We start from the raw sequence: 230,686 nt of genomic DNA on the forward strand, positions 1-230,686 counted from the left end.
ACATTCAATATAGTGAAATATCAAGTTTGTATGTAGTTCCACATTTAGACTAATGGATTTAGCTTTAGAAGGAATTTTACATGACGAGACTAGAAGAATTAATTTATTCTCTGACTGCAGTGATAGTGCGCTATCATGACAGTCAACCGAAAGTAAAAAAATTAGTCACCGATACTGACGAAGAATTACTCAGAGAAAAATCACTCATTCGTGCCAAAGAAATCATCCAAAATAAGGATGTTCATTTTAAAATCCGCTTGAATGAGCTTATCAAGCAATGCAGTGATAGCGGCCGAAGACCTTTCTTATATTATATTTTGAATGAAATTACTTCGCTAAATACATTACTTAACCAAAAAAATTCCCTTGAGCCTACCAAATTAGAAGAATACAAAAATCAAATTTTTCAAGTACTTGTTGATCTTAAAGTACTTTTGGAAACTCCAAAACACAAAACCTATAGAATGACTTATAGCCAAGATGAAGAGAGCAAAGAAATGACCATTGCTTTGTCGGGGTTAAAAAATGACGGGTATCTCGGCGGTGAACTATGCAATTCAGGGGATATTTTAAACGATAGTGTTTTAAAACGTTTTAACATCACTACCCAAACATCCAACGCTCGAATTAGTGACATTGCAGAACAAATATGCACCGAACATCAGCATACCCTTTTAGTAGCTGAGCTATCGGAAAAAAATGCCGCTCTCAACAAACTAAATTCAGAGCAGGAACAAGAGCTTGAATTATTATCAACCGAAAATAAAGAAGCTGAAAAAAAATTGTTAAGTTTCACAGCAAAAGAACGTACCGCCATTTATGTGTCCTATATTTTATTTAAACAAATGCAAGCAAAAGAAGAAAAACAACAAAAAGTGATTGAGCAACAACAAAATACCATTGGTGAGTTAAGACAACAAATTAGTGAATTGACCCATTCGGGCTCAAAATCCTCTAATCATAGGTTTTATACCCCTGCTATTTAAAAAGCCCGAAGATTGAAGAAGTTATATTTATTTGCTTAATCTGGGCTCGAAAAAATAGTGCAACCTGGACACTCGGCCCGGTATGACCTATCGCCGCTCAGTTCACTATTATCTTCAGTGCGCATTAGCCAGTAGTTTCCGGTAACAAACTTTAGCCTTTTTGTTTTTAACTGAGCACTATTTAGATCACAATAACAGAATAATTAATTAACCCACTTGACATAAACAGTCGCGTAGCCAATCAAGAAATGGCCGTAACAATAGGCCACAAGCTGAAACCTAATAAAAAAGCTATAAATCCAGTCCCAAAATCTACAACAGATCCTACATCGGCCAAAACAACCAAAGGCTTTATGATGAGCCAGAACATCTCTAAAAGACTAATAGCTTTAAAAATTGCACAATAAAGGTGCATTTTTTGCATTTTTATGGTAAATTAGTTGTCAATTTATTTCTTTATTGGATAATTGATATGTTTTTTATGCGTTTAGATATAATATTAGTCGGATGTTTTTTGATGCTATTTCAACAGCCTGCTCATAGTCATGAACTCGTAGAAAAAACGGTGTCACGAGAATATTTTTGTAACAAGGTGATGCAGCCACTTGCCTCGAATATTGATTTGCTTATTAATAGCCATTACCAATAAGCTAAAATATACGTGTTTTTTTACAATCAACCGCGCCTAATCCTCTCGATTGGCCAGTTTACAACGCACGCATAAACCTTTGATTTCTGTTGTGCAATTAATAATTGAAAATTGCAGTGAGTTTGCTAATTCTGTAATGCATGTGAAATCAATAATGCATTCTAATTCTTTGACAAAATCACATTGATTGCAAATTAAAAATTGAGCTTGTCCTACATGATGCCCGTGCAAACAAGCAACATATGATTTGAGGCTATCAATACAATGGATGAATCCCTCTTGATGCCAGAACTGAATCGCTCGATAAACTGTAGGTGGTTTGGGATTTTCAATTTGTGTGGAGAGTCTTTGTAAGATTTCGTAAGCCCCTAGAGGCTTTCTTTCTTCTATTAAAATCTTGAGGACACGCTCTCTCGGGTCTGTGAACCGATAGCCATGCTGCACGCAATGCTTATAAGCCTTGTCCAACAAATTGTATTTCATCAATCATATTATAATTTAATCACTTAATTCATTATACCACAGTCCTTGTTTTACAGAAAAATTATCAAACACCGGCACCGAATATTAGCTAAATTCCTCTGGTTTAAAAATTATTTAATATGACTTGTTCTTTGGCAAGACGATGTTACAATATAACACTTTCTGAGGGCTGGGATGCCTCGTAATAAAATACCAGACGCTGTTTTATCGGTTTGACGAAATAAATTACTTGATTGTCCCGTTTCAAAATTACGTAATCTCCGTAACAGGTCTGAAGTGAATATTGATATACAACTGAAGTGGGCGTTGCTCCTCTTTAACATTTATGTTGTCCTTTAAATGGAGGAAACCAATGTATTGTAATTATAGATTCCGCCTTTCTAATAACGTGTCATCTTTGAATCTGGAGAACACTTCCACAAAAATCGAACAGATTTTGCACTCAGCACTAAGCTTAAAGTTCGTACGTATTGCTATCGATTTAACCAGTGAAGATAAAGGCATCAGTTTGTTATGTGAAGTGAACGATTCTATTACGATACAGACCGTCGTGACTCAGCTTTTATCAAAGGAGGGAATTATTTTAAGTGACATCATGGAAATGGAGACTATTGACTATCAAGAAGATATGCATATGGACCCATTAATTTCCAAACCCACTCCCTCTTCTCCTATTAAAAAAAGCAGAAAAAAAACAAAACGTTTCAATTCCGATGATCATTTTGATGATCATACTCACGGTCATTCTGATGACCATTTTGATGATCATACTCACGGTCATTCTGATGATCATTATGGTGATCATGCTCACGGTCATTCTGATGATCATTTTGGTGATCATAGCCATGGTCATTCTCATAATCTTTCTCATGATCATTCCCAGGGTCATTCTCATTCGCACGGCCATGGCCATCTTCATACTCACTCCCACCATCACCACGGCTCTGAGGAGGATGAAAATCATTGGTTAAAAGCTGGATTAGGGTTGCTTTGGGGATTAGGTATGCTCGTTCTAGCAATTGGGAGTTTTAATATCCCTATGCTTGCCTATTATGCCATCACCGGTCTTACTACCTTAATGACCTTATATTTAGGAAATACTGTTTACAAATCGGCATGGCATGCATTGCTTGCAAAGGAATGGGATACGACCACTTTGTATGCAATAAGCACCTTGACTATCGTTGCGGTATCTATCGCTAGCTTATTTATTCCTGGATTACCTATGATGTTCGAAGCAGCACCGCTGGTTTTAGGTTTCTGGCATTTAGGTGAAGGGATAGAACATACTTTAATTGATGAAATCAACAAAAAATTAGATGTCCGCGATTGTTTGTCTCAAATGACTCTATTAAAAGGTAATCCAGATAAAGAAATTTCCGTCAAAAATTTAATCCCTAATGATCTTATTATCCTTAAAAAGGGTGAGGTTATTCCTGTCGATGGAGTATTAACATCAAAAGCACTGCTTTATACTACACGCATCGATGGTTCACCGCACCTACAAGAATTTAATCCAGGCGATAAAGTGAAAGCAGGGATGCGCTTGGCGGATCATATTCCTTCATTGGAAATGCGGGTTACCAAAACATATCAAAATTCTTACTTATCTCTAATTGCAAAAAATATTGAACAAGCAAATGCTGAAAAAGCCCCTCTCGAACAATTTGCGAATAAATTATTAAAATATTTTATTCCTGGTCTGCTTACAATTGCACTTATCTCCGGCATCATCATCGGTTCGGTTTTTAATCCTGTTTTGGCTATTCAATGTGTTATCTCAGTTCTTGTGAGTGCATGCCCATGCGCTTTGAGCTTGATTACGCCAATGGCAGTTAAAATCGGTATGAAAAAAGCATCTGAAAACGGAATCCATTTTAACAATGGTAAAGCATTACAAGCAGCTGCTGATATTGATACTGTTGTTTTTGATTTAAATGGCACCCTGACTCAAGGAAACATTGAAGTAGAGCGTCTGCGAATTTCTAATAGAAAATTATTAGCTCATGTTGCATTATTGGAAAGTAAATCCGATCACCCTACAGCACAAATAATTAGGTCTTATATAGAAAATCAAGACATCGCTACAGAGTCGTTAGAAATCACATCCATTGATAAAAGTCACCACTCAGGAATAAAAGCTACTATTGAGGGTGAAACCTTCATGATTGGTAACGAGGATATGCTCAAAGCAAATGGAATTACTCTTATTAATAAGCCTTATGATAATCCTGAAAATGGTAGCATTTATATTGTGCAGGGCACATCCGTAATTGGACAAGTTGCTTTAACTGACCCTTTGCGTAAAGATGCTATTGCCACTGTAAAGCAACTTCAACGCTTAGGTAAAACAGTGCATATTTGCACGGGTGCAGATAAAGTCACTGCCTTGAAATACGCAGCATTATTAGGTATTTCTGAAAAAAATGTATGCGCCAATACTGTTGGTGCGATCTCTAATCCAACGGAAATCTCAAAAATAAGTTATATACAACTGCTGAAACGCAAAGGCTGTAAAGTAGCCATGGTCGGTGATGCGGCCAATGATGTGAGTGCGATTGCGTATTCCGATCTTGGAATCGCGGTAAAATCCAGTATCGGAGATAGCATTACCCAACAACATGCAGGGGTTGTAATTCAGCAAGGTATATTATTTCCTATAGCGACTGCCTTCGACGTCGCAGAAAAAACCAAACAAAACATTGTCCAGAACTTATCCGTAAGTTTAAGTTATAACTCAATTATTACACTTGTAGCAGCCGGATTGTTTGTGGCAATAGGTTTTGCTCTTAATCCCGCAGTGGGTGTTGCCTTGATGGTACTCGAATCTGCGATTGTTTTAACCAATTTATATCGTTTTAAACACCAGGATGTGATGTCAGCAGCAAATGATACAAATGCAGGAAAGACGGTAGAAACTGCGGGGAATACAACGGTTACCCTATTAAATACCTTTGGTTATGCCGAGCCCAGCCCCACTCCCATCAATTCCAATCCTCCGTCAACGAAGTCTAGGGCTCTAAGTTTCTTTGAAGCTAAAGAGGAACATGGGGCTCATACGGGAACACAAATCGCTAAAGGATGTCTGATCTCTTGATAAGACGTCCACACCGATCGACGTACCGCGCTTTAAGCGCGGTATCTAAAATAATGTCCTTTTAAAATAAGAAATTCTCCTTCCTTAAGGAATCGTGGACATCGGCGAGATCGAATAAGACTCCTTTCCGATACTGAGCTTATCTGGCTTTATATTAGCCTGCCAAAATAGTGCTCTATTACCTATGGGCTCCATCTCGGATGTATGATTTCGATTCTCAGTAAACTCTTCCCAAGTCAGATAACATGGATCCTCAAACCCATAATCCGCTAAATGGGTCTTTGGAAGTAACTTATTTTTGAATCGATCCCCATATAAAAGACACTGATATACTGAAATGAATTTTTGATAGTCTTTAAAAGAAAAATGATCATAAATCTTACTTCTGTAAGTATAAAGAATAAGTAACAGCTCTTTAACGGTTGTTGTGGGTTCCAAGGTCAGAACGATAGTTTCTCCACTATTTTTTTTATTGATTATAAATTTCATTGATGACCATTAATTAGTTAGGCATTCTTTTAATATATTTTGAAATAACGAGAAAGCAAATAACATTCGAACTTTAAATAAAATTGATTTGGCAAATTCACTCTATGAATCGCAAGTTATAACTCAAATCCGAGCTCATTTATTCTAATTTTTGTAAGATAATTAACGAATGCACCAATAATTAGTTTATTTGTACTAAAATTATACTACGCAACCATGTTGTATGGGTTCCAATGAGTGAGACAATTTACAGGCTTATCCTTAGAGGCAAAACAACCTATGATGGTCAAAAAATCGAAGAAGCGATTAATGAAATCTTATCATTAGAGGATGAATATATTGGCCTAATCTGCTATGAGGCTTTTGAAGAATTAAAAAAAGCTCGAATCAGCGAAAATCATAATCTATATGTTTCCATTTTAGAAGCACTTACCGAGGAGGACTTATTTGATATTATTCTTGAATTTAAACATTCACTTCCCAAAATCGATAAAGAACTTAATCATTTGCAGAAGGATGTAGACCAACTGAAAAAGATTAACTTAGAAATCGAACGATTACAAAAACAATGTCAAAGTAATGCTGAACAGATTAGTCTACATGACGAAACAATAGGCAAGCTTCTCTCAGCAGAACCAGGGACATTGGACCGTTTTTTAGCAGATGCAAAACCTGGTAAAATAAAAGGTTTTTTCTTGCGTTTTGTACGCAAAGAATTAATTGAGGAAGCAAAAAGTAAATGTACTCAGTATGACTTGCGCAATTCTTTAAATACAGAAGTTAGGCGTTTAAAAGCAGACAAAGAAAGACTAGAAAAAGAATCTGATTTTTATACAAAACAAAGGGACCAACTACAGAGCTCGGAAACGGAGCATACACAATTATTAGCGAATAAAATGACTTTACAAGTACAAATCGAACAATTAGAAAATACTATTGGATCCATCCCAAAAGCTAAAAAATCTAAACATGTAGTACAAGCTGCACAAAAGGTTGATGAAGATGATGAGCTGCAGTTTTCTATAGATCTGTAGAGGATAATGGATATAAGCACTTCTTTTCGCCCAAATTTCACTATTACTTTAAAGAGTGAAGGCCAGTCGCTTAAAATTTTAAATCCTATATAATGTTTCCATTAGAAAATACGTCTTGTGCTCTACTCCAAGAATTTCAATTTACAAACGATCATCAAACTGAATTAAACCGGATATCAAAATGAAAAAACTGTTTTACGGTCTGATTTTAATTTTAGTGGGTATGGAGTTATTGTACTTATTTCAACCATTTATTGGATTTAATATCGAGGTTTCGGAGCTAGTAGGGCAATCTCTACCCTTTTTAAAATCACACCCTCCGACGCATATTAATCTGAAGAATGATTTTATATTGAAGCCTTATATTCAAGGGCTCGACAAACCAAGATTTATGTATGTTACCGGCTCAGGGGATTTACTCGTAACCGAGCCCTCAAAAGGAACACTTATCCTAATACCTTATAAAAAGCCGGAACAAAAACTCGTGCTTCTCTCCGGTTTGCGAAAGCCTCACAGCATGGATTTATTGGATCACTACTTATACATTGCAGAAGAAAATGCGATTGGCCGAGTTAGATATGATGTACAAAAGGGACGTATTCTGGGGTCTTATGAGCGAATAATAACAAATATTCCCGATGATGGAGGACATTGGACAAGAACTATTAAATTTGGTCCGGATGGATACGGCTATGTATCGATTGGTTCTTCGTGCAATGTGTGCATTGAAAAAAATCCTTTAAGAGCTTCTATCGCGCGTTTTAAACCCGGTGAGAATCATTTGACTGTTTATGCCAAGGGGCTGCGAAATGCGGTTGGGTTTGATTGGTCACCCATCGATGGAAGACTTTATGCAACTGAAAATGGACGTGATTATTTAGGGGATCACTTCCCTCCTGATGAGTTAAATCTTATTAAAGAAAATCAATTTTATGGATGGCCTTATGCAAACGGAGATCGAGTACCCGACCCCAAATTTGGTATTGGAAAAGAACAAATTATTAATGGATCTCAACCGCCGGCATTCAAATTCGACGCGCACCAAGCACCTTTAGGCATTACATTTATAAAAAATCCTAAATCTCCACTTTATAAAAAAGCATTAGTTGCCCTTCACGGTTCGTGGAATAGTTCAATTAAAGTCGGTTATAAGGTGGTGAGTCTTAGTTTTGAAAATGGAATAATAACTCAAAATGACTTTATTACCGGATTTCTTAAAGAAGGCAAAGTGATAGGTAGGCCGGTTCATATAGTCGAAGGCAAAGATAGCGAATTGTATCTCTCTGATGATTTTAATGGAGTTATTTATTTAATTGAGAAACAATAATCGGGCAATCGCAGCCCGAGTTTAACTACTCAGGCTAAGCGCTATTCAAGTTTTTAAACTAATTTTGTATTAGTGTTGCCAGCCTGAAATCTGTTGTAAATAATGAACGGCCCCAGAGGAGTCAAACTTTCCTGCCTCCATTGACTCTTGTAAAGTGTAATCATCATACAATTTAGAATGCTTTTCCAATATTTCCCGTTCCGGTGTCGCACTTCCAGCGGGGGGCCTACCAGGAAGTGGCTTGGGTATCTCGTTAAAAAATCTGTATCTACGATTGTAGTTGATTTGATCGGTATAGACTGAATTATGGGGATCCGCAGAGTATCCGTAAGTAAGCGACTCATAATTTTTTATTGAACCATCAGGTCGAGTACTGATATCAATGATCCGGGGATCCCAAGCATCCACCTCCCATGTGGAAGGATTGTTCTCACCTTTTAACTGCACTAATATTTCTAAATAGACATGATCACATTTAAGTGAGCTAAGAATACGAATTTTTGCAACTGCGCCTCTACGGGCAATTTCTTTACCAATCTCTACCAGAAGATAATCTGCAAGCTCATGGCAATTTCCTAAACTAACATACTCAATTAGATCATGTCGGTACATGTATTCATCTTCTTGGGTAGAGGTTAGAGGTTCGCGAACATTTTTAGTAAAATAGTTATTTTCTTTAATCTCGCGATGGTATTTTATATACCCACTTTTTTGATTACAGATTGTTATTTTTCTTCTAGTCTCCAAAATAGCTTCTGTACATATATTTACAAACTCTTCTCGTGATAAAAAAGGCATAATACTTTCCCAAAACTTTTCAATTAGGGACAATATTATACCTTTTTAGTGTGTTTAAATTAAGCATAAAGTGGGTTGTGTGGACTACTTTTCCCTCATTTACATGGCGCGAACCTGTTTGCTTCTAACATCCAACTTAAGGTTTCTTCTAAATTAAAACGGGGAAAAAAACCTATAATTTGCTCAAGTTTTTGTTTGCATCCTACTAAATGCTTGACCTCATTGCTGCGAACAAACCTAGGATTAACGCCAATTTCCGGAGTATGCCCTGTTAATTTGCTCAGCATGGAAAGTAACTGCTGCAACGAGTATCCCTGACCAGTACAAATATTAACAACTTCATTTGCAGTTCCGCCTACTTCTATAAGTCGTCGGTATGCGTGGACAACATCACGAACGTCAGAAAAGTCCCGCACGATGTCTAAATTACCTAATTCCAAAAAATCGGCACGCTGGGAAAAATGAGTAACTACTTTGGGTACCAAAAATAGAGATGATTGCGCTACTCCCGTATAATTAAATGGACGCAGGATCGTAATGGGAAGCTCGTTCATCCAAAGTTTTGCCATCTGCTCCATAGATAACTTACTAACTGAATAATCATTGATCGGAGCGGCGGGCGCCGTTTCATCAATAAATTCGCGCTCTGTATTGCCATAAATATTTCCACTGCTGGCCAAAAAAATCTGTTCTGGAGGTTTTGATAATTGGGTTAAAGCCTTTAATAGATTCCGAGTACCGATAATATTCGTTCGATACATTGTTTCCGCATTATCCTGTCCTATAAAAGAAATCGCTGCCAAATGAACCACCACTGTAGGCTCTATTTCTTTAATAATATTGCTCAGCTCAGCTTGATTTAAAAGATCGCATGAAAAATAATTCATTCCTGGAATCGGATGAAGCGGTAACCGTTGGCAAAGACCGATGACATTCATTCCAGCACGCAACAGTTCCAAAGAAAGATAGTGCCCGGTAAACCCAGAAGAACCGGTAATCATAACCTTCTTCATTATGAAGTTACCCCACGCTTATTTCGTTCCAGATCTGCTTCTAACATCATTTGACATAAATGTTCTAAAGATATTTTAGACTCCCACCCTAAATTTTTTTTTGCTTTGGAAGCATCCCCAATGAGCAAATCCACTTCAGCGGGCCGATAAAATTGAGGGTTAACTTGAACTATGGTCTTGCCGGTTCGTTGATCAATAGCTATTTCATGGGCACCACTTCCTTCCCATGCAAGATCAAAATTTGCCGCTTGTGCCGCTAAGTTTACAAAATATCGCACGCTTTCAGTTCGCTGAGTTGCTAATACATAAGTATCAGGCTCATCTGCTTGCAACATACGCCACATCCCATCTACATACTCTCTTGCAAATCCCCAATCCCGCTTTGCATCTAAGTTCCCTATTTCTAAGACATCGAGCATTCCTAATCTGATTTTTGCAATACCGTTGGTAATTTTTCGTGTAATAAATTCACAGCCTCGCAGAGGCGATTCGTGATTAAACAAAATGCCACTACAGGCAAACAAATTGTAGCTTTCACGATAATTAACCGTCATCCAATGAGCATATAATTTAGCAACTCCATAAGGGCTACGAGGATAAAACGGAGTTAATTCAGTTTGCGGTACGGTTTGTACTTTCCCAAACATCTCCGAAGTACTTGCTTGGTAAAAGCGAATCATCGGATTCACTATCCGAATTGCTTCTAAAATATTTAAAGCACCAAGCGCGGTAATTGATGAAGTCATAATAGGTTGTTCAAAAGAAGAAGTGACGAAACTCTGTGCTGCTAAGTTATAAACTTCTGTCGCTTGGCTCTTCCTAAGCAAGCCTATAATTGAACTCAGATCAGTTAAATCGAATTCAACTAAATGTAAATTTGGATGTTTATCGATACCTAATTCTTTAATTCGCCAAAAATTAGTTGCACTAGCACGTCGATAAGCTCCATAGACGATGTATTTTTTTTCCAATAGTAACTCAGCCAGATAAGCGCCATCTTGGCCGGTTATCCCAGTAATCATTGCGATTTTAGGAGAATTATTTAGTTGCATAGCTCCTCCTGTTCTGGTACTTCTTCCTTCTTAATCGAAAACTGATTCCAATCTGGTTCACACTGTTCTGGTGTTAATTGGGTATACCACTGCCCATTGAACAGTACCTCCAAAAGTTGTTGGGTACTTTGTTCCCAAGTTAGCCATGGCATGTGTTCCGATGAAATATGGGTCTTTTCTTTGAAATTACCCACCCAAAATAGAATTGCCTCAGCCAGATCAGAGGGAGCATTGGAATTAAAATAGGTAGCATGATTTCCTGCCACTTCCCGAAATACTTTAAGATCACGGGCTATGATAGGAAGTTTATATTTTGCTGCCTCAATTAAAGGCAAACCAAATCCTTCCCCTTCGCTTGCAGCCAACATACACGAAGAAACGGCGTATAGCTTTTCTAAATATTCATCACTCACCTGTTCCAGCCAGAATAAATGTTTAAACAATTCCGGGTTTGTCCGCAATTTTCGGACAAGATTATCGACTTCCCATCCCTTCTTTCCCACAATGACTAAATTAAATCGATGCCCTTGCGACCAGAGTAATTCAAATGCCTTGAGTACTTGTTGATGCCCTTTTCGTGGTTCAACCGTTCCAACCATAATAAAGGTTGGATCTTGTTTTAACTGTTGAAGTAGGTTTTCTTCATGACTATTGATCCCATGGGTTGGCAATGAATTTTCAATATCCGCTCCCAGGTGAAAATAGCCTATCTTGAAAGGACGGGCGTGTTCTGATTTAAAACTCTTTAAGTAGTCACACACATTATCAGCCACTGCTTTAGAGATACATAATACACCATCGAACATGGAAATCGTGTTCATCCAGGCTTGGTGCATTTTCTCCGTTTTAGGAGTAAACATTTCCGGCATTAGAATGGGGAGTAAGTCATAAATAACAAAATGAATAGAAACGCCCTTTCGATGCAAATTCAGCAGATATTCTTTGTGTTTAGGAACAATACTGGGGCTTAAATCCAAACCTAAGAAAATATCTCCGGCATTTGCATCAATAGGTGTGTCTTCAAAATTTTCAGCAGAACACGCTAATAAATTAAGTGTGAAGTTACGGGCGTATCGATAAGTATGGCTCTCAGAAGCATAAACAGGCTCCACTCTATAACCGGCTGGAGGAGACTCCAATAATCTTTTTAAAATACTTCGTGTCACTCGTTGAATCCCTGATTTTACATCTTTAACAATGAGTACCGACACATCAATAAAGAATTGTCGTGTTTGGATTGATTTGGAAATAGACTGAGCCACATCTCTGGCTAATTGCATTAAATCGCGTGTATTCGGAGAATAAGATTTTAGTTGGGCTACTGACTTACCTAATGAGAAAATATCCGCTGAAGCGAGATCATACATCTTTTCAATGGAATAATAATATTTCTGTGCACAATCATAGGGCGCATGCTGAGTTCTTATATGTTTTTGAGCCAAGTCGCCCAGAGCCAATCGTCGATGTTTATCGTTCCAGAGGAGTTCTAGGGACTCTGTTAATTGGCGATCAGTAAATTCTTCGGGTATCTTCCACACGCAGTGGTCAGGTATTTCGCTAAGACTACCATGTGCATTGATAATTGTAGGAACACCATAATTCATACAATCTAATACGGTTCCAGATGTTTCTCCCCGTGAGTTTTTTCGCAGTTGAACCGCTAGATCCGCCGCTGCTAAATACAACTCGTATGTAGGATTATCACACCATCCAGTAATAGTTATATTTGTCCCTGGACCCGCATTAATAGTGGTTAATAATTGGTTCTCATAAGAACTGGTAGACTGGTTTTCTCCTACAAAGATCAGCTTGCACTGTTTACTGTGCACAAGCTCTGAATCCATCCAAGCCTTTATTAATCTATGATTTTCTTTATTAGGCCCCAATATTCCAAAACTACATACTAAAAATGCATCGGGGTTGAGACCTAATTGTTCGCGGGCGGCAAATTTATCAACGAGGTCGACAGGTTTTCTTAAATGGGGAATAACCGTCCATTCTCTTGCCGTATTGAGGCCATAAAAATGGTTTGCTAGATAACGAGAATATTCTGAATGAACAATAACGCCTGTTGCCTGTTGTAGGATGCGAAGGTTACATGGATATTTAGAGAGGGCCTTATCATGATCATTCACTCTATCAAGACATCCTTTATACCCATGGGAATAATATAATTCTAAATTTAGTAAATTCTTGGTTTCATTCTGATAAGCGGCATAATCGATAATACCGGATAGGAAAAAATCATGCAGTACAACAATACCAGGTATTTGTTGAATCAACCCAAACATATGTTGATGGAACATCGAGTTACCAAAATGATAAATCACTCGATCGTAATAACCAAGACCATTCTCCTTAAACCATTGAACAGATCGAATGGGATGATTGGTCGTAATCCAGGAGTCATTAACCTCCTTTTGAGCGACAACAACTTCAATTTCATAAAATCGACTCAAAAAGGGCAAAAGTTCTGCACTATAATAGCTTATCCCACTACGTTCTGGGGGCAGAGGAGAAACATAGGCTAACTTGGGTCGTTGGTGCGAATTAAACCCAATGCCTTTTTGTTTCTTTTGTTTAACTAAGGCTTCTAATGCGTTAATCGCTTTGCGAGCGCTAATATCCCAGGAAAATAATTTAGATTGCTCCAGTGCCGCATGTTTCAATTCACAGCGAAAATCATCATTATCTAATACCTTTAAAAGCATATTTGCTATCGATTCATCGTCGCAAGGATCAAATAGATTGTCCTCTCTACCAATCACTTCTGGGATACTGCTGGTATTCGACCCAATTACCGCTTGACCACAAGACATCGCCTCAAGAACAGGTAAGCCAAATCCTTCATGCAGTGAAGGAAACACAAAAATTTTGCATAAATTATACAAGCTCAATAAATCAGTGTTGGATACAAATCCGGTAAATATTAATTCCTCAATAGCTAAACCCTGGGAGGCAGCCAATGAAAAAAGTTTTTTCTTTTCCGAATTATTAATTGAGCATACCACCACCAATTGATGTTCATCACGAACGTCTTGAGGTAACTTCGCATAAGCCCGAATTAATCCTTCAACATTTTTACGAAAATCAATTCCGCCTGTATATAAAATAAAGGAGCGAGTTAAACCAAATCGAGCTCGTATCTCATCTTCTTTGGTAACCTTAATGGGTTTAAAATAATCATCTACTGCAGAAGAAATATTGATAATTTTATCTTCCGAAAAACTTATGTATTTTAAAGCTTCATGTCTTGAATATTCTGAAATAGATAACAATAGGTCTGCTTGTCCAAAAGACTCTAGCTTTTTTAAATACCACTTTTTTGTTTTTGCATCTTTTAGATAATGATCCGAATATACAAGGGGGATTAAATCATAAAGAATAACGGCTACAGGTATCTTACTCAATCTGCCAATGCTCGTAATTACACCCCCTTCATTAGTTCCTTCAAAGAAACTCCCAATAAGAACAATGTCGGGTTTTAGATGCGCAATGAACGCTTCTTGTACCAGTTCTGCAGTTTGATGAGACCAATCATATTCTTTTTTAGATGCGATACGAGACCACACCCGAATATTATCCTGAGGCAATATTCCCTCAAATGCAGTTCGTATAGAATTGATGCTTTCAGGAAATTGCCCATTAAGAGCAATAAAAAGCTCATGCTCTCCACGATTTCTAGCAATCGCTAAAGCGAGGGAAAGTAAATAACGACCGATACCCCGAAAACGAGTATTTGGTGTTTGAGCGCCTTGCAGATCCAAGACAATACGCATAACAACTCCATCAATGCTATCCAAAAGGATTTAAATTAGAAAACTCGAATACAGATTGTTTCGCTCAATTTAATATGCCATCACTATGTTCATATAAATTGGCATTGAACCAGACCTGAATCCCATCCAAGGTTGTCATGCCCGTTAGATTATAAAGCTTCGGATTGAAATCAAATTTACATGGTTTTTCATGAAGTAAGCTCCATTTATTTTGAATGAACAGCTCTAACAATTCACCTTCAATTCTTCGACTATGAGTTGCGATAAGCATAAAACGAACTTTTTTATTTATTGAAGCTATAGAGTGTTCTAATGATTTAAATTCGCCACCTTGAATATCTATGTGAACGTAATCAACATGGTTAAAATCATTTAATATATCTTCTATCGTATAGGATGGAACCTGCTGCTTAGGAAGCTCATATCCACGATAATCCTCTGCAGATGAATTATTTGATACAGCCCCACCCCAGTCGCCAATTCCATTTGCGCCATAAAATAATGGCTCTTTACTCTCACTAATACCACCATAAATACAACGTGTTATAATCTGATTTTCAGGTTTAATTACATTCTCTTCCCATGTAGGAAGACCATTTTTAATAAAATGAGCCTTCATCAGCGCAATTCGTTCTTTATCGGCTTCCACGCCCACAAGAGTAATATCAGCTATTCCGTTTTGTCGAGCAATTTTGGCAGCGAAGACTAACCAGGGCCCATAACCTGCACCCAATTCAATACATACGAATTGATTTTTAGCAGTTTCTACTGCTTTGACTGTAGCAATGTATTCGAGCGCCTCAGCATGAAGCGTGTCGCATGGAAAAGGAAGCCTACCAAGGGTTTGTTCATGGTGAGTATTAGTAATAGAAAAAAAAGATAAATCGGTTTTAATACCAAAATAGTCTGTATAAAATCCTTTTTCCAGTTCTGAGTTTGCCTGATATTTTTCGAGTCGTTTTAAATCTTCAAAGGTATACCCTAGATAAATTTGATTGTCTGTCAAATCCCTTTTCCAACAGTTGGTTGTTTCTAACATTATGGCAATCCTTTACTCACATCTAATTAAAATTGTTTTGGGAAGTGTTTTTTAATGCTTATTTTACTGTGCACCAAGGTCTATACATTGTTTAAGTTGATAGAAAATATGACGCTCATGTTCCGATAATTGCTTTAATTCCAATTCCACTTTATTTGTATCTGAGGCTAATATCTGTTGCCTTATTTTATTATTTTGCTTTTCATAAAGTCTTCTAAAGTATGAGCCAATCACCGGCCAATTTTGTCTTTTATAGCAACGTAAAGCCTTATTAAGTCCCTTTATGCGAATTTTTTTACTTTTTCCTTCAGGGGAGTTTATTAAATCTTTTAATATTAATGCCTTATCTACACCCGCCGACAGACGGGACATAAAATACTTCATACCCTCCGGATCAGGTGCTCTATTTAATGTAGCAAGATAGGCATGGTAAATGAAATCTTCTCCTTGTCGACGCAAAAGCAACTGGATAGAAGTGGAGTTTTTTGTTGAAGTGTGAGCATTATGCTGCTGCAATTGTATCGATTCTTGCTCTACTCTACGCAGCTCTTTCTGCTCAATCAGTTCTTCGTTTAAGGCGTTCATTTTTTCATGGGCACTATTTAATTCATTTTGTAAATTTTGAATATGTATTTGCTCTTTTCGGCGATATTCTTGTTCTGCAATGAGCCCATCGCTAAGAACACCTATTTTTTGGTTGGCACTATTTAATTCAAGCTGTAAATTCTGAGCATGTACTTGTTCCTGCCTACGATATTCTTTGATTGTAATTAGTTCTTCGCTTAGGGAACCTAATTTTTGATTCACACTATTTAATTCAGTTTGTAAATTTTGAACAAAGCCTTGCTGATGAGTCAGGTATTCTTTTTGTAAGCCAACCTCTTGAAGCAAAGCATCTTTTTCTTGTTGTAAACGTTGCATTACCTCTTGCTGTTGTACTTGATTTTCCTTTGCTAAATTAAGTTCGTTTGCTGTTTGCTCCAGTAAAGTATTAATTTTTACTTTATAATTCGCGAGCAATTCTTGACAAAGATATGAATTCTCAGTGATTTGCCATCGATCAAATATATTAGGGGGGCTCATAAAAGCATTGAGAAGTTCAGGATGTTCTTTGGCAACATAAAAACGATTGAGTCCATCGGAATAAACAAATAGATAATCGGCTGCAATAAGCAATGATTCCCATTGGGCATGATTTGGTTCAGGTGAATGAGGAACTGTCGCTTCAATTAATATTATCCAGGGGCGTAAACTCCTGGAATCCCAACCGCTGAGAACTTGTTGCTCAAACCCTTCCACATCAATTTTCATCCAATGAATATCGTGCACAGTTAATGTATTCATAGCTGCTTGCAAGGTGAGCGTTGGCACTTGTACTTTATGGAAGGGTAAGCCTAATTCCTGGAGATGAGTTTCTGCAATGTGGTGGATGGCTGTACTTAATCCGGTTCCAGGAATAACATTAAAATCAAGTAATCCATTAGAGTCAGATAGCGCGATTTGTAACACGGTTTCATCAGGTCGTTCGTTTCGCAATAGTTCAACAAACTCAGGAACAGGCTCAATATGAATTCCACGCCATCCCTTGTCATAAAATGCCTTACTGACCGAGTCGATTATCGGATGTTGAGCACCAATATCAATATAAAATCCTTTCTGCACATGCTTTAATGCGCGCCACAACATGATGTCTTCAAAATTTTGTGCGAAAGACATGAAGCTCATAAAATCCCTTAATTTGATGCTACGCTGTTAAATTGACTTCTTCGACGGATACAAAAGTCCCTTCCGGAGAGGGCTAAAAAGTATAAGTCTTGTCCTATTTTTGTGAATCCATTATACTTTTTCAATTAAAAATAACAATCGTTTTAGCTCAAAGTTGAAGACTCTATCCCTTTAGATTTTCTCTATCTATCGTATAGAAATTGCCATTAAATAGGATTTTTATGTCGTTGCAAAAGGACTCATTACTCAAAATACAAGCTCGGGTAATTGGCGCGCTGCTCATGCGGGAAATCTTAATTCGCTATGGTAGACACAATATCGGTTTTTTATGGATCATCGTGGAGCCCATGTTATTTACCTTGGGAGTGACTACATTATGGACATTGACCAAACTCACTCATGGTTCGAGTTTACCTATTACGGCTTTCGCACTTACTGGGTACTCATCAGTTCTTGTGTGGCGAAATACAGTGAGTCGTTGCACCATGGCAGTACGTGCAAATCGCAGCTTGTTGCATCATCGTTACATTAAAGTACTGCACTTGTTTTTAGCACGCATTACACTTGAGATTAGTAGCGTGACAATGTCGTTTTTGATTTTATCCATTGCTTTTATCAGTATGGGATTAATGGATTTTCCGGATAATGTTTTAACGATTCTATGCGGTTGGTTATTGCTTATGTGGTTTGCTGTGGCGCTAGCCTTGCTGATTGGTGCGATTAGTGAGCACTTTGAAACAGTTGAGCGATTATGGCATACCGTAGCGTACTTACTTTTTCCCATGTCGGGTGCAGCATTCATGGTCGACTGGCTACCTGAAAAAGTGCAATCAATTGTTTTATGGTTACCAATGATACATGGTGTGGAATTAGTACGAGAAGGATTTTTTGGCTCCACGGTTCATACTCATTATTCAATTCAATATCTGTCTTCTTTTTGCTTGATCTTAAGTCTATTCAGTCTTGCGATGGTAAAAGAAGCGAGTAGACGCGTAGGTTCAGAATGATTCATATCGATAATATCAGCAAGGTTTATCCCATTCGTAAAGGGGTACGTACCGTGCTCGATAAAATTAATTTAACCCTTGAACGTGGTCAAAAAATAGGGATTTTAGGACGTAACGGCTCTGGGAAGTCAACCTTAATCCGTCTAATTAGTGGTGCCGAAAAACCGAGTTCAGGAAAAATACATCGGGAGATGAGCGTTTCATGGCCACTCGCATTAGGGGATGCATTTCAAGATAATCAAACAGGACTCGATTGTCTTCGTTTTATATGCAGAATTTATGGGATTACAAAAAAGCTCATGAACGAAAAAATCGAATTTGTTAATGATTTTGCCGAACTGGGTATTTATTTCCATGAACCTATTAAATCTTATTCCTCTGGAATGCGAGCGCGGTTGAGTTTCGCAATTTCCATGGCCGTTGAATTTGATTGTTTCTTAATTGACGAGGTGGTTGCAGTGGGCGATGACCGGTTTCACAAAAAGTGTTATGAAGAATTATTTGAAAAAAGAAACGATCGAGCGCTTGTTATTGTTTCTCATGATCCAGCTTATATAAAAACCCATTGTGAATCAGCAGCGGTGTTAAGCAATGGCCGGCTCTATTCCTTCGATAAAATAAATGAGGCATACGATTTCTATCAATCAACACGAATCAATGCACCCACTAAAGAACATGTCATTGCGGGTTATCGTTTTATACTCGGACGCGAACCTGAAAATGAATTTACGATTCAATTTCAACAATCGGCCTGCGAAACCGTAGAAAAACTAAGAAGATGCTTATTTTCTTCTGAGGAATTTAAAAAGCAATTATTCCACGATAAGTTTGAGGTGTTTTCAGATACACTTCACTCCAGCCCCCCCCAAGAAGAGGACATTATGCTGGCATTTAATCTCCTTCTTGCTCGTGATCCAGAACCAGATGAACTGAAAAAAATCAAAAAATCAAATAGTTCATTTGAACGATTACGAACTCGCCTCCTGGAATCTAAAGAATTTCAGTTAAAGCTCAAAAGACTGTCTTTTTAAGAACGAGGCCTGGTAAGTGGCTCAAAGAGTTTATTCCAAATAACATCCATCTTGAGCTAAAAATGCAGTTAATTTTAGACTGACTTTAAGAAGCCGCTATCGTTGCTGCATATAAAAATGGATTTAATGGTGCTGTAGCCGTAGCCAACACCCCCAGGAATTTTTGCAGTTCAGCCATCGGAGCATTCGATACATACAGAATATCATGATCCTGAATCGAGAAACTTTGAGCCACAAAAAAACTCCTCGGGTTTTTTAAATCCAGTCTATAAATCACCGGTACTCTACCCTCTGCGGTGATGAATCTAGGAGGTCTTGGCCAATGAATCGCCGTAGCCTGTTCGAAACGGAAAACGAACACGCCACTGATGTTTGCTCGGTGATCCTGTAGACCGCCTGAACGTCCCAGGGCTTGAGCTAAATTAATTCCTTGGGCCTCAAAATTGATTTCCTCACTTTTTCCAGTTGCACCTAGTACAGTAAAACTTTTAGATTGAAATAAGGCCGTAATCACATCCCCTGCTTGCAATACAATATTTTGATGGGGATCACGAATGATAATATCCAGAGGTAAGGAATATACTTTTTGTCCTCGGGTTACTTGGATCATCGTCTTATTCACAGGAGTTTTTACCCCTTTCGCGGCGGCTAATGCATCCAACAATCGCTCTTTACTGGGCGTTAATGGCAAGCGCCTACTCGAAACAACCTCACCGACTATGGTCACCGCGGAGGTAGTATTTTTAGCAAGACGTACTAACACCTGAGGTTTATTAGCTTTACCTTTTAATGCACGTCGTATTTTATCTTGGATTTGTTGTACAGTCAGCCCTGCAACATGAATCGTACCGGCAAAAGGAAAACTTATCGTACCCTCTTGGCTAATCACTTGGGAGGGTAAGGTATTCATTGGACTGGAGTTCTTTCCAGAACTTCCAACAAGGGTTGGTGTAGTGAACAATGTTGCAGGGGGTATCTCCCAAATGGAAAAATCAAGCACATCTCCAGGACCCACACTATAGCGATTGGAGTGATTTTGTTTTAATGCATCAGAAAATAAATAATTTTTATGGTTTCGTGCTAATTGATGGGTAATATCGGGAGTGATATCAATCAATTGAACATCACTATTTACGGGTTCAGCAGCCTGCTTTACTACTCGTGCACTGGGTCCACTCGACATCATGGTACAGCCTGAAGAAAGTATCGAGAGGACCACCAACGCTAAGTGAGACGGTTTAATCTTATATTTATTAATACGGCAATGCATAAACTCATAATCCTAACAATTAATTTATTCCAGATGCTCTTTAACATTTGCAATCAAAAGGGATAGAACTCCCCAAGTAATAAGTCCCAAGATGAATATTGAAAAAATATTCCTGCTACGATACGGTTCAAATGAATTATCAGGTTCATTAGGATGAGCAATCAGCTCTAAATATAATTGTTTGCGCTGTGCTTCGATTTGGGCTTTTTTTAATGAAGATAAAGCAAATACCAGTTGTTTATAGGCAAATTTTTTATTTAAAACCAATCGTTCATAACGGCGTACTTTGTTCGTGAGCGAGGACAGATTTCCAGTGATCTTGTTTTTTTCGGTATTGATTGATAATCGTAGCGTTTCAATATTTTTTCGTAGTGAAGAAAGGTAAGGGTTATGCGGAGCCAAACTTTTAATTTGAGCTAATTGACCTTTTGCAGCAACCAATTCAGCTTCCATTTTGGATACATTTTGAAGCCTCATCGCCGATTCACGATTAGGATCAAAAACACCTTGAAATCCCCGATAATCCGACAAAGCAAGACTAGCTTCTTTTGCTTTTTGAATTGCGGCATCTACTTCTGCTTTTGCAAAATCAACATAATCTTTTCTTGATTGGATATTAAAACGATTAATAAATTGCTCAGCCAATTCCAACAAATGTTGATTCATTTGATACGCATCTTTGGCGGTAAAAGCGCGCACTTGTAAGGTTGAAATGGAAGATGGGGATTCAATGACAATATTGATTCGATTTTTATAATAACGATAAAGTGATTCAAAGCTAGAATCACCAAATAATGCAAAACGGTGAAACCAATCAATGTTGTGGTCGCTATAAAGCTTTTTTAAATTAAGTCGGTCGTTCAGTTCCAACAATGCATCACGAGACAAGATATAATCATGAATACTATAATCTGCCTCCTCTGCCTTTGATAAAGGCGTCGAAGACAGTAAAGCAGATAAACCTAGGTTAACTGGAGGTTGCCCTGCTCTGCGCACAATAAATCGCGACTCAGACACATATACATCGGAAGCAAGGAAGCCAAAATAAAAAATAGATAATAATGTAGGAATAATAACCGTACATACGAATAACTTATTTATTTTGTTTAAAAAAAGGGAAGCGCTTTGAAAAGATGATTTCCAGGGTAATGCAGTCACGGATGATAATCGATTAAATTGCTTCAAACTAACTCCTTTAGTTTTGGATCGATCTGGGATATTTCCTTTTTTTCCCCGCCTAGGTTCGCAAAATATAGGGCTTAAGGGTATCAGCTTAACTTTGTGCCACTGAGGTATGCCGCGTTTTGCAAAAACAGTTCAAAATAAAGCTACAATCCAATCCCTTCGAATATACACTGGGAATGGAAAATCTGAACTATGCCTTTAAAAGGGTAATTGGGGACATTCTACTGTCCTTAACTCAAAATAACAATGCAGGTAAATCAAGCACAGACTAGTTCTGCTTATTACTAACTTTTAAAAAGAATTTATTATATTTTTGAACAATCAATCCTGCAAAAGAATTCTCTAGTTTAACTTTTTTATAAAAACTACCATTTAGTTGGGTTCTGGTGATTAGAAAATTAAGAAGTTTTTTATACAAATCGTGATCGACAACCGTATTCAATGCTGAGGTCCAAAAATCATCTAGCAATCCTTGATAAGTCAGTCCGGGAAGATTGTAAAAACACTCACCACAAACAAAGGTAGGCACTTTATGGTGTAATGCAGAAAGCCCAACTGAACTATTAATTACCACGACCCCAAGGGCATGCTCAAGTAATGAAGGTAAATGCTGATCATGGATGTATGCCACGCGTTCGTTTATTTGCGCTTGAATGGCCAACCGTTTAATTACATCTGCATAATCCACATATCCTCTATCCATAGGATGATGTTTAAATATGAGAAAGGTCTCGTTCTTCGATGATCGTGCAAAAGAATTTATAATGCACTCAATAAATTGTTTCACTTCTTTGAACTCGGAATGAGCTGTTACTTGATAATCAGAACAAACTTGCAAGGGAACTAAAAAATAGCGCTTACTTAATGCACCTAGGAGTTGTTGCTCAATGCCCGCTTCTCGCCATTTATACCAATGTTTCCTCCTTGCAGAACGCATCCATGCCAGTCCCTCTAAAATTTTAAGTGGCCTATGGTGAACATTTTTGCTAAAAAGAAACCTGCCTAAAGCACCTATCGTAAAATAGCAGAATCCATACCAGATCATTTGCCAATAAGCGCGCTCTATTTGTTGTTCCTGATAATATTCACAGTACTGCATGTCAGTTGGCTGAAAATGGGTAATCGCATATGAATTTGCATTGACCCCCATATACTCCAGAGTCACATAATTAGGTCTAATATAACCTTCTTCGAACACTCCAACGTCTATTTCATGTCGCGTTGCAATTTCGATAGCAACCCGATGTATCGGACGACAATCCCCATATACAAAAATAATGTCTATTTCAAAACGCTCTAAAAAATGTTCCAACCATAAAGGCCACTCTGCCAGACTTTTTCTATAGATCACTGCGCCAAACAAGAAAAAAAAGCAATCGCCTGCATTGAAGTTAATTTTATATACCTGCGCTCCTTGGGTTTTTAAGTCTGTCGCCAAACGAGCAAAGAAAGGTCCGACCGGTCCTTGAAGCAATAAAACGTTTTTACCTTGAAAAATAGAGGTAGAATTATTTTTATACATAAGCTCCATAAGTTCCTTTCCTGAAAGTAAGTACATAATATACAGAAAAAAATCTTGGGATAAGAAAAAAATCGAGAAATTTAGTTTCACCTCTACAAAAAAAAATTTAATCTTTGCATCTCGCGTCTCGAATCTTTCTCTTAATTTTGGTTCATGGTATAAATGTTCTCGTATATGTATTGCAGTATACAGGCAGCATCAATGGATCATATTGTTCAATTGGCATGGATGTCTTTGCAATGAAAGTCCCCCAATTTTCATAAGCAATCTCAAGCTTAAGTTGATTCATTCGGTGTGATTATCATATGTAGTCGGAATCCTCTAACATGATTAAAACACATGTCTTGTTTGCTTTATATTGATGTCACTCGTTTAATTCGAAGGCAATTGCAACAACTAAAACCAACCGGGATTGATCGGGTGATGCGAGCCTATTTGAAGCATTATCAAGACTCCGCAGGGGGTGTTATTTATTATTTTGGACGACTTTGGATTTTATCTGAAAAAGAATCAAAATATCTCTTTCATTCATTGTTGTCTGACCGTTTAAAGCGTAGCAGACTCTACGCTTTCATCATCCAAGTTGTATTAAGGAGTTTTTTCGAAAAAAAACGGGATGGTATTTTATTATTATTAGGACATAGCAATTTAGAGCGCCCTCGATACGCCAAAGCCATTGAACGAATAGGACTGACCCCTATCTTCTTTATTCATGATTTAATTCCGATAACTCATCCTGAGTATTGCCGTGCAGGAGAAAAAGAAAAACATATTAAACGAATGATTCATGCCCTGAGCCTAGGAAAAGGCATTATTGTGAACTCTCAAGACACCTATAATGCGTTATTTAAGTTTGCACTTTCATTAGAAAAAAAACTACCCGCACTATGCATTGCAGCACTAGGAGTTGATTTACCTCCACCGCCGTTGTGTTCACGAACACTCGAGTCCCCTTATTTTGTTATGCTTGGTACGATAGAACCGCGAAAAAACCACCTAATGATACTTTATGTGTGGCAAAATTTAATTGATCGACTAGGTAGTAATGCACCTAAACTGATTATTATTGGCCGGCGTGGATGGGAGTGTGAGCATATTACTCGCATGATCGATAGTTGTACCAAATTACGTGGCTTTGTGTTTGAATGGAATCAATGTTCCGATCAAAAATTATCCTCATGCTTGCAACATGCTCAAGCACTCTTATTCCCTTCCTTTGTTGAAGGATATGGCTTACCCTTGATCGAAGCTTTAAATGCCGGTGTACCTGTTATTGCCAGCACCACACCTGCCCTTATAGAAATTGGTAAAAATATCCCAGAATATCTTGACCCCCTAGATACAGTGCAATGGATGAATACCATTTTGAATTATGCGCATTCAAACAGTACGTTAAGACAAAAACAAAAATCACGATTAATTGGCTATAAAGCACCGAGTTGGAGGAAGCATTTTTTGAGTGTGGAACATTTTATAAAATCTATTACACAGCAAAACATCGCAGGCTCTAAAGTTAGTCCTGCGAGGTCTACAGATCATGACATCACTAGCAGTAAGCCCACACTGAGTGATTCAATGATTTATGCTTGGCGCATGCCTTATTGGAAGAGACCAATTATCCAACGATTTCTTACAGATCATGCTATCCGCTTTGTGCGTAGGGTACGCGCAATTAAACCTGAGAGCGTCCTTTTACTTTGGGGGTCGAGTCGGGCCCCATCTAAGCTGGATAGTACGGTTTCAATAGTTCGATTAGAAGATGGCTTTCTACGCTCGGTAGGTCTAGGTGCCGATCTGACACGCCCATTATCTTGGGTTATTGATACGCAAGGAATTTATTACAATGCAACAAGCCCCTCAGATTTAGAATATATCTTACAATACTCTACTTTCGCTGAGCCATTATTGGAACGTGCAGCCTCTTTTCATCAACGGATCGTCGAGTTTGGGGTTACCAAATATAATCTGCAAGGACAAACTTGGAAACCAACTACTCATGGCAAACGGATCATCTTAGTTCCCGGACAAGTTGAAACCGATGCTTCCATTGCTTTTGGAACTGGGATTATTAAAACAAACATAGATCTACTTCAAGAGGTCCGCAAAAAAAATCCTGACGCGTGGTTAATATATAAGCCTCATCCAGACGTGGTTGCAGGTTTGCGAGCAAAAGGAGTCAATGAACAAAACTCGCATCAATATTGTGACGAATATCTTGAGACAGTTTCTATCGATCATCTCTTAAAATACGTGGATGAAGTACACGTTATGACCTCTTTGGCTGGTTTTGAGGCGCTACTTAGGGGCAAAGAAGTTACATGTTATGGATTACCTTTTTATGCGGGTTGGGGATTAACAACAGATATGATGAATACCCCCCGACGCACTCGACGGCTAAAATTAGCTGAATTAATTGCAGGAACTTTATTACTTTATCCGATGTACATTAGCTGGAGTAAAGGAACACGAGTTTCCCCCGAAGAAGCTTTAGAGGAATTAATCTTGGGAAAAGAACTCAAACCAAGGATGAGCGCTACATTTTTTAGAATCTGTTATCGAATAATACGCAGGTGGACAAAGCTCTATAAGTAATTCCGTCCTTGCTCCTTACAGCTCAATCTAGATCTTAGAGACAAAGCGTGATAATTAATAAAAAGACTATATTAATTCAGCTTAATAATCATGAATTTGAAATTTTTTTTCCGACAATTTTTTATTATGCTCAATTTTTTTACCCTATTTTCAAACAAAAAAACGTTTACGGGTCCTCTAGGCAATGTTATTGCTAATTACTGCGGCTTACATGTTGTTCGGATTATTCTGAGTGATGTAATACAATTTATAAAAAAGTTACCGTTTTACTTATTAGCACCTAAATCAGCTTTTGAGTTTAATAAAAATGGTCTATTGATCCTTGAAAATTTTCTAGATCCTCAAAAGTTTCTGTTAGTCCAAAAAGAAATTGAAAAACATATAAATCAATTGCCTAAAGCGCTACCTAATCTCGAACAACAAATGTATGGAGATAAGTTAAAACGAGCTACAGGGTATGATCGTTACGATGGTGACACTTTAAATCGTTTTGATCATGTTCCCAGAAATTCTATGGTGCAATTTGTTTTTAAAAACGCACGCATGCATCGCTTAACTCTAGCCTTATTTGGTATGTTGAATACACCGATGCGTTACTTCATGTATACGTTGTGCCATGGGGATGAAGCCTCATTACCTGACTCCCAGAAATTGACTCATCGTGATACATTTCACCACACTTATAAGATTTGGTATTTTACTCATGATGTAGAATTAGCTTCCGGTCCTTTCGAATATTCTACTGGAAGTCATGCTTTAACTTGGAAGCGTTTACGTTGGGAATATCGACGCAGCATACAAATTTGCTCTGACCAAACCATGTCGCGTGGAGGGGCATTGCGTATATCGGATGAAGAATTAGCAAATATGGATCTTAAGCCACCACAATCTTTATGTGTGAAAGCAAACACGATGATAATCGCAAACACCCGAGGATTTCATCGTCGCGGTTTTGCTGAACAAGGAACAATACGTACGAGTGTTTTTGGTTATTTCAGACCTTTAGCTTTTTTCCCGCTGGTACATCCGTGAATAGTTTCGACGTACTATTTTAAGATTTTCTTATTATTTAGATGCTCGAGGCAGCGACGATCCTAAGGGAATCGAGGCCGAAATTGAGAATACTCACCACCTTAGTAGCAAATACGTAGCTAGAGTTCACAATTTACTTTAAGATGCTCGAGATTCCTCTAGAACATCTTCTTACGAGATCTGTGAGAAACAAAATTAGTGTTTTGGACTCATCCCTTTCGCTTGAAGCTCTTGAAGGGCAGCTTTATTTTTATGTACATTTATATTCATCCCGGCCAACACTTCGGGGGTCTTGGTAAATTGGATATCAGCATATTCGATTACCTGAATATAATTACCCCAAGGGTCAAGAAAATCCAAAAATTTTCCGTCTATTAATTCCGCTCCAGCTTTTTTTGCCAATTCCTTGACCGTGGCACGATCATCGACCACGAGACCAAAATGACGTAAGTTGTCTTTATGTGGATTAGAGCTTTTCATTAACGCTATAAATTGATCTCCTAAATCAATAAAAGCGTGATGTTCATCTTTACCGCGCAAAGTAAAATTAAAAATTTTGCTATAAAACTCTAATGCTTTTTCCACATTACCTACTTCAAGGGCGATATGGTTAATTCCTATTAGATTTGCTTTTTCCATAGCGAGTTCTCCAGTGATTTTATAATAACAAATAATAGTCTAAGAAAATAAATTTTTTAAAAACTCGCTATAGATTTTTAATTCATTCATCAATTAGTGCACTATAAAAGACTGGTCTGCCAAAATTAAGAGGTCATTTTTTATATGCAGTTAACAAGTGCTCGGTATCGTTTTCCATAATATCATTCAATCCAATAAAGCATCCGAAAAAAATATAATGAGGTTATTTATAACCCATCGTCGTTTTGTCCTCTTCGGGATTGATATTTTTAAGCTGCGTAAATAAAAGATCTACCTTCTCATACAATTGCTTGTCAGTCGCTGAGGGAGCTTGTAAAGAAGCGGTTTTTTTCTGAACTGCTGAAAGAACCGATGTAAGCTTATCAACAACAACCGGGTTATTGCGAACACCAATAGAAAAATGATCCTGTAAGGGATGCTCTTCCAAAACATCGATAATGCGACTGATTGACTTGGCATCAAAATGAGGTCGTTCTAATAACGCCTCAATAGCGAAGCTTAATGCTGTCGTTGAGTAAGAATAGCAATTGGATTGATACATGTTGCACATTTGCTTTTGGTTAATGAGTTGATCTGCAGAATCAAGAAACTTATTAATTTCTGGCTGAGTGAACGAAACTCCTGTTGGATAGCCAACAAAGTTGTAACCCTTACTTAGGTACCTTTTCTCATTGTCTTTTTGAGTATGGAACGTTACTCCATTTCGCAACCACTGTGAGAAATCCCAGGGGCTTTGACGTCCATATACAGAAAAAGTACCATTCTTACTGTTTTTTAAAGCAATAGCAGAATGTCTAATAGGCATGCCAGGAAGCGGCAGACCAGGTTTGGTCGCAAACATTAATTCAAAGGTGTCCTCTGTGGACGCATCCTTCAAGGAACACATTTTTTCGGGTTCTATAGGTTCTGGGCTCAATGAAATTGGCTGTTCTTCCTTAGCCTCATCGTCCTTAGTCAGTAATTTTTGAGATTTATTTCTCATCTGAAACAGAGCATAGCGACTAAATGCAGTTGCCTTATTCGAATATGCTATAGGACCTACTAACTTGGTTAACTTTGTAAGCATGCCAACTCCCTTTAATGCCAATTCAACACAGAGTGTACTTTATTTAGTTATCTTTAACACAGTATCCAGCTATCGTCAACGGCAAGCGATGGGAAAATAAAATTCACTATAGTCTATAATAATACAAAAATGGCATTAGAAATAGATTCTTGGAGGTAACAATGTTTACTCTAATAAGTCGACATGCTGGCAAACTAATAGGTACATCAGGAGCCGGGACTCTTTACCTTGCTTATGATACCTACAAATATAAACAACTGCAGGAAAAAATGACCGAACTGCAAATGTCCTCTCCAGAAGATCAGACTATTATTGACGCAGATCAAAAAAATTGGCTCCTATTAGGCCGGCAAAGTCCCGGTTATGTCCGAGATACTGACAAAACACCCAAGCAACATTTACATCACAAAATAAATTCGAGTACTCTTTGGTTTAAGACCTTGGGGACCCAATTAGATAATGAAAAACACTTTGATTTATTTGTAGGCAGTGATTTCGTGGTTGAAATGTTTGCAAAAAAAGGAAAAACGCCAAAAGTACGGGTTCAACCGGAAAAGATGCTCAGCGATGACTTAGATACGATTAAAGATGATGATTTATTTGAAGTGGGTTTTGCACGGAAACAGGGCTTTGCAGATATCACCCAAAAATCTCCTTTTTTTCACTCATCTATCGCATTAAGAAAAATTAGTAAAGATGATGTTGCTAATTCAGAATTTGTGGTGGTTCGGGGAAGCGAAATAAAAGAGGTCATAAACAGAACAAATAAAGCGATTTGTGATGAACAATCGTGTAATCTTTTTAGCTCCAATTGTTATTCAGCATCAACCTATGCCAGTGCAGAACTTATTAAGGTAATCGATGAGCGCGTTATAAAAGCAGAAGACAAAAAAGAAGACTTGAAGGCAATTTCTGATGTACTTTCAAGACGAGCACTTGACAATTTTGCGCGTGGGGTTAGTAATAATTCGGTAGTTTCCGAACAATTGATTACTCAAATACCCAAAGTATTACAAAAATATGGGCTAGTAAATACCGAACAACCCAAAACTCCAGATGGACCCCCGTTATAAAATAATTACCATAAATCACAAGTATGCCTTTATAGGAGGTAGAAGATGAAATCCAGTAATATGTTTACAGTAGATGAAAATATTTTGAAAAGCCTTGGAGCAGATACTTTGAAAACGATTAGAACCAAAGGAATCCAAATGGAAGCAGAGATTGCTGCGAAATTGGAGGAATTAGAGTCATTGGTTGTGGAAGGAGTTTCTAGTGATGGGCTTGCTAAAGCCAAGGTGGATGGAACACATCAAATTATAGAACTTTCTTTGGATCCCTCCTATTCAGAATTAAACAATAAAACAAAAACATGTGCGCTGATGACTGAGGCAATAAATGATGCAATCTATAAAGTTAATCTAACCATCGAAAATGAAATATCTAATATAAAATATAGATATAGCGGAGAAGTTATCAAAAAAATATCTTAATCGTGTAATGTATTTATTTGCGGTAATTATTTCGGTTCTAATGTATTTTTGGAGCGTTGATCATTTGCTTGGTCTTTATCCGTGTCTTCCTTGGTCGTGTTCCAAATAGATAAACCATGTAAAGGTGAGGATTTTTTCTCCAGAGATGAATCCTGCATCGTAAGGCTGGATTGGATCGCATGTTGATAGAGTTTATAACTTTTTAGGGCGTTATATAAATTCGCCACATGCCGATTAAAGCCGGCCCCACATGCTCCAGATAATAAATGATCGATATCTTCTACGAAATTACATCGACGTCCCGTTACGGCTGAATAGCTGCTGATGGGACCGTTTTTGGAGGTCAGAAAAATAAGTGGGTTCTTTTCTACTTTTTTTAATTGATCAAGATGCGTTTTAAATGCGGCGAGAGGTTCATGCAATTCAGCAGTAAGTTTATTCTGATCAGCACTCAAGAGCGTGTTTTCGAGAATTTGTGAAGCTAGAACCAACTTACCCATCAGATTTAAAGTAATCTCATTTACCCCATCAGCATATTCTTGTAACCCAGCAAAGATAGGGCTATTTTCAAATGCACTGCGGACGACTTGATGGGTTAAAAGCTGGGTAATATCTTTTTCGCTGAATAAGTTCAATGCCAACCCTTGCTCTAAATCTTTTGCATTAGATGCTTCCAGGGGTTCTTTATTTTTAAAATCTCGAAATACACCCGCTAGTTCAGAGGGGTTTTGGAAATCCGCAAATACCCAGTCTCCAGAAATGAATTCGGCGATTTGATTAATATCGTACGCATATCCACTTTCAGAAATAAAAATGTTCTCTTCAGGAATATCCATCAAATCTGCTTTATTTTTAACCGCAACAGTCTTTCCCATTTTCTCATTACCTTAGCTCGTCAAGGACAGAGTCAATTCAACTGAGTAATAATTAATTATACAACAATTTACATCAACTAATTTAGCTGGTATTTTTCAAATGACTTTGGAGTATAGGGGTAATCGTTTTTTTCTCGAGTAAGGAACAATCCCCTTAATTGTGATAGTGTAATTAAAGGATAAAAAATGAAATGGAATTTTTCTTTCCTCTAGGAATTTTTTCGCAAAAGACCTATTTTCAGGTGAACTATAAATTCTTGAATGCACTAAGGTTCTAATTGAGTCTAAGGGTTTACGTAGGATACTTAAACGTTCGGGAATTTAATATGCTCCATCAATTTTTCAAAGAACCTCTTCTATCTTTTTATTTAAAACGTATCGGCGGTGTGTTTCTTACTTTACTGGGTATCTTCGGATTCATAGTAACACTTCCTTTTTCATTTTTAGGAGGGACTCTGGGCTTGTTAAAGGCAATCCTTAATAAAACTGATCCATTACCCTTAGGATTTCAAGGAATAAGAATTGGTTCTTTAGGTTCCATAGATGCAATTATTTTCGGAATAAAATTAACCCGTTCAACAACACCCGTTATGGAGGTTAACAAATTCAAAGAGCCGTTGCTAAAAAGAAGCGTCATTGAATCAGACGTTGATGAGCACGCTCCAATTGTTGTCCCCGCTGACATGGAAGAAAGGGTAGAGACGACACCAACGCTAAAACCCAGTGCTCTTTCCGATACCTTTTTTTCCAAAACCGAGGTGAAAATAACATCAGAGATACCAACGGTTCTCTCTGAAACCAAGGAGGCAAGAGAAACTCCCGTATTTTTAGTTAAAGTAAACCAAGTTATAGCTCAAGAAGAAGCACAAGGTATAATTAAAATAGACGATGAAGTCTCAAGTGTCACAGAACCTTATATCGACGAATTAATTCTACTTATCAAAGCTCCGACCTCGAAAAATGAGTTTTGGCCCCGCTTGGAGCAAATGGGGAACAAGGACATTAAACTTCTTGTCAGTAAATTAAGCACTTATAAAGAAAAAGGCAGATTTAGTTCTACCGAACTGGATTATTTATGGCGTCAATTTATGGGTTTTGAATTTGAAATCTCAAAAAGAGAAAATAAAGCAAGCAAATTTGCAGTAATGCTCGAAGCTCTATCTGAAGAACAATTAAAAGCATCCTTTGACTCACCCGACTTCTTAAACGTGTTAAATAAAGACGCATTTGCAGATAGTGCAGTCAACACGTTTACTCGTAAGCAATTGGAATTGTTTGCCTCCGATAGCAAACGGCATGAACTATTAAACTCTCTCATCAAGAAACTCAAACCAAGTCCTTACTTATTAGGTAAACTGGTCTCTATTATGCCTTATGCCACTTGGAAATTGAGGATAGCGATCCTTGATCAAATAAGCCATATGGCGCATCCTGTCTCTTTTAAGGTTGAACTTACCAAATTAGTTGACCATTACATTCAAGCAAATTTTCAAAAATATAAAAAGCAACTTGAAGCCTCACAAGCAAATACTCAACACACCACATCCCCATCTCTGTTTACAAAAAAATGGGTACCAGTAACACCGGTTTCAAAGCCCATTTATATAAACAGTTCGTTACAAAAAAAAGAGTGGAGCGATGAGGCTTTTGATGCATTCATTAACGAGTTAAATAGGTCCACCTTTATTGCAAATGAGGGAAAAATAAGTGTAGATTTAGATAGCCTACCAGATTATCGAATTAAAATGCTTGTAGAACGAGCCGCATCGGCAGTAGGCCCAAGAAATTTACTAAGCCACATTTGGATACTCGATTCCAAAACAATAAACCATAAATCGTCCCTAGAGTGTAGAGAACATAGATTAAAAATTATTTTGGAGCATATGACTCAGTCGCAGCTTGAGTGCTCGCTTAACGATAACAAATTTTGGGAAATTTTTAGAAATCCTCAAGAACCGTTTTGTGAAATGGCAGCCCGCGTATTAACACCCGAACAATTTACAACAATTAGTACCAAGGCACCGCTTGAACGCCATGCAGATTTTGCAATAATCATTGCGCACATCAAGAAAGATAGCCCCAACGAAAAACAAAGACTGCAAAACATCTTGGAAGCAATTACCCCTCATACTACTCCTTGGATTGCTTTGGCCTTGGAGCGCCAGATAAAAAATTTATTAACACACGATAAACATCTATATGAACATTTGCACAATGAATTAAAAAGGTCACTTACACACTCATTAGAAAGACCTGATGTTAATTATAAATATAAGCGAGATCGCAGTTTAAATAAGCAAGCAATTTCCTATCTTATTGAGTCCCCTTCACACACCTCTAATACGGCACCGTAACCTTTTAAAAAAACCATGTAGAGAAAAAGGCCGCAAAACCATTGGTCTCTAAAGACAATTGTTCTGCCGTTAGTTGGATTTATTTAACATAAGTTATGAAGTAAGAAAATATTTATCTTTTTATTAATTAAATATAATCTAGATATTCATGCCCTAGTGCTTCCAATAGGTATGTATCACTATGGAATGGTGAATGATAAAAAGGAATTTGCAATAATGCGCATTAAAACACTATTAATATCCCTGAGCCTTCTTCTCTCTTCAATTGGCTATGCCAGTATTAATATTGGTACGCTTATATTTAAACCCCCTTATATTTTCTCTCCCAAAAATGGATTTGATATCGATTTAGCACAATTACTATGTCAGCGCCTAAAAGAGCAATGTGACTTTATTCCCATGGGAATGGATGAATTGTACAAAAAACTACAGCAGGGAAAAGTTGACCTAGCAATGGGGGGTATTCCGATTTCTCATGACCTTAAAACTAATTTCATTTACAGTCTCCCCTATATGTTAAGTAAGGGACAGTTCCTCATTTTAAAAAATAGTGAAATTAATTCAATTAATGAATTACAAGGAAAAAAAGTCGGTGTCCTGCGGAATCCGCTCAATGGTGGATTGTTTTATGAATATTTATCGACACATTATGCAAAATTATTTCAAATGAAACTCTATGAAGACGTTGAAGATTTATTAGCAGATTTACATAATAAAACCATAGCAGCGGCCTTTCTCAATCGCTCATCTGTAAATTATTGGACTCAGGAAGGTGGCGATCAATTTCAGCCATTAGACGAGGTACATATCGTTGGAGACGGTGTAGTAATCTTGGCTCCCCCCAAGAATCAAGCACTCATCGGTCGGGTTAATAATGTATTAAAAGCAATAGAAAAAGAAAATACTTACATAAAATTATATAATACCTATTTTGCTGATGAATAATACATTTTGAAATCGCTAAAGAAAAACATTTGCTTGGATGTTTGCAATCCACTCAAACTGTTCTTTGGGGGCTATGTTTTTTCATTTTTAAATTTGCTTTCTAATTAAAGTAGTATTAAACAGCTGTGTAATCCGATAATAATGGAGTTCTGATTAATTAACAAAGGAGCATGTTATGAAAAAGAGCTGTTTACTGATTGCCTTATTTTTATCACCCCTTCTGGTTTTTGCACAATCAAAGAGTTCAGAGCATCTTATTTTTTCTCCATTGCCCAACAGTAAAAATACCATATCCAGACACCATACAAATGAACAAGAACCACCTAATCTGAGTCAAATGATGCAACGGACCATTGATTTTCCAACTCAAATCGTTCGTGTTCATGGTGATGTAAGCGGATTGAAACTCAGTTGTGAGGAAGTAGAACAGGAAATAGATCGGATATTTTCAAAAAAAATCTCTGCGAATCTGTTTATCTACAACACATATATTAACTGCAGTTATGATCCGGAAAGTCCAGAAGAATACGCCCGCAGTTTTTCAATCCAGAGTTATTTTGATCCATTAACAGATAAAGCCATCGATTATCTAAAATCCTATCTTGATCAATATAATGGATACAATTTATTTAATACCACCACCTTGCAAATTGAACCTGCTAGAGGCGTTATTACATCGATGAATTTCAATGCCGGTTTAAAAAGCAATCCCAACAAAACGCCCTTCATGCTCTATCATCAAGACCGAAGTAATTTCTATTTTAAAAGTAATTTCGAAATGAGAAAGAAGCTAATTGCCGATATCTATCAACGGTTTTATTCTAACGATCCCGAAATCATTCTCCCTTTTTTAAAACAATGGGTTTCCTCTTCTGCAGAAACCATCTATTACTCCATTTTAAAGGCTTCCAATTATCTTGAATTACAGCCTGAACGAATATTTGTTATGGAACAAGAAGGCGATATCTTTGTATCCAATTTAAAATATTATTTTGCCAATCTTTGTATGCAAAGAAATCCCAATAAGCATTGCCTGTGATTACGATACCCCAAACCAAAGCCTTGAGCTGAAAGCTCATAGTTTCGATTTGGGGTTAAATTTAAACAGCCGTGGTACCGAAAACTGGGTGATTAATGATTAATGGCTGTTTATTATAGGGCCATGCATTTGTTCAATTAGATTGTCCGTTTTACTATGGCTTTCTTTTTGTTTTTTAAAGAAGTTATTAAGTCCTCCAACAAGGGTATTCCCGGCAGAAAATAATTTATCGATAAGACTCGAATCCATCTCCATTTCAAAACATCCAACTGTATTGATGTCATTAAAGTCACGAACAATCATTTGCGAGAAACACATTAGCATGTAATTTTGAACCGTTTCATCCTGTTCTTTCTGCTCCATCTTCTTAAAGTCCACATCACTCTCTAATTTTTTCCAGGTATAAAAATTAATACTCCGCCCATGGTTAGGATCAAAAAAATAAGCCGTTTTTTTCTTTGGATCATAACGAAGATAGATAGCATGCCCCCAAGATGCTTTATTTTCGATTAGGTTCCCATCCTTTTTCATTGCATGATGGCCAATCGATATTTTTACTATTCCATAATTTTTTAATTTCGAGTTCTGTTGTTGAACCACGGCTTTGGAAAGTATTTGATAGAGAGCATCCGCACTAAACGCAGGATCCTCTGCATAATTAAATTCACTATGCAATGCTTGAATTTTCTTAAGATGAAGACGCTTTAACACTGCTCGCGATAAACCATTGTTCGCCACTTCTCCCATATTTATTTGATATAAAGCTTGATTGTAACGATCTTGCGGGGAAATTTTCACTTCCGCTCGCCATTGAGAGTCGGAGAGTACTTGATTTCTAGCTAAGCTGGTCATTTCTCGAGTAATGACCCTGTAGGTATTTGCCTGACATACCCCTTCACCTAATATCTCGCCAGCACCCCCTATAAATCCCTGAATATTTTCATACAGAATTGGATCACCCCATTGATCAAAAAAGACAAGGTCCTTTTTAACATCGTCTAACATTCGAGTTCTTATTTGACTGGACGCGTTATCCATTAGGGGAGAAAGAATTGCTTTTATCTGATCATATTGGTCAGTTAATCCAGCCAGGCTATCTTTATTTTCTTTAATTTTTTTATCTATATAGCGATAAAACGATTGCAGCCATTTATTTTGCGATCTTTTCAAAGAGCTATCAACATGTTGAGAAATACTTGGATTAGAGTCACACAATTCCTTTTTACATTGCTCATATTCTTGTTCTAACAAATGAGTTGCTTCAGCGATGATTTCTTGTCTTGCTTTAGTGAGTATGTGGATCAAGAGGGTTAAAGAAGACTCACCTCCAGCAGCGATAATTTTTTCTTTCAAAGCCAAAAGCTCAATTTGATGTTGCAGCTCCTTCAAGGTAGGGATCTCATGTTCTGCTTGGCCATTAAGAACTAGATTTTGCAATACATGCTTTATTTTTTGTTGGACTAATTCTTTATTAACCTTTATTTTGCTGGGATCTAAAGCAAGATCGGTGAAGACTGCTGACTCATGGGGATTTTGGAGGAATTTTTCAGGATGAGTGATCTGCTGCTGTACAAATGCTCGCTTTAACACAAGCGAAAAGTCGGCGAAATATTCTTTAGGTAATCGGGTCAGTGCCTTTTTAAGCTTTGGAAACATTTTTATCACCACTTCTTCTTGGGGAGTAACCTCACCTCGTTCAAGCTTTACATTTAATTTAGACATTTCCTCTTCGTATTCTTGTTTTGTTTTTTTCCCTTGAGCATAAGCGATAATTCGAAGTTTATCGGATTCTGTCATCATCCGCTCACTATCACGAATATCCGTTCCGATTACATCCCAGTTGCTAATCATCTTTTCAGCTATTTGTTTGTTTGTGCACTGTTCTAAACGATCATAAAGATCTATCAACGCGGCACGATTACACGCTGAACGCACATTCACCACAAACTGATCCAATGCTTGAACATTTTTGGAATGATCAACCAATGTAGGCTTATCAGACATGTGTTCGATCACATGCTGAATATCACGAACCACTATAGGAGCTAACATGGCTACATTATCAACACGTTCCTGATCCATTATTTTGGTTACTACCTGGAGAGGATTCGAATTCACTAATGAAAGCGATTCGAGGAGTTCATCTTCAGCTGCAATTTTTTTTAACTGCTCCGAGAGTATTTGTATAAATCCTTCATTAGTTGTTTCCTTAACCTCTGATATGGATTGGGTTCGTTCGATTGCAATCGCAAACCCGGCAGGAGACCCCATCCACTCTTTCTTTTTTTCTTCAATCATCCTAAGTAACTGTTGCTCCGCAATAACTATTTTTTCCATGAACTCATTTACTTCGGATAGTGAGCGTAATGGAGGAGTATTGTCTTTTAGGAGTTTGGAGGTAGGCCAGTTTGTTTTATATAATTGTTCAAAGGGTATTTTAGAGTTTAGTCCCGCACATTTTTTTTTCAACTCATCAAGAATAGACTCATTGATTAGCACGATGAGTTCGTGAGTTAATCGGTGCTGTATTTGCTGCCAATATTCAAAATCATTTACATGGATGGTTCGTTGCGTGGTATCGAGAAGTAACTCTTTTTCATGAATAAATTCTATAATTGCAGAAGGATTAAAAACGTTGAATTTATTGGGGATACCGGTTGGATTTAAGCTATCCCAAAGACTAATTAAATAACTATCAGGATCTGGCCTTATTAAATTGAGTGCATCCAAAGCCATTAATTCATTCTTAAATTGCTCCAAACTGCTGCTCAGTCGAATTCTGTATTCATTTTGAGTTGGAAGCGTCTCTTGATTCTCAGTATAAAAATAGTGCGCTGTTGTTTGAAAAAGCCAATTTTTTACAACCTCAATGTTAAATGCTCTTAATTTCTCCTCATCTAATTGTTGAGGCCAATCTCCATCCTTTTTCCAATAATCAGCCGTATTCAAATATTCACATAATTGTTGCAGAGAAATCCTTTCTTCTAAGGAATCCAGTACAGAAGGAACTGCACTCATCATCCATGCCATTTTATCGTCGCATTGAACTTTTATTTTACTTAAATACTCTGAGTAACGAATACTTTCAATTGAATATTCATCATCTTCTGAGGTAATTGTAGGCAATATCTTTTCTGGTGGGAGTGGGATAAAATTTACATCCACTTGGTTCGGAAAATCATCGTAATAAAAAACATATTGTCCACTATATATAGGATTAGGCATAACAATCTCATCAAAATATAAACACTTTGCGCATTATATACAACATCATCCTTTATACCATGAGTAATGCCCTGATTTTTAAAAAATGTTAATAAAAAAGAGCAGTCCATAAAAATGGTTTTATTGCAGCTAAATCCTGATTGAGGAGCATCCATTCTTTTTACAACTTCAAAGCCTCGGAGTTTTACTTTCCTTAATTAAGTTTTTGAGAATAACTTCTTTAGCTGGCCATTGTTGAATTAATGATTTATTTAATTGCGAACAATTTTCAGCAAACCAAGGGCCAAATTGAAGTAAGAGCATAGGTATTCTAGGCTGGATACATGCTTTGATCTCTTTTTGAGTATCCTTTGTACATGGGACTTTGCTTCCAAGGCAATTTTTTATAATGTCATCTGTTACAAACTGCCAATTTTCAGGTGGAGTAACCCCTAGAAAGGAAGCAGTGATAATTTTAGACAAGATATTTTGACTTATCGAAACAAGTTTTTGGGGATCAACGTGTTCTTCGCAAAATTCATGGCGAAAGATATCGTTAATTTGCTTTCCTATACGTTGCGCTTCATCCTTATTAAAACAGGGAATTATATTAGCATCTGATGCCTCCACTGGATTAGCACTGAGTAAATGACTAGTTAATAAAAGACTTAATCCAAATAGAATTCTTCTCATTCTTTAACCTTTAATAATTCGTAATAAATTAAATATAGAAGAAAACATCAGCGGTTTCCTTTATCAGTATCATAACGATTTAAAAAATAGACCCCGAATTACATTTTAGGAATTTGGAATAATTCTTTATAGTGTTCTTCGCTAAAACCTATAGCGAGTGTTTTGTTATGTCCTACCAAAATAGGCCTCTTGATGAGGGACGTATTGGCGATAATGAACTCTACCTTTTCAGGGGCACTCAATGCTTCATAATGGTCTTTATATTTTCGGTATGTCGATCCCTTTTTGTTGACGGGAAGCTCGCCTAAGTAATCACCCCAAGCTTTTATTTGTGCAGGAGTTGGTGGAGTTTTTTTGAAGTCGATAAACTCATACTCAATTTGATTATTCTCTAAGAAAGTACGTGCTTTTTTTACAGTATCACAATTAGGTATGGCAAACATTGAAATCATTTTTGTGCAGAATCCGACGATTAACAGGGTTTCATTTTATAATGTTGCGTTAATTTCTTCTAGGATATGGTATTTCGAAATAGTACCTTCGAACTAAGGAAATCCATAACCTAAATTCGTTTTCTTTTCCTATATAGTAATCACTCCTGAATTGCAGGTTTCCTAAAGTGCACGCCAAAAGTTGTGAATGCATACAAGTTCTTAGAACACCATTTGGAAAACCACCCGCTGAGAGATGATTATGCCCAAATTAAGTATAATTCGTAATTATTATGAACCCCTTAAATTTATTAAATCTCACGCTCAAGAGAGACCAATTGATGAACAGAACTTAATTGAATATTTAAATCAAACGTATCGTCATGCTTTAAGAAAAATATTACTCGCCTATCCCGCATCTTTTGCAGAAGATTCACCCATATTCGATTTGTGTATTGATGTGATCTTAAACAGCGACGATCTAACTCAAGTCACTGTGAAATGGATTGAAGCACAAATAAATAAAAATAAGGCTCTCAATAAACTAAAAAATTTACAATCAGACGACTCCGATATAAAAAAACTTCAATTAATCAAAACGGTCACCAAGGCGCATCAAGACAACTTGGTTATAGATAAATCCATTCTTTCTTTTATAAATAGTGCACTCATTTTTGAAGATCTTTTAAGTAAAGACTATACATACCGTATCTTTGCTTTTTCTGAACAAAACGCTTCCGAAAAGGCAGCTATTAACGCCCTGAAAGAAGCCTTACAAGAAAATCCAGTGGATCTTTTAGCGCATTTATCCACCTTGCGTAGCGGTAAATTAGGTGACGCGATTAGGCTCTTTGTAAAGCAAGGACTGGCAGATAATTTATTGGAAGGCCAAATTGTCCGCACGGTAAGTGAGTTCATCACAGCACTACATCAGCAAGTTAACTCTAATTCATCTCTCATCGCCGGTATGTGTTAATACCCAGATCACAAAGATTAATTAAGGAGAGTAAATAGATTTTGAACAACCAGGGTTCTCTTTAGGTTTACATACATTCAACAGAGGCTTTTTACTTAGATATTCGTCGGTCTTAAAAAAGGCAATGGCAGAATTTGGTGTTGCTAATTGGTTTTGTTCATATTGATGCAGTAAATTGCATAGTTCCGTATATCCTAATGCGGCTGCAAGTTCATGCAGTGATACAACAACTAAGGAGGATGCATCAATGGATTGATTTGGGTGATTTTTTTTACGAACTAATTCGTCCACTAAGCCTTCATCTATTTGTGCAGCACGTGCAAATTGATACAGGGAATCGACCTGGATGTTTAAGCTCATGGTTTGGGTTAGTGGGCAAGCAAGTAATTCTTTTACAACATCGATATGGTTGCAGCAAATGGCAATTAACATGGGAGTAATCCCTTTAGCATCCGATACAAGATTGGGATCAATGCCCTCTTTTATAAGACTTTTAGCCATGACGGGATCATTATCTAATGCGGTAAGAAGCAGTAAATGGGAACCTGATTGTTTCATTTTTGTTGCATTAATTTGATGTATTGATCGGAGTTCGGGGTGATTTTCCCATGCTGCCATGCGTTTTTTGAATTCTTCCTCATTTGATTTATTACAATAAATATTAGTTACAAACGCACATTGATTACCCGACGAGAATGCGTTAAATACGCTCTGGGCTATCTCTGGTACCTGCGCTCCCGGGATGCGTTCAGGTTCATGACTCCCGTTAATGAATAGCCATTGATCCAGTGCCGGATCATATCCCACCGTAAGAGCATGATCGCCACTGCCAAGAATTAAAGCAATTGGTTTTTTTATTCCATTTAATTCATTTTTGAGGGTTAGAAAATATTGAAATAATTCCTCAGGGCTATACCCCCCTATAAAACAGCTTATCCTGCTAATTCCACCATTTTGTTCCAGCTTTTTGGAAAGTACTCGCGGAGCACTGAGCAATGTATCTTGTTTTAACTGCGCGCCCTTTTCAAATAAAGGACCATGGAATCCAGGTCTCTGATATATTTCTACACCCTCAAAAAAAGCCATATACTCACGTTCTGGATTAGAAAACGCTGTTTCCAATGAGTCTAGCTTTTTTTTGCAGTCTTCTAATTGCTGCTTTATAAAAATAGCGTATAAAAATTCATTCTCTTTCCTGTTGAGTTCCCTTTTCAACTGACCGAAATCAATCTGCTCTACCTGTAACAAATCCAGGGACCATATTTTTCTCATCTCGCGAAGTTTATCGTCAAGATTTAACGTGTTTATTAAAGATTTTTTGGCTTCTTCTTGTAATTGCTGGCTAGGATTTACAACCTCTTTCTCCAACATATCGATAATTCTACGAATATCATCCCGTTCGTTATAAATATTGATAAGCTCTAAGAAACGTTTCTCCAATGGATTGAATTCTTCGGCGAGAATTGCTTGCATTCCCATGTTGGCAACACCAAAGCACATTCCGCCAGGATCAGGGTGATATCCTGATTCGTTCATCAACTCAACGAGCCAATCTTTATTCTCTTTATCTCTCACTTGTGGCACATTTGCCTACTTTTTCATCACATTATAAGAGATGCAAGCATAAAGCGTAGCTTGATGACTTGCAACCACCAACAATTGCAACCAAAACCCAGGGGCATCACGGTTACTTCTTTACAGGAACATTTTTTAACATGTCGCTAGATTCTTCCAGCGCATTATTAATTTTTGATACTACATCGTATTTAGAATGAAAAAATCTATTACGCCCGCTCTTTCCAACGGGTTGGGCTAAAATCTTCGCATCTTCTTTGGTAATTTCGGCTGCTTTAATATAAGTCTTAATCGATTGCCGCAAAGTTTTATCTAATTGAGAGATGATCTCGTAATAATTCTTTGATTCATCAATAGGCCTTGCAAAATTTCTCGTGAGTTGTTCCGTAGCACTCTGGATTTGTTTTATCTTGTTTTCAATAACCTGGTATTTTTCATTATCTACCCCATATTTTTTTTCTAATTTATTGCGTATTTTTATCAGGGCTCGTTCTAAATTTACTGCTGCACCAACAACCATTTGCTGTTTTTTCTGAAAAAGATCATAAACCTCAATAAGGTGTTCTTGAGTATTATATTTTCTGATGTAGTCGGTATTATAATTTCTAATCAAGCCAAAAGTGTGTTTGGAAGGATTAAAATTCTCTACCTGATTCGTATATGTGTCGGAAACTTCGTCATATTCCTGGTAGTAATTTTTAGTTCGAGAACGATATTCTGAAGCTGGATATACATCGTTCGACCAAGGATCGCAAATATAAGCTTCTTTACCCCAGGTTTCCGGTTTTCGAGGGTCACTGTCTTTTTGTCTTCCAACAACAAGTACCACATGATTTCCGCCTTGTAATTGAAAAACTTCTGCATTTACATGAGGGACATAATGAGCAATATAATCTAAAGCCAATTCGGAAAGCTCATTACAATTTCCAATCGAATATTTTTTACTGCACTGAATAGATTGATAAAACTCATAAACATAATAGTCAAACTCTAGCCAGGAACTTACAGTTTTTTGAGATTGTTCTCTTACATCTTTTACTGCGTCGCTAAGACTTTTTTTCTTATCAAGAGGATAAGAATTATTAATAAGTTGAGTTCCACCTTCTATAATAAATTCTCTTGCGTATTTATTAGCGAGAAGAGCAGCATCCTTATTTGAGTAAGGAACAATCGCCTTGGGCAACTTCATAACAATCAAAATTAAGCAGATTTAATTCAAATTATAGTTCAGTATGTTCCGTTTCTGGGATTATTTGATCAATTTGACGCCTAAATGTTCCTATCAAAATAAATTACGTATGCTTTGTTTTTCCATGAAGAAACGCCGTAATGCGAGTACTTAGGGCATCAGGAACTAACTTAGCAGAATACGCAAGCATCTTATTTATGATCCCAGGAATAATAAATAGTTTATTTTGTTTAAGGCCTCGATAGGCCGCTTTTGCAACGTATTCCGTAGATTTGACCCCAATAAGACCTCGAGCTAAAAAACTATTTTCCATCCCAGCTTTTTTAAAAAAATCTGACTGGGTAGGACCAGGACAAAGTATGGAAATTGTAACTCCTGTGCCTTTTAATTCATAAGCCAGTGCTCGTGAAAAGAATACTACATAACTTTTTGAGGCATAATACATGGCCATAAAAGGACCGGGTTGAAAGGCTGCAGTAGAGGCGACTTGAAGTATCTTACCTCGACCTTTTTGGATAAATTTTTTGACAAAATAATAAGTTAATTTAGTTAATGCCGCCATATTGAGTTGTATCATTTCATTTAAATACTTCTCATCCATAGAGGAAAAATCGCCCAGGTAACCAATACCTGCGTTAATAACCAAACAATCTACTTCTATATTAAGAGTCTCAATTTTCTTCACTAAAGCAGCAGGAGATTTAAGTGCGCTGAGATCCAGTGGAATGATAGTTACCTCGACCGGATACTTTTCTTTGATTTGAAGAGCAAGCTCTTCCAACAGACGCTGATTTCTCGCAGTTAAAATTAAATCATGACCTTGACTTACAAATTCAAACGCTAACGATCGGCCAATTCCTCTTGAGGCACCCGTGATGAGAGTCATCATTTTTAAAAACGTCGATTAATCACCTTTCCCTATATTATAGATGATTACTGCATCAGATCGTGGCCCCCCCAACAGTATGCTTCACCTAAATTTAAAAGACTTGAGATCGTTCTCTTCCAAATCACCCAAATAGATAGCGGGTTGTATTCCAATAGTGGAATCGGAAGTGTTAATTATCGTACCTATCTCCGTGTGAGCAGCTTTTTTTTCAACCTTAATAAAAAGGGTCCCCGGGCGAGCTACTAAATTAGGTTTTTCTGCGCCATCAGCGATAATCAGCTGTACATCCAAAGATATATTGTTGTCATTAACAAAATTAGATAAAGAGCTTTGTACACTATCGTAACAAATTTCCACGCCCAACTTCAGTCCAGAAAACTCCTTAACTAAGGTGTCCTCCATCCCTGATTTGAAAAAAATTCGACGTAAATCCAGGTAATTTAAAAAACCTTCATCAGTATAATCAAAATCATAATTTGTATGGGGATATCTTTTTTTGTATTTTTCTACCTGGCCACGATGGAAAAAATATGCCGTGTTGCGATAATAATTTTGTGAATCGTGCTTTGATTTTTTATACCAACAAAATGTTCCTGGAGCAATTAACATGTCTGTGTCTTTGGACAGTTCTTGTATTCTTTTTTTAAATAAATTTTTTTGCGTTTGAGAATAATATTTGTGATAACAGGTTTCGGATTGATCTTTAAAAAGATACTCCGGTGCTACAAATATTGCTCGCGGTGTTGCCATTGTAGGCGGCTTTAATTGTGTTTCTTCCTTTTTTAGCACTTTAAACATTATAGACCAGGGTAAGCTTGTTTTTTTACTTTTAGTAGAAGGATGATTCATTTCATTGCTAGCTGTTTCTTGCAGCGTTTTTTTAGCAAGAAGAATGCGTTTTTCTAAAATGTTTAACCGTTCCTCAAAAGAAGAAGAAAAAAACTCCTCATCGGGTTGAAATACAAAAACTTTAAAATTCGCAATTTCGCTTGAGAGGGAGTTGCTTTGCTTAGCTGTATTTTTAGGCGTGTCAATCACTTCTTTTTTATGACGCATACAGGAACCTTTAATGATAAAATGATAATTACCGTTTTGAGTTAAAAATTTACTAACTACATCAAATCATATCAACTGAACACATTTTAATCAATTATTCAAAGCAAATCAGCTACACCCGTGGACGGTATAATGCGTGTAAAATTCCTCTCTTTGATGACTGACCAATAGTCCTATATAATCCTACTTACATCATCATGGTTGGGTAAAGGATACCAATGTTTCAATCCATTTTAATATTTGCACTTATGACATTTAGCCTCATCGCTCAAGCAGCCCTCCCTGATGATCCAATTCAGCGCTGCTTAGATGTTAGAAGGTTCGCCGACTTCACCACACGACAGAAAATGGCCGCCAAAGAGCCCGGAGTGTTCCGCTTTAAATTTCATAAAATTTCAGCATCTGAGCTACCGTTAGATAATCCATCCGGCAATATGGGCGAAGTGATTAAAGCATTGAATAACCAGATTGAAAACTGCAAGAAACATCGAGGTGAATTTCAAGCAATGACCATCGCGGGTCATACATATAAACGACAAGAATGGTGTCATAATATCAACGAGAAAATGCTCGCTCTTGCAAAATCCGCCCGTGGCGATTTTCAAAAATATTTATCGAGCATCAAAACCGAATTTGACTGGTATAAAAGCGATGGCTGGCCCGAAAATCATGCAGGATTTAAAAAGGGTGAGTTTCAATTTACTGCTTATTATGCACCAGCTCCTGTTGAGGCACGCACCAAACGTGGCGGTGCATTTTTATATCCTATGTATAGTAATCCTGGTGTGGTGCATGTAGCTTCGGAATGCAAAAAATATAATTTGAAAGCGCCTCTTTGTGGGGTTGACCCACTCACTAAAATGGCACGTGGATTTTGTCTGAAGAATGCAGATGGCACATACTCAGTAGTGCCCGACCGAGAAGAGATTGAACACGGAGCTTTAAATCCCAAATATATACTTGGCTACGTTAAAGACCCAAATGATCCCGCTTTTTTAATGCTTGAAGGCTCTGGTTCATTAATTCTTGATGGCAAATTATTCCACATCAATTACGATGGGGCCAACGGCAGACCACGCACTATGCTGGGGCGCATAGTCCAATGCGCGCAAGATCCGACCTGCGGCGGGAACCTAGACACAATGGAACGGTGTGCTAAAGATCCTAAATGTCATGATGAAGCAAAATTACGCTGTAATGTGTCTAAAAAAATTAGACAAAGTGCAGCATCGGAACAGTTGATTCGCCAATATTTAGATAACCCGCTTAACCGTGATAAAGCTGCCGACTTGCGCAATCGAGATCAAAGCTATGTATTTTTTACTAAAGAAGATGGCGGCCCTTATGGTTCAGAAAATATTTCTCTAACCCCCCATGCTTCATGTGCAACAGACCACAAGGTAATCCCTGTGGGTATGAGTTTTATCTACAATTGCAAAAAATCGACATCTTGGTGCGTAGCCCAAGACACTGGGGGCGCTATTATGGGGGCTCATGTGGATGTTTATACGGGAGAGGGAGACCAGGCGGGTGTGGAAGCAAATCAGCTAAATCATCCAGGCTCATTGTATATAGCCCTTCCAAAACGTGGATAAAACTCAGAAAACTTTTCTTTAAACTCCAACGTAGCCTGGTTGTTCGCAACCAGGTTCAATCCAAGTTGCGCAATAATTCAAGCTTTGAAGGTATCTTTGAAATACCCATTTCTTAAATCCTCTTCAAAATCAGTTGGCCATATGGTTGCATAACCCGTATTGTACGTTTTGGTTATATCTGTGGCTTTGCACCTGATACTTACTTTCCCAAGTATAAGATAAGGATTTTGGGTGTAATCCGTTTCATCTTGCTCAATTAAGTCGAAATCATTCTCATCATACCCATAACGGGAGAGAATATCTTGATAATTATCAAATAAATCAGCTTCCATAATCTTAACTCCTCAAATTAAAATTATAGTACGTAAAACCTGCTTGGTTGCAACCAGACACATCCATACCGGCTAAGCACTCCTCCACTATTACCATATGAAGGGTATAAGCCGAGTTGTGACTTTTTTCTGATAGTCCGTATATCCGGGTAAATCATGTACGAGTATTTTTTCCTCATTTAAGATACGAGCAACTAAAAGGAATATGAAAATGGGAAGCAAAAGCAAAGTCCACAATGAACCGAGTGCAAGCGGCGTACCAATAAAAAGAAACAGGGCTCCAAAGTACATCGGATGACGAACCAATCCGTATAGGCCTGTAGTAATTACTTTCTGTCCTTTTTCCACACGAATATTGGCCGCAGCATAGGTGTTCACTTTTGAAACCAGATAGAACATGTAGAATGAGAACATCACGAACAGGTCACCGAGAATGGAAACATACCACGGCACTAATGACCATCCATTACGTACATCGAGCGGCGGTAGAAGGATCAGTCCTAGGCACGCAATATAGAGACAAAAGATAATTATTTTCTGAATAGGTTCCTTTTCATAGGCTATCCCGACTTCAGTACGCCGCTTAAGGAGAGCAGGATCATGTATTGCAAGATATATACTGTAGGCAGCAGATGCACTAATAATTACCACCAGATAAACCCAACCTTGCCAATAGTTTAGGGTACCTGCAGGAATAAAAAGAAGCGCCAGAAACACAAGGATTCCTAAAACTGAAGACCGAATCAGCTGTTTATAGAGAGCGTTCATATCTACTTCTTTTCGGAAGTTATCATTAAATTATAGAACTTAAGTTCTTCTAATACATAGCGCGCTTATGCAAATACAGCTATCAACATAGTCCTGGCTAGTTTCAAAAAATCTGGAATAAGAGAAACGCAGGTATGGTTTTGATCCAATCTTTGTTAAAGAAATATGGCAAATAAGACGCCATATTGATCGAAATAAATCAAATCATTATAATCAAAGTTTAGTTTGTAGAGGCTTTTGTGGATAACAAATTTGAACTAAATTCTAAACCATCTTCACGTAAGTTATTTTTAAGAACGGATAATTCACCCTGCATACTTCCTAAGACAGTGGAGAAATATAATGCAACTCCGGCTATGCATTTAAATCTGCTCCCTAGCAATATAACTGGATATGTCGATTCAGGTTATTTGAGTACTTTTGAATACAAAAAAGGGCTAGGATTGGACTCGACCCTGGAATATAGTACCAATTACAAATATATTCACTTTCTTTTTTTAGACTCGGAAATTGCAGAAGTTATTCAATTAACTGGGGGAACGAGTGGATTGACCCATGATGGAGAACAGACCCATTTAATCGCGACGGAGGGAACCGTTTGGGAACTTCCTTTTTATCAATCGGAAATTCCACAAATTTTTTATACCGACGGGGTAGAGGTAGAATTAGGATCCTTAAAAGTTCGCTCTGCTTTTGAAGTTCTTCTTGGTGGGAATTGGGCTGATTTTGCGGAAATCATTAGCATTGAAAGCATTCTTGCCCATACATTATTCAAACAAGCACGGGGTAAAAGTGAAGAGGAGTTCTACACGCTTTTATTACAACTTGCACACCCGTATGTCATTGGAAAAACAGAAGTCCAGCCAGAAGCTTATCAACTACGCTATGATACGGCCTCAGAAAAAGCCATTTTAATTAATTGGTGGAACCGTTTATCCAGTTCAAATAAAAATCAATTAATCATTTTTTATTCTAATCTTCACAATAAATCGCAGAGCTACCCTCAACCTAATGATTTCAAGTTTTTAAAAGAACTACATCAGTTATATACAACTAAAAATAAATTAGAACAAAATCATCCTGAAATGCGGAGTTATTTCCATCTCGTAGAATCGGCGATCGATAAATTCGACGCGCTTTGTCGAATTTATAAAATGTATGAAAATCCAAAACAAAGTTTTATTCGCATAGGGTTAATGGATATTCTCTCTGGTAATTTTCCTCAACAAATAACGCCAAATACTTTTCATGATTTATGCAATACTCTAGAGTCTTACATAGATTATTTAACATTGGAGACTCAATTTTGTCTGCTTGTTAGCGAGATCCATTCTTTAAAGTTAACCGTAGAAGAACAAGAAAAGTTATTCCCAACATTAGGTAAGTTTGTATCCATTATTGAATTGAACTGTAAAAAAGATATGGATAATTTGCATGCAAGGCTAGATCATTACCGCCACAATATGGCGGATATTAAAATAAATTTACCCAAAATTAGAGACGGTCTCAAAGCATATAAATATCAAAAACATTATGCACAGGCATCAAAAGTCTGCAATTTTTGTAATGAGCTACAAATAATAGAGCTTCCTACTGGCACCTTAGCGGAGTGGTTAAAAAAATTTTATATGACTCAAGCCAGTACCGTTTTTCAATCATGTGATGAATTCGAAGAAGTCATTACATATGGTAAATTAATGGATAGTTTGCTGAATCATGCAAAAAGATTGCATGATTCAATCATAAAGTTCAATAAAGCAGGTGAACTCGATCCCCCCTTCAAAAAATATTTTCTTATTGAATTACAAAATAATATCGTTTTTTCTATAGCATGTTTTAAAAAAATAAATGAACGAGATCCCTATCGCGCTGCTCAAGACATGGATTATAAAATTCAAAAGTTATCCAGTTGGACTACCATTCTTGCAAGGGGAAATTATAAAACAATTTATCCAGAATCAGCTCGAATGTTCTATGAGCCCTTTTTTAATCCTCAGAAAAGAGATAGAAATCAAAATGTATCCCAATACGAATTAGGAGGTTATTCCAAGAAAGGCCGGACTTAGTTTTTATAATGGGCTCTTTATTCGGGTGACTAATGAACCTTTTTTCGATTTATCTCAGCTATAAATAAAAATTCTTTACTAATTTGCGTTTTCTTGAATTAATAAATAATTAATAAAATATTCCTGATAAATTCTAGTGGTTTGAAATCAGAATAGAACCGATTCTCTCTTTGCAATTTTGGAGTCTTTATGTTCACTCGGCGGATGATGATAATTTTAGGATTCTTGTTTTGCACCCTAGCTTTCGGAGATAAAGTGCCTCCTATTGCTGCGAAAATAAATCAGGTTATTTATATCACTTTGGACGGTGTTCGCTGGCAAGATATTTATAATAATCAGCAATATTTGCCAAAATTTTGGCAAAAACATGCGAACAAAATTATGTTTTATGGAAACCCTAGGGATAATAAACCTATGTACACCGCTTCAGTACCGATAAGTCTTCCTTCATATCAAAGTCAAATGGCAGGGGCGGTTCAAGTCTGCGCAGATAATAAGTGCGGTAGAATTAAAGTTGAAACTTTGCCAGAAGCTATTATTCAGCAATTGCATCTACCTAAAAAGGATGTGGCAACTTTTTCTTCTTGGCCTGAGATTAAATATGCCGTGGAGCACATTCCCGGGACAACATACAATAATAATGGAAATGAATCAGTCTATGATCCTAACCATTTAAAACCCGATCAAGTAATGAAGGAATTGAACCAAAAACAACTTGAGGATCACCCTAAAGGCAATGATCGTTATGATCGCTACACGTTTGCCCAAGCATGGCATTATTTTATTACCTATCAACCTCGCTTTTTATGGATATCATTAAATGATGCCGATGAGGCGGCCCACGTCAATGATAGAACAGCCTATTACAAGGTATTGTCCTTTTATGATGGAGTACTCGATGAAATTTTGAGCTATTTAAAAAGTAAGGGGATAGACAAACAAACCCTGGTCATAATAACTACGGATCATGGTCGCGGGGATGGGAGCAATTGGGTACATCATGGCCCGGAATATCCCGAATCTAAGAAAATATGGGCCTTTGTGATGAACGGACAATTGGCCCGTGCTGCTGAAGATAAACAGAATAATCGCTATAGTTTATTGTCTATCCGTCCAACTATCGAAAAGGCATTAGGTTTAGAAACCCATAATGAAACAGTAAGCCACTGATTTATATTAATTTGAATAATCAGCTATATTTAAAGTACATCATCAAAAGGAACTGATATGGAACCTACGAATATTGATACGCTTCATCCCGATACAAAAATCATCCAACGCCATAGGGGATGGTTTCTAGGTTTTGGAATTTTACTCTTGATTTTTGGGATTATTGGCTTGGGAATGGACATCTTTTTAACCATAGTCAGCATGTATTTTTTTGCCGCCTTACTTTTAATTTCAGGATTATCGCACTTTGCTGATGCATTTAAACATAAAGAATGGAAAGGTACGGTTTGGCAAATTCTCGTAGCAATACTCTACATAATTGGTGCCGTTATTGTTTTATATGATCCTTTATTAGCATCAACTATCATTACAGCATTACTGGCATGGACGCTTATTGTTATTGGTATTGTTCGCATTAGCATGGCCATATCCTTACGAAATACGCATGGCTGGGGTTGGATCTTATTTGCTGGAATATGCTCCTTAATACTCGGTATTATGATTCTATCGCACTGGCCAATGAGTGGCTTATGGGTCATTGGGTTGTTGATTGCGATTGATATGATCATCAGTGGTTGGACTTACATCCTGATAGCAATCTCCCTACGTAAGGCATAGCCAGGATCTATCTCGCAGACATCGTAAGGAATTAATTCCCGCATCCGCGGGAAGAACCTTATAAGCAAGGACACGGTGCCTAAAAGAAAGTAACGAGCCCCCAGATTGTGATCCAACCTTTTTACCCGCAACGCTCAAAGCATCCTAAAATAGAAATACTCTTTCTTTAATTTCTGCTATTCTTCTTTTAGTTATATAAATATTAAATTTTCAAGGAATGAATAATTATGAAAACTCTACCTATAGTTGCTGCTCTTTTGACAACTTCCTCACTAAGTTTTGCTGCATCTATTTCCTCTATGAGTAAAGCGGAAGTGACGGAAGCCATTACTGATAAAACGATCACCACAATATCAGCTGCTACCCTAAATGATAAATTACTCGCCAATAGTTTTACCGGCTACTATGGTAAAGACGGTAAGATGATGGGGGCATTTGCGAAACCAACCGAGGGAGCTCCCCAAAACGATAAAGGAACCTGGCTTGTAAAAGAGGACGGCAGCGTTTGCATGACTTGGGAACACTGGTTTAATGGAAAGGAAGATTGCGTTTATTTTTATAAGCTTAATAATGGATTACTGGTTGTAGGAGCGAACCAAAATTTTGAGAGTGTGATCTTAAATTCTGATATTAAATCAGGTAATCAAACTGCAACCCCTCCTCAAACCAATCAATAATTATATTCTCTGATTGCGCTCTTTAGCAGCAATCAGAGAGTCGATACTCATTTCCAATATTTCAATGCCAAAATTGTGTGGATATATTTACTAATTGCTGCAATTTATTTAGCCCCGCTAAATCTGGGTTCTGCCATCAAAATTTCTTGATAAGAGCTAAAAAATAATGTAAAAGGCCACCATATTGAATAATTAGGAAAGAACGTGTTAAAAAAAATTTCTATAGGTTATTTGACTGGTTCACAAAAAGCTACCGAGAATCATCTATTATCAGATACGCTGGTACCAAAGACTCCCTTTACATGGGGACAAATGTTTTTTAAGCCTTACGAGTCGACCACAGAATATATTTATTGCGCTCGTCATACATTCATTTCTGCTGCTTTCCTTGGTTTGATTATTTTTGATCCTATGCGAGCAGTAGAAATTCCTTTGATAGTGTTGGGTGGGGTTGCGATATTATTTGGGGTAGAGACTGCTGGTAAAGCGATGGGTTCGAAGCAAATATCCTCATGGGCTTTTGAAGCAACAAATAATATAGTTCAACTTTTTTGCCAGGCCTTAATCGATCTTATTTTACTACCCGTATCTGCTATGGCTATGTTGACCCGGGTAGCTTCTACCGCTTTAAAAGAAAGAGGGATTTATGACTATGATGCCTCCTCATCGCAACCAGTAGAACATGCGATGGACCCGTTAACCCCCTAAATTTATGCTTTATAGAGTAGATAAGCAACGGTCTTAAATTGTTCATTCAATGCCGTTGCTTCAGCATAATAGACTGACTCAAATTATAGAAATAAACTATATACAATCAGAAATAAAACTTGTGCTGCAGTAACGGTTAATCCATTTTGTATCATTGCTTTGACATTTTCGCTTCCAGCAAAACCCATCGCAGCAAACATATTCGCCCCCGGATAAGCATAATTTGTAACACGGGTAGCAAAGATCATGCATAAAGCGAATGCGATCATGGGCAATTGCATTTGCAGCACACTTGGATAAAAGAGCTGATGCAACATTTTAATCGTTGCTTCCGCGGCCCCAGGCATGCCAAATGCACCGGTAAAGCCAATTAACATCGATAATATCGGCTTACCCCCTACATTAATTAAAGGAGTTAATAGTTCGGTTAAAGCACTAAATCCTCCTGCTTGATGAATTAAAACCATAAAAGGATCGAATAAAATAAATAAAAAGAAAAGATGTAAACTTTTACGCATTCCCTCAACGAATAACCTAAAAATTTGATTTAAGCTTAATTTGCTCACCAATCCTGTACTAAGCCCTAGAAATAACATAACAAAAATAACATAAGAAGTTTTCGCATGCGAAAATAGGCCATAACTCAAGCAAGCCATAAACGAAATCAAAAACAGTAGGGTAGTGCGCTTTTGTTGTTTACTGGGCACAAATGGCTCTGAAGTGTCCTCATCTTCGCAAGATTCATGCGCATACTTTTGTTGTAATCGATTCGCCATAACCCAGGTCGTAATTAAAGTAACCAGGGCCACCGGAAGAGATGCATAAAGCAGGACCGTCTGGTAATTTAGTCCTGTAACGCCCAATAAAGCCACGACTGGGGGGGCAAAAGGGCCAAGAATTAAAGCTTCCTCCGCTGAAGCCTGCATTAATACCGCCAAACTCGGTCGCGATAGTCCTACAGACCCAGCAATCGGACGTAAGCTGGGTGCTAAAATTGCCAATCCGCCCGCTAAAGTGCCCAGCAAACCTACAATAATAAAAGAAGAAAGCACAATGCCAATTTTAGCGCGTCGTTGGGTATTAATTCCAATCCCATACACAATTTGATGCACCAAAGTATGACTGACCTGGGTATGCGTTAAGAGCTCGCCCAATCCATGACCTAACATGATAATAAAACCCACTAAGGCCATGAAGGAGCCTAAAGCATTCGCCATAGAATTTCCAATGTCGATGGGGCTACTTAGATTCCACAAATAACCCAGTCCGACACAAATTGCAGTCGCTATTAAAGCATCGACATTGCGAAATAATAGTACCGCATAAAGAACAATAATGCTTAAACTGGCCAGCTGAATGTAAAATAACATTATTGGATCATCCCAATCTGATTTAATCCTTGGGTAATTCCTTCAATCCCCAAACCCGGCTTGTCTGACAAAATAATCTTACTGCCAATGCGTTGCGCTCCGCCAAGTACATAGTTGTCACGAATTAAATAAATAGGATCTAGGTCCGCATAGAGGATATCCGGCTTACTTAGAGCAAAACTCGCTATTGCAGCGATGCCAATGGGTGATTCCAGCATACAACCGACCATGATGTTCATGTGTGCTGTTTTAGCAATATTATAAATTGATTGCGCATTCTTAAGGCCACCTGATTTCATCAGCTTAATATTAACCCCATCACAGGCATTAATTTTTGCAAGATTCAGCGTATCTTCAGGAGAAAAACATGCCTCGTCGGCAATGATAAGACAATCAACCTGTTCACTAATCGCCTTTAAGTGCGCGAGATCTTGAGCATGAATAGGTTGTTCGACCAAGGGGATATTCAAATGTTGTTGTTTTAAAGAATTAATAACCATTAACGCATCTTCATAAGACCAGCCCTGATTGGCATCGACAAGTAACGTGATTGAATGACCTACCGCTTGGCGAATTGTACGGACGCGTTCAATGTCTTCAATTGGATTTACTCCTAATTTAATTTTTATAGTTTGATGCCCTTGCTGAACGAGCACAAGCGCATCCTGCACCATAGCGTCAATCTCTTTAAGGCTTATTGTAATACACGAGCTAATGCTATTCGTAGTACCACCCAATAATTTATAAAGGGGTAAACCTCTATGTTGGGCAAATAAATCATGCAATGCAATATCCATGGCAGCTTTCGCAGAAGTATTGCCGGCTATGGATTGATTATTCAATTGGAGTAATAAATTTAATTCAGCAATATTTCGCCCAATTAACTGGGGGCCGAGGATGGTTTTAATAGCAATGATAATCGATTCGGTACTGTCGCCAGTAATTGCTGGAGTTGACGCGGCGGAACCATAGCCCCAATGACCACTGTCTGTTTTTATCATTACCACTACATCTTCAACACATTCGGTACGTCTTACGGCAGTTATAAAGGGGCGAATTAAGGGAATGGTTAATTGCGCAATATGAATCTCCGTAATCTTCATCGAAGCACCTTTTTTGTGTGGGTCCATTTATAAGACATAGGGAATACCTTGTTTAATAACCTAGAATGAGTAATAAGTGTATATCGTCACATCATAACTTAATTATGGGTTTTGGAGACAAATAATTTGTAAGGTAAATCGCTATTGCTTTTTATGCATCAGATAGGTACCTTACTGTTTTTCATCTTTAATTCAGGAGCCCATATGAAATTCACCACTGCATTTAAGATGAGCTTTCTTTTTTTACTGATAAGCCTCTGCCTTTTTGAAGCACATGCTGTTCCTGTCGCACAATCTCCTAAAGAAGTTCGCATTCCTGAGTGCAAAGACATTCGCGTTCCTAACGCTGCAAACATACACATTAGTAATGAAGGAACTCTTTATCGTTTCCATTTTGCGCTTCCTGCTTGTGGGCATGCTTCCTATCAAAATTACTATCCCACAGCCTACATCGTTCAAGAACTTGTGGAAGATTTTTATAAAAGCGGAACGGTTAAACTCACAGTAACCCAAGACCCGCCCTCTCAGCCTCTCGCAAAGGACACCTTCCTGCTTGAAGTAGAACAATCACTGTTTGGCGATCGTTTTGCTTTTCGAGAAGAAGTTCAGCTCGTTTATGAGCGTAACTACATCCATATGGTAAATCAATCTCACATCATCCCTGGCAGTGTTCGTAAAGCGTTAGAGCCCTATCAATTTTTACGTGATATTCAGTGGAAGAATGATTGCCAACAAGAATCAGCAGGCTGGTGCTATACATGGAATGGATATTTTTCAATCACTTGGGAATGGGATGGCCATCAAAATATTGAGAAGATGAAAAAGGAGGTAATCCAGAACATTTTACCCCTAGCTTTTAGAGAAACTTATCTTCGGTACGAACGATACATCTATGAAGTAGCTAATCCTTAAAGTAATTGAAATAAAATATATAAACGAGAGGTGCAATAAGCAAAGCATGTACGGGGCAAGCAAGCACCTTTGTATCCTCCAAAAATTTGATTTCAAACCTTAATATTTGCATATTTATTTAACATTTTAATTGATTAATATCTGACCTCAAAATAAAATAAGTCTTCGATAGATATGGGTAGTTACCTGTACTTTCTATACTAAAAATACCAGAGGACTCTATGCAAAGTCATATTGAAATTACAGCTTTAAATCGTGGTGAGTTATTAAATCTGGCGTTGAGTAAGCTTATTAAGTATAAAAATGAACATCTTGATGAAGTGAATAAAGAATATAACTTTCAGCACCTGCCTTATGAAATAGAAGACCTAGCGGATCTTGTTTTTTTAAGAAGACATAAACCGCTCAATGGCTTATTCCCTTCCTCCCATTATATTTGTCACGTCAACAAGATGATCAAAGGAGTAGAACAAAGACTTGCTCAGTTTGAAAAGAGTAAAGTGATGATTGATCCAGTTATTGAGCAGTTGCAAGAAAAGTTAAATTTATCAATGAACGATGTGAATACCTTGAAAAAGCTCGTGTATATACCTCTTGATGACATGCCCTATGCTGAAGGTTTATCCTATGCAGCCTTGAATATCATTGAAGAACAAAACGTGCTTGAATGTGATTTGATTAAATCTAAGGTGGCTATCAAATTACTCGAACATGCGTTAACCCTTTCTATTAGAGATGAATCCGCCGGACTTTCAAAACGCCCTGCATTTCTGCTGGCAGAAATTTATGCAAATGCAAGAAAAGAGGTAATAGGCCTCGTTGAATTTAATCCGGAAAAAGCTTTGTTCTATTTAAAGGAAGCATCGAAACATGGCTCCGAAACTGCGAAAAAATTACTGTCAGAAAAAAACCCAGTGATTGCTCTCTTAAAACAAAATGGGATGGATATTAATGAATCAAACGCTTTATGCCCACTTAGGATGTTTACCCACCCAGATAGTCCAATAACAAGTCCCCCTCTCGAATCAGCGAATACCACTTACCCTCAATAAGATTAATGACATATGTTAAGAACGTAACCTCGTTGCAGCAACCAGGTTACACCCTAAACATCTGCGTATGCTTGGGTATTTTCAGATTTTTTTTAGGGATTTAACAAGAGATTTAATAATTATGAACTAAAAGACACCCATCAAAATCAAAAAAGTATCTTCGGTTATGCCCCGTTTTTTATCAAAACATATCAATCAACTTATTGCAAAAATAATTGAGTTAGCAGGTAGGGTCCTGACTCAATCTCATTCTTCTCCCCATAGTCTGTTCAAACTTAGCCTTTAAATGCTAAGACCAAAAATGCTTGAGGATCGTGTTTAAAATAATTTAATATCATCGAGGTCCTCAGCAATGCCTGTTGTGAGCTACTAAGTTAAGGAGCGTTATGATCGTTATTTTCGTCCATGGTTGGAGTGCCACGAATACCGATAGTTATGGGGAACTCCCTCAATGGCTTGAAAGTCAGAGCAAGAATCAAACACTGAATATTCGAGTGGGCAATATTTATCTCGGCCGTTATATCAGTTTTGACGATTCAATAACGGTTGACGATATAGCACGTGCATTTGATCAAGCCTTACGTGATGAAATTGCGGATAAGCTTGGCGATGGAGAACGTTTTGCGTGTATCACCCATTCAACTGGTGGGCCCATTGTTCGGAAATGGATGGATTTGTATTTTAAGAATAATCTTGAAAAATGCCCATTAAGCCATCTTATCATGCTCGCCCCCTCCAACCACGGATCTGCCCTTGCCCAACTTGGTAAATCCCGTTTAGGCCGCATTAAAAGTTTTTTTGAAGGTGTTGAACCAGGACAGCAAGTCCTTGACTGGCTTGAGCTCGGAAGCGATATGAGCTGGCAACTCAATGAAAGTTGGCTTGATTATGAATGCACTGCTCATGGAATCTATTCCTTTGTACTTACGGGCCAGAAAATTGATCGGCAACTTTATGATGCACTAAACTCCTACACGGGAGAAGCTGGCTCTGATGGGATAGTACGCGTAGCGGCTACAAATATGAATTATAGCTTGTTGAAATTACATCAGGAGGGAAATAATGGGGAAAATCTTGTTGTCTCCAAAATGATACGCTCAAAACCAATGGCATTTGGGGTTCTGCCTCGGCTTGCGCATTCCGGAAAAAATATGGGAATCATTCGAAGTGTTACTCTGGCTAATGCAGCAACCCACCCTACAGCAATATGGGTCCTGCGTTGTCTGCAAGTAAAAAATACCGCTGCCTATAATGCAATAGCAATAGAGCTCGATAAACTTACTAAAGAAACTCAGAATAATGAGCACATCGAAATGGTGAGCACACTTATCTTTAAGCGTGAGTACATCACCAATCGCTACTCTATGATTGTTTTTCGACTTATTGATGACCGAGGCAATCACCTTGCCGATTATGATCTTTTTTTAACTGCTGGACCAAAATATAGCGAACAGGCGCTTCCTCAAGGGTTCTTCGTAGATCGCCAGAGAAACCTAAATAATCGAGGAAAACTGACCTATTTTCTTGACTACGATATTATGGAAGCCGGGATTAATACACCCCAAATGCAAGGTCATCTTGGATTCCGGATTAGGGCTTACCCAGAGTCAAGTGCCCAAGCCCTTGCCTATTATAAAGTACTTGATTTTCATTCCTCGCTTGCGGATATGAACCAAATCATCCATCCCAACGAAACCGTAATGGTTGAGATCATGCTTCAGCGACGCGTAGATAAAGCAGTTTTTCGTATTACTAATAATCTAACTCCAGCAAAAATTAGTGGGAAACCTACTGGTGAAAAAGTAGATTAGGTTTTTCTGCATTTGCAAACGCACCTATGAACTTGAAAACCCTGGTTGCTCTGCACCAGGCTACGCTTTAATTAATTGAAGAAACTCAAATACTCTTCTTCAGTAAACGTTTTAATAGGCTCATTGGAATTAGAATCATGGAACATGGATTGAGCACGTGGAGCAGCCAGTTTCGTGACCTCCTGAGTCGTACCCGACTTTTGCTGAGTAGACATAAAAGGAAGAGGTAGAGCATCAGGTTTAGGAACAATAGTCTTACCCTCTATACAAATATTAGGATAAGTTAGCGGATCAGTCATTGGAACCACGGTGTTTTTACTATTAAATGGAGATACATATATAGGCTTTAGATGGGTTCCCGTTGGAGCAAATTGGGGTGGGAAAAACCTTTGAGTGGTCCTTCCTTGTAACTTTAAAAGATTAGGCTGATTCCTTAATTTTACTTTTTCATCCCATGCAAGATACATTTTGTCTACAACAAGGGTTCGTTGTTTAGACTGTTTATCAGCAAGACCTTGCTTGGTTAAATCATTGACTAATGACACCTGTATTGGCGTACCATAAATTTGTTCTAAATAGTCTCTGGAAGCAATTAAAATAGGTCCCTCACACACTAGAGTAATATGTTCACTATTAGTCACCAGCGGAGTTTCCTTTTGTTTCTTTTTTTCATCCTCTTTAATTTTTGTTTCCAGCATTTTCGCAATTTTATGACTTGAACATCCATAGGCTGTAAACATTGAGCGTCCATGATGAGACTTGGCAGGTAGCCAAAGTACACTAAAATTATCACTCGGTGAAAAGAGTCCATTAAAATTATATGCTTCTTTTACTTGAGCACTCGTCTTATTCCTTTTAGTATATGAAGTAGCGCCTAAATATTCCTCCGAAAAATCAATGAGATCCTCTGTCATTGATTCAGCTAAAATAGGTTTAATTGTTAGTGAGTTTTGGTTGTTATTTACGATAATCATACGGATATGTGAGTTATCATCATCACCCATATTTGACGTGTATATAAAGAATGATTTATTTTCACATTGGTTCTCTTTGGGTACTTCTTCAACTTTCCCGTCAAAATACCTTTCTAAAAAATTCGTTGAAGCAATGACATAATTTCTATGAGTTTCTAGATAGTAATCGAGAAATGCAGGGGGGTGTACCCCTACTAGATCCACATCCATAGAATAATCAGTCGTGAATGCTAATTTAATATTTTCCATCATCTTCTGAGCTTCTTCTGACGAACTGCATTCAAAAACGCACAGATTATCCTCCTCATCTAAGGGAGATTTGGATTCACTAACTATCCATTTAGTTAATGTAAGGTTTATCCCTGTAACAGATATAACTTTCATATATGACTCTCTTATTTATTTGGATTTTATTCGTTAAACAACACATATATTGGAATTAAAAATGAATTAGTTAGAACATAAAATTGACAAAAGCTTTACATTTGCACACAAAAAGCGCAAATATAGCAGACAAATTAATTTATGAACAATAAAATTAAAGCCTGGCGCGAGTCGTGTGTTTCTAGAAAACCGTTTACTTGCTGAAAATTCAAGAATTTATAAAATAGATGATACTGCTTGACCTTGCCGCAACGTTAACCCTTATTGTGTCTCTTGTGGCTTAAGAGGAATACGATATGAGGTATACAATTAAACAATTAGCTAAGCTTTCAGGTATCAGCACCCGAACTTTACGCTTTTATGATGAAATTGGTTTATTGAAGCCTGCATTTTATGGCGATAATCAATATCGTTATTATAAGGAAGAGCAGGTACTTTTACTCCAGCAAATTCTGTTTTTTCGTGAACTTGAGTTTCCTCTTAATCACATTAAGAAAATTTTGAGCTGTAATGATTTCGACAAAATAAAATCATTACAACAACAAAAATCTTCTTTGCAATCTCATGTTGAGCGAACACAAACACTCATACAGACGATTGATAAAACCATTTCCCATTTAAGAGGACAATATAAAATGAATATTGAAGAAATGTTTGAAGGTTTTGATCCCATCCAGCAACAAGAACATGAAAAATATCTAGTTGAATCTGGGGTACTTTCAGAGCAACAAATTGATGACAGTTGGAAAAAAGTTTCTCATTGGAAAAAGCCCGATTGGGAGGCATTTAAAGCTTCCGGGGAGCAATTAAATCGTGCACTTGCTGATGCAATAAGACAAGGCCTTAAAATAGACTCAAAAAAGGTTCAGGACCTTATACAACAGCATTATGATTGGGTGAATAATTGTTGGACCCCAACAAAAGAATCTTACATAGGGCTTGGACAAATTTATTTGGACCACCCGGATTTTCGTGACTTCTTTAATAAGTATCATCCTGATTTAGTTGAGTTTTTGACTGCAGCAATGGAAGTATATGCAAATCGTCATTTATCTTAATTTGCTTGCCTACCGCAAAAGTAGGCAAGTTTTATATTAGAGGAGCAAACAAAAGCCAAAAAATGAACAGTCTTAATTGTGCAGAGCGTAGGTACTTTCTTTTTCGTGACGTTGATCGTTCCCAAAGCACTTCTGCAAAAATGAAAAGAACCATTCAAGAAAAATAAAATTGAGAAAAGAAGGTTTTTTAACAATATTGAAAGAGCGTGTATAATCCTCATTCGTGTTTTCTCCGAAGACTATAAGTATGTTGTGCAAATCACCCTTTTCATAAATTGACCGCCCATGAAGAATCGTCTGTAAATCTTGGATCACACTGGACATACTTTTTCTATCAGGAGTTGAACGAGTACTTTTAGAATTAATACTGGGCACAAAAATACTTCTTGATTCCCCAAAATAAAAATCAGCGACCTCTTTACCGTACGAAGTAAATGATTGTCGTGCGTAACGCTTTAACAAATAATCAGCATTCGTATAATCTTCTAGAAATCCTGCATCTTTCCAAGCTTGTCGCCAATAATGCAAACCTTTGCCGCTCATATTAACAAATTGCCCAAATAATGATATTTGTTGCATTGTATTGAAATAATAAATTGATTGTCAAACTTGATTTAGGATCTGGAAAATTTTATAGCCATTCTCATCAGCAAGAATGGCTTCAATGTAGGTTGTTTTGCTATTTCAGTTGTTCTAATTTCTGTAGATCAGTTTGTTTGTTATGGATGGATTTCAGAATTTCTCTCATCTGAGGATTATGGCTACATTTGAGTAAGAACGACGTCATTTGCATTCCTCCTTTAAAATGATCGCTCATTTCACTGATATACATATCATCGAACTCCTTACCCGAAAGGTTATCAAACGACTTCATTTCCATAGGCTTCATTCCAGGAATTTGATAATTGGCTTCAGAAGTCGCAGGTAATTTACTAAGTAATCCTTTCATCTTAGTAACCTCATTATTTTGACGTTCGAGCATTTTCTTTGTAATAGCCACAATTTTTGGATTTTGAGATTTTTTTATTGCCAGTTCCATTATTTGTATCCCTTGTTGATGATGGGTAACCATCATTTGCAAGTATTCTTTTTCGAGTGCTGCAGTTTGTTTCTTACCTTTAGGACATTGATTTTCACTCATATTCATCTGTCCCATATTTGATTGATCCATTGCAAAAACACATGAACTTATTAGTGTCAGCCCTAAAAGTATTGAACACTTCTTCATTTCCCTATCTCCTAATTATTTAAAGGACATTAAAATTATAGGTCATTACTACCAAATTGGTACTTTTCGCAACAGAATCTATCATAAAGTAAATTTCAAGCCTAAATACAGGTTGTGGCTTGTTGCTGCAACAAGAGTTGCATGTTAATCATCTAATTATATTGACTTTTATTTGACCAAAAACTCCAGTGAGCAAGCAACCTACTAACTCAGGATATCCTGGGAGTGTTGGTTTTAATTTGGGGAAAACCGTCTTACATCAAAAGTCAGTAATTTAAAATAATCATAGGACATATAAAACTCCCCCTTATTGCCCAGGTTACTCCCCCAGGAATTGCGTAAAGTTAATAATCCCTTGTGTTTCTGGCCGTAATTATCAACAGCAACTGCATCATCATCGTACCCTGTAATGATCATCCCATGTGCCGCTTGTACGCTTGGCAAGCCAATCATTACATCTGAGGTGATTAACCAGGTGTCATTGTTGCTTTTATAATTTCCAACAGCACCCACAACTCCTATATCAAGGCGCGGTATCATAACCGCAAAAACCGATCGGTCACCGGAGATAAGCGCCTTTTTTACTTCATTTAAGGTCCAGGTAGAACTAATTCTCCAATATATATTGGACCAGTTAACCTGTTTACCGATGATCAATTCACTCATTGTGCTATATTCTTCGGGTTCTATAAAAGAATCCGGTTTCTTATTAGAATGAAGAGGATATTCAGTCAATCCACCACACCCTATTGTTGTTTGTTTGTCTTTATTTACAACTCCATACTGTTCAATCTGATTTATTACCGAGATAGGATAATTTCCATCCCAACCACTAAGAGCATAACCATGATCTTCCAGATAATTTCCGAGCTGTAAATGACAAAGTTGGCTAATATAATCTCCATGACCTATAACCGCATCAAGAGCACCCGTTATGGCAAATGTGATGCATGTTCCATGAGGTCCCTGGTCTAAAACAGGAACCTCGTTCATAGCCAATTGAACCCTTTTAGGAGTTTCATTATTTTGCAATGAAGGTGAGACCTGAGAAGGATTTTTGACAATATTTTTAATTCGTCCCTCCAGTAGCGTTTGAGCATCCTGAGACAGCTCGACTTTAAGCAATTGGATGACTTTTGGCTGATTTAACCCGCGGTGCGCGGACGAAGATTCGGTAGGCAGCTGTATGGAATGTTTTATGGAGCCAATAACATGAACATCGCCTGCAATGGCCCCTTTAATTATCAATAAGGATAAAACAGCCACTTGCAGTAAGGAGGTTAAAGTTTTTGCTGGTTTCATAATAATCGACAATAATAAGTAATAAGGAACTGATTATTTTCTTTTATGAATCAATTTGCAACCTATGTTTACGTCCTTAAAATCAATAAAAATGATTAATCCAGGGTTCGGAAAAGATAATTTTTTAGTTATATGACACCCGAAAATTATTTACACGAATAAAACCCTGCATGATTAATCAATAATAATTCCATTCTGTGTTAAGCTTTGACTCATAGGTGAAAAAACGAGTTGATGATGATAAAAGTTGGGCAATTTAATCGATTGAAAATGGTACGAGAAGCCCCATTTGGAGTATATCTTCAGGGTGGGGAGTTGGGAGAAATTTTATTACCCAATAAATCGGTCCCTAAAGGCGCGTTAGTTGGTGATGTAGTTGATGTTTTTGTCTATTTTGATTCCGAGGACAAAATTATTGCGACAACAATGCGTCCTCTTGCCACTCTAGGTAGCTTTGCTTTTTTAAAAGTGATCGATGTAAATCCTGTGGGAGCTTTTCTTGATTGGGGATTAGAGAAAGATTTATTGGTGCCCCACTCCGAGCAACACCGCCCTATGGAAAAGGGGAAATTTTATCTGGTTTATTTAAAGCAAGATAATCAGGGACGCATCATTGCAAGCTCAAAAATCGACTATTTTTTGGATAAAACTCCAGCTCACTTTAACCCAGGTGATGAAGTGAGCCTGCTTATTGCAGAAAGTACCCCGTTAGGCCGAAAAGTAATCATTAACAACAGCCATTGGGGATTAATTCATACAGGCGATATTTTTCAAACTTTAACATATGGAAAAAAAATAAAAGGGTATATCAAAAAGATGCGCGAAGATGGCAAAATTGATATTACTTTACGACAAATAGGTCAAAGTAGCATCAATGACTTGGCGCAACGTATTTTATCTAAGCTCGAACAGTCCCAGGGTTTTTTAGCATTACATGACAAAAGCTCGCCTGCAGAAATTCAACAGATGTTTTCGGAAAGTAAAAAAAATTTTAAAAGTGCCATAGGCCAACTTTATAAACGAGGTTTGATTAATATTGAGGCCAATGGCATTCGATTACAAAAAGTAGAATAGATTAGAAGTTGAATCTATATTCCACCATAATTGTCAGTTTAACAATAATCTCTATGCAACGGTGTAATATAAAAGGAGGGTTTTAAAAGAAGCTCTCTGCTGACCATCCTTGGTACAGGAGAGTGATCCTAGGAACAGAAATAAGCATAATAATCATCGTCTTTAGCTTTTGTATCTACTTTTGGAGCGTCAGTAAGATAGTGTTTTTTCACTTGAGATGAAAAAAAGCCCAGTTCCCCTTTTGCTGCTTGTAGATCTCGAGGTTTTGCACGAGTTACTTCTCTTAATCTTTTCTCATGTTGGCGTAGCACATGGTAGCCCACTTCTGGATCCGAAAAGTGATTTACACCAATTTGTTCATCATAGTATTTTGTGTTTAGCTCGCTAATTTTTTGTTCCCTTGCTTCCGCACATGAACTTAGGACTGCTTCAGGATGATGTTGGAAGCCGATGGTATAAAATCTTCCAGTCCTTTTCTCAACACTTTCCACCATTCGGTCAAATTTACCTCGTCCAGTTACTTGAAGTGAGGTATTTTGGGGATCCTCTTGAACATGCTGATGATGCAAGCAGGTAACATTGTATTCGATATCACCCTCTTTTTGGTTTAGTTTATAACGTAATGCATTATAAAGTTGACTTCCTTCATGAACCACTACCTTACTATTGTAAGTAGGATCCTGTGTTTCTTTATAAACCGCATCAAAATGCTCGTAATGAAGTTCATGTTGATTGGAATCTTCCGGAATGTCCGTTACTTCATAGCGATGAAAATGTGCGACTGTTTGTTGTCCACGACATATACCTAAAAGAGGAATATCCTTACTCTGGGCCAATTCTGTAAGGTCACCTTCCAGCTTCTTACGTGGGTCGCTGTTATCATGGACCGGGACATTAGGACCTCCGGGCAAATAGATACCATTGACCTTACCGGTGAATGCTGGATGAGTCAATCCTTCCTGGGGTGTTACTGGAATGACATCAAATCCTTTCGCTTGTAAATAATTCATTGTAAGGTCACAGTAGGCTGTCCCACCTTCTTTATCATAAAGCGCGACAATTTTAGGCTTTTCTTCCGACTGCTTCAATTGTTCTTTTTCGTCTTTATTTAAAGCGTATTCAAATTTTGGTCTCGCTTCGTTAGTATTTTGAACGGGACTTCCGTAAACAAATTCTCTCAATCTCTGAAACATAATAACTACCTCACTAACTTAGACCACAAACCATATATGGCCATCTAATATACAAATTGTACTCTTAAATTATTAAGTAATTATTATTAGGGCAGGTATTTTGATGCAATATTTGTAGGCTTCGAATTTATTGCTTTACGCAGGAATCCAAACAATCAACCTTGTTCTTGGCTAAGTTCTTGAAAAGAAAAAAATTTGAACAAAAGTCGACGAGGAGTAACCGAGTTAGTGTATTAGGTGTGAATTCTTTTTAATTAAACCGAATAAATTATGGGGTTTTTTATCCAGAGTTTCTTACCTCTTTACCTTCCTTGGCTATAAGAGGTCTGTAGTAGCAATGTAATTAGATCACGAAACTATAAAGTAAGCCTGAGTCGTCTCTGGGCTGTTTTTCTTTTGGTTTAGGCGCTTGTTCTAGAAAGTGCTTTTTAGCTTGATTGGTAAAAAAGCCCATTTCAGCTCTAGCAGCTCTTTCTTCTACTGATTTTGTTTTAGCTTCTCTTCGTTTCTGAAAATATTTCATTTCGGTATCAAAGGAAACCTCAGGATCAAAGAAAAGCGATTTTAAGCGATCTTCATTCTCTTCTTTTTCCAACTCAAGAAGGCGTTCTTTTCTTTTATTCTCATAAGAATTTATAAGTACTTCGGGGTGATGTTGTACCCCAAATGAATAATACTTTCCAGTTTTTATTTCAACGCTTTCGACCGTACCATCAAATTTATTGCGGCCTGTAATATCCACATCATGATTATTTGCATTCTCGCGTATATGTTGATGATGAATGCATTTGACTGGGTACTCCATGGGCTCATTATCTCTCTTTTCTTTAAATTCATTCTGTAATGCAGCAAATAATTGACTTCCTTGTTCAACCACAACTGTATTATTCGAATCAGGATAATTCGAATTATCGGCACCTGAATAATGCTGTTCATAGTCTGGCAAATCATCCACCTCCAAACCATTATGATGACCAAGAGCTTGTTGGCCTCGACAGACTCCAATAAGAGGAATATCTTTAGTGCGTGCAAGTTGCGTTAGCTGACCTTCAAACTGCTTACGTGGATCATCATCGCTATGAACGGGAATATCTGAACCACCAGGTAAATAAATACCATTAATAGATCCGTCTGTAAAAGCCGGATGGTTTAATCCATCATTTGAAGAAACTCGAATAACGTCTAAGCCATCATTTTCAAAATGTTGAATGGCTAAGTCAGCATTCGCTGCCCCATCATGCTCCTCGTAAAGAGCAACAACTTTGGGTTTGCTCTCTAAACGTGCTAGTTGTCTCTTTTCGTCCTTATTTAATTCATATTGGAAGTTAGGTTTTTTTTCTTCCTTTGAGGTTTCAGGACGGGTTTCTGAAAATAAACCACCCAATGGTGACCAGGGTGATGAAAAAAGACGTGAAAACATATGCTCTCCATAAAATACAAGTGATTTGCGAAGGAGATATTAACATATATATGAAAAACTCAAAGGGGATTTACTCAAATTTTGAACTTAAAGATGCAATTTTTTACAATTTCAACGAGTAAGCTGGGTACTTTAAATCAATGCATCAGCCAATTTTACGTTAAAGAAGGACGCACCTTAGTAGGTATTGGGGAATGCCAACCCTGTTTATAAGAATTCATTATGGAAGATAAGGATTACAGAAATTCATTAACCAAGGCAGAGACTGAATAGTTTATAATCCATTATGAGAAATTATTATCTCCAGAATTGGTTGTAAAAATCCATGAAAAATTAGCCAATAAAAAAGATTTTCCCTTCGAAGAAATATTATTAGATGAAGAAGAGGAGGATATACCCCGCCCTGCTTCCTTGCGATAGAGATATTAAGACTTAGTTCTATCCTCTTAGGCAGGTATTGTATCAATCCGTATCCGTTCTTCTCGGTATTGTATTAGAGGTCAATATTGTGATTCAAATTTAGCGAACTGTTCTTCTAATTTCCATTGAAGTTGAGCTTTTTGATTCATTTTTAGAAAATTCTCACACGCTGGGATTGGCTCTTCTGTTTCGGATTTCATGGGGGGGCAGAGGGGGTTCATAATCTTATATTGTGAATTTTCCCAAAGATTATCGCCGGGTAAAAAAGAATAATACAGGCTATTACGGGCTAATTGTTTTAGGGTGAGATAAGACAGTTTTTGTTCTTCAACGGCACGCTCATATTGACGAGTTAAAGGCTCAAGGCTTATTCCTTCATCATCGGTTGATAATGCAACCGGTACACCATATTTTAAATATAAAGCTAAGGGATGATTGTCTCCTTTGATGCCTAAAATATAATCGTTACTACTTAGATTGACTTCAACCAATACTTCTTTTTGAGCCATTTTATTTATTAATTCAGAGGCATTGTATTCGTATTGGATGTCAACACCATGTCCAATTCGTTCTGCAGAAGCAGTCTCTACGGCTTCATGAATATGAAATGTCAATCCGTCTGGTGTGACTAATTGAGGATTAAGTTCACCCGCATGGAGGGTAATATGAACATTAGGGTAGAGTTGATGTAAAAAAGCCACCATTTGCATATGTAATCGATAATCGCGCATAGATATTGGACCATCCTCAGTCTGAACCATATTAATGCCTACTATACGTGGATCGTGTGAAGCAGATTCAAATCCTGCCAGTAATTGTGCAAAAACCATCTCGGGTGGTTGTTCTCTACGAACCTGATACAAATAGCGAACCGTGATCTCACAACCTGCTTGTTCATTTTGGGTACCGCATTGTTGTAATGCATTCTTCTTAGCTTCGTCTTTGTTCAAATTAAGAGAAATATTAGTCACTATTTGGTCAAAGTTAGCACTTAATAATTGATTGCGCAGGTATTCTAAATTAGGATTCCATCCCATACTTTTTCCGAGTTGACTGGCCTCGTTCCCATCTGGGGTCGTCATGATTTCTAAATAAAGTTCGTTTTGGGCTGCCGCACGCTCAGTCATTTCAGCTAAAATTTCTCCTCCATGCATTTTGGTAATCAGGCTAAATTTTCCAAAAGCATTAAAAAAATGATCATGACCTGATTCATTTCCCATTTTATCGAAATGGCGCATCGACCATGCGTCAATCAATGAGTTGTATAACTTATTATTGAGTACCGCGTTAGCTAAATAATCTTCTGTGTTGCATGAAGGATTGATAAAAACCGACAAATTTTTATTCTCAATACATAAATCATCCATTTGCGCATAGTGAATTAAATTTTCAGGGAATGATGAGCCGCTCACGTGCATATGCAAATCACCCCCTTTAGGCATCTGAGTTAAAAATTTTTTTAATAGCCTAGGAGTGCTTTTAATGGAATCAAAGTAAGCTTGCGTATTTTCTTCAGGACTAGCGTAGGCTTGTATTTGAACTATTAAGAAACAAAACACATAAAAAAACTTATTCATATCGCGAGCAATTTGCATAAAATATCGACTATTTTTGCATGATAAAATTATTCGGTCAAATAAATTTGCTTTAATAAACATGCAATGACACGAATAATGACACTACAAGCAATGATATTGATATAGAACTGTCCCTCTAAGGGCTCTAAAAAAATGTAAAATTATTCATAAGATTTGATTTTGTTGATAATTAAAAACCAATATCAGCTACTATTATCCTATAATTGATTTTGATCCACATCGAACCTAATTCCTTTCGTGGCCTTAGGTCGCCTGGGTCCACACGAAATTATTGATCATTAAGAGAGGTATTACTTTGGAAAAGCGTATTTTCATAGTAGGTCATATGGGTGCTGGCAAGTTTGTATTTACAGAAGCCTTGGCTAACAAATTAGGATGGCAGATTGTGGATGCAAATCCCAGTATTGAACGTTATATTGGACGACATACTCGAGAAATTCTTGGTGAGCAAGGCGAAGCAGCGTTTAATCGTTGCCAGGCCGAAATTATTTCTCATAGCTTAGAAAAAGAAAATGTTGTTGTCTTATTGGAAGAATGCGTAATTTCGAGTGAGGAGTGTCGAAAATTGTTATCCTCTGAATTTGTAGTTTATTTGAAAGTTTCTATACCCACGCAGCTAGCTCGTATGAAAAATGGACGAACTTCCTCACTTCCAATTGATGATATGAAAAAATTTTTGGAAGAACAACATCGCGAACGAGACTCTTTTTATGAAGAGGTTGCTACTTTAGTCGTTGAATCCGTTGGTTATTCTGATCAAGTCTCGGAAATCAATAAAATTATCGATGAAGATGTTAGCAAAGTTATGAAAGCCTTGGAAAGTTAATCCATTCAGACTCATCCTTATGAAGGTTATTTTGACCCAGCCTCTTGTGAATTGGGGGGTACTGGGTCAAAAATGCCCCATCAATGCTCATAGAATAAAAATTTTCAATTTTGATGTTATAAAAAGTTACCTAGTCAATAATTAAATCTCCCAATAGCTTTATCGCATTAAACCTTTATTCTATAAATGCCTCCTCTATGATTAGAATAATCAAAAAAAGGTTATGAACAATGAATGTAAAAATATTTGTAAAGAAATTAATGGATTCTTGGAGTACAGATAACGTCGCGGGGTTAGCAGCAAGTTTATCTTACTACACTATATTTTCCATTACTCCATTATTAATTATTGCGATTGCCATTGCCGGCCTTGTTTTTAATGCCCAAGTGATTCAACACAACATACTCGAACAAATAGGGAACACATTTGGGAACGATCCTGCAGAGCAAATTGAGACCATGATTACCCAAGTTAAGCCCTCCACTCATATTATTTCGAATATTATTTCTGCTCTCATTTTATTATTTGGTGCTTCAGGTTTTTTTGGCGCACTGCAAACGGGCTTAAATGCCGTGTGGGGTGTCACAGCAAAACCTAGTGGTATTTTAGGGATCATTAAAAACCGGTTTTTATCCTTTACTATGGTTCTAGGTGTTGGCTTCCTGCTTTTGGTTTCGTTAATCATTTCCGTGGTGCTCTCCTTCGTGAGTTCGCATTTGTTAACCTATTTACCACAATTCGCTTTTATAGCTTATGTAATGAATTTTCTTATCTCAATTTTAGGCATTACCTTCCTATTTGCCTTAATTTTTAAAATTATTCCGGATGTGATACTTCAATGGAAAGATGTATGGTTGGGCGCTTTCATTACTGCACTTTTATTTTCAATAGGTAAATTTTTACTGGGTATTTATCTATCTCACTCCAATTTATCCCAAGGATTTGGTGCGGCTGGCGCTCTTATTCTAATTCTCGTGTGGATTTATTATTCCGCGCAGATTTTATTTACGGGAGCAGAATTCATAAAAGTCCATCTTCTTCAAAAAGGAAAAAAGATTATCCCCAGCAAAGAGGCACGGTTGGTAAGCAAATAATATAGGAATGAGAAAGGCGGATCCTATCCGCCTTCATCAATTAATGGATGGGTGCGTTCCAATCCTTTTCTAAGTCAGAGTAATCTCTATTCGGACGTCGTTTTACACTCATCACGATTCCTCCAGATTGTATTCCTCGCTCATATTCTTTTGCGCGTTCTTCTGGAATACCCCAACCAATTAATGCCCCAACTATTCCGCCTGAGATACTTCCGGCTCCCGCTCCGGCCAAAGCAGCAGCAATAGGTCCTGCAATTACGATACCTAATCCCGGGATCGCCAAACTAGTACCCACAGCAGCAAGCCCACCTAAGAGAGCGCCAAGCCCAGCTCCAATCGCGCCACCCACGCCTAGTCCTTCCGCAGCATGAGTTTCTTCATTTTGGACTAAGTCAGAATCATAATACTTTTTCTTGGAATCTTCTGACATAATGATATTAATATCATCTGGGCTGTATCCTCTATCTAAATAAGATTGATACGCTGCCTCTGCAGAATCTCGATCTGGAAAATATGCGGTAAGCATCTCATTATTTTGAGTTTCAGCCATTGTCCCTTTTTGGACGTTATGGGTTCCTGTTCTAGGTCGTGTATAATTTGTCATGATAACCTCCTGTTCATTTTATAATCCCTAATTGTGAAGTATAGTCCATTAACGGGATGATTGATTAATTATTGACCACTTATTCGATTATAGTCTGGAATCAGATATCTAGCTTTAAAGAGCAACTAACCCAAAAACCTGGTTGCCAGCAACCAGGTTACGTTTTAATTTCTACCTATTGGAGTATAACAACAGGTAAATTCAAATGGCTGAAAGTCGACTTGCTTGTTTAAATGTAAATAATATCCTTCATTCTTAAGTAATGAATTAACATTAAGTAAATGATCTACTTCATATAAATAATCACGATGCGGGGACTGCCAGTCAGAAATTTGAATAAGTGCTTTTTGTTTCGCTTCAAGCTCATTACCGGCCACTACAAAAATATTTTTATGTAATTCTGTAAATTGGGTTTTATCGTACCCCCCCAAATTTACGAAAAATAATTTATTACTATGATCTTCTGATTGTTCCTGTGAAACTTGAATCGTATATCCATCTGCATACTTTAAAATGCCCCAAGCATCTATATGTAAAGTTTTTGGTATACCCCACCAGCTTTTTCTGAGTCCCTCATAGGTATCTTCAATGGAATTGGCGACTAAAAAGCGTAGATCATGGAGTTCGATTAAAGAATTAGAGTGGCTTCCACCAATATAAATCACAAATAAGTTCATCTAGTTATCCTTCAGTATTAAGAATTACATCACCACGGGTGGTAATTTTATACTTTTCTTATTATTAATAATTATTTTTCAAATAATAGTTTATATGGCTTTTAGGCATGCAAGCAGCAAAATCTGCTCACCCCTTTTTTAGAGTATTAGCTGATTCTGTACCAGCAGATTCAGAATCGGGCGAAGTAGACTTTTGTGCCCCAGCGGCCGCTTCAGCTCCTGTATCATACTTCTTTACTTGGCGCCAATGGGTTGGCTCTCCTTGCTGAAAAGTTCTACTGAAAAAACTTCCCTGGTATTGATTTAAAGCGTTTGCATCGAGATGGAGCTTTAAAATTGATTTATATTTCCCTAAAGATGCATATTTATCCGCGCATTGTTCAATCTCTTGCACTATAGCTGTTTTTATTTGTTTCCATAACTCCTTGTTTCCTCCTTCACGCGCTCTTAACATCATATCGCTCAATTGGGCTGGGTTATTGAGGGGAATATCCTCATTTGCCAAAGTAAAAGACATTTCTTTTACTGGGGAAAAATCTTTGTCGAAATGAATTTCTTCCAGACGTTGTACGTCCTTTAATAATTCATCCCATCGCTGCCTATCCCCACGTAAACGGGCCCAATTAAGTAAATAAGCCAGTTGAGATAGATTTGTGGGAGTATCACTATAATCTACACAAGCCTCTTTTGAATTTAAATTTCCGCGTGCCACCAGACCATGGCAATTTATAAATTCGCCATATTTACCATTAAAATTTATACCGAAACTGAAACCTGACTCGTCTAAATTTCGACCATTACCGGCACAAAGTTGTAGACTGGTGAGTTGGAAGCCTAACTCATTAAGTTGATTATCAAGGACTTCTAAAATTTCTTCATCATCAAACAAACCGTTTGGGTAGTGTGAACTGCTAAATCCAATTACTGCTTCAATTTCAGCACCTTCAGGCGCCTTAGCCACCATCGCAGCGATAACCTCTTTTCCCAAGGGTGAATCTAGAGTATAACTCGTGATACCTCCTGGAAAATGGATCAGAGATAACCGCTTCACTTCATTGTTTTTCTTGACGAAAAAGGCAAAGGATACACATTCAGTCATGCCAGAAGTGAAAATTCCATGAGCGTCCTCTGAACCTATATTAACCACGTTTTTTGGATCGCACTCAGCATAAAACGGCGCGTATTTATAAGAAATAACATCGTCATCGATCGGATCTATGTACATAATTAACCTCACACAGGATAATTATAGTACTGTGTGGATCATTTTTACCAATTTGGTCAGACTCGATTGATTGGCATCACGACGCAACCTTTGGGACGATTTAGCCCAGTTTTAGCAGTTAAATCAGGTTCTTAAACTAGGAAGCCCGAGCTTTTGCAATTTCAAACTACTTCAATTTCAACAGGAGCAGTACCGGTTATACCGAGTTTTTTAGCAGCACCAAAGGATAAGTCAATTATCCTATTCGATAAAAAAGGACCTCGATCAGTAATCCGAACCACAATCGACCGGCCATTATTCAGGTTTTTAACCCGAACTCGGGTAGCAATTGGAAGTGTGGGATGAGCTGCTGTCATCGCATACATGTTATAGCGCGCTCCGGTCGATGTTTTTTGATGTCTACCGTGTGACCCATACCAGGAAGCAACTCCTTTTGCTTTGTAATTTTTGGCAGATTTCATCACATGATATGTTTTCCCTCTGACCACATAGTGATCTGGGCCATTAGGTGGCTGATGCACACAAGCAACCAGTAGCATCGGGAGTAAGCCTGTAATGAGTCGTTTAATGGTCAACAAAATCGTATCATAGTTCATAAAATTTTCTTCTACTTCCGCAACAGATATTTTACATTTAAAGTTTCAATGTTATCGAGATGATCCTTTTTAAAAAATATCACGAGAACAAAAAACTTCCTTGCAAAAAAAATCATCAATGAGCAAAAAATTTTTTATCATTGCCCTTCAGTTGATTTGGATTATATATTTTTTTGATGAGTATATACCAATAAATTTTGTTGTATCACCTCTTTCCTAAATCAATGATGTTTATAAATAGTGGTTTTATGTTCCTGGAGGCTTGGTAAGATTTTAGATATTTAATTAAAAATGAAAAAAACAAAAACTCTAAAAAAATTACGGGTATTTAAGCCCCTTTTGTAGTTTAATAAGTATTTTCAATCTTAAAAAACATTAAGTAATGAGTGGATTATATAAATTAAACAGGTTCAGTTTATTCCTAACTATTATCTTTTCATGCCAACAAATTTTGGCCAAAGATATCATTTCGCCACAAGCCGAAAATGAACCTCCAAATATAGGAAATTTTGCACTTCCCCCATCCCAACAGCCTGGTCCTTTTCTCTCATTTGGCCAAAGTTTAATTGAAAAGGATCAAATGCAATTTTATGTTGCACCAAATTATTTGAAAAGTAGAAGTGAGCATTTTTCAAGCACACCCATTTCATTTGTTTATGGCTTATCCGATAAAGCGTCCCTTTTACTATCACTCCCAATTGCTGCAAGTTATGTGAGCGATAATCATTCCTCGGGAATTGGAGATATTTACATTCAAGGAGAATACTCTCCTTATGACAATAGTACTTCAAAATATGCCGACCAGTTGACTGTTGTAGGTGGGTTGTCCGCGCCATCCGGTTCGTTTCGTAAAGACCCACCTACAGGTTTTGGGGCACCAAGTTATTTTTTGGGAAGTACCTATAATCGCATGTCTGTAGATTGGCTATGGTTTGCTGCTTCTGGGTTAACATGGATAGAAAAAAATGGCGAGGTTAAATTAGGAACCCAATATTTATATCAATCTGGCTTAGGTCGAAACATTAAAAGCGTAACGGGGAAATACATTTTTTTTAGTTTAGTTGAAGTTCATGGAGTCCATATGGACAAAGATAAGGTCTCAGGGGAAGCAGATCCCGACACCGGAGGAGACTTATTATTAATTACCCCTTCTTTATGGTTTTCTACCCAGAAATTCTTTTTTCAGTTAGGATGGTCAACCCCAATTTACCAAGCCTTGAATGGGGAGCAAAGCAAATTTAACTATCATATCAATGGGGTTCTCGGTGTCACTTTTAACTAGGTAGTGATTGATTATGAAGCATTTATACTATCCCTCTATAGGTGCCACTTATATTGCTTAATGTGATAAGTATTAATTATATGATTTGGTTTGTTCAAAATTAAAGAATTAAATAAGCTTTATAGATACTTTGTTTGGGTCTGTCCAAATATCATTTAACTCCTCATAACATTCTTTACTTGGATGCAATTGTCCCTTGTTTCTATAAAAATTAGAAAAAACAGTTTGTTCTGCTAATTTCAATCGAGCATCTACTTCTGTATTAGCCCAAGTATCCTGGCCATTTTCAAGAAGATTTTCATAACCTCCTATATCTCTAATTATTTTTATTGTTTCCTTATCTATTATTCGTAATCTGTAATGATTCATTTTAGCTCCAGAAACTTAATATTCTCCTTTTGTTTTATATTAGCTTATTTTTAAATAGACCAAGGATTAATGAACACTAGATTCAAAAAAAATTTACAAAATTGAGCCTATAAAATCTGCACAATTACTTGTATAGAACCCATCACTAATGAGGAGAACGACAATCCACTTCATTTGAGGAATCTATTTGGAGATGCGACATAAGTAACCAAGAAATTAGGTTATAAAAAATTTATTCAGCATAATTCAAACATGTATTGGACAAGATAATTCAATATTAGCCACATTAACTCCCAAGCGGACTTCCCAGGCATTGGGAAATAACTTGAGTTTAAGTAAATACAGCAATTAATAATTCTTTATGTCGTTAAGTATAAGTAGAGTTTTAATACTATAGTTATAAGTACATGGCGTTTAAGGAGAATAATCATGCTGGGGACAATATTGTTAATTGTCTTGATACTCATTTTAATTGGTGCCTTACCAAGATGGGGGCATAGTAGAGGATGGGGCTATGGGCCCTCTGGTATTATTGGGCTTATTTTAGTAATTTATTTAATATTACTTTTGATAGGGCGGGTGCCTTTTTAGAATCTTAACTCTAAAAATAAACTCTACCTAGCGAAGCCATTGAATGAAATTATTGTTGGGGGCTTTTGAAGATGGGAAGCTCCCTAGACCAATTTACTTTTCTAATTATAGTAAATATTCCATCGGGTCCCAGGACTCTTGGGAAGGAATCTGCTTTCGAATAGGAGGCACTCCTGGAACAATTGAAAAGAGCACATTGGGGTTCAATAAGCAGATATCCATTAATATGCAGACTATACTTAAAATAAGATTAATAATTGGATTAAATTATGAAAAAACATCCTTTCCAAAAAGGACTAGAAAAAGCAAACGAGAAATTAAAAGAAACTGATTTAGGGGTTTATAATCAAGAAAAGAAAGAAATTGGGCATCATCGAGATAATCATAAAAAAGGCAAAAAAAGATAACTCCTTCTCCACCCCAGTTTGTTCCTGAATATAATTAAAACTCTTTATAATCGGTTAAGCAAAGAAGGTTCGAGCACTTTTTAAACACCCTTATTTAATCGCATGCCACTCTTCATCGTGTTGCTCAAAGTTATAGCTTTTTATACTCATGCAAATAATCAAACAACTCTTTATCAGATAAATGCATCAGGTTTTTTTGTATCTTTAATTTTATTAAATCAGTCGCATTTTTATTAAGATGCTTGGAAAATAAACCCTCTATTTGAGCTGGCATTACAATTACCAATTCCTTATAAAGATTCTTATTTCTTGCTTCATTAAGTTCCAGGGCTATTTCTCTAGAAAAATTATTGTCTTGTACGTCTTCTATTTCTGTATGTGGGTCGTAGACTCCTCCTCCCCCCTTAGAATAACTTGAATTGTACCTTCCAGGTTTATCTGTAAAAAGCTCACTATCCTTTAATTTATTTTCAGGACGACTAATTTCTTTAAGTAGATTCAAAGCATCCTCTTGATATTCATAAATTCGGCAATTATTCGTATTTGCAGTAACTATCCATTTCATTTCAATCTCCTTTTTTAAAATCAGTGGATGCCTGGGATTTTATTAGTGTAGTACAAGATCTTGAAGAACAAAAAAAATAAAAAATATGCTATTCCCTGCAATTTGCAGAAAGATGAGGTTAAATATATTAAACCTGCGCATATGTGAATGTAATACTATAGAACAATTTCGACATAAAATAACGGGAGAGAGATTTACATGAAAGGTACTATAACCGGTAAATTAGTAAATTTGATCAAAAAATCATTGATCTACAACGGTCGACCATGTTCACATTAACCTCAAAATTAAGTAATATTGCACTCTTTTTTTTCTAGAATAATAGTATGAAGCTAAGTAATTTAACAGCAATGGTTCACGCCTCAGAAATAATGTATCAGCAAGTTGATAAATCTTCGTTTAAAGAATTAACCGAATTTATGGGAACTTTCAGTAAAATTTATTCCCTATTTCAAACTAGGGAACTCTATAAACTTGGTAATGCTGATATTCCATCTGAGCTCAAGATTTTTTTTGATGAAAATGACTCTGCACTTGATCCATTAAGCCGAAAGACTTTAGCTTTGGCTGATTCTATTGACAATGAGTTTAAAAAATTTCGTGCCTCGAAAAACTCTTCTCTCATGGGACAATTTTTTTCATTCTTTGTGCAATCTGATTCTGATCGCAAAGTATCGTCAAGCAGTATATACAATACTGGAATGAGCCAAACAACGAGTGGCAGTTCGGTTACCCTGGATAGCATTCTAAAGATATATAACACCAAGGATAAAAATGTCGCCCTCCGAAAAGCAGCCCACCAAGGCAGTGTTACCCATGTTGAGTTACTAATTAATAACTTTGGCGCCGATATTAACAGCAAAAGTAGTAATGGCTTTACGGCTTTGGACTGGGCTTTCTATAATAATAAGATGGAGCCACAAGGCGTCTTCAATACACTATGCTGGCTAGGAGCAGATCAATCAACTCTTAAACCTCTTCTTGGAAAATATGTAACCGATGATGAGTCTGAATTTCCTACAAAGGATCTGGCTTTAGCAAGAGCCATGAAACAAGAAAATCAAAAAGATATCGGCATATTAGTCACTAAGTACAAGGCAGACACGGAAAAAGCTCAAGAAATTCTGAATGCTGAAACAAAATCTCTAAGCTTTTAATGGATAAAGCGGCGTAGGCTGGGCTGTAAAAGCCCAGCGTCCTGAGCATTCCTATTCTTGTTAACTCGAAAACAAAACATTAATTCATGGATCAATTCATTCGTAAGATCACGTCAAAACCTATGTTTTTGGGACATAAACAATAAAGTGCCCCCTGTAAATTGCACTATAATTATAGAAATAGACCCATTTGAGGTGATTCATGTGCAACTTACGAGATGTTGTTATCTTTTTAGCTGGTGCTGCGTTTTTGCATACCATAAGCCATATTGTTTTGCCATATTTTATTACTATGCCTCTGGATATGGGATTCATGGTGCTGACAACCCAATTTAATTTTTGGGTCATAGGAATCAGCGCTATAATTACAATTGCTTTGTTATGGTGGGCATGTAAGCTTAATAAAAAATAACTTTGTGGCCAGCAAGCTCATTAGTTCCATTGTCCCTATGCTTTGTGGTTTTTGGACATGGAGCCCAAAATTTTCCTGCGTTCACAATCCCCATCTTTTCAAGATATAAAGGGGACTAAAATCTTAGCTCATTTTATTTGGCGCACTGGAATTTGCAATTAAACGTGTAGTTATATTCAATAATATGAGATCCATTCTTGGTCGTTAAATAAATAACCTTGACTATATGAAAAAATACTCTTACAAATTGAAAGATATTCCCATTCCTATTTGAGGTTCATGGCAAGCTTAATTGATTTCAGGATCCACTTGAGCATAGGGCTTTTGTTATTATACTCGCCATTACATGCCTCTTTTATTGAGCAAACAATGGGAACTGCTGTAGTGAAGGATGCCACCGCTGTTTACTTTAACCCTGCGGCATTAACTATTTCACCCCATCAACAACTTATCCTCCTGAACACCCTGGCAAAAGCGCAATTTGAGTTTAGCGGGAGAGCGCAAAAAATACCTTTTGGTAATTTCGAGTCAGGATCAACAACCTCTAAATCCAATTTTTTCTTACCTTCCATGTATCTTAGCATTCCTATAAGTGAAAGATTCGTGGCGGGTTTTGCTGTCGTTGCAAATGATTTCAATCGCGAATTGGATAATCACTCAATTCTGCGCTATATCCTGGCACGCAATCAAACGAATAATATTGACTTCATTCCCGCGCTTGGCATTAAAATTAATCAATTCCTTTCCATAGGGGGAAACCTTAATTTTACCTATGCTCATCTCATCCAGGAGCCTATTTCTGCAGGCATACCCCGTTTGAATATTCCTGAAAGCCGTAGCTTGAATGACACTCAAGCAAACAGTTTGGGCGGTGATTTTGGGATACTAATTAAACCTGGTAAAAAGACAGCCTTGGGTTTTAATTACCGCAGTGCAGTGACTTATAATTTACAGGGGAGTAGTACGATAACTGGTACGCCGAGTATTTCTTCGGATGATTACCATTTTGAGTACTGGACACCAGCAAGAAGTGTCGTGACACTAAGCCATTTTCTTAATGAAAAATTAGGCTTTATAGGAACTGTTCAATACCTGCAATGGAATATCTTTAAAGAGGTTTCTGTGTATAATTTTGCTACGCAAGCCGCCTCCCAAGTATTTATAGTCCCCCGGGCTCGCATTAATTATCACTTTCACAACAGTTGGCTTTTAACCCTCGGGACAATTTATCAAGTTTCACCAAAGTGGGTAGTCCGAGTAGCAGGAACATATAATCAGTCCCCCTCGAATGGGAGATTTCAAATAGGCCCTGGAGACAGTTGGATTACTGGTTTTTCCATGGGCTATCAATTGATGAACCATCTCACTGTTGATTTCGGTTATGGCCATGCTTTTTTTAAAAAGGAACAGATTGATATTAAAACTTCCCAGAATATTATAACGGGCACCAATGAAGGCGCCCATGACGCCGCCTCTCTCAAATTTACACTCACCGCTTAATGGTTACTTGAATGTGACATATATAATAGTCTAGATAGCAAAGTATATTTTGATGGAAAGAGATGGATATAGGCAGGGGAGCGGATATCAGAGTGAACGTCTAAGGATGAAAAATCTTATCTATAACAAACTTTTGATTTCCTTTTTTTTGGCGATCCCGTAAAAATCGTGATAAACCTTCTGAGATATTTTTTTGTTCAAGTAATTTTTATAATGTAGGTTCTGATTAAGCCAACATGTTCCAATTGGAAATGGCTAAGTCATAGTATCCATTTTTAGTAATATAAACCACTTTTGATTATGACTTTAAATACTGAAGAAAATAATTTTAAAACGTAAACTAATAGGAGTACAAATGGTATTTTTTACAACTGCTGGAAGAGAACACACCCTTAATTTTAAGAAATTATCCGAATACGAAAACAATAAAGAAGAATATCTAAAACTTGCAGCTTCTTGGGCGAAAAAAGCATGGGGATATTTGCAAAATAATGATAAACAATTTTATCTCAAGGATGTACGGGCAAAGCAGGATCAAATTTACGTTGGCACTTTTAATGATCAACCAGTGGGTATGTTTGGTTTATTTGAAAAAAATTTTCATCGATTTCAAAATGATGATGAAGATAGTGCTATCCGCGGTGAATTAAAAGTGGTTTATTTTGATTATATTTATGTAGAAGAAAACGCCCGGGGATTAGGTTTTGCCAGACAGCTTCTGGAGAAAGCAAAATCTCTAGCTGTTGAATTAGGTGCGGATTTTATTTACCTCGATACATTGAATCCGAAACTTAATAAAATGTATATAAAACTTGGAGCAAAAGTAATTTGTGAAGGGCAATACCTTGAAAATCCCACAGATGTTTTAAGTATTCATCTTTAGTAGGTATTCTTTTCTTTTAAAAATAGTCGGGCACTGCCCGACTACTCCATTCAAAAAAAGAACTTCTGAAAGATTACTTGCACCATAAAAATTTAAATCTCTGAATACTCCAGAAAATGCATAAATGGTAATAACCCTTTTACAAGCGGGTTCTGTATACTCTGAACTTAATCAATTAAGGAGCCATATTTTGAGTAGAGCTTGGGCCTTCGTCAGAATGTTCTTGACGATGTCTCTTCAAATTAACCGTAGGTCTGCTGCCCCTTTGCATCCATGATAAAATAGGATAGTGTGACTTATCTTGTTCACTCCGCTGTCTAATTCTTGATAAAGTACTGGGTTTGAAATGAGCTAATTTAGAATAATCCACACACTCTGAGCGAATTAATTGGCGTTGTTGTTCGAGCGGCAAAGCGGCTAAACTTCTAACTTGCCCTAACTCAAATGTTAGAAAATTGGTTTTATAACGATGACTCACCTCTAATAGCGCAGGAAACTCGCTAAAGCCTTGTTTCTCAACATTCTGTTTTGGATTAAAAGGATCAAATCCTTCGGTAATTTGCGGATCAATGAGTGAGTGTTCATGAATATAAGGCTTTTTGTGATAATTGACCCAACGACAATGAGGATAGGACGCCTGAAAACTCCCATTTGTTTTGGTGAAAATAGTTTTTCCATATTTTTGGGCCGCGGCAAGAACACATCCATTTCCATAAGTTCCTCCTAATAATAAGGTCTTGGATCCCGCTCTTTTACACTCCTGATTAAAAGAACGCATGGTAGCTCCAGAAGCTATTTGTTCTTCAATTTTTTTCTGAATTAAATTATCGCTGCCCAAATATTGACTAATATTCAAAAATAACTCTTTTACATCCGTTGTCTTGTAATGAATAAAGGCAGGATAAGAGGAATCTTTACACATTATGAGTCGTTCTTGAATATTATTTAAAATAGAAAATATATAGTTTTTATGCGAAATATCGTTAAAAATATTATGAAACGATTCAATGTATAAACTATCCCAGGCGGGTAAATGAGTGGCTTGACGATAAAAATAACGGTCGTTTATCCAACACTCTTTATGTGTTCTAAGACAGCTAAAAAATATGTCTAACTTTGCAACATCATTATCAAATGCACTCCGATATAGAGGATCGATTCGTAGTGGAGAAAGCATTGGGGTAAGAAATTTTAAAGCCCTTTTGGCATTACTTAAAACACAGAAAGGAAGAATCTCATTTTCGATATTTTTGTCTTCTTTACTTCCAGTCATTATGAGTTCATTTTGGTGTTTTACTACTTCATTCATTAATGCAAAAAAGTAAACAACTTGTTGGGTTTTTAAAACAGACGGGTGGGTTTCTTTCTGTATATACTCAAGAAAAGCTTCCTCGTTTGGAAAATGTACTATTTGAGCAGCAAATTGATTCAAAGCAATTAAGGCATTTTGAAACTCTTGAATCGATGCAAAGAATACCAGTTCCTTCATAATAATGTCTATTTCTTCATTTAATGGAACTTCCTCTCTTTGAGAACCTTCTATGGCCTTGATTAAGTTAATCACACTATCTCGTGTGAGGTCTTTTTTAGGATTTATCTTAAATCCTTCAATCCTACTCGCCTCTTTTTTATCTTGCATTAATGACAACCCTTAAATTTAACTGAACAAAAAGTGGGTATTATAAAAATAAAATGGTAGAACTCCAGACAATTATCGAATTGTTCAATGATCATATTTGGATAACGACCACTATAAGCATGCGTTCAGGGACCTAAGGGGAATGTCTATGTACTTTTTCAATCTAGACAAAAACTCCCTAAGTCTGATATATGTATGGATACCCCAAAATCAAGGAAGAACATGAACAAGATCATTCGTAAAGTTTTAATTTCTATCTCAGCAGGTACAATATTATTACTTGGTTTATCCACTTCAGGGTTTGCTCAGTGCAAAGGTAATGCCGAATCATTTGAATCGGGCACGGCGAAACATGAGAAATGGCAATCAATAGGCAATAGTTACAGCAAATCCACCCGACAAGCTGTCTTGTTTAAAGAAATGAAAGGAGGAATTGCCAAACTTCCTGCAGGCCACAACCATCCACCACATTTTTACAAACATAAATTGCTTGTTGTCATTATGGAAGGAACCCTTCACCTTCATATTAATGGTAAAACAACAACCTATAGCAAAGGAGAATATTTCATTCTACCTGCTTACACTTGCGTTAGCAGTCATTCTAAAAATGGCGCAACAATAGTTATGGTTGGAGCAAAACCCGGAGATAGTTATCCAGTTAATTCAAAAAACTAGCCTCGTGATTTGAGTCATTTGCCCTGATATATCAGCAATGGGGGCAGACGCGATTAATTGAGATTCCCCCTTGATCAGGGGGAACAATTCAGCAATCGTAGGTTGGTCCTGAACCTACCTAAGATTGCTAAGCTGAAAATTGAATTTAATTCCTTATCTAAATGTCTTGGTGATATAATCATCAATATGGCTAAGTTATATAAATTTATAGATTGGAATAAGTCTTATGTTTTTAATTAGTTATAAAAATTTAAAAAATATCAAGATAAGAGAAAATTTTGAGTCAGATACCACCCTTGATAAGGAACTAATAGAAGAATTACTTAAAATAAGATCTACAAATTTAGAACGATTTAATATGTTGGTCAAATCAAAAAGGACAGCTGTATTCAGTGATATAAACGATTTAAAAAAAGATGCAGAATATTTTGCAATTTTTAAGTCTTATGAGGCTAATTTAATAAATACCACCTATCTAAACCAACAATTTTGTCTTAATCTTGCAAAAGCCTGGCCTACTGTTAAAGACATATTCACGCAACTCGAAATAAGAAAAATTGCATTATCATGCATGAGCCAAGACCCTCTCCAACGTGAAATAATTATCAAATTAGTTAGTAGTGATCGACGATTTAAATCACTAGAACATTTTAATTATGAAGTTGCATTTAGGTTAAATGCAGTCAAACTCATGAACAATCAGAAATTTCATTCGCTTGATGGTAATTATCAATATCCTACAGCTGAAGCTAATTATCTACAACTCAATAAAAACTATTGGATCCAAGCAAATAACAAATTAGGACTTTTTAAAGTAAAAGAAGAAGTATTACCCTCTGAAGCAATAGATTCCATTTTTGATGATACAACAAAAATAGTTCTTGAATGCCATAGCATGATGATGTGTATCCAGTATAAAGCATTATTAGATACTATCGGCGCAAAAAATTTTAATCTCCTTTTTAAAAGCCACCCGCTTATAATCGCGGATGGTCTTTTAATTGGGGATCATAAACAGGAGATGTTAGAAATCTTTCCTCACTCTCCTGTCTTAAAAAAAGAAGATTATATCCCTGGCGATTGGTTGTATCTTTCCAATTTTCAAGAATACAGTCATGCAAGCCTGTATGATTATTCGAAAGATGGTAATGGCCTCCACACAATGTTTATGGGAAATGAGAAATATCGGGGTTTTGGCTCTCCGTTAATGACAGAAAAGGAAGCTGAGTTTCATTTTTTGGAAATTTATAACGAGGATTTTTGTGCATTTCCTATTGAATTAACACCTGAAAATATCGATATGAGGACCATGGGGCTGGAATCTTGCGAAGAAGAACTTCAAATAGGTAAAAAAGTAATAATATATGGACATATAAATTGTCCTCTACAAGAATGGCAACATGTTGAGTGTATTTATAACGGAAATGGAAGATTCGAGTGTAGTAAATTAGAAATGAAAAGCGCAACGGAAGAAGAGATTATATTAGCTTTATTAAAAAAATATAATTCATTACTTCCTAAAAAGAAAACCGAGGAGGATTTAAAAGATCTAAACATGTTTAGGGGAGCGCACTATGTTAAAAGCATTAACTTTGCCGGCGAACGATTCAACTTCCTCTTTGAACCCGCTCTAAGCTTTAAATTTTTCGATAAAAATAAATCTTTCGAGACCGGTCTGAGCCAGAATATGAGTGATCTTTCTTTTAATTAGAATCTGTGTCCCCTTTTATTTTACCTAGCGCCCCGCACTTTGGCTATGCAGCCTGAGGCGGTTGTAAGCTGCATTCAAATTGCTCTATTCGCTTGATACATTCTTGTTTTGCATTATTGCATAGGGGATTAAAATTAGGTCCTGACTTCTCATTAAAAAAAAGTGGCGTTTTACTGTTTTGTGCTGAGTTACACATACCAATGACTCGATTAAATATATTCTCAATTGCGAAGGTAATTCCGTCTTTGTCAAACTCACAATGTTGGAGATCAGAAATAAAATCCGATAACTCAAATTGTAACCCATCGATTACATCGATATAAGTATAAGAAGATAGAAGCAACATATAATCAATCAGTTCATGATCCTTATATATTTTATTGTGGAGTCTGATATCGATACTTTTTACCTTATCAGCATCTAAAGCGTTTTTATCGATGACGAAATGCACTACATTATTTTCTATTCTACGATATACAATCCACTCATTATCCTTATTTATTAGCGCAACAGTATTTTTATCGAGCTCAGCCTCAGTAGGCGGTTTATCGAGTATTACGAGTTTTGTATATCCATTATGATACATAACTAATGATTCTATAATTTGGTGAATGCACTGGATTAATGGTTGGGCTTGGTAATAATTTTTCCAATAACCATTTAAGTCATTGGATTGAGTATCCAATTGTGTAAAAACATTCTCGTGACTCAGTAGGGCTTGTACGTATTTATCATATCTAAATGAATTTTGATCCGCATATTCCATCGCATAACATACAGGAAGTAAGCCATTAGAGGTACGTTGGTTTACATTTATTTGCGGGTGTTTTATTAATAATTTTAAAATATCATAGTGCCCTTCCCTAATTGCAATTTCCAACGGATTTCCTTGATTCACATCAATTGCTTTATGCTTTAGTAATGCCTCAACAGCGTCAAAATTGCCACATTGGACTGCAGTACATAAGGGACTCTTTGAAGTACTATCGGCCAAATTCATGTCAATTTTTGAGTGATCTAATAGAAGTTCCAGGGTTTTTATTGACTCGGGTGTCTTTAAGCGAACAATTTGATTTAATAAAATTGGCTTAGATAATCCGCGTTGGTAATTTACATCGATATCTGGGTGCTGAAGTAATTCGCGCACGATATTTAAATGTCCATTTTGGGCTGCAAGGTTAATGGCTTTATCGCGTTGCGGGCCTTCAAGATTCACATCGATAAATGAAATGATACTACCCGCGTGAACTAATGCAGAGAGTAGACGCCGTTGTATATCTGGGTTTTCAAAAACTGAGTTAATTTCGGTGTGGCCTTCTTGTGTGAGGGCAAAGAGTATTCGAGATTGAAAATTGGGTTTCACTATTTCAATATCGAGTTCTTCCAAGTTTAAAATAGAAATAAAATCATTTGGAATAATCCCTGAATGTAGGGTTCCATTATGATTACATACTAAATAGGTGCCCTCTTGGGATAAATAGATATGACCAGGAAGTGCTTTTTCAGGATCATTTTCTAAACTCGAAAGCAATCCAAAGTTATAGGGACGCAATCCGGACAAATCAAAAGTACTCGTATCCACAGTTCCTGTACGTACTTCACCATGAATATTAAAAACCTTGTATTCGCCGGTATGGGAAAGATAAATAGTATTAGCGTGATAAGTAGGTGCAATAATTTGCTCAAAAGGCATCCAACGCCATAAGGTTTCGTCATTCATAGGGGTAACCTGTTTGCCTGTCGCCAATAAGGCTTTTGTCAGCGCAATATCCCCTCTTTCTGCAGCTAAATGCAATGCCCCGAATGACATGTGAGTTGAATTGAGTCCTATATCTGGGGAAGCTAACAATATATCAATTGTTTTACTGTCGCTTTTTTTATATAAGGCATACGGTAAAATACTGCTTTTTTTAATAGAAGGCTCTCTAAGCAATCGATGTATGACGTCATATTTATTATTGATCACTGCACCGCTCAAGGGATTAAGAGCATCTAAATAAATATTTGGAATACCAAACTTCTTTAACACTGCTTCTACAATTTCAACGTTACTGTTAGCTGAAGCAAAAAATAGGGCTGATTCTAGTTCATACATCGTAGCAGCTTTATTCAGCGGATATTTTAATAGCTCGTTTACCACCTCCACATGGCTGAACATTATTGCTAACATTAATGCGGAAAGATGACTGTCATTTATTCCATTTAAATCAATATCGTTTCTTTGGGCTAATTGTGAGACTTTATCGCTAAACCCATACATTGCAGCGACATGTAACAAAGTAGTTCCATATACATCTGTTCGATTAATATCGGATGTATTCTGCAGCATTTTTTCAAATGCTTGGTTGGTAATCTTAGTCAGATCCTGCGAAAGAGATTGAGCTCTTTCCATTTTTTTATCAGTATAAACACCAATAGAAATATTAACGATATCGTCTGTTAAGCGTCTTTTTTTAAATGCATAGATAATTTCTGCTGTAATCTCATCTATTGATTCACGTTCTAAAATATCATCATGATTAGTTAATACCCATTTATTGTTTTCTTTATCAAAAATAACGTGGATGTCATGATTTGCAGAGGAAATGACGCAACCGGGTGATACATCACCATACTGTTTTATGGTTTCAAAAAAAGTTTTCAATCCATCACAATTATCATTGGATGCGGTAAATAGAAAACGATCGGGCTTGGGTAATGGAGAAATTGTTTTATCCACAGAATCCTTATCATACATTACTTCTTCAATTTTAAGTGTTTCAAGTTGATTGAACAATTGGCCATGATTAAGGTCTAAAAATTTCTGGGTTTCACTCGGGTTGAAGTGAGCCCAGATCTGAAAGAAAAAAGCATCTACGGTTAATAATATTTGTTCATTCTGGGATAAAGGGGCAATCGTTCTGTGTTCTCGCAAATCTTTATCGTGTTGCTTCGCGCTCAGTAATAAATCTTCTAATTGGTTTGGTTTAAGCCCGCGCAGGTAGGCCATCCTTGCTTTAAATTGATCAGATTGTCCTGCCCAATGCGCTCTTTGGGCCATAAGTGCTAATCCTTTACATACGCCTCCTTCACTAGTGGGATAGTGAAGTTCCTTCATTAGATCGATTATATTCATTATGCGCTCCCGGTTGATGTGCGATAGGCATGGCCTTCCTGATCTCATTTCTTTAATGACTCAAGAATTCAACTACATTTCAGACAATGATTTATCGACTTTAAGTTCAACTTTTATTTTAACTTTGGGAACTTAGGGAAAACTTACGCCTTATACGCAATAACTGCCTATAAGAAGGAAATACGTAGGTGTAATGCTTTAAAAAATTGCGTACGCGGTATTTAAATGGGGGGATAATCGCTGAATAAATGGATAAATTAGGAAATCGCTCAATAGTTTACAAAAATTTGGAAAGCCATGTATCCCTCATCCTCTAACATGGCTAACCTAAAATTCTATTAAAAATTTTGGAGCGATGTACTAGCGCCTAAATCATTTGTATTATCACTCAAAGTGGGCTCTTCAGGCTTTCTGTTTTTCTTCAGAACATTTGCGTTAATGTATTTTATGCAAGCGGACATCTTAGATAACTGACCTTGGGAATCATTATCACAAATCCTAAGAATATTGAAAAGATGGTCTTTTTCAAAAGTATCCGGCGGAATTTTTTGCCAAATATTGAGTCTTAACCATTTTTGATGGTGAATAATACGATCAAAAGATTCTTGGTTTAATAGATTACTTTGATTTAATAGTTTGAACAAAGGCGCCAGAGATTCGTCACATTGCGCAATTTTTTCATAATTTTCCTGTCCTTGTTCCTCCCTCAATAGATCAGCTGAATGAAGGCTGGAAACCATGGAGTGAAATGCTTCAAAATGTACTTTTCCAACAGCAAGATCAAAATTTCTTTGGGCAAGAGGTGCATTTAAAAGGTTGTTTTCTTGAAGGCAATTTAGGAGTTCGATAAACTTTTTGGGAGCATTGCATGCAATAAGCAGCTTACGATTATTTTCTATGGAGGATAGTGAGAGGCCGTGTAAAGCGTTCAGAGCTAAAGGAATTTCTTTTGGAGAGTACATAAGGGCATTCCCGGCACAAATTTCCTTACCCATCCGTTCATCTAATAAACCTTCGAGTTGGAGGGTATGAACAACTGAAATAGCAACGAGAGGATTGTGACTTGTTTTTATCAGATCACGAATATCCTGAGCTAACGGTCCTTCTAATAAACCCGCTTGTCGGGCAAAACAAAGAGCCTGTACACTATCTCTAGAAGGTTTTTCTGCGATCAAAGTACGATCAGCTTGGTCTATTTTCTTTTGCGAACAATAGAGTAGATGAAGCGCTTTCCCAACTTCTCGCGGCTCATATTCACTGCTTGCAATTGCATCAAGATCGGATTGAAGGGTTTCTTTTGAATTTTGACTTGAAGCATAAATCGTTGAAATATCATCATAAGAAAGAAACGCTACAAAGGAATCCAGAAGTTCATTCGGATTTTTATGATTTGCTATTCGTTCAAAATTAGCCTGTGCTCTGTTGCCAGTAAGAAAGACTCCATTATGGGTATATTGGTCATCCAATTTTTCTTTATACGAAATTCCAATGGTCGATAGGGCATCCCAAAGATCATAGGGATTTTCATGTGCTGCGATCACATTAAAATTGTTTTCATTAAATAAATCAAAATTCCCTATAATTTGGTTGGATCGATGCAAATCACTTTTAGCAAAAGTGTCCAAAAAAGGGAATACGGAGCGCCAAAAAGATGAAAACCAGCTACTTAATAAAAAATTACAAATAATAAAGGCATTCTTTTCATTGGTTGGCTCTGTAAATTTGATTGGGAATATCCATCGTCGCCAACCCGAAAGTTCGTTATAATTTTTAAAAAAATTCGAAATGATGGTTTTATTAGTTTTAGATATTGCCAATTTATTTACTCATAATGCTCGTTGGTGGTTGATTATACCAAATGATCCTGTGGTGTAAAGTTTAAATTTTCATCATCTTGACCTATAAATACTCGTTTAATTTGAGTGGCTCAAGACTTTCTATTGCTCAAACTAAGGGTTCGATCTGGTCTAGTAATTCTTCCTGTTCGATAAGGTTCACCAACAGATTTTGCCAATATACAGGCGTGTTAAACCATGGGAAACTTACCGGAAAAGCTGGGTCGTTCCAGCGTTTTGCAAGCCATCCTGAATAATGCAACATACGCAGCGTACGTAAAGGTTCGATTAAATGACGTTCATGCGGCTTAAAATCATGAAATTCACAATAACCTTGTAAAATCTTGTCCAATTGTAAATTCATTTGATCCGTTTCACCAGAAAGCAACATCCAAATATCCTGTATCGCCGGTCCCATCAGGCAATCATCTAAATCAACGATATGAGGACCTGATTCACTCCATAACACATTTCCCGCATGGCAATCACCGTGTAAGCGTAGTGAAGAAACATTTCCAATGGCTTCAAAAACCTGTTTAATTTTGTGGATTACCCTTTCTACAGTGTTGCAAAAATTGGTGACTAAATAATCTGGGATAAAATTTTGGTCAATAAGAAAGTTGTAAGGATCATGCCCATAATTTTGCACATCTAATTGAATGCGGTGTTTGAATGTTTGGCAGGCACCTACCCGGTGTAAGCGACCTAAAAAACGGCCCATCCATTCCAGCTGCTCACTATTATCTAGCTCAAGTGCGTGACCTCCGCGTCTAGGAAAGAGTGCGAATCGAAATTCATGATGATGGTGCAGGGTTTGATCCTTTATCATAAGGGGGGCAATAATGGGAATTTCATGTTGTGCTAATTCAAGAGAAAACTGATGTTCTTCTAAAATAGCTGCAGAACTCCAACGATTAGGCCTATAAAACTTAGCAATGAGGGGCTCAGCATTTTCTAATCCGATTTGGTAAACTCGGTTTTCATAGCTATTCAGTGCAATCAGGCTGCCTGTGCAAATAAAACCTGTGCTTTCAATTGCATCCAAAATGGCATTTGGATCCAGCTGCGCGTATGGTGTTTGATTCTCGTGATCCAAATGTGAATTCTCTGGTGGTAAACATAGGGATGCATTATACACAAAGGCGATCAAGAAAGATAAAGTTCACCCAGTTAGGATTTTGAGCTTGCATTTGGCTATTCATTGTAAATTAATTAAACAAAGTGATTTGACAAACAGACTTTCCTTATTAAGCTTTAATAGAAGAATTTAAAAAAGAGTATTGATTACTCAGGAATCTTACTAACTATTTGATATCGAATAAAAGTAATAACAGCTAGATGGGTAGCGTTACAATGGATTATATCCCTTAGTAATGAGAGTAAATGGAGAGCAGAACTAAAGATACGGTAGCTGCTTAATCTTTAAATTATCAAACAAGGATGAAATAAAATGGCTAATTCAAATGTTCGTTCTGGAGAGGTTGTAGGTGTTGCAGTTAAAAACAACGCACTGGAAGATTTAGGAGAAGTCGCTGAAATGGTAATTGATAAGCTTTCTGGAAAAGTTACTTATCTAGTTCTTGATTTTGGAGGCTTCATGAATTTTGGTAATAAATATTTCGCAATTCCATGGAATGCTTTTACTTATAATCCTGATGAAGATTGTTTTATTTTAAATATAGATAAAGAACGATTGGAAAATTCCCCAGGTTTTGATAAAGATCATTGGCCTGATTTTTCCCCAGAAATGAATAGAACAATTTCAGATTATTATGGTTTGTAAAATAAAGAGGGCTGGGATTTTACCCAGCCCTTATTGAAGGCCGACTCAAACTCATGTATCTGCCTTTTTATTACGATACATATGGAAACAGCCAATTCCAGCACAAGTTTTTCACAGTAAACAGACTTAAAAATGAATTCGGTCTGATCAAAGCCTCAAACTTCGCATATTACGAACATTACTTAATATTCAGTTAATTTCCTCTTTGTAAACTGTTTTTCATACCCGTTTCTTAAAGGCCTCAACCATGAAAAATCCCTTACACTTCATTTTTGAATCTAAAATTTATCCAAATGCACGAACTCTACGTACCTCGCTTGGTACCAAATTTTTAGACTCTTTTATGGTTATTAACGGCGATATGTCGGTAACGGACGAAGATCCTTCCTTTGGTTTATTTGATGTCCTTACCTTAGGTATACCTGGTGCCCTTGCAAGACTTGACGTATTTATGACTGAGCGATATAACGAATTATCAAGAAAAAATAAAACTAATAGTTTCGAATCAACATTATTTGCCGTAAGCGGAGTGATTAATTTTATTTTTAATCAAGTTCCGCGATTTCTTTTTTCTGGGATAGTAGCAATAGTCGCATTTTTACCAATAACTTTGCCGACTTATCTAATTGCAAATGTAATTGATAATTTCAGGGACGATAGTATGTCCAAAGCCTTCAACGTCAAAGGCACAGGAAAGGGCGGAGAAGAAAAAACACTGAAAGAAGCATTAGCTTGGCATAATTCTAACAATACAGCTAGCATTCTCTATGACATTGAAGAACTTCAAAGTGAAAAACTGGATGAAGAAAGTGTAGTTTTATACATTCCTGATAGCGGAAAATTCTGTAGGAGAGATTTATTTACCGTTAAATATCATTCGAATGACTTAGGCGTTAAGGCGTTGTTTACTCACAACATTGGTGGTGTTGCCAAACAATGCCCTGAGCAAGCGAGACAAATAGCTGAACAAAAATCTGACGAACAAACAGGATTGAAAATTTAAGCTAAACCGCAACCGTTAAATTACTCCTAAGAAAATTTTTTATCTTACTTTTCCACTTCCGTTGAGGAAAAGAAACGCACCAAATCTTTTAACTCCTCCTGTTGTACCTGAGCATTTATCCAATTCAGTTGCACCTGGGTGGTTAGCTGTTCTCGCTGATTCACTAGGAACAAAGTACTGTCCCCTTCATAGAATTTTTGTGACTCTCCTTGTTGAACCTTTAGTGCCAAATGATACTCTTTTTTTAAATAATCTACTTGTTTATGGATTCTTCTTATCCCAATGTAAAGATTGGTCAGTTGATTTTTAAGCTGCTCATACGTAAACCTTCTCTCGGCTCTTATTTGCTCCAATTCACTTTGGGTGCGAATTAATCTGCCTTTGGCTTCTCGTTGTAATACAGGAAATTTGAAAGAAACTCCCATAAAAGCTGCCTGTGGAATTAATTCAGGATATCCTCCACTGCCGTTTTGCTTAAATGTATATGCAGTAGCATCCAAATTGGGAAGTAGCTCATTTTGCGCTAAGTCACGCTTAAGCTTAATTATTCTTGAGTAATTTTGTAGCCTTTTTAATGAAGGATGGCGGGCTAACTGAGATAACCCTTGTGCTAATTGACCTGGCTGCATCAAAATATGCGAAGGAAGACTCTTTTCCAAAGGAATTTTAGGATTTCCTTTTTCATCTCTATAATACAAAGATAAATTAATTCCGGCCTGTTCAAATATCATCATTCCCTGGTTAAGTAATTGCTCTCTCTGGATTATTTGTTGCATATTTTCAATGATTGCCAGTTTAGGCAGATCACCTTGATTTGCTTGTTGTTCGATTGCGACCTGTCGCTTTCGAGCTAATTTCAATAACTGTCTAAAGGTTTTTAATTGCAATCCTGCTTCTACCCATTGCCAATACGCTTTAATTGTTTCTTGGTATATTTGAATTTTAATCGCCTCCGAGTCGTGCTTTTTCATTTCAATTGACTCAGCGGTAGTTAATAAATTGGTTCGTTCCTTATCAATTGCTCGGTCACGGAGTAAAGGAAATGAAAGTCCAGCTCGATACTCCCCTCCTGAATTCGTTAAGTAGTTTTGATAATAAATGGGCCAGTTCCCATTCCCATTTCTATAACCTGCAAATAATTTGACTCCGTTATAGAAGGTAGGAACAGTAAGCTGGCTATCTCCGTAATTGTTAATATAGCCACCAAGGGGTTGTGATCGAGTGGTTGCATCGAGAGAGGGATCAAACCTTCCCAACGCACTCAAATGCTCGCCTTGAGCCTTGGTAATTTCCAGCCGTGCTATTTTAATTTTTGGATAATAATAAGAAACACTCTGGAGCACTTTATCCAGGGTTAATTTATTTTGTTCGCTTGCCGCACTGACAGCCGAAAGGGCTAAACAAATAAAACCTACAATGAGCTGATATTTAAATCCGGTAGGAGTAAACAATCGATTCATGGCTGACTCTTCTCTCGAGTACTTTCAGGAGGGAAACCATTATATTGCCGCCACAGTTCGTACCATAAAGGCACCTCCCCCAATTGAACCCAACCATGAACGCGGACACCCTGCCGTAAAAATCGTGTTTGTGGCCAAGGTTCATCAGGGACAATAACTGCACGAAATAATCCTATACCATTGTCAGTGGGATCTATAAAAGAAACAGTCCCTCCAAAGGTACCTACGGCAATCCCAGGCCAACCTCTAAATTGAATTGCAGGCCATCCTTCAAACTGTAGGCGAGCTTTTTGATGAAGTCGAACAAATGGAATATCATTGCCATCAATCCATAACTCCACCGCGCGTGATTCAGTCTCGGGAATGATTTGTGCCAGAACATCTCCCAATTTGACGACGACACTCTCTTGCCCTGTTAATCGTTTAAAAATAACACCGGCCACTTGGGCTTTTATGAGTTGTGTTTGTTGACGTGCAATACGTACATCAACATCGACCATGTCAATATTTGCTTGTGCTAACTCACTTTGGTACTTTGAATATTCAATTTGTGCCAATTCAAACTGACGTTTTGAATTAATTCCCTGCTCGTACAATCTTTTTTGGCGTACTAAATTGGCTTTTCCCGCTAATATTGATTGTTCTGCGGCTTCTCTCCGCAGGGCTATGGCTTTCTTTTCCAACTCCAATCGCTTTAATAGCTCCGGATCATTATCACTGATTTCAACTAGAAGATCGCCCGGTTTTACCCTCATCCCCTCATCGACATACCATTTTTTAATACGCCCATTGATTGGGGAGTTCAATGTATGAAGTCTTTCGGTTGGGGAGTAAGCGATCACCTTACCATCGCCAAGAGCAAACTGTTGCCAAGGAGTAAAACTTAAAAATAAAACGATAACTAGAGCGATAATAAAAATTATTTTGGCAATTTTTTGGGGCTTTGGGAGTTTTGCAATCATGGTATAAGCATGTAATTTCATGGAAGCACCACGCAATTTGTCATTTCTTTAAGCTCAGGAGTTTGAGTGATTACAACCAAGATGGTATTTTTTAAATTCAGTAATCGCGTCATAAGTAAGTCAATTTTTTCTCTCTCTAATCCATCAAAAGTTCGGTCAATAATGAGTAATTGTGGCTGCAGTAGGACAGCACGAATAACCATCAGGGCAATGAGTTCAAATTCTGTAAATTCATTTTGCCAATCATAAATAACTGTTTTTAAGCCATAAGGTTGATGCATTAGTTTTTTTGAGAGACCCAATTCATTAAATTGCTCAATAATAATTTTTTGTGATGTATTTTTATGATTTAACACGAGATTGTCATAAATGCTGCCGGCAAACAATTCTGGTTTTCGCAACAATAAACTGTATTGACGAAGTGCTGTTCGATGCTCTTCATTACAAATACTTTGATTGACTAAAACCTCCATGTTAGATTTTTTTCCAAAACCCAAAAGTGATTCGGCAAATGATTTGCAGGATTCTGCATTTTGAGAATAAACTACTAGTGGCATTTCCAATGAAGCATTTACTTTGGTCTCATCAAAGATACCTATTTCGATTGTCTTCATAGGTAGAAATAAAGCATGAAGCTCATTTTTGATTTCCTCAAGAGGTAAGTTAAGAACTGCATCCATCTTGCTTTCTGAGGACACTAAATCGTAATAATTTTCTAAAAGCACACCAAATCTTTTAAATGCATAAATCAATGCACCAAGTACAATTTCAGCAGCTACAAGTTGTCCTAAGCTCAATTGATTTTTGATAACCAGATATCCTCCTAATCCCAAAAGGAGGCTACTTGAAAACGCAGAAAGGAGATAAAAACCAATTTGGTGCTTAATAAGTTGTCGAAAATGAGTGTTTCTTGCATTCAAAAAAGACACCAAATGCCTGTCGGACTGTAAAGTAGCATAGTGATTGTAGTTACTAAAGCGGAATAAAAATCGATTAATTAAAAGTTCTTCTAGCCAGGCACCTACTTGGTGTTTTTGCGCACACTCCTTTTTTGCACTATCTAATCCCTTACGATATGGGATGAAGATAATTAACACGATACTGAGAAGGATAAAAGTGTCAAAAATAATAAATAGCGGATGATAAACCAGTAGTAGTAATAACCCCAGGAAAAGTTGCAGACCTAAATTCACTCCATATAGCAAAAGGCTCGAAAGTGATTTTTTGATGGTAACCACTTCAAAAAAGCGATTCACCAATTCAGGACCATGATGCGTTGAAAAACTATCTAAGGACAAGCGAGTAAAATGATTGGTAAGGTTTAGACTTATTTTTACCATTAATTTTTGCTGAATGACCTCGAGAATTACTATTTGCCAAACATTTAAGGCACCAAGAGCCATCATCAAGATGAAAACAATGAGGCTCAAAGTGACTACAGGCTGCATTAATTTTCCAAAGGCAATTAGATTAATTAATGTCTGTGCTGCGATCGGGATGCTCAACGTTAATAGGCTTGCTACAAGGCTGATGAGAGCAATTGATATCACTGTTGGTCTGTCTAAAACATCTTTAATAGAATTCATTTCTTTTCTAATTATCCTTTTTATCTTAAGACATTAATGTTTTAATTTCTTTAGTATAAAAAACTCAAGTGATTCAATCGCTTTATTGTTTTCTTTCTTTTTTAACAAAGATACATGAATATCACTTAACTTAGGTAAAAAATCCTCATCAAGACGGTCAAGATCGCTGGGAATCATACTGCGTTGTATCGCAGTAATGCCTAAACCTGCCCGCACCGCAGCCATTTTCCCAGCAAAACTTGGACTACTAAACACAAGACGCCAGTTTAAGTGATGTTTCTCTAGAGAACCAATTACGTTCCCACGGTAGACACAAGGTGTTGGTGAAAGCACCAGCGGAATTGGTGTGGTTTTGTTAAATTGAGTCAAAAGCTCTCTTTTCGCTACCCAATCGACTGGCTCATTCCACACATCTACGCCTTCAGCAATTTGATTTCTTTGATTGGTTTTAATTAAGATCAAATCAAAATCGCCATGATTAAATCGCTCGATTAAATTAAGAGTCAGATCACACTCAACATTGAGCATCACTCGGGGATGCAGTCGGGAAAACTCAACTAGTACCTCCGATAAAATCATCGAAGCAAAATCCTCAGGTAAACCAAAACGAAGCTCGCCACGAAGATCTGGCGCTTTAAATCGGTCAAGTGATTCACGATGAAGTTCATAAATCCTCTTTGCATAGCCGAGAAAAAGCTCTCCATCAGGGGTCAGAGACAACTCACGCCCACGAAGAATTAATGGTTTTTCAATCAGTTGTTCGAGTTTTGCAATCTGCTGACTGATTGCAGATTGAGTGCGTCCGACCCGAAGGGCTGCTTTTGTAAAACTTTGTGTTTCTGCAACCGCCAAAAAGCATTGCAAGGTCACTGTATCAAGACTCATTAGAACTCCTAATGAAATATATAAAAATTATTAATTTTACTTATATAAGTTTATCTAATATATTTTCATTCTAGCAGAACAATTTCTAATGGTGAATACTGTGAATACAATAATACTTTTTTTATATAGTGCACTTCTGGTATGTCCAGCCTACGCACTGCTCATTAACTGTTTTAGTGACAGGAAAAGAGCTGGCTCTGCGGCTCGCTTGGCAAGTCTCTTTATCGGCCTTGGATTTATAATCGGTGTTTTTCTATTAAGCCATCTGAGCTTTTCAGAAATGCCGGTGACTTATTTGCTCATCAGCTTTAATACCTTAAGTCTATTATTATGTAGTTTAATTTTAGTAGTAAGCTTTATCGTTCATCGGTTTTCTCTAAGGTACATGGATGGCGACCGACTTTATTCGCGTTATTTTTGTACCTTAGCAGCCATTACCTTAAGTGCTGTAGTTATGGTTCTTGCTGACAACCTCTTTCTGTTTTGGCTTTCCTGGTCGCTAAGCAACCTGTTATTAGTTGTCTTAATGGTTCATAAAAGCGAATGGACTGCAGCCAGAAATTCGGGGCGGCTCACCCTAAATTGCTTATTAGCAGGGAGCATCAGTTTGTTAACCTCCTTCATGTTAATAACCTTAAGCACTGACACTACTTCCATTCAGGCTTTAAACCAGAAAGATATTATAAGTTCTTCTGTTTTTGTGCCTGCAATGACGCTAATTATGCTCACCGCATTAACCCAATCCGCGATTTGGCCATTTCATCGCTGGCTGATTAGCTCTTTAAATTCGCCAACCCCTGTTTCTGCGCTGATGCATGCAGGTCTTGTAAATGGCGGTGGAATACTGATTGTAAAATTTGCCCCACTCTTTGCGGCATCGAGTCACTTACTCATGATTGTATTCATTCTAGGATCCATCTCAGCATTCTTAGGAACTTTTTGGAAGCTTATGCAGCATGATATTAAGAAAATGCTGGCGTGCTCTACCCTGGCGCAAATGGGATTTATGATGATGCAATGCGGTCTAGGATTATTTGCCGCCGCTGTAGCTCACTTGTGTTGGCATGGTTTGTTTAAAGCCTATTTGTTCCTAAGCTCGGGCTCTGTCATTGCGCAAAAAAGTAACGAGCCTAAAGAGTCTGCATACAAACCGATTATCTTTTTAATTGCAAGTATTGGTGGGTTTTTAGGCATGCTTGGTTTTGCGTTTATGACGAATAAGCCCATCCTATCTCTACAAGCAACCTCATTCTTACTGGTTTTTGCATTCATTGCAGGAACGCAATTGATGCTCGCATTATTGAGCAATCGCTTGTCGATCATCAACATGGCGATTGGACTCTTGATGTCTTCCTTAGCCGGTTTAGTTTATGGCGCAAGTATTCATGCGATTGAATTACTTCTTCCTTACTTAACTCAGTATTACTTGCCCAAGCTATCAATGCTGCATCTAGGTACTTTAGCTCTACTCGTATTGCCCTGGTTACTGATTAACCTTGGCTTTATGAAAAAAATTAAAGAATCCAATTTCTGGTGCAGGCTCTACGTGAACTTGTTCAACCAAAGCCAGCCTTCACCAAGCACTATCACAGCAGTACGGTCTGATTATAAATACTAATTACCCTAAGGAGTAATCATGAGCACAGCAAGAGTAATAACGAACGAAGAAAAAACAAATGAGCACCCTATAAAAACAAATACTTCAGTCAAAACCCAAAATAAGAGACTTGAAGTGCGGGCCTTAGTCGAAAATGCAGCCCAACGTATTGCTCCGGTTTGGCCATTAGAAACATTTATCGCGTGCAACCCCTTGCATGGATTTGAAGCTCAAAGTTTTGAAGAAGCCTTAGCAAAAGGTGGTTTTAGACGAAATGAAGCTCCACGCAATCGTCCTTTGGAAAACGTCAACCTGCAGATGATTAAATGGTGTGGTGGTTTTTTTGATGCTGGACAAGGTGCTATCGAAATGCCGCATCGAGACAAAGGGTTCTATTTTGGATTTTTAAAATTAGCGTGTTTTGACAAAAAGTTGCATCAGAATAAAAAAGAGGCAAAACAATGGTTAATGACTTTGCCTTGTTGCCCAGAAGAGGCAATTATGCTTTGTCTGGAAAAACTGCAGGTACCCGCAGACAAAGCCGAAGAATTCATCACCCAAACCTTTCTTTATTTACCGGGATGGGCGGGTTTTGTGAAATGGAAAACCCACTGGCAAAATCCCACAACAGCAGACAAACAACCGGTGACACTCACTGACTTTCTTGCGGTACGTCTGGTCATTACCTGTTTGCTTTGGCCTGACGCAACTTGTGAAAAAAAAAGCGAAGAAAATGGCTCTTTGGTTCAGGAGGCTCTTAAAGAAATAAAAAACAATGAAAAAAACTACGAGCAGGCATTGCTAAAAACACTGCTGCCTGAAGCTAATCAGGAGTTCACCAAGAACCAACGAGCAGATGCGCAACTGGTGTTTTGTATTGATGTCCGCTCAGAACCCATACGACGCGGTATCGAAAAGCTGGGAAATTATGAAACTCTAGGATTTGCTGGCTTTTTTGGCCTCCCCATTCGAGTACAGGAGTTTGGGAGTAGTAAAACAAAAGACTGCTGTCCTGTATTATTAAAACCACGTTTTCATGTTGATGAAAAACCAATTGCAGCAAATAGCTTTTTAATGGAGCAACACCTACAGAGAAAGACGATTAAGACTACCCTTGGCAAAATCTATCAAGAATTAAAATATAATTTTGCAACGCCTTTTGCTTTGGTTGAAACACTTGGTGCTTGGTGTGGCCTGAAGATGCTTTTGCAATCGCTTGCCCCAAGTTATACCAAAAAAACAAGCCAAGCATTAAATCATTTGATTGCACCTCAACTTCAAACAGAGCCCTCATTTGAATTAAATGAGGATAATGTGGAATGTGGCATCGCTTTAAGTGAGCAGATTGATTATGCCGAAACCGTATTACGACTTATGGGGCTCACTTCAGATTTTGCAAAACTGATTGTTCTTTGCGGTCATGGAAGCACCACCGAAAACAATCCCTACGCATCTGCTCTAGATTGTGGTGCTTGTGGCGGGAATCATGGTGGAACCAATGCCAAGCTTTTAGCCAGAATCCTCAATAAAAATGACGTTCGAAGAGCTTTGGAAGATAAAGGAATTCACATTCCAATCGACACGCTTTTTTATGCCGCACTACACAATACTACCACCGACTCTATTGAGCTTTATAACCTGGATACAAGTAAAGTAATTTATCCAGAATTAGTCAATCAGTTACTTATTGATTTGGAGAAGGCAAAATCGAGTAATAATTCAGAACGTGGTAGAAAATTAAATTCAAAGCATGCAGAAAAAGACATTACGCGAAGAAGTCAGGATTGGTCTGAAACAAGACCTGAATGGGGGCTTGCGCGCAATGCTGCTTTTATTGTGGCGCCACGGTCATTAACAAAAAACATCAATCTTGATGGCCGATGCTTTTTACATTCTTATGACTGGGAACAAGACACCGAAGGGAGTTTCCTAGAAGCAATTCTGACTGCACCCATGGTGGTTGCGCAATGGATTAATACGCAATATTTGTTTTCAACTCTCGATAATGTTGCTTATGGAAGTGGCAGCAAAATCACCCACAATGTCACCGGTAAAATGGGAATCCTGCAAGGCAATGGCAGTGATTTAATGCATGGGTTGCCTTTGCAATCAGTGATGAGTCGCGATGAAACCCCATACCATCAACCGCAACGTTTACTGACCGTAGTCTATGCACCACAGGCACGTGTAGCAAACATCATTGCGCGTCAAGCGATTTTAAAAACATTGTTCTTCAATGAATGGGTTCACCTCATCATCATTGAACCAAGTGATGGTCAAGCCTATAAGCTCAATCAAGATGGCAATTGGATTCTAGCACACTAAAATGAGGAGAAAAAAATGAATGTTATCAAAGTTCAAGAACGCAAGGATATTGGTATTAACCTCCATCCTATGAAAAAAATAGAAATCATAGTCTCTGGAGAGCATGAGCAACTCATCAGCTCGATGATGGAAGAGGCAAAAGTCACCGGATTTACGATATTCAGAAATATATCAGGTAAAGGCCATAACGGATTTCATGAAGGAAAAATATTATTCAATGATAGGGCTTCATTGATTATGTTTCTTGCCGTAGCCCCGGAGGAAGTGATTGCAACCCTTGCTCTAGGAATGAAAACTTTATTTCAACAAAATTCGGGCGTAATGTTTGTTTCAGATGTTGATGTAGCCCGAATGGATTATTTCCACTCAATCACTGGAGCATAATGATGGACTATCGAAATAAGTCGGTTTTGCTTGCCTCAAAACATGAGAAAGAAAAAGCAATTGCTGAAGTATTTTTTGCTAAACTCTCGTGCACACTGGATGTGCACGATTTCGATACCGACCAATTTGGGACCTTTACTGGTGAGATAGCAAGGACATTAACTCCCTATGATACCTGCGTTTTAAAAGCAAGGCGTGGTGCGGAGCACTACGGGTATGATTTGGCGATTGCGAGTGAAGGAAGTTTTGGTCCGCATCCTGCATTTCCATTTATTCCCAGTGACCATGAAATCATGGTGTTTTTAGATTGCAAAAACAATTGGGTGATTGCAGAGCAACATATTACACCCAAAACAAATTATCGCACGATAACGATAACCCCCCAAACAGAGCTTGATGGTTTTTTAGAAAAAGTAGGCTTCCCTGAGCATGCCCTAACCCTTCAAACCAACAGAGATAAACAAGTTATTGCAAAAGGGATTAGAGACATTGAAGCACTCAAGACTGCATTATCTCTTGGCTTTCAACAAGAAAAAGAACTTTTGCTCGCAACGGATATGAGAGCGATGATGAATCCCTTGAGGATGCAGGCGATTTCTGTACTCGCCGAAAAGCTAGCTCACCGAATTCAATGTTGTTGCCCCAAATGCTCTATTCCCGGTTTTGGGTTTAAACAAACCGCAGGCAAGCTACCTTGTAATGCATGCGCATCCCCCACTTCTTTATACCTTCAAGAAGTTTGGGGATGTATACAATGTGATTATCAGGAGACACACCCAAGAAAAGATGGTTTAGAAGGAGCTGAACCGCAATATTGTGATTATTGTAACCCATAGTTAAGAGCAAATCGGGATGCAAGAACAACCTTTGGTTTAGCACCCTGTTTTTTGCTAACAATTAGCATCTGCTCTACTGCACCCTATACTAGTAATCTATGTAAAATGATAATTTATCCCAACTCTAACGCTCCCAATAGAAGGAGTAAGTGCAGTACTCACAGCTGCACTTCCCCAAAGAACAGTGGGTGTTTCAGCACCATTGCGTTGAGCAAGTACAGCAGGCGTGTTCAAATTATTTAAACGATAGTATGTGTAATCAATTTTTGCACTCCAATTGGGTTTAAATAACCACTCCACTCCTGCACCAGCAGTCCAGCCGGGGAGAGTTTTACTTAAGTTATTTTGAATGGAGATCGCTGGAAAAACTGTTGGCCCTAATGATTCATGAGCTGTCCAAGAGGCATCCAATGCAACATTACCATAAGCAAAACCTCCTGTGCCGAAGATTAAAAAGGTTGGATGATACAGGTAGCCTAAACGAGCACTCACCGTTCCCAAATAATTAATCTTTTGTTTAACAGCCAGAGCCCCTACATAGTACTCCTCAAAGTCCATTAAATTGACCACTTTTTGCAAGGCATAGGAATGATCTGAATCAGTTAAACCATCGAAACTGATATCGAGCCCCAGTAGAACCTGTTTGCTCTGTTGATAATTGTAGCCAACTTGGCCTCCGCCTAAAAATCCATTGGAATGAAGCGAAAAATTGTTAGTAGCCACTTGAGCTAATGCACTTGCAATATTGCTAGCACCTAATGGAAATGTTTGGTTGATATAACTTGTCGAACCCGTGGTGACAACTTTATTGTCTTGAGAACTCCAGTATCCCGCATTAGCACCAAGATAAAATCCAGTCCAATTGGGCTCTGGGTTAATTGGCCCCATGCTGCCAGAAAATGTAAAACTACTGACAACAGTCATCATTAAAGAAAGAACTATTTTTTTCATGTCTGTTTTTTGAAACTCCATTTTCGATTAGCCCAAATAGGGTTCAAGATACTATTAAAATTGTGCCAAAAACTGTGGGATACTCATATGGGTACCAGGTAGGTTATTATAAAAAACATCACCCGGTTTAACCGGTATCATATAAGACCAGTGAATTAAACCACTGACACCGTTTTGTCCACTATTCATTTGCATAATGAAAGAACATTGACCACTGCTTTTTACGTGCAAATCACCTATCCCAGTGACGAGATCCGTTCTTGATGAGGTCCCGGAATAAAAAGTAATGTAGACTTTACCTTCGGAAGTCACAGAGCCTATTAAATATCTTTGCGATAAGACACTGTTACTTAAACTGGTATAAGATTGTCCAGTAAAATATCCATGATTATAACTGGAAATGACCCAAACCGTTTGGTCACTAACTGGAGTAAAATTAGCATTATCATAGAGATAGGCTAGCAATGTTTGGGGAGGAACTATCCATGTTGAATTTTTAAAACAGTATTGGTAGGGATCAGCTGAACTCAATGGTTCATTTGATTCAGGTGGCATAGAAGGAGGTAGTACTGGATTATCAATTGCATAGGATACTGATAATAAATTTGCTAGTACGATGGCAATTAAAATTTTGTAACTCATTAATTATCCTTAACAATTTGAGGAGTCTAATGAGATTCTACCTTACTTAAATTATGCCAATCAAACAAATTTTTCTTTCACTTAAGCTCTCTATCCTAAGTATAAATTTAGTTTTTAAAATACACTTTAAGTTTTTATCGAGGCGATAAATGGTGACTTAGTTGCCCTCCTCTTTAACTCGCACTAATACAACCTCATGATGCCTATTGATTTCATTGAATGCAGAAAATGTCTCACTTAATTAATTGCCAAATTAAAACAAAGATTTGTCATATATTGTTTTGTAGCTAGTTAAATTTTCATCTTAGGACGAACACGGCTTAAACCCCCGTCAACTGCAAGAACCTGCCCTGTTATCCAGCTATTCTCAGGACTAAGTAAAAAAATAATTGCCTGGGCAATATCTTCTGGCGTCCCTATACGTCCAAGAGCATGCATCATTTTTGAGGCATTAGAGGCCAAAGGGTTATTTAATAAGGAAGCGGTAAGTGGGCTATTCACCATTCCTGGCGCTACGACATTAACTCTTAAGTTATTGGGTGCATAAGTAGCAGCTGCTGCTTGAGCAAGTCCGATAATCCCTGCTTTGGCTGCAGCAATTGCTTCATGATTTGCAATTCCAACCAATGCAGCTGCTGATGAAATCAATACAACCGAGCCGCCTTGTTTCATCATTAAACCAGCTGCACGAACTGTTGCAAATGCGGTTGTTAAAGAGGAATTAATGCTGGCTTGAAACTCTTCAAATGTTGTCGTGTGGGCACTCTTCAAAAGTAATGAGCCTGAGCAATTGACAACCCCATCAATTGAGCCGACTTTATGAAAAACTTCGGTAACTGCATCAAAATTACTGGCATCGAGTATAAAATCTGGATGAATCTTATGGTTATCCCTTGCAGTGGTGAATACTTTATCGCCACGCTTGGTCAAAAAAGTAGTAACCGATTGCCCTATTGCACTGCTTGCCGCAATAACCAAATAATGACCCATCGTGAAATTTCGCAAAAAAGGAAAATTGAATTCACTATGCTTGATGAAGTTTAAAAGTTCAATATTTTTCATAGAAAATCATTAAATTTCATAGCAGATAAATCCGTTCTGCTATGAATTAAAGGGACTCAGAAAAACACAGAACTTATGTGAACAAAGATTTTTTGTTACATTGAAACAAACTATCTAGTCATTGGAATTCAATCAAGATTATTGAATTAAAATATTCCTACTAGTCAATAGCCGGATGAGGGAAATGCAATGGTACAAAAAAACGGTCTTGTTATATATTTAACTTATTTAGGAGCCCTCCCTTTTCTTATTGCTGCATTTTGCTCTCTTATAGGAATCACCGAGCTCCCATACCTCGGTTCCACACAACCATTGTTTTACTCTTATGCAACACTTATTGCTAGTTTTATGGCCGGAACTCTTTGGGGATATGTGATGCGTTCGAATTCTTCTAACCGCACAATCCTTTTTGCAAGTGTCATAATAGTTCTAATCCTATGGGTTCTATGGGGCAGTAGTAAAACATTGCCTTATTCGGCATTTTTAGTCCCCCTATACTTACTTCTTTGGTGCTTAGATTATTGGTTGTTAAAATACGAATATGAGGACCTTTCTTATTTTAAGATGCGCACAGGAGTAACCACCATTGTAATAGCAAGCTTATTGATAATTTATTTGAAAGAATAGAAGATATGTATTTGATTATTTATTGTGCATATACGATAATCTTATATTAATCCCGTAATGCAGTCATACTGCATTTTAAATGCAGTAGGTCATGTTCCTAATTTGATCAAAGACTACATTACAAAACTCAAGTAGTACGAGCGGAGTAATGAAATGCTTGTGGAAATTCTTTCACGTGCCCAGTTTGGTTTTAGCATAGGGTTTCATATTTTATTTCCAACATTGAATTTAGGCTTGGCTGTTTTTTTGGTCATCATGGAGTTTCTTTGGCTAAAATCAAAAAAAACAGTTTATCTCGAGATATGTAAATTTTGGACTAAGATTTTTGCTCTTACCTTTGGAATGGGGGTTGTTTCAGGCATTGTCCTTGCCTATCAAATTGGAACAAATTTTGGACCATTTATCACTCAATTCGGTAACGTTTTGGGTGCACTATTTGCCTATGAAACACTGACCGCTTTTTTCCTTGAAGCTGGTTTTCTGGGAGTGATGCTTTTTGGTTGGAAAAGAGTACCACCGGTATTCCATTTTATTGCAACCTTGCTGGTAGCTCTGGGGACAACCATATCTGCATTTTGGATTATGTCTGCAAATTCATGGATGCAAACGCCTAGCGGGTATGAGTTAATTGGAGGAAAGTACGTAGTTGCTAGCTGGTGGTCTGTAGTGATGAACCCTTCATTCGTACCTCGGTTTATCCATATGATTTTGGCCTCTTATGTGACCACTTGCTTTGTCATCATGGGTGTTGCTTCATACTATTTGCTTCGCAAAAAAACAATGGAAGCAGCAAAGAAAACGATGTCCTTTGCACTTTGGGCAGCTTTGATTCTTGTTCCTGTGCAAATTGGTGTTGGTGATGTTGTAGGTCTCATGGTTAAAGAGCATCAACCGCTTAAAACAGCGGCCATGGAGGGATTGTGGCATACTCAAAGTGGCGCTCCATTAGTATTATTTGCTTGGCCTTCTCAGACGCAACAACAAAATAACTATGCTATTGAAATTCCCAAACTTGCAAGCTTCATTAATACTCATGATTGGGATGGCAAAATGGTGGGTTTAGACTCTGTTGCACCTGACCAACAACCAAGAGTTGCTCCCGTATTTTTCTCATTTAGAATTATGGTAGGCATCGGTCTTTTGATGTTCGCCACGGCCATTGCTGGACTGTTTCTTCGTTACAAAAACAAAGTTTATGAGACTAAATGGTTTCATTATTGGTGTTTTGCACTAACACCGCTCGGTTTTATTGCCAGCATTTCCGGATGGCTCACTGCTGAAATTGGAAGACAACCTTGGGTGGTCTACGGGTTATTAAAAACTCATGATGCCATCTCTGCGATTAGTGCTGAGGATGTGATTATCTCTTTTATACTGCTTGTGATTGCTTATGGAATTGTTTTTGGGTTTTATCTGTATTATTTATTGAAACTCATTCGTTTAGGTCCTGAAGTCATTGATCAAGAACAAGTCGAACATCATGCATTTCAGTATATGACTGATCTAAATGTGGAGAAAAAATAATGCTTCCACTTATATTTGCGGTATTACTAGCTTTTATTGTCATGATGTATGTCATTTTAGATGGTTTTGATTTAGGGATTGGAATTTTATTTCCCTTTACCAGCAGTGAAAGCGAAAGAGATAAGATGATGAATTCAATTGCCCCCGTATGGGATGGTAATGAAACCTGGCTGGTTTTTGGTGGTGCCATATTATATGGAGGATTTCCTCAAGTTTATGGGGCTCTTTTGCCCGTTCTTTATATCCCTATCATGTTCATGTTGATAGCATTGATTTTCCGCGGCGTTAGTTTTGAGTTTCGTTTTAAAGCGGATAAGTCGAAACCTGTATGGAATTGGCTATTTGCAACCGGTTCGATTGCAGCAGCATTTTTTCAAGGAGTCATCTTAGGATGTTTTGTTCAGGGGTTCTCAATGAACCCTCAGACAATGGCGATTAGTCAGTCCAGTTGGTTAACTCCTTTTAGCTTATTTACCGGGATTGCCCTAATAAGTGGTTATGGGCTTCTTGGGGCTACATGGATGATTATCAAAAGCAGAAGCAAACTTCAGCGTAAAATGGTGCATTATGCCCGAGGGTTACTGGTTAGTGTGAGTTTCTTTTTGATTTTTGTTAGCATTTGGACTCCATTGCACAGCGCCGAAGTCTTCAATCGCTGGTATCAATTTCCTAATTTTTTATTATTAAGTCCACTTCCTTTAATTACGGCCTTTGCAATTTATCTTACCTGGAGAAACTTATCTTTAAATTCTAACAACGAACGCAAGCCTTTTATTTACAGTATTATCATTTTTTTGTGTTCTTATATTGGCATAGCTATTAGTGTTTATCCTTATTTGATTCCACATCAGATTACGATTTGGGAAGCTGCAGCCCCATCTTCGACCCTCACATTTATTTTGGTCGGCGTGGCTATTATGTTACCCATATTGCTTGCATATACATTGTATGCCTATTCACTTTTTAGAGGTAAAACAGAGGAGCATTACCATTAGTCAATTGTCAATTCATCAGCAAAGTGACAATTATAATTTAGCAAATACCTTTATAAGGAATATAAATCATGGCAAATCAAACTCGCGAAGGATTAATCAAACAGGCTAAGAGTGAATCTAGAGCAATCGCTTTAATTTACTCACCCATCGAGCTTCATGAATACATCGTTGAAATTATCGCTAAAGATTCTGATGAGTTCATTCATAAAGGAAAAGAACTATGGCATTTCAACTCTATTGACGAGGCTATGTCTCGGGCAGCAGAATATGGGGCAGAGGAATTTTTTCTGTGTGCTGATAATACTTACGATGAATGTGGCTCGGAAAGTGGTTCACCCAGTTTTGACTATATACCTCTTTACTCAAAGGCAAAGCACCCCAAAAATAATTAATTATTCAATAGGTGAGCGTTTTAATTTAGAGAAGAGTTAGGGATTAAATTCCATAATGGTTCAGATACTCCAGACTTAAGGGCCTCAATGGAGCACTGGTATTGGTGAAATGTGGTCTTGGCATAATATCCCCCTCATTATCCCGCGTCAGCACATCAAGGCTTTCGGTGGTGGGAAATTGATACTACCTATTACCTAATCAGAGCTCATGAGAAGGGTTTGGATGTTAAACCGATGCCCAAATCTTTATTAGAGCAGAATTTAGTGAAAAAGTAGTTATTCATTTCAAGGAGATGATAATGAAACTTATAGGACTTTTTTTCTTAACAATGTTTTGTATCTTTGTGTTGGATATGATTTGGTTGGGGATCATTGCGAAATCGGTTTATGCTCAAAACATCGGTATGTTGTTACGTAAGTCGGAAACTGGCATGGCACCTATTTGGTGGGCAGCAGCAGTCGTTTATGTTTGCATCACCTTAGGGATTGTTTATTTTGTCCTGCCCAGCGCACAAGGTAATTATATGCAAGCATTTGCTGGTGGAGTAATCCTTGGATTGGTAACCTATGGAATTTATGATTTCACCAATTATTCAATCCTTGCAAGCTGGCCTTGGAAGATAACATTAATCGATTTTATTTGGGGAATGGTCTTATGTGGACTGAGTAGTATATTTGCTGTCTTCATCCAGAATCGATTTTTTTCTTAAACCAAGGTTTCTCCAATTACTCCTAGTGTAATAATGCAAACTGAAAGGACATCTATCATGTTCATATAAGTTAGTCCTGATTTGCTAATTAGGAAAAATACACTTGAAATGATCAGAATGAGCAACCCTTAGAGTTGAAAAGTTGATAAAAAGACCAAGAAATATATTTTTTATCCCTTTAAATTCGTCATTGAATCATATAAGAAATTTTCCTCATGAATGCCTGGAAAAACGCAGCGAAATCCGTGGTTTAAATTTTAGACTCCAAGCCTCCAACACATTAATAATAAATAGAACCAAAATTAATAAATAGAAATCAATTCTTAAAACCTGAACCATAATCTTCACTCATACCATACCAATGCGTCTGAGAAAAAGAAGGTGATATAATCCAATTTTTTAAATAGTCTGAGTAAAATTTAAGATACGTCAGTCGCAAAACTAAATACATCACTCACAGGATGCGCTTAGAATAAATTGCTAAAAACCCATCCTAAAAATAAAATGAACCCCGGATAACCAAGCTGTGGATGATTTTTTGGTTAAAATAAGTCACTTTGGTAAGAGCAATTTGGATTGATTAGAACCGATTTAGTAGTAGAAGATTAGCCCAATTTATGACGAGATTAAAAAAGGTTTTATATCTCCAATACTTTTTTGATGTAAGAAGCCTTTTTAAACATAAAACTCTAACTTTTGAGCAAATGCTACGAAGATAAAGCTCTAAAAGAGACCTTAAAGTTATTACTACAAAATCTTTAACTTCTTTAAGAGAGCGGTTTATTCTGAAAGGAACAAGTGAATGAATAAAGAAAAAATACAGGAACTCATATTTTCTGATAAAGATGAAAAAGAAATAGCGGCAGAGTTAATAAAATGGTTTACCAAAGATCCAGAGCTCATTAAAGAAAGGTATATCTTCGATAGGACAGTTTTTCATCTTTTGGTTTTAAAAAATAAACCTAAAGTATTGGAAGCCTTATTGAGTGATACCACATGGCGTTTAATGCAGGATAGGCCCTGGCGAGAAATTGCTGTTCTGGGCGATCGGAATAATGCTACTCTTTGGCATTATGCCGTACGAAGTGAAGAAGGCACTGAAACCTTGGAGGTGCTTTTGGAATATATTCCCGAACTGATTAATAATTCCAATAACTTGGGCAATACCCCCTTACATGAGGCTGTTTTACACGATAATGTTTTGGCCATACAATCTCTAGTGAATACAGGAAAATGTGATCGTGCTGTTAAAAACGAACAGGAAAAAACCCCACTTGATATGGCGGGAAGTAAACTTGAATTGAGGAAGGCTTTATTATCGATTAATTTAAGCCACATAAAATCACTGGATTTAAGATATCGGAAATCTACTCCTGGTTCTGCAGAAAAATTGGGAGACTTCTTTCCACTACTCTCCTCCAGGAATGGGTCAGATTACTCCTCATCTCCGTCCTCCAGTTTTGATTCCTTTCATTCCTCTCTAAGACTTCAAGGAGAAAGCTCTCCAGAACGAGATCTTTCAAACTTAAAAATTGTATCGGATCAGGAGAATACTGCAGTCACAACCAGTAAACAGATAAATTTATTTTTGCAAGAAATGGTGGGCGAATACCGATTAGACAAGCATTCCGCGGAATATTTAACCGCCCAAAAAAAATTTCATGAGCTGTGCAAAACAAACTTTTTTCCTGAAGATTTCACCTTTGACCCCAAGCTGATTACGCATCCTGAGTTTCAAAAAGTGGTCTCAGACGCAATAGGCATTTTTTATCCAAGCGTCGATGGCATTTACACTCACTCTCAAGAAAAAATTAATATTTTAATGAATCAGTTTATAGCATTGCTGATACCTCATATTTCACTTGAAGATTCCAAACCTCGTGAAGTCCCTTTATTTTCTGAAGGCACGCCACAAAAAAATCAACCGTTGAGTTTGTTATGGTTCCTAACTGCTTGCCAGGAAACGCCTGAATCCAAAAGGGAGTTTAATCTGGAGAAAATTACTAACCAGGCCTTGGGTGTATTGGGATCTACATCGCTAATTGAAGTTTTGATTAGCCTAAGAACCTTATATGTTCACTTTGATGCAGATCAGAAATTAATTGCGAATCTTATTGTAATGCAACTGCTATGTTACAGTGCGGTTAACAGGATCGCAGAGCTTCCGACACTCTCTATGCAGTTACGTTTTTTTTGTAATATCAACAGTGACAAGGATAAAGGGTTAGGTGAGCTTGGAAGTGAACTTAACCAGCATTTAAAGGAAGGGCTTGAATCGAGCTCTGTTTACACCAATTGTCCATTATTACATAATTTCCTCAGCTTAAACCGTCAGTTGCGTTGCCCTACTTTAATCGATGCTAATAGATCCTTTGATCAGTTAGTTAACCAAGCACTAGCTAAAACCCGAGGAGAGAGAGTAGATGAGGTTTTGTTAATAGCCCACGAATTAAGACAGCTGACAATTACATTTTATCAAAAAGTTTCAATTACAGAATTTAATGATGGAAATTGGCTAAAAGCGGATAAAGACATACTTTCCCCCAATATAAAGGAATTGACAGGCAGCTTTAACCGATTGAGCAGTTACTTCTGTTTTAAAATTTTGAGTCAGCCACCGGAAAATTTAAAAACTGCCCTTCAGTTTATTATTGATTTAGCACAGGCATTATGTCCACTTAAAGGAGAGAACTATCCTGATCTCAACCATATGATGCTTATCGCAGGTATTCTTAATAACAAAAATATCTCTCGTTTGTATGACAAGAATGCTTCTCGGATACCGACTGCTTTTAAGGGATTGTCAACTAAAGATCTCCGTTATATCGAGGAAATCAATAAATTAATTTCCTCCGAAAAAAACTCAAAATACTTGCGTGAAGTATACGGTGCATTTAGAAGTGCGCTTCCCTTCTTAGGACTTCTTTTAACGGAAGCTACCTTTGCAACTGATGGAAATCCCAATCCATTACTCAGAGCAGAAACCTTGGGTATGGTTTTAAAAAAAATATTGGAGGTTAAGTTATTGGTTAACTTTGAAATAACTACCTATCAAACCAATATGACCGCATTTATCCAGGAGTTCAGGGCCGTTGATGAAGAAAGTCAATATTGGGCTTCTGTCAGATTACAACCTAGAAAAGCGGATTTATTAGATTTGGAAAATAATATACCCGCAATAGAATCAGCCCTCGATACACTCCATAATGATTTTTTACCCAACCACATACTTCCATGCATAGTGATAAATAAAAAGATGTATAAGCCCACTCAGACCGCGGAGGTGCTGATTGATTTATATAGTTTACATCTCAAGAGATTTAAAACAGATAAACAACAAAGCAAGAAAAGAGATGAAATCCAAAAAGAATCAATTCTTTTCAAACGTTGTTTTAAAAAATTAAAATGTGCTGTTCTGAAAATTTTAGAAATAAATAATCGATATTATTATGAATTAAAATTAGCCGACAAAAAAAATCCGATCTTATTCATCCATTTATTGGATAACCTACGAAAACAACTTGTCACATCAGAAGAACTTGAAGAGTTAAATACGTCCAGTTCTCCAAAAACATTAAAAGAGAAACCTTCAAAAGATGCAGGTAAAAGAAAAACCGCAATTTTTTTAGAAAAAAACGGCTTTTTTAAGCCAGAATCCAAAGATTCTGATGAAAAGGTAACTCCTTTGGAAAATATGTTCTCTTAAAAATTAAGAGGTGGTTTGAATCAATCACCTCTGTTTTAAATAGGGAACAAGTTTATTTCTCTCAGGGTTTATCATTCAATGGCTCAGTAATTACATACTAAATCAGCTTAGTAAGATAATCCCCTCTTATTTATTGATTATTGAAATAATTCATGCAATAAGGTATCCCTCGTAAGCTGCTTGTCCGTGAATTATTTTAGGTGAGGCAATACAACTGCGTTTGTACGGTGGATCGCTAAATTGCCAAAAGCCGAGATGGCACCAATTTAATGGCATCGATATCCTCTACATTGGGATTATGTGGTTTTGCTTCAAATATGCCAGAGGAAACTCCTTGGATTCTAGGAGATTGAGAGTTAAATAAATCTTTTTGCTGAGGATTGTAAATTCTTCTACGATTAGATCTTGTTGTAGGCATAGCAAGATTGCCCGCAATATTATGATAAGATTCTTGTGAATGTAAAAGGGTATTCGGATGTAGTAATTTAAAATCACTTTTAGATGACACATTTTTATTAAAAGACGGCCGAAAATTATAAGGTTTTTTGGATTCTTTCTCATCTCTGGAAAAAAACATGGTTATAAAGCTATTTATTTTCTCTTTTATTTTTTTGCCTACTAAAACGATATAATTCCCATACAGCCTATTAAGTTTATAACGTATGCCCGCTGACAAAAAAGAGTGAGGTAACGTTGCATGAGGAGTACCTTCTAAAGAATAAGAATTGATCATATAGGACCAATAGGGATGATTATAATTTAATTCTTTAAAGTAATAGGGTAGAAATTTTTCAAATGTTGTACTGCTTTGAAACATAAACCATCCCAGATTGGGATCGAGGAAGTGATATTTCTTTTTATCATCTTTATAAAATCCCAAAGAGTGACCAGAATTACCTACTAAAGAAATGTGGAATACTTCTCTGGTATTTTGTTTCGTTAAGTAAATTAATTTAGATGCTATTTCTTCAGTATTTTTATGAAAATGTAAAGAATAGATATTTTGCTTACAAACAGGCCTAAGAGAAAATTGATCTGCGATTTTTCCATTCCATAAGCGTGAACCATATAAATCTTGTAGGCGACAAATTCTTTCTGTTAAAGGGGCAAGGTGATTAGCATTTGGAAAAAAACGCCGTACGTCTGCATTAGCTGCTTTAAAAGGAGAGTTGTGTGGATCAATAACACCAAAAGGTCTTTTACCATTAATCAAACAAAGCGCCCATTCAGTGATATAGCCCGCGCATTCACCTTGTGAATTACCACATAAACTATCTTTACTTTGTTGGATGGGTAGAATTAACTTCCCACCCTTATTGTTAATTTCCTGTAATACTTCATCTACATGGGTAGCATTTTTATAATTAAATTTTCTATTGGCCGATAAAATTCTCTGTCTTTTAATAACTTCGAATACAGCATTTTTGGCTTTGAGCAATTTTAGTTGATAAAATCCTTGAGGAAGGTTTTTTATTTTAAAATCTAATTGCTCATAAATTTTATAAATATAAGCTGGGGATGGTGATTTGAAACACTTCTTCAATTGTCTTAATTTATTTTCTATAAATAATTTTTGATCTGAATAAAGGTGTTGTTTATGCAGCTGTTCTAATTCGATAATAGCTCTATAAATACTCATAATTTTTATATTTAGTGTTTCAATGCATACTCTTTATTGCAAAAAGAGCTTCGTGTCGTGTGATATTTAATCAGTTTTGTTAACAGAGGTTATTCAAATAAATGTAATTTTTGAATGGATAATTTTAGAATTTAATTTATTCCAAAATGGAAATAACTGCTTAAAAACTGGACATCTATCTCTTAGCAACATCCTCTTCATCTAAAGACAATGCCGCAGCCTATAAGGATTTTGTAGTTCATAGAGAGTTTTTCATAGCCTTTGAGCTCGGAAATAGTTAATCATTTTAAAGACTTATGTAGTAACTACTAAAGACCAACGAAAGAGTTGTCATAAAGCTTCGAAATTCAATTTGCTTGATACAAATCGGAATGATTCTCCTCGTTTAATCCAAGAATAAAGAATCTCACTTAATATTAAATTAATAACCATATTGTAGAATGTTTGTACAGAACACTTATTATCTGAGTTTACCATGCAATCAAAAACTGAAAATCAAAGCTTATATGGGATTACCCCTCCTGATATGTACCTGTTAATGCAACTTAAAAAACAGTCGTCTTTGGAAAAAGGAAAAAAATTTCAATGTTATGTGACTTCCTTACGACGCCTTCCATCTTTTTTTGAAACGTTGAATGCTTCAATGAGCGAATTACCCGAAAACTATCGATTTCAAATTGCAATTGGCGTAAAAAATGATTTACTCGAACATTGGTTTATCGTGGATTTTTATTTTAAAGAGGGTGTTTTTAACACTTTAACTCTTGATGCTTTTAATATGCACGGCCCTCTAAAAAGTTTTTTTGATCAACTTAGAGCTGCACTCCCCGATGGGAAGCATTATTATTTTGATGGTCGAGAGGGAAACATTCAATATTCCGGGAAGCATTGTCAAACATTCGTACGAGAGCATGCAGCATTACTGTTAAATATTTGTCCTGCGGATTTATATGAGTTGCTTGAAAGAGTTACTACATTGGAAGGCACCAAACATGAGAATATAAAAATGTTCACGCTAGCTGATTTCTCTCAAGAAGGTATGGAGCTATTGACCCCTCTTATACGTAGTATTCAGTCTATGAAAGTCTATAATAAGCTTCCTGAAGTTATTAAACAATCCAGAGCCTCTACTAATGGAGATTCTTTAGAAAAATGGATACAAAAAAAGAGAGTTTTTTGTCCGGTTAAGGGGAGCTTTTTGAATTTCAGTATTCATGCCAAAGATATCAATTACACAAGAAAACTGGAAAAACATAAAGAAACGGTTCAAATATCCGTTGAAGAATATTTAAATGACTCACAAAAACTAGTGTATTGAACATTTAGGATGAATTACAAAATTAAATACTGTATTGGTAGCGAATATAGGAAAATTATACTTAATATAGTGCATCGCTGGGGCATGAAGCCATTTAGTCTGCGCCCTTGCCCTTAATGATTTTCTACCTTATTTTGAGCCATGACGCACTTCATCTTCATATAAATTTTTTCCTGCATCCTCAGGAAAAATGGGTTCAAGAAGGGTTGCTATTTCCTTGATTGTTTCAGTACAGGCTTTTGTCAAATTCTCTCTTTTTAAAGTTAAAATAAATCCATTGATAATTGGATCCCATGACTTTTCATCCACTTTATTAGCAACCCTGTGATTGGGTAAAATATGAACATAATGTTCGGCTATGGAAATAAACAGTAAAACAACAGGAATCTCATGAGATACCGCCTTAGTAAGGGCCAATATCTCCTCTGCACCTAAGTGAGATGCGCGATGGAACAGTAATTTCCTGGGTAATAAATAGAGCAAAACCCGGTTTAAACCTGGAATAAAAGGCACCAGAAACATACACAACAGTTGAATTAAAAAAAATAAAGGAAATTTATTTAATCCTGTAATTTCCCACAATACAAAATTGATTAAACTTCCAAAAACAAAACCATACAGCATCATTTCGGCAATGTAATGATCACTTCTGGGGACAACAACCGCCGTAATTTCGGCACAAGTACGTTGCTCCGCCAAACCAATTGCCTTGGTGATTTGCTCTGACTCTAAAGTTGAAAAAATCTTTACCATGATCCTGATGAACCTCCGCCGCCAAAACTACCACCCCCGCCGCTAAACCCTCCACCGCCCCCTCCACCTCTTCCTCCGAATCGATTTCCGGAACCCGCAAATATTAAAAAGGCAAGACTAGGGTTGCGAATGAAAAAAATAATGATTAAAAGAAAGAAAAGCCATTCCAGCCAGCCGTATTTGGACGATGTTTGAGTTTTGGCTTTGGTTTTAGTAATTTTACCCCCACCTAATACATCGAGAATACTCTGGGTTCCCTCGATAATCCCTTTTTGATATTCCCCTTTCTTAAAAGAAGGAAGGATAACCGTTTGAATTATTTGATTGGCTAACAAATCGGTTATAACAGGTTCTAATCCATATCCTACTTCTATCCGTACTTTTCGTTCTTTTGGCGCAACAATAAGGATCACCCCGTTATTCTTGCCTTTTTGTCCAATTTGCCAATGACGTCCGAGTTGATAGCCATAATCCTCTATATCATAACCGTTTAACGTAGGGAGGGTTAATACCACTACTTGGTTCGTTGTAGTTCGTTCATATTTAGCTAATTGAGTTTCGAGGTCCTGCTGGGCCTTAGGGGTTAGGAGTTGCGCATTGTCGATGACTCTGCCCGTTAGGGTCGGAAAATTGGGTGCAGCAACTGCTAAGCTGCTGCCTAAATAAAAGAAAAGGATTAGTATAAATGCAATTAACGGACGCGCATTAATACGCATAGGTTAAAAGCTCACCTGGGGTGCCTTTTCCGCACCTGTAGTTGCTGTAAATGAAGGTTTAATTTGGGCACCATAAATTTTCGCCCAAATAATCCCAGGGAACGTCCTAATCGTTGTATTATACTCTTGAACGGTGTCGATATAATCTTTTCGCGCAATAGCGATTCGATTTTCTGTTCCTTCAAGCTGAGATTGCAGTGCCAAGAAATTTTGATTAGCTTTTAACTCAGGATATCGTTCTGCAACCACCATAAGTCTTGATAGGGTTGAAGACAGAGCGCCCTGTGCTTCTTCATATTTTTTCACAGCCACAGGATCGTTTAACATTTCCGGGGTAAGGGTGACTTTTGTTGCATTGGCGCGAGCATTAATCACATCGGTTAAAGTAGACTTTTCAAAATTAGCGTACCCCTTAACTGTATTCACAAGATTAGGAATTAAATCCAATCGTCTTTGATATTGATTTTGTACTTGCATCCAGGATGCTTTAACTTTCTCATCCAATCTTGGAATTTTATTGATACCACTGATAATAAAAAATCCTAGAATAACGAGAATCCCTATAATAAATAAACCTGCTCGCCTCATATTAACCCCATTGATATTTATAAATTTTATAGTACGAATTTTACAGCATAAGTACAAGAGAGCATCCCGACGCACACTGTAAAGAGGCGATGCTGGATACACCTTAACTGTCTTTGTAGCGCTGAAATTGTCTGCGAATGGTGCCGTTTTGGTGGCACCAATAAAATATTTAATTCTTGATTTAGGCGTCATATCGCTGAGTGGTAGTAAACCCGCAATAACCCTTTGATATTCTAACTTAGTGCTAAGATTCTTATCCCTATTGCCTAAAGGTGGATGCAACTCGTTCGTGCACCTACTTTTTAGGCCCTTCTCCAAATTTAAATTCTTGTATTGGGTTAGTGCTTATTGGCTCTTTTGAATGATCAAAAAAGCCTTGTTGACTTTGAGATACTGTAGGTAAAAAAACAGCTGATGTATCTTTAGACTTTTCTGATTCGGAAATTTCAGTTTTCTGTTCTTGAAATTTAATGAGCATTTCAGCAATTGATAGAAATCCTTTGGAGTTGGCATACTCGACTGGAGATTTCTTATTATTGTCAATAACATCTATTTTAGCCCCTCCACCTACCAGCAATTCTGCGACCTCTTTTTTTCCCTGGGATGCAGCTACATGCAAGGGGGTTCTATTATCTTTACCCCGTATATTGGGATCTGCCCCTACGTCTAATAGGGATTCTACCGAAGTAGCAGTACCGAAAAAAACCGCATAATGTAATGGAGATATTCCTTTTCCTGGTATGTTTGGATCTGCCCCGAACTCAACGAATGTTTTGAGAAACTCAGGATGATTTGTTTTTATTGAATGATGAAAAATGGTTAAGTTACTTTTATCTTCAAAATTTGGATTTGCACCCTTTTTTAAAAGGACTTCTATCATTTCAGGATTACCTTTTCTTAATGCGTATACCAAGGGGGGCAACCCATTTTGATCGGGAGCGTTAAGCCCTCGACCTTCTTTAATTAACGCATCGATTATTAGGTTAAAGAGTGGCATATCACCTGAATTTATCGCGTGATGTAAGGCAGTAAGCCCTTGTTTGTCTTGCATATCAGGATTTGCATGTCGCCGTAAAAGAAAACCAACCATTTCCTGTTGCTTCAATTGAATAGCGTAATGTAATGGGGGCAACCCATCCCCATCAAGCACATTAGGGTTAGCACCATTTATTTTAGGCAAGAGTGCTCTGACAAGATCATGATTGCCGCTTTGGACTGCGAGATGCAGTGGACTTTTCCCAGCATAATCCAATGTGTTGGGCTCCGCTTTCTTTTGCAAAAGCGCTTTAATCGTCGCGGGCTTTTCAGATAAAACAGCCAAGTGGAATAAAGACATTCCATTCTCATCAAGATGATTTAGGTCTCTTTTACTGGATAAATCTTCATGAGCCTTAGCCAAAAGGATATTGTCTAATTGTTTTTTAACCTCTGGGGAGACCTTATCTATATTTTCCCTAAACTTATCCATAATCATTTGTGGATTTTCATCGGAAATTTGGGGTTTTTCTTGCAACCAATTTTTTAATTGATGATATGCTTTGTCCACATGAGCACTAATTTCGCTATTGTCCTTGGGTAACTGTTCAAAACACCTGTCTAGTTCTTTTAATGCTTCGAAAACTTGATGTAATTTAGCATTTAATATAACCATCTTGCGGTAGTCATCAGCATCAGTATTTCTAAGTTTATGGAGTTCTTTTTCTAAGTGAGAAATGAGTTCATTTCGATTGTCTTGATCCTCACTCGGTTGTTTAAGATACTCAGTGATCCTTTTCAATATGATTTCTCTAACTTCAAGATGAGGTTTATGGCTGTTACGGTACATTTTTACAAGAGGAAAACCATTTACTTTTGCTAAACTTGTATTGGTTTTATCAAATTGAAATCTCCATTTATTCAAATTATTGCTGGGTATTGAATGTAATGCTTTGGTAATGGAATCAATGATTAAGGATGCATTATTTTGATGAAACTTAGAAATTCTATGAATATCATCCACATTTTCGCGTATTATCTGCTGAACAGAATCCCATCTTGATAAATAGCTATCCAATGCAACTCTGGGTTGATCTAATTTAGTAGGGGATGCATATAACATCCATGATTCGTACTCTTGACCCACAGGTGCTTTAAAATTATCTTCAAGTGGAAAAGTAAAGTGAGTTGTATTATCGGCAAATCGGACGCTTGCATCTAACGCATATCCACCTTCAGTTGCTAGTAAGAATAAAGAGAAAGCATCTTTAAAGGCCACTCTATCTACAATTCGATTGCGAGGTTCCGCCAAAAGCTCTCTTCTAACCTCCGACATTTTATTCGCTTGTTCCCGGATATAAGGATCCTCATTTTTTTGCATGGCTGCGATGTATTGATCTATTGATTTAACCGCTACAGTGCAATCATGCTTTTTGAATAAATCATGATAATGTGGAACATGTTCATCAAGGCAATAATAGCAAATCTTATTCGAGCATCTTCGTGAGACCTCAATAACATCCTCAACATCAGACCCTAACTTATTTTCTCCGGAAGAATCAATTTTAGGAGGACCAATCCATAAATAGTTAACATTGGGTAAATTCTTACTGTCCTCTTTCACAAAGGTATCTTCATGCTTTTTTAACACAATACGCTACCTCTAATTTCAATCACTCCTAAGATTAATTAAAAAAATCCTGATGATTTATTATAGTTTAAAATGTACACGATATTACCAAGTCAATGGGAAAAATAAAAAAGAATGAAGGAGGCATAATGAACTATAGTTGAGGCTGCTCATTAAAAATGCTTTGCAGACCCTCACTTCTTGAATGATGAGATTAACGAAATGGCTAAGCCTATAGGCAAAAATTCTTGATATATCTTCTTTAATTCTGATTCGCTAATTTCCCCCCCTTATAGCGCAAATGTTCTCTATTTTTCCTACTATACTTTTTATAACTGCTCATCAAATCCTGGGCTAATCATGTATTCTAAAGAACTCAATCCAGATACGTTATACTCATGTGATCATTGCTGGGGAAAGGACATTTCATTTCCTAAAGGAACTCAAGTGGGCAAAGACAGCTGGTTTGAAACGGCAATAAAACATGTCATTGGCTTAAGTGGTAATGATACCGGGGAGGGTCCGGGATTGGTTATCGAAGATATCGAACATTCTGATGTAGATATGTTATGGACTTCAGGCCTCAATGGATGTATGGGATTAGCCATCCTCGGCCTCAATCCAGTAACACAAAAAACAGACGTTTTTTTTACTCATGCCAGACACTATGAGAAGAACGATGCCACTACAGATAAAGATAACCCTATGTCTTTAGCACATCAATTCGTACAGTCGCATGAAGGTATTCGTGTTTTTTGGGGTACCGACTTCACGAAATATGGGAGTCAAACAGATGCCCAACGTCAAGAGGCCCAAAAAAAGCTCAGCAATACTCTAGGGTGCTGGGTCCGGAACGATGATTGCTTTAACACTGCCGAAATGACCTTTTTCCCTAAACATAGTCTCCTTATACCCAAGTTACCTCCATCTGCATACAAGGATTACAAGGAAGACAACAATCGAGAGCGGAAAAAAGAATTCTCTGATAGCAAACAATTAGGCGAGTATAAACCTGATCCAAGTATAGAAGGTGAGATCCGCTTACATATTGCTGCCTTACGTAAAGACCGGACATCTGCTGCCCGCTTATATCATCAGGATAAAAAAAGAGATTTGAAAATCCATGCGCTGACCGAAATATTGGAAGCTTATCATGTAGGCAATTATGATGTGTTAAGGCAATACCAGAGAGCAGCGAAAGAAAATAAATCTCCTTATATGGATCCTGATGCGAAAAAGATATGGGATTCCACCAAAGGCAAAACAGTAGAACTAGCGCAGAAAGCAGCGCAAGATGCGTTTAATAAGATTAGAGATATGGGGAAAGATGGGTGTGGATTACAAGAGAATGGGGAACCCATCCCGACTTATCGGCAATACCAACCTAAGACAAACGCTGAAGTATCATCTTCATTTCTGTGATTACCATGCTAATGGAACTTAGTTACCTTCCCCACTTTCATTCTAGGAATATTTTTTAAATTTTAATAATAACAGTTCATCGTATTGGTGCTATTAATTATCAGACTTATATTTAAGCGCATATTCTTCTTAACACTCAGAGATTATTTTTACAATTGCCCTACGTCATTTTTAGTCTTTGTACAAAGATGTAAAATTTTTCTGCATACGTATTTAGCGTAAATAGAGTCTTTGGAAAAACATTTGGTACATCCTTTTATATAAAGAACTCGCATTTGTAAACGGACAATATCGTTAGTGTAATGGGGAATAAAGAGTGGCCCTTGATTAATACTACTCCCCTCGATATTGGCCTTCGCTATCAAATAGCTCTTCAATGATGGTTTGCATTTAATCTTGCCTGCCATTACGAAAAATTTCCCGCAAAAACCCTTTGATATTTAATAATGTTCAGATTTCCAACTTATACTTAAAGATTAAAAGTAATTAGACTTACCGTTTAATGTTGGCATACATAAGTCCCCAACAGCATCATTATTCCCAATGATAAATAAATAGCAACCGTTCCCCAAAATGAAATAGGTTCCTCTATGCGTGTAATAGTTCGTTTACAATATGTTTTACCTAATACTATGGAAATAAATCCACAGAGTAAAAATACTCCCGCAACACTGCGTAAAATAGAAATATTGTTAGGATCAACTTTACACATCATAATTTAACCTTCGAGTCACACTTGCTTCGGCCTAATAACAGATTTAATCACTATCTGCTTTTCTAGCTCGCAACAAAATACCCTATTCTAAAAATTGAAAACATCTTTGGAGCGCTGTAATTCTTCCGGATTTTTACCCATTTTTACTAGCCTGCTTGTATTAATTGTTAATCGGTACCCAACTTTAGCCGAAAGACCTCGCCTTTCAATTCAATCGTATCTCCCGCAACCATCTTCTTTCTTTTTTGTTTTTCTATTACCCCGTTTACTAATACAGCGCCCGCAGCTATCATATCCTTAGCTTCTGCTCCACTCGAGGCGATACCTTCAAATTTAAGAATTTTGAAAAGTTCAACAGGTTCTTTATTAATGAAAACATCCTTCATATTAATTAATACTCCAGTAATTATGGGTTGTCGCAATTTTTATTTTTTAAGGACGCAAGATAAAGGGCTTCTACTTCACTCCTTGCCCATGGTGTTCTGCGCAGGAATTTAAGACTTGATTTGATGCTGGGGTCCGAAGAAAAGCAATTAATCTTGACTCTTTCCGCCAAGCCTTCCCAACCATAACAAAGCAACAAACTATTTAAGATAGCCTCGAGGGTAATACCGTGCAGTGGATCATTAGAAGTTCTTTTCATCAATTACACCTTTCTTTATTGTCAGGTAATGAAAGCTTAAAAAAATAATCGACTATTCTATCTTCAATTTTTTTTAAAACCATTATCTGTCAATTGAGTATAAAAAATTTTCTGAAGAATCGATTTCTGATTTCGTTAACACTTATGGGGTCAGGCCTTGAATTGTGAATTTTCGAAACTAGAGTCGTAATTTTTGACTATTTTACTCACACTAGAATAATGCAAGCAAAAATATTCTCCAATTTCTTTTAAACTAAATTGACCACTTTTGTACGCAACTTGAATTCCTTCATTTCTTGTACTGGTCTTTTGCTCTATCTTCTTAAGCATACCTCAGAAAATGTCTTTAAAAATAGATTTCTATCTTCTTCTGAAATGTAGATACGCTCCTGGTTTGGTAGACGCTCTATATCAATTGTATTCTTTGTTATCGCTTTATTCTATGAATCAGTTACTAACCACTCCTATTGAACCCCCGGTTAAAAACTGGTTTAACCGGACAGTTTTTTCGTTTCTTGTTGATGTTGTGGTTCCTCTTGTTTTTTCTTTCTCATTTGTTTAAATAGATTGGTTTTATCTTCAAATACTGGTCCCTCTTTAGTTTTATTCTTTGATAAAACCATAGCCGGTTCTTGCTCCGGTGCTGTGAAAAATGTAATCCCTTTTTTAATGACCCCTTCACATTTAGTTGAGAACAGATTAAGAAAATTCTGGTTGTATTCTCGTTTTGCTATCTGTCGGGCATTATTTCCATCTTTATCGACTGCCTCAGTTTGGACCTGACGTGCTTTGAGTAATTTCATTATTTCCAGTGCTGCCGGGTCGCTTCGTTGGGCCAGTAAATGTAATGTTGTTTCTCCCTTAGTATTTTTAGCATTAATATCTGCGCCTTTTTCAATCAGAAACTTAGCCATGTGTAAGCTTGTCTCTTGCTCTTCTTGAGAATCGCTAGATTTTGCGTAGAGTATCGCTAAATGTAAAGGGGGATAACCATCACTCATTTTATTAATATTTTCCGCTAACGCTTCTGCGTTACGTCTTTGATTCCAGATATCAATTTCGCCTCGTTTAATGTCTTGATGTAAGGGGGTGTCCTGTTCCCTGGAGTGCCATTGGTATTTCTCAGCATCTCTGCGGGATTTTAATTGAACCTCCATAGATGCTATATCTTTCTTTAATATCTCAATTAATCCCATCATCTCTTTTTGTAGTTCAACTACTCTCTGAGATGCAAGGGGGCGCATAATCCTATTCTCCGTTTTGTGTTTAGTCTCCTGCATCTCATTAAAAACTTCATCGGAGTTTTCTCGAACTCTCTTGTTGATCAGCTCCAGTTTTTTTATTTTAAGCGCCAATATTAGAGACTTATGTTTTGGTAATAATTGCTGTATTACTAAGCGCATTTGAAACATTACTTTCAGTGACTTGAGTTGGACTAAATCCTGTTTACGCGCTTTTTCTTCTACGGCTTTATAAATTTGTGCCTCTTTAGAGTCGTCAATTCTTTTAAAAACCCTCATAAGAGAACCATTTTTTTCTTGAAAAGACTCTGTTGCTAATGTGAGTGCAGATTTATTGCTCCTGTCTTTAATATAGACATCTGCATATTGACAAATCTCTTTAACTGCTTTTTCTTCCTTATTATTAATTAAAACGTGTAAGAGATTATTTCCATTTTTATCTTTGGCATTGGCCAAGCGCGATTTATCCTGAAGTGGGGCGGCTTTTATTTCTCCTATCAATGCATCCCTCACTCTTTTTTCATTAAAATCCATTGAACCAATATCTTTTATTTTGTTTTGAACGCTTACTTCCCTTTCTCTCCCTAACCTTTCCTCTTCTAATCTTTCTTGCGCGTTGGGTTCGTCATTATCTTCTGCCAACTCCGCATTGTCATCTACTGTCGAAGTTTTCTCTGCCAATTCTGATGAGCCTATTCCCTTCTGGGTTGGAGAGGTTATTAATCCCTCTTTGAGGAACCTGGCATATATTTCCTTATTCTCTGTAGACGATACTTCTGCGAGAAACAGTTTTCCTTTTTCTGTTGCAAAAGTTTGTTTGTCAATCTTTGCTCCAGAAAGAATCAATAAGCGAACTGCATGAAGATGATCATTATCTAATGCTAATTGCAGTGGTGTCTTACCCTCGGGATTCTCCTTATTAATCGGGTTACTCACAAAAAAATCAATTGGACTACTCATGAATTGGCTCAATAAGCTTTTATCCTGGTTGGTTAATTCTTTAATACGTTGAATATCTCCATTCTTCGCAGCCAGGTGAAAAATATTATTTCCAGCACTATCCTGTTTACTTAAATCAAATCGAGCTCCTTGTTCCTTTAACCTTTGAATAATGAGTTCAAAACTGTTTCTTTTCTCTGTTTTATTAGGTTCTTCAGCCTCGGAGTATTTTTTATAGGCGATGAACAACAGATTGTTAAATTGATCGGTGGCTTGAGTGTGAACGCCTCTCTCTATTAAATCATCTATTAATAAATTCACAACCACCGTTTTTCCCAGGAAAACGGCTGAATCTAAGGGAGTATGCCCGGAAGCATTAGAAAGATTCCACTCCAGATTTTTAGTTTTTAAGTCTCTGAGTAGTAGGTCAACTATCTCAAGATTTCCTTTTGCAACAGCTAGATGTAAAGGAGTATTCCCTTTATAATTTTTAAAATTACTATCCTTATCCCTGAGATTAGCCAAGAACAACTCAACCATTTGAGGTTTTCCCCCTAAAGCGGCAAAATGTAAGGGGGTATTACCGTCTTTATTTTTAGAGTGCCATGGCTCTTCTTTGCTTAACAACAAGCTTGCAGCTCCAACTTCACCTTTATGAGCGGCAAAATGTAACGCATTATTACCGTTAGAGCTTGGGGCATCAAGATGAATACAGTGTTCCATAATTAGTTTAATTTGGTCTAAATTACCTGTTTCAGCACTTGATTGGAGGTGTAGGAGAAATTGCTTGTTTCCTATTTGAGTCAGATCAATACCTTCTTCTTCCTTCCCATGCTCTTCAATGAGCAGATCTGTCAATGTTCTTTCTTTGTGACTTTCTAACAAGTCTATTTTTTTCTGAATTTCTGCTACCTTCCTGGTAAAATCTTCTACAACGGCTGTTTTTATTTCTAACTGATGTAAAAGTTCATTCCTATCCTTTGTAAGCTCAGCTATTCGCTCAAGAACTTCAACGTACTTAGATTCTGCAATCGAAAAAAGACTAGGAATATATTGGTTAAATGACTCCTTTTTCTCCAAATGTTCCAACTCGCTATATGCACCTTGCAGAGAAGTAAAATCTCTGACTGGAGCTTCACTAAAAGCAATTTTATCTGCTTCTTTTTTTATTTTTTGCAAACTAGATTCTAGTTGGCCTAAGGTTTTATTTGTCGCCGAGAGAGTTTCTCTTTCCTCTTGAAAGGCTTTTAACCGATCACCAAAAAACCAGCGGATAATGGGTAACCCATACCAAAAGATAGAAGTACCCAGGCTATCTATCCTCTCCTTATTACTCTTGGAAGCTGATTCGATAGCGCTCGTTTTACTGTCTATTTCAGCGCTTTGATTTTTTAGAGATAATTTTAAATCCCCCCAATTTTTATTCTGTTCTGTTAATAAACGATTTATCTCTTCCTCACTAGTTTCCGCTTTTTTTTCTATTTCTTGTTGTTCACTTTTTGCAGATTCACCCTGTTGAGCGAAACTACGCTGATTTTCTCTGATTCTTCTAATGCTTGAATTGACTTGTTGACTCAAATTCTCCAAATGTTTTCTTAAACGCAGTAAAGTATCTTGCATCGGGAATCGCTGAGAGAGCTCAAGCAGTTCATCTGAAAGCTTTGCTATTTTTTGCCTTTTTTCTTCTAGGTCCTGTGATGGGTCAAAAGAACGTAATTCTTCTGCAAATTTAAGCGCAGCTTCTTTAAAAGCTGCATTGACATGGTCTATCTCATCAAATATTTTTATAGCATCGTGTAAATCTTGCGAATTATCGAGCAAATTATTTTCTTTTAAAAAGTTAAGTCTTTCATTATGTTGTGCTTTTACAATTTCTAATTGGGCTAAGGCGTTTTCCTGATCGGAATAAAATTCCTTATAATTTTGTTCAATTTCTTCATGTTTTTTATTTACTACCTTATGATCGTTCTCTGCCTGCGAGCTCAGGTGTGCAACTCGTTTAGAAAATTCTACAATGCGGCTATTGATTTCTTGATATCTTGACTGACTTAATTTCACTGCCTCTAAACTCTTTTCGAGCAAGATTTCGCCTAATTTTTTAAAATTGCTTAAGTCCTCTCCAGAATATATCTTTTCTGCTTCCTCAAAATATTTGAGGTGGACTTGCTCTTTTTGTTTTTCCTCTAATAAAAGTTTTTCAATATTTTTTAATTCTGCTTCAAGTTCCTGCACCTCTTTACCGTATTTTTTAAGGTTCTTTAAATTTATTCCGATATCAGCCGGTATTTCTATGTTGCTTATTACCTTTTCAATTGCACTTATATTTTGATTATTACTTTCAACTTGTTCCTGGGCTATATCTCCGATTTGCATCAATACTACGGGACGAGCTAAATTTTCCAAGGAGGAAAGATGATTGTCTGAATTTGCTTTTTTCAATTCCTTGATTAAAATCAGATAATTTTGCCGTAGAACTGGGGTTTTTTCTAAATCTGTAGGTGAGATTTTTTTTAATTTTTCAATTATTAAATCAATGTAGGCGCCTTCTAAAGATTTATTTTTTGCCAGCAATCCCCGAGTAATGAGCACACACGCACTCAGACTCATATTTGTCAAAAGCGTATATTTGAATTCCGATGTATCCTTTAGTTTTATTTGTTGTAATAAATTCATCCTCATCTGTTTCAGTTGCGCAGTGTAAACTGAACTATTACCAACATTCGATTGATAACCTTTCAATATCAAGTCTAATTTTTGGCAATATTCTCTGGAGGGATTGATAAAGATTAAATAGCTACTCAAGAGCTCACCCATGAGTTTTACAATTGCATTATTTTTATCCTCTCCAATCATTCCATTTAAATAAGCTAGGAGGAATTGAAGTTCCTCTCCTGGTGTTTCAAGTTTAGAGGAGTCTGCAATAACAGCATTAAACTCTTCTCGGTTAGAATCATTTAAGACGCTTTGAAGTCGTTGTTCTACTATTTTATTAAACATAAATGTAATCTCTAAATTGAGTCATCAAGGGCGATTATTGAGCGAATTAAGCGATAATTATACATTTAGTTTATTAAGCCAACATTAATGGGGAGTTTTTATGATTTGAGGATAGTATCGAAAATTTCTTGTTACCTAACGCAAGGTAATCATGCGCGGGTTTATAGGGAATACTGTTTTATTATAAATTAATTACATTAAGGACTTATTAATTACCTGGGATCTAACAAGCGATTGAGGCGAAGTGCCTAAGGACATTGGATGATGAGTAAAACGATAAAGCTTACGCACTTACGGGGTCAGGCCTTGCACACTTATGGGGTCAGGCCTTGAATTGTGAATTTTCGAAACTATAGTCGTAATTTTTGACTATTTTACTCACACTAGAATAATGCAAGCAAAAATATTCTCCAATTTCTTTTAAACTAAATTGACCACTTTTGTACGCAACTTGAATTCCTTCATTTCTTGTACTGGTCTTTTGCTCTATCTCTTTTAAAGTGTAATTCTCTGGTTCATATTGAGTTTTTGGAATATCTATTAGATTCATTTGAGGGTCGATTTTTTTCAACATCTCATTAATAAACTCATCATTTCCCAAGTAAATTTGTTTTTTTAAATCACTCCATGGTGACTTACTCGTTATTCCATCAATGACAAATTCTCGATATTTATGAATGGCTACGGCCACATCTTCACTAAATAAACAAAGAATTTTATCTGTATGCAACCAATTGGGTTTAGACTCTTTTAATGTCGTAGCTTGATAACTACTCCATTTCCATTCATCTGGTGAAGTAACCATTTTTGCGCGTACAGGATTTAATACAATGTATCTTGATAACTCAAGCAAATAACCCTCTTTATCAACTAATATTGCTTTGAATCGTCCTTGAAAAACGTGCCCCACGCGATTGTGGGTTCGATTAAATCTTTGAGTATAGACACCACATCTTAAGCATACCTCAGAAAATGTCTTTAAAAATAGATTTCTATCTTCCTCTGAAATGTAGATACGCTCCTGACCATCTCCTCTTGAGGTGATATGATACAACGCTCCTGGGAACTCTATTCGCAGTGATCTTGCCATGTTGGACTATTAATTATCTTTTCCTTGAGTGTTTTTAATTCATTCCATTCTGAGCGTCAATAGACTCCATCAATCTTCAATTGAAATTCACAATTCAAGGCCTGACCCCATTATTAATATGATCGTGAATTTTCCAAAACCGGAATTATTTCGCTCACGCCCCTTAGCTTGAAAATACATGCTATATTTCATGAGAGAAGGATGGGAAAAAGTCGTTTCTCATAAGCTCATTTTCACCATACGTTAAAGCTCTGGGCAGGAGGAGGTAGAAATGACTACTGCAGGGGTATACTATAAAGAGTGCCCTAGAGGTATGACTATTGACGAATGGGCCGCACGTGTCGATTTAGCTGCACTCTATCGTCTTGTTGCCTGGAAAGGTTGGGACGATTTGATCTTCACTCACATATCAATGCGAGTACCTGGAAGCAAACACCATTACCTGCTAAGCCCATTCGGCTTGATGTTTGAAGAAGTGACCGCTTCAAGCCTGATAAAGGTTGATGTAGAAGGCAATGTGATTGAGTCGGAAAGCAAAATGATTAATCCAGCAGCTTTTGCCATCCACAGTGCAATCCATAAGGCACGTGACGATGCAAAATGCATTATCCATCTTCATACCCTAGATGGTGTTGCGCTTTCTGTCTGCGCAGAAGGGCTATTACCACTAACGCAGAATGCCATGATCATTGGTGGCGAGCTTGCCTATCATGACTATGAAGGTATTGTACTTGATTCTCACGAAGGGGAACAGCTGGTTGCTGATTTAGGCTCCAAACATCTCATGCTGCTTCGCAATCATGGAACATTAGCGGTGGGACCTAACTGTGGGGCTGCCTGGTTACTGATTTACTACTTAGAATCTGCCTGCTCCATGCAGTTGCGCGCCACAACCCATAGCAGAGAACTAAATAAACCGATACAGGGTATTCCTGAAAAAGTTCAAAAAATGAGTCGCGCTTGGTACGATGGAACCTTGGGGACATTTGCCTGGCCTACTTTTCTGCGAAAACTTGAGCGCATTGATTCTAGGTACCGAACCTAAAGAAACCTACGTATGAAAACATATACCATTTTAGAACAAGGCATTCATTTTCTTACCAGAAAGCATACGTCAATTCCTACACAAGAGCTTAAAGGAGAATGCGCCTGGAAGGCTAAGGAAATTGGAAGTCCTGAAACATTCGCCCATCATTTGTCTTTAGCTGAAACCAACGCTATAGATACTTTAGTTGATGAAGTGGAAGCAGTAGATATCAGCCTTGATGAAATCGGGCCAGGAGACTGGGGTAATGTCAATTTACAATTACTTATTGATGAATGTTGCACTGCATTGTTTAAAGGTCGAGGCTTTATCCTGATCCGCGGTATTCCGATTGAGCGTTGGTCAATAGCACGCGCTAAATTATTCATGGCAATTTTCGGCAGTCAATTTGGCCATTTAGGCATCCAAAACCCACAAAATGACCTCATTGGGGAAGTATGTAATCACCCCGAGGTAAATAATAACTATGCACGGAATTACCTCACTAACCGGGAATTTCGTCCTCATTGCGACGGCGCTGACCTACTGGGGCTCCTTACCATCCGACCTGCGGCACAAGGCGGGGAAAGTCGCTTGACGAGTTCAGTTTCTGTATTCAATGCATTACGCAGCGAGTCACCACATCTGATACACCGATTGTTTGAACCTGTATTACTCGACTTACGCAACGAACAAGCACCAGGAACTCCCCCAGTTGTCTGGATAACACCTTGTGCACACCATGAGGGTCAACTTAAAACGGTTTATCTCTCAGATTATTTCCGAAGTGCAGACCGTCATCCGGGAGTTACAATTGATCCTGAAGCGAAAATTTTGTTTGACCTATATGATCGTCTTGCCACTCACCCTGATCTTGAATTACGCTTCACTCTGAAAGCAGGAGATTTACTGATTATCAATAACCACGTTATTCTCCATGCACGTGATGCATTTGTCGATGTACCCCATGCGAAACGACTTCTGCTTCGTTTCCTCGTATCCTCTAATCGCTAATTTGATAAATTATTGGACTTTGGAGTGTGCCTGACACTCAGTGTAGATACTGAGTTGATTATCGACAGTATCAATTTGTAAATACTTAACCCGTTTGAGAAGCAAAAAGATATGTAATTAACAAAGCTAAAAAATGGATTGATAATCAAATTAAATCAGGGACACTTAGACCAATCAAATAATACTAAATGGTGCCGTTATAGTGCCGCGATATGGTGGGGCGGCGGGAATCGAACCCGCTACCATACGTTTTGTTCTTTTCATGAAATACCACTAAAGACTATGAAAAACCATGTCAACTTTGGGCTATCGTTCTTTCTGCAAAATATATGAAGTAGTCTTTCGTCGTCTGTAATTGTCCTCAGATGGTGCCGTTTTGGTGCCGCTAATTAAGAGGTGAGTTCAGTTTGCTCAACCACATCAGGAAAAAGATACGTCTTACTTATCCCCCTCTCTTTCAATAGCCCTTTAAGGTAACATAAGTTGCTTTCTGTTCGTTCAATCAAAAACTCCTTAAGTTCAAATCTACAGATCTCTAATCGATTTTTATAGCGCTGGCTAAAATAATTTAATGATGGGAAGCCCCCGTTTTGCAAAAAGAAAGAACACGGATGGCGAAAATAGCTAAAAGTTCCCTCTTGCCTTTCTGCCCTAATGTTTTTTAAATGTATATTTCTATCAAGCATTTTAACTGGCGATATGGGATCAAGGATTTTAAAAGCATATAAAGCAAGAAATTTGGAGTTTTGCTCACGCTTCTTTCCTAACGCAAAATGAATAGCCACATAAAAATTATGGGACCAATCTAATGCTGCGGTTGGAATCCCGTAATGTTGGGGCAGTGTTTCGTCGACAGCAGCCAGATCTTCATAGGGATTAGCTTGCTGAATGAGTGTGCCATCCTTTAAACTGTGGCGGTTAATAATGGTTGGGAGGTATCTTTCGAACATCTGTTGAAAAGTTGTTTCCTGTCGCCAATACACAGCGTCACGTAATAAAAAGCTGGCAGCATCCTGTTCAGAGACGTTATCGGGATTATTTTTAACAAAAAGATGGAGAGAATGGTTGTAGTGCATTATATATAAGCACCATTCTTTTAATAAGTATATTGCTGGATGTTGCAAATGAATAGGATTGGACGAATACCATAAGGCTATAGCTTTTTTAATTTCTTCACTATTGAGCCATTCAGTAAGGATCGATGGGGGAATATTAAAGTCTCTCTTCATTTGAGCAATCGAATGCTCTCTAAAAGCACTGGGTGTTAACTGATACCTAAAATCTTCATGTCCTCTGAAAACATACCCTTCCAAGGACAATTGCTCTAGCGTAGAGATTATAGTGCGGGTGCTTGCTGTCATAAAATAAACTCCTTTTTAAAGACAGATATTGTTACATCCTTGACATTGATGCAAAATAAATTTGACATGATTTGTTTTGTCAGCAATAATTATAAACATCATTACTAAGGATGCAAATATTTTGGAACTGATAAACATCTCAACAATTAGTGCGGGCTACTCATTTCGCGGAAAAATACCCGAATTAAAAAATTCAGGTATTTATTGTGTTCAAATGAAAGACATTAATGAAACATATAATGTAAACTGGAGCACAGTAATAGAGACTATATTACCTAGCCGCCAATCTCAGGTATCACTTCAGTCTGGGGATATTTTATTCGCAGCACGTGGCCAGCGTAATTACGCCGCATTAATAGATGCTGAGCTAAAAGAGCGTCTTGCGATGGCAGCACCTCAATTCTTTGTAATTCGTTTAAATGTTCCTGATGTTTTACCCGAATACATAGCTTGGTTTTTAAATCAAACTATCGCACAGCGCTATTTTCTCAGTAATGCTGAGGGTAGTACAACGCCAAGTATTCGTAGACAGGTATTAGAAGCAACACCAATTATTTTACCTACATTGAAGCAACAAAGAACCATCATAGAATTAGCTAAAACCATAAGCAAAGAAAAACAGTTAGCAGACAAAATGATCGCTAATGGTGAGTTACTTATGCAAACACTGCTTAATGAAATCAGCCAAACCCAATTGAATGAAGAGGAAGTTACATCATGCTAAATAGCAATGCGTTAAACACTACAGCCATCAATGCCGAGCCTGTTAATCAAGACGCTATCAACAAAGCGCTGATGGCAGCGTGTGATACTTTTCGGGGAACAATTAGTGCTGATACCTATAAAGATTTTATTCTTACCATGCTCTTTCTGAAATATATATCAGATGTCTGGCAAGATCATTTTGACGAATATCAAAAACAATATGGTGATGAGCCGGAATTAATTCATGAAATGATGAAAAATGAGCGTTTTGTGATTCCTGAAATTATTCTTAAAAATGAAGATGGCTCTGTTAGAGATCAATTTCAAGCAACATTTAAAAACCTTTGGGAACGACGTCATGAACCCGGCAATGGTGAACGAATTGACCTGTGCTTACATGCTATAGAAGAAGCAAATGGTACCAAACTACGCGATAACGCTAAAAGTGTTTTCCAAGATATCAGTTTTAATACCGATAAACTTGGTGAAGAGAAGCAGAAAAACACTATATTAAGACATTTACTAGAGGATTTTGCTAAACCTGAACTTAACTTAAGACCTTCTCGCGTTGCAGGACTCGATATTATTGGCAACGCTTACGAGTATCTTATCAAACACTTCGCTGCCAGTAGTGGGCAAAAAGCCGGGGAATTCTATACTCCTCCCGAAGTATCCAGCTTGATGGCAACATTACTTGATCCTCAACCCGGTGACAGTATATGTGATCCTGCTTGTGGGTCTGGCTCTTTATTGATGAAATGTGGTCGACTGATTAGAGAAAACCATCATAAAAAAAATTATGCGCTCTTTGGACAAGAAGCGATTGGCTCTACATGGTCGCTGGCCAAGATGAATATGTTCTTGCATGGTGAGGATAATCACAAAATTGAATGGGGCGATACCATTAGAAATCCAAAACTATTAGATAGAAAAGGGCATTTGATGTTGTTTGATATTGTCACAGCGAATCCACCCTTTTCACTAGACAAATGGGGACATGAAGAGGCTGAAAACGATCATTTTGGCCGCTTTCGCCGAGGGATACCCCCTAAGACCAAAGGTGATTATGCGTTTATATTACATATGATTGAAACGCTTAAACCTAAAACAGGTCGGATGGGCGTGGTTGTGCCACATGGCGTTCTATTCAGAGGATCCAGTGAAGGGAAAATTAGACAAAAATTGATTGAAGAAAATTTACTAGATGCAGTGATTGGCTTACCTGAAAAGCTTTTTTATGGTACCGGTATTCCTGCAGCTATACTTATTTTCAAAAAGCAAAAATCAGATGATAAAGTGCTTTTTATTGATGCCTCCAAAGAATTTAAATCAGGCAAAAATCAAAACCAATTGTCTCAAGGCAATATTGATAAAATCATTGAAACTTACAATCAACGTCAATCTATTGATAAATATGCATATCTCGCAAGCCTAGATGAAATTAAAAGGAATGATTACAACCTAAATATTCCTCGTTATGTTGATACCTTTGAGGAAGAAGAAGAAATTGATCTCATAGCGGTTAGAGCTGAGCGTATGATACTAAAAAAAGAATTAGCCAAGCTTGAGCTTCAAATGGAAGCATATTTAAAGGAGTTAGGCTATGACTCCTAACGATTGGAATAAAAGAAAAATTTCTGAAATTCTGGAAAAAGTCGTTCTTCCTGTAAATGTTATGAAGAATGAAGAATATAGAGAAATCGGCATAAGATCGCATGGAAAAGGAATTTTCTATAAAGGGAAAATTACTGGAAAATTACTAGGAAATAAGAGAGTTTTTCACATTGAACCTAACTGCTTAATACTGAATATTGTTTTTGCATGGGAACAAGCGATTGCAAAAACTACTCAGAATGAATTAGGCATGATTGCTTCACATAGATTTCCAATGTATCGACCTAAAAATAATCTATGTAATGTTGATTTTATATTATATCTTTTCAATACAAAATTAGGGAAAAATCTTCTTGAACTAGCTTCTCCTGGAGGAGCTGGACGAAATAAAACTCTTGGGCAAAGCGAATTTGATCGTTTGGAAATAGTTCTACCTCCATTATCTGAACAAATTAAAATAACTGAAATCCTATCAACATGGGACAAAGCTATCAGCACCGCCGAAAAGTTATTAGCCAACAGTGAGCTGCAGAAAAAAGCGTTAATGCAACAATCGCTGACTGGAAAAAAGCATTTTCCTGGATTTGATGGTGTGTGGAAAAAAGTAGAGTTAGGCAAGTTGTTAGATTACCAACAACCAACACCTTATCTTGTGAAGTCCTCTGATTACTCTAATGAATATAAAGTACCCGTATTAACCGCTGGAAAAACATTTTTACTAGGTTACACAAATGAAGATTTCGGAATATTTAACAAGAATCTACCAGTAATTATATTTGACGACTTTACCACTGCTAGTAAGTTTGTAAATTTTCCATTTAAAGCAAAGTCTAGTGCAATGAAAATCTTAGAAGCAAAAGAAGGCGTTTCGATAAAGTATATATTCGAAGCAATGCAAATACTAAATTATCCTATTGGAGGACATCAGCGACACTGGATTTCAATATTTGCTAATCTTGTTATCTCGTTACCCTCCTCTGAAGAGCAAGAAAAAATTGCTTCAGTACTTTCTACCGCTGATCGTGAAATTGAACTGTTAAAACAAAAACTATGTTCTTTAAAACAAGAAAAAAAAGCATTAATGCAGCAACTTTTAACGGGGAAAAAACGAGTTAAAGTAGCGGAGATAAACAATGCTTAACTTAATTTCCTTTGAAGAAGCTATTATTGATTCACAAAACTATTCTAAACGGCATTTAATTCTAGGAAATGGTTTCAGTATAGGCTGTTTCCCCGATATTTTTCATTATTACTCTTTATATAACAAAGCGGACTTTTCTAATACACCAGAATTAAAACAGGCTTTTGAAGCTTTTAATACACAAGATTTCGAAATTATTCTCAAAGCACTCGGTAATGGCATTTGTCTATTGCCTATTTACGTGCCAAATAGTCAAGCATCCACAAAAAAAATAGAAGCACATATTGCTTGCTTAAAAGAAGTTTTAATTCAGACTATTTCAGAAAATCACCCGAAGATCCCATCTGACATTTCAGAAACGCAGTATCTGCACTGTAAGAAGTTTATTAATTATTTCCTTGGAGAAGGAACCTCTGGACAAGTTTATACACTTAATTATGACTTGCTTCTTTATTGGGTTCTAATGCATTCCAGCGATTTTATTGATGAAGCATCAAACAAAATAAGCAAAAATGATGGTTTTGGAAATGTTGAAGATGAATTTGATACTTCATATGTCATTTGGCAAGGTCACTCTAACTCAGGACAGCAACGCGTTCACTATCTACATGGTGCACTTCATTTATTCGATGCAGGATATGAATTAAGAAAATACACCTGGCTCAGAAGTGGTGTTCGGCTTATTGATCAAATCCGTGAATCACTTGAAAACAATGAATTTCCATTGTTTGTAACAGAAGGTACTAGCCAAGAAAAAATGGCTAAAATTGAACATCATGCGTATCTTTACCATAGCTATAAGAGCCTGATCGCAAACTGCAAGCAAAAAGAGCCTTGTGTTTTTATTTATGGACATTCCCTCGCTGAAAATGATAATCACATTTTAAAAAAGATAGGTAAAGGTAAATTCCCTAAATTGTATATAGGGTTATACGGAGACCCATCCAATCAAGGAAACAAATACATTATTCAACAAGCCAATCAATTAGCAGCTTTAAGGGATAAAAAATATCCCTTAAATTTAGCATTTTATGACTCTTTATCCGCTAACGTATGGGGAGCATGATGCCTTTCAATCAAAAGACTCCTTTCTTTACTATCCAAAAGAGATTTATATCATGACATGGACAGTTGAACTAATTTTAAACGAACTCATTCAACTAGATGAGCATCAACGTATCGAAGCTAAACGCGCCAGTGAAATTGGGCCTTCGGTGATGCAAACCATTTGTGCTTTTGCGAACGAACCTGGTTTAGGTGGAGGGTGGCTGCTTCTCGGTATTGTTGAACCAGATTCTGAACATAGCACATTTTGGGTTAGTGGTGTTGAAAATATCGACAAGTTATTAGGTGAACTACAAAATAATTGCCGAACACAATTTGAACATCCCATCCGCATTGAATGTAAGCACGAAAAATTTGATGGCAAATCAGTGATTGGTGTTTTTGCACATGAACTTGAGCCTAACGCAAAACCATGCCGTTTTATTGGAAAACCTGATAAACATAACAAGCGTAAAACAGGCGTCTGGCGACGCGGCGCAAACGGTGATTATGAATGCACTGAAAAAGAGCTAGAGCCTATTTTAATAGCGAAGGCTGGCTCTAGTTATGAACAAATTATTTTACCGGATACCTCTCTCGATGATTTAGATGAAAATGCTATCGCCCTGTATAGAAAATTACGTGCAAAAGTTCGGCCTAATGCCGAGGAATTGCAAACTGATGATCTAGGATTACTGCGGGCTTTACGTGTTGTTAAAAAACATGGCGGCGAGTATATCCCCAATATTTCCGGGTTACTTTTATTTGGGAAAACACTTTCTTTACGCGGATTATTACCCGCTGTGCGTGTAGATTATGTTCGAGTTGCAGGCACTGAATGGGTAGAAGATCCAGACCAACGTTTTCAGTACTCTCTTGATCTGCGAGAACCATTATTAACCCTTATCCCTAAACTTGAAAATGTGATTTTAGATGATATGCCTCGCTATTTTCGTTTAGAAGAAGGACAGCTACAACGCTCTGATCAGCCTTTCTTGCCTCAAAAAGTGATTCGCGAGGCGATTGTGAACGCAGTGATGCATCGAGATTACCATGTCCACCAGCCAACAATCGTTGTGCGCTATAGCAATCGGCTTGAGATCCGAAATGCAGGTTATTCTTTGAAGTCTTTGGACGAATATGATGATACCGGCTCTGAGTTAAGAAACCCAATCCTTTCTCATGTTTTATATGACTTGGATTTTGCAGAAACGAAAGGAACCGGGTTTCGTACGATGCAGCGTTTACTAAACGATGCGGGTTTAACTAAGCCTATATTATTATCGAATAGACAAAATAACTACTTTAAAGCAACCTTTTTACTCCATCAACTGATGAATGAAGAGCAGTTGCTTTGGTTAAAGCAGTTTAGAGACTTGAATTTAAGTTCCGATGAAGCCAAAGCGTTGGTCTTAATTAGAGAGGTGGGTGCCATAGACAATGGGGCTCTGCGGGCAATTACAGACTTAGATACGCTGGCAGCAAGTAAAGTACTTGGTCGCCTCTGGCAACAATACCATTTGATTGAAAAAGGTGGAAGTGGACGTAATACTTATTATAAACCAACCCATTTGCTGATGAGCTATCATCCTTCTGAGCATCAAAATAGAGATGAGCTCAATAGAAATGATAGTAACCTCATGGCAAATGGTAATGACCTCAATCGAAATGGTAGTGACCTCGATGGAAATAGCAGCCACTTACCGGATGCTTTGCGAGAGGCAATTGAGCGCTTGACTCCAAAGTCTCGTCAGATAAAGCCCATCATTTTGAAGTTATGCCTACATCACTCGTATTCTGCAGATCAAATGGCGACTATTCTTAATAGAAACGCGAGTGCTTTAAAAACGAAACAACTTGTACCTATGTGTGAAGAAGGTTTGATAACGTATACCCATCCAGAGGTACGAAATCATCCAAATCAAGCTTATGCTATCACAGAGAAAGGAAGGGACTGGTTAAAAAATAAGGGGCAACTATGACCCAATTACCTCGTTTTCAAGAAGAATACAGCGCAAAAATACCTGCGCTGGTTGTTCTCAACAATTTAGGTTGGACTTTTCTATCTCCAGAGCAAGCATTAACTTTACGTGAGAATAAACCCAGTGAAGTAGTCTTAAAAGCTGCGTTATATGATGTATTACGAAAACGCCGTTTTATATATGCAGGAAAAGAGTATCCGCTATCTGATAAATCGATTGATGCCATTGTTGCAGAAATTAGTACACCCGCATTAAATGAGGGATTAACCAAAGCAAATGAGCGGATATATAACCACATCTTATATGGCATTACTGTCACTGAATTTGTTGGTGGTAAAAAAATAAATCCGACTATTCCGCTGATTGATTGGCATGATATCCAAAATAATAGTTTTTTATTTACAGAGGAATATTCTATTTTGGGTGCTGGTGGTGTGCAAACCCGTTGTCCTGATATTGTTTGCTTCGTGAATGGCATACCACTCGCGGTCATCGAAGCGAAGCGTCCTGATGGAAAGAAAGGCCCAACGATTGAAGAAGGAATATCACAACATCTACGTAACCAGCGTTTAAGCGAAATCCCTCAGTTATTCGCCTATAGCCAACTTTTATTATCCATTAATGGTGTTGACGGTTTATATGGAACACAAGGAACAGATGCAAAATTTTGGGCGACTTGGCGAGACGAAGATATAAACGAGAATCAATTTAATCAAATTAAAAATTTAGCACTTACCTCTCAACAAATAGACGGCTTTTTTAACCATCGGCGAGCAACCAATAGAGTTTGGTTTGAAAAACTCATTTCGCAAGGACAATTAGCTGTAACAGGACAAGATAAACTTCTTATCAGTTTATTATCACCCCAACGATTACTCGATATGACTCGTTATTTCATGTTGTTTGACAAGAAAGCAGGGAAAATCGTTGCACGTTATCAACAGTTCTTTGGTATCCAGCGGCTAATTGAACGAATTAACACACATACCCCTGATTGTGGTCGAGAAGGTGGCGTAATATGGCATACCACTGGCTCAGGTAAATCCCTAACGATGGTCTTTTTATCACGTGCACTCATTTTGCATGACAGTTTGAAACAATGTCGCATCGTTGTCGTCACTGATCGGGTCGATCTGGAAAGACAACTATCTAATACCTTTCATTCTGGTGGTGAGTTTTCTGGAAAAACAGAATTTTCAAATGCAAAAGCCACATCCGGCAGGCGGCTGGCGGAGCAAATCAGCAAAGGCACTGAACGTGTTATTTTTTCTCTCATTCAAAAATTTAATACCGCGGCCAAGCTGCCACAATGCAAAAATTTAAGTCGTGATATTGTCGTTTTAGTGGACGAAGGCCACCGCTCACAAGGAGGGGAAAATTATATTCGCATGAAACAGGCCTTGCCTAATGCTGCCTTCATTGCCTTTACAGGTACGCCCTTGCTTAAAGAAGATAAAACAACGAATAAATTTGGGTCTATCATCCACGCTTATACCATGCAGCGTGCAGTAGAAGATAAAATGGTAACACCGCTTTTATACGAAGAAAGACGTCCTGAACTCATGGTCAATGACCGTGCAATTGACTCTTGGTTTGAACGAATAACTGAGGAACTTTCTGATGAACAACGGGCTGATTTAAAGAAAAAATATGCAAAGAAAGGCGAAATTTATCGCTCAGAAAACCGAATTGAGCTTGTTGCTCTGGATATAGCGCATCATTTTGTAAAAAATATTGATGAGGGCTTAAAAGGACAGCTTGCTTGCGATAGCAAGCTATCTGCGATTCGCTATAAAAAATATTTAGATGATGTGGGCTTATTTGAATCGGCTGTTGTGATGTCCCCGCCAGATACAAGGGAAGGAAATACTGAAGTTGATGAATCTAAAATCCCAGAAGTAACGAAATGGTGGAAAGACAATGTTGGCAATCAAGAGGAACGTGAATATACACGACAGGTTATAGAGCGTTTTGCCAATGATGAAGATTTAAAAATAATTATTGTTGTTGATAAGCTGCTTACTGGTTTTGATGAACCGCGAAATACGGTGCTCTATATCGATAAGCAGCTAAAAGAGCATAATTTAATTCAGGCTATAGCTCGTGTTAACCGATTACATGAAAAGAAAAAATTTGGATTATTGATTGATTATAGAGGAATCCTTAAAGAGCTTGATACTACTATTGCCAAATATCAGGATTTAGCATCCAGAACACAACAAGGTTATGACATTACCGATCTAGATGGTTTATATCACCAAATGTCTAGTGAATATAAACGTCTTCCCCTGCTCTATGATGCATTATGGAAAATCTTCAAAGAAGTTAAAAACAAAGGCGATTTTGAACAACTAAGGCAAGTACTTATCCCCAAAATACAAGAAGTTGATGGAGACCTCGTCGATACAAACCTGAAAGTTCGAGAGGATTTCTATGATGCACTGAGTGAGTTTGCGAATTGTCTCAAAGTTGCCTTACAGTCTGATAGCTTTTTTGATGACAAAAGTATTACCGATGCCCAACGTACTCACTATAAAGAGACATTAAAACAATTCACCAGCCTGCGCCAAATTGCCAAACTCGATGCAGGTGAAATCATTATATATGATAAATACGCCGAGCTTGTAAAAAAACTCATGGATAAACATGTTGTTGGTGTGCAAATTAAAGAGCCAGAAGGTGTATATGAAGTTGGCAAAATGGGACGTCAAGAGCGACCCGAAGAATGGAATGAAGAAAAAACAAGAAACGAAACAGATATCATAAAAACACGCATAGCTAAAATGATAGAACAGGATTTAAGAGATGATCCCTATGCGCAAGAAACATTTTCAGAACTTTTAAAAATAGCCATAAAAGAGGCAGACGAACTATTTGAACATCCATTAAAACAATATTTACTATTTCAAGAATTTGAACATGATGTGCTGAACAGAAAACTAAAGGAAATTCCAGCAGATTTTTCTGATAATCACCATGCGCAAGCTTATTATGGAGTATTCAAGCTTCAACTTCCTGTTTCTTTTGCAACTCTCACAGAAGAAGAACAAAAAAAATGGATTGATCTTGCCTTTACTGTGGATGAACTAATTAATGTTTCAATTGCGGAACATTCCTTGAATCAACAAAATACAGAAGCAGACATTCGAAAAAAATTATTACCTATTATTTTCAAAGCGTGCAAAGATTTAGGTTTTGGAATGGAACATGCAAAAAACATTATTGAACAAATTATTCAAATTGTTCGTGTGGGTTTAATTTCAATATGATTAAGGATAATCGATGTCTACAGACACATCCTATATTACATTCGGGATAGATAAAATTCCTTTTGAGCTTCGACCCAAAAGACAAGAAGGCCATAGCATCACAATTAAAGTCAAACCTGATTGTCAGGTTATTGTTTTTGCACCTCCATCAGCAACTCATGATGAAATTATTGTGGCTGTAAATAAACGCGCAAAATGGGTGTATAACAAATTACGTGTATTCAAATCTCAGCAAGATTATATTACTCCTCGACAATATTTAAGCGGCGAAAGTCATTACTATCTGGGTAAAAAATATTTGCTCAAAGTGATTGATGATTCAAAAGCCAAACCGCAAGTCAAATTAGTACGCGGTCAACTTCAAATTATTGCAGCAAGGAGTATAGAGCATAGACGCCAACTTTTGTTAGATTGGTATAAGCAGAAAGCTTTTGAGTTTTTTAGCAAGAGATTGGATCAACTTATATTGACTGTCCCTTGGATAAAAGAACGTCCCACGATAAGTATAAGAGCTATGCGTTCCCGATGGGGTAGCTGTGGGGTTAATAGGAAAATAATGCTTAATACTCATCTCATTAAAGCGCCGACAGCATGTATTGATTACGTGATACTCCATGAGCTATGCCACCACTCTGAACATAATCACAGCGATAAGTTTTATCGTTTATTAAGTCAGGTTAGCCCCAACTGGAAGCGGGTAAAACATTATCTCGATAAAACTGCTAATTTATATCTTATGACTTAACTTTGATGGAGATTTATAACATCTAAGATTCTGAACTAGAACACCTACAATCTTAACTTCAATACCATCACTTACCTTAATATTTGGCCAATTATCATTTAGTGTTAACAGCTCAAATTCTGCTGAGGTATAAGATAATTTTTTATACTGGCAGATGATTGTTTCTGGCTTACCAGTAATTTTAACAGCCACAAAATCACCCGGTTCTGGCAAAACCAGAGGATCAATCACTAGTACATCGTTGATTCTAATTTCAGGTATCATACTGTCATCTGTTATTTTCAAGGCAAATGCAGCCGTGCTTAATTCTGGTTGTAAAGCCGTACTCACAGCAATAAAAACCTTATCGCCAGATGTCTCCGCACCAGTATGCAAATTAGCCTCGCAAGCTTGCTGATAATCCAAAAGCGGTATTAACTGACTAGGATTTTTTGCTTCCTTGAGAAGCTGGTTATCCGACAAACACATCAAATAAGCAGGTGAAACATCCAACGCCTGCGCAAGCGATTTAATCTCTTCCGGACCCGGAGTACGCACACCCTGCTCCCAATTCGTCAAGCGCGTTTGTTTCAACCCCCCAGCAAGCTCGCCAAGAGTCTTTAACGTTAAGCCTTTAGCCTTCCGTGCCTCAAGAATACGTTTGCCAATTTCCTTTTTGATATTTAGCTCAGTCAAGTTTACCCCTAAAAATTGAGAATCACTATTGCAATATCACATTATGTGATATAAATTAGTCTATATATTCACATTTAGTGAATATAAATCTTATGTTTTTATAAAGATATCACAATATGGAAATAATAACGAGGATGAGTAGGGATATTACCCATGATGGATTTTGTGATTAATGGTGATGAGTTAGAGGCAATGAGTGGGTTGCCCCATATCCAGCAACTGACTTATTTAAGAGGGATACGACCTTATATGGACGTTAAAACCGGAATAGTCGGAATCAAAAGAGGCATCAGTCATCAGTCTATTTCTGAGCAACTGTATGTTGAGCCGCATCAAGGCATAAAAAGCCAGAGTTTTTCCCGTGATCAAGTCCGTCGTGCGGTTTCAGGATTGGTTCGAGCTGGGCTAGTAGAAGTGCAATCTGAAGGAATGCATTTAATTTTAAAATGCCTTTTAGCTTCACCGCATTATTCTGCTCAAAATAAAGCCGCCATAAACCCGCCACAGAAAGCCACCATAAAGCCACCCGTTACAGATCAATTAAACACTGGCTTTTCCGGAGTTGAAGCTGAAAAAGGCGACATAGTGACCCCATCAAAAGCCGCCATACCTCTATATAAAGATAATTATTATATTTATTTATTATCCCAATTCGAACAATTTTGGTCGTTGTACCCCGAGAAGAAATCCAAGAACAACGCTCAAGCTGCATTTGAACAACTTAACCCGAGTACAGAGCTATTTCAGCAAATCATGCTTGCATTACAGCAGCAACTTCAACACAGAAACCAACTTAAAGCACAAGGCTCATGGGTACCTCCTTGGAAATATCCCGCCAATTGGTTAGCCAAGCGCAGTTGGGAGGACGAATTATTTATGGACGCATTACAGGAGAACACTCATGCAAAGCATGAAAAAAATACTAGGCCAAATAACACCGGAGCAGACTTGTTCTGCCCTCCCTGTGATGAAGAAGAATCAAGAGCAGACAATGTCATCTCATTCCAGCGATACCAGTAAGGAACAAAAACGTATTGACTTATTGTTCTCAAAATTCGCGGCCTTCTACGGGCATATTTGGCGAAGCCAGTTTAAAGATGAGCAGTTTTTGAAGTTTGCTAAGAAAGAATGGCTGGAGGGCTTAACCGGGTTTACTGATGCAGTAGTGCAGGAAGCCATTATTGGCTGCCGGGATCACTATGAAATGCCCCCATCATTACCGCAAATGATCGGTTACTGCAAACAAATTAACAAACGAAAGCAGTTTAGAGTGGCTCCAGTTGATACACGAGCGCAAGTGGAAATAGTCAACAAGAACGTAAAACGCTGTATGGAACTTTTAGCCTAAAAAAGGAGAGCAATATGTTGGTATTAACCAGAAAGGCAGGACAGCAGATTTTTATGGATAAAGGTCGCATACAGATGAAGGTCATCAAAATAGAGGATGATGTCATTAGCATTGGTATCGATGCCCCACTGCACATTGATATCGCGCGAGAAGAAGTCTTTTCCCAAAATCTGGCGCAAGAAAAACTGGCTTCTTTAACAAGGAGTACCCGATGAACAAACGCCAAAAAGTACAAAATAGCGTGTCACTGGCCTACTGGACAATGATATGCGCCCTTCTACCCGCAACATCACATGCGAAGAGTATTGAAAGCATTATCGATAGAGCTGCCCGTTATCTACAAGGAGGGCTTGCACGCTCTGTCGGAGTACTGTGCATCATCATAGCAGGTTACTTATGTTTGTATCGGCAACGATTTCCCAAAGAGTATTTCTCAATGATTCTAGTGGGATTAGGCATCATTTTTGGTGGTTCCACCTTGTACAATACCTTTATTGGTTAAAGGAGTACTTAGATGAATTCACTAAAAAGCAGCCCACTTTTTAATGCCCTGACAAGACCTGCAATGACCCTAGGCGTCACCTTTGAATACCACATCCTCAACCTGATGGTTTCAATGTGTGCCTTTATAGGCATATCCCCACTCTACGGTCTTATTTTTATACCCTTGCATGTTTTTGGCTGGTTGGTATGCCGTTACGACATTCATTTTTTTACGATTTGTGCCAAATGCTATTTATTGCCTCACGCCCCAAATAAAACTCTGTGGAAGGTGCGCGCTTATGAACCGTTTTAAAATAGTAAAACCCGTAACGCTTGAAGCGAAAGTTTCCGATAATTTTCCTATCACCCATTTAAATTCACCCAGTATTTTTGAATCTCAATCGGGTTTAATTGGTTCAGTATTGCGAGTGCACGGTATTTCTTTTGAAGTGGCAGAGCCGGAACTATTAAATCACCAACTCTTTTTACTGCATCAAGCATTAATCGGTTTGGATTCACGTTTTATTGTCTATATTACAACTCATAGGCATAAAGCATCTCGTGTACTCACAGGTGAGTTTCAATCTGAGTTTGCCCAAGCGCTCAATGAACGTTACCACCAACGTTTTGCTCATAGCAAAGCCTATGAAAATACCTTGTATCTCACCGTAGTATTAAAAGGGGATGATTCGAGTAAAACAGGTTCTTGGATTGAATGGTTCAAAGGCATTGGTCAGGTAAGCACTGAACTTAAGCACTTACAGCGAGAAAAAAATTGCGCCACACTCAATAATGCCGTAAGCCAATTGCAAGCTAACTTATCCTCCTTCGGTGCACGCCGTCTAGGTGATAAGGATGAAGAGAAGGGATTTAGCGAACTATTAGAGTTCTTGAGTTTGGTAGTCAATGCAAGACAATCCTTGCCCTACCCACAACCACAGTACAACCCGCCTATAGCCAATACCATTTCCAGTACCTTTAAGAAAGAAACTCTCTATCCAGAAGGTCATCTGGGGCAGTATTTAAGCCGTTACCAACTGTTGTTTGGCGAGTACGTCCAATTTCAAGGGAATACCTTAAATGAATCTACCTTTGGTGCGTTATTGTCTTTAAAGAAATACCCGACCGATACCGTGAGTATCTTATTGGATAATTTACTCTCACTTGACTGTGAATTTATTTCCACCCATACCTTTGCCCCTATTGGGCGTGATAATGCCTTAGATAAGATTACTAAAAAGCGCTCTAAGTTAATTAACGCCGAAGACAAAGCACTCAGCCAAATGAACGCATTAACTGAGTTAGAAGATGGCATTGCCAGTGAAACGATTTTACTCGGTGCTCATCATCACACCTTAATGCTTCTTGCACCCAATCAAGAGCAGTTGGACGACTTGATACTGGAAGCAACTAAGCGTTATGCCAGCAGTGGCATTGTAGTGGTCAAAGAAACCTTAGGCCAAGAACCTGCCTTTTGGAGTCAAATCCCCTGTAACCCTCATTTTATTGCCCGAGCCTCACTCATTACCTCAGAAAACTTTGCAGGCTTTTGTTCACTTCATAACACCCAATCAGGCTATTCACATGACAACTTTTTGGGTAGTGCAGTCACTCTGCTTGAATCGCCCTCCAAAACACCTGTGTATTTTAATTATCATGCACGTGGTTCACGCACCAACCCGTCTAAAGGCCATGCAGCAGTATTCGGCGGTAATAATGCCGGAAAAACAACATTAGTTAATTTTTTAGATGCGCAAATGGGGCGTTTTGGTGGGCGCAGCTTTTTTCTGGATAGAGATGAATCCTCCAAGATATACATCCTAGCTTCAGGGAACAGTCGCTACATTAAAATAGCACCTTCCCAGCCTGTTGCGATGAATCCCTTGCAACTACCCGACACACCAGAGAATCGCTCCTTTTTGAAGTCATGGTTTGCTACCCTGCTTTTAGAAGAGCACGAACAAATGATTCCCAGCCTCTTCGGTGAAACGATTAATGAGTGCATTGACTATGCATATGAACAGCTAGCCCCCGAATACAGAACACTAAGCATAGTTGGTCAATATTTACCGATTGATTTCCCTCGTTGGCCACACCTTAAGAGGTGGCTAAAACAAGATGACACGCGGATTGATGGAGAGTATCACTGGCTATTTGATAATGAATCGGATGCATTAAATCTTGAGTTTGATAAAGTGGGCTTTGATGTCACCTTCCTGATGGACAGCACCCCGCAATTAATCGCAACACCAGTATACTTATATTTATTACACCGCATGCGCCAATGCCTTGATGGCCGTCTCACCTCATTTGTACTGGCCGAAGCATGGCAATTGCTCGCATCCCCTTTCTGGGAAAAAACACTGCGTGAATGGTTACCCACTATTCGAAAAAAGAACGGTCATTTTATTTTTGATACCCAATCGCCACAAAGCATAATCAACTCACCCATTCGCCATATCGTATTGGATAACTTGGCAACCTTGGTTGTATTTCCTAACCCACGTGCCGAGAAAGAAACCTACATTGATGCGTTAAAACTGACTGAATCCGAATTTGAAGCCATCAGAGAAAGCACGCCTGAATCGCGGCTGTTTCTTTACAAGCAAGAACATGAGTCCATGTTATGTCGTCTTGATTTGAGTGAATTAAGTGACTTCATTCGCGTGCTTTCAGGCAATACCCGATCAGTGATGTTACTTGATGAGTTGATGAATGAACTAGGCACAGAGCCGAAAGCATGGTTGCCCTCCTTTTTTGAACGGAGTGCCTTATGAATAAAAAAGCCCTCTTATTTTCAATGCTCTTAGCCTTATCACCAATAAGTCACGCCGATTTATTAGGAGTGGAAGATGCGCAAATGATTGCACTGTCATTAAAGCAACTCAATGAACTGCAAGAACAATACCGAATCTTGCGTGATACCTATGAAAGTACTCAAGCCCAAGTGGAGAACTTAAATCAATTAAAATCCATGAATTCAGGACATTATGGTTTTGGTGATCTTAATAATGGATTAGACAGCTTGCAAAGTTGGCAATCGCCAGTCAGCACGTGGCAAGATGCTTTACAAAACTTATCTGGTGGTAACTCTTCTCGCTATAAAGAACTGGTTGAGGCTTATGAAAAAAACCACCCAGCCCTAGATGAGACGAACTTTAAAGCGAATACCTCCCCTGCTCAAGCAGCACGCTTTAAGGAAGATAAAGCCGTCAATCGCGCAGTCCTCGTGCAAACCACAGAAAGCTACAACGAAATCAATAAACACATGGAAGCGCTTCATAAGCTGTCCAAACAGATTGAGCACTCATCCAATACTAAAGGTGCCATTGATTTAAATTCCCGACTGCTCACTGAAATTGGTTTTATTCAACTGATGAGCTTGCGCTTGCAAGCCCTGATGAGCCAACAAGCAGCACAAGACAGTTTAGCAGGCTTACAAGATAGAGCCGAGATCGCACGTTTTAACCGATTACCCAATAAATAAGGAGTGAATGATGACTATGAAATGGATTTTTAGCGTGTTGTTACTAGGTATGCTGAATGGCTGTTCATCAACACCACCTGATTTAGATGCCCCCTGCGTTCAGTTTGGCCGCTATTGTCCGCAATATCCGATTAATGAAGCCTCCTTACAGGAGAGTAAATAATGAAGAATTTACTGAAAAGTTTGTCGTTGCTGGGAGTTCTTATCCTATGCGCATGCCAACATAAAAACCCATTAACCACTCACTCAAAAGAAGATTCGCTTAAGTTTCTACTTAATGCGTCTGCCAATGCTGAAAAACGCCTTCATATCCCGATACAAAAAGATTCTTATGGCTATGCCTATTTGGAGTGTATGGACGGTAAAAAAAGCCCTGAGTTTTCATGTGATGCGCTCTATCAGGCAATGACATCCTTTGCCAAAGAACAACATGCAGCAGGCTTTGAACACCTAAGCGTCAATGATTTAACCGACCATGCTGTATTTGCATCACTTGCAGAAGATTATGCCGAATATGCGGCAACTCATGAACCTCATTTTATTAGTGGGAAACACTGATGAGTACCACAACGTATAACAATTTTATGATTCAATTAGCTCATGAGCTTGATTCCATAACCCGTACGTTTGTTTTTGATGGCTATCGTGCTCTGTCATCGCTGCTGCAAGCCCCATTAGCCTCAATGATTGTGCTCTACATTATCCTTAAGGGATATGCGGTGGCACGTGGCTTGATTGAGCAACCCCAACAGGAACTGTTTCGCTTTAGCATTCGGGTAGGCCTCATTTATTTGTTTGCTATGAATTGGGACTTTTTTTCATCTTATGCCTGCGATTTATTTATTAGTGGCAGTGAAACGATTGCAACCAAGCTGATGCTTGCCATTCACAAACAGGGCTTAGGCAATTCCATCAACCAAGGATTACAAAATGTCTTAAATGAAATATCCATGTTAGGTTGCGATTTATTTGAAGCAGGTTCTCTAAGAAAGCTCACACCCTATTTTGCTGGGATGATGGTGTTTTTATCAGGCAGTATTACGGTGGGCTTAGCTTTTATTGAAATTGTGATTGCGAAACTCATGATGGCCGTTCTTCTATGCACCGCGCCATTATTCATTTTGTTCACCCTCTTTGATCAAACTAAATCTTTTTTCGAACGCTGGCTTGGCGTACTGGCTGGTTTTTCGTTTGTGCTTATTCTCGTGTCCAGTGTGGTCGGCCTCTGTGTTCATTTACTGCATTGGGTAACCTCCTCCTTTACAACCAATGATAACCCCGTGACAGCAGCCATTTGGATACCTATTTTCATAGTGGCCTGTTTGTGTGTGATGGGTATTCTTCAAGCGGTCAATATAGGCAAAAGCATTGGCGGCTCGGTATGCACTTCAAGTGGGGCTGCAATGATGGGCGGTTTAATTGCCGGCAGCTTAGGCGCTGGAAGTCTTGCCAAAAAGGCCATGAATAAAGCAAGCAAAGGAACCAGCTCCGGTGCATCGTCTCTTATTCAGGGAGGAAAGCAAACAACCCATGCAGCGACCAATTTATTCAAACAACTCCATAAGAACTTACGAAGAGGTGCTTAATGAACCAAAAACCATCGTTAACACGTTATTTTAACCACGCAAGAACCTGGGCTGATGATACTTTTGGACGGGTGGATCAATCGCGCAAGCGTTATCAGATCGCCTTTTTAGCCTCGATGACCCTGAATGTCATGGCATTAATCGCCGTTGCTGCACTGAGCCAGTACCAAACATTAATACCGCTGTTAATACACCATTATGATAATGGGGTACTAACAGTGGATGCGGTAGCCAACAAACACACGCCAATGAACCAAGACCAAGTCCGCAGCGACATTGCGCGTTACATCCAGACCCGTGAGTCTTTTGATGTCTCCAGTTATCGTGCGCAATTTGAATTAATTCACTTGCTATCCAATAACACGGTTACCAAGGAATACGTTAATGAACATGAGGTATCTAATAAGTCCTCACCCATTCATGTATTGGGAAATCAGATGAAACGTGAAGTGAAAATCTACAGCATTAATTTCCTTGATTCCCTTTTAGCGAATGAAGAAGACCTGCACAAAGACCATCATGCGCTTGCAGAAGTGGTATTCAGTCTAGTGGATACCGACAAGATGAGTGGCAAGTCCACATCAACACAGTACAACGCAATGATTTCATGGCACTACACCGCCCCACCCACATCGCCCGAAGCCCGTTGGCAAAATTGGGATGGCTTTGAAGTGACCCGTTACAGCAAACAACTCAGAGCAGCGGAGGCTCACGCATGAATAAATTAGCAATCGGTTTGGCTTGTCTTCTTCCTATGACAAGCCTTTATGCACAAAACAATCCCAAACCCATGCCTCAAGATATACGCATGAAACAAGTCATCTATCGTGATAACGATGTAGTACCCGTTGATGGAGTCCCCTTCACAACTACTCAAATTCAATTTGCAGAGAAAGAAGAAGTACTGGACATTGAGGGCGGTGATACCACTGCATGGATGGTCACGCACCACCCCGAACTGGGCAACATCGTGTTCATAAAGCCTACATCTTTTGATTCCAATACCAACATGACGGTAATTACCAATAAGCATGCTTATTACTTTCATTTAAAGAGCAATAAACAGCTAGAGCCAACACACGAACAAACCTATGCCTTAAAATTCGTTTATCCTGAGGTAAAACCACGGCCTACAATTAATACACACAAAGCCGCCACACCACCACAACCCAAAGTAGTGAACTCAGCTTATCGCTTTAGTGGCAGTCCCCAGCTAGTACCTAAACATGTCTTTGATGATGGCCAGTTTACTTATTTTGAACTCACGACAAATGGTGCGGTTCCTGCAATTTTTGCTGTAGATAATGCCAATGGGAAAGAGACCACCGTCAATACCCGCCGAGAAGGAAAGTACATCGTAGTCCATCGCCTAGCCCCTCAATTTACCCTTCGCCAAGGACGACTCACTACTTCCGTATTTAATGCTCAAGAAATTAATCGAATTGCTGCAAACAGGAGACCCCAATGACACCAGATAACCAAACGCCTGAGGGTGTAGGCAACAGAATTAAAGTGGCTAAAAAAGAAAGTCATACGAAATGGAAGGATAGAATTTTATGGATTGGTATGATTGCGCTGTGCGCTGCAATTGCCTTAAGCGGCTTTTTGCCTAAATCACATAGTTCTGAAGCCTTAGAGGAACGAGAAAAGCAAAACTCAGCGTATGCGTTGAACCAAAATCTTGAGTTAATCGCTTCATTAAAAGAACAAAATAAATCGCAAAGCGGCTATCAAGGAGGCAACCCCAATTACCCACCAAAACTTCGCAGCACTCATCAAACTACGGTATCCAAAGAAACCTTAGCTAGAATGAATGCACCGTCTACCTTTTTTAATACCAATGGTACTGAATCCTCAACCAGTTCCGCAAAAAGCTCTAAAGAGCAAACCAAGACCTTAACAGGAAAGGATGCGAACTCCCAGTTTTTAAATCAGCAAAGCGACATTACCACCGTCTTTGCCAAGCGTTTGCCACATCCCAACTGGACAGTCCCTGCTGGAGAAATGATTCCGGCAAACTTGGAAACAGCCATTAACGCAGAGTTAGCGGGCATGGTCAAAGCCATCACAACCCAAAATATTTATTCCTTATCCGGTCATCGCTTATTACTTCCCAAAGGCTCGTCAGTTATTGGCCAATTTAATACGGCCATTACCCAAGGACAACGCCGTATCTTTATCGTCTGGAATCAAATCCAACTCACTGATGGGGTTAAAGTTACCTTAAACAGCCCGGGAAGTGATGCTATAGGGCGCTCAGGAGTAGCTGCGGATTACGTTGACCGCCATTTCTTTGAGCGTTTTGGTAGTGGGGCTTTGCTCTCTGTCTTAGGCGCTTTTTCCGCAACAGGCGGCGTTAATGGGCAGGATGAATATAACTCCATGTCACAGTACCGCATGAATGTTGCAGGCTCTTTCCAACAAGCAGCGAATCAAACATTGCAACAAGACATGCAACAAAATACCACCCTACAAACCAATCAAGGGGCTGAGATTAAAATCTTTGTTGCCCACGATTTGGATTTTTACCGTGTTGCAGGAACTCATTAATATGAATGCACCCAAAGCACAGTATTCGCCCGGGTCAACCGGGCTTTTAGCGCCCCTCTATGAGTTCTTAAGCGATACTCAGGTTTCTGAGGTCTTAGTGAATAAACCTCAAGAGGTTTATATAGAGCGTGCCGGAGTTTTAGAGCGGTTTGATGTGCCTGTTCTTACCACCTCCTATCTACGCCGTTTATTTGCGTTAATTGCTAATGAAAACAAACAGACCCTATCAGACAGTTCGCCCCTTCTGTCTGGTAACTTAAAAGATGGCTCGCGGGTGCAATTGGTGATTCCACCTGCCTCTCTTTATGAAACACTGTCAATACGAAAATTTACTTTAAAACAGGTACGCTTTAGTGAATACAACGAGCAAGGCTTTTTCTCTCATGCACAAGGAGTGGGCTTGGATGAGTCCATACAGACCTATGAAGAGCATTGCCTTCGAGGGTTATATGGAACTAAAAATTGGCCTGAGTTTATTCGTGAAGCCATTATCCATAAAAAAAATATCATTATTTCAGGAGGAACCTCCTCAGGAAAAACCACCTTCTTAAACAGTTGCTTAAGCGAAATTCCTTTGGATGAGCGGCTTATTACCCTTGAAGACACCTATGAAATAGACAGCCCCCATCCCAATCAAGTAAGACTCAAAGCATTAAAGCAAACAGGTGACGCAACACCACGTTTAAGCATGCAAGATTTAGTGCAAGCCACCTTAAGGCTAAGACCTGATCGCATTATCATGGGAGAAATCAGAGGCAAAGAGATTTTTGATTTTGTTTCCGCCTGCTCCACAGGACATAGCGGTTCCATAGCCACCATTCATGCGAACAATCCCAAGGTTGCTTTCATGCGCATGGCGCAACTGTATAAATTAAATCAAGTTGCTGGGATGCTAGAGGCCGACATTTACGCAGTACTTCATGAAGCAATAGACATCGTAGTGCAACTACAAAAAACAGCCTCAGGCAGACGTTTAGTGGAGGTGTATTATAAACACGCATAATCAAAAAGTAGCATTCCTACTCATTTTCATCATCATAGCCCAGATAACGAGTCAAACCGCTTTAGTTCTGACGGGAGTATTCGCCTTTGCTACTCCTTGGGTGATACCCGATTTAATTCATCATGGCTTTCTAGGTGAGTTAGGTATTGCCTTATGTCTTAGTGCCTCAATGGCACTGTGTTGTATTGGTTATCTCACCAAAGGGCTATATCGCTATTTGGCATCCATAAGCGCGATTGGCTTAGTCCTTAGTCTCGGACTGTTTTTACTAGGATACTGTGTTTTTAGCTGGTTTTACCTTAATGAGTTACAGCCCCTGTCAGGGCTTTTGAATTTAGCATGGCAACGCCACCAAGAGAACACGCTCTGGCTGGATTTTTTAAAAACTGAAGGCGGTGTCTTTCTGGTTAGCCTCATCGCACTGACCCTTTTTTTATTTCAACGATTCAGACCGGAAAATAAAGTACTAGGTAATGCCCACTTCGCCAATGGTATTGAAGTCAATAAAGCCTCGTTTTTTAAATCTGAGGAGCAAAGCATCATTATTGGTAAAAAATACGGAGCACCTCTTTATTCAAATGGCTTTGAGCATGTTTTAGTATTTGCGCCAACAGGTAGCGGTAAAACACGTAGTATTGGTATACCTAATCTGTTTAATTACCCCTACTCGGTAGTCTGTAATGACGTGAAACTCACCTTGTTTAAAGCAACCTCTGGCTATAGGCAGCAAGTATTAGGTCAAAAATGTTATTGCTGGGCACCCGCTAACGAAACACGATTAACTCATGCTTATAATCCTTTATCCTTAATCTCTAGTGATAAAGTCCAGCGTCTTACAGATATTCAGCGAATAGCACACATTTTAATTCCAGATAATAAAAAAGCTGACCCTATTTGGCAGCAAGCCTCACGAAAACTATTTAAAGTAGCTGTTCTATACTTACTCGATACACCAGAGCGCCCCACCACCTTAGGTGAAATTAACCGTCTCATCAAACAAGCAGGATTTGATGATTGGCTTGCATTGCAACTGGAAGAAACAGAGCATCTCGATCCAGAATTTTACCGCAACGGCTATTCCTACCTGAATAATCATGAAAAAACCAGAAGCTCTATTTTGGAAACATTTTCAGGTTATTTTGAATTATTTGACGACCCGACTATTGATGCAGCAACCCGACATTCTGACTTCGATTTGCGTACTCTTCGCAGCACACCCATGACTATTTATGTGGGGTTTACTGACGATGATATGGAGCGACTCTCGCCTTTACTTACCTTATTTTGGCAACAACTCATTTCAGTGATGATTAAAGAAATCCCTGATCCAATAAAAGAGCCTTATCCGTTATTATGCCTGATTGATGAATTCTCCTCTTTAGGACGAATTGAACGACTAAGACGCTCGCTGAAATTACTTCGTGAATACCGTGTACGCTGTGTCTTGATGATGCAATACATCGCACAAACCTACGAGCAATACTCCCAAGATGAAGCCAAAGCTTTTACCAACATCAAAACTAAAATCGCCTTTGCAACTGAAGACATTCAAGATGCAGAATACGTCAGTAAATTACTGGGAACCCGCACGGTTCGAGTCGCAGCAGGTTCTTCAAGCACCCAACATCATGGTTATTCTGAATCTAAAAGTTACAATTATCAGGCTATTCCTCTACTGCGCCCCGATGAGGTGATGCGTTTGCCAGAGCATCAAATACTGATTATGCGCACCGGACATCCACCAGTAAAAGCAAGGCAATTCATTTGGTATCAAGACCCGTTCATGAAACAACAGACTTATAACGTAGTAGCAGTGCCTATGCAGGCAATTCAGCATTATCCCTTTATTCGACCCATAACCGTTAATTCATCCTTTTTGGAGGCATTAGAAACCTAAATGAAAAAAACACCCCGGCAACCTGATATGGATGAATGGTTGCTTGATTCGCTGCATGGAACGCACGATGGGGAGGAAGATGAGAATGAAGTACTCAAACCAGAACACTTTATCAACTCATTAACCTACAATTACGTAAAACACCTACAACCTAAACAAAGAAAATGGTGGATTGAACATCACTTTCGTAAAGTGATGTCTCAATCCATTTGGCCGCGTATTTTAATCGCACGGTGTCGTGTGCTCATCACTCATGCCTTGCCCTTACTCGCAGATGGACATTGGGCTGTGAGGGATGTGATACTGAATTCCTTACGCGTGGTGATGCAATATCTAGGAATTCTTCTTCATAGCGTGAGGTTATTGATGAACCTTGCTTCAGTGGTCACACCTTTATGCAACGAATCCCCATCGTGGGATGGAGTCATGCACGCCCTATCAGATTCATGGTTTGAATTATTTATCGATACGCATAGCCTTACAACTGCCTTTTTGCCTGTTTCTTATTTAAAAACCAACTGTGCCTTTTCAGTGCTTGAGTTAGGCATGTTTATTCTTAGAGGCTGGCTTGAATTGTCGAAACTGGAAGAATTTAAACAGTCATTTAAAGGCCAATTAACCAACCATACGATGTCTGAAGCCCGTGCACTTGAACTTAATAAGGCCGAAGCTCATGCCACAGCCCTGTATAACTACCAATATAAAAAGCTAATACTTAATATCACAGTGTTGTCATTATCACTATCACTGTTCATCTTTAAATCATTTGTCTTACCTTCATTATCATTAGCTCTGGTTAGCAATCCAGTAACCCCTTTAATTTTTGCCATTGTGGCTTTATCCCTTTCTCTAGCCAATCATTATTTAGGTCAATACATAGATAATGAAAAACCTAAAGTTAAGATGAGCCAATTGTCAGGTCGAGTATCATTTTTTAAAGAGAATGCCCCTGCTCCTTCAAAGACACAGCATGTTTGTGAATCGCCTTCGCAATCTTTGGAAGAGTCTTTTGTAAGAAGCTCACCAATTGTTTGTTCGTCATAATGGCTGCGGCAGTCTCACGTAACTGTTTACGGTGTTGCTCGCCTGCATAGCTCTGTGCTTTAGCGCATTGCGTATTTAATCGTTCGTACTGCGCTAAAACCGGATACTCCTTGCGGAGATTTTGCCAGATTTTTTCTTGTTGGAGTTGCTGGGCTTGTTTGATTATGGTGATGAGCAGCTCGGGAGACTTATTATAAGCTTTAGCTACAGAATTAAGGTGATAGCGGTCTTTGTGAATATCAATTTGAGCTACTCGTTCAGCCAGATTCTCTGGGAGGCGCTCTCCCATAGGCACTTGTGCCAGAGTTGTTAGGGATTGATAGCGTTCGTAACGTTGGGCATAGGATTTAACTGCCTCCAATCCTTTAGTAATACCAGTCAGCCCCTTTTGCTCACTCATAATTTGAGCAGCACGCTTGTCTCGCTCAAGGCTTTGCATATACAACGCTTCAAAACGAGGATGTTCTGATTGCTTTACTCCTCGAAGAGTGGCTTCTTTTTCAACCCGTTTAAGTTGCTTTCGTAACTCGGCTGCCTCATCCAGTAGTTGTGCCATTTTATGGCCAAGAGTTCGGTTTTGCTGATGCTGCTTACTCTGAGCATTTAATTTTTGCGTATTGAGATAACCTTCATAATTCACGATGTAATTCCATTTATCTTTAATCAAATGAGCGGCTTTTGTCAGACTATTAATCGCTTTACCAATGAGACTATCCGGCTCAAATCCCGCGCGCATCGCAAAATCTAAAGGCCAGTCAATCACATTATCCTTAATCGTACTGCGTGATAGCGTTTTAATAAGCGCATTTAAATCAGAATGATGATGCTTACTGGTATAAAGATTTAAAGAGTCCCTATGCCGTGTCATCGCAACAAAAGCCAAATTCCTATCCCAATAAGGACTATCAATAAACACACTGGCTTGGTTAATGGTCATCCCTTGAGATTTGTGAACTGTTAATGCATAGCCATAATCAATAAAGGCATAAGTTTTAGGGATTACGACCTTCTCACCGCTATCAAGCGTTGCATGTAACTCATTCGCATTGATATGCATGATGGTTGCCAGTTCTCCATTCCGAACGCCTAATTGCTTGTGGTTTTGACGAAACAGAATTCGCTCACCTAAAGCCAGTTGTATTTTTTGCGCACCATTTTGCGACTGATACTCATACTGCTCTCTCTGAACAAGTCCTTGCTCTTGAAGCACAGAACGCGCTTTAAGATTAAGCAACTCCACTGAAGCCTTAGTAAAAGCCAGAATAATGTGTTCTTTAACGGATTCGGCGGTTTGGTTCTGCTGCCATTGATTAATAAGAGCATTTGCTGCTTCACCACACTCATCAGCAAAATGAATAGCCCCTTTTGACGAATAGTGATTCACTGCATCAGCCACTTGCCCATGAGCCAGAGCAAGACTTGCCTGTCTATCGTTCAGATCTCGTTGTCTTTTAATTTGTTCCAATTCAATATAACCAATTCGCGCGGCAATCCCTCTGAAAATTTCCCCTTTATTGATTGGCTTTAACTGATCCGGATCCCCCACTAAAATAATCTTAGCCCCAGCTTTGTTTACTGACTCCAAAAGGTATTCCATATTTGAAACATCAACCATTCCAGCCTCATCAACCACTAAGATATGATCTTTAGTTAATGTGATTTGGTTATTACGTAACCGATAAATAAGCGATGCGATGGTAGACGAAGGAATACCCGTTTCTGCTTGTAATGCTTTTGCGACTTTACCTGATAAAGATGTTCCTAGTATTTGGTAGTTAATCGACTCATAGTGCTCTTTGAGCGGCTTTAATAAATAGCTTTTACCTACCCCAGGGCGTCCAATTAATACGTTGATATCGCATCCTTTAGTAATATAATTCATTGCCTCAGCTTGCTCATCGTTTAACTGATAGCCTTGAATCAAACCATCTAGTGAGGCATTACTCACATGAGTAAATCGCGTATACAATTGTTCTACATGATTTAATAAATTCCCCTCCCTCATGTAATGCTCTTGAGTCGTATAGGAATCAATACCTCGCTCATTTTTACCTAAATGAACCACGCTATGATGCGCCAAAGTCTGGGCTACTGAATTTAAATACTCATTGCTATGCTGGGCATGATCAAAGGTTTTAAATACCAAACGCTCAATATCACGCCGCGTAAACACGCTATGCGTTTGCATTATTTTTTGAAGAAACACTTCAGGGTTAGAAAGCGCAATCTCAGCACGTGCGTATTTAATTAATTGGTTTTCTTCCGCTTTATAATGCTCTGCATCATTGCGAAATCGACCCGCATGCCTCTCACTAAGGATGTGGTTTAAATCCACTGATAAATCGAGTTGATGTTCTATGAAATAATTATTTTGACATTCTCGCCAACGCTCACCCCAATAATCATGCTCCACTATAAATCGCTTGGCAAAGACAGGATTTAAATCACGTGCTTTATAATGTGAAAATTTATTATGTTCCAGTCGTCTTGTAGTCGTCAGAATATGTGCATGCGGATTGCCATCTCCATGATCATGAATCGCAAAATCCACAGGCAAGCCTTGCTCAACAAAATAAGTCATTGCAAAGCGTTTTGTTAATTCGATGTGGTGCTCAGTCGATAGCTCTTTAGGTAACGCTAAAACAATGTCCTTACAAATCTGAGCATCGCCTCGCCTCTCAGCCCCCTCCACCTGATTCCATAAGAATTCACGATCTTTATACTCAAGAGCACTGCCATCAGGCAAAAGAATTTCTGAGAAAACAATATCGCCGCGTTTAGAGTAATCGTAAGTAATGCCTGTGCGTTGATCATAAAGTTTGGATGCGGTTCTGTAGCTGCTGGCAGCAAGTGCACTATGGCCTTTCGCACGCGAATGAATCGAGACTTGAGCAAAAGCGATGGCCATGAACCTTAATCCTTCATGCGCTGCTCCATCGTTGCTGTTTTCTAAATAAAATACCTATCCATTAGTGGTATTTCATCATTGTTTTTATGACTTTAGCAAACATTCGAAAGAATGTATATTGCGCCCTTTCGTTTCACTTAGGGACTTTGAATTTCGCTGCGCTCAATTTATTGGTAAGACCTATTGCTTTTAGAGATCTGGCACTGTACGCTAAATCTGTTAACTCATTTGCGGAGAAATGATTATGTCTACGAAGACAGTATCGCAAATGGAAGCAGTACTCTTGGATAGAATCGAAAAAGCTAAAATCAAGTTAGAGAAGTTACAACAAAAGCACAAACTTGAAATTGGTACTCTTGCCTACAAACATGGCCTTCATCAATTTAATATGCAACGATTAGAAGCAGCATTTTTGAGACTGGGCGAGGGGCTACGTAATGACAACACTTAAACAAATTGATAAAGAAAAACAACTTCTTGCTTGTTGCGAAAAATCACTGGCGCTGGAGAAATTGAAGAAACGCAAAGCTGATACTCGGCATAAAATTGAGTTGGGTGGTTTGGTGATTAAATCTGGAATGGGGGGTTATGATAAAGCTACAATTCTAGGAGCTTTAGATTACGCATTAAGCCTGATTGGACAAGATAAGAATTATGAAAATGAATTAACAGCAAAAGGAAACCATTTATTTTTAATCAACCAATGATGAGGACTAATGACTAATCAATTTAACATTGTAGTTGATTGCACCGAAAACAAAACCGTAGGTAATATTCTGTATAGCAATCTTAAACGATTCAATGAGTTAATTATTGGCGCGTATGAGACAAAGCCATTTTGTATCTATGCAACTAATAATGAAAACGAAGTTATTGGTGGTGTAAAAGGTGATATATTTGGACAATTATGCCGAATATTTACGATGTGGATTCATGAAAATTATCGAGGTAAAAAACTTGGTACTAAAATTTTTGGGGAATTGGAAAAATTAGCAATAGATAATAATTGCAACATTATCCAAGTTGATACAACAGAATTCCAAGCAAAAGAATTTTATGAAAAGATGGGATTTTCGGTGTTTGCTACTTTACCTGATAACTTTATTGGATATAAGAGTTTCATTCTTAGAAAAAAGCTAACCAAAGATGAAATCAAAATACCCAAGACAGAGGTAGATAGATTTATACAAGAATCTTTTTTGATGGTTTCTGCTGCTCATGAGTTGCATAAGTTTCCACTACTTATGAAACAATGTTCCATACTTTATCATTATGCCATTGAGTTATTATTAAAAGGATGTGATATATGGGAAAATAGCAGATATATCCCCACACATGATCTATATAGGCTTCTAAAAAGAGTTAAGTTTATTAAATTGAATGAAGATAGTATAAAACAACTTAGAATAATCAATGATTATTTTAATTATAGATATCCTTTGAGTGAAACAGTGTTCAAACAAATGACAAATACACTGGAAAAAAATGCTGATGAAATTATGCCTGGGATGCTTCCATTACCTTGTGAATTAGGTACTGATGATCTTGAAAATGCTGAATCTCTTTTCAATGATATTTTAGAATTTATGCCAGACGATCTCCAAAAAATAAAGAATCAAGTAGAAGAAAGGATAAAAAACAATAGGCTATTGATTTAAGAGTCATTTTTTCAGCCTATTTGCTATGTATAAATATTTTTTTATTTTTCATTTAAAATGATTTAGTTTAATTTTATTGCTATCAACAGCTTTTTTTATAAATTTTTTTATATCTAGTGCTCGCCTTCTTTCTATTTTTGAAGCTTGTATAATTAGCTACCCTAATATTTACTCGGCTGTTAAGCCTATCGCATCTAAATAAAAAAATGATTGGCATCCTTATAAGGTGTTTTCCTTTTAACTTCTTGTGCTTTTATGCCTAGTCTACCTACACTTCTTTTTGAAAGCATACAAAATCAAATTTATCACACGAATAGCTAATGCTTACGGTCTATTCTTAAGCCATTCATCATGATTTGAATAAAATTATTGAAATTAATTAGTCTTAATTATATATTGCAAGAGTCTTTAGGATGTAGGATATATTTAAATGGAAGTTTTAGATTTTTGCAAAGCGATTAAAGAAACTGTTGAAAATTATAACAAAATTAATGGCGTTTTAAAAAATAGTCTCATTTTACTAGCAGAGTTAGACAAACTAATCGAAAACCATGATGTTAATCAATATCTCTGCATGACTCGAGCCACTATTCTATTTGAAGGCTTTTACCGTCATCTAAGCTCAGAATCCCTTAAGCATGAGTTTAAGATTATTAGAGCTACTCGATGGGCTCATCACTTTGGCACACCCACAATTACTTTCCTTCTATCATTCAAAACACAGATTGATCAAACAGTAAAACTATTTGATGAATTAACCTCAGAAGTAGAGCCACCTCTTGAGCTTCCATGGAATATCTACAAACTAGAGGGGCTTAGTATAGATCACGATAACAACATCGCTGCTAATCCAAAAAGTATTACTCATGTAGAAGCTCCATCATCCAGAGAAAGTACCGGTATATTTACAAAAACACATAATCCATTCGGTGGCTTTACAACAACACCTTGCGATCCTGTTTCACAAAGGTTCATTGAACATGCAGCTTTATCTGCTAAACAAGGGGGTAAGGTACTGGAAATAGGTGCTGCCTTTGGTGCAGCAACATTGGAAGCGATTGCAAAAGGAGCGACAGTTTTTTGCAATGACATTGATCCTGAAAATTTAGCTGTTGTTCGCCAACGATTCTTGGAAATAACAGATGATTCCAGTGAATCCTTGACCGGAGATAGTAGTAAGCTAATTCTTGTACCCGGTGAATTGCCTAATGAGCTCATTGGCCTTCCTGAAAAACAGTTTGATGCCATTTTGATTTGTCGTGTTTTACATTTTTTCTCAGGTGCGAAAATAGAGGAATCATTGGCTTTATTATCAAAACTGCTGACTCCAAATGGAAAAATATACATCGTTTGCGAAACACCGTTTTTGAAAAACTGGCAGCGATTTATTCCTGAATTCAATAGACGAGTCGAGAATAATGAAGAATGGCCTGGTGAAATAACTGAACCAGCGGAGTATGAAAGTAGTGGACGGGCAAGCTCGTTACCTAAGTTTGTGCATTGGATTACTAAGGAAGTATTAGAACGATGTTTAACCAAGAATGGCTTGTCAGTAGAACACTGCGAGTATATCAATAGAAAGGGACAATTTCCTGATGATTTATTAATGCCTGAATATGGGAAAGAGAGCATTGGTGCAATTGGAATAATTTGAGTAACGGATTATGAAACAAAAGATTAGTTGGTATGAGTGGTTTGCTGAAATGCTAAAAGAATTTATGGCTGAAACATCAAAAAAACCACAGTATGAAATCGTTGATATTTTTGAGTGTAAAAAAACTGGCTTCACAAAAGCCGTAATTAAATTGTCTGAGAGGCATACACAAGAAAAAAATATCAGCGATATTATTATGGACAACGAGTTAATTGAGAATCTGGATACTAAAACCGTCCGTACTTTAACTTATATGGCTACTGTAGAGCGATTAAAACCTGATTATTCTATCGTGGTGCAGCACATGACTCCTGAAGTAGATGAGTATCTGCTTGAAATCAGATCAAAATCTAAAGCAACTACTATAAAAAAATCTCCTTCAGAACTTTCAAAAGATAAAGAATTAATAGCAAAGTTTAAACCTGAAGATGCAAATAAAATTGGTTATATGGCTGGTGTTAGAGAGACCGTGAAAGAATATCAATTAGTTAATAAAGATAAATAGCAGTAGCAAGGAGATGTTTTGAAGAAGGAAATTTTTGACGCATTAACTCGCAAGAAGCAATATAAATACCCTTACTTATTGCTCGGTCTTTATTTAACTTTTTTGCTATCAACGGTGTGCTTAGCAAGCAGGATAACTCAGATAGGATCGATGCTTGAGCCCGGAGGTATTTTTGTATTCCCTCTTACTTTTAGTATTTGTGATATCGTTGGTGAGGTATACGGATATGCATACCCCAGATTATTTATTTGGATTGGTGTCTTAGCTGAATTTTTATTTTCTTTAGTTGTGATTACTGTATCTCATCTACCCGCACCCGAGTTTTTCACACAAGCCTCAGCATATGAAATTGTATTTGATCCTACGTTAAGGTATGTGGGTTCGGGACTTATTGGCCTTCTTATTGGAGAGCTGACTAATGTTTACCTTTTATCAAAGTGGAAGATTTTTCTAAAGGGGAAATTTTTTATAATGAGAAGCCTACTATCAACAGCTTTAGGACAAGCCTTGCTCACAATAGTTGTTGATATGCTTAATTATTTTGGCAAGCTAACAGAACATCATCTTGGATGGATGATGATTTGTGGTTATCTATGGAAAATGAGTTGTGCAGTCCTTATGGTTTTTCCTGCTTGGTTAGTCGTGAAATATCTAAAGAAGGTGGAGCTAGTAGACCATTACGATATTCATACAAACTTTAATCCATTTATATTTGGATTACATGAAGAAATTCCTAATGACTACAAACTTAATATTGAATCCGTGCCTCAATAAGTGTCCCTAGAATTCGATCATGGGTTTTGTCCAATTTTGTTAGTTTAAGGCTTCCATCTTCTAAGCCTTGTCGCAGATAAAAGGTATTATTTTCGATAAATAATCTATTAAAAGAGATTACTCCCTCTGTTGATAAGTGCACGATTACGAAGTCCCTATCCTTAGGAGTTTTACCTGAATCAAAGATTAAAAGACTATTTTGTTGAAAAAGAGGTTCCATTGATGTGTCTGGCATAATTAACGCGAAAGAGTTTTTGTCAATTTTCTTATCGATTAATATTTCTTGTGTGTCTTGAGTTTTGGCTGTTCCTGAAGGCCATTCTTTTAATGATTCCCATTTGATGACAGGTATGGTACTGATCTGCAAATTTTCTTTAACAGCATCAGGAATCACAGCAGGCAAAGGTTCTTGGCCAATTAATTCATCGATGGAAACAGAAAAATAACGGGATAATTCTTCTAGTGCTTTTTTCCGTGGATTTTTCGTAGAACCAGTTAGAATGTGATGGATAGTAGGTTGAGGTATGCCAGTTAACCGAGCTAACTCACTAACAGAAATATTCCCATGTATCCTCATGAGTTGTTGCAAATTCTCGCTTAACGTCATATCAGCCATTAATAATAACCCAACGAAATGAATAAATTTATTCAAAAATAGATTGACAAAAACATACTATGATATGTAAATTATCATTAATTGAATAATTTTATTCAATTAATCTGCTAAAATAATCTTAAATAGAATAATTATCGCCAATATATCATGTTGCTGATTAGTTCACCAAATAAAATTGCCAGATAATTTGACATTTAATGAATAAGTTAGCTACTGGATAAGATAGTCAAAGGAGTATTATTCATGGATAACAATTCCAAGGTACAAATTTATAAAGGAATTATTCAATATCTTTTGGAGTCAACTAACTACACCTTAAAAAATATTGCAGATCTTTCTAATTCCCCAATTAAAAATATTCGTGCAATCTATTGCGATAACTTCGTACCACTTAATTTTTCTTCCGAGCTGCAATTAGTACGGTTATACCAAATGATTCTTGAAATACACACTCAAGAAAAACACTTTAAAAAATATTTACCTCTTCCTAAAGGCTTTCGACAACTCAGCGCATCAATGGAGTGATATATCGTGAAATGGGTAAAATTAAAAAAATATTGCCAAGATACTGGAGATACCACAAACGCAGTGCATTGCAAACGTAAGCGAGGTATGTGGCTAGATGGCTTACATTGCAAATTGGGACCAGATGGTAATTTATGGATTAACTTGGTGGAGGTTGAAAAATGGGTGGAAAACGGCGATCAAGCGACGCTCCAAAAACTGCAAATGGGGTAGTTGTTAGAAAATGGCCATCAGGGAAAACAACCCTAAGAATCAGTTTTTATTATCGTGGAGTTCGCTGCTTTGAACCCATTAAAATTGAGGCTACAGCTGCAAATATAAAATATGCAGAACGTCTTCGTGGTGAAATTTTAAATGCTATTGAACGCGGAACTTTTTCTTATACGGATTATTTTCCTAACTCAAAGCGCGCCTATATCTTTGGGCATGTTAAATCTAAAATAACCATTGGTGAGTTACTTCGAGAGTTTTTAGAAGAAGCGAAATCAACTAAAGAAGCGAGCACTTTCCGAGGCTATAAGCGTGTTTGTGATGGCCACCTATTCCCAATGTTTGATAAAGTTGAAATTCAGGATTTACAGCCTGCCATACTCAGGAAATGGATTAGGAATCTTAATTGTACTACTAAAACTGTGGCGAACATTCTAATCCCACTGCGCGCTGTCATAGAACAAGCACTAGTAGATCAATACATCAAAGAGAACCCTCTTAATAGCATTATTGTTGATAAATTACTTAATAAAGAAACAAAAAAGAGTGATTATAAGCCGGATCCATTTAGTGTGGATGAAATAAACGCCATATTAAATAAGTCAGAAGGTCAAGTACGTTTCTTGTTTCAATTCGCTTTTTTCACAGGTTTAAGGGTCTCAGAACTGATTGGGCTGAGATGGGAAGACGTAGATTTTCAAAATCAAATCATTCATGTTGAAGAAACAATAGTTGCAAAAGAAGCGAAAGGGCCAAAAACGGAAGCAGGAGTTCGAGATGTCTTATTATTACCCCCAGCATTAGAAGCATTAGAGAAACAAAAGCAATATACTTTTTCTTTAAAAGGAAGAGTATTTCATAATCCACAAACGAATAAACCTTGGGAAACATCGCAGCAAATTCGTCGTACCCAATGGATGCATATTTTAAAAAGAGCTGGTATTCGCTATCGTAACACCTACCAAACCCGCCATACATATGCATCTATGATGTTATCTCAAGGGGAAAACATTATGTGGGTATCTAAGCAACTAGGTCATGTTGATGTTGAAATGGTTATTAAGACTTATGGTCGATGGATACCAGATAGTTCTTCACAATCGGGATACCGCCCAGTTCACGATTGGAGTCGTCATTTAGATTGTTGACTACTTGTTATAAACTAATAGTTCAAGATTGCAGATCGGTATTCCGCTTCATATAGATACTTGTATTCGTTTGGACAATCAAAAACTCACCATTTTCTATATCAACCACATTAACGGCCAAACCATCTTCCGTGCATAATCGATTCAAGCCAAGTCTTGTAGCATTTGGATCCTGTGCATTTCCACAATCAATAATTGAGCTAAATACATTAATTTTATAAGCATTATCGTCTTTGTCATAAGCCCAAAATGTACCAATATATTTTTCTCCTAGTTTTCCCATTATTTGCTCCTTAATAGTGTAAAAAAGGGAGAAAGATCTGTTGAAATGGTGCCGGCTTGGTGCCGCCGCATAGGAATATTTTAGTTTTTTTCTTTAAAATCAACAAGTTAATTGGTGGAGGCGGCGGGAATCGAACCCGCGTCCGCAAATCCTCTGCCTTCAGCTCTACATGCGTAGCCGTGTCTTTTGATTTAACTGTGCATTCTCCGACGGGCAGGATACTACACAGCGATTCCCTGAATTTCGCATCTTAATACGGGATGGATTAAGACACTAGCTTATCTCTTATGACCGTTGATTCGATACCGATAAGCGGGCTCGGTCGAACGGGATACTGGGTTTATTGGCCAGTACACAGTGATGGTTCATCTAAAGTGCTTATTAGGCAGCGATAGCTTCCCCACCAGCAAAGTTTTCATCGTTTGCATTTATATTTATTTGAGTCTGATTTACGAGAGTTCTCATTCTCGGCATGCACCTCTGGTTTTGCAACCCACGTCGAAGCCAGGTCGCCCCCTTTGTACACTATAAGTATAACATAAAATGTACACACAATAGCAGTTTTCTTTTGAAAATTCAGAGGGAATTTCCTGGGTTTGAGACTTTGCTCTCACCCAGGTTTGCTTTAACCTTGAATTCCATTGTGACGTAATAGCGCATCAACCGTTGCTGGGCGGCCTCGGAACTCTTTATAGGCCTCGGCCGCTTTCTTCGAGCTGCCGACTTCCAAAATATGATGCAAGAAATCGCGTCCGGTTTTAGGATTTAAAACTCCTTCCTCTTCAAATCGAGAAAAAGCATCGCTGGACAACACTTCTGCCCAACTGTAACTGTAGTACCCTGCTGCATATCCACCGGCAAATATATGACTAAAACTGTGTGGAAAACGGTTATATGGGACAACCGGGATCACGCTGGTTTTAGAACGAACATCAGCCAAAATATTCTCAACCAAGGAATCTTGGCTTGGCATAAACTCTTGATGAATACGGAAATCAAATATAGAAAACTCCATCTGCCGTAACATCGCCATCGCCGATTGGAAATTTTTAGCAGCGATCAAACGCTCAAAAAGCGATTCGGGAATCGGTTCACCGCTGTCCACATGTGCCGTTAAAACATCCAAACCACTTTTTTCCCAACACCAATTTTCAAAAAATTGACTGGGTAATTCTACGGCGTCCCACTCTACCCCATTGATGCCAGAAGCACCTAGATAATCGACTTGAGTTAAAATGTGATGCAGACAATGACCAAATTCATGGAATAAAGTGACTACTTCCTCATGCGATAGCATCGCGGGTTTATTGGCGGATGCTTTGGCAAAATTACAGGTCAAAGTTGCTATCGGCAACTGTACCTTACCATCCTCCAATCTTCTGCGACTTTGCAATGAGTCCATCCACGCACCGCTGTGTTTGTTGGGTCTAGCAAATAAATCAGTATATACGTAGCCTCGAACCGTTCCATGTTCGTCGACCACACAATAACATTGGACGTCTTTATGCCAAATATCCACACCCTTTACTTCTTCAATTGACATGCCATACAGCTTTTTAACTAAATCGAATAACCCTTGCATGACCTTAGGTTGTGGGAAATAAGGACGTAGATCTTCTTGTGACAAAGTAAACAAAGCTTGTCTTCGTTTTTCAGACAAATAACCCACGTCCCACGGTTTGACCGGATTTAGCTTAAATTGTTCTTTGGCAAATTGCTCCAGCTGCTTGAATTCCGTGGTAGCTTGGTCATGGATGCGTTTGACCAAGTCATTCATAAATTCTCTAACTTGATTGGTAGACTCAGCCATTTTGGTCGCAATGGACAATTCTGCATAATTGTTAAAACCTAAAAGCTCGGCTTTTTCGTGACGCAATGCTAAAATTTCATTGATTAAAGGTGTATTGTCATAGGTATGCGCATTGGGTCCTTGGTCTGAAGCTCGCGTAATAAAAGCTTGATACATCTCTTCACGTAATGCCCGATCTTCGGCATAGGTCATTACCGCTTGGTAACATGGATATTCCAGAGTGAGTACATGTCCATCAAGGCCTTTTTCGGCCGCGAGTTCTTTCGCTGTATTTAAAGCGTGTTCCGGTAATCCGGCCAAACGCGCTGAATCTTTAATGTGCAACGTAAATGCTTGCGTGGCGTCCAAAATATTATGTTCAAATTGATTGGTTAATTCATCTAGACGCGTCTGAATTGCTTCAAATCGTTTTTTACGCTCTTTATTGAGTGCGACTCCAGATAATTCAAAATCACGTAAACTATCGGCAATCAACTTTTGTTGCACTGGATTCAACGCGTGCTTATCAATGGATTTAATGGCCTCATACAGTTCATGGTTATGGCCCATTGCCGATTCATAGGCTGAAAGAAGCGGTAAGCAGGCATCATAGCATTTACGTAATTCTGGAGAATCCATGACACCATGCAAATGCGACATCGGCGACCAGAATCGCTCCAGCTCATCTGCCATATCCTCCAAGGGATACATTAAATTATCCCAAGTATAATGGGGGCTTTCTTTGAGCAAATTTGAAACCTCTTCCAAATGCTTTTTTAAAAGGGCATCCAGATGAGAATGAAAATGATTTACATCAATACGACTAAATTGGGGTAACCCTACTGGTGCAGACATGCTTTACCTTTGAAAATTGATACAAGAAGTAAAGCATAACATTCAATTAATAAAGGCTCTATACTTCGATGAATCATTCATGGAGTAATCCTGGGCGCTTATTAGGTAAGTTTTAGACTTGAGTGTTCAGCAGCTTATCATTTGGCAGCATTAAGGATTTCGCCGTAATCCGAAGGAAGAGTTTAATAATAGCTGCATTAATTTAGATACAACACAATTGACCATCCAGTTGCAAATCATCTTCTTCATTGTGTTGTACATCGCGAACAACCTTGGGCTGTTCCTTTTGGTTAAAAAATCCCAATTTTGCCAAAGCGGTTGAACGGTCAATGGTATCTTGAGGCCGGCTCTTATTAACCTCTTCTGCTATAGCAAAATTAATAAAACAAATCGTAACCAAACACATTGCGGCAATCAGTGGAATAATTGGATTCGCGGCAAACATAGGAAGAGCACAACACATTGCCAGAAAAATAAGAGTGGTCGTGGTTACATGGGAACCGAGTCGAAATCGTTCAAAGTCAATTTGGTTATCTATGGCCTTAATATGCTCCTTAATTTGTCTTTGGTCTTTCTCATCCCTTGTAGTACTTAACATGGTCACATAGTGCGATCGCAGCTCGCTTAAACGATTCAGTTCGATATATGCTCTTGTCATTGCCATGATGACATCAAATGCAAAAACAGCAAGCGATACATAAATTCCAAATGGAGCCAAAGCACCAGTCAAAATAAAACAATTAATGAACCCGGAACTAACCCAGGCAATGTCATTTCCTAACTCGAACCAGCGACGTTTTAATTGAGTACTCAGACGTACATACCAACCTAAAGAGTACTCTTTATCATCCATCCACCATCCCGGCACCGTATGTTTTATTAGCACAATTAGATTCACTAACAAACGGGGTAACCAAAAAAACCACGATAAATGCGCCAAAATAGGATCGGTTACTGTATCCATAATTTTGACAAAATTTCGATAGGACTCGGAGCTCGTCTTCAGAAGAGCCAGGAGATCCAATGCCCTTTTGGAACGGATTAATAACAAACGGTATAAATTGATCTCGATGGTGGTATTGCGAACTTGTTGGGTAAACGAAGGAGTTTCTTCTACTTTTTTCGATTTTTGTGTAGGAGCGCCTATTAATTCTAACAATTCACGATATAAATTCTGTTGCTGACGTAAGCGCGTGACTTCTCTGGGGATGATCAAATAGTTTTTATAGATCTCTTCCAAAAGCTCAGCCATTATTAATGCAGCAAACAGCTGTTCTTTGAGCTCTTCTTGGGCGATTGCCTGTTTCGACAGGAATTTAGCTCTTAATTGTTGTCCTAAAAGGCTATATTCAAGATTCAACACCAGATGAAGAGGGACTATCTTACGATAAAAACCCGGACCTAGCTTTTGAATATGCTCTGATGCCCAGTTCTTAGGAATTTGCCCAGCCTGAGGAAGACATAATTCAGGAAAGCTTTCTTGTAAATGTCGAATTAGTGGGGTCATGATGTCCTAAAATGAATTTGGAATTTCGGGATATCAAATAAACAATTCTATATTTATCATTTGTTTATTGTCTATAAATAACTTTAAAAGTAAAAAAATAGGTCTGATTATATATAAAATTACACAAAAAGAAAATTTATGAACTATTTTAACTATTTATTGTTGCTATGCATGAGTATTTACCAATTAAAAATATACATGCTCTTTTGGTGCTAAGGAAGTCTTTTTATTAGAGTTATTCGATCTATACTATAAGTAGGTATTTTGTGGTTTTAGGAATGCTCATAAAACGAAAAAATAGGCCAAAATTAGCTCTTTTTGCAAAAAAATGATCAAAAATGCGCTTATTTTCTTGCTGATTCCTGTCTTCTGAGCGACAATATCACACCCAGTTAAGTGCACAAGAGAATCCATGAATCTTTCCAAAGAATTAGCTAATGCCATTCGCATTTTAAGTGTAGACGCGGTAGAACAAGCCCAATCAGGACATCCCGGAATGCCTCTAGGGATGGCGGATATTGCCACCGTGTTATGGAACAAATTTTTAAAACACAACCCGCAAAACCCGCTTTGGTTTAACCGCGATCGCTTTGTATTATCTAATGGGCATGGTTCCATGTTACTGTATTCCTTACTTCATCTGTCTGGATATAATCTCTCCATAGATGATTTGAAAGATTTTCGCCAATTAAACTCGAAAACTCCGGGACACCCAGAGCTTGGTCATACCCCTGGAGTGGAAACAACTACCGGTCCTTTAGGGCAAGGTCTAGCTAACGCAGTGGGAATGGCATTAGCAGAGCGCGTTTTGGCGACCCACTTCAATCGCGATGATTTTGATCTTGTGGATCACTATACGTATGCTTTTACAGGTGATGGCTGCCTCATGGAGGGTATTTCCCATGAAGCATGTTCGCTCGCCGGAACTTTAGGTTTAGGGAAACTTATTGTCTTCTACGATGACAATGGGATTTCGATTGATGGTAAAGTGGACTCCTGGTTTACTGATGATACCGCACAACGTTTCAAAGCCTATCATTGGCAAGTCATCGAAGCAGTCGATGGCCATGATATGGATGCGATTGAGCAAGCCATTCTTAAAGCTCAAGCCAATACCACCCAACCCACCCTGATTATATGCAAAACTATAATCGGGCTTGGTTCTTCCGTCGCAGGCAGTGAAAAAGCTCATGGTGCCGCCTTGGGGGCAAAAGACATTGCCAATGTGCGCGAATTTTTTAAATGGAAACATGATCCTTTTGTGATCCCTGATGCCATTTATCAGCAATGGAGTCATAAAGAGCAAGGCGAAAAAGAAGAACAGCAATGGCTCTCTCTTTTAAACGACTACCAACAACACTATCCTCAAGAACATTATGAATTTTTACGCCGCATTAATGGCGATCTCCCAGATGATTGGGAAAGTAAAAGTAATGCTTTTTTTGAGCAATGCCTTAATAATGACAAAGCGATCGCGACTCGTAAATCGTCTCAACAATGTATCGAATATTTCGCTCGTATGTTGCCGGAAATGCTCGGGGGTTCGGCTGATTTAACGGGCTCCAATAATACGGATTGGTCAGGCAGCAAAGCCATCACTGGCGAAGATTACTCGGGTAATTACCTGTACTATGGGGTACGGGAATTTGGTATGGCTGCAATCATGAATGGCCTGGCCGTCCATGGAGGATTTATTCCTTACGGGGGTACTTTCCTGGTGTTCGCAGATTATGCACGTAATGCCATCCGTTTAAGTGCATTAATGAAACAACGCGTCATTTATGTCTTTACCCACGACTCTATTGGTTTAGGCGAAGACGGTCCAACCCACCAACCCGTAGAACATGCGTCCATGTTGCGGATGACTCCAGGCATGAGTGTATGGCGTCCTGCAGATTTAATGGAAACAGCCGTTGCATGGAAGCTCGCTTTGGAGCATCATAATGGGCCAACATCCTTACTGCTTTCAAGACAAAATTTACCTGCATTGCCCCATGGAGCAACCGCAGCAGAATTAATAACTAAGGGAGGTTATATCATAATGGATTGTGATGGCACACCGGATGCCATCTTGATTGCAACAGGCTCGGAAGTGCAGTTGGCACTCGCGGCCGCAGAGCAAGGGAAAACACGTGGACTTAAGGTGCGTGTGGTTTCTATGCCTTGTGCAGAGCGATTCCTGGAGCAAGACCAGAATTATAAAAATCAGGTATTGCCCCAAAACGTCCATACACGTATTGCAATTGAAGCCGCAAGTTCGGCTTATTGGTACCAATTCGTTGGCTTGCAAGGTGCCGTAATTGGCCTGGATCGTTTCGGTGTATCAGCTCCAGCAAATCAGGCATATCAATACCTGGATATTACTGTAGAGCGAATAATTAAAACTTTGGAAGACTTAGTATCACATTAAAACATTATTATAAATTTGTAGCCTGGGTGGAGCAAAGCATCACCCTGGGAAACCATCAAATATCTCGGGTCATGGCATTGTCTTACCCAGGCTACGATTTACTGCTATTAAGTTAAAGAACAACCGTTCCCGCGAAAGTAGGAACCCATTTCTGGCGAGGCACCGTGCTACTTTAAGAATAGATTCCCGTCTTCGTGGGAATGACAACATCCTTAACCTAGCAATGTAGCAACGATTAGAAGCTTAACTTGAGATAGTAACTCATTACTAAAAATTGGAGAGAAGTAATATGACAATACGTGTCGCTATTAATGGCTATGGCCGCATTGGCCGTTGTATCTTAAGAGCAATTTTTGAATCCAAAAAACAAAATGAATTTGAAATCGTTGCAATCAATGATTTATCTGCAATTGACACTACAGCCCATCTGACCCGTTATGACACAACACATGGCCGATTCGCATCTGATGTCAGCGTGGAAGGCGACATGTTAGTAGTGGATGGCCATGCAATCAAAATCATCGCAGAACGGAACCCTCTAAATCTGCCTTGGAAAGAGTTAAACATCGATTTAGTTTTAGAGTGTACTGGCTTCTTTACTGAACGCGAAAAAGCAATGCAGCATATTACTGCGGGTGCTAAAAAAGTATTGATTTCCGCTCCAGGAAAAAATGTGGATGCAACCATCGTTTATGGTGTGAACCACCAAACGCTCAAAGCGTCTGATCTCATCGTTTCTAATGCATCTTGCACCACCAATTGCTTAGCACCCGTTGTGAAACCTTTAAACGATGCCTTAGGTATTGAATATGGTTTATTAAATACAGTGCATGCTTATACTAATGATCAAATGCTTTTGGATGGAAGTCATGAAGATTTACGTCGTGCTCGTGCAGCAGCGCACTCTATTATTCCAACGAAAACCGGCGCAGCCGCAGCGGTAGGGTTAGTTTTACCTGAGTTAGCAGGAAAACTCGATGGTTTTGCGATGCGTGTTCCGGTCCTTAACGTTTCTGTTATCGATTTGACCTTTACAGCAAAGCGTGAGACTACCGTAAAAGAAGTGAATGACATCGTACGTCAAGCCAAAAGTCGTATCTTACAAATCAATGATGATCCTTTAGTATCCTGTGATTTTAATCATAATCCTGCATCATCTATTTTTGATACTACTCAAACCAAAGTATTTGGAAACCTAGTGAAAATCGTAGCCTGGTATGATAATGAATGGGGCTTTTCTAATCGTATGCTTGATACAGCACATCAAATGATGAGTTGCTAAACCCCAGTTTGGAGATATTGATGAGTCTGATACAAATGAGCGATATAGACCTGTCTGGGAAACGGGTACTAATTCGTGAAGATCTAAATGTTCCAATCAAAGAGGGAATTATTACCAGCGATCAACGCTTGCAAGCGGCATTACCCACTTTAAAAGCAGCCTTAGATGCTGGTGCGGCAGTGATGGTTTTATCTCATTTAGGCCGTCCTGAAGAAGGAAAGATTGAACGACGCTTTTCGATGAAACCTATTGCAGAATACTTGCAAAAACATTTGAACTATCCTGTTTATTTCGTAAGTGATTACCTCAATGGTGTGGTTGCTAAACCAGGAGAGTTAGTCGTTTGCGAAAACGTACGTTTCAATGTGGGTGAGAAGAATAATGATGAGCAGCTTGCCAAAAAACTTGCAAGCCTTTGTGATGTCTTTGTTATGGATGCCTTTGGTACAGCGCATCGAGCCCAAGCTTCTACCTATGGTGTCGCTCAATATGCACCAGTTGCCGTTGCAGGTCCCTTATTAGTTCGTGAACTCAACGCCATAGAGAAAGCACTCGCAGCGCCCCAGAAACCGATTGTTGCCATTGTTGGTGGTGCCAAAGTCTCTACCAAACTCAGTTTATTACGTCAATTAGTCACTTTGGTTGATTACTTAATCCCTGGAGGGGGTATTGCAAATACATTCCTTAAAGCCCGGGGTTTTGAAATTGGGGTTTCACTTTACGAAGAAGCTTTACTGGATGAGGCACGAGAAATTCTCCAAATTGCTGAAGAAAAAGGATGTCGCATACCTTTACCCACTGATGTAGTAGTCGGTAAATCGTTTAGTGAACAATGTCCCGCATATAATAAGTCGTTACAGAATGTTGCCACTGATGACATGATCCTTGATATTGGTCCCATGACAGTTAGTGAGTATGTCGACATTATTAATGAGGCTAAAACCATCATTTGGAATGGCCCGGTTGGAGTTTTTGAATTTGCACAATTTGCTTATGGAACCCGGGCGTTGGCGATTGCAATTGCCGAAAGTGATGCCTTTTCCATCGCAGGTGGTGGGGACACGCTTGCTGCGATCGATCTCTATGACCTAAATCAGCAAATTTCTTATGTTTCCACGGGAGGTGGGGCATTTCTTGAGTGTTTAGAAGGAAAAACCTTGCCAGCTGTTGCCATTTTGCAGGAGCGTGCAAAAGATGTTAAGACAAACTAAAATCGTTGCCACATTAGGGCCGGCTAGTAATAATCCGGCGACACTTCGTGCCATGTTAACCGCAGGTGTTGACGTGGTACGCATCAACTTTTCCCATGCTGACGCCTCCGCATTACAGCTTATTGCTTTAGTTCGAGGGATTGCAGAAGAATTAAATTGTCCACTGGCAGTAATGGCTGATTTACAAGGGCCTAAAATTCGTATCGGTCGTTTTAAAGAGAAATCGATCACTTTGATTGAAGGCCAAGAGTTTACTTTGGATTGTAATGCCGCAGAATTACTAGGAGATGAACAGGAAGTTTCTGTCGCATATCCCGACCTTGCTCGTGAACTGGCTCCAGAAGATCATTTATTACTAAATGATGGTTTAGTTGAGTTGGAAGTTATGAGTATATCTGGCTCCAAAATTCATTGCCGTGTTATTGAAGGCGGGGGCTTAAGTGATCTTAAGGGATTAAACAGAAAGGGAGGCGGGTTAGCAGCCAGAACCATGACGGATAAAGACAAGCGTGATTTACGTACAGCCATCGAAGCTGAAGTAGATTACATCAGTTTGTCTTTCGTAAAAGACGCTGAGGACATTCGCCATGCTCGTAGGCTCATGACTGAATTTGGCAAAAAAATACCCGTTATTGCTAAAATTGAACGCACGGAAGCATTACACTATCTAACCGAAATAATTCAAGAGGCGGATGCAATCATGGTTGCGCGTGGCGATCTAGGAGTTGAGATAGGTGCCGCTGAAGTCCCTGCAATCCAAAAGCACATCATTGGTGAAGCACGTCGATTAGATAAAGTAGTCATTACCGCAACCCAAATGATGGAATCGATGATTAATAATCCTCAGCCTACCCGCGCAGAAGTCTCAGACGTTGCCAATGCTATATTGGATGGGACAGATGCCGTGATGTTGTCTGCGGAAACCGCCAGTGGCCAATTCCCAGTTAAGGTATTGACTATGGTCAATAAGATCTGCCTGAGTACGGAAAAGCATGCCAGTTTTTACTATCACAACAATAAAACTGAAGCCTGCCATTATCAGCGAGCGGATCAGGCTATTGCCATGGCAACCATGCATGCAGCGAATCATTTTCCCATCCAAGCAATTATTACGTTGACCGAATCAGGGGATACCGCTTTATGGATCTCCAGACAACAAAGTAGAGTCCCTATTATCGCGGTTTCAGCTAACAAACGAACCATAGGTCGTTTGTGCCTTGTCCATAATGTTTTTCCAGTGTTCATGAATTATTATCAATTTAATGCGGAAACATTGAATCAACAAGTGCTTGAAGAGCTGGTAAAATCAGGTCATCTTGGATCAAAAGGCTTTGTCTTATTAACACGGGGTCGAATGATCGGTACCGCAGGAGGTACAAATAGCATGGAGATTATTCGGGTCTAGACTTAGTTATAGGATAGTAGATAGAAGAACCGTCCATCTACTATTTTGCGGGTGTAGTTCAATGGTAGAACCTCAGCTTCCCAAGCTGATGGCGTGGGTTCGATTCCCATCACCCGCTCCATTGCAATAGAACAGATGTAAAATCGAAGGCTTATGCACCAATGGCTCACATTTTCATAATTGGAGAAGAAGGATAATCTTTATGGAAATTTTCCTCCTCTACAGCGAGCTCTTGTTCTTTACATTCCAAACATTTTCCACAACCACAACGAATCGTTCGAGAAACAACTAAAGGTGTTGTGCCCCCTACCCCCATACCCAAACCCGTGGCTATGATCCAAGGTAGAGGAGTAAAACAGGAAACTAGAATGCCTCCGATTACACCGAAAGTACAACCACAACCGACTGCAACTTTCTCTTCTGGGGTGATGCACGATTTACTTAGTGGAACGTTCCATGTTTGATTGATATCATTTTTTTTGGCTTTAACGGCAATCTTAAGCTCTTTAATCGCTTGTTCTTTTTCCTCTCGCTTTTGGCGAACAAGTTCAGCCTGCTGGACTCGTAGGTGCTCTACAAATTGAGTATGTATCTGTGAATAGGTTCCATTATATTCTTTGTTACATATTTTAACATAGATCTGCTTTGGATATTTAAAAACCAGTTCTTTGAAGGTTGAATTAGTCCTAGCTAAATGATTTAACGACTGCACGTCAAGAAAAAACATCACCAGATAGATTACGTCATTCGGAACTTGAGAAAAGTGTCCTTTGTTAGTTGCCTTTTGCGCTTCTCTTTTTTTAAACACAACGCCCCCATATCGATTAAAAACGGAATCGGTTGATATTAGCCAATAATATTTAACATTCAAATAGTTATTTCATTAACTTTCATTTCTTAATATAAAATATATGAACGCTGTTTGTATTTTGAAGGGATCATGAAGTTAATGCGGGGTTAGGTTTGCGGAAGAACCTGGGTATCGCTATGCTGCACCCAGGCGACATAATTCGAAGTAAAAAGTGAATTATTCGATGATTTCCTTTTTCTCACTTCGAGATAAACCCAATTTCTCTTTCAAACGTGCTACTGCATCTGGATCATATTGCCTTGTCGTTTTATTTTTAACGACTACCGCCGTAGTTCTCGTGGGTTGTGTTGGGGTATTTAAGCTGTTATAGGTTGAAGAACGGACTGGATAGGTAGGAAAGTGAGCCTCAGTGGATGAGGACGATTGGGTCGTTACCTGCGATTGAAAAGTCGTATTTTGTGGGGTAGAAGCGGCTTGATTTGTCGTCTTTTCTACTTGCGTTTTTCGAGCGTTTCTTACACTTTTTTCAACACGTTTTCTAATTTTGGTCGCAGCATGTTCCGCCTCTTCTTCACTTACCTCAGCAACTTCGTTACCTTGTAAATCAACACGCATCTCTCGTAGCTTGAGGCATGCCAAATAATCAAGTCGACGCGTAAATATAACCACGGCTTCTCTTAATTTACTTTTGGAAATTCCTGATTTTTCAGCTTCATCGGCATGCAGCAAAATGTCATCCATAATCCCCACTTTTAATGGACGGATTCTTAATGAATTATCGAATGCTGCGGGAAAATGTGCAGCGAGCCACAATAAGGCATCTGTTCGTGCTTTTTTAGAACTATTTTTTTGAGCTTTATTAATAACGGCGGTGCGTGGGTGCAGCTCCTGTTTTCTCATTAGTGGACCCTTGTTAGATATTGAATGTCATATCCTGAAAATGAAATCATTCGCCTTAGGAATGAGCGCACAATGTACAATGTTTGATGATTGTTTGCAAGCACTCTGAAACATGTTCAATACTTATATAAAAACAAGAAATCAAAGTAGAAAAAGAGCCCATGATAGTCCTATAATAAAAACAGGAAGGTCGTAATTTGCTATAGATGCGATATGATTTCTGTATCTCGCCGAATTTGTCCCTTTGATTACGACTTATGGAGCATATATGACAGATTTTATAAAAAAATTATTTATATTATTTATTGCCTTATTTTTTCCATGGGTCATATTTCTTATGGATGATAATCCTGGGGGGGCCTTTATCGCCTTAGCGTTACAAGCCACTGTCATTGGATGGCCATTTGCCACCGGCTGGGCTTTGCGAACACACTATCCTCCCAAAAAAGAAAAGCAACAATAAGATCATAAGGAGAACTATGTTAACTCGCGTCATTGTCAATGGGGCTAACGGTAAGATGGGCTCAATGGCCTGTGAAACTCTAAATAACCACAACGAATTTGAATTAGTCGCACAACTTGGCAAAGAAGATAATTTGGCGCAAGCCATTAAAGACACCCAAACCCAGATTGTGGTTGATCTTACGCGTGCAGATTGTGTCTATCAAAATACTCTTACGATTATAAATCATGGAGCCCATCCAGTTATTGGAACCTCAGGACTTCTACCCAACCAAATTAACGAATTAACTGCATTTTGTGAAAGCCGCCGTTTGGGAGGAATCATTGCCCCTAATTTTTCTATAAGTGCAGTTTTGATGATGATTTTTGCGGCCAAAGCAGCTGAATATTTTCCCGAAGTTGAAATTATTGAAGCGCATCATCAACAAAAGCTGGATGCTCCCTCCGGGACTGCCTTAAAAACTGCTGAAATGATTGCTGCAGCACGAAAAAATCCTAAAAATAAATTAAATCTCAAAGAATTAATCCCTGGGGCTCGTGGAGGGGTACATGGTGAGGTCAATATCCATTCCTTGCGTCTACCTGGTGTTATTGCTCGTCAACAAGTCATTTTCGGTAGTGTCGGTGAAACCCTAACCATTACGGACGATTGCATTGACCGACGCTCTTTTATGCCGGGGATCATTTTGTCCTGTCAAAAAGTTTTAGGGTTATCTACATTGATTTATGGACTCGAGCATTTACTCTAAGCAAAAACCAGGGGCCTCATCGCAGGCTCCCGCGAATAGGTCGCGGAAGGCCAAACGAGGATGATTGGGAAAAATGGCGAGATCGCATAAATAATTAAGACAATCTGTACTGAGCCTTGGTTTAATAGATGTTGACAACCTCTTCTTATCTTTTTTAGCTATAATGCATCTAGATGCTAGCAATATTTTTTAGTGATGGCTCCCCCAAATAAATACTAAGGTGGAAAGGATGCGTCAACGTAAATATTTTGGTACAGATGGCATACGTGGCCGAGTTGGGCAATCAAATATTAACCCTGAGTTTGTTTTAAAATTAGGCTGGGCAGTAGGAAATTTACTTAATCAAAAGCCAGGAAGCAAAGTGGTAGTGGGGAAAGACACCCGAATATCCGGCTACATGTTGGAATCTGCTTTACAAGCAGGTTTATCCGCATCTGGAGTTGATATTGCATTGTTAGGGCCTATGCCTACTCCTGGAATAGCATATTTTACTCAAACCCTTAGAGCGGATATGGGAATCGCAATTAGTGCTTCTCATAACCAATTTGAAGATAATGGAATTAAATTTTTCTCATCTGAAGGTGGAAAATTTCCTGAGAGTATTGAGTTTGCAATAGAGGCTGAATTAGAGAAAAAATTGCAGACCGTACCTTCTGCGCAGTTAGGTAAAGCAATACGGATTCATGATGCGGCGGGGCGTTACATTGAATTTTGTAAATCTACAATTCCTTTCAAGTGCCGTTTTACCAATTTTAAAATAGTCGTGGATTGTGCCAATGGGGCAACCTATAATATCGCCCCTAATGTATTTTCTGAATTAGGCGCAAAGGTAATTCCCATAGGGGTGAAGCCTAATGGTTTTAATATCAATCACAATTGTGGATCCACAGCACCTGGGTTATTACGGAAAAAAGTCCTCGATTCAGGTGCAGATATCGGTATTGGTTTGGATGGTGATGGGGATAGAGTTATTTTAATAGACTCCCAAGGCAATCTGGTTAATGGCGATCAGATTATTTACATTATTGCTAAGGACAGATACCAGCGAGGTGTACTAAACGGTGGGGTGATAGGTACTTCAATGAGTAATTACAGTCTTGAGCACGAACTTAAATCGTTAGGGATCCCTTTTCTCCGAGCTCAAGTAGGGGATCGATACGTTCAGGAAATGCTGCGAGCAAAAAATTGGAAACTTGGTGGAGAGTCCTCCGGTCATATTATTTGTTTCGATAAAACCACCACAGGAGATGGAATTATAACCGCCTTACAAGTTTTGGCGATTATGACCAGGCAGAATCAATCACTATATGAACTGACGCAAAGCATTCATTTGTTGCCTCAAGCCTTCATTAATTTTAAAACCAAAAATGCCACCTTTCTTCTCTCCCATCCCGACGTAATCCAAGCCGTTAAAAACCTGGAAAAGAGTTTGAAAGGTAAAGGGAGAATTTTACTAAGGCCTTCGGGTACAGAACAATTATTACGAATTATGGTTGAAGGAAGGGATCAAATTGTAATTAATGAATATGCACTTATGTTACACGATATTATATCTAGTTTCGATAAAACATAATTGAACCCTAATACCAGAAATAGCTAGCACCGCTGACTGCTAGGAATGGGAGCGAACCTTCAGATTTAAAACTTGCGCAGGCAAAACAACCGGAATTTTGGCGTGTTTAATTATTTCTAAAATTTGCGCAAACTTTTCAGGGTTAATATGTCCTGGGATTTCATTGTTATCAATTTGGTTAAAAACGAGAATAAGCCAGCTGTTAGAGTCAGATGCCACGTCTATTAGACTTTTAATCACTGCAGGATTTGTTTTATTAGATACGGGATAGGACTTTAAATTATATTTATCAGTTAAAGGCAAGGCGTTCAATTGCTCATCTAAAAATCGACTGGAGCTGTAAAATTGTTTTGAAAACTGCATCATTTTAGATGATTTATTATACGAACAAGGTGCCACAAAATTTTCAGCGCGCAATCCTCTTGATAGTAATACCTTCTTAGAGGCCAACAATTCCTTTTCCAAATTATAACTGAAGTAACTGCAATGTCCTGAAACTGAGTAGGAAACTGTTTCCCAACCTTTATTTTGTAATGATTTCAATTGATTCCATGATAAGTAACTATACCCACATATAGAATCGGTGGGGACAGAGATCGCGGCAACAAAATTATTTGCATCCATAAGTTTTAAAACATCTTGCGAACCTTGAGATGAATAAGCCCCATCAAACCAAATGGTTACCAATCCTCGCGTGGGTTTAGGAATGGAAGGGATGCTTGCAGGGGGGGTGGTGTCAAAGGGTGCGTGTGCACAATTGTATCTTTTCGTTATTGCTACTGTAAATCCAATTAAAATGATTAAAGGAGCGATGACACCCAAAAAAAAATAAACTCTGAAGACCGTAGCCATAATCATCCCATCGTATTCCAGTTGATTCGATTTAATCACTCAATACCGCTATTTAACGAGCTCTCGTGACCTTTTGATTGTAAATCAAATTTAATAATTTCACAGTTTTTTAAGGGATTGGACGTTTCAAATTGTCTAAACTGTTGCATCCATTGGGGTGTTACCTCCCACCCGTGCTCTAATCCAAATTGAAATGCCCTAAAAAAAACACCGTGCCCTATAACAACAATAAATCCTGTGCGTAAAGATAATTTTTCATAAAAACTTTGAACGCGTTCTATAAAATGTGCAAAAGCCTCTACTTGCTCTCCATCACAAAATAAGGGATTTGCTTCTTGCCAATACCATTCGATGCGTTTTTTTCGTTCTGCACTATCCATGTTTTTTAATTTTATGGGCGACAAATAAGCGAACTCCTCTATGGGCCAAATCTCTACTGGGGTCTGCGGCCATAATTTGATAATAGGTTCTGCCGTTCTTAGTACCCGCTGCAAGGGTGAACGAATAATCAAATCCGGGGCTCTTTTGATTTCTTTAGCCACAGTGCAAGCCTGCTGGATACCTAGCGGTGTTAAGTCTGAATTATTTGGTTTATCCGTCCACTGGCGGATGTTAACAAATGTCTCACCATGACGAATTAACCAGAGAGTTAATTTTGACACAATTCCATCCATTCACTAAAGGGTAAAAAATGCTCGGTCCAATAGCGTACCATCATCGTTTCTTTAAAAGGCATAAGATGCTCCGGGAGTTCTTCATTATTTATATCTTTTATGAGTAATTTGGGCATATCGATTCCAGAGGCAGTGGTTAAAGGTAAGGTGCCGGGAAAACGAGGATTTATTTCCAAGAGTTTAAATATATTATCGGCAGAAGCTTTAAATTGAATATTGGCCGCATATTTGATATTCATAACCTTGGCAATCGAAAGAGCCGTTCGTTGCAATTCAGGAAAAAAGACACTGCGCGCTGTAACTGCTATACCCGAATCAATTTTCATCCTCAAACGAGGTACTGCTGCAAGAGGTCGGCCACTGCTGTGGATATACACATCCACTGAGTATTCTTCTCCTGGTAACAATTCTTGAATTAAATAGCTGCCATCTCGAGGCAATCGCGCAAAATCGTTAGGATCTGTTATTTTCACGCATCCTCTGGATCCGGCACCAACTCGTGGTTTTGCAAAGCAGGGAAAACTAATTTTTAAAGAGGAGACATCTTCCATTACTAAATGAAAATCCGGTACGGGCGCAGTGTCTTTACATAGGTTGAGTAACAAATATTTATCAAAACAATTTTTTAAAGTAAGGTATGGGCTTAAAGGAATTATTGTGCCTATGTCTTTAAAAGCCTGGTCATGCGCTGCTAAAGGAGCTAATTCACTATCGACCGTGGGAATAAGGAGATCAATCTTATCCTTTTGACATAAATCCAGCATCTTATTTACAAAATCTGGTGCATCTCCCGGTAAAGACAAGCTGCGTTGAGCCGGAGGTACCAGATATAAACCCGCAGCATTGGGATCCATATCGCACATATAAATAGTATGGTCTTTAGCAAGACTTTTCCAAACACTAATTGCGGAAGCCCCTCCTGCACCAGTTAAAAGAATATTCATGTGACCTCCTGTACATTTATTTCTTCTTAAGGGATGACGATTTTTTAGCTTATCTGTTGCTGCCGGATAACCTCCATCGCCTCTGCCATGCTGTAGTTTATATAGCGTCCCCAAAATGCAGCAGTTGCACATACGAGCTCGGAGCTAAGATAGGGTTTTGAAACCGATTGCGATTTGTATAAAGCTATTATTTCTAATTTTCGCTCGAGAACACTTTTAATATCAATAAAGAGATTGGGCTTAAAATTAACCGTAGATGAAGGAGATGCATAGCAATATATATTTTTAACCTTACGGGCGGCAACCAGTGTTGCGTGATGTACGTTGCGGTGATCTTGATGGGAGTCATGCAAAGAATGTGTATAGATATGCGTTGGATTAACTTCTTTAATGACTTTTTCAATATAGTTGATGGTGACACTGGTATTCGAGATTTGCGTGTCCATCAGATTATATAGATATAAATTGGCATTCAATTCGCGGGCAGCCTGTTCTGCTTCAATTTTACGTAATTGGGGATCACCACCTCTCTCACCTAAGGAAAGAGTCAAAATGTGGATAGAATCTTGGTTTAATTGATGGAGCACAAGACTTCCGCCACAACCAATTTCGACATCATCGGGATGGGCACCAATGGCCAAAATTACATTTTGCTTTTCACGTGAAGGTTTTGCTTCGTCCACTAATCTATAGACAGTTTCTACTAATTTATTTTTTTCTAATGGCCTAAATACAAGTGCATCCGCATGGAACTCTAGAGCAGCCAGAATAAAGTCTATTTTTTGATTGGCGGTAATGATTAAAACAGGAGTGAAAGGACTGGAGATTTTTACCATCTTGGTTATTTCTAAAACATTACTATTTTCCAAATTGATATCGGTAATAACAAGATTCCAATGCTTTTTTTGCAACAAGTCCTTGGCTTCGATCAAGTCTTTGGCAGTGGTTATTGCCATGTCTTTTTTGAGCCAATTCGTTATTTTGTTAACAACATCTGCAGAACTTCCAATAATTAAAATGTTGTATAAAGATTTCATTGGATCTAATCCGTTATTTCCTATCAGTTAAAACCATTATTTTTTATATTGAAAATATCGTAATTTACCGAGTCACGAGTCCCTTCTTCTTATTCACTATGCAGTATTTCATACCCTGATTCAAATATTATAACTCATATAACGCATTTTGATTCTAAATGAGAATAAACTGATGTACTGTATATCCTATAATTTAAATATATAATAATAACTGTGATGTTAATTGACTTTTATTTGTCTAGGTATCCAGACAAGATTATTACAACTATTTCGTTTCACTTTTAAGTATACCATGCGGGTGTGAAGCTTGATTGGGGCAGGGAAGTAAAAAGGATTTCTATGTATATTTCGGTTAAATTTAAATTTTTAATTGTTTTACTTATTGCCTTTGCGTGGTTGTCCTTATCTATTTATTTAACAATTCCCTGGATACATGATCTGAGTGAGTACATTAACTGGCTTGGAGCTTGGATTATTATTTCACTTATTGCCCTCATACCAGGTTTTATGTATGCGTTTTTCCTTGCCTCTTATATTTTCGACAAACGACCCAAAATTCGCCCTGTGCATGAATGGCCTGATATCTCCGTAATTGTACCCGCACATAATGAAGAATCCAATATTGTAAAATCGATCCAATCGGTATTTAACCAAGACTATGCGGGGCGTTTTGAAGTAATTGTTATTGATAATGCATCAACAGATAACACGCTTGCTTTGCTCAAAGAACTGAAAATGGAAAACTTAACTGTGCTGGAGGAATTGACCAAGGGAAAATCTCATGCACTAAACACTGGGATCGCAAAAGCGAAATATGACCATGTGCTCACATTAGACGCTGATACGTGTTTAATGAAAAATGCGTTAACTGAAATTGTGAAAAAATTTTTGAATTGCGCGCACCTGCCTACCCCTACGGCTGCCGTTGCAGGGAGTATCTATATTCAAAACTCCAGAGCGACTATGATTACCCGCATGCAGGAATGGGAATACTTCCATGGTATCGCTGGGGTCAAGCGAATGCAAAGTTTGTTTCAAGGCACGCTTGTGGCACAAGGCAATTTTTCATTATATAAAAAGTCTTGCATTACCGAGGTAGGTCTTTGGCAACATACAGTTGGAGAAGATATCGTTTTAACTTGGGGATTATTATTGAAGGGATATCGTATAGATTTTGCCGAAGATGCGATAGCTTTTGCAAATGTGCCTGAAACTTATAAAAAATTTTTTCTGCAACGAAGCCGATGGGCTAGAGGTTTAATCGAGGCGTTTATTGCATACCCAACCATACTACTCCAACCCAGACTGATCACTTTTATTGTATACTGGAATTTACTTTTCCCTGCCATGGATGCGGCTTTTTTCTTTATTTTTATTCCAGCAGTTATTGCTGCCCTCTTCTTTGGCTTTTATTTAATGGCAGGTCCAATGACTCTGACCGTCATCCCTCTAGCAATTCTCTTGAATACCATCTTATACAGAGGACAAAAAAAAGTATTTCAACGCCATAACCTCCATGTAAGGAGAAATAGGCTGGGTTTCATATTCTATTTATTGTTTTATAACTTTATTATGAGCCCTGCTTGCATTCATGGTTATATGTCCGAGATTTTTAGTCTTCAGAAAAAGTGGGGAACCAAATAATGGGGTATTGCCGATTGATCGGAGCGTTAAGCGTGGTAATTCCGATGACTCTATTTGCGACTATTGCCAACACTTCAGCTCCGCCAAAAACCAGCACCTTGCCTGGATCACAAAACAATAGTGATAATAAACAAAGCCTTAATATTACTAAAAATCCTGTTGAATCTAAAAAAAACCCGCAGGATCTGGAAGTAATTAAGCCATTGGTAAATAAAGTCAATTATGAAGTTTTTTTATTAATTGCCCAGAGCTATGAAATTTTAAATAATTCTTCTGAAGCTTTAGTATTCTATAACAGAGCATTAAACTATGCGCAGACCAACGATGAAATTGAAACCATACGCTCAAAAATAGAAAAAGTTAAACAATTGCCCGTTAATGGTACTTTGAATGAAGAGCCTATTATTCAGTCTGCAAGAATTAATATCGCCAAAAAATACATTGATGAAAACAAAGGACAAGAAGCATTAAATGCTATAAAGCCACTATTAACACAATCTCCTAATTTTGAGGTGTTTATTATAACAGCCCAGGCTTATGCAGAGATGGATAATCCTTCGGTTGCCATGGAATATTTCAATAAGGCGCTCCTTTTGGCCCGTTCAGATGTTGAAATCCAAATTGCCAAATCAGGCATTGATAAAATGAGCAAATGGTTGTCTGAATATAACAAGGCATTAATTGGAGAACAGAGTGATGTAGACGTTACCTTAGTTAAGAAATACATCAATGAAAACAACGGGATCAAAGCGTTGGAAGAGCTGAGGCCTTTACTTTCAAAGCCCCAAGTCCCCTTTGAAGTTTTAATTTTAGCAGCCCAGGCCCATGCCGAGTTAAATGAGCCTGCCCTTGCATTGTCTTACTATGAAAAAGCAGAGTTATTGGCTGACTCAGAAATTAAGCGCCAAATTACAAACTCCGGGATTCAAAAAATGAAAACTTGGCTTGCTCAAGCTAAAGTAAGTACAAGCGGACCACAAATACAAGACCCCAAACTGGATTTGGCAATTAAATATATCGACACGAATCAAGGCAAAAAAGCCCTTGAAATCCTTAAACCGCTGCTCAAATCCCAACAAAATTTTAAAATTTTCCGTTTGGCAGCACAAAGTTATGCTGAAATAAATGAACCTTCCCTTTCCTTGAGTTATTATAAAAAAGCTCTTAGTTTCGCCAAAACAGCCGATGAACAGAAAATTGCTTCCGAAGGCATTAAGAAAATGAACAACTGGTTGGCAAAAGAACGCAAGACCGCCAAACCTGCGCTCTCTCCCCTACAAATTAAATTAAACCTAGTAAGAGAATATATTTCGAAGGATCAAGGAGACAAGGCTTTAGAACTCTTGCAGCCCTTGCTTTTGGACAAACCAAATTATCAAGTATTTATGCTTACCGCGCTAAGTTATGCGCAAACTAATAAACCGCGACTGGCATTAAATTATTATAGGAATGCACTGCCACTTGCCACAACCCCTAAAGACAGAGTGGCAACTTTATTGGGAATTGGAAAGATGCATTTCTGGATGGGGCAATACTTTCGTGCTGAACGAGCTTATGCAGAGATATTTAAATATCCTACCAACTCCAGGGAGTTCGATTTAGCCTTGGCCGGGAAAGTAAAAAGTCTTGCCTATGCAGATAGGCCTATCCGTGCATTTAAAAGTATCCCACCTGATTTGATTTATGAAACCCCTGAACTGGTGGTAGCGGCTATACAATCTTCCCTCTGGTCAGATTGGGCGGATATTTCAAAACAAATTTCGCTCGATTATGAACCTATCATAGTAAAAATCCCGCCTGAATCTGCTTTAGGAAAGGACATTAGCGATGCGTTTTGGCAAATTAATCAAGCAACATGGCCCAATGCTATCACTCCAGGTTATTTTTATTCTATTGATAGTGACGATTATCAAATTTCGCGCGGGTATTTCAATTATACCCACTATTGGTCTCAAATTTTTCAAAGTGAGGCCGGTTTCATTGATACTGTTTATACTCAACCCCTCTCCAAACAACCTGCATCGATTCAGTCTTTATCCAAGTTAGTATCCAAGACCGTATACTTTGGAGAAACCATAAGACCTACGCGTCAGCTAATCCTAAGTGGAAGAATTGCACCTTCAGATTATGAATTATGGCGCCCCTTTTTATGGTCTTCTCAATTAACTTATCGACCTAGCGATTATGTGAGTTTTCTTGTCCAGGGGTTTCATGAAGCGGTTGAGGCTTTACCCGCATTATCGCAACATATTACTGCAACTCAAGTTCATGGCAACATCAATTTAGCACCTCTTCCTTATGTTAAAGTACGTGGTGTACTAAATAATATACGTTTTAGTGACACCAATAATCGAGATGGATATTTCGTGTCCGTAACGACGCTTCTTTCAACTGAACTGGGATTAAGTTTTATTCTTCAAGAAAAAGGCTTTAGGAGTAAGTTTGTTTCTCCATATTATTTCAGTCCCAATAAGTATGTTTTGGATACAGCTATTTTGAGATTAGGCAGAAGGTATGCAACCCGTTGGCATTATTATATAGACGGGGGATTGGGAAGGCAGTTTGTAGGTGTTGATAATGTAGATTCTCGCCCCTCAAGAACCTGGCAGTGGGGCTTAGGATTAAATGGTCCGATAACTGATAGGGTAATTTTAAATTTATATTATTTGATGACAACCCAAGCGGCCAATTTTACCAATTCATCCGTGTACAAATATCAGGCAGGGGCGGTGGAGCTGAAATTTTTGATTTAATGTGCTAAAAGTTCCCATCGCTTACAAACTTTCGAAGCTTTAATAACAATAGATTTGTTAGAAGATCTTACCCCTGTATCTTATACATTATCAAAACAGGGGCGCTGCATGGAAAGTGTTTTTATATAAATAACTAATGAAAGACGTTTGATTCACTCAAATGAGACTCTTTGGACTTGTTAAACAGAAGGGACCATTCCTCTACAGTCTTTTCAACCATTCCCGTAAAATCTACATAGTCATGTGATTTAAAAAATTCACGTGCACGTCCATAAACTGAATTGGTTGCCTCAGTTCGGCTTTCATCTGATTCGGGTCGCTCCAAGATGATTTGGAATATCTTTTCCAAACGAACTATATTATCTTTTCCAGAAGAAGGACTCAGCATTAAGTCATAAATTTGTTTGATTCCATCAGGAATTGTTACGGGTTCAGAAAAATATTTCATTGGTGCCGTCTCAGAAAAGAATTTTACCGTCCAACGCCCGCTCGAATCTTCTGATGGAGTAAATAGTCTTTTTTCATTGATTAATAAATGGAGCGCATCATAAAGCCGATTACAGTTAGCTTTACCTAATTGGCGCGCAACCAAACGGCAAAGCAATGTTTTTTTGGGAAGCAAATATTCTTTTACTTTTTTGGAGCCTCCAATAAAAATATTTTTTACCTCATTATCTGTTGCAGCCCGATCATCTTCTTTAAGCGCTTTCTCGTTATCCAGCCGTTTTTTAATTTCTGAAGCAATATCTTCAGGTAAGTACCATTCAGGAGTTTTGATACCTTCAGTACCTGGCGCATTCTGCCCAGCATGTTCATGATGATGACGACTCATATACAGATCGGCTACTAAGGAAACAAAACGAATGCGATTTTTTTTATCCGATTGTTCATCAAATTCAGGCCAACATCCATAAAGTTCTTTATAAAGAATCATCGCATCAGTGTGAATAAGCTCGATAGCTTTTCTATCCTTGCCACTGACACATGAGCCGTATGGGTGGCCCCCAAGGGCCATAATAATTAACTGCTCCAGAGAACTCAAAAATAATTCCCTTCCCGCATAATCAAAAATAGTTGCGGTTCCTGGAGCGGATTCTAAAACGCTTTTATATTGTTTCAGAAGTATCTTAAGGCCTGGACATGAAGGTTCTAATTTCTCGGCAACAGCCAATAAATTCAAACTGTCTTTATCTGTGGACTGAGTATAATAGAGCCTTTTTGCTAAATTATAGGGATGATTATTCTGCAGAATAGTTTGCTTCTCAGCACGTCGTTCTACTGCTGCACGTGCTAATTTGTACAGCTCTAAATCTGGAGGTAAGGCGGGTAAATAATCTTTAATCCAAGTTGCATAATCAGTTGCGTGAATTGGACTAATTAGGGTTTGCAATATTGCAAGTTGATCCGGTTGCGCATACTCCATCACTTTATCCAGATTCGAATCGATATGACGTTGCTGGACCGCTGCCGGCCAGTTTAATCCGTCTCGAGTGGCAATATGGCTTGAACGGTATCGCTTTTTTGAGAGTTCACGAAATGTTCCATCCTGACTCACTGCGAATAAACTGTGAACTGCATAGTTTGCCGGCAAAGGCAGCGTTCGATGACGACTGGATAAATAAGAAACTGCATCTTCGACTCGTTCACAACCTTTCAGTACATGCTCCAGAAAATACTGTTGATGTTCGGACAATACCCAGTACCACTGTGGAAGACTCGAAATGGACCCTACTGTAGCAGAGCATTCTCTCTTAAAACTTTCTGAGACAATTAACTTCTTAAACTTGTTTAAATGAAAATCCAAAGTTGAGGGATCAGGAGCTAACACTCGGATCATTTCTTGCAAATGCGGACTCAAATCATTAAACCAGGCTGGAAGTGGCGAAGAGCCTGAGGCAATTTGTTTTAGATCTGCATTTAAACTAATCGCTCTTTTTTTAATTAAGTCCCATTCGATTAAAAAACTAGTAAAGTCTTGGGTGACTTCAAGATGGCTTTTTATACTGGAATTCAGATTACAAAAATAGGCATGTTGATACTCTTCAAGCTTATAAACCCAGGAAGGGGTTTTTGGATATTTACACGCTTTTATTTGTTTTAATTCTTTTCTAAATTGCTTGTAGTGAGGAGGAAGCGATTCGTCAAGTTGCAGAATATAATCGCCGTCTTTCGACTTCATAGGCGTTAATGTTGCCAGATCGTAGCGACCTTCACGCATCAATTCATATTGTTCTGCTTCATTGAGTAACTCAATTGCTTCTTTAATGGAAACATCCCATCCCAAAGTAATTAGCTCAACTAATTTTGCAGTGTATTTTTCTAATTCCCTATGTAACTCATCCATTGATCCTTTTGCAAACAACGCTTCTTCTTCGCATTCGCTTACATAATCTTCTAAAGTGCTTTTGAGCAAAAAACTGCTTTGTGGGGCTAATGGGTAAGCATCAATAAGAAAGGTGAATGCTTTATGAAGACTGTTAACCCGACGCACAAAACTACGGTGATTGTCTGGCTTCTTGTGGTAAGTTTCTAGAATATAGCCAGGAAAGCGACTTTCTAAGGCTCGTAGTAATTCAGATGATAATTCGGTACCATGAGGTACACGCAAAATAATTCCTTTTCCCATCGATTAATTTCCTTAACGACTTACCCCAGTTTAAAAAACTCCCTTACGTTAATTCAAAAAGAGGTTATATTAGTCCTAATCTCTTCATTATTATTGTATAAATAATTCCCCGAAACAATTACAATAATCACTTAATTTGATAAAAATAATAAAAAGGAGTTTGTTAATGAGCTACATTGTACAACATTATATTGGTGGACAATTAATCAAGGAAACGAACACGACGAGCCATCCTGTTTATAACCCAGCGTTAGGCGAAGTGATCGGTCAAGTGCATTTTGCATCTAAATCACTCTGCGATAAAGCGATCGCTACCGCCAAAGAAGCTGGCACACAGTGGGCACAAACTCCTGCAATAAAAAGAGCACGAATTCTTTTTAAATTCCGCGACTTACTAGAAAAAAACCAATTGGATCTAGCACGCATCGTCACTCGCGAACATGGCAAGACTTTAGATGATGCAAAAGGTTCTGTAGCACGTGCTATCGAAGTAGTAGAATTACATTGCGGCCTCGTCAATCAACTCCAGGGAGATTTCTCTGCGGATGTAACCAATGGAATTGACTGCCATACATTACGTCAACCCATAGGTGTTTGTGCGGGTGTCTCACCTTTTAATTTCCCTGTTATGGTTCCGGTCTGGATGATGATCCCAGCGATTGCTTGCGGTAATACATTCATTTTAAAACCTTCCGAACAGGACCCGTCCGCCCCCGTCCGTCTCTTGGAATTATTAAGTGATGCCGGATTGCCTGCTGGAGTAGCCAATTGCTTGCATGGCGATAAAACAACCGTAGATTATTTACTGGCTCATCCGGATATCTCCGCCTTCACTGCAGTAGCCTCTACACCGGTTGCGCAGCATATTTATACTACCGCTGCAGCTCATGGAAAACGCGCCCATACCTTTGGTGGGGCTAAGAACCATTGCATTGTGATGCCTGATGCGGATCTCGAGCAAGCTGCCTCGGCAATTGTGGGTGCGGCGTACGGCTCAGCAGGTGAACGATGCATGGCCATATCGGTCGTGGTGACTGTAGGTGAACACACCGCCGATGCGTTAATTGAAAAAATGGCGCCCCAAATTAAAGCCACTCGGATCAATGCCGGGGATGTACCAAACACCGATATGGGGCCATTGATTAGTGGGCCACATCGAGAGCGAGTACTCGCAGCCGTCGATAAAGGAATTAGTGAAGGGGCAAAATTAATTATTGATGGTAGATCCTTTAAGCATTCTGAACATCCCCAAGGTTTCTTCATGGGACCCTGCCTGTTTGATCATGTCCATGAAAACATGTCCATCTATCAAAATGAAATTTTTGGACCAGTTCTGGTGATTGTTCGTACCGATAATTTTGAAGAAGCGCTCGCTTTAGTGAACAGAAATCAATACGGCAATGGGACAGCAATTTTCACACGCGATGGATTTACAGCCCGCGAATACAGCCAACGGGTCCAAGTTGGAATGGTCGGAATTAATATACCTATCCCTGTTCCTATTGCCAATCATCCTTTTGGCGGTTGGAAGCATTCTTCTTTCGGAGACACCAATATGCATGGGCAAGAAAGCGTCAATTTTTATACCCGACGCAAAACAGTTACCAGCAAATGGCCGGTTAGTGAAATCAAAGAAAGTGCTTTTATCATGCCCACGCATGATTAAAAAGAGTAATTAATTTAGATTGGGTAAAGGCGACGGCCATAGTTCCACCTATCCTAAAATAAGCTGTCCTCCCACGAAGGCGGCATCCATGTCTATTTTAGGATTAGATTCCCGCCTTGGGGTGACATAAGTCTAAAAGGCGGGATGCCATAATCTCAGGCTAAATTTTTACATTATGGAGAAACTCAATGGCAAAAATAGGATTTGTAGGACTAGGGCATATGGGATTGCCTATGGCGATTAATCTGGTTAAAGCAGGTCATCAGGTCACCGGCTATGATTTACAACAAACTGCCCTGCAACATTTTTCCCAATCCGGTGGTCTTATCGCACCCAATGTCCAGGAAGCTGCTCAAGAAAAAGATGTATTGATTACGATGTTGCAAAATGGACAACAAGTATTGAATGTTTGTCATAGCAATAATGGATTATTTCAGCATGCAAAAAAAGGAGCTTTATTTATTGATTGCTCCACCATTGATGTCAATAGCTCGCGTGAACTGCATCATTTAGCCAAACAACACCAGCTCCAAGTGGTTGATGCGCCCGTATCCGGCGGCGTTGCCGGAGCAGGAGCCGCTACTTTAACGTTTATGGTTGGTGGTGAAGAACAAGCGTTTCATGCGGCTCAACCTATTCTAGCCTCTATGGGACAAAAAATAATTCATACTGGCAGTGCAGGAAGCGGTCAAGCTGCCAAAATATGTAATAACATGATCCTAGGGATCTCCATGATTGCTATTTCTGAGGCATTTATTCTTGCAGAACAATTACAATTGTCTCCTCAAAAACTTTTTGAAGTAGTAACCAATGCATCAGGACAATGTTGGGCAATGAGCAAATATGCACCTGTTCCTGGAGTGTTAGAAAATGTCCCTGCTAACAACGAGTACAAACCAGGATTTGCTGCAGCAATGATGCTAAAGGATTTGTTGCTCAGCCAAGATTCAGCTCAGTCAGTGAATGTAAACACTCCTTTGGGGGCTAAAGCAACTACCCTTTATCAACATTTTATTGATCAGGGCATGGGCGATTCTGATTTCTCAGCCATTATTAAACTCATTTCCCAAGGCACAGAGGTATAACATGCATTCTCATTTGCGCACTCCCAAATTAACGCCAACCGAAGATTCAATAAGTGAGTTTTGGTCGGAAGTAGCCCAACAAACTGTAGATTGGCTTCGCCCCTGGGATTCGGTGCTTACGGGTGGGCTAAAACACGGTGATGTGACTTGGTTCAAAGGCGGGAAATTGAATGTTAGTTTGAACTGTATTGACCGCCATCTATCCCACAAGGCAAATCAACCCGCGATTATCTGGGAAGGAGATGATCCAGACCAGCATAAAACGCTGACCTTTGCTGAACTACATGCCGAAGTGTGTCGGATGAGTAATGTGCTGAAACAGTTAAACGTACAAAAAGGCGACAAAGTAGCCATTTATTTACCGATGATTCCTGAGGCAGCAATTGCCATGCTTGCATGTACACGTATTGGAGCCATCCATACCGTAATATTTGCTGGATTTTCAGCCCATGCATTAAGACAACGCATTTTAGCATCTGAATGTGTCTGCGTAATTACTGCAAATCATTTTAATCGTGGTGGTAAATTGGTAGGTTTAAAGGAACAGGTGGACGAGGCCTGCAACGATTTATCATTACCAAGACTACTCATCAAAACGAGTGAGGATCCGGTCCCTATTGATAAAAATAAAGACCATTGGTGGCATGAGCTTAAAGAAACAGTAAGCGCACACTGCGATGCAGAACCAATGGATGCGGAAGATCCCTTATTTATTTTGTACACATCAGGAAGCACCGGCCAGCCTAAGGGAGTAGTGCATACCACTGGAGGCTACCTCGTACAAACAGCGTATACGCATCAATTAATTTTTAATTGCCAATCCGACGAAGTATTTTGGTGTACTGCAGATATAGGCTGGATTACTGGACATAGTTATGTAGTATATGGTCCTCTTTGTAATGGAATTACCACGCTGATGTATGAAGGGATTCCTACCTGGCCTGATTTCTCTCGGAATTGGCAAATCGTCGATAAACATCAGGTAAATGTGTTTTATACGGCACCCACCGCCATACGTGCCTTGATGCGTGCGGGAGATGAATGGTTGGCTTCTAGTTCACGAGATTCTTTACGTTTACTTGGCTCTGTTGGAGAACCCATTAATCCTGAAGCCTGGCAATGGTATTATCAAAAAGTAGGCAAAGGCCGATGTCCAATTGTGGATACTTGGTGGCAAACCGAAACTGGAGCAGTGATGATTAGTCCCAGAGCCGATGATCCGATTAGTAAACCCGGCTCGGCACGTCAACCTATTCCCGGTATTATTTCTGTGTTACTCAATGAGAATGGCCACGAAATAACTGGAGCGGGCGAAGGGTTTTTAGCAATAAAGTACCCTTGGCCTTCGATGGCGAGAACTATCGCCGGAGATCATCCGCGTTATTGTATGACCTATTTACATCATGGTTATTACATTACCGGAGATGGTGCAAAACGCGATGAAGATGGTGATTATTGGATTACGGGTCGAGTCGATGATGTGATTAACGTTTCCGGACATCGCTTAGGTACAGCAGAAATCGAAAGTGCGCTTGTTAGTCATCCCGCCGTTGCCGAGGCAGCGGTTGTGGGTATTCCCCATGATCTTAAAGGCCAAGGAATTTATGCCTACGTCATTTTAAAGAAGGATATCAGGCCCGATGACACTTTAAAAACCCAGTTGATCCAACAAGTTAATAAAGAAATAAGCCCGATTGCAAAACCTGATGTCATTCATATTGTTAATGATTTGCCCAAAACCCGATCAGGGAAAATCATGCGGCGTATCCTGCGCAAAATTGCAGCAAAAGAAATACAAAGTCTGGACGAGCTAGGTGATATCTCCACCTTGTCAAATCCCCAAATCGTAGAAAAATTGTGGAAGGAGTCGAATCAAACCTAAAGCGTTTTAAACTCTTTCATTAAATGGATGCTAAATCTAAATAGGACAAAATCTGGGTCATCACTTCGCTCTGACCCAGACTCAAATGATCACGCCCCAAAATGTGTAAATTTTTAGCAATTTGTTGACTAAATGCAAAAAATGTATTGCTTTATATGCGAAATACGATTAAAATTAGTCACGTTTTAGCTAAAGGTCAGATCCCCTAAAATGCAAGAAGCCCCGGATTGTTTTGATTTTTCTCAGCTGTCCTTGGAGGAAATTGCCAATTTACTCCAACGTTTTAGCGTGCGCCTAACTCCTGATGAAGCCCTCACCATACAGAATTCCCTCTTAAAGCGACCACCAACTTATGCAGAATGCATTTTATGGTCTATTCAGGGATCTGAACATTGTTCTTATAAAAGCAGCCGCAAACATCTCAATAAGTTCAATACCAAAGCCCCCCACGTCATCCTGGGTCCTAAAGAAGATGCCGGAATTGTTGCAGTAGCAACGGATAAACAAGACAGACGTTACGGCATTGTGGTAAGCCATGAATCGCATAATCATCCCTCACAACTTGTACCTTTCGAAGGTGCTGCGACTGGAGTGGGTGGGAATGTACGCGATGTTTGCTGTATGGGCGCGGAAGTAATTGCAGTGGCGGACAGTTTGCGTTTTGGCGATATTGATCGCCCAAAAACGAAATGGATAAATCAAGGAGTTGTTCAAGGAATTGCAGGTTATGCGAATCCTCTTGGCATTCCAAATTTAGGTGGGGATACTTATTACGACGAAGCCTATAATGAAAATTGTCTGGTTACTGTCGTTACTTTAGGAGTGGTCAGAGAAGATCAAATCATCCATTCTTATGCCCCACCCCACGCAGAGGGCTATCAATTTATTTTAGTGGGTAAACCCACAGATAATAGTGGCTTTGGCGGGGCGGCTTTCGCTTCAGCAACCCTAAGTGAAGAACAACAAGAACAAAATAAAGGAGCAGTACAAGAACCTAATGCGTTTTTGCAACGACATATTCTTAAAGCCAATTACGCCATGTTTGAGTTTCTGCGCGAAAACAATCTTATTGATCGGGTAGGATTTAAAGATCTAGGTGCAGGAGGAATTGCTTGCGCCAGTGTTGAATTGGCAGAAGCCAGTGGCTATGGGGCAGAAATTAATCTTGATCTGGTGCCAACCAGCATGAATAATCTATTACCCGCGGTGGTCCTTTGTTCGGAAACCCAGGAACGCTTTATGTGGGTTGTCCCTCAAGAACTCGTTGACACCTTCTTAAAGCATTATAACGAGCGGTTTGCCCTTCCAGAAATCTGCGATGGCGCCCAAGCAACTGTAGTAGGAACCATAAGAAACGATGGTTTATACATTGTTAAAGCTCAAGGAAAAGAAATTGTCTCCGCTCGCGCACAAGACATTACCCAAGGCATTCTTTATGATCGCCCTTATAGTGCGAAACAGAACAATCATAGAGAACCAGAGCCGATTACAGTAAGCGATTTCAATGAACAACTATTGGATTTACTGGCTCACGAAAACATCGCTTCTCGTGCGCCAATTTATGAAAGTTATGACAAACAAGTTCAAGGTCGCTCAGTCATCGAGCCAGGGTGGGCTGATGCGGGGGTCATTGCTCCCTTTAATGAAAATAAATATCCACTAGAAATTCAGGCTACCGGCGTTGCCTTATCCGTCGATCATAACCCGCGTTATAATAAAATCGATGCCTATTGGGGTGCTGTCAATGCCGTTATCGAATCGGTACGCAACATCATAGCCGTAGGCGCCTGGCCCCTTGCGCTTACTGATTGTCTGTGTTTTGGTAATCCCGAAAATCCCGAACAAATGGGCGAGTTTGTTGATGCAGTACGTGGCATTGTCGATGCATGCGAGGCAGTAAAAATGTTCGCTGATCGTAATGTAACCTTACCCATTATATCGGGAAATGTTTCGCTCTATAACGAGTCAGCTCAAGGAGCCATTCCACCAAGTCCTATAATCAGCTGCATTGGTTCAATCAACGATTATTCCAAAGCCATAAGCTATGACTTCAAACAGCCTAATTCAGTTCTATTAATGATTGGCGAACGCAAAGATGAATGTGGCGGTAGTGTGTATTACCAATTACATAATCAATTAGGCAGTCAACTACCTAAACCCAATCTGAGTTCATTTGCGGATGAAATCAGCGCCATACACGCCGCCATGCAAGCTGGTCTAGTATTGTCAGCCCATGATATTTCGGAGGGGGGTATTGCAGTTGCGCTTGCAGAAATGAGTTTTAAAAATGAAATTGGGGTAAATGCGTTTATTCCTGGTAGTTTATCCAATGATAAAAAACTGTTTTCAGAAAGTGGCGGATTTATCCTCGAGGTTTCACTCGAACACCTAAGCGCATTGGAAGATATATTTCGTAATTATTCGGTTTCGTTTCAACCTATAGGCGAAACAACAGCAACCCCAATCTTGGTAATCAATTCGGTTATCAATCTATCAATCAGTGCAGCCAAAACTGCGTGGGAAAATGGTTTAATTGAGAGGCTTATATAATGTCAATTATTGATTACAAAGCTGCAGGTGTAGATATAGAAGCAGGGAATCAGGCAGTGCGGAGTATCAAAAAAGCGGTAGAAAGCACTTTTTCTCCACGAGTTCTTACCGGAATTGGCAGCTTTGGCGCTATGTATGATCTCAAAAGCCTATTGCAAGACTATGAGCATCCCGTTCTCGTACAAAGTATCGATGGGGTTGGTACGAAAATGATGGTAGCAAAAATGATGCAAAAATTTGATACCATCGGAATGGATTTAGTCAGTGCCACCACCAATGACATTATCGTCTTGGGAGCAAAACCTCTTACCCTTCTTGATTACATTGCAAACGACAAATTAAAACCAGAAATCATCGAACAGATCATTAACGGGATGGTCAAAGCCTGTAAAGAAAACCACATTTCTTTAGTTGGTGGCGAAACTGCCGAAATGCCAGGTACCTACTTGCCAGGCGAGCTGGATTTGGTTGGCATTATTACGGGTGTTGTTGAAAAAAATAAAGCGATTGAAGGTAAAACAATCGGTGAGGGCGATCTCGTCGTCATGTTTCCTTCAAGTGGTTTACATACTAATGGGTATTCGTTAGCAAGAAAGCTGCTTTTTGATGTTGCTGGGTACAAGGTAGAATCTCAATTTCAAGATTTTTCTCAGAGCATTGGTGAAGAACTTCTAACACCGCATCTGAATTACACCCGACCTATTTTAAGTATTTTGGAAAAAAATATACCGATTAAAGGAATGGCACACATTACAGGTGGAGGATTACTGGAAAATATTCCCCGTATTCTGCCGAAACAATGTGGCGTTGAAATTACTAAAAAACAGATTCCCGAACTGCCTATATTTAGTCTATTGCGTAAGTTAGGAAATCTAGATGATGAGCAGATGTATCGTACTTTTAATATGGGCGCAGGATTAGTTCTTTTTATCGCACCCGATACATTATCGGCTATTCGCGAAGTGCTCCGCGATTTTCCCTCCTTCCCTCTTTATGAAATTGGACGTGTAGTGAAAGGAGATCAAAAGGTGAGGCTGTTATGATACGTATTGGCTTAATTCAATTCCCAGGCTCCAATTGCGAACGCGAAACAGCTCTTGCTGTAAAACGGGCCGGAATGGAACCTGTTGAGTTTTTATGGAATGAACCTTTAGAAAAACTACGTACCTTGGATGGATTTATCCTTATTGGGGGTTTTTCCTATGAAGATCGCTCGCGTGCAGGAATTATTGCAGCACTTGATCCCGTAATCCAAGAAATCAAAGCTCAAAGCGAACAAGGAAAGCCCATATTAGGAATTTGCAACGGCGCCCAAATACTCGTTGAATCCGGTTTAGTTCCTGGCCTAAATAATCGTGAAATCAGTATGGCCCTCACGGAAAATAAGCGCATTGCTCACGGGAAAATCGTTGGGACAGGCTTTTATAATGCCTGGGTGCATATGCGTCTGGCTGAAAATCATCAACATAATGCATTTACGCGTCATCTAACACCCCAAGATTTAATTCACCTGCCTATTGCACACGCCCAAGGACGTTTTCTTATGCCAGAATCCTTGTTAAAGCAGATAGAACAACAGGGTTTAAATTTATTTCAATATTGTGATGCCGAAGGTCAAGTCATCGATAATTTCCCGATTAATCCAAATGGCTCCGCAGGCAATATTGCGGCAATTACCAATCAGGCAGGCAATGTCATGGCCATGATGCCGCATCCAGAACGCACCATAAATGGGGACCCTATTTTTACTTCGATGCGTGATTATATCGAAGAACTTAAAGTTAGGCGGAATGAAGGCGCAGCCTTTGCGAACACGTCGCAGGATGTAGTGGAGGAAAGGGTAAATCTCAAAAGTTTCAAGAAAATCCCAAGCAGTCATATCTGCCTTGTCAAACTGATTATCACCGATAACCAAGCCCTAACTGTACAAAAAACGTTAAGACGATTAGGTTTTCCCGTAACAGTGAATCGGTTGGAACACTGGGAAATTGAATGCGATTCTGCAGAACATTTTGCCCAACTTAAAAAAACAGGACTTTTATATTCGGATCGTAAAGAACGAGAAGTTTGCGCAAGTGAACTCCACACTCCCAATACCTTAGCTTATCTTGTTCGCGCAAAAGAAGACTTGCAGGGACAGCAAACGTTGCAAACTCTTAATACTCACTATGCAGTGCCTAAAATAAGTAAAATTAATCATGGTGTTTTATGGCAATTTACCAGCGATGAAACCAATATCTCTGCGTTAATAGACCATATTTTATTAACTCACATTATCGGGAACCCTTATGCTCATGAATGCTACCAATACGACCCCTCATTATGATAATGAAATTCGAGAAGCCTTAGCTTTCTGCTTGGATAAAACAAATTTGCCCGTGGGCAAAAAATACCAAGGAAAGGTAAGGGATTCGTATGATTTAGGTGATTCTATCATGTTAGTAACCACGGACCGACTCACCGCGTTTGATAGACCTCTTGCTCTCATTCCTTATAAAGGTGCCGTACTTAACTTAACCAGTGCTTGGTGGTTTGAACAAACCAAGAATCTTGTTCCTAATCACATCATTGCAGTTCCTGATCCCAATGTCGTTATTGCCAAAAAATGCACCGTTTTTCCGATTGAATTTGTAGTGAGAGGCTACATTAGTGGTACAACCAGCACTTCATTATGGACTCAATACCAAAATGGGGTACGGGAATATTGTGGAATTACTTTTCCTGAGGGATTAAGTAAAAATCAAAAACTAGACCAACCTGTTTTAACTCCTACGACCAAAGAAAAAATTCATGATCGACCTATCTCACCTGCCGAAATTATTGCAGATGCATGGATGACTGAAGAAGATTGGTTAGAAGCAAGTGCTTTAGCGCTTAAACTCTATCACCGGGGTACGGAAATCGCTAAAGATCATGGTTTGATTCTAGTAGATACTAAATACGAATTCGGTCGCGATGCCGATGGTAAAATCATAGTAGTAGATGAAATTCATACTCCGGATTCCAGTCGCTATTGGCTTGCTGACAGCTATCAAGCACGTATTGCCGAAGGCTTAGAACCCGAAAATATTGATAAAGAATTTTTGCGTTTATGGTTCGCTAAAAATTCAGATCCGTATCACGATGAACAACTTCCTCAAGCCCCCCAAGAATTAATTGAAGAACTTTCCTCACGTTATATCCAATTATATGAGCGTATTACCGGTAAAAAATTCAGTTTTGCAGAACATAAAGAACCTGCTGAGCATCGGATCATGCGCCATATTGCAAATTATTTGAGGTAAGCAATGTGTGGGATAGTAGGTATTTACAGTCATGAACCAGTAGCCTTCGAATTGTATGAGAGTCTTATTCATTTACAACATCGAGGGCAAGATGCTGCGGGCATACTCACTTGTGATCAGCGTTTCTATACCAAACATGGATTAGGTTTAGTTCGGGAAATTTTTACTTCTGATAACGTTTCCACATTGCAAGGAAATATAGGTATTGGTCACGTACGCTATCCCACTGCTGGTGGCTATACGGCAACCGATGTCCAACCCTTATGGATTGGGAGCCCACGGGGTATCGCGCTTGCCCATAATGGTAATCTGTCCAATTATCAAGAATTGGCTGATGACATTCGTTTAAAGCAACATCGTCATCTTAATACTTCTCTTGACTCAGAAGCACTATTACTCGTGCTTGCGGATAACCTAGCTAGTAATGCATCTAGCCATGAGGAAAATTCAGATAGTTTTTTTGAGCTTTTAACCCAAGCCGTCTCGCATATTTTTGAACGAATTGAAGGGGCATACTCAATTGTATCCGTAATTATTGGCAAAGGTCTTGTTGCCTTTCGCGATCCTCACGGTATCCGCCCGCTGGTTTGGGGAACACGTGAAAATCCCGATGGAACTGTTGATACTATTTTTGCATCAGAAACTACTCCTTTTTATGCCTTGGGCTTTGAACCTCGCGGGGATATTTTGCCCGGTGAAGTTGCCTTTGTGGATCTTAAGGGAAAACTACACCGCCGTGTTCTAAAAACCGAACAATTTAGACCTTGTGTATTTGAATATGTTTATTTTGCACGTCCGGATGCAACACTTAATAACGTCAGTGTGTATCGCGCTCGTTTACGCATGGGACAAAATCTAGCGCTGCAATGGAAGCAAAAACACCCTGAACTCATACCGGATATTGTTATTCCCGCTCCGTTCACTGCAAATACTGCAGCTCTTTCATTTGCTCATGAATTAGGAGTCCGATATTCCGAAGGCTTGTATAAAAATCCATTTATAGGACGTACCTTCATTATGCCTAATCAAAAGGCACGAAGTCGAAATATTCGCTACAAATTAACTCCTCAGCAAACTGAAATTAAAAATAAAGTGGTGATGATTATTGACGACAGCATAGTTCGAGGAACAACCTCTCGGGAAATTGTCAAAATGGTAAGAGAGTCGGGAGCAAAGAAAATCTATTTTGCTTCCACATCGCCCCCCCTTAAAAATCCCTGTTTTAGTGGAATTGATATTCCCTCACGCAAGGAGTTGATTGCGGCTAATAAAACTGAAGATGAAATTGCCCATTATCTTGGTGTGGATGTATTACTCTATCAATCCAATGAAGATTTGGTTGAAGCAGTTACACGTCGCGGGGAGCATCAAATCAAAAAACCGTGTATGGCGTGTATGGATGGCGATTATTTTTGTAAAAAACTCACTTCAGAAAAAATGAAGGAACTGGAAGAACAACGTGAAACAAGCAGACTTACTACTCCCCCAAAAATAGAGGATAACCGCGAATGAACATTCTTGTTATCGGCTCTGGCGCACGTGAGCATGCACTGATCAAAGCCTTAGACCGGTCGCCACAAAAACCGTCATTGTTTTGTTATGGCACGGCAATTAATCCTGGAATCCAGCAATTAACTCATCAATATTGCGCAGGGGATATTACCAATTGTACGGCAGTAGTATCAAAGGCAAAACTTTGGGACATTGAATTAGTCATTATCGGTCCAGAAGCCCCCCTTGAAAAAGGTATGGCTGATGCTTTTTGGCAAGCAGGAATCCCCACCATCGGTCCGAAAAAAATATTGGCCCAAATTGAAACCTCTAAAGAGTTCGCACGCGATCTGATGCTAAAGCATCATATAGCCGGTTTACCACGTTATAAAAAATTTACCCACCTCGATGAGATTGAGACTTTTCTCAATGAACTTGGTGAAGGCAATTACGTTATTAAAGCAAATGGATTAATGGGTGGAAAAGGGGTTAAAGTTGCTGGAGATCACCTACATTCAATTGCTGAAGCTTTGGATTTTTGTCAGGAAATTCTTGATAAAAAGCAGACTATTCTTATCGAAGAAAAATTGATTGGGCAGGAATTTTCCTTCATGTGTTTCGCTGATGGCAAGAAGCTGGTTCCTATGCCTTTGGTGCAAGACCATAAACGTGCTTATAACGGCGATAAAGGACCCAATACGGGTGGTATGGGAAGTTACTCCGATAACGACCATCGATTACCTTTCTTGACTGTACATGATGTTCATGAAGCCTTGGCGATTAATAACGCCGTCTTTAAGGCCCTATCTACGGAATGCGGTGAATCCTATATTGGCATTTTATATGGCAGTTTTATTGCAACTAAAAGTGGGATTTATGTTATCGAATTCAACGCACGCTTTGGCGATCCGGAGGCCTTAAATGTATTATCAATTCTGGAGTCAGATTTTGTTGCCCTATGCCAAGCCATGGTAAACGGTACTCTTGCTGAAGAAAACGTTAAGTTTTCTAAACAAGCCACTGTGTGTAAATATGCAGTCCCTGAAGGTTATCCTGATGCACCTAAGAAAAACTTTGTCGTAGAGTTTTCAAAAGTCACCTGTCAAGATCATTTATACCTTTCATCCGTAAATCAGGTAGATGATCAAATCCTTGCTGAAGGTTCACGCACTGCGGCTTATGTAGGAATTGCCGATTCAATTTTTGCTGCAGAGCAAAACGCTGAAAAGGAAATTTCATTGATTGAAGGTCCTTTATTTCATCGTCAGGACATAGGAACTAAGCAACTAATTCAACAACGAATTGACCATATGCAAAGGATACGCGCATTATGATTCGCATCGCCGTACTTGGTTCAACCCGAGGTACTAACCTTAATGCACTGGTTGCTGCAATAGAACAACACCATTTAGCGGCATCAATCGAGCTGGTTTTGAGCAACAAAGAGGATGCGCTCATTTTGGAAAAAGCGGCAAACTTTGGAATTCAATCCATGTTCGCCAATCCTCAAGGACTCAGTCGTACGGAATTTGATAATTATCTGTCTGCGATACTCAAACAACATCAAATAGAATTGATTGTTTTAATTGGTTATATGCGCATTTTATCCGCTGAATTCGTCTCCCAATGGGAAAATAAAATAATCAATATTCACCCGTCTTTACTGCCAGCTCATGCAGGGCTGATGAATCTTGATGTCCATCAATCTGTTTTAGATGAAGCTGATACTGAAACCGGTTGCACTGTTCACTTTGTTACCGAACAAGTCGATGCAGGACCAATTATTTTGCAGAAAAAATGTCCCGTTTTTCCAGGCGATACTGCTGAACTTTTGAAAGCTAGGGTGCAAGAACTCGAAGGATTAGCCTTGATTGAAGCGATACAGATGATTGCTAATTCCGATAGTCGGAGTTTACTTGGATGCCAAGCTACACCTACTAAGATGATAAATAATTAACGAGGGAAATTATGTCTAAAATACTTGTATCAATACTTATGGGCTCAAAATCTGATTGGACCATTATGGAAGAAACCAGCCGAACTCTGGAACAATTTAACATTCCTCACGAAGTTCGCGCTTTATCTGCACATCGTACCCCAGATGCGTTATTTGAGTATCTCAAATCCGCAGAAGAACGTGGCGTAGAAATTTTTATCGCTGCAGCAGGTGGTGCGGCTCATTTACCCGGGGTTGTAGCAGCTAAAACACTAATACCTGTTCTAGGTGTGCCCATGCCCTCCTCAACATTCACTAATGGTCTTGATGCGCTTTTATCCATAGTCCAAATGCCAGCGGGAATTCCGGTAGGAACCCTTGCAGTGGGCAAAGCAGGCGCTATTAATGCGGCTATTTTGGCAGTAACAATCCTCGGCAATCAGTATCCTGTATATCGCGAAGCGATTAAAAATTACCGCGCGACTCAAGCACAAAAAGTACTGGAACATGCTGAAATTAAGTGATAACTCGAACACATATCGTTTCACCTCAGCCTATAAATTTATGGGATGAGGTGAAACTATCTGCAGGGTGATGCTGAAGAAATGTCATAGCTTGCATCATCACCTAACTGCTCGTGTAATCCCCTACTCACTGCCATAAAAGTATTAGCTAGATTATCTAAATAGATTTCTTCGGATAACTTCACTCCATCTTTCATCATTTGCATAGCGATTATGTGATGCTCTTTTGACAGTGACGCTGCGAGTTTTGCACTGGTTTTAGTTAGGATTTCTTTGTACTCCTGATATTTATCAGTTAGGTTGTTTTTGTTTTTTAATTCCGCATAAATACGTAACATTAAATGGAGACGCGTTGTTAGGTCATTTTTTTCACTTAATTTAGTCGATTTAAAGATCATTTCAATTGCATTTCGCTGACTTTTACCAACAGTAGCAGTAAGAAATTGAAAACTTTCTACGCTATCAATAACATAGGGCAGCAACCCCCCGTATTTAAGAAGTGAATTTGATTCAATTACTTTCGTATTACCATTTGAAAAAATATCCAGTGTTGTATTATCAATTTTTTCAAAGGACCGAGCCTTCATAACCGCGGCGAGTTGTTTTTTAAGACACTCAATTGAATGTACCAGCTCTTTATCAACACAGAGCAGTTCAGAACCAGTGGATCTTTGCTTAACCATAAATCGATACAAATCATGTAACAAGGAATCAATAATCAAATTGATATCATGTGTTAAATGTTTACTCACGGAATGATCTTCATTGACCTCTCGAAACCATTTGCAAACTAGGGACATGTTGTATTTATCGGGGAGGTTAGTCGCAAGGTTTTGACAAATCGGGAGTAGCATTTCATTAGGAAGACATTCAATTGCTGGACTTTCTTGCTCTTGTTTGCAAGAGTCCGTTTTCGCTCTAGAATTTTTAAAAAATCGGTCACCTCGTAACATTAAAATCCCTTTTAACATTAATGCGACTTAGGTCGCCGTATCACCTCAAATCGTCCTATCGATTCGTGCTTATTTTTCGAAAAAAACATATTTGTTCCTGGAGTTAAACAAAACCCCGGAAAGTCCTTTGATCACAATATGTCTTGTCTACCTTACTTCATCCTGACGATAAATCAAACCATTGATTTAACAAAGCAATCAATTCCCCCACCCCTTCCTTTTTTGAAGATGAAAAAGATTGAACGGTTATCAAATGGGTTGCCAATTCATAATGTTTACGCACTTTGGCTAAGGTATTTTTTACTTCACTACGGCTTAATTTGTCGGATTTAGTCAATAAAATATGGACTGGTAGCTCCCGGTTTAATGCCCAATCGACCATCATTACATCTAAATCTTTCAAGGGATGACGAATATCCATCAATAAAATCAAACCTTTTAAGCTTTGCCTGACTTCAAGATAATGCGCCAAATTTTTTTGCCAGTCCATTTTCACTTGCAAAGCGACTTTCGCATACCCATAGCCTGGTAAATCAACAAGGCGACGCGTTTCATCGATGCCAAATAAGTTAATTAATTGGGTTCGACCGGGTGTTTTACTGGTGCGTGCCAAATTTTTGATGCCAGTGAGACAATTCAAAGCACTTGATTTTCCAGCATTTGAACGTCCAGCAAAAGCAACTTCATATCCGGAGTCCTCAGGTAACTGAGGCACACGGGCAGCACTTTTTAAAAAAACAGCTTTAGAATAAGGATTTTCCAACATAAGAATTATAATATTTTGGGATTCAACCAAGGCAGTGTACCATTACTTGGTAAATTTATTATGAGAAATCGATGAAAAAATTTGTACTCACTTTTATCCTTTGCTTTCCATTAGTTCTTTTTGCTCAAGAAAATACCTTATCTGCACCCAACAAAGCGGTAGTTTGTTCCGCATGCCATGGACAACAAGGTAATAGTCCAAATCCCGACTGGCCTAATATCGCAGGACAACATCCCAAATACTTTATAAAGCAACTCAACGATATGAAAGATAGTGCGTTACGTAACGCACCAACGATGAATGCGCTTGTTGCTACCCTTAGTAAACAGGATATGGATGACTTGGCAGCATATTATGCTAAAATGCCTCTTGCTAAGGGCAGTACACCTAAAGAATTTCTTACACGGGGTGAACAAATCTACCGTGGAGGAGATTTTGCAAAAAGGATAACGGCATGCATCGCCTGCCATGGTCCCAAGGGTACGGGCAATGCTCAAGCTGGCTTCCCCATACTGTCTGGCCAACATGCTGCTTATACCGTGTTGCAATTAAATGCATTTAAAGACGGGAAGAGGAAGAATGATTTAAACCATATCATGCAAGATATTAGCAGTAGAATGAGCCAAGAAGATATGGAAGCAGTCGCACATTATATTGAAGGGTTACATTAGGAAACTAAATTATGTTAAAAAAATTAATCGCTGTATTCTTTCTTTTACCAGCAATGGCCCTGGCTGCATCATTTGTTGAGGGGAAGGACTATCAAATTGTTACCAATCCAAACGTAATGAATAATAAAAATAAAGCGCCCATTATTGAAGAATTTTTCAGTTATGGCTGCCCCTGGTGTTACAAAATAGAAGCACCTCTCAATTCTTGGGTTAGTAAAATGGGCAATTACATTCAATTCGAACGTGTTCCCGTAGTATTTAAACCATCATGGGAGCTCTATGCTAAAGCGTATTATACTGCAAAAACCCTTGCACTTTCTGATAAAATGACGCCCTTACTGTTTAAAGCCATCCAAGAAGAAAGAAAGCCCCTCGACTCCAAACAAGCTATGATCAGTTTTTTTGTTGCTCAAGGAGTGGATAAAGAAATCGCGAAAAGTGCGTTTGAAAACTCACCAACCATTGATATGCGTGTTCAAAATGGAATGAGCCTCATGGGCGCTTATCAGATTAATGCAGTGCCTGCCTTTGTGGTAAATAATAAGTATAAAACGGACTTACGAATGGCTGGTAGTCCAGAGCGTTTATTAGAACTATTGAATTATCTCACGCGAAAATCTGCTTAATAAGCTGGCTATTATAAACCTGCAAATGCCTGGGTGAACGCACAAGCCGCAACCCAGGCCGAAAACCCATGCACACTCAGTATTCCTGGTTTCCACTACGTTTCAGGCTACAGTGCTTAGTCAGCAGAAATTGGAATAAAGATAGAGACAATGCTTCACGTGAAACGTTAAAACGCGTGCTCGATGGATTTTTTCTGATATATCAATTCTCGTGCAGCGACAAATCCCATCATGTCACTTAACATAGTACTTACAACCTCCAATATTTCCTTGAAGATGCTTGCAAGTGGGCTAGTGAGAAAAGTACTTAAAACAGGGCTATCTTGTTTATAGAAGTTATTGGCCTGTTCCATGAGATCTAATGTTGTTCTACAAAACTCGATTACTTCATCTACATTTGTAGAAGCGAACAATTTTTCAAACTGAGCGTTGTACTCTGCCCTTGTTTCTCCTTTTAAAACCAGGTTCTGGTGCTTCTCCGTAAACAAGTGGGTACGATTAGGGTTGGTGAGTTTTAAATAATTATTAAAGAATTCATCCAGGAGTGGCTTAATCTTATTTAAATGTTTGGCTAGATATATGCGAAGTGTTATGTGGTAAAAAAGTTGCTCGACATTCATTTTATTACGAGAGGAAACTTCTAAATACTCAAGGCCCAGCTCATCAGCTAATCCCTTTGCTTGCGTGGAGCTTACCTCTCTTCGTTTCTCTATGTCCGCTTTGCAACCGACAAGAATCATTGGAAGATTTTGCTTGGTTACTCTTAAACGAGCTACGTAGTCTTTCGTGTGCTGCAAAGAAGTTTTATTAGTTAAATCAAAGCAGACTAGCGCTCCATCAACCGATCGAAAATAAGAACCAACGATTTCCTGTAATTTAGGCGTACCTGAGGCATCCCAGATGCGTAATTGGACTTTTTTATTGAACAACTTAATCCATTTTATTTCTTGGTCAACACCCATAGTGTCCATGTAGGTATCATAACTATAGAGAGAACCCCCACAATACGCCTGCACCAAGCATGATTTACCAACGGCGTTATTCCCTAGAAGAATTATTTTGAAATGCTCGTCATACTCTTGTTTGCGTTCCATGCTAACAACCCCTCCTTGGATCAAATCTGCACAAATAATAACAAACTATTCGCTCTAATTTAAGTGGTCATTGCCCCCAAGGAGGAATTTAATGAAACGGTTTGGATTAACACTTTAAATCTTTTATGCTCCCTTACCTGGATTTTCCAAACTTAAAATTCCGGTATTGAAATCATAAGCAAAAATCTCAGCATAACGTCCCCAGTCAATCATGGTACGTAATACACGGTCGGCTTCTTTTTCACTTAGATAATCTTCAAGCTTACTCAAAAAACGTTCTTCAGAAACTCTATGTCCTACTTTTTCATCTAATACTCGGCGGATGTAACGGGCAAGAGGTACCTTTTCCAATAATCTTTGCGCGAATAATTGTTTACGCTCTTGAAGATCAGCTTCAGCAAATTGCTTTCCTAAGTCGCTTAATTGGATATCTCCTGCAGAAACTTTAGCGAAACCTAATATTTCCAATGTTTCAAGTATGGGAAATAGGTCATCAATATTCATCATCAACTCATCTGCAAGCTCTGGTAGATCAATACGCTCTTCAAAAGAGGTCATCGTCTCAATCAAGCCAGTAAGTTCCGAAGGTTCTACATCGGGTAATCGGTATCCTAAACCGATTTGTCGCTCTCTTTGGGCTCGTTTTGCTTTTTCTTTAGGCCCAGTCGTCATTAATGTATAAATTTTATCAACCAAAGCTCGAAACTCAGGTGACTCAGGATCTCGTGGCTGCGGTAAGGTAACAGGTAATTCGGCGCGGATGTACCCTGGATCATTCCCAAAAATTACTATTCTGTCAGCTAATGTAGCAGCTTCTTCAATATTATGAGTCACTAATAAAATCCCATTGGTATTGGTTTTCTTTTCTGCCCATAATTCCAACAAGTCAGACTTCAAGTTTTCCGCGGTAAGTACGTCAAGGGCGGAAAAAGGCTCATCCATCAATAAAACATCGGGATTAATGACTAAGGCTCGCGCAAAACCAACCCGTTGACGCATCCCACCGGAAAGTTCCTTTGGAAACGCCGATTCAAAACCATCAAGACCAATAATATCAATCGCTTCAATGGCTCGATGCCTGCGCTCATCCCGACTTACTCCTTGAGCCTCTAGTCCAAGCTCTACATTTTCCAATACGGTAAGCCAAGGCATTAAGGCAAACGACTGGAAAACCATTGCAATCCCAGCGACAGGACTGGTGACCGGTTTACCCCTATAAGTTACGGTTCCACCAGTGGGGGCTATAAGACCTGCAATAATACGCAACAAAGTTGACTTCCCTGAACCGGATTTACCTAATAAGGCAACGATTTCGCCTTCTTGAAGCTTAAAGTTCACATCCTCAAGCACAAGCAAATCTTGTTCTGCTGCTTTTTTAAAAGACTTGCGTAAGCTTTCTATTGCAATAATGGTTTCAGACATAAGTATCTTTAATTAAGGTTAAAACGTTCTTCCGCCAAGCGATAGAGCGGACGCCAAATCAAATGGTTAAAAGTAAGTACATACAAACACATCATTGCAGTACCTAAAGCAATTTTTGGAAAGTCTCCCGTTGCCGTGCTGGCTTGGATGTATTCTCCCAAACCTGTAGCTCTAAGGGTAGTATTCCCCCAACTCACGAACTCTGCCACAATGCTCGCATTCCATGCACCACCCGCAGCTGTGATGGCGCCCGTAATATAAAAAGGAAAAATGCCAGGCAATGCTAACCTTTTCCACCAGAGCCACCCCTTCAAGCCAAAATTGTCTGCAGCAAGATAGAGTTCTCGCGGAATAGTCGATGCTCCTGCAATCACATTAAATAAAATATACCATTGAGTTCCAAGAATCATGAGTGGAGTCACCCATAGTTCTACATTTAAATGAAACGCTACGATAGCTATCACAAATAAAGGATAGAATAAATTTGCAGGGAATGCTGCTACAAATTGAATCACTGGCTGTATTTTTTGTGCAATTCTTGGCCTTAGACCAATCCACACGCCTACTGGAATCCAAACTAAGGAGCTAAGAAATATCATAGAAAGCACCCTAGCCCCGGTTGCTGCTCCCAGCAAAAACACATGCAAAATATCGCTCACTTTCAATTCTGCAAGAATAAAGCGCAATAAGAACCATGCTCCAGCACAAACGCTAATTAAAACTAAAATGCTCCAAAGTCGATCGAGACGCTTCTGCTTTTTAAAGTCAATTTCCCTTATTATTTTTGTCTCATTGATTCTCAGCCAACGCGCATTGACAAAATGATCGGAAAAAATGCCAAGGACTTCAGCAAACTGCTTCATTAGTCTACTGCCACGAATCCAATCCACGAGCCAAGATTGATATTCCGCTCCATCATGGGAGGGCTCTGTTTTAAACTTTTCAGACCAGGCAATTAGAGGACGAAAAAAGATTTGATCGTATAAAAATATAACAATCATCATTGCTAAAATAGCATAACCCACCGCATGTAAATCTCGTTGCTGAATTGCCAAGGCAATATAAGACCCTACGCCCGGTAATCGAATGTCTTGATGCGCTACTGAGATCGCTTCAGACAAAACCACAAAGAACCAGCTAGCAGACATAGAAACCATCATGTTCCACAACAAACTCGACATGGAAAAAGGCACTTCCAATTTCCAAAAGCGTTGCCAGGCCGAAAGTCGAAACATAGAAGACACTTCTTGTAAATCATGGGGTAATGTTTTTAAGGACTGATAAAAACCAAACGTCATATTCCATACTTGTGCACAAAAGATAGCAAAAATGGATGCACATTCAGGTCCTAGCAAACTGTTAGGAAACAAGCGGATGAATCCGGTTACTGTAATCGATAGAAAACTTAAAACCGGGATAGATTGTAAAATATCAATCGCAGGAATAATGATTTGTTCTGCACGCCGATTTTTTGCAGCCCAAAGTCCTATCGTAAACGTAAAAATAATCGAAAAAAACAAGGCAATAAACATACGAAGTACCGTACGCAATGCATAAAAAGGAAGATTGGCAGGATCTAATGAAATGGGTATCTGCTCTCCCAATTGATAGGGAGTGGCCATTTGCGAACCGGCCCAACCTAAAAAGAACAATATGGAAAAAATAAGAACAATGAGCAACAAATCCCAACGATTTACATATCGGCCAAATCTATCAGGATTAGCAAAGTAGAACCGACTTTCGCGCACAATGCCTCCTCAATAACTTTGTCGACACCCAAAATACACTCTGCAACTGATTAATCACGCAGTATAATAATTGAAAAAAAAAATGAAACTCAAGGGCCAAATATACGCCAATACCTCGCAAAATTTTCCGCCCTGGAATAATTTTAAATTGATACGGGAACAGCTGCTTGTTTCAGGATAGTAAAATATCATAAAGACAGCTTGTCCGATAGATTAAAGCCGTTAATATAAACCTTTCTTCTGATTAAAAAGGAGAGTGTTGTGCTGAAAGATAAAAAAGTCACCTGCAGCAAACGTAATGAATTCGTGAATTGTACTAATATTCAATAAATTAGTTTTTTGCTTTCTTTAAAATGAAATAATTTGCACAAAAATTGAACTTTTCAAAAATTTCCGTGTCTAATATAGTGAGCATTTCCCCCGAATGCTTAGCTTCGCTTTACCCCCTCTTAAGCGGAGCAGTGTTTAGATTTCATTATCTAAACATCCAATTTGCCCCGGCAGCAGCCGGGGATTTTTTATGTGTATTGAATGAGCTACACTATAAAACAAGATCATTGGGAATTTAAGAAATCATCCGATAATTGGCTACACCTTAATGCACTAAGTTGAGCCTATCCCTAACGTGACATGTGCTTTGAAACAAAGAATCTAAGGCTCAGTAGCTCGATCTCGCGGGAGGGAAGAGGAACAAGAGGAACATATTCTTAACTTAGTAATTAAACTACACTCTACTTTTTATTGTAAAAGGGATATGCTTATGAACAAGAAATTAGTCTTTATTTTCTTATCAATTTTTTTCCAATTTAGCTATGCACAACCAGAGCCCGCCCAATTATCCGTCTGGGTTAATGAGGCAATCGTAGCCACCTATACTTATAGCTATAAAAATTACCTTGAAGATCAGAAGAAAATAGCTAAGTACTTTGCAGCGGACGCCTGGATATCCTACAGCAAGGCGTTAAATGCCTCCAAATTACCAGAGGATGTCCAAAAAAATCTCTATAATGTGAGTGCCGTAGCTACTGCCCCCCCGGTAATCACCAATATCGACCCAACACATTGGAAAGCAACAATGGGGCTTATCGTAGCGTATCAAAATCCACAATACCAACAACGTCAACATTTGAAGGTAACGATTAATTTTATGGTTGCGCCATCAGGACAAGGAGTGCGGGGATATACCATCACCAGTTTACAATCCGTAGTAACCAAACAACCTTGTAAATGTGATGTTGAAGAAGACAGTGATTCAATGCCAGCTACTACCCCTGCATCCAATACCCCAGCAGCAAGTCAGCCTAACCCAAATAACGCCAAACCATAAGTCCTAGATGCATAAGGATTAACATGCCAATCAAAATCAAAATCATATTTAATTTGCTTGGCATGGTTACATCTAGAGCAGACTCCTCAGGGTCATTGGGATTATAATAGATATCAATTGCCGTATTTTCTTGAAAAGCAACAGCCGCTTTATAAGCAATGCCACGGGAATATTTACTATTAGGATTGTTATGGGCTGTATCTAAAAACAAATATTCTCCCGTTAAATCTTTGTCATCAACTTGATAAGTATATTCAATTTTAGGCCAAACACTATGACCTACTTTAGTCCAGTCGCATTTAGTAATATAACCTTTAACTTTTAGCCACGATTGTGCTTGTACCAATACTTGTCTATCACGCCAAAAATGCCGGAGGAGTATTAGGAGGAATACTAACCATCCTAAATCCAACATCCAACGCCAAATATTTAGCCCAGTCATTAAAGTAGTCCTAATAAATATGCTGTATGGAATATACAGTATATATCGCAATAGGTATAATCACCCACACTAAGGTGATTGAAAAAAGGACGTACAATGATTGCTAAAACCCCTCTCCATGCCACACATCAAGCTTGTGGCGCCAAAATGGTTGATTTCCATGGCTGGGAAATGCCTTTGCATTATGGTTCTCAGCTTAATGAGCACCACTATGTTCGTAAAGATGCGGGCATGTTCGATGTATCGCATATGACTATTGTTGACATTCTTGGTGCCGGTGGCCGTCAATTCTTACGTAAACTTTTAACCAATGATGTGGACCAGCTTGAACACAACGGAAAAGCACTTTACAGTTGTATGTGTAATGAACATGGTGGAATTATTGACGATCTGATCGTCTACCAACGCGCTTCTGATAATTACAGAGTGGTTCTGAACTCGGCAACCCGACAAGATGATTTAGCCTGGATTCGCCAAAAAAGTGAAGGCTTTGCCGTTGGTTTACAGGAACGAAGAGAATTGGCAATGATTGCCGTGCAAGGACCTAACGCGATAGAAAAAACAAAAAAAATTCTTACTCCTGCACAAATTGATGCCGTTTCTACTTTAACAAGTTTCGAATGCGTGGATGTGGAACAATGGTTTTTTGCTCGCACTGGATATACGGGAGAGGATGGATTTGAAATCATTGCCCCGCAAGAATTCATTATCCAACTATGGAATGATTTAATGCAGGCTGGTATTCATCCTTGTGGATTAGGTGCCCGCGACACCCTTCGCTTGGAAGCAGGAATGCTTCTTTATGGGCAAGATATGGACACTACCACCAGCCCCTTAGAATCAGGACTCGGTTGGACTATTAAATGGGAACCCGCCGATCGTGATTTTATTGGGATGGGAGCTTTATTTTCCCAAAAACAAATTGGAATAAAACGAAAAATGGTGGGGCTCACTTTATTAGATAAAGGTATAATGCGCAATGGACAAAAAGTAATAATCCCAGGTTGTGCTGATGGAATTATTACTAGTGGGAGCTACTCACCTACACTGGAAAAATCTATCGCCTTGGCGAGAGTTCCAGCTGAAACAGGTGAAGAGGTAATGGTTGATATTCGCGGAAAATTAGTTCCTGCAAAAGTTGGAAAACCGCGTTTTGTTAAATCAGGAAAAGCGATTTAAAACATCGGATCCAGTTAAGTAAAAATAAAAACGTATAGTCTGAATGCAAAAAAGGATCGAGTTTTCTCGTAACTTTGTAGATTTCTAGATTTAATTTGACTTCAGTGCTATAGAATTAAATAAGGACAATGCAATGAATGAGTTAAAATTCACAAATACCCATGAATGGATAAAAGAAGATCAAAATGAAGTAACCGTGGGCATTACCGACCATGCCCAACAATTATTGGGTGATATGGTTTTTGTTGAGTTGCCTGAAATTGGTGATGAAGTAAGTGCAGGAGAAGAACTTGGTGTAGTTGAATCAGTAAAAGCTGCCTCTGATTTTTATGCACCCGTGAGTGGTATCGTTACTGCCATCAATGAAGTAGTAGTCGAAAATCCAGCTCTTGTTAATTCTGAACCCTATGCAGCGGGTTGGCTTGTCAAAATGAAGCCCAGTCATCCAGACGAAATTAATAGTTTATTGACTGCGGAACAATATCAAAATGAGATCGCTGAGGAGCATTAATTATGCCTTATATCCCACACACTCCCGAAGATAGCAAAGCCATGCTTGATTCCATTGGGGTTCGAGATACTCAAACCCTATTTGATGAAATTCCATCGTCTTTGCAATATGCAGGGTTTCAAAATATACCTGCGGGTATCAATGAAATGGATATGCTCAAAGAAGCAAACAATCTGGCTAATAAAAATAAAAATGGAATCTGTTTTATGGGCGCAGGATGCTATGAGCATCATATACCTGCAGCAGTGTGGGATATCGCTTCTCGTGGCGAGTTCTTAACCGCATACACTCCCTACCAAGCCGAAGCCAGTCAAGGTACTTTGCAGTTGTTATACGAATACCAAACCATGATCTGTGAATTAACCGGTATGGATGTATCCAATGCATCGATGTATGATGGCGCCACCGCATTAGCCGAAGCTATTTTAATGGCTGTCCGAGTGAATAAGCACAGTAAAACCAGTCGTGTGTTAATCCCTGGGACAATTCACCCCTTCTATCGTGAAACCATTGAGACCATCCTGCGAAACCAGCATATTGAAGTGCTCACATTGGCCTTTGATGAAAAACAAGGGATTACCCCTCTTTCCGCATTAGAAGGATATGCAGGAGAAGATATTACTGCCTTGGTTATTGCGCAACCCAACTTTTTTGGATGTTTGGAACACGTTGATGAGCTCAGCGATTGGGCCCATCATAATAAAATTATTAGTATTGCCTGCGTTAATCCTGTCTCACTTGCCTTGTTAAAGCCGCCAGGTTCATGGGGAAAACATGGTGTTGATATTAGCTGTGGTGAAGGCCAACCTCTAGGCTGTCCTATGGCATCGGGCGGTCCCTATTTTGGGTTTTTAAGCACCCGCATGGCTCATGTACGCCAAATGCCTGGTCGAATTATCGGCTGTACTTTGGATAAAGATGGAAAAAGAGGATTTACTTTAACCTTGCAAGCACGGGAACAGCATATACGTCGGGCTAAGGCCACCTCAAATATTTGTACTAACCAAGGTTTATTAGTGACCGCCGCGACAATCCATATGAGCCTTTTGGGCGCTGAAGGATTACGCCAGGTTGCAAGTCAATGCCATCAGAATACTCATGAGTTAGTAGATGCTTTAACCCAAATTGAAGGTGTAGAACAGGTTTTTTCTGCCCCTTATTTTCATGAAGCAGTACTTAAGCTCAACCAACCAGTAGAGCACGTGTTAGAACAATTAGCCCAAGCAGGTATTACTGGTGGTTATACCCCAGGAATTCATTATCCTCAACTGAAAAATACCCTTTTAGTCTGTGCTACGGAAATGCGTACTGCAGAGGAAATTGCACTTTTTGTCCGAACCTTGAAATCCATCCTGTCCCAACGAGGTGACTCATGTTTGTAATTCAGTTAACCTACTTAGTTCCTCTAATTGAAGTAGATAAATACCTACAAGCACATCGAGAGTTTCTTGATTACTACTATAAGCAGGGTTTATTACTGGTTTCAGGTCCTATGAAACCTCGAACAGGTGGAATTATCATTGCAGCCACAAATGATCGCGCCTATCTTGAATCTATATTCAAAGAGGATCCGTATTATTTGGCGGAAATTGCGGAGTATCAATTTATTGAATTTACCCCTGTCAATCATCGAGCTGAACTTAAAGAATTTATTCAAAAAATGGAAGGCAAATTATGTTGATTTTTGAATTATCTAAAAAAGACTGTCAGGCAACAGCGCAAGCGCCAAAAATTTCAGCCAGTAAATACGCCATTCCTGCTGAATTGCAGCGAAAAACGCCCCCCAAAATGCCGGCATGTTCCGAGTTGCAAGTAGTTAGACATTTCACACGTTTGTCTCATAAAAACTTCTCGATCGATAGCAATTTTTATCCTTTGGGTTCCTGCACCATGAAATATAATCCCCGAGGGGTTCACAAAGCCGCATCCATACCCAACTTTCTCAATCGCCACCCTCTAGCGACTGAAGATAACAGCCAAGGTTTTTTAGAGCCTTTGTATCGCTTGCAAGAATATATTGCTGAAATTACAGGGATGGCTGGGGTATCTTTAACAGCAATGGCAGGCTCACAAGGAGAATTTGCTGGCGTTGCAATGATAAAAGCTTATCATCAATCTCGAGGCGATACAGCACGCGATGAAATGCTGATTCCCGATGCTGCCCATGGTACCAATCCAGCCTCTGCAGTCATGTGTGGTTTTAAGATTGTTGAAATCCCCACTGCTGCGGATGGCGACATCGATTTAGAAGAATTAAAAAGCAAGCTGGGCCCCAGAACAGCCGGCATCATGCTAACTAACCCCTCTACTTTGGGTTTATTTATGCGTCAAATTAAAGAGATAGCGGCTCTTGTTCACCAAGCTGGGGGATTATTGTATTACGATGGCGCTAATCTTAATGCAATTTTAGGAAAAGTACGACCCGGTGATATGGGCTTTGATGTGATGCATTTAAACCTGCATAAAACCTTTGCAACCCCACACGGTGGGGGCGGACCTGGTGCTGGTCCAGTAGCGGTAGGTAAGCGTCTGCTTCCGTTCATACCCTTACCGATAGTGAAAAAAACCGATTCGGGATATCAATGGGCAACCCGGCAAGACTACCCACAAAGTATTGGACGCCTGTCTTGTTTTATGGGGAATGCAGGTATTTTACTGCGTGCTTATTTTTATATGAGAGTGCTGGGTAAAGAAGGTTTACTTCGTGTTTCAGAATATGCGACGCTTAATGCAAATTATCTACTTAAAGAATTAACTAAAGTAGGATTTACTGCAGCCTATCCGCAGCGACGCGCCTCTCATGAATTTATTATTACTTTAAGTCCAGAAAAGAAAACATATGGCATTACTGCAATGGATTTTGCTAAAAGGATGTTGGATTATGGCGTGCATGCCCCCACAACTTATTTCCCTTTACTCATTCCCGAATGTCTTTTGATTGAACCTACGGAAACGGAGAGCAAAGAAGAATTAGATCATTTTGTGCGGGTTATGAAAAGCATTAGGGAAGAAGCAGCCACAAACCCTGAGTTGGTTAAAAATGCCCCCCATACCTTGCCCGTCAAACGGTTAGATGATGTGAAAGCAGCCCGCGAGTTGGATTTAAATTATTTTGCCACTCATAAAGAAACCTAGATCCATTTTGGGATTTTGATGTAAAAAATTGGCTATAGCGCATAACCCTTTATAAACCTCACTTGGACGTATGAGTACGATACGTTCGAGTGATGGATCTTCCTTTTTCAGGCTACATTTAAAACACATAGAGTACGTCTTGTGCATCAACCCTATTAGGTCTATAACTATAAAATGGAATTAATAATTTTTTTTACCCCATTATCACCTACGCTATAGAGACACGATAAATAGCGTTGTATTATAAAAGAAGGAATGTATAAAGTGCTCCCCAAGAACCTTACAGTTCTGCATTTTCTTTTACGAGACATACAAGCCTGTATGGATTTACGCTACATAGAAAAAATTCTTCCTTTGCCTATGCTCGAAATCGTGCCCACCAGCCCAGACTATTTTGTTGGATTAATGAATCTTAAAAATAAATGCATACCCATTCTTGACTTGGCTATTGCTATGGGTTTAACCCGAAATGAAACCTATCCTTTGAATATACCCATTTTATTATGCTCCGATGGAACACATCAGGTGGGTTTGATTGTTGATAAGATGCTTGAATTGAGCCCCATTGATGAACAGCAAATTGAAATTCATGAAGAGTTTACGGGTAATAACTCACCGTTTTTGGGTGCCGTGACTTTGGAAACAGGGGTTTCGCTGTTAATCAACATCGATTGGATTTTTGCTTTGCAACTAACCCATTTCAACCAGATGGCTATGAATCATGAGTAATATGAGCACTAATATATTAGATGACATAAAAAAACTCGAACCCGAATTTATGGAATTAATCCATTCCCGTTATGGACTTATAATTCATGTAAACCAAGCGCAAGAATTAGAAAAAACCATTACTGCCGCATGCACTAAATTCAATTATCGACCCCTGGAATACTTAGAGCAATTGAAAAGCGGTGCGAGTAATTCGTCTTTATTAGCGGATTTAGTTGCAGCAATTACAGTGGGTGAAAGTTACTTCTTTAGAGACAAAAATCAAATGCAATTACTTGAGCATAAACTGCTCCCACAATTGATAAAACGAAAAGCAGAAGAAGCTACTTTAAAAATTTGGAGTGCCGGTTGTTCTTCAGGTGAGGAAATATATACCATTGCCATGTTGTTGGCAAAGCTCATAACCAATCTTGATGCATGGGACCTCTATTTATTAGGAACTGATATAAATAAGGCCGCACTTCAGAAAGCAATTTTAGGAACATATGGGCAATGGTCCATGCGCTCTATTCCAGAAAAATACTTACAACGATATTTTCTAAAAAATGAGCGCTCTTATGTTTTATCACCTGAGATTCGTGATTTGGTGCAATTTAAATACCTTAACTTATGTGATAAGACTTATCCATCCATAATCAATGGAATCTATGAGGTTGATTTAATCTTATGCCGCAATGTGCTAATTTATTTTGATAACGAACTGGTTACAAAAATTATGCAAAAGATAAGTGCATGCATGTCTGAAAAGGCTTATCTTTTATTGGGCGCATCAGATCCTATAGTTACCATGGGGACAAATCTTGCTTTTCATTATGATGGTGCAATCTATTTTTCCCTGGAGAATAATGATGAAGCGAACAAGGATTTTGAATGATGATTAAAGAACAAAAAAAGGCTTCGGAATTAATACCCAAAAATGAAGAAGCTCTTAAAATACTGCAGACCAGAGCAAAACAACTTGCCCAACCTGAGCTCGATACCAACCAAAATCATGGTATTACTTTCGTGCGCTTCAACCTAGGTCAAAATGAACATTATGGGATCCCTTATCAATACGTTCAAGAAGTGTTACGTAATATAAGCATCGCTCCTGCCCCTTTCGTTCCTCATTTTATTGCTGGGGTAATCAACTGGCGGGGGGCGCTGATTACAGTTGTAGACCTATTTAAATTTTTACATTTAAATCATTCAATTCCAAGTTGCGAACAACAGAATGAATTCATCATTGTTATTCAGGCAAATAATATAACTCTTGGCTTACTTGTTCAGCGCGTCGAAGGTAGCCAACTTTATCTACCCAGTGAATTAGCTGAGCCATTATCCTCTCCGAATGTGCCCCATCCAGAATATATTCTGGGATTACACCATGCCGCCACGGCAATCATTAATGTAGAAACGTTAATATCAAGTTTGAGTCAAGAAATTAAACTGCGCTTATATAAGATAGGAGAGGTTCATGGAAACTAATGGGAATAAACGATTTGTTATTACAGTACGCGCTCGTTTGTTAATTGGCTTCATGACCCTTAGTTTACCTGTAATTATATCTATTTTGTTTTTGATACCCAAAGTAAATAACGTCGTTTACTTGAATCAGGAAATTCGTCGTGAAAACTTACCGGAAATTCTAGATAGTCAAATTTATCAAACCCAAGACCTTCTCGAGCATTGGGCGATGACGGGAGATCCTAGCTCCAAAGAACATTTGGACCGTTTGTGGGGCGAAATTAATGAAGTTAGAGACCGATGGGATCAGGTAATGCACTCCCTGGGAGATAAAAAATTACAAACTAAATGGGATAAATTGCAAGAATTATATATACCTCTTTATGATATTCAGAAATCCTTTATCAATTCTCCGAGAGATCCCAATAATTCCAATAATGTAGAAAATAGTAGGAATAAAACAAGAGATGTCGAAAATGCAATGATCGACATTATATTAGGTTCTTATTCTTTACAAACAGGTAAGCGAGCAGGTGGTTTGTATGCATACGTATCGCAAGAAATCGAAAAGAATACAGATGAAATAAATCAAAGCCTAAATTCCTTAAAAACATCTGCTTATGCATTATTAATTCTTGCCGTGTTATTAACGATAACAGTTCCTTATATCACCCAGCGTTCTATAGCAAAGCCAGTGGATAATGCAATCAATATTGCCGAACGCATCGCCGCCGGTGAACGTGATATCGATATTCAAATACGAACGGCAGATAAATTAGGCAAAATGCTTTTATCGTTAAAAACAATGCAAGAGGCGATCAAGAAAAATGAGGAAATCCTTCGCCGTAAAGAGGAGGAATCTCGAGAATTATTTGAAAAATTAGTCAATTCATCGAAAAAATATCGGTTACATAGCAGTAAAGTGGCTTCAGGTGACCTTAGAGAGCGTCTTGAAATAGATAAAGACGATATATTGCAGGATCTTGGCAAGGATTTAAATTTGATGACCGATGGACTTGCATTTATCACCAAAAAAATTACTAAAGTCAGCAATGATATAGTCACGATGGTGGGTACGGTACTTACCTCCGCAAATGAACAAGCAGAAAGTATTACTTCACAAGCGTCTGCTATTAATGAAATCAGTGCCTCCCTGGAAGAAATAGATAAAAGCTCAAAACAAACCATGACTAAAGCACAAACACTACGTGAAGTGGCTAAAAATACCTATGAACAAGGAAAACTGGGTAGTGAATCCGTAGAGCAAAGTATTCAGGGTATAAAAGTTTCAGAAGAAAAGATGAAGATAATCGCGCAAACCATTCTTGATTTAAGTACTCACACGCAACAAATCGGAGACATTACCTCCGTAGTTAATACCCTTGCCCAACAATCAAAAATGCTCGCCCTGAATGCATCCATCGAGGCATCCAAGGCGGGTGAAGCTGGAAAAGGATTTGCAGCAGTGGCAACCGAGGTACGCAATCTTGCCGAACAGTCAGAGCAATCCACCGTACAGGTACAAAAAATTCTTGAGGACATTCGACGTACTACGGAACGCGCAGTTACAGTGACCGAAGAAGGGGCCACGACTCTTGATTCAGGAATAAAACTTGTTGAAAAAGCAGGCCACATTATCCAAGCTTTAAGTAAAATGATTAATGAGGCATCCATTTCCAGCCAACACATTGAAGTGGCCATTCGTCAAGAAGCAGTTGGAATTGAGCAAATTGTTGAAAGTATGAATGAAATCAACCGAACTACATCTACTTTTTCGAGTGGAATTAAAGAAATGATGACCTTTATCCATAATTTGGATGATATTGCCAAACATCTAAAGGAAGATATAGATATCTATAAAGTTTAGGAGCTCCATATGACTCCAGACGATGAATTACTGGCGACATTTAGTGCAGAACTTGAATCATTACTGACGCTGGTCACCGATCACTTAAAAAAAATGGAACAAAGTGAATCGAGTGATTTAAGTCCTATGATGGAAGAAATTTCCCGCGCAGGACGAAACATTAAAGTTTCTGCATTTTCTCTAGATGCCGATGATCTGGGGAAAATGGCTGAATACATTGAGAAATTGTTTGAACCGTCAAGGAACGTTTCCCTTGAATTAATTAATTTAGGATTTCGTGCTGTAGATGGAATGCGTGAAATTCTTCATGATTTTATAGAAAAACAACCGCTTTCTGAGGAGCATCATGCATTATTGTATCAGTTACAGCATGCGCTCTCCGATGCGGAAAAAACTGAAGAAACTCAAAGTATAGAGGAACCACCTACCTCACCTGATTCAATTAGAAAACCAACGCCTAGAGCCTTAGATAATGAATTTATAAAAAAACTAGTTGAAACATTCAAATTAGAACTCCAGGAAAATTTAATCACCATTACTGATGGTTTATTACAACTTGAAAAAGGAACTTTATCTGCAGAGGAATCCAAGAGCTTATTGGAAGAACTTTTTCGAATTGCTCATAACATCAAAGGTTCTTCTCGGGGTATAGGGGCTCTCGATGTTGGTGAGATTGCACATCATATCGAAACTTTATTTGCCGCAATCCAAAAAAAGAGTATAAGAATTTCTTCGAGCCTGATTAATCTTTGTCTGCAATCGATCGATTATATGAATGAAGCCATGCAATGTTTCAGTGAACAAAAACCACTATCGTTCGATTTAAAAAATCATTTACTGCAACTCGAACATCATACTGAATTATCCAGTGAAGAAATGTCATTATCTGAATCGAGTGCTGAATTTACTATGGTTAAAAAAGCGCCTCTATCTCCAGAGGGACAAGTAAAAACCACCGAATTTGAATCAATCCGTGTTTCTTTACAAAATTTAGATCGAGTTTCAGTTTATACCGAAGAAATTCAAGCCATAAAAATAGTCATCGAAGAATATTACAACAAATTAACGAAGATGAATTTTAAAATAGAAAATTTGGTTCAAGCATGGAAAAAAAGTAAGACTAATCTACACGTTTTTACGCAAGAAAAAGAAGAACCCGAGGACTCGTTGTTTTCTACCAGTTTTTTAGAATTATCAGAAATTCATAATTCGACGCGTTTAATGCAACGGGAAATGCGAATCCCGGTTAGCGAATTATCCATTTTATTAAATGCGCTTCAGGATGAGATTCGCACTTTGCGACTGATTCCGGTTACCACACAATTACGTTATCTACCTCGAATCGTGCGTGATTTAGCCCATGAATTAAATAAGCAAGTGAATCTTGAAATAAATACCAATGATGTAAAAATTGATAAAATGATCCTCGATGGTTTAAAGGATCCGATCGTTCATCTTTTACGTAATGCAATCGATCATGGTATCGAACCAACCGAAGTCCGTAAAGCGGCCAGTAAATCCTCTCAAGGAAATATTCGCATCAATGTCAATCAGGAAGACAATCAAATTGTATTTAAAATCATTGATGATGGTGCCGGCATCAAAACCGATGATGTAATTCGCATCGCGTTGCAAAAGAAAATAATTACCCAATCTGAGCTTGAAAACATCAAGAAAGAGGATATTTACGAGCTCATTTTTCGACCGGGTTTTTCCACTCGAGAAATTGCAACTGATATTTCCGGACGGGGCGTTGGTTTGGACGTCGTACGTTCCAACTTGCTTAGGCTAAAAGGCCAAGTCAGCATTGAAAGCCAACCGGGGAAAGGAACCACTTTTTTTCTGAGAGTACCACTCACCTTATCTACGGAACGAGGATTAACGGTTGCCTGTAATGAGCAAATATTTGTAATTCTTACCAACTCTGTAGAAACAATTATGTTATTAAAAGAACAAGACATTATGATTGTGGAAGGAAGCCCAAGTGTTCTTGTCAACGAACAACCAGTTTTGTTATGCTCATTGTCTAAGGTACTGCAACTTGGTGAAAACAAACAGAATAAAAGAGAGCATAACTCTGTGGTGGTAATCAAAAAAAATGGAGACCGTATTGCCTTACTTGTCGACGAAATTATTGGTGAAAGGGAAATTGTACTTAAACCGTTGCAAGAGCCATTGATACATATCCCTTGTGTTATCGGAGCTACTCTAACCGGCAGCAATCAAATTAATTTCGTCTTAAACTCCGCGGAGATTATTAGAAAAATGCTGCTATAGTGAACTATTACCCATGATTAAAATTTTAATTGTTGATGACTCACCCACCGAAGTTGCATTAATTCAACACATCATAGAATCTGAAAAAGATATGGAAGTCATTGGTGTTGCCAAAAATGGAAAAGAAGCAATTGACCTGACTACCCTATTAAAGCCTGATCTTATTACGATGGATATTCAAATGCCGATTATGGATGGACTCGAAGCCACTCGCATTATTATGGCCCAAAATCCGACCCCCATCGTCGTGATCAGCTCCCTGGTGAATGATGAGTCACTCTCTGCCACATTCCATATTCTTGAAGCAGGTGCGTTAACTGCATTAGCGAAACCCGTTAATGTATTCTCCCCTTCATTTGAAGAAAGCAGTCAACACATTGTTGATACCCTAAGAAGCCTCTCTGATATTCGGGTGATCAAAAAACCACTAAAAAAATATTCCCCTCTTGATGAAAGCAAAAAGCATAACCCAGAAGACACGAACAACTTAAATTATGAAATTTTAGGAATAGGCGCTTCAGTGGGCGGTCCTATGGCATTAAAGACCATTCTCTCGAAATTAGATTCTAATTTCCCAATACCTATAATGATTGTTCAACATATGAGTCCAGGCTTTCTTCGAGGATTTGCACAATGGCTTGCAGAAAACTCACCTCTTCAAGTGAAAAATGCGGTTGATTATGAACCATTA

General features: G+C 38.4%; 197 protein-coding genes, 1 tRNA gene and 1 other RNA gene (1 of these 199 cut by a window edge). 119 read left to right on the top strand and 80 right to left on the bottom strand.

Translation table 11 applies throughout. From position 1 onward, the window contains the following. Window positions 1-80: 80 nt before the first annotated feature. Window positions 81-986: a hypothetical protein gene (locus HBNCFIEN_RS14785; RefSeq protein ID WP_182391820.1), complete on the top strand. Its 906-nt coding sequence runs from the start codon at window positions 81-83 to the stop codon at window positions 984-986. A 685-nt stretch (window positions 987-1,671) separates the two neighbouring features. Here the strand turns inward: HBNCFIEN_RS14785 and HBNCFIEN_RS14790 are convergent. Beyond that, entirely contained in the window at window positions 1,672-2,118 is a 447-nt protein-coding gene (locus HBNCFIEN_RS14790) for a Fur family transcriptional regulator (protein WP_182391821.1), read from the bottom strand. A gap of 352 nt (window positions 2,119-2,470) precedes the next feature. Between HBNCFIEN_RS14790 and HBNCFIEN_RS14795 the strand changes: the two genes are divergently transcribed. Next, the gene (locus HBNCFIEN_RS14795) at window positions 2,471-5,215 is read left to right on the top strand and encodes a cation-translocating P-type ATPase (RefSeq protein ID WP_182391822.1); all 2,745 of its coding nucleotides are present in this window, start codon (window positions 2,471-2,473) and stop codon (window positions 5,213-5,215) included. A gap of 84 nt (window positions 5,216-5,299) precedes the next feature. Here the strand turns inward: HBNCFIEN_RS14795 and HBNCFIEN_RS14800 are convergent, their stop codons facing one another. Further along, window positions 5,300-5,704 (bottom strand): hypothetical protein, encoded by a 405-nt coding sequence (locus HBNCFIEN_RS14800; protein ID WP_182391823.1) that lies wholly within the window; start codon window positions 5,702-5,704, stop codon window positions 5,300-5,302. Window positions 5,705-5,937: 233 nt separating this feature from the next. Here HBNCFIEN_RS14800 and HBNCFIEN_RS14805 point away from each other — a divergent pair, with 233 nt between their 5' ends. Together HBNCFIEN_RS14805 and HBNCFIEN_RS14810 are read left to right on the top strand one after the other, a co-directional pair. Continuing rightward, the gene (locus tag HBNCFIEN_RS14805) at window positions 5,938-6,738 is read left to right on the top strand and encodes a hypothetical protein (protein WP_182391824.1); all 801 of its coding nucleotides are present in this window, start codon (window positions 5,938-5,940) and stop codon (window positions 6,736-6,738) included. Between the two features lie 181 nt (window positions 6,739-6,919). Continuing rightward, a complete protein-coding gene (locus tag HBNCFIEN_RS14810; protein WP_182391825.1) occupies window positions 6,920-8,065 on the top strand; it encodes a sorbosone dehydrogenase family protein in 1,146 nt (381 codons plus the stop codon). A gap of 69 nt (window positions 8,066-8,134) precedes the next feature. Here HBNCFIEN_RS14810 and HBNCFIEN_RS14815 read toward each other — a convergent pair whose 3' ends face one another. The 6 genes from HBNCFIEN_RS14815 to HBNCFIEN_RS14840 all read right to left on the bottom strand — a co-directional run bounded on the left by HBNCFIEN_RS14815 (window position 8,135) and on the right by HBNCFIEN_RS14840 (window position 17,462). Beyond that, window positions 8,135-8,863, bottom strand: a complete 729-nt coding sequence (locus tag HBNCFIEN_RS14815) for a hypothetical protein (RefSeq protein WP_182391826.1) — start codon at window positions 8,861-8,863, stop codon at window positions 8,135-8,137. A 95-nt stretch (window positions 8,864-8,958) separates the two neighbouring features. After that, on the bottom strand, window positions 8,959-9,876 hold the full coding sequence (locus HBNCFIEN_RS14820) for a GDP-mannose 4,6-dehydratase (RefSeq protein WP_182391827.1): 918 nt from the start codon (window positions 9,874-9,876) through the stop codon (window positions 8,959-8,961). Continuing rightward, window positions 9,876-10,928 carry a GDP-mannose 4,6-dehydratase gene (gene gmd / locus HBNCFIEN_RS14825; protein ID WP_182391828.1) on the bottom strand — a complete coding sequence of 351 codons (1,053 nt, stop codon included), beginning with the start codon at window positions 10,926-10,928 and terminating at the stop codon, window positions 9,876-9,878. Before gmd ends, HBNCFIEN_RS14820 begins: the two co-directional genes overlap by 1 nt. Then, window positions 10,919-14,707, bottom strand: a complete 3,789-nt coding sequence (locus HBNCFIEN_RS14830) for a glycosyltransferase (RefSeq protein WP_182391829.1) — start codon at window positions 14,705-14,707, stop codon at window positions 10,919-10,921. The genes gmd and HBNCFIEN_RS14830 overlap by 10 nt, the downstream gene beginning before the upstream one ends. A 64-nt stretch (window positions 14,708-14,771) precedes the next feature. Continuing rightward, complete coding sequence (locus tag HBNCFIEN_RS14835; RefSeq protein ID WP_182391830.1) at window positions 14,772-15,746, bottom strand: FkbM family methyltransferase; 975 nt, start codon at window positions 15,744-15,746, stop codon at window positions 14,772-14,774. 63 nt (window positions 15,747-15,809) lie between these two features. Further along, on the bottom strand, window positions 15,810-17,462 hold the full coding sequence (locus HBNCFIEN_RS14840; RefSeq protein ID WP_182391831.1) for an FkbM family methyltransferase: 1,653 nt from the start codon (window positions 17,460-17,462) through the stop codon (window positions 15,810-15,812). Window positions 17,463-17,692: 230 nt separating this feature from the next. On the opposite strand from HBNCFIEN_RS14840, the gene HBNCFIEN_RS14845 reads away from it, so the two are divergent. Both HBNCFIEN_RS14845 and HBNCFIEN_RS14850 read left to right on the top strand, forming a co-directional pair. Continuing rightward, entirely contained in the window at window positions 17,693-18,478 is a 786-nt protein-coding gene (locus HBNCFIEN_RS14845) for an ABC transporter permease (protein WP_182391832.1), read from the top strand. Continuing rightward, window positions 18,475-19,509 carry an ABC transporter ATP-binding protein gene (locus HBNCFIEN_RS14850; protein WP_182391833.1) on the top strand — a complete coding sequence of 345 codons (1,035 nt, stop codon included), beginning with the start codon at window positions 18,475-18,477 and terminating at the stop codon, window positions 19,507-19,509. Before HBNCFIEN_RS14845 ends, HBNCFIEN_RS14850 begins: the two co-directional genes overlap by 4 nt. An 85-nt stretch (window positions 19,510-19,594) precedes the next feature. Here HBNCFIEN_RS14850 and HBNCFIEN_RS14855 read toward each other — a convergent pair whose 3' ends face one another. The 3 genes from HBNCFIEN_RS14855 to HBNCFIEN_RS14865 all read right to left on the bottom strand — a co-directional run bounded on the left by HBNCFIEN_RS14855 (window position 19,595) and on the right by HBNCFIEN_RS14865 (window position 23,486). Then, a complete protein-coding gene (locus HBNCFIEN_RS14855; protein WP_182391834.1) occupies window positions 19,595-20,779 on the bottom strand; it encodes a polysaccharide biosynthesis/export family protein in 1,185 nt (394 codons plus the stop codon). Window positions 20,780-20,803: 24 nt separating this feature from the next. Continuing rightward, window positions 20,804-21,964 (bottom strand): hypothetical protein, encoded by a 1,161-nt coding sequence (locus tag HBNCFIEN_RS14860; RefSeq protein ID WP_182391835.1) that lies wholly within the window; start codon window positions 21,962-21,964, stop codon window positions 20,804-20,806. 268 nt (window positions 21,965-22,232) lie between these two features. Next, a complete protein-coding gene (locus HBNCFIEN_RS14865) occupies window positions 22,233-23,486 on the bottom strand; it encodes a capsule biosynthesis protein (RefSeq protein WP_182391836.1) in 1,254 nt (417 codons plus the stop codon). Between the two features lie 339 nt (window positions 23,487-23,825). On the opposite strand from HBNCFIEN_RS14865, the gene HBNCFIEN_RS14870 reads away from it, so the two are divergent. After that, entirely contained in the window at window positions 23,826-26,078 is a 2,253-nt protein-coding gene (locus HBNCFIEN_RS14870) for a glycosyltransferase (protein WP_182391837.1), read from the top strand. A gap of 90 nt (window positions 26,079-26,168) precedes the next feature. Continuing rightward, the gene (locus HBNCFIEN_RS14875) at window positions 26,169-27,110 is read left to right on the top strand and encodes a hypothetical protein (protein ID WP_182391838.1); all 942 of its coding nucleotides are present in this window, start codon (window positions 26,169-26,171) and stop codon (window positions 27,108-27,110) included. A 195-nt stretch (window positions 27,111-27,305) separates the two neighbouring features. Here the strand turns inward: HBNCFIEN_RS14875 and HBNCFIEN_RS14880 are convergent, their stop codons facing one another. Both HBNCFIEN_RS14880 and HBNCFIEN_RS14885 read right to left on the bottom strand, forming a co-directional pair. Continuing rightward, a complete protein-coding gene (locus HBNCFIEN_RS14880; RefSeq protein ID WP_182391839.1) occupies window positions 27,306-27,749 on the bottom strand; it encodes a VOC family protein in 444 nt (147 codons plus the stop codon). A 223-nt stretch (window positions 27,750-27,972) separates the two neighbouring features. Beyond that, complete coding sequence (locus HBNCFIEN_RS14885) at window positions 27,973-28,836, bottom strand: hypothetical protein (RefSeq protein ID WP_182391840.1); 864 nt, start codon at window positions 28,834-28,836, stop codon at window positions 27,973-27,975. A gap of 161 nt (window positions 28,837-28,997) precedes the next feature. Between HBNCFIEN_RS14885 and HBNCFIEN_RS14890 the strand changes: the two genes are divergently transcribed. Both HBNCFIEN_RS14890 and HBNCFIEN_RS14895 read left to right on the top strand, forming a co-directional pair. Beyond that, window positions 28,998-29,909 carry a hypothetical protein gene (locus tag HBNCFIEN_RS14890; RefSeq protein ID WP_182391841.1) on the top strand — a complete coding sequence of 304 codons (912 nt, stop codon included), beginning with the start codon at window positions 28,998-29,000 and terminating at the stop codon, window positions 29,907-29,909. A gap of 45 nt (window positions 29,910-29,954) precedes the next feature. Then, entirely contained in the window at window positions 29,955-30,329 is a 375-nt protein-coding gene (locus tag HBNCFIEN_RS14895) for a YbaB/EbfC family nucleoid-associated protein (protein WP_182391842.1), read from the top strand. 26 nt (window positions 30,330-30,355) lie between these two features. Here the strand turns inward: HBNCFIEN_RS14895 and HBNCFIEN_RS14900 are convergent, their stop codons facing one another. Further along, window positions 30,356-31,204 (bottom strand): hypothetical protein, encoded by an 849-nt coding sequence (locus HBNCFIEN_RS14900; protein ID WP_182391843.1) that lies wholly within the window; start codon window positions 31,202-31,204, stop codon window positions 30,356-30,358. 326 nt (window positions 31,205-31,530) lie between these two features. Here HBNCFIEN_RS14900 and HBNCFIEN_RS14905 point away from each other — a divergent pair, with 326 nt between their 5' ends. The 3 genes from HBNCFIEN_RS14905 (at window position 31,531) to HBNCFIEN_RS14915 (ending at window position 35,542) form a co-directional block, all read left to right on the top strand. Next, window positions 31,531-33,558, top strand: coding sequence for a hypothetical protein (locus HBNCFIEN_RS14905; protein WP_182391844.1), 2,028 nt, complete (start codon window positions 31,531-31,533; stop codon window positions 33,556-33,558). Between the two features lie 216 nt (window positions 33,559-33,774). Next, window positions 33,775-34,503 carry a transporter substrate-binding domain-containing protein gene (locus HBNCFIEN_RS14910; RefSeq protein WP_182391845.1) on the top strand — a complete coding sequence of 243 codons (729 nt, stop codon included), beginning with the start codon at window positions 33,775-33,777 and terminating at the stop codon, window positions 34,501-34,503. A 175-nt stretch (window positions 34,504-34,678) separates the two neighbouring features. After that, window positions 34,679-35,542 carry an Lpg0189 family type II secretion system effector gene (locus HBNCFIEN_RS14915; RefSeq protein ID WP_182391846.1) on the top strand — a complete coding sequence of 288 codons (864 nt, stop codon included), beginning with the start codon at window positions 34,679-34,681 and terminating at the stop codon, window positions 35,540-35,542. A 99-nt stretch (window positions 35,543-35,641) separates the two neighbouring features. Here the strand turns inward: HBNCFIEN_RS14915 and HBNCFIEN_RS14920 are convergent, their stop codons facing one another. The 3 genes from HBNCFIEN_RS14920 to HBNCFIEN_RS14930 all read right to left on the bottom strand — a co-directional run bounded on the left by HBNCFIEN_RS14920 (window position 35,642) and on the right by HBNCFIEN_RS14930 (window position 39,891). After that, window positions 35,642-38,767: a hypothetical protein gene (locus tag HBNCFIEN_RS14920; RefSeq protein WP_182391847.1), complete on the bottom strand. Its 3,126-nt coding sequence runs from the start codon at window positions 38,765-38,767 to the stop codon at window positions 35,642-35,644. Window positions 38,768-38,935: 168 nt separating this feature from the next. Then, a complete protein-coding gene (locus HBNCFIEN_RS14925; protein ID WP_182391848.1) occupies window positions 38,936-39,439 on the bottom strand; it encodes a hypothetical protein in 504 nt (167 codons plus the stop codon). Window positions 39,440-39,537: 98 nt separating this feature from the next. Further along, window positions 39,538-39,891: an arsenate reductase family protein gene (locus HBNCFIEN_RS14930; RefSeq protein WP_182391849.1), complete on the bottom strand. Its 354-nt coding sequence runs from the start codon at window positions 39,889-39,891 to the stop codon at window positions 39,538-39,540. Between the two features lie 241 nt (window positions 39,892-40,132). On the opposite strand from HBNCFIEN_RS14930, the gene HBNCFIEN_RS14935 reads away from it, so the two are divergent. Then, window positions 40,133-40,846, top strand: a complete 714-nt coding sequence (locus HBNCFIEN_RS14935; protein WP_182391850.1) for a hypothetical protein — start codon at window positions 40,133-40,135, stop codon at window positions 40,844-40,846. A gap of 21 nt (window positions 40,847-40,867) precedes the next feature. Here HBNCFIEN_RS14935 and HBNCFIEN_RS14940 read toward each other — a convergent pair whose 3' ends face one another. From HBNCFIEN_RS14940 to HBNCFIEN_RS14955, 4 genes are all read right to left on the bottom strand, one after another. Further along, a complete protein-coding gene (locus HBNCFIEN_RS14940; RefSeq protein WP_182391851.1) occupies window positions 40,868-42,430 on the bottom strand; it encodes an ankyrin repeat domain-containing protein in 1,563 nt (520 codons plus the stop codon). A gap of 103 nt (window positions 42,431-42,533) precedes the next feature. Continuing rightward, window positions 42,534-43,610, bottom strand: coding sequence for a hypothetical protein (locus tag HBNCFIEN_RS14945; protein ID WP_182391852.1), 1,077 nt, complete (start codon window positions 43,608-43,610; stop codon window positions 42,534-42,536). A gap of 103 nt (window positions 43,611-43,713) precedes the next feature. After that, entirely contained in the window at window positions 43,714-44,499 is a 786-nt protein-coding gene (locus HBNCFIEN_RS14950; RefSeq protein WP_182391853.1) for an SDR family oxidoreductase, read from the bottom strand. An 81-nt stretch (window positions 44,500-44,580) separates the two neighbouring features. Then, on the bottom strand, window positions 44,581-45,555 hold the full coding sequence (locus HBNCFIEN_RS14955; RefSeq protein WP_182391854.1) for a hypothetical protein: 975 nt from the start codon (window positions 45,553-45,555) through the stop codon (window positions 44,581-44,583). Window positions 45,556-45,773: 218 nt separating this feature from the next. Here HBNCFIEN_RS14955 and HBNCFIEN_RS14960 point away from each other — a divergent pair, with 218 nt between their 5' ends. Continuing rightward, window positions 45,774-47,150 carry an MltA domain-containing protein gene (locus tag HBNCFIEN_RS14960; protein WP_182391855.1) on the top strand — a complete coding sequence of 459 codons (1,377 nt, stop codon included), beginning with the start codon at window positions 45,774-45,776 and terminating at the stop codon, window positions 47,148-47,150. Window positions 47,151-47,227: 77 nt separating this feature from the next. On the opposite strand, the gene HBNCFIEN_RS14965 is transcribed toward HBNCFIEN_RS14960, so the two are convergent. Next, window positions 47,228-47,482, bottom strand: a complete 255-nt coding sequence (locus HBNCFIEN_RS14965) for a hypothetical protein (protein WP_182391856.1) — start codon at window positions 47,480-47,482, stop codon at window positions 47,228-47,230. A 90-nt stretch (window positions 47,483-47,572) separates the two neighbouring features. Continuing rightward, window positions 47,573-48,199: an isoprenylcysteine carboxylmethyltransferase family protein gene (locus HBNCFIEN_RS14970; RefSeq protein ID WP_255464242.1), complete on the bottom strand. Its 627-nt coding sequence runs from the start codon at window positions 48,197-48,199 to the stop codon at window positions 47,573-47,575. Between the two features lie 290 nt (window positions 48,200-48,489). Between HBNCFIEN_RS14970 and HBNCFIEN_RS14975 the strand changes: the two genes are divergently transcribed. The 5 genes from HBNCFIEN_RS14975 (at window position 48,490) to HBNCFIEN_RS14995 (ending at window position 53,489) form a co-directional block, all read left to right on the top strand. Next, on the top strand, window positions 48,490-50,316 hold the full coding sequence (locus HBNCFIEN_RS14975) for a hypothetical protein (protein ID WP_182391858.1): 1,827 nt from the start codon (window positions 48,490-48,492) through the stop codon (window positions 50,314-50,316). Window positions 50,317-50,505: 189 nt separating this feature from the next. Beyond that, window positions 50,506-51,486, top strand: a complete 981-nt coding sequence (locus tag HBNCFIEN_RS14980) for an alkaline phosphatase family protein (protein ID WP_182391859.1) — start codon at window positions 50,506-50,508, stop codon at window positions 51,484-51,486. Between the two features lie 57 nt (window positions 51,487-51,543). Further along, window positions 51,544-52,104, top strand: a complete 561-nt coding sequence (locus tag HBNCFIEN_RS14985) for an HdeD family acid-resistance protein (RefSeq protein ID WP_182391860.1) — start codon at window positions 51,544-51,546, stop codon at window positions 52,102-52,104. A gap of 227 nt (window positions 52,105-52,331) precedes the next feature. After that, complete coding sequence (locus HBNCFIEN_RS14990) at window positions 52,332-52,781, top strand: hypothetical protein (protein WP_182391861.1); 450 nt, start codon at window positions 52,332-52,334, stop codon at window positions 52,779-52,781. 204 nt (window positions 52,782-52,985) lie between these two features. Beyond that, window positions 52,986-53,489 carry a hypothetical protein gene (locus HBNCFIEN_RS14995; protein WP_182391862.1) on the top strand — a complete coding sequence of 168 codons (504 nt, stop codon included), beginning with the start codon at window positions 52,986-52,988 and terminating at the stop codon, window positions 53,487-53,489. An 83-nt stretch (window positions 53,490-53,572) separates the two neighbouring features. Here HBNCFIEN_RS14995 and HBNCFIEN_RS15000 read toward each other — a convergent pair whose 3' ends face one another. Together HBNCFIEN_RS15000 and HBNCFIEN_RS15005 are read right to left on the bottom strand one after the other, a co-directional pair. Then, window positions 53,573-54,859, bottom strand: coding sequence for a Na+/H+ antiporter NhaC family protein (locus tag HBNCFIEN_RS15000; RefSeq protein WP_182391863.1), 1,287 nt, complete (start codon window positions 54,857-54,859; stop codon window positions 53,573-53,575). Next, window positions 54,859-55,962 (bottom strand): dipeptide epimerase, encoded by a 1,104-nt coding sequence (locus HBNCFIEN_RS15005; RefSeq protein ID WP_182391864.1) that lies wholly within the window; start codon window positions 55,960-55,962, stop codon window positions 54,859-54,861. Before HBNCFIEN_RS15005 ends, HBNCFIEN_RS15000 begins: the two co-directional genes overlap by 1 nt. A gap of 204 nt (window positions 55,963-56,166) precedes the next feature. Between HBNCFIEN_RS15005 and HBNCFIEN_RS15010 the strand changes: the two genes are divergently transcribed. The 3 genes from HBNCFIEN_RS15010 (at window position 56,167) to plaB (ending at window position 59,737) form a co-directional block, all read left to right on the top strand. Further along, the gene (locus HBNCFIEN_RS15010; protein WP_182391865.1) at window positions 56,167-56,874 is read left to right on the top strand and encodes a hypothetical protein; all 708 of its coding nucleotides are present in this window, start codon (window positions 56,167-56,169) and stop codon (window positions 56,872-56,874) included. 221 nt (window positions 56,875-57,095) lie between these two features. Further along, window positions 57,096-57,926, top strand: coding sequence for a hypothetical protein (locus HBNCFIEN_RS15015; RefSeq protein ID WP_182391866.1), 831 nt, complete (start codon window positions 57,096-57,098; stop codon window positions 57,924-57,926). Window positions 57,927-58,312: 386 nt separating this feature from the next. Next, a complete protein-coding gene (gene plaB / locus HBNCFIEN_RS15020; RefSeq protein WP_182391867.1) occupies window positions 58,313-59,737 on the top strand; it encodes a phospholipase PlaB in 1,425 nt (474 codons plus the stop codon). Window positions 59,738-59,808: 71 nt separating this feature from the next. Here the strand turns inward: plaB and HBNCFIEN_RS15025 are convergent, their stop codons facing one another. Then, window positions 59,809-61,095, bottom strand: coding sequence for a hypothetical protein (locus HBNCFIEN_RS15025; RefSeq protein WP_182391868.1), 1,287 nt, complete (start codon window positions 61,093-61,095; stop codon window positions 59,809-59,811). 296 nt (window positions 61,096-61,391) lie between these two features. Between HBNCFIEN_RS15025 and HBNCFIEN_RS15030 the strand changes: the two genes are divergently transcribed. Further along, complete coding sequence (locus tag HBNCFIEN_RS15030) at window positions 61,392-62,153, top strand: MerR family transcriptional regulator (protein ID WP_182391869.1); 762 nt, start codon at window positions 61,392-61,394, stop codon at window positions 62,151-62,153. Between the two features lie 72 nt (window positions 62,154-62,225). Here HBNCFIEN_RS15030 and HBNCFIEN_RS15035 read toward each other — a convergent pair whose 3' ends face one another. The 3 genes from HBNCFIEN_RS15035 to HBNCFIEN_RS15045 all read right to left on the bottom strand — a co-directional run bounded on the left by HBNCFIEN_RS15035 (window position 62,226) and on the right by HBNCFIEN_RS15045 (window position 64,683). Further along, the gene (locus HBNCFIEN_RS15035; protein ID WP_182391870.1) at window positions 62,226-62,696 is read right to left on the bottom strand and encodes a hypothetical protein; all 471 of its coding nucleotides are present in this window, start codon (window positions 62,694-62,696) and stop codon (window positions 62,226-62,228) included. A gap of 136 nt (window positions 62,697-62,832) precedes the next feature. Continuing rightward, entirely contained in the window at window positions 62,833-63,381 is a 549-nt protein-coding gene (locus tag HBNCFIEN_RS15040; RefSeq protein ID WP_182391871.1) for a DUF305 domain-containing protein, read from the bottom strand. A gap of 234 nt (window positions 63,382-63,615) precedes the next feature. Then, entirely contained in the window at window positions 63,616-64,683 is a 1,068-nt protein-coding gene (locus tag HBNCFIEN_RS15045) for a C1 family peptidase (protein ID WP_182391872.1), read from the bottom strand. A gap of 234 nt (window positions 64,684-64,917) precedes the next feature. Between HBNCFIEN_RS15045 and HBNCFIEN_RS15050 the strand changes: the two genes are divergently transcribed. Then, a complete protein-coding gene (locus tag HBNCFIEN_RS15050; RefSeq protein ID WP_255464246.1) occupies window positions 64,918-65,757 on the top strand; it encodes a S1 RNA-binding domain-containing protein in 840 nt (279 codons plus the stop codon). A 128-nt stretch (window positions 65,758-65,885) separates the two neighbouring features. Here the strand turns inward: HBNCFIEN_RS15050 and HBNCFIEN_RS15055 are convergent, their stop codons facing one another. The 3 genes from HBNCFIEN_RS15055 to HBNCFIEN_RS15065 all read right to left on the bottom strand — a co-directional run bounded on the left by HBNCFIEN_RS15055 (window position 65,886) and on the right by HBNCFIEN_RS15065 (window position 70,448). Then, the gene (locus HBNCFIEN_RS15055; protein WP_182391873.1) at window positions 65,886-66,950 is read right to left on the bottom strand and encodes a gamma-glutamyl-gamma-aminobutyrate hydrolase family protein; all 1,065 of its coding nucleotides are present in this window, start codon (window positions 66,948-66,950) and stop codon (window positions 65,886-65,888) included. Window positions 66,951-67,293: 343 nt separating this feature from the next. After that, window positions 67,294-68,370 (bottom strand): gamma-glutamyl-gamma-aminobutyrate hydrolase family protein, encoded by a 1,077-nt coding sequence (locus HBNCFIEN_RS15060; RefSeq protein WP_182391874.1) that lies wholly within the window; start codon window positions 68,368-68,370, stop codon window positions 67,294-67,296. A gap of 500 nt (window positions 68,371-68,870) precedes the next feature. After that, a complete protein-coding gene (locus tag HBNCFIEN_RS15065; RefSeq protein ID WP_255464247.1) occupies window positions 68,871-70,448 on the bottom strand; it encodes an adenosine deaminase in 1,578 nt (525 codons plus the stop codon). 235 nt (window positions 70,449-70,683) lie between these two features. On the opposite strand from HBNCFIEN_RS15065, the gene HBNCFIEN_RS15070 reads away from it, so the two are divergent. Both HBNCFIEN_RS15070 and HBNCFIEN_RS15075 read left to right on the top strand, forming a co-directional pair. Next, window positions 70,684-71,214, top strand: a complete 531-nt coding sequence (locus HBNCFIEN_RS15070) for a shikimate kinase (protein WP_182391875.1) — start codon at window positions 70,684-70,686, stop codon at window positions 71,212-71,214. 230 nt (window positions 71,215-71,444) lie between these two features. Then, on the top strand, window positions 71,445-72,308 hold the full coding sequence (locus HBNCFIEN_RS15075) for a YihY/virulence factor BrkB family protein (protein ID WP_182391876.1): 864 nt from the start codon (window positions 71,445-71,447) through the stop codon (window positions 72,306-72,308). Window positions 72,309-72,348: 40 nt separating this feature from the next. Here the strand turns inward: HBNCFIEN_RS15075 and HBNCFIEN_RS15080 are convergent, their stop codons facing one another. The 4 genes from HBNCFIEN_RS15080 to HBNCFIEN_RS15095 all read right to left on the bottom strand — a co-directional run bounded on the left by HBNCFIEN_RS15080 (window position 72,349) and on the right by HBNCFIEN_RS15095 (window position 75,410). After that, complete coding sequence (locus tag HBNCFIEN_RS15080; protein ID WP_220470998.1) at window positions 72,349-72,912, bottom strand: hypothetical protein; 564 nt, start codon at window positions 72,910-72,912, stop codon at window positions 72,349-72,351. A 164-nt stretch (window positions 72,913-73,076) separates the two neighbouring features. Then, window positions 73,077-73,589 (bottom strand): DUF1543 domain-containing protein, encoded by a 513-nt coding sequence (locus tag HBNCFIEN_RS15085; RefSeq protein WP_182391877.1) that lies wholly within the window; start codon window positions 73,587-73,589, stop codon window positions 73,077-73,079. Window positions 73,590-73,716: 127 nt separating this feature from the next. Further along, the gene (locus HBNCFIEN_RS15090) at window positions 73,717-74,814 is read right to left on the bottom strand and encodes a hypothetical protein (protein WP_182391878.1); all 1,098 of its coding nucleotides are present in this window, start codon (window positions 74,812-74,814) and stop codon (window positions 73,717-73,719) included. A gap of 161 nt (window positions 74,815-74,975) precedes the next feature. Continuing rightward, entirely contained in the window at window positions 74,976-75,410 is a 435-nt protein-coding gene (locus tag HBNCFIEN_RS15095; protein ID WP_182391879.1) for a septal ring lytic transglycosylase RlpA family protein, read from the bottom strand. 382 nt (window positions 75,411-75,792) lie between these two features. Here HBNCFIEN_RS15095 and HBNCFIEN_RS15100 point away from each other — a divergent pair, with 382 nt between their 5' ends. Further along, the gene (locus tag HBNCFIEN_RS15100; RefSeq protein WP_255464249.1) at window positions 75,793-76,692 is read left to right on the top strand and encodes a hypothetical protein; all 900 of its coding nucleotides are present in this window, start codon (window positions 75,793-75,795) and stop codon (window positions 76,690-76,692) included. Window positions 76,693-76,800: 108 nt separating this feature from the next. Here HBNCFIEN_RS15100 and HBNCFIEN_RS15105 read toward each other — a convergent pair whose 3' ends face one another. Further along, window positions 76,801-77,061: a hypothetical protein gene (locus tag HBNCFIEN_RS15105; protein WP_182391880.1), complete on the bottom strand. Its 261-nt coding sequence runs from the start codon at window positions 77,059-77,061 to the stop codon at window positions 76,801-76,803. A gap of 432 nt (window positions 77,062-77,493) precedes the next feature. On the opposite strand from HBNCFIEN_RS15105, the gene HBNCFIEN_RS15110 reads away from it, so the two are divergent. Together HBNCFIEN_RS15110 and HBNCFIEN_RS15115 are read left to right on the top strand one after the other, a co-directional pair. After that, window positions 77,494-77,652 carry a DUF3309 family protein gene (locus HBNCFIEN_RS15110; RefSeq protein ID WP_220471029.1) on the top strand — a complete coding sequence of 53 codons (159 nt, stop codon included), beginning with the start codon at window positions 77,494-77,496 and terminating at the stop codon, window positions 77,650-77,652. 269 nt (window positions 77,653-77,921) lie between these two features. After that, the gene (locus HBNCFIEN_RS15115; RefSeq protein WP_182391882.1) at window positions 77,922-78,059 is read left to right on the top strand and encodes a hypothetical protein; all 138 of its coding nucleotides are present in this window, start codon (window positions 77,922-77,924) and stop codon (window positions 78,057-78,059) included. 130 nt (window positions 78,060-78,189) lie between these two features. Here the strand turns inward: HBNCFIEN_RS15115 and HBNCFIEN_RS15120 are convergent, their stop codons facing one another. Then, window positions 78,190-78,624: a host attachment protein gene (locus HBNCFIEN_RS15120; RefSeq protein WP_182391883.1), complete on the bottom strand. Its 435-nt coding sequence runs from the start codon at window positions 78,622-78,624 to the stop codon at window positions 78,190-78,192. A 326-nt stretch (window positions 78,625-78,950) separates the two neighbouring features. On the opposite strand from HBNCFIEN_RS15120, the gene HBNCFIEN_RS15125 reads away from it, so the two are divergent. From HBNCFIEN_RS15125 to HBNCFIEN_RS15140, 4 genes are all read left to right on the top strand, one after another. Beyond that, the gene (locus HBNCFIEN_RS15125) at window positions 78,951-79,781 is read left to right on the top strand and encodes an ankyrin repeat domain-containing protein (RefSeq protein WP_182391884.1); all 831 of its coding nucleotides are present in this window, start codon (window positions 78,951-78,953) and stop codon (window positions 79,779-79,781) included. Between the two features lie 202 nt (window positions 79,782-79,983). Next, window positions 79,984-80,193 carry a hypothetical protein gene (locus HBNCFIEN_RS15130; RefSeq protein WP_182391885.1) on the top strand — a complete coding sequence of 70 codons (210 nt, stop codon included), beginning with the start codon at window positions 79,984-79,986 and terminating at the stop codon, window positions 80,191-80,193. Between the two features lie 279 nt (window positions 80,194-80,472). After that, a complete protein-coding gene (locus HBNCFIEN_RS15135; RefSeq protein ID WP_182391886.1) occupies window positions 80,473-81,693 on the top strand; it encodes an OmpP1/FadL family transporter in 1,221 nt (406 codons plus the stop codon). Between the two features lie 355 nt (window positions 81,694-82,048). Next, complete coding sequence (locus HBNCFIEN_RS15140) at window positions 82,049-82,576, top strand: GNAT family N-acetyltransferase (RefSeq protein WP_182391887.1); 528 nt, start codon at window positions 82,049-82,051, stop codon at window positions 82,574-82,576. A gap of 175 nt (window positions 82,577-82,751) precedes the next feature. Here HBNCFIEN_RS15140 and HBNCFIEN_RS15145 read toward each other — a convergent pair whose 3' ends face one another. Further along, window positions 82,752-84,215, bottom strand: a complete 1,464-nt coding sequence (locus tag HBNCFIEN_RS15145; protein ID WP_255464251.1) for a hypothetical protein — start codon at window positions 84,213-84,215, stop codon at window positions 82,752-82,754. 222 nt (window positions 84,216-84,437) lie between these two features. Between HBNCFIEN_RS15145 and HBNCFIEN_RS15150 the strand changes: the two genes are divergently transcribed. Further along, window positions 84,438-84,890 carry an AraC family ligand binding domain-containing protein gene (locus HBNCFIEN_RS15150; RefSeq protein WP_182391888.1) on the top strand — a complete coding sequence of 151 codons (453 nt, stop codon included), beginning with the start codon at window positions 84,438-84,440 and terminating at the stop codon, window positions 84,888-84,890. A gap of 226 nt (window positions 84,891-85,116) precedes the next feature. Then, complete coding sequence (locus tag HBNCFIEN_RS15155; protein WP_182391889.1) at window positions 85,117-86,601, top strand: transglutaminase; 1,485 nt, start codon at window positions 85,117-85,119, stop codon at window positions 86,599-86,601. Window positions 86,602-86,644: 43 nt separating this feature from the next. On the opposite strand, the gene HBNCFIEN_RS15160 is transcribed toward HBNCFIEN_RS15155, so the two are convergent. The 3 genes from HBNCFIEN_RS15160 to HBNCFIEN_RS15170 all read right to left on the bottom strand — a co-directional run bounded on the left by HBNCFIEN_RS15160 (window position 86,645) and on the right by HBNCFIEN_RS15170 (window position 92,647). Next, window positions 86,645-89,716: an ankyrin repeat domain-containing protein gene (locus HBNCFIEN_RS15160; protein ID WP_182391890.1), complete on the bottom strand. Its 3,072-nt coding sequence runs from the start codon at window positions 89,714-89,716 to the stop codon at window positions 86,645-86,647. 338 nt (window positions 89,717-90,054) lie between these two features. Beyond that, the gene (locus HBNCFIEN_RS15165) at window positions 90,055-91,533 is read right to left on the bottom strand and encodes a hypothetical protein (RefSeq protein WP_182391891.1); all 1,479 of its coding nucleotides are present in this window, start codon (window positions 91,531-91,533) and stop codon (window positions 90,055-90,057) included. Between the two features lie 127 nt (window positions 91,534-91,660). Then, window positions 91,661-92,647: a serine/threonine protein kinase gene (locus HBNCFIEN_RS15170; protein WP_182391892.1), complete on the bottom strand. Its 987-nt coding sequence runs from the start codon at window positions 92,645-92,647 to the stop codon at window positions 91,661-91,663. 354 nt (window positions 92,648-93,001) lie between these two features. Between HBNCFIEN_RS15170 and HBNCFIEN_RS15175 the strand changes: the two genes are divergently transcribed. Together HBNCFIEN_RS15175 and HBNCFIEN_RS15180 are read left to right on the top strand one after the other, a co-directional pair. After that, entirely contained in the window at window positions 93,002-93,334 is a 333-nt protein-coding gene (locus HBNCFIEN_RS15175) for a PRC-barrel domain-containing protein (protein ID WP_182391893.1), read from the top strand. A 247-nt stretch (window positions 93,335-93,581) separates the two neighbouring features. Beyond that, window positions 93,582-94,337, top strand: coding sequence for a hypothetical protein (locus HBNCFIEN_RS15180; RefSeq protein ID WP_182391894.1), 756 nt, complete (start codon window positions 93,582-93,584; stop codon window positions 94,335-94,337). Between the two features lie 44 nt (window positions 94,338-94,381). Here HBNCFIEN_RS15180 and HBNCFIEN_RS15185 read toward each other — a convergent pair whose 3' ends face one another. From HBNCFIEN_RS15185 to HBNCFIEN_RS15200, 4 genes are read right to left on the bottom strand one after another with little or no spacing between them, the layout of a single operon-like run. Beyond that, window positions 94,382-95,797, bottom strand: a complete 1,416-nt coding sequence (locus HBNCFIEN_RS15185; RefSeq protein WP_182391895.1) for a TolC family protein — start codon at window positions 95,795-95,797, stop codon at window positions 94,382-94,384. Further along, window positions 95,794-96,780 carry an HlyD family secretion protein gene (locus HBNCFIEN_RS15190; RefSeq protein ID WP_182391896.1) on the bottom strand — a complete coding sequence of 329 codons (987 nt, stop codon included), beginning with the start codon at window positions 96,778-96,780 and terminating at the stop codon, window positions 95,794-95,796. The genes HBNCFIEN_RS15185 and HBNCFIEN_RS15190 overlap by 4 nt, the downstream gene beginning before the upstream one ends. Then, window positions 96,777-98,345: an ABC transporter transmembrane domain-containing protein gene (locus HBNCFIEN_RS15195; protein WP_182391897.1), complete on the bottom strand. Its 1,569-nt coding sequence runs from the start codon at window positions 98,343-98,345 to the stop codon at window positions 96,777-96,779. The genes HBNCFIEN_RS15190 and HBNCFIEN_RS15195 overlap by 4 nt, the downstream gene beginning before the upstream one ends. Window positions 98,346-98,378: 33 nt before the next feature. Next, a complete protein-coding gene (locus HBNCFIEN_RS15200) occupies window positions 98,379-99,230 on the bottom strand; it encodes a LysR substrate-binding domain-containing protein (protein ID WP_182391898.1) in 852 nt (283 codons plus the stop codon). A 100-nt stretch (window positions 99,231-99,330) separates the two neighbouring features. Here HBNCFIEN_RS15200 and HBNCFIEN_RS15205 point away from each other — a divergent pair, with 100 nt between their 5' ends. The 4 genes from HBNCFIEN_RS15205 to HBNCFIEN_RS15220 are packed head-to-tail and all read left to right on the top strand — an operon-like array spanning window position 99,331 to window position 104,372. Continuing rightward, window positions 99,331-100,848: a proton-conducting transporter membrane subunit gene (locus HBNCFIEN_RS15205; protein ID WP_182391899.1), complete on the top strand. Its 1,518-nt coding sequence runs from the start codon at window positions 99,331-99,333 to the stop codon at window positions 100,846-100,848. Window positions 100,849-100,866: 18 nt separating this feature from the next. Next, window positions 100,867-103,152 (top strand): DUF2309 domain-containing protein, encoded by a 2,286-nt coding sequence (locus HBNCFIEN_RS15210; protein WP_182391900.1) that lies wholly within the window; start codon window positions 100,867-100,869, stop codon window positions 103,150-103,152. A 15-nt stretch (window positions 103,153-103,167) separates the two neighbouring features. Beyond that, a complete protein-coding gene (locus tag HBNCFIEN_RS15215; RefSeq protein WP_182391901.1) occupies window positions 103,168-103,536 on the top strand; it encodes a P-II family nitrogen regulator in 369 nt (122 codons plus the stop codon). Continuing rightward, entirely contained in the window at window positions 103,536-104,372 is an 837-nt protein-coding gene (locus tag HBNCFIEN_RS15220) for a DUF6671 family protein (RefSeq protein ID WP_255464253.1), read from the top strand. The genes HBNCFIEN_RS15215 and HBNCFIEN_RS15220 overlap by 1 nt, the downstream gene beginning before the upstream one ends. 96 nt (window positions 104,373-104,468) lie before the next feature. Here the strand turns inward: HBNCFIEN_RS15220 and HBNCFIEN_RS15225 are convergent, their stop codons facing one another. The 3 genes from HBNCFIEN_RS15225 to HBNCFIEN_RS15235 form a co-directional block, all read right to left on the bottom strand. Then, window positions 104,469-105,323, bottom strand: coding sequence for an outer membrane protein (locus tag HBNCFIEN_RS15225; RefSeq protein ID WP_255464254.1), 855 nt, complete (start codon window positions 105,321-105,323; stop codon window positions 104,469-104,471). A 54-nt stretch (window positions 105,324-105,377) separates the two neighbouring features. After that, window positions 105,378-105,965: a hypothetical protein gene (locus tag HBNCFIEN_RS15230; protein WP_182391903.1), complete on the bottom strand. Its 588-nt coding sequence runs from the start codon at window positions 105,963-105,965 to the stop codon at window positions 105,378-105,380. Between the two features lie 291 nt (window positions 105,966-106,256). Beyond that, a complete protein-coding gene (locus HBNCFIEN_RS15235; RefSeq protein WP_182393724.1) occupies window positions 106,257-106,955 on the bottom strand; it encodes an SDR family oxidoreductase in 699 nt (232 codons plus the stop codon). A gap of 261 nt (window positions 106,956-107,216) precedes the next feature. Here HBNCFIEN_RS15235 and HBNCFIEN_RS17890 point away from each other — a divergent pair, with 261 nt between their 5' ends. The 6 genes from HBNCFIEN_RS17890 to HBNCFIEN_RS15265 all read left to right on the top strand — a co-directional run bounded on the left by HBNCFIEN_RS17890 (window position 107,217) and on the right by HBNCFIEN_RS15265 (window position 114,981). Beyond that, a complete protein-coding gene (locus HBNCFIEN_RS17890; RefSeq protein ID WP_182391904.1) occupies window positions 107,217-107,654 on the top strand; it encodes a DUF3429 domain-containing protein in 438 nt (145 codons plus the stop codon). A 153-nt stretch (window positions 107,655-107,807) separates the two neighbouring features. Next, window positions 107,808-109,178, top strand: a complete 1,371-nt coding sequence (locus HBNCFIEN_RS15245; protein ID WP_182391905.1) for a cytochrome ubiquinol oxidase subunit I — start codon at window positions 107,808-107,810, stop codon at window positions 109,176-109,178. Continuing rightward, complete coding sequence (cydB, locus tag HBNCFIEN_RS15250; protein ID WP_182391906.1) at window positions 109,178-110,173, top strand: cytochrome d ubiquinol oxidase subunit II; 996 nt, start codon at window positions 109,178-109,180, stop codon at window positions 110,171-110,173. Before HBNCFIEN_RS15245 ends, cydB begins: the two co-directional genes overlap by 1 nt. A gap of 68 nt (window positions 110,174-110,241) precedes the next feature. Beyond that, window positions 110,242-110,565: a hypothetical protein gene (locus HBNCFIEN_RS15255; protein WP_182391907.1), complete on the top strand. Its 324-nt coding sequence runs from the start codon at window positions 110,242-110,244 to the stop codon at window positions 110,563-110,565. Between the two features lie 299 nt (window positions 110,566-110,864). Further along, window positions 110,865-111,275 (top strand): DUF2177 family protein, encoded by a 411-nt coding sequence (locus tag HBNCFIEN_RS15260; RefSeq protein ID WP_182391908.1) that lies wholly within the window; start codon window positions 110,865-110,867, stop codon window positions 111,273-111,275. Between the two features lie 802 nt (window positions 111,276-112,077). Continuing rightward, complete coding sequence (locus HBNCFIEN_RS15265; protein ID WP_182391909.1) at window positions 112,078-114,981, top strand: RasGEF domain-containing protein; 2,904 nt, start codon at window positions 112,078-112,080, stop codon at window positions 114,979-114,981. Window positions 114,982-115,216: 235 nt separating this feature from the next. Here the strand turns inward: HBNCFIEN_RS15265 and HBNCFIEN_RS15270 are convergent, their stop codons facing one another. Further along, complete coding sequence (locus HBNCFIEN_RS15270) at window positions 115,217-116,620, bottom strand: YopT-type cysteine protease domain-containing protein (protein WP_182391910.1); 1,404 nt, start codon at window positions 116,618-116,620, stop codon at window positions 115,217-115,219. Between the two features lie 475 nt (window positions 116,621-117,095). On the opposite strand from HBNCFIEN_RS15270, the gene HBNCFIEN_RS15275 reads away from it, so the two are divergent. Beyond that, the gene (locus tag HBNCFIEN_RS15275) at window positions 117,096-117,938 is read left to right on the top strand and encodes a hypothetical protein (protein WP_182391911.1); all 843 of its coding nucleotides are present in this window, start codon (window positions 117,096-117,098) and stop codon (window positions 117,936-117,938) included. Between the two features lie 129 nt (window positions 117,939-118,067). Here the strand turns inward: HBNCFIEN_RS15275 and HBNCFIEN_RS15280 are convergent, their stop codons facing one another. The 4 genes from HBNCFIEN_RS15280 to HBNCFIEN_RS15295 form a co-directional block, all read right to left on the bottom strand. Beyond that, entirely contained in the window at window positions 118,068-118,691 is a 624-nt protein-coding gene (locus HBNCFIEN_RS15280) for a hypothetical protein (RefSeq protein ID WP_182391912.1), read from the bottom strand. Continuing rightward, complete coding sequence (locus tag HBNCFIEN_RS15285; RefSeq protein WP_182391913.1) at window positions 118,685-119,407, bottom strand: YgcG family protein; 723 nt, start codon at window positions 119,405-119,407, stop codon at window positions 118,685-118,687. Before HBNCFIEN_RS15285 ends, HBNCFIEN_RS15280 begins: the two co-directional genes overlap by 7 nt. A gap of 3 nt (window positions 119,408-119,410) precedes the next feature. After that, on the bottom strand, window positions 119,411-119,995 hold the full coding sequence (locus tag HBNCFIEN_RS15290; RefSeq protein WP_182391914.1) for a LemA family protein: 585 nt from the start codon (window positions 119,993-119,995) through the stop codon (window positions 119,411-119,413). A gap of 295 nt (window positions 119,996-120,290) precedes the next feature. Beyond that, window positions 120,291-122,621 (bottom strand): ankyrin repeat domain-containing protein, encoded by a 2,331-nt coding sequence (locus HBNCFIEN_RS15295; protein WP_182391915.1) that lies wholly within the window; start codon window positions 122,619-122,621, stop codon window positions 120,291-120,293. A gap of 339 nt (window positions 122,622-122,960) precedes the next feature. Here HBNCFIEN_RS15295 and HBNCFIEN_RS15300 point away from each other — a divergent pair, with 339 nt between their 5' ends. After that, window positions 122,961-124,022 (top strand): hypothetical protein, encoded by a 1,062-nt coding sequence (locus HBNCFIEN_RS15300; protein WP_182391916.1) that lies wholly within the window; start codon window positions 122,961-122,963, stop codon window positions 124,020-124,022. Between the two features lie 499 nt (window positions 124,023-124,521). On the opposite strand, the gene HBNCFIEN_RS15305 is transcribed toward HBNCFIEN_RS15300, so the two are convergent. The 5 genes from HBNCFIEN_RS15305 to HBNCFIEN_RS15325 all read right to left on the bottom strand — a co-directional run bounded on the left by HBNCFIEN_RS15305 (window position 124,522) and on the right by HBNCFIEN_RS15325 (window position 131,647). After that, window positions 124,522-124,737, bottom strand: coding sequence for a hypothetical protein (locus HBNCFIEN_RS15305; protein WP_182391917.1), 216 nt, complete (start codon window positions 124,735-124,737; stop codon window positions 124,522-124,524). Between the two features lie 167 nt (window positions 124,738-124,904). Then, on the bottom strand, window positions 124,905-125,123 hold the full coding sequence (locus tag HBNCFIEN_RS15310; RefSeq protein ID WP_182391918.1) for an RNA-binding S4 domain-containing protein: 219 nt from the start codon (window positions 125,121-125,123) through the stop codon (window positions 124,905-124,907). A 20-nt stretch (window positions 125,124-125,143) separates the two neighbouring features. Continuing rightward, window positions 125,144-125,380, bottom strand: coding sequence for a VF530 family DNA-binding protein (locus tag HBNCFIEN_RS15315; RefSeq protein WP_182391919.1), 237 nt, complete (start codon window positions 125,378-125,380; stop codon window positions 125,144-125,146). 491 nt (window positions 125,381-125,871) lie between these two features. Beyond that, window positions 125,872-130,557, bottom strand: a complete 4,686-nt coding sequence (locus HBNCFIEN_RS15320) for an ankyrin repeat domain-containing protein (protein WP_182391920.1) — start codon at window positions 130,555-130,557, stop codon at window positions 125,872-125,874. Between the two features lie 322 nt (window positions 130,558-130,879). After that, window positions 130,880-131,647: an addiction module toxin RelE gene (locus tag HBNCFIEN_RS15325; RefSeq protein ID WP_182391921.1), complete on the bottom strand. Its 768-nt coding sequence runs from the start codon at window positions 131,645-131,647 to the stop codon at window positions 130,880-130,882. 271 nt (window positions 131,648-131,918) lie between these two features. On the opposite strand from HBNCFIEN_RS15325, the gene HBNCFIEN_RS15330 reads away from it, so the two are divergent. After that, window positions 131,919-132,692, top strand: a complete 774-nt coding sequence (locus tag HBNCFIEN_RS15330; protein WP_220470999.1) for a class II aldolase/adducin family protein — start codon at window positions 131,919-131,921, stop codon at window positions 132,690-132,692. Between the two features lie 12 nt (window positions 132,693-132,704). Then, the gene (locus HBNCFIEN_RS15335) at window positions 132,705-133,685 is read left to right on the top strand and encodes a TauD/TfdA family dioxygenase (RefSeq protein WP_182391922.1); all 981 of its coding nucleotides are present in this window, start codon (window positions 132,705-132,707) and stop codon (window positions 133,683-133,685) included. 389 nt (window positions 133,686-134,074) lie between these two features. On the opposite strand, the gene HBNCFIEN_RS15340 is transcribed toward HBNCFIEN_RS15335, so the two are convergent. Next, window positions 134,075-135,046, bottom strand: a complete 972-nt coding sequence (locus HBNCFIEN_RS15340) for an FRG domain-containing protein (protein WP_182391923.1) — start codon at window positions 135,044-135,046, stop codon at window positions 134,075-134,077. A gap of 76 nt (window positions 135,047-135,122) precedes the next feature. Here HBNCFIEN_RS15340 and HBNCFIEN_RS15345 point away from each other — a divergent pair, with 76 nt between their 5' ends. Genes HBNCFIEN_RS15345 through HBNCFIEN_RS15375 form a run of 7 tightly spaced genes read left to right on the top strand, consistent with a single transcriptional unit; the run spans window position 135,123 to window position 145,546 of the window. Continuing rightward, window positions 135,123-135,770, top strand: coding sequence for a restriction endonuclease subunit S (locus tag HBNCFIEN_RS15345; RefSeq protein ID WP_182391924.1), 648 nt, complete (start codon window positions 135,123-135,125; stop codon window positions 135,768-135,770). Continuing rightward, on the top strand, window positions 135,764-137,365 hold the full coding sequence (locus HBNCFIEN_RS15350) for a type I restriction-modification system subunit M (RefSeq protein ID WP_182391925.1): 1,602 nt from the start codon (window positions 135,764-135,766) through the stop codon (window positions 137,363-137,365). Before HBNCFIEN_RS15345 ends, HBNCFIEN_RS15350 begins: the two co-directional genes overlap by 7 nt. Beyond that, window positions 137,355-138,506, top strand: a complete 1,152-nt coding sequence (locus HBNCFIEN_RS15355) for a restriction endonuclease subunit S (protein ID WP_182391926.1) — start codon at window positions 137,355-137,357, stop codon at window positions 138,504-138,506. The genes HBNCFIEN_RS15350 and HBNCFIEN_RS15355 overlap by 11 nt, the downstream gene beginning before the upstream one ends. Further along, the gene (locus tag HBNCFIEN_RS15360) at window positions 138,499-139,572 is read left to right on the top strand and encodes a DUF4917 family protein (RefSeq protein WP_182391927.1); all 1,074 of its coding nucleotides are present in this window, start codon (window positions 138,499-138,501) and stop codon (window positions 139,570-139,572) included. The genes HBNCFIEN_RS15355 and HBNCFIEN_RS15360 overlap by 8 nt, the downstream gene beginning before the upstream one ends. A 52-nt stretch (window positions 139,573-139,624) precedes the next feature. Continuing rightward, window positions 139,625-141,532, top strand: coding sequence for an ATP-binding protein (locus HBNCFIEN_RS15365; protein ID WP_182391928.1), 1,908 nt, complete (start codon window positions 139,625-139,627; stop codon window positions 141,530-141,532). Next, window positions 141,529-144,801 (top strand): type I restriction endonuclease subunit R, encoded by a 3,273-nt coding sequence (locus tag HBNCFIEN_RS15370; RefSeq protein ID WP_182391929.1) that lies wholly within the window; start codon window positions 141,529-141,531, stop codon window positions 144,799-144,801. Before HBNCFIEN_RS15365 ends, HBNCFIEN_RS15370 begins: the two co-directional genes overlap by 4 nt. A gap of 13 nt (window positions 144,802-144,814) precedes the next feature. Then, on the top strand, window positions 144,815-145,546 hold the full coding sequence (locus HBNCFIEN_RS15375; protein ID WP_182391930.1) for a M48 family metallopeptidase: 732 nt from the start codon (window positions 144,815-144,817) through the stop codon (window positions 145,544-145,546). Here the strand turns inward: HBNCFIEN_RS15375 and HBNCFIEN_RS15380 are convergent. Then, window positions 145,529-146,221, bottom strand: a complete 693-nt coding sequence (locus HBNCFIEN_RS15380; RefSeq protein WP_182391931.1) for a LexA family transcriptional regulator — start codon at window positions 146,219-146,221, stop codon at window positions 145,529-145,531. The two genes, HBNCFIEN_RS15375 and HBNCFIEN_RS15380, sit on opposite strands and share 18 nt — an antisense overlap. 153 nt (window positions 146,222-146,374) lie before the next feature. Here HBNCFIEN_RS15380 and HBNCFIEN_RS15385 point away from each other — a divergent pair, with 153 nt between their 5' ends. From HBNCFIEN_RS15385 to HBNCFIEN_RS15460, 16 genes are all read left to right on the top strand, one after another. Beyond that, a complete protein-coding gene (locus HBNCFIEN_RS15385; protein ID WP_182391932.1) occupies window positions 146,375-147,241 on the top strand; it encodes a hypothetical protein in 867 nt (288 codons plus the stop codon). After that, window positions 147,213-147,569, top strand: a complete 357-nt coding sequence (locus HBNCFIEN_RS15390) for a Vir protein (protein WP_182391933.1) — start codon at window positions 147,213-147,215, stop codon at window positions 147,567-147,569. The genes HBNCFIEN_RS15385 and HBNCFIEN_RS15390 overlap by 29 nt, the downstream gene beginning before the upstream one ends. Before the next feature lie 14 nt (window positions 147,570-147,583). Further along, window positions 147,584-147,784, top strand: a complete 201-nt coding sequence (locus HBNCFIEN_RS15395) for a carbon storage regulator (RefSeq protein ID WP_182391934.1) — start codon at window positions 147,584-147,586, stop codon at window positions 147,782-147,784. Further along, a complete protein-coding gene (locus tag HBNCFIEN_RS15400; RefSeq protein ID WP_182391935.1) occupies window positions 147,781-148,071 on the top strand; it encodes a TrbC/VirB2 family protein in 291 nt (96 codons plus the stop codon). The genes HBNCFIEN_RS15395 and HBNCFIEN_RS15400 overlap by 4 nt, the downstream gene beginning before the upstream one ends. A 12-nt stretch (window positions 148,072-148,083) precedes the next feature. Then, complete coding sequence (locus HBNCFIEN_RS15405; RefSeq protein WP_182391936.1) at window positions 148,084-148,365, top strand: type IV secretion system protein VirB3; 282 nt, start codon at window positions 148,084-148,086, stop codon at window positions 148,363-148,365. Beyond that, window positions 148,352-150,829 (top strand): VirB4 family type IV secretion/conjugal transfer ATPase, encoded by a 2,478-nt coding sequence (locus HBNCFIEN_RS15410; RefSeq protein WP_182391937.1) that lies wholly within the window; start codon window positions 148,352-148,354, stop codon window positions 150,827-150,829. The genes HBNCFIEN_RS15405 and HBNCFIEN_RS15410 overlap by 14 nt, the downstream gene beginning before the upstream one ends. Next, complete coding sequence (locus HBNCFIEN_RS15415; protein WP_182391938.1) at window positions 150,826-151,539, top strand: type IV secretion system protein; 714 nt, start codon at window positions 150,826-150,828, stop codon at window positions 151,537-151,539. The genes HBNCFIEN_RS15410 and HBNCFIEN_RS15415 overlap by 4 nt, the downstream gene beginning before the upstream one ends. A 16-nt stretch (window positions 151,540-151,555) precedes the next feature. After that, entirely contained in the window at window positions 151,556-151,702 is a 147-nt protein-coding gene (gene lvhB7 / locus HBNCFIEN_RS15420) for a T4SS-associated protein LvhB7 (RefSeq protein ID WP_182391939.1), read from the top strand. Further along, a complete protein-coding gene (lvrD, locus tag HBNCFIEN_RS15425) occupies window positions 151,702-152,097 on the top strand; it encodes a T4SS-associated protein LvrD (protein ID WP_182391940.1) in 396 nt (131 codons plus the stop codon). Before lvhB7 ends, lvrD begins: the two co-directional genes overlap by 1 nt. After that, entirely contained in the window at window positions 152,097-153,125 is a 1,029-nt protein-coding gene (locus HBNCFIEN_RS15430) for a type IV secretion system protein (protein WP_182391941.1), read from the top strand. The genes lvrD and HBNCFIEN_RS15430 overlap by 1 nt, the downstream gene beginning before the upstream one ends. Further along, window positions 153,125-153,844 (top strand): virB8 family protein, encoded by a 720-nt coding sequence (locus HBNCFIEN_RS15435; protein WP_182391942.1) that lies wholly within the window; start codon window positions 153,125-153,127, stop codon window positions 153,842-153,844. The genes HBNCFIEN_RS15430 and HBNCFIEN_RS15435 overlap by 1 nt, the downstream gene beginning before the upstream one ends. Then, the gene (virB9, locus tag HBNCFIEN_RS15440) at window positions 153,841-154,593 is read left to right on the top strand and encodes a P-type conjugative transfer protein VirB9 (RefSeq protein ID WP_182391943.1); all 753 of its coding nucleotides are present in this window, start codon (window positions 153,841-153,843) and stop codon (window positions 154,591-154,593) included. The genes HBNCFIEN_RS15435 and virB9 overlap by 4 nt, the downstream gene beginning before the upstream one ends. Beyond that, the gene (locus HBNCFIEN_RS15445; RefSeq protein WP_182391944.1) at window positions 154,590-155,675 is read left to right on the top strand and encodes a TrbI/VirB10 family protein; all 1,086 of its coding nucleotides are present in this window, start codon (window positions 154,590-154,592) and stop codon (window positions 155,673-155,675) included. Before virB9 ends, HBNCFIEN_RS15445 begins: the two co-directional genes overlap by 4 nt. Before the next feature lies 1 nt (window position 155,676). Further along, the gene (gene virB11, locus HBNCFIEN_RS15450; RefSeq protein WP_182391945.1) at window positions 155,677-156,678 is read left to right on the top strand and encodes a P-type DNA transfer ATPase VirB11; all 1,002 of its coding nucleotides are present in this window, start codon (window positions 155,677-155,679) and stop codon (window positions 156,676-156,678) included. Window positions 156,679-156,778: 100 nt separating this feature from the next. Next, a complete protein-coding gene (locus tag HBNCFIEN_RS15455; RefSeq protein ID WP_255464263.1) occupies window positions 156,779-158,575 on the top strand; it encodes a type IV secretory system conjugative DNA transfer family protein in 1,797 nt (598 codons plus the stop codon). After that, window positions 158,576-159,619 carry a hypothetical protein gene (locus tag HBNCFIEN_RS15460; RefSeq protein WP_182391946.1) on the top strand — a complete coding sequence of 348 codons (1,044 nt, stop codon included), beginning with the start codon at window positions 158,576-158,578 and terminating at the stop codon, window positions 159,617-159,619. It begins immediately after the preceding gene. On the opposite strand, the gene traA is transcribed toward HBNCFIEN_RS15460, so the two are convergent. Then, a complete protein-coding gene (gene traA / locus HBNCFIEN_RS15465; protein WP_182391947.1) occupies window positions 159,510-162,527 on the bottom strand; it encodes a Ti-type conjugative transfer relaxase TraA in 3,018 nt (1,005 codons plus the stop codon). The genes HBNCFIEN_RS15460 and traA overlap by 110 nt on opposite strands. Before the next feature lie 244 nt (window positions 162,528-162,771). On the opposite strand from traA, the gene HBNCFIEN_RS15470 reads away from it, so the two are divergent. The 6 genes from HBNCFIEN_RS15470 (at window position 162,772) to HBNCFIEN_RS15495 (ending at window position 167,118) form a co-directional block, all read left to right on the top strand. Further along, window positions 162,772-162,978, top strand: a complete 207-nt coding sequence (locus tag HBNCFIEN_RS15470) for a hypothetical protein (protein ID WP_182391948.1) — start codon at window positions 162,772-162,774, stop codon at window positions 162,976-162,978. Further along, entirely contained in the window at window positions 162,965-163,234 is a 270-nt protein-coding gene (locus HBNCFIEN_RS15475) for a conjugal transfer protein TraD (protein WP_182391949.1), read from the top strand. The genes HBNCFIEN_RS15470 and HBNCFIEN_RS15475 overlap by 14 nt, the downstream gene beginning before the upstream one ends. Window positions 163,235-163,243: 9 nt before the next feature. Then, window positions 163,244-164,185, top strand: coding sequence for a GNAT family N-acetyltransferase (locus tag HBNCFIEN_RS15480; protein WP_182391950.1), 942 nt, complete (start codon window positions 163,244-163,246; stop codon window positions 164,183-164,185). Between the two features lie 430 nt (window positions 164,186-164,615). After that, the gene (locus tag HBNCFIEN_RS15485) at window positions 164,616-165,839 is read left to right on the top strand and encodes a class I SAM-dependent methyltransferase (RefSeq protein ID WP_182391951.1); all 1,224 of its coding nucleotides are present in this window, start codon (window positions 164,616-164,618) and stop codon (window positions 165,837-165,839) included. Window positions 165,840-165,849: 10 nt separating this feature from the next. Continuing rightward, on the top strand, window positions 165,850-166,344 hold the full coding sequence (locus tag HBNCFIEN_RS15490) for a hypothetical protein (RefSeq protein WP_182391952.1): 495 nt from the start codon (window positions 165,850-165,852) through the stop codon (window positions 166,342-166,344). A gap of 18 nt (window positions 166,345-166,362) precedes the next feature. Beyond that, complete coding sequence (locus tag HBNCFIEN_RS15495; protein ID WP_182391953.1) at window positions 166,363-167,118, top strand: queuosine precursor transporter; 756 nt, start codon at window positions 166,363-166,365, stop codon at window positions 167,116-167,118. Here the strand turns inward: HBNCFIEN_RS15495 and HBNCFIEN_RS15500 are convergent. Continuing rightward, the gene (locus tag HBNCFIEN_RS15500) at window positions 167,093-167,734 is read right to left on the bottom strand and encodes a LexA family transcriptional regulator (RefSeq protein WP_182391954.1); all 642 of its coding nucleotides are present in this window, start codon (window positions 167,732-167,734) and stop codon (window positions 167,093-167,095) included. The genes HBNCFIEN_RS15495 and HBNCFIEN_RS15500 overlap by 26 nt on opposite strands. Window positions 167,735-167,977: 243 nt before the next feature. Here HBNCFIEN_RS15500 and HBNCFIEN_RS15505 point away from each other — a divergent pair, with 243 nt between their 5' ends. The 3 genes from HBNCFIEN_RS15505 to HBNCFIEN_RS15515 are packed head-to-tail and all read left to right on the top strand — an operon-like array spanning window position 167,978 to window position 169,617. Next, entirely contained in the window at window positions 167,978-168,259 is a 282-nt protein-coding gene (locus tag HBNCFIEN_RS15505) for a hypothetical protein (RefSeq protein WP_131778533.1), read from the top strand. Between the two features lie 6 nt (window positions 168,260-168,265). Then, window positions 168,266-168,472 (top strand): excisionase, encoded by a 207-nt coding sequence (locus HBNCFIEN_RS15510; RefSeq protein ID WP_106220930.1) that lies wholly within the window; start codon window positions 168,266-168,268, stop codon window positions 168,470-168,472. Beyond that, window positions 168,421-169,617, top strand: a complete 1,197-nt coding sequence (locus HBNCFIEN_RS15515; RefSeq protein WP_182391955.1) for a site-specific integrase — start codon at window positions 168,421-168,423, stop codon at window positions 169,615-169,617. Before HBNCFIEN_RS15510 ends, HBNCFIEN_RS15515 begins: the two co-directional genes overlap by 52 nt. A 22-nt stretch (window positions 169,618-169,639) precedes the next feature. Here HBNCFIEN_RS15515 and HBNCFIEN_RS15520 read toward each other — a convergent pair whose 3' ends face one another. The 4 genes from HBNCFIEN_RS15520 to HBNCFIEN_RS15535 all read right to left on the bottom strand — a co-directional run bounded on the left by HBNCFIEN_RS15520 (window position 169,640) and on the right by HBNCFIEN_RS15535 (window position 174,051). Beyond that, on the bottom strand, window positions 169,640-169,900 hold the full coding sequence (locus HBNCFIEN_RS15520) for a hypothetical protein (RefSeq protein WP_182391956.1): 261 nt from the start codon (window positions 169,898-169,900) through the stop codon (window positions 169,640-169,642). Between the two features lie 112 nt (window positions 169,901-170,012). Next, window positions 170,013-170,417: a transfer-messenger RNA gene (ssrA, locus tag HBNCFIEN_RS15525) on the bottom strand. Between the two features lie 108 nt (window positions 170,418-170,525). After that, complete coding sequence (locus HBNCFIEN_RS15530; RefSeq protein ID WP_182391957.1) at window positions 170,526-172,544, bottom strand: M3 family metallopeptidase; 2,019 nt, start codon at window positions 172,542-172,544, stop codon at window positions 170,526-170,528. Window positions 172,545-172,746: 202 nt separating this feature from the next. Further along, window positions 172,747-174,051, bottom strand: coding sequence for a hypothetical protein (locus tag HBNCFIEN_RS15535; RefSeq protein WP_182391958.1), 1,305 nt, complete (start codon window positions 174,049-174,051; stop codon window positions 172,747-172,749). A gap of 412 nt (window positions 174,052-174,463) precedes the next feature. Here HBNCFIEN_RS15535 and tkt point away from each other — a divergent pair, with 412 nt between their 5' ends. The 5 genes from tkt to HBNCFIEN_RS15560 all read left to right on the top strand — a co-directional run bounded on the left by tkt (window position 174,464) and on the right by HBNCFIEN_RS15560 (window position 180,480). Beyond that, window positions 174,464-176,461 (top strand): transketolase, encoded by a 1,998-nt coding sequence (gene tkt / locus HBNCFIEN_RS15540; protein WP_182391959.1) that lies wholly within the window; start codon window positions 174,464-174,466, stop codon window positions 176,459-176,461. 289 nt (window positions 176,462-176,750) lie between these two features. Continuing rightward, window positions 176,751-177,743 carry a type I glyceraldehyde-3-phosphate dehydrogenase gene (gene gap, locus HBNCFIEN_RS15545; protein ID WP_182391960.1) on the top strand — a complete coding sequence of 331 codons (993 nt, stop codon included), beginning with the start codon at window positions 176,751-176,753 and terminating at the stop codon, window positions 177,741-177,743. A 20-nt stretch (window positions 177,744-177,763) separates the two neighbouring features. After that, complete coding sequence (locus HBNCFIEN_RS15550) at window positions 177,764-178,954, top strand: phosphoglycerate kinase (RefSeq protein ID WP_182391961.1); 1,191 nt, start codon at window positions 177,764-177,766, stop codon at window positions 178,952-178,954. Then, complete coding sequence (pyk, locus tag HBNCFIEN_RS15555; protein WP_182391962.1) at window positions 178,938-180,359, top strand: pyruvate kinase; 1,422 nt, start codon at window positions 178,938-178,940, stop codon at window positions 180,357-180,359. Before HBNCFIEN_RS15550 ends, pyk begins: the two co-directional genes overlap by 17 nt. Window positions 180,360-180,406: 47 nt before the next feature. Further along, window positions 180,407-180,480: transfer RNA gene (locus HBNCFIEN_RS15560), tRNA-Gly, on the top strand. A gap of 45 nt (window positions 180,481-180,525) precedes the next feature. On the opposite strand, the gene HBNCFIEN_RS15565 is transcribed toward HBNCFIEN_RS15560, so the two are convergent. Beyond that, window positions 180,526-181,167 carry a hypothetical protein gene (locus HBNCFIEN_RS15565; RefSeq protein WP_182391963.1) on the bottom strand — a complete coding sequence of 214 codons (642 nt, stop codon included), beginning with the start codon at window positions 181,165-181,167 and terminating at the stop codon, window positions 180,526-180,528. Between the two features lie 219 nt (window positions 181,168-181,386). Next, entirely contained in the window at window positions 181,387-182,070 is a 684-nt protein-coding gene (locus HBNCFIEN_RS15570; protein ID WP_182391964.1) for a ProQ/FinO family protein, read from the bottom strand. A 268-nt stretch (window positions 182,071-182,338) separates the two neighbouring features. Between HBNCFIEN_RS15570 and HBNCFIEN_RS15575 the strand changes: the two genes are divergently transcribed. The 3 genes from HBNCFIEN_RS15575 to glmM all read left to right on the top strand — a co-directional run bounded on the left by HBNCFIEN_RS15575 (window position 182,339) and on the right by glmM (window position 184,854). Then, window positions 182,339-182,533, top strand: coding sequence for a hypothetical protein (locus HBNCFIEN_RS15575; protein ID WP_182391965.1), 195 nt, complete (start codon window positions 182,339-182,341; stop codon window positions 182,531-182,533). Window positions 182,534-182,549: 16 nt separating this feature from the next. Continuing rightward, complete coding sequence (dapB, locus tag HBNCFIEN_RS15580; RefSeq protein ID WP_182391966.1) at window positions 182,550-183,281, top strand: 4-hydroxy-tetrahydrodipicolinate reductase; 732 nt, start codon at window positions 182,550-182,552, stop codon at window positions 183,279-183,281. 229 nt (window positions 183,282-183,510) lie between these two features. After that, complete coding sequence (gene glmM, locus HBNCFIEN_RS15585; protein ID WP_182391967.1) at window positions 183,511-184,854, top strand: phosphoglucosamine mutase; 1,344 nt, start codon at window positions 183,511-183,513, stop codon at window positions 184,852-184,854. 39 nt (window positions 184,855-184,893) lie between these two features. Here the strand turns inward: glmM and HBNCFIEN_RS15590 are convergent, their stop codons facing one another. Genes HBNCFIEN_RS15590 through HBNCFIEN_RS15605 form a run of 4 tightly spaced genes read right to left on the bottom strand, consistent with a single transcriptional unit; the run spans window position 184,894 to window position 188,361 of the window. After that, window positions 184,894-185,745 (bottom strand): hypothetical protein, encoded by an 852-nt coding sequence (locus HBNCFIEN_RS15590; RefSeq protein ID WP_182391968.1) that lies wholly within the window; start codon window positions 185,743-185,745, stop codon window positions 184,894-184,896. Beyond that, entirely contained in the window at window positions 185,742-186,368 is a 627-nt protein-coding gene (locus tag HBNCFIEN_RS15595; protein ID WP_182391969.1) for a histidine phosphatase family protein, read from the bottom strand. Before HBNCFIEN_RS15595 ends, HBNCFIEN_RS15590 begins: the two co-directional genes overlap by 4 nt. After that, window positions 186,356-187,324 carry an ATP-grasp domain-containing protein gene (locus tag HBNCFIEN_RS15600; protein WP_182391970.1) on the bottom strand — a complete coding sequence of 323 codons (969 nt, stop codon included), beginning with the start codon at window positions 187,322-187,324 and terminating at the stop codon, window positions 186,356-186,358. Before HBNCFIEN_RS15600 ends, HBNCFIEN_RS15595 begins: the two co-directional genes overlap by 13 nt. A 44-nt stretch (window positions 187,325-187,368) precedes the next feature. Beyond that, entirely contained in the window at window positions 187,369-188,361 is a 993-nt protein-coding gene (locus HBNCFIEN_RS15605; protein WP_182391971.1) for a PIG-L family deacetylase, read from the bottom strand. Between the two features lie 339 nt (window positions 188,362-188,700). Between HBNCFIEN_RS15605 and HBNCFIEN_RS15610 the strand changes: the two genes are divergently transcribed. Then, a complete protein-coding gene (locus tag HBNCFIEN_RS15610; RefSeq protein ID WP_182391972.1) occupies window positions 188,701-190,005 on the top strand; it encodes a glycosyltransferase family 2 protein in 1,305 nt (434 codons plus the stop codon). Further along, on the top strand, window positions 190,005-192,758 hold the full coding sequence (locus HBNCFIEN_RS15615) for a hypothetical protein (RefSeq protein WP_182391973.1): 2,754 nt from the start codon (window positions 190,005-190,007) through the stop codon (window positions 192,756-192,758). The genes HBNCFIEN_RS15610 and HBNCFIEN_RS15615 overlap by 1 nt, the downstream gene beginning before the upstream one ends. Window positions 192,759-192,891: 133 nt before the next feature. On the opposite strand, the gene HBNCFIEN_RS15620 is transcribed toward HBNCFIEN_RS15615, so the two are convergent. Beyond that, window positions 192,892-195,384 carry an oxidoreductase gene (locus HBNCFIEN_RS15620; RefSeq protein ID WP_182391974.1) on the bottom strand — a complete coding sequence of 831 codons (2,493 nt, stop codon included), beginning with the start codon at window positions 195,382-195,384 and terminating at the stop codon, window positions 192,892-192,894. Window positions 195,385-195,550: 166 nt separating this feature from the next. Here HBNCFIEN_RS15620 and HBNCFIEN_RS15625 point away from each other — a divergent pair, with 166 nt between their 5' ends. The 11 genes from HBNCFIEN_RS15625 (at window position 195,551) to purE (ending at window position 209,802) form a co-directional block, all read left to right on the top strand. Next, entirely contained in the window at window positions 195,551-197,050 is a 1,500-nt protein-coding gene (locus HBNCFIEN_RS15625; protein WP_182391975.1) for a CoA-acylating methylmalonate-semialdehyde dehydrogenase, read from the top strand. 188 nt (window positions 197,051-197,238) lie between these two features. Then, the gene (gene mmsB / locus HBNCFIEN_RS15630; protein ID WP_182391976.1) at window positions 197,239-198,135 is read left to right on the top strand and encodes a 3-hydroxyisobutyrate dehydrogenase; all 897 of its coding nucleotides are present in this window, start codon (window positions 197,239-197,241) and stop codon (window positions 198,133-198,135) included. 1 nt (window position 198,136) lies between these two features. Next, a complete protein-coding gene (gene acs / locus HBNCFIEN_RS15635) occupies window positions 198,137-200,017 on the top strand; it encodes an acetate--CoA ligase (RefSeq protein WP_182391977.1) in 1,881 nt (626 codons plus the stop codon). 210 nt (window positions 200,018-200,227) lie between these two features. Continuing rightward, the gene (purL, locus tag HBNCFIEN_RS15640; protein ID WP_182391978.1) at window positions 200,228-202,567 is read left to right on the top strand and encodes a phosphoribosylformylglycinamidine synthase subunit PurL; all 2,340 of its coding nucleotides are present in this window, start codon (window positions 200,228-200,230) and stop codon (window positions 202,565-202,567) included. Beyond that, window positions 202,567-203,610: a phosphoribosylformylglycinamidine cyclo-ligase gene (gene purM / locus HBNCFIEN_RS15645; RefSeq protein ID WP_182391979.1), complete on the top strand. Its 1,044-nt coding sequence runs from the start codon at window positions 202,567-202,569 to the stop codon at window positions 203,608-203,610. Before purL ends, purM begins: the two co-directional genes overlap by 1 nt. Further along, window positions 203,607-204,893: a phosphoribosylformylglycinamidine synthase I gene (purQ, locus tag HBNCFIEN_RS15650; protein ID WP_182391980.1), complete on the top strand. Its 1,287-nt coding sequence runs from the start codon at window positions 203,607-203,609 to the stop codon at window positions 204,891-204,893. Before purM ends, purQ begins: the two co-directional genes overlap by 4 nt. After that, window positions 204,856-205,851 (top strand): phosphoribosylaminoimidazolesuccinocarboxamide synthase, encoded by a 996-nt coding sequence (locus HBNCFIEN_RS15655; protein WP_182391981.1) that lies wholly within the window; start codon window positions 204,856-204,858, stop codon window positions 205,849-205,851. Before purQ ends, HBNCFIEN_RS15655 begins: the two co-directional genes overlap by 38 nt. 3 nt (window positions 205,852-205,854) lie before the next feature. Continuing rightward, complete coding sequence (gene purF / locus HBNCFIEN_RS15660) at window positions 205,855-207,363, top strand: amidophosphoribosyltransferase (RefSeq protein ID WP_182391982.1); 1,509 nt, start codon at window positions 205,855-205,857, stop codon at window positions 207,361-207,363. After that, entirely contained in the window at window positions 207,360-208,676 is a 1,317-nt protein-coding gene (gene purD / locus HBNCFIEN_RS15665) for a phosphoribosylamine--glycine ligase (protein WP_182391983.1), read from the top strand. The genes purF and purD overlap by 4 nt, the downstream gene beginning before the upstream one ends. Further along, a complete protein-coding gene (gene purN, locus HBNCFIEN_RS15670) occupies window positions 208,673-209,299 on the top strand; it encodes a phosphoribosylglycinamide formyltransferase (RefSeq protein ID WP_182391984.1) in 627 nt (208 codons plus the stop codon). The genes purD and purN overlap by 4 nt, the downstream gene beginning before the upstream one ends. 11 nt (window positions 209,300-209,310) lie before the next feature. Continuing rightward, window positions 209,311-209,802 carry a 5-(carboxyamino)imidazole ribonucleotide mutase gene (purE, locus tag HBNCFIEN_RS15675; protein ID WP_182391985.1) on the top strand — a complete coding sequence of 164 codons (492 nt, stop codon included), beginning with the start codon at window positions 209,311-209,313 and terminating at the stop codon, window positions 209,800-209,802. Between the two features lie 56 nt (window positions 209,803-209,858). Here the strand turns inward: purE and HBNCFIEN_RS15680 are convergent, their stop codons facing one another. Then, a complete protein-coding gene (locus HBNCFIEN_RS15680; protein ID WP_182391986.1) occupies window positions 209,859-210,755 on the bottom strand; it encodes an F-box protein in 897 nt (298 codons plus the stop codon). A 157-nt stretch (window positions 210,756-210,912) separates the two neighbouring features. Continuing rightward, window positions 210,913-211,521, bottom strand: a complete 609-nt coding sequence (yihA, locus tag HBNCFIEN_RS15685) for a ribosome biogenesis GTP-binding protein YihA/YsxC (RefSeq protein ID WP_182393727.1) — start codon at window positions 211,519-211,521, stop codon at window positions 210,913-210,915. A 71-nt stretch (window positions 211,522-211,592) separates the two neighbouring features. Here yihA and HBNCFIEN_RS15690 point away from each other — a divergent pair, with 71 nt between their 5' ends. Together HBNCFIEN_RS15690 and HBNCFIEN_RS15695 are read left to right on the top strand one after the other, a co-directional pair. Next, on the top strand, window positions 211,593-212,192 hold the full coding sequence (locus HBNCFIEN_RS15690; protein ID WP_182391987.1) for a cytochrome c: 600 nt from the start codon (window positions 211,593-211,595) through the stop codon (window positions 212,190-212,192). An 11-nt stretch (window positions 212,193-212,203) separates the two neighbouring features. Next, complete coding sequence (locus HBNCFIEN_RS15695; protein WP_182391988.1) at window positions 212,204-212,818, top strand: thiol:disulfide interchange protein DsbA/DsbL; 615 nt, start codon at window positions 212,204-212,206, stop codon at window positions 212,816-212,818. 167 nt (window positions 212,819-212,985) lie between these two features. Here HBNCFIEN_RS15695 and HBNCFIEN_RS15700 read toward each other — a convergent pair whose 3' ends face one another. The 3 genes from HBNCFIEN_RS15700 to HBNCFIEN_RS15710 all read right to left on the bottom strand — a co-directional run bounded on the left by HBNCFIEN_RS15700 (window position 212,986) and on the right by HBNCFIEN_RS15710 (window position 217,082). Further along, on the bottom strand, window positions 212,986-213,912 hold the full coding sequence (locus HBNCFIEN_RS15700; RefSeq protein WP_182391989.1) for a Rab family GTPase: 927 nt from the start codon (window positions 213,910-213,912) through the stop codon (window positions 212,986-212,988). A gap of 123 nt (window positions 213,913-214,035) precedes the next feature. Continuing rightward, on the bottom strand, window positions 214,036-215,334 hold the full coding sequence (locus HBNCFIEN_RS15705) for an AAA-associated domain-containing protein (RefSeq protein ID WP_182391990.1): 1,299 nt from the start codon (window positions 215,332-215,334) through the stop codon (window positions 214,036-214,038). An 8-nt stretch (window positions 215,335-215,342) separates the two neighbouring features. Then, window positions 215,343-217,082, bottom strand: coding sequence for an ABC transporter permease subunit (locus tag HBNCFIEN_RS15710; protein WP_182391991.1), 1,740 nt, complete (start codon window positions 217,080-217,082; stop codon window positions 215,343-215,345). Between the two features lie 760 nt (window positions 217,083-217,842). On the opposite strand from HBNCFIEN_RS15710, the gene HBNCFIEN_RS15715 reads away from it, so the two are divergent. Further along, window positions 217,843-218,409 carry a DotI/IcmL family type IV secretion protein gene (locus HBNCFIEN_RS15715; protein ID WP_182391992.1) on the top strand — a complete coding sequence of 189 codons (567 nt, stop codon included), beginning with the start codon at window positions 217,843-217,845 and terminating at the stop codon, window positions 218,407-218,409. On the opposite strand, the gene HBNCFIEN_RS15720 is transcribed toward HBNCFIEN_RS15715, so the two are convergent. Then, complete coding sequence (locus HBNCFIEN_RS15720; RefSeq protein ID WP_182391993.1) at window positions 218,384-218,851, bottom strand: DUF3592 domain-containing protein; 468 nt, start codon at window positions 218,849-218,851, stop codon at window positions 218,384-218,386. The two genes, HBNCFIEN_RS15715 and HBNCFIEN_RS15720, sit on opposite strands and share 26 nt — an antisense overlap. 96 nt (window positions 218,852-218,947) lie before the next feature. Here HBNCFIEN_RS15720 and gcvT point away from each other — a divergent pair, with 96 nt between their 5' ends. From gcvT to cheB, 11 genes are all read left to right on the top strand, one after another. Then, window positions 218,948-220,030 carry a glycine cleavage system aminomethyltransferase GcvT gene (gene gcvT, locus HBNCFIEN_RS15725; RefSeq protein ID WP_182391994.1) on the top strand — a complete coding sequence of 361 codons (1,083 nt, stop codon included), beginning with the start codon at window positions 218,948-218,950 and terminating at the stop codon, window positions 220,028-220,030. A 133-nt stretch (window positions 220,031-220,163) separates the two neighbouring features. Then, window positions 220,164-220,541, top strand: a complete 378-nt coding sequence (gcvH, locus tag HBNCFIEN_RS15730; protein ID WP_182391995.1) for a glycine cleavage system protein GcvH — start codon at window positions 220,164-220,166, stop codon at window positions 220,539-220,541. Between the two features lie 2 nt (window positions 220,542-220,543). Then, on the top strand, window positions 220,544-221,923 hold the full coding sequence (gene gcvPA, locus HBNCFIEN_RS15735) for an aminomethyl-transferring glycine dehydrogenase subunit GcvPA (RefSeq protein ID WP_182391996.1): 1,380 nt from the start codon (window positions 220,544-220,546) through the stop codon (window positions 221,921-221,923). Further along, window positions 221,914-222,222, top strand: coding sequence for a YciI family protein (locus HBNCFIEN_RS15740; protein WP_182391997.1), 309 nt, complete (start codon window positions 221,914-221,916; stop codon window positions 222,220-222,222). Before gcvPA ends, HBNCFIEN_RS15740 begins: the two co-directional genes overlap by 10 nt. Beyond that, on the top strand, window positions 222,216-223,676 hold the full coding sequence (gene gcvPB / locus HBNCFIEN_RS15745) for an aminomethyl-transferring glycine dehydrogenase subunit GcvPB (protein WP_182391998.1): 1,461 nt from the start codon (window positions 222,216-222,218) through the stop codon (window positions 223,674-223,676). Before HBNCFIEN_RS15740 ends, gcvPB begins: the two co-directional genes overlap by 7 nt. A gap of 255 nt (window positions 223,677-223,931) precedes the next feature. Next, complete coding sequence (locus tag HBNCFIEN_RS15750; RefSeq protein WP_255464265.1) at window positions 223,932-224,405, top strand: chemotaxis protein CheW; 474 nt, start codon at window positions 223,932-223,934, stop codon at window positions 224,403-224,405. Window position 224,406: 1 nt separating this feature from the next. Then, window positions 224,407-225,279, top strand: a complete 873-nt coding sequence (locus tag HBNCFIEN_RS15755; protein ID WP_255464266.1) for a protein-glutamate O-methyltransferase CheR — start codon at window positions 224,407-224,409, stop codon at window positions 225,277-225,279. Further along, a complete protein-coding gene (locus tag HBNCFIEN_RS15760) occupies window positions 225,276-225,872 on the top strand; it encodes a chemotaxis protein CheW (RefSeq protein WP_182392001.1) in 597 nt (198 codons plus the stop codon). Before HBNCFIEN_RS15755 ends, HBNCFIEN_RS15760 begins: the two co-directional genes overlap by 4 nt. Next, on the top strand, window positions 225,862-227,718 hold the full coding sequence (locus HBNCFIEN_RS15765; protein WP_182392002.1) for a methyl-accepting chemotaxis protein: 1,857 nt from the start codon (window positions 225,862-225,864) through the stop codon (window positions 227,716-227,718). Before HBNCFIEN_RS15760 ends, HBNCFIEN_RS15765 begins: the two co-directional genes overlap by 11 nt. Before the next feature lie 9 nt (window positions 227,719-227,727). Continuing rightward, window positions 227,728-229,995, top strand: coding sequence for a chemotaxis protein CheA (locus tag HBNCFIEN_RS15770; RefSeq protein ID WP_182392003.1), 2,268 nt, complete (start codon window positions 227,728-227,730; stop codon window positions 229,993-229,995). A gap of 13 nt (window positions 229,996-230,008) precedes the next feature. Next, window positions 230,009-230,686, top strand: the 5' portion of a protein-coding gene (gene cheB, locus HBNCFIEN_RS15775) for a chemotaxis-specific protein-glutamate methyltransferase CheB (RefSeq protein WP_182392004.1). 381 nt of this gene lie beyond the right edge of the window; 678 of the gene's 1,059 nt are visible here — the first part of the coding sequence; it begins with the start codon at window positions 230,009-230,011; its stop codon lies beyond the right edge, outside the window.

It is taken from the genome of Legionella sp. PC997 (genome assembly GCF_014109825.1).
GTDB lineage: Bacteria > Pseudomonadota > Gammaproteobacteria > Legionellales > Legionellaceae > Legionella.

Bases quoted from the DNA above. Each gene is read 5' to 3' on its own strand.
- HBNCFIEN_RS14785 (WP_182391820.1), top strand. From the start codon at position 81: ATGACGAGACTAGAAGAATTAATTTATTCTCTGACTGCAGTGATAGTG.
- HBNCFIEN_RS14790 (WP_182391821.1), bottom strand. From the start codon at position 2,118: ATGAAATACAATTTGTTGGACAAGGCTTATAAGCATTGCGTGCAGCAT.
- HBNCFIEN_RS14795 (WP_182391822.1), top strand. From the start codon at position 2,471: ATGTATTGTAATTATAGATTCCGCCTTTCTAATAACGTGTCATCTTTG.
- HBNCFIEN_RS14800 (WP_182391823.1), bottom strand. From the start codon at position 5,704: ATGAAATTTATAATCAATAAAAAAAATAGTGGAGAAACTATCGTTCTG.
- HBNCFIEN_RS14805 (WP_182391824.1), top strand. From the start codon at position 5,938: ATGAGTGAGACAATTTACAGGCTTATCCTTAGAGGCAAAACAACCTAT.
- HBNCFIEN_RS14810 (WP_182391825.1), top strand. From the start codon at position 6,920: ATGAAAAAACTGTTTTACGGTCTGATTTTAATTTTAGTGGGTATGGAG.
- HBNCFIEN_RS14815 (WP_182391826.1), bottom strand. From the start codon at position 8,863: ATGCCTTTTTTATCACGAGAAGAGTTTGTAAATATATGTACAGAAGCT.
- HBNCFIEN_RS14820 (WP_182391827.1), bottom strand. From the start codon at position 9,876: ATGAAGAAGGTTATGATTACCGGTTCTTCTGGGTTTACCGGGCACTAT.
- gmd (WP_182391828.1), bottom strand. From the start codon at position 10,928: ATGCAACTAAATAATTCTCCTAAAATCGCAATGATTACTGGGATAACC.
- HBNCFIEN_RS14830 (WP_182391829.1), bottom strand. From the start codon at position 14,707: ATGCGTATTGTCTTGGATCTGCAAGGCGCTCAAACACCAAATACTCGT.
- HBNCFIEN_RS14835 (WP_182391830.1), bottom strand. From the start codon at position 15,746: ATGTTAGAAACAACCAACTGTTGGAAAAGGGATTTGACAGACAATCAA.
- HBNCFIEN_RS14840 (WP_182391831.1), bottom strand. From the start codon at position 17,462: ATGTCTTTCGCACAAAATTTTGAAGACATCATGTTGTGGCGCGCATTA.
- HBNCFIEN_RS14845 (WP_182391832.1), top strand. From the start codon at position 17,693: ATGTCGTTGCAAAAGGACTCATTACTCAAAATACAAGCTCGGGTAATT.
- HBNCFIEN_RS14850 (WP_182391833.1), top strand. From the start codon at position 18,475: ATGATTCATATCGATAATATCAGCAAGGTTTATCCCATTCGTAAAGGG.
- HBNCFIEN_RS14855 (WP_182391834.1), bottom strand. From the start codon at position 20,779: ATGCATTGCCGTATTAATAAATATAAGATTAAACCGTCTCACTTAGCG.
- HBNCFIEN_RS14865 (WP_182391836.1), bottom strand. From the start codon at position 23,486: ATGTATAAAAATAATTCTACCTCTATTTTTCAAGGTAAAAACGTTTTA.
- HBNCFIEN_RS14870 (WP_182391837.1), top strand. From the start codon at position 23,826: ATGTCTTGTTTGCTTTATATTGATGTCACTCGTTTAATTCGAAGGCAA.
- HBNCFIEN_RS14875 (WP_182391838.1), top strand. From the start codon at position 26,169: ATGAATTTGAAATTTTTTTTCCGACAATTTTTTATTATGCTCAATTTT.
- HBNCFIEN_RS14880 (WP_182391839.1), bottom strand. From the start codon at position 27,749: ATGGAAAAAGCAAATCTAATAGGAATTAACCATATCGCCCTTGAAGTA.
- HBNCFIEN_RS14885 (WP_182391840.1), bottom strand. From the start codon at position 28,836: ATGCTTACAAAGTTAACCAAGTTAGTAGGTCCTATAGCATATTCGAAT.
- HBNCFIEN_RS14890 (WP_182391841.1), top strand. From the start codon at position 28,998: ATGTTTACTCTAATAAGTCGACATGCTGGCAAACTAATAGGTACATCA.
- HBNCFIEN_RS14895 (WP_182391842.1), top strand. From the start codon at position 29,955: ATGAAATCCAGTAATATGTTTACAGTAGATGAAAATATTTTGAAAAGC.
- HBNCFIEN_RS14900 (WP_182391843.1), bottom strand. From the start codon at position 31,204: ATGGGAAAGACTGTTGCGGTTAAAAATAAAGCAGATTTGATGGATATT.
- HBNCFIEN_RS14905 (WP_182391844.1), top strand. From the start codon at position 31,531: ATGCTCCATCAATTTTTCAAAGAACCTCTTCTATCTTTTTATTTAAAA.
- HBNCFIEN_RS14910 (WP_182391845.1), top strand. From the start codon at position 33,775: ATGCGCATTAAAACACTATTAATATCCCTGAGCCTTCTTCTCTCTTCA.
- HBNCFIEN_RS14915 (WP_182391846.1), top strand. From the start codon at position 34,679: ATGAAAAAGAGCTGTTTACTGATTGCCTTATTTTTATCACCCCTTCTG.
- HBNCFIEN_RS14920 (WP_182391847.1), bottom strand. From the start codon at position 38,767: ATGCCTAATCCTATATATAGTGGACAATATGTTTTTTATTACGATGAT.
- HBNCFIEN_RS14925 (WP_182391848.1), bottom strand. From the start codon at position 39,439: ATGAGAAGAATTCTATTTGGATTAAGTCTTTTATTAACTAGTCATTTA.
- HBNCFIEN_RS14930 (WP_182391849.1), bottom strand. From the start codon at position 39,891: ATGATTTCAATGTTTGCCATACCTAATTGTGATACTGTAAAAAAAGCA.
- HBNCFIEN_RS14935 (WP_182391850.1), top strand. From the start codon at position 40,133: ATGCCCAAATTAAGTATAATTCGTAATTATTATGAACCCCTTAAATTT.
- HBNCFIEN_RS14945 (WP_182391852.1), bottom strand. From the start codon at position 43,610: ATGAAGTTGCCCAAGGCGATTGTTCCTTACTCAAATAAGGATGCTGCT.
- HBNCFIEN_RS14950 (WP_182391853.1), bottom strand. From the start codon at position 44,499: ATGATGACTCTCATCACGGGTGCCTCAAGAGGAATTGGCCGATCGTTA.
- HBNCFIEN_RS14955 (WP_182391854.1), bottom strand. From the start codon at position 45,555: ATGCGTCATAAAAAAGAAGTGATTGACACGCCTAAAAATACAGCTAAG.
- HBNCFIEN_RS14960 (WP_182391855.1), top strand. From the start codon at position 45,774: ATGTTTCAATCCATTTTAATATTTGCACTTATGACATTTAGCCTCATC.
- HBNCFIEN_RS14965 (WP_182391856.1), bottom strand. From the start codon at position 47,482: ATGGAAGCTGATTTATTTGATAATTATCAAGATATTCTCTCCCGTTAT.
- HBNCFIEN_RS14980 (WP_182391859.1), top strand. From the start codon at position 50,506: ATGTTCACTCGGCGGATGATGATAATTTTAGGATTCTTGTTTTGCACC.
- HBNCFIEN_RS14985 (WP_182391860.1), top strand. From the start codon at position 51,544: ATGGAACCTACGAATATTGATACGCTTCATCCCGATACAAAAATCATC.
- HBNCFIEN_RS14990 (WP_182391861.1), top strand. From the start codon at position 52,332: ATGAAAACTCTACCTATAGTTGCTGCTCTTTTGACAACTTCCTCACTA.
- HBNCFIEN_RS15000 (WP_182391863.1), bottom strand. From the start codon at position 54,859: ATGTTATTTTACATTCAGCTGGCCAGTTTAAGCATTATTGTTCTTTAT.
- HBNCFIEN_RS15005 (WP_182391864.1), bottom strand. From the start codon at position 55,962: ATGAAGATTACGGAGATTCATATTGCGCAATTAACCATTCCCTTAATT.
- HBNCFIEN_RS15010 (WP_182391865.1), top strand. From the start codon at position 56,167: ATGAAATTCACCACTGCATTTAAGATGAGCTTTCTTTTTTTACTGATA.
- HBNCFIEN_RS15015 (WP_182391866.1), top strand. From the start codon at position 57,096: ATGCAAAGTCATATTGAAATTACAGCTTTAAATCGTGGTGAGTTATTA.
- plaB (WP_182391867.1), top strand. From the start codon at position 58,313: ATGATCGTTATTTTCGTCCATGGTTGGAGTGCCACGAATACCGATAGT.
- HBNCFIEN_RS15025 (WP_182391868.1), bottom strand. From the start codon at position 61,095: ATGAAAGTTATATCTGTTACAGGGATAAACCTTACATTAACTAAATGG.
- HBNCFIEN_RS15030 (WP_182391869.1), top strand. From the start codon at position 61,392: ATGAGGTATACAATTAAACAATTAGCTAAGCTTTCAGGTATCAGCACC.
- HBNCFIEN_RS15035 (WP_182391870.1), bottom strand. From the start codon at position 62,696: ATGAGCGGCAAAGGTTTGCATTATTGGCGACAAGCTTGGAAAGATGCA.
- HBNCFIEN_RS15040 (WP_182391871.1), bottom strand. From the start codon at position 63,381: ATGAAGAAGTGTTCAATACTTTTAGGGCTGACACTAATAAGTTCATGT.
- HBNCFIEN_RS15045 (WP_182391872.1), bottom strand. From the start codon at position 64,683: ATGAAACCAGCAAAAACTTTAACCTCCTTACTGCAAGTGGCTGTTTTA.
- HBNCFIEN_RS15050 (WP_255464246.1), top strand. From the start codon at position 64,918: ATGATGATAAAAGTTGGGCAATTTAATCGATTGAAAATGGTACGAGAA.
- HBNCFIEN_RS15055 (WP_182391873.1), bottom strand. From the start codon at position 66,950: ATGTTTCAGAGATTGAGAGAATTTGTTTACGGAAGTCCCGTTCAAAAT.
- HBNCFIEN_RS15060 (WP_182391874.1), bottom strand. From the start codon at position 68,370: ATGTTTTCACGTCTTTTTTCATCACCCTGGTCACCATTGGGTGGTTTA.
- HBNCFIEN_RS15065 (WP_255464247.1), bottom strand. From the start codon at position 70,448: ATGTTTATTAAAGCAAATTTATTTGACCGAATAATTTTATCATGCAAA.
- HBNCFIEN_RS15075 (WP_182391876.1), top strand. From the start codon at position 71,445: ATGAATGTAAAAATATTTGTAAAGAAATTAATGGATTCTTGGAGTACA.
- HBNCFIEN_RS15080 (WP_220470998.1), bottom strand. From the start codon at position 72,912: ATGACAAATTATACACGACCTAGAACAGGAACCCATAACGTCCAAAAA.
- HBNCFIEN_RS15085 (WP_182391877.1), bottom strand. From the start codon at position 73,589: ATGAACTTATTTGTGATTTATATTGGTGGAAGCCACTCTAATTCTTTA.
- HBNCFIEN_RS15090 (WP_182391878.1), bottom strand. From the start codon at position 74,814: ATGTACATAGATCCGATCGATGACGATGTTATTTCTTATAAATACGCG.
- HBNCFIEN_RS15095 (WP_182391879.1), bottom strand. From the start codon at position 75,410: ATGAACTATGATACGATTTTGTTGACCATTAAACGACTCATTACAGGC.
- HBNCFIEN_RS15100 (WP_255464249.1), top strand. From the start codon at position 75,793: ATGAGTGGATTATATAAATTAAACAGGTTCAGTTTATTCCTAACTATT.
- HBNCFIEN_RS15105 (WP_182391880.1), bottom strand. From the start codon at position 77,061: ATGAATCATTACAGATTACGAATAATAGATAAGGAAACAATAAAAATA.
- HBNCFIEN_RS15115 (WP_182391882.1), top strand. From the start codon at position 77,922: ATGAAAAAACATCCTTTCCAAAAAGGACTAGAAAAAGCAAACGAGAAA.
- HBNCFIEN_RS15120 (WP_182391883.1), bottom strand. From the start codon at position 78,624: ATGAAATGGATAGTTACTGCAAATACGAATAATTGCCGAATTTATGAA.
- HBNCFIEN_RS15125 (WP_182391884.1), top strand. From the start codon at position 78,951: ATGAAGCTAAGTAATTTAACAGCAATGGTTCACGCCTCAGAAATAATG.
- HBNCFIEN_RS15130 (WP_182391885.1), top strand. From the start codon at position 79,984: ATGTGCAACTTACGAGATGTTGTTATCTTTTTAGCTGGTGCTGCGTTT.
- HBNCFIEN_RS15135 (WP_182391886.1), top strand. From the start codon at position 80,473: ATGGCAAGCTTAATTGATTTCAGGATCCACTTGAGCATAGGGCTTTTG.
- HBNCFIEN_RS15140 (WP_182391887.1), top strand. From the start codon at position 82,049: ATGGTATTTTTTACAACTGCTGGAAGAGAACACACCCTTAATTTTAAG.
- HBNCFIEN_RS15145 (WP_255464251.1), bottom strand. From the start codon at position 84,215: ATGCAAGATAAAAAAGAGGCGAGTAGGATTGAAGGATTTAAGATAAAT.
- HBNCFIEN_RS15150 (WP_182391888.1), top strand. From the start codon at position 84,438: ATGAACAAGATCATTCGTAAAGTTTTAATTTCTATCTCAGCAGGTACA.
- HBNCFIEN_RS15155 (WP_182391889.1), top strand. From the start codon at position 85,117: ATGTTTTTAATTAGTTATAAAAATTTAAAAAATATCAAGATAAGAGAA.
- HBNCFIEN_RS15160 (WP_182391890.1), bottom strand. From the start codon at position 89,716: ATGAATATAATCGATCTAATGAAGGAACTTCACTATCCCACTAGTGAA.
- HBNCFIEN_RS15175 (WP_182391893.1), top strand. From the start codon at position 93,002: ATGGCTAATTCAAATGTTCGTTCTGGAGAGGTTGTAGGTGTTGCAGTT.
- HBNCFIEN_RS15180 (WP_182391894.1), top strand. From the start codon at position 93,582: ATGAAAAATCCCTTACACTTCATTTTTGAATCTAAAATTTATCCAAAT.
- HBNCFIEN_RS15185 (WP_182391895.1), bottom strand. From the start codon at position 95,797: ATGAATCGATTGTTTACTCCTACCGGATTTAAATATCAGCTCATTGTA.
- HBNCFIEN_RS15190 (WP_182391896.1), bottom strand. From the start codon at position 96,780: ATGAAATTACATGCTTATACCATGATTGCAAAACTCCCAAAGCCCCAA.
- HBNCFIEN_RS15195 (WP_182391897.1), bottom strand. From the start codon at position 98,345: ATGAATTCTATTAAAGATGTTTTAGACAGACCAACAGTGATATCAATT.
- HBNCFIEN_RS15200 (WP_182391898.1), bottom strand. From the start codon at position 99,230: ATGAGTCTTGATACAGTGACCTTGCAATGCTTTTTGGCGGTTGCAGAA.
- HBNCFIEN_RS15210 (WP_182391900.1), top strand. From the start codon at position 100,867: ATGAGCACAGCAAGAGTAATAACGAACGAAGAAAAAACAAATGAGCAC.
- HBNCFIEN_RS15215 (WP_182391901.1), top strand. From the start codon at position 103,168: ATGAATGTTATCAAAGTTCAAGAACGCAAGGATATTGGTATTAACCTC.
- HBNCFIEN_RS15220 (WP_255464253.1), top strand. From the start codon at position 103,536: ATGATGGACTATCGAAATAAGTCGGTTTTGCTTGCCTCAAAACATGAG.
- HBNCFIEN_RS15225 (WP_255464254.1), bottom strand. From the start codon at position 105,323: ATGAAAAAAATAGTTCTTTCTTTAATGATGACTGTTGTCAGTAGTTTT.
- HBNCFIEN_RS15230 (WP_182391903.1), bottom strand. From the start codon at position 105,965: ATGAGTTACAAAATTTTAATTGCCATCGTACTAGCAAATTTATTATCA.
- HBNCFIEN_RS15235 (WP_182393724.1), bottom strand. From the start codon at position 106,955: ATGGGTCATTATTTGGTTATTGCGGCAAGCAGTGCAATAGGGCAATCG.
- HBNCFIEN_RS17890 (WP_182391904.1), top strand. From the start codon at position 107,217: ATGGTACAAAAAAACGGTCTTGTTATATATTTAACTTATTTAGGAGCC.
- HBNCFIEN_RS15245 (WP_182391905.1), top strand. From the start codon at position 107,808: ATGCTTGTGGAAATTCTTTCACGTGCCCAGTTTGGTTTTAGCATAGGG.
- cydB (WP_182391906.1), top strand. From the start codon at position 109,178: ATGCTTCCACTTATATTTGCGGTATTACTAGCTTTTATTGTCATGATG.
- HBNCFIEN_RS15255 (WP_182391907.1), top strand. From the start codon at position 110,242: ATGGCAAATCAAACTCGCGAAGGATTAATCAAACAGGCTAAGAGTGAA.
- HBNCFIEN_RS15260 (WP_182391908.1), top strand. From the start codon at position 110,865: ATGAAACTTATAGGACTTTTTTTCTTAACAATGTTTTGTATCTTTGTG.
- HBNCFIEN_RS15265 (WP_182391909.1), top strand. From the start codon at position 112,078: ATGAATAAAGAAAAAATACAGGAACTCATATTTTCTGATAAAGATGAA.
- HBNCFIEN_RS15270 (WP_182391910.1), bottom strand. From the start codon at position 116,620: ATGAGTATTTATAGAGCTATTATCGAATTAGAACAGCTGCATAAACAA.
- HBNCFIEN_RS15275 (WP_182391911.1), top strand. From the start codon at position 117,096: ATGCAATCAAAAACTGAAAATCAAAGCTTATATGGGATTACCCCTCCT.
- HBNCFIEN_RS15280 (WP_182391912.1), bottom strand. From the start codon at position 118,691: ATGGTAAAGATTTTTTCAACTTTAGAGTCAGAGCAAATCACCAAGGCA.
- HBNCFIEN_RS15285 (WP_182391913.1), bottom strand. From the start codon at position 119,407: ATGCGTATTAATGCGCGTCCGTTAATTGCATTTATACTAATCCTTTTC.
- HBNCFIEN_RS15290 (WP_182391914.1), bottom strand. From the start codon at position 119,995: ATGAGGCGAGCAGGTTTATTTATTATAGGGATTCTCGTTATTCTAGGA.
- HBNCFIEN_RS15300 (WP_182391916.1), top strand. From the start codon at position 122,961: ATGTATTCTAAAGAACTCAATCCAGATACGTTATACTCATGTGATCAT.
- HBNCFIEN_RS15305 (WP_182391917.1), bottom strand. From the start codon at position 124,737: ATGATGTGTAAAGTTGATCCTAACAATATTTCTATTTTACGCAGTGTT.
- HBNCFIEN_RS15310 (WP_182391918.1), bottom strand. From the start codon at position 125,123: ATGAAGGATGTTTTCATTAATAAAGAACCTGTTGAACTTTTCAAAATT.
- HBNCFIEN_RS15315 (WP_182391919.1), bottom strand. From the start codon at position 125,380: ATGAAAAGAACTTCTAATGATCCACTGCACGGTATTACCCTCGAGGCT.
- HBNCFIEN_RS15320 (WP_182391920.1), bottom strand. From the start codon at position 130,557: ATGTTTAATAAAATAGTAGAACAACGACTTCAAAGCGTCTTAAATGAT.
- HBNCFIEN_RS15325 (WP_182391921.1), bottom strand. From the start codon at position 131,647: ATGGCAAGATCACTGCGAATAGAGTTCCCAGGAGCGTTGTATCATATC.
- HBNCFIEN_RS15330 (WP_220470999.1), top strand. From the start codon at position 131,919: ATGACTACTGCAGGGGTATACTATAAAGAGTGCCCTAGAGGTATGACT.
- HBNCFIEN_RS15335 (WP_182391922.1), top strand. From the start codon at position 132,705: ATGAAAACATATACCATTTTAGAACAAGGCATTCATTTTCTTACCAGA.
- HBNCFIEN_RS15340 (WP_182391923.1), bottom strand. From the start codon at position 135,046: ATGACAGCAAGCACCCGCACTATAATCTCTACGCTAGAGCAATTGTCC.
- HBNCFIEN_RS15350 (WP_182391925.1), top strand. From the start codon at position 135,764: ATGCTAAATAGCAATGCGTTAAACACTACAGCCATCAATGCCGAGCCT.
- HBNCFIEN_RS15355 (WP_182391926.1), top strand. From the start codon at position 137,355: ATGACTCCTAACGATTGGAATAAAAGAAAAATTTCTGAAATTCTGGAA.
- HBNCFIEN_RS15360 (WP_182391927.1), top strand. From the start codon at position 138,499: ATGCTTAACTTAATTTCCTTTGAAGAAGCTATTATTGATTCACAAAAC.
- HBNCFIEN_RS15365 (WP_182391928.1), top strand. From the start codon at position 139,625: ATGACATGGACAGTTGAACTAATTTTAAACGAACTCATTCAACTAGAT.
- HBNCFIEN_RS15370 (WP_182391929.1), top strand. From the start codon at position 141,529: ATGACCCAATTACCTCGTTTTCAAGAAGAATACAGCGCAAAAATACCT.
- HBNCFIEN_RS15375 (WP_182391930.1), top strand. From the start codon at position 144,815: ATGTCTACAGACACATCCTATATTACATTCGGGATAGATAAAATTCCT.
- HBNCFIEN_RS15385 (WP_182391932.1), top strand. From the start codon at position 146,375: ATGATGGATTTTGTGATTAATGGTGATGAGTTAGAGGCAATGAGTGGG.
- HBNCFIEN_RS15390 (WP_182391933.1), top strand. From the start codon at position 147,213: ATGTCATCTCATTCCAGCGATACCAGTAAGGAACAAAAACGTATTGAC.
- HBNCFIEN_RS15395 (WP_182391934.1), top strand. From the start codon at position 147,584: ATGTTGGTATTAACCAGAAAGGCAGGACAGCAGATTTTTATGGATAAA.
- HBNCFIEN_RS15400 (WP_182391935.1), top strand. From the start codon at position 147,781: ATGAACAAACGCCAAAAAGTACAAAATAGCGTGTCACTGGCCTACTGG.
- HBNCFIEN_RS15405 (WP_182391936.1), top strand. From the start codon at position 148,084: ATGAATTCACTAAAAAGCAGCCCACTTTTTAATGCCCTGACAAGACCT.
- HBNCFIEN_RS15410 (WP_182391937.1), top strand. From the start codon at position 148,352: ATGAACCGTTTTAAAATAGTAAAACCCGTAACGCTTGAAGCGAAAGTT.
- HBNCFIEN_RS15415 (WP_182391938.1), top strand. From the start codon at position 150,826: ATGAATAAAAAAGCCCTCTTATTTTCAATGCTCTTAGCCTTATCACCA.
- lvhB7 (WP_182391939.1), top strand. From the start codon at position 151,556: ATGAAATGGATTTTTAGCGTGTTGTTACTAGGTATGCTGAATGGCTGT.
- lvrD (WP_182391940.1), top strand. From the start codon at position 151,702: ATGAAGAATTTACTGAAAAGTTTGTCGTTGCTGGGAGTTCTTATCCTA.
- HBNCFIEN_RS15430 (WP_182391941.1), top strand. From the start codon at position 152,097: ATGAGTACCACAACGTATAACAATTTTATGATTCAATTAGCTCATGAG.
- HBNCFIEN_RS15435 (WP_182391942.1), top strand. From the start codon at position 153,125: ATGAACCAAAAACCATCGTTAACACGTTATTTTAACCACGCAAGAACC.
- virB9 (WP_182391943.1), top strand. From the start codon at position 153,841: ATGAATAAATTAGCAATCGGTTTGGCTTGTCTTCTTCCTATGACAAGC.
- HBNCFIEN_RS15445 (WP_182391944.1), top strand. From the start codon at position 154,590: ATGACACCAGATAACCAAACGCCTGAGGGTGTAGGCAACAGAATTAAA.
- virB11 (WP_182391945.1), top strand. From the start codon at position 155,677: ATGAATGCACCCAAAGCACAGTATTCGCCCGGGTCAACCGGGCTTTTA.
- HBNCFIEN_RS15460 (WP_182391946.1), top strand. From the start codon at position 158,576: ATGAAAAAAACACCCCGGCAACCTGATATGGATGAATGGTTGCTTGAT.
- traA (WP_182391947.1), bottom strand. From the start codon at position 162,527: ATGGCCATCGCTTTTGCTCAAGTCTCGATTCATTCGCGTGCGAAAGGC.
- HBNCFIEN_RS15470 (WP_182391948.1), top strand. From the start codon at position 162,772: ATGTCTACGAAGACAGTATCGCAAATGGAAGCAGTACTCTTGGATAGA.
- HBNCFIEN_RS15475 (WP_182391949.1), top strand. From the start codon at position 162,965: ATGACAACACTTAAACAAATTGATAAAGAAAAACAACTTCTTGCTTGT.
- HBNCFIEN_RS15480 (WP_182391950.1), top strand. From the start codon at position 163,244: ATGACTAATCAATTTAACATTGTAGTTGATTGCACCGAAAACAAAACC.
- HBNCFIEN_RS15485 (WP_182391951.1), top strand. From the start codon at position 164,616: ATGGAAGTTTTAGATTTTTGCAAAGCGATTAAAGAAACTGTTGAAAAT.
- HBNCFIEN_RS15490 (WP_182391952.1), top strand. From the start codon at position 165,850: ATGAAACAAAAGATTAGTTGGTATGAGTGGTTTGCTGAAATGCTAAAA.
- HBNCFIEN_RS15500 (WP_182391954.1), bottom strand. From the start codon at position 167,734: ATGGCTGATATGACGTTAAGCGAGAATTTGCAACAACTCATGAGGATA.
- HBNCFIEN_RS15505 (WP_131778533.1), top strand. From the start codon at position 167,978: ATGGATAACAATTCCAAGGTACAAATTTATAAAGGAATTATTCAATAT.
- HBNCFIEN_RS15515 (WP_182391955.1), top strand. From the start codon at position 168,421: ATGGGTGGAAAACGGCGATCAAGCGACGCTCCAAAAACTGCAAATGGG.
- HBNCFIEN_RS15520 (WP_182391956.1), bottom strand. From the start codon at position 169,900: ATGGGAAAACTAGGAGAAAAATATATTGGTACATTTTGGGCTTATGAC.
- HBNCFIEN_RS15530 (WP_182391957.1), bottom strand. From the start codon at position 172,544: ATGTCTGCACCAGTAGGGTTACCCCAATTTAGTCGTATTGATGTAAAT.
- HBNCFIEN_RS15535 (WP_182391958.1), bottom strand. From the start codon at position 174,051: ATGACCCCACTAATTCGACATTTACAAGAAAGCTTTCCTGAATTATGT.
- tkt (WP_182391959.1), top strand. From the start codon at position 174,464: ATGAATCTTTCCAAAGAATTAGCTAATGCCATTCGCATTTTAAGTGTA.
- gap (WP_182391960.1), top strand. From the start codon at position 176,751: ATGACAATACGTGTCGCTATTAATGGCTATGGCCGCATTGGCCGTTGT.
- HBNCFIEN_RS15550 (WP_182391961.1), top strand. From the start codon at position 177,764: ATGAGTCTGATACAAATGAGCGATATAGACCTGTCTGGGAAACGGGTA.
- pyk (WP_182391962.1), top strand. From the start codon at position 178,938: ATGTTAAGACAAACTAAAATCGTTGCCACATTAGGGCCGGCTAGTAAT.
- HBNCFIEN_RS15570 (WP_182391964.1), bottom strand. From the start codon at position 182,070: ATGAGAAAACAGGAGCTGCACCCACGCACCGCCGTTATTAATAAAGCT.
- HBNCFIEN_RS15575 (WP_182391965.1), top strand. From the start codon at position 182,339: ATGACAGATTTTATAAAAAAATTATTTATATTATTTATTGCCTTATTT.
- dapB (WP_182391966.1), top strand. From the start codon at position 182,550: ATGTTAACTCGCGTCATTGTCAATGGGGCTAACGGTAAGATGGGCTCA.
- glmM (WP_182391967.1), top strand. From the start codon at position 183,511: ATGCGTCAACGTAAATATTTTGGTACAGATGGCATACGTGGCCGAGTT.
- HBNCFIEN_RS15600 (WP_182391970.1), bottom strand. From the start codon at position 187,324: ATGAATATTCTTTTAACTGGTGCAGGAGGGGCTTCCGCAATTAGTGTT.
- HBNCFIEN_RS15605 (WP_182391971.1), bottom strand. From the start codon at position 188,361: ATGAAATCTTTATACAACATTTTAATTATTGGAAGTTCTGCAGATGTT.
- HBNCFIEN_RS15610 (WP_182391972.1), top strand. From the start codon at position 188,701: ATGTATATTTCGGTTAAATTTAAATTTTTAATTGTTTTACTTATTGCC.
- HBNCFIEN_RS15615 (WP_182391973.1), top strand. From the start codon at position 190,005: ATGGGGTATTGCCGATTGATCGGAGCGTTAAGCGTGGTAATTCCGATG.
- HBNCFIEN_RS15620 (WP_182391974.1), bottom strand. From the start codon at position 195,384: ATGGGAAAAGGAATTATTTTGCGTGTACCTCATGGTACCGAATTATCA.
- HBNCFIEN_RS15625 (WP_182391975.1), top strand. From the start codon at position 195,551: ATGAGCTACATTGTACAACATTATATTGGTGGACAATTAATCAAGGAA.
- mmsB (WP_182391976.1), top strand. From the start codon at position 197,239: ATGGCAAAAATAGGATTTGTAGGACTAGGGCATATGGGATTGCCTATG.
- acs (WP_182391977.1), top strand. From the start codon at position 198,137: ATGCATTCTCATTTGCGCACTCCCAAATTAACGCCAACCGAAGATTCA.
- purL (WP_182391978.1), top strand. From the start codon at position 200,228: ATGCAAGAAGCCCCGGATTGTTTTGATTTTTCTCAGCTGTCCTTGGAG.
- purM (WP_182391979.1), top strand. From the start codon at position 202,567: ATGTCAATTATTGATTACAAAGCTGCAGGTGTAGATATAGAAGCAGGG.
- purQ (WP_182391980.1), top strand. From the start codon at position 203,607: ATGATACGTATTGGCTTAATTCAATTCCCAGGCTCCAATTGCGAACGC.
- HBNCFIEN_RS15655 (WP_182391981.1), top strand. From the start codon at position 204,856: ATGCTCATGAATGCTACCAATACGACCCCTCATTATGATAATGAAATT.
- purF (WP_182391982.1), top strand. From the start codon at position 205,855: ATGTGTGGGATAGTAGGTATTTACAGTCATGAACCAGTAGCCTTCGAA.
- purD (WP_182391983.1), top strand. From the start codon at position 207,360: ATGAACATTCTTGTTATCGGCTCTGGCGCACGTGAGCATGCACTGATC.
- purN (WP_182391984.1), top strand. From the start codon at position 208,673: ATGATTCGCATCGCCGTACTTGGTTCAACCCGAGGTACTAACCTTAAT.
- purE (WP_182391985.1), top strand. From the start codon at position 209,311: ATGTCTAAAATACTTGTATCAATACTTATGGGCTCAAAATCTGATTGG.
- HBNCFIEN_RS15680 (WP_182391986.1), bottom strand. From the start codon at position 210,755: ATGTTACGAGGTGACCGATTTTTTAAAAATTCTAGAGCGAAAACGGAC.
- yihA (WP_182393727.1), bottom strand. From the start codon at position 211,521: ATGTTGGAAAATCCTTATTCTAAAGCTGTTTTTTTAAAAAGTGCTGCC.
- HBNCFIEN_RS15690 (WP_182391987.1), top strand. From the start codon at position 211,593: ATGAAAAAATTTGTACTCACTTTTATCCTTTGCTTTCCATTAGTTCTT.
- HBNCFIEN_RS15695 (WP_182391988.1), top strand. From the start codon at position 212,204: ATGTTAAAAAAATTAATCGCTGTATTCTTTCTTTTACCAGCAATGGCC.
- HBNCFIEN_RS15700 (WP_182391989.1), bottom strand. From the start codon at position 213,912: ATGGAACGCAAACAAGAGTATGACGAGCATTTCAAAATAATTCTTCTA.
- HBNCFIEN_RS15705 (WP_182391990.1), bottom strand. From the start codon at position 215,334: ATGTCTGAAACCATTATTGCAATAGAAAGCTTACGCAAGTCTTTTAAA.
- HBNCFIEN_RS15715 (WP_182391992.1), top strand. From the start codon at position 217,843: ATGAACAAGAAATTAGTCTTTATTTTCTTATCAATTTTTTTCCAATTT.
- HBNCFIEN_RS15720 (WP_182391993.1), bottom strand. From the start codon at position 218,851: ATGACTGGGCTAAATATTTGGCGTTGGATGTTGGATTTAGGATGGTTA.
- gcvT (WP_182391994.1), top strand. From the start codon at position 218,948: ATGATTGCTAAAACCCCTCTCCATGCCACACATCAAGCTTGTGGCGCC.
- gcvH (WP_182391995.1), top strand. From the start codon at position 220,164: ATGAATGAGTTAAAATTCACAAATACCCATGAATGGATAAAAGAAGAT.
- gcvPA (WP_182391996.1), top strand. From the start codon at position 220,544: ATGCCTTATATCCCACACACTCCCGAAGATAGCAAAGCCATGCTTGAT.
- HBNCFIEN_RS15740 (WP_182391997.1), top strand. From the start codon at position 221,914: ATGTTTGTAATTCAGTTAACCTACTTAGTTCCTCTAATTGAAGTAGAT.
- gcvPB (WP_182391998.1), top strand. From the start codon at position 222,216: ATGTTGATTTTTGAATTATCTAAAAAAGACTGTCAGGCAACAGCGCAA.
- HBNCFIEN_RS15750 (WP_255464265.1), top strand. From the start codon at position 223,932: ATGTATAAAGTGCTCCCCAAGAACCTTACAGTTCTGCATTTTCTTTTA.
- HBNCFIEN_RS15755 (WP_255464266.1), top strand. From the start codon at position 224,407: ATGAGCACTAATATATTAGATGACATAAAAAAACTCGAACCCGAATTT.
- HBNCFIEN_RS15760 (WP_182392001.1), top strand. From the start codon at position 225,276: ATGATGATTAAAGAACAAAAAAAGGCTTCGGAATTAATACCCAAAAAT.
- HBNCFIEN_RS15765 (WP_182392002.1), top strand. From the start codon at position 225,862: ATGGAAACTAATGGGAATAAACGATTTGTTATTACAGTACGCGCTCGT.
- HBNCFIEN_RS15770 (WP_182392003.1), top strand. From the start codon at position 227,728: ATGACTCCAGACGATGAATTACTGGCGACATTTAGTGCAGAACTTGAA.